Below are 226335 nucleotides of genomic sequence, written 5' to 3'. Positions count from 1 at the left end.
CATGAAGAGCAGCTTCTTGCCCGGATGGGTCCACATGAAGGCGAGATAGGCCCGCAGATTCGCCCGCTTCTGCCAAGCATCGCCCGGCATCTTGCCGAGCAGCGAGCCCTTCCCGTGCACCACCTCGTCATGGGAAAGCGGCAGCATGAAATGCTCGGAGAAGGCGTAGACAAGGCCGAAGGTCATCTGGCCGTGGTGCCAGCGCCGATTGATCGGATCCTCCTGCATGTAGTGCAGGGTGTCGTGCATCCAGCCCATGTTCCACTTGTAGTGGAAGCCCAGCCCGCCTTCGGAAACAGGCTTGGAGACGCCGGGCCAGGCGGTGCTTTCCTCCGCCACCATGATGGCGCCGGGGCAGCGCGCCCGCACCGCCTCGTTCAGCTCCTTCAGGAAGGTCACCGCCTCCAGGTTCTCGCGCCCGCCATGGATATTGGGCACCCATTCGCCGTGGTTGCGGGAGTAGTCGCGGTAGAGCATGGACGCCACCGCATCTACGCGCAGCCCGTCGACGTGATAATGCTCCAGCCAGTGCAGCGCGGAGGCGATCAGGAACCCGCGCACCTCGGTCCGGCCGAAGTTGTAGATCAGCGTGTTCCAATCCTTGTGGAATCCCTCCCGCGGATCGGCATGCTCGTAGAGCGCCGTGCCGTCGAACTGGGCAAGGCCATATGCGTCGGACGGGAAATGCGCCGGCACCCAATCCAGGATCACGCCGATCCCGGCCTCATGGCAGTGGTCCACGAAGCGGGAAAAACCTTCCGGCGTGCCGAAACGTGCGGTGGGGGCGAAAAGCCCGAGCGGCTGGTAGCCCCAGGAGCCGCCGAAGGGATGCTCCATGATCGGCAGGAGCTCGACATGGGTAAAGCCCATGCCGGTGACATAGGGGATCAGCCGCGCCGCAAGCCCGTCCCAATCAGGCGCCTGGCCATTCTCCGCCCGCCACCAGGAGCCCGGATGCACCTCGTAGATCGCGATCGGCGCGTTGGTGTCCTGCAGCGCAGCGCGGCGGTCCATCCAACCGGCGTCATTCCACGGATACGCCGTGGGCTGGGCCACGATGGAGGCGGTGCCGGGCGCCAGCTCCGAGGCCCAGGCGACCGGATCGGCCTTCAGCGGCAGCACCCCGCCATGCGCGCCCAGGATTTCGTATTTGTACCGCGTTCCCGGGCTGATGCGCGGGACGAATATCTCCCACACACCCGTGCTTCCGCGCAGCCGCATCGGGTGGCGACGCCCGTCCCAGGAGTTGAACTCGCCCACCACGGAAACGCGCCGCGCATTCGGCGCCCAGACGGCGAAGCGCACGCCGGCGACGCCATCCACCACCATGGCATGGGCACCGAAGACGCGGCCCATCTCCCGGTGTCGCCCTTCGCCGAAGAGGTAGAGGTCCAGTTCCCCCAGCAGCAGGCCGAAGGAATAGGGGTCCTCCGTCTCCTGCACGCCGCCGAGCCAGGTGATCCGCAGCGTATAGGGGCCGGGAGGCAACTCCCCCTCGAACAGGCCATTCTGGTGCACCTGCCGCAGCGGCACCGGCGTGCCGCCGCGCGGCACTGCCTCCACAGCCAGAGCGCCGGGCTGGAAGGTCCGGAGGATACCTTCATGCCGGCCAAGCACGGCGAAGGGATCGCCATGGCGGCCCTCGGCGATGGCGTCCAGGGCAGCGTCGAAGGGGGCGTCGCTCATGGATTCACCAGTCGATCGGCCAACGCGGCGAGGCCGCGCAGCGGGATGGAGAGCCAGGCGGGGCGGTTCGCCGCCTCGTAGCGTAGCTCATAGGCGGCCTTTTCCAGCAGGAAGAGGTCGAGCAACGCGTCGCGCGTCTCGGCCGGGGCCCAGGGCACGGGGGCCGCTGCCTCCACCTCCCGATAGGCCTCGCTGAAGGCCGCGCCCGCCTCCTCGCGGAAGCGCGCCAGCAGCGCATCGCGCCGTTCCGCCGGGGCGGTGCTGAGGGAGCTGGCCGCGGCGGCCGCGGCATAGTCGAGGCTGCGGAGCAGGCCGGCCACGTCGCGCAGCGGGCTGCCCTTGGCGCGGCGCTCCTCCAGCGTGCGTGCCGGCTCGCCCTCGAAGTCCACGATCACGGCATCGCCCTGCGCCACCAGCACCTGACCCAGATGGAAGTCGCCATGCACGCGCGTCATCAGCGCGCCATCGGCGGATTGCGCGAGCCGCCGTACGGCCTGCTTCAGCGCATAGCGATGGCCGAGAAGCACATCCGCCAGGGCGCGCTCCTCCTCGCCCAACTCCGCCTTCTCCAGCAGGTCCAGCGCAGGATCGAGCTGCGCGATCGCGCCATCGGCCCAGGCGGTGCGGGTGTCCTCCCCCGCCACCTCGGGCGCGAAGGCGGGATCCTCGCTCGGTGCCGCTAGCACGGCATGCAGCTCGGCCAGGCGCCGCCCGAGCGCCGCGATGAAGGCAAAGTAGCCGGAGAGCGCGTCGGCATGCTCGTCATCGGTCTGGTCGGCGGCGCGGGAGAGCCAGTCCAGCGTCCAGCCCCAGCCATCGCCCTGGTTGCGGACGAAGCCCTGCAGCAGCATCAGCGTGACGGGCACGCCGTCGGGGCCGGTGCGGACCACTTCGCCCAGCAGGGGCGCGATGTTCTGGAAGCCGGCCTCCGTCAGGTGGCGCGTCATCTCGGCCTCCGGATGGATACCGTTGACGAGCTTGCGCAGGATCTTCAGCACCGCCTGCTCGCCGACGATGATGGAGGAGTTGGACTGCTCGCCCGGCAGGCGGCGCACCTCCGGCTCCTCGCCCAGCTCCAGGGCGCCGAGGCGCTCGCTGCCGATGAAGCGGACGGGGCCGTCCTCCGTCTGCGCCACAGCCCCTGCGCGCAGGGCGGCGAGCACGCGGTGCACGAAGTGGTCGGAGGCGAAGGCATCGGTCAGGTAGCCGACGCGCCGCCCCTGGCGCACGCGCGAGAGGGCGAGCTGATAGGCCAGGGGCCCAACAGTCTCATCCTCCTCCATCGCCGCCAGCGGCACGGCGTAACGCTCCGTGCGGCCGGGCAGCGTCACCTCGATCTCCGCCAGCAGCTGATACCTGGCCTCCGGAACAGGAGCGACGGCGCGCAGATGCGCGGATTGCAGCGCCTCGTCCTTGGCCGCGAACCAACGGCGCTTGGGTAGCCAGGCCGGCAGCACCTCACGTTCGATCTCGGCGCGCTGCGCAGGTCCCATGGCACTGGCCGTGGTGGGGAAGACAATGGTGCGGAGGTCGGGCAAGGGTTCGGGTGCCTTCACATGCCAGGGCGGAAGCGCCTGTTCGGTTGCGAGGACGAACCAGTAGAAGCCATAGGGCGGCAGCGTCAGCAGATAGGTTAATTGCCCGATCGCCGGGAAGGCCGTGCCGCCCAGCATCTCGACCGGCACGCGGCCCTCATGTTGCGACAGGTCCAGCTCCACCGCCTGCGCCGAGCGGGAGAGATTGAAGACGCAGAGGATCGCCTCCCCGTCCATCTCACGCAGATAAGCCAGCACCTTGCGGTTACCGGGATAGAGCAGCCGCATGGAGCCGCGCCCGAAGGCCTGGCTGCGCTTGCGGGTGGCCAGCATGCGCCGCATCCAGTTGAGCAGCGAATGCGCGTCCCGCGCCTGCGCCTCCACATTCACGGCCTGGAAGCCGTAGAGCGGGTCCTGGATGGTCGGCAGCACCAGCCCCGCCGGATCAGCTCGGGAGAAGCCGCCGTTGCGGTCGGGCGACCACTGCATCGGCGTGCGAACCCCGTCGCGGTCGCCGAGATAGATGTTGTCGCCCATGCCGATCTCGTCGCCGTAATAGATCACGGGCGTGCCGGGCATGGACATCAGCAGCCCGTTCATCAGCTCGATGCGGCGCCGGTCGCGCTCCAGCAGCGGCGCGAGGCGGCGGCGGATGCCGAGATTGATGCGCGCGCGGCGGTCGGCGGCATAGGTGTTCCAGAGATAGTCCCGCTCCCGATCGGTGACCATCTCGAGCGTCAGCTCATCATGGTTGCGCAGGAAGATCGCCCATTGGCAGCCGTCGGGGATGTCGGGCGTCTGGCGCAGGATGTCGGTGATCGGGAAGCGGTCTTCCTGCGCGATCGCCATGTACATGCGCGGCATCAGCGGGAAGTGGAACGCCATGTGGCATTCATCGCCCTCCCCGAAATACTGCTGCGTATCCTCGGGCCACATATTGGCCTCGGCCAGCAGCATCTTGCCCGCGCCGGCATACCCCTTCTCCAGCTCCGCGCGGATCAGCTTCAGGACGTCATGCGTCTCGGACAGGTTCTCGTTGTTGGTGCCGTCGCGCTCGATCAGATAGGGCACGGCATCCAGCCGCAGCCCGTCCACCCCGGCATCCAGCCAGAAGCGCATCACACCCAGAATCCGATCCACCACCTCCGGATTGTCGAAGTTCAGGTCGGGCTGATGCGAGAAAAAGCGGTGCCAGAAATACTGGCCGGCCACCGGATCCCAGGTCCAGTTCGACTTCTCGGTGTCCAGGAAGATGATGCGCGTGCCCTGGTAGATCTGGTCGGTGTCGGACCAGACGTAGAAGTCGCGCTCCGGCGACCCCTTGGGCGCGTTGCGCGCAGCCTGGAACCAGGGGTGCTGGTCGCTTGTGTGGTTGATGACCAGCTCGGTGATCACCCGCAGGCCACGCCGATGCGCTTCCTCGATGAAGCGCTGCGCATCCTCCACCGTGCCGTAATCGGGATGCACGCCGGTATATTCGGAAATGTCGTATCCGTCGTCGCGCCGCGGACTCGGGTAGAAGGGCAGCAGCCATAGCGTGTCGACGCCCAACTCCGCGATGTAGTCCAACTTCGCCATCAGCCCGGGAAAGTCGCCAACCCCGTCGTCATTGGCGTCGAAGAAGGACTTCACATGCAGCTGGTAGATCACCGCATCCCGGTACCATTGCGGGTCGCGGGGATCAGGCTCGTGCATCGGCAGGGCAGCGTCGTCGGGCATGTCGATCTCTTACTGTGTCAGGCGCCGAAGGGGCGGACGCGCCAGATGGCGAAGGGAAGGTCGGCCGGGTCCAGGCGCATGTGCTGCCCCTTCCCGTGGAAGGCGAAGCGGTGGCCGCGCATCAGGTCCTCGGCATCCAGCCCGGCTTGGTCGGGCAGGCCCCAGCGCCAGAGCGGCAGCTCGAATCCCGCCTCCTGCACCCGGGACGGATCCATGCTCACCGCCACCAGCACGACATTGGAGCGGTCCTCCGTTGCCTTCTCGAAATACAGGATGTTGTCGTTCCAGGCGGTCAGGAAGGTGACACCGAGATGCGTCTGCAGCGCCGGGTTGGCGCGGCGGATCATGTTCAGCCGCGTCACCTCGTCTACGATGTCGCCGGGCCGGCGGGCCGGCCAGGCGCGGATCTGGTACTTCTCGCTGTCGAGATACTCCTCCTTGCCCGGCAGCGGCGTCGCCTCGCACAGCTCGAAGCCCTGGTAGACGCCCCAGAGGCCCGAAAGCGTCGCGGCCAGCGCAGCGCGCGCCAGATGCATCGGCCGCCCGCCGGTCTGCAGGTGGCGCGGGTTGATGTCCGGCGTGTTGACGAAGAAATGCGGGCGGAAGAACTCGCGTGGCGCAGTGGTCGACAGCTCCGTCAGGTATTCCTCCATCTCCGCCTTCGTCTCGCGCCAGGTGAAGTAGGTGTAGGACTGGCTGAAGCCGCACTTCGCCAGACGGTACATCACCTTCGGCCGCGTGAAGGCTTCCGAGAGGAACAGCACCTCCGGATTCTCGGCGCGGATCTCGCCGATCATCCATTCCCAGAAGGGAAGCGGCTTGGTGTGCGGGTTGTCCACCCGGAAGGTTTTCACCCCCTGCTCCACCCAGAACTTCACCGTCTGGTAGAGCGCCACCCAGAGCGAAGGCTTGGCGCCCGGCGCGTAGAAGTCGACGTTGACGATGTCCTCATATTTCTTCGGCGGGTTCTCGGCGTATTTGATCGTGCCGTCGGGCCGCCAGTCGAACCATTCGGGGTGCTTGCGCAGCCAGGGATGGTCGGGCGAGCACTGGATGGCGAAGTCCAGCGCCAGTTCCAGCCCATGCGCATGGGCTGCGTCCCGCAACCGGTGGAAATCGGCCATGGTGCCCAGCGCGGGGTGCAGCGCGTCATGCCCGCCCTCGTCCGAACCGATGGCATAGGGGCTGCCGGGATCATCCGGGCCGGGCGTCAGCGTGTTGTTCGGCCCCTTGCGGTTCTTCCGCCCGATCGGATGGATCGGGGGAAAATACAGCACGTCAAAGCCCATCGCCTTCACGCGCGGCAACTGGCCGATCACGTCCTCCAGCGTGCCGTGGCGCGCGGGATCGCCCGACTGGCTGCGCGGGAAGATCTCGTACCAAGAGGCGAAGCGGGCGGCGATGCGCTCGGCCTCGATGCCGCCGGGCGGGTTCTGACGCACGCGATGCGGGCGGTCATCGGCCAGGGCCATCAGCCGCGCCGTCTCGGGCGACATCAGCACCGCGAGCCGCTCCGATTCCGGCGCCCCCTCCAGCGACTTCGCCAACAGGGTCAGCGGGCGCTTCGTGGCGCCAATGCGCTTGGCGGCCTTCTCCACCAGCCGCCGCCCCTCCTCCAGCTCCAGCGTCACCGGCACGCCTGCGGCGTGCTTCTTCGACAGCTCGTCGCGATAGCCCTCGAAAACGTCGAGCCAGGCCTCCACCGCGAAGACATGGCGGCCCATCCGCTCCAGCGGGAAACTCGCGGTCCAGCGGTCATTGCCGAGCGGCTCCATCCGCACCTCGCGCCACGCCTTGTCATCGACAGGGCGCCAGAGCAGGGCCACGCCGAAGGTGGCATGGGTGTCGGCCACGATATCGGCCTCCACCGTCACCACCTCGCCCATGATGCGCTTCGCCGGGAAGCGGCCGCCCTCCACCAGGGGCGTCACCGCCTCGATGCCGATGCGCGGGATCACCACGCCCTGCTCCGGCGGCATGCGGGCGGCGGCGGGGCGGAGAATGGGGCTGGAGCGCCCGGCCTGCATCACCCGCACCTCTCCGGGCGAGAGCAGGACAGGCACGCCCGGCGTCAGCGTCTGGGTGCCATCGGCGTTGAGGAACGGGCCGGGGCCGCCGCCGATGGCCGGCAGGATCGCCTCGGGCGCCAGGCTGGCGGAGGCGTGGCGGTCCGGATTGGCGATGACGAGAGTGGCGGATTCCGCGAAGCGCGGATCCTCCGAGGCCCGCAGCATGGCCATCACCGTGCCCCCTGGTCCGGTCAGCGGCCGCATCGCCTGCCCCGACAGGGGCGCAAGCCGCTTGACCAGCGCGGTCGCGTCCCGGATCTCGCCGGAAAGGTCGTAGGGCGCATTCCCGTGCAGCCAGGCCCAGTCGCCCGGCCGGTCCTGCGCGGGGTCTGATGGGCGGCGGGCGCCGTATTCGAAGCCCTGTGGTACCAGCAGCGCATCGCAGAGCGTCGCGGCCAGATGCAGGGACAGGCCTGCGGCACGCGCCCGCGCGGCCTCGTCTCCCTCGTCCACCGCCGCGCGCTGGCCGAAGGGCACCTCGGGGAAGCCGATGAGCGGCGCGCCCAGCGCCTCGCGCTCCGCCGCGAACCAGGGATCGCGCCCGTTCCACCAGGCCAGGGAGGAGGCCAGCCAGCCGAAGCCCGCCTGGCGCAGCGCGGCTGCTTCGGCCCAGCCCATGCCCGTGGTCCAGCCAATGAAGCCCGCGCCGGATCCGGCGGCGCCGATCAGCCGCCTCCAGGCGGGAACCGGCACCTCGCCCGGGCGGAGGGCGCGGAAGCCGGACACCCCCGCCGCCATCCAGTCACGCAGCCGCGCCTCCCAGAAGGCCAGCGGCCCCTCGGCCGTCAGGTCCAGCCGTGCCAACCCGAGCGGGGCGGCGGTAGCGCGCGGGTCGGGCAGGCTGGCACCAGGCTGATGGAACCACTCCGGGTGGCTGGCGGGCAGCGCGCCCTCCGCCGCCATATGCTGCGGCAGCAGGTCCAGCCACAGCTCCAGCCCCGCGGCCTGGCAGACGCGTGCGAGGGTGGCGATCGCCCCGGTGCCATCCGTGCCCATCTCCAGCATCGGATGCGGGCGGTCATGATCCGCCACCTCCAGCAGGTTGCCGGAACGGCCGGGGGACAGGGGCGGCGGCATGCAGACGCCGCCGAAGCCGAGCGCCGCAATCCGCTCCAGTTCCGCCGCCCAGCGCGACAACGGACCGAGCAGCAGCGGATTCAGGTGGTACAGGGCGATGGGGCGCATCGGCGAGGAACGGTGGTCGGCGGTCATGGTTCCCGGCTCCGGCATCGTCGATTGGGATGGAAGGGGATCGCAGCCCTTCCGGATGCGGCCAAGCGTGCCGCGCCGCAACAAGGCGTGATGTCTGCGAAGGTTCCATGCCAACGGTGCATTGAACGCGCCGCCTGCCGCGTCAGCCGGCGCCGCGCCCCTGCTCCTGCCTCTCCCCTGGCGGCATTACGGAGGCGATCGCCTGGGCCAGGGCGTCCCGGCCGAAGGGCTTGTCCAGCCGAGGCACGCCCGGCGCCTCGCCCGCCGCCAGATCGGCATAGCCGGAGGCAAGAATTACCGGCAGTCCCGGATGCAGGGCCGCGATGCGCCCTGCGAGTTCCGCCCCGGTCATGCCGGGCATCGCATGATCGGTCACCACCAGGTCCGGCAATGGCCCGCTGCGCAGCATCTCCAGGGCAGTGGCGGCGGAGCCCGCCTCCCAGGCGGCATGGCCGAGATCCGCAAGCAGGGCGGCGGTGCTGGACAGCACCAATGGATCGTCATCGACCAGGAGGACGACCAGCCCGGTCCCGGTCCGCCTCGCGGCCGGCTGCGGGATGGGATCAGGGGCGGGGGCGCTCCCAGGCGCGGCGCGCGGCAGCCAGATCTCGGCCGTGGTTCCCCGGCCCGGAGTGCTGATCAGGCGCAGCGCACCGCCGGACTGGGCGCAGAGCCCATGCACCATCGACAGGCCGAGGCCGGTGCCGCGTCCCACCCCCTTGGTGGTGAAGAAGGGCTCCGTGGCGCGGGCCAGCGTCTCGGCATCCATCCCAGCCCCCTGGTCCGACACGGCGATGACGAGATAGTCGCCCGCCGGCATCTCCCTCGCGCTCGTGCCCTCATCCGCCACGGGTACCCGGCGCGCGGGCTCGTTGCGGGCGGAGATGTGGACGACGCCATGGGGGAATCGCTCCGGCGGCATGGCGTCGCGCGCATTCACGCAGAGGTTCAGCAAGGCCAGCTCAAGCTGGTTTGGGTCGGCCTGGACCCACCACAGCCCCTCCGGCGCATCGATCTCCAGCGTCGTGGCCGGCCCCAGGCTGCGGGCCAGGATCTCATGCAGCGAGGCGATGAGCGCCGCCGTGTCCACCGCGCCGATGCGCAGCTCCTGCCGCCGTGCGAAGGCGAGCATGCGGCGCGTCAGTGCAGCCCCCCGCTCGGCGGCCCCCGCCACGCCATCCAACAGGCGGCGCGCGCCCGGATCGGCCGACAGCGCCGGGCGCCGGCCGAGCAGTGCGGCGCCGGAGGCCACCACCTGCAGGAGGTTGTTGAAATCATGCGCCACCCCGCCGGTGAGTTGGCCCAGCGCCTCCAGCTTGCGGGCCTGGGCCAGCTGCGCCTGGGCGGCCTCGGCGGCGGCCACGGCCTCGCCCACCCGCGCCTCCAGCACCGCCTGCGCGGCGCGGCGCTCCGTCACATCGGCATAGACGCCGACGAAGCGGCCCATCGGTGAGGAGGGGGACGGCGCCAGGACCCGGCCGGTGGCGGCGATCCAGCGCTCGCCCTGGGGCGTGAGGAGGCGATGCTCCAGCAGAATGGTGCTGCCGTTCGCCACGGCCTCCGCCCAGGATTCGGGCGTGATCGGCCGGTCGTGGGGGTGCATCATGCGCTGCCAGGTGGCCAGGTCGCTTCGCAGGTCCGGCGGCGTGGGCAGGCCGAGCAGGGCGAAGTGGCGGGGGGAGAAGACGCCCTCCCGCGTCGCCACGTCGAGGTCGAAAGCGATCAGCCCGCCGGCCTCCAGCGCCAGGCGCAGGCGCTCCTCGGCGGCGGCCAGCGCGGCCTGGTTCTCGGCCAGCCGGGCCTCGGTGCGGCGGAGTGCGGAGACATCCACATGCACCCCGTGAATCCGGATTGCGCGGCCCTGCGCGTCGCGCTCGATCTCGGCCAGGGCGGAGATCCAGCGCGTCTCCCCGGAGGGTGTCAGCACCCGGTATTCCGCAACATAGTCGGAACCACCACCCTCCACCGCCGCGGCATAGTTGGCGGCGGTGCGGGCGCGGTCATCGGGGTGGATGCGGTCCTCCCAGGCACCATGCGGCTCCTCCGCCGCTTCCTGGCCGAGGCCGTGCAGCACCAAGTATTCCGGGGAGCGGTAGTTGTGGAAGCGCGGCTTTCCGCCGGGCGGGTGCTCGATGGTGATCTCGAAGCCGCCCACCCGCGCCAGGCGCTGGGTCTGGGCCAGTTGCGCCTCGCGCTCCCGCAGCGCCGCGTCGCGCGCCGCGATGATGGCCGCGGCCTGGGAGAGGGCGGCGCCGACCGCGTTCACCTCCTGCAGCGCGGTCTGGACCGGCGGCACGGGCTTCCCCTGCCCTAGGGCGGCGGCGGCCTCCGAGAGGCTGCGCGTCGCGCGCGAGATGCGGGTTCCGGCAACGAGCGCCAGCAGCATGCCGCAGGTCAGCAGCAGCACGCCCAGCGCCCCGAGGGCCCAGACGGCGCGACGGACCGGCGCGTCCACCACCTCGGCGGCGAGGCTGGCGCCGACGGTCCAGCCTATCTTGGTAGGGGCATGGGCCACCACCACCGGCCGGCCCTCATAATTCGTGCCGCGCCAGTAGCTGGCCGCCGGATGCCGGAATCGCGGGCCCGCATCGCGCCCCACCACCGCCTCGGCCGATGCGCTGCGGGCGACGATGCGGTTGGCCCGGTCCACCACGAAGGTGGTCCAATGGGGTTCCGGCACCTCGTGCCGCAGCCGCTCCGTCAGCCGCGCCGCCGGGAAGGCGGCCGAGAGCAGCATGCGGCGCCCGCCGGCATCCCGGACCACCAGGATCATGCCGTAGATCGGCACCCCGCTGACCATGCTGCGGACGAGATCCGTCACGCGTGGGCCATCCGGAAGCCCCTCCAACGGGATCGCCCATTCCGGACGCGCCGCGTGCTCCGGATGGGCCTGCCCGAAGGGGATCGCGCTGTGCAGGAGAAGATTCCCCTCCGCGTCGCGCAGGGAGAGTCTGGCTTTCAGTTCCCGCGACATGGCGATGAGGTGACGGTGCACGCCCTCCATGTCGCCCGCCTGGAAGGGACCGCTTGCGGCAATGGCCTGGAGGGTGGAGGTGAGCGCCTCGAACTCGGAGTCCACCATCCGCGCCAGTCCCTCGGCGCGCGCGAGCACGTTGCGCTCCACCATGGCGCTCCGCGCCTCGGCGAAACGCCAGAGGGCCAGCCCGGCGAAGATCAGGACGGGCAGCACGGTCGCCAGCACGAGCAGCAACAGCCGTGCCCGGATTCCCGCAATGGGCAGGGTGCCGCGCAAGGATCGTTGCGTCTGGATGACGTCCCCCAAGGTCTGGCGCCGGGAGCAACCTGCACCGGGCGGCAGCCGGGCGCCAGACTCGCCGCGGTCACAGCCCTTTAATCGGCGGCTTCCGCCCCCAGCCCGAAAGCCCGCGACACGCAACCAGCGCTGCGGCCGGCGCCCGCTACCCCGCCGCGGCCTGGGGCGTAAGTTCCACCGCGGCCTCCAGCCCCATGGCGGTGGCCAGGCTGTCCACGCGGCGCCGTACGCTTTCGCCCGCGAAGACGCCGCTGCCCTCCACCAGCCGCAGGACGAGCTGCCCGCCCCGCAGCCGGAGGGCCGTGCCGGCCAGCAGCGCCGGCGTGCCGCCCGATAGCGTATAGGCCAGGCGCAGCGCCGCCCCGATCCGCTCCGCCCGCTGCTGCGCGGCGGTACCCAGCAGGGCGCGCGCGGGGGCAAGCAGCGCCGGATCCTCCGCGTCGTAGCGGAGCGCGGTGGCGAGGGCGAGGAAGGCGCGCGCATGGTGGTCCAGCCCCACGCCGGGCTGGCGCAGCACGCGCAGGAAAGCCTGCTCGGCGCGATAATCCGGATGGTCGTGGCTGCCAGTGTCGGAAACCTGGCAGGCAGCGCGGCGCAGCGCGGCCTCGGCCGGGACCTCGCCGGGAAAGAGCGGCGCGGTCCAGTCCATCAGCGCCCGCGGCATGTCGGGATCGCGGCCGAAGCGGTCGGCCAGGTCGGTTCCCGCCGCCATCAGCGAATCCTGCGTCCGAACCACATCGGGAAGGTGCCGGGCGTACCACCCCTCGCGCAGGCCATTCGCCGAGAAGACGACCCGCCGCGCCCCGGTCAGGCGCAGCAGGCGGCGCAGCACTACGGCCGCATAGGGCAGGTCCGCGACGCGCTTGGCCGGCGTGCCGGGCAGGCGGTTCGGTCGGTCCCCGGCGGCGATGACAGCGGCGCAGAGGTCGCGCGCCTCCTCCTTCCGCAACACATAGTGGTGGACGATGGAGAGCGGATAGCCGGTCTGCGCAATGTGGATCTTCGCCAGGGCGCGCCAGGCGCCGCCGACGAGATAGAGGTCCCTCCCTAGCCCGCGCCGCAGCCAAGGCACGGCCGAAAGCGCATCTTCCGCAATGGCCCGCGCGCGCGCCGGATCGTTGCCCGAACGCTCCGCAAGGCGGATGACGCCGAGCGGCAGGCTGACGGATTCGGTCGGCCGCCCTGCCGAAAGATCGACCAGTTCCAGGCTGCCCCCGCCGATATCGCCGAGAATGCCGTCCGCGCCGGGCACGCCGAGCAGCACCCCCTCCGCCGACATCGCCGCCTCCTCCTCGCCGGTCAGGATGCGGAGCGGCACCCCGGGCATCCGGGCGCGCAGCGCCTCGGCGAAGGCGGGGCCGTTCGCGGCGTCCCGCATGGCGGCCGTGGCCAGCACCTCCACCGGATCGGCGCCCATGGCGCGCGCAATGGCGAGGTACCGCCCCATGATGGTGAGCGCGCCCTCCACCGCCGCGGCATTGAGCTTGCCGGTGGATTGCAGGCCCCGGCCGAGGCCGAGCACGGCCTTCTCGTTGAAGATTGCGACGGGGTTGCGGCAGCGGCCTTCGAAGACGACGAGGCGGACGGAATTGGAGCCGAGATCGACGACGCCCAGCCGCTGCGGATGGGCGCGCGGCGGGGCATATTCGGCTTCGTTGTGCAGATCCAAGCGTCTCAGTCCTGTGCCACGCGGTCCGGCCGGCGGCGCACCGGGCCGCGCGTGCGTGGCGCGCGATGCAATGCGCTGCCCCGGCCGGAAAGGGAGGGATTGGTCATGAAGTACTCATGCGCCGAGAGCGGATGCGCCCCCGGCTCGATGCGGCGGTAGCTGCCGTCCGGATACAGCTCCCAGGACTGGTCGCGGTCCTTCAGGTTCACCACCATGATCTGATCAAGGATCTGCGCATGCACGGTCGGGTTCTCCACCGGCACCAACGTCTCCACGCGCCAGTCCATGTTGCGCGCCATCCAGTCCGCACTGCTGATGAACACGCGGGCGCGGCGGCTGGGCAGGCGGTGGCCATTGGCGAAGACGCAGATGCGCGAATGCTCCAGGAAGCGCCCGACGATGGACTTCACCCGGATATTCTCGGACAGGCCCTCCACCCCGGGGCGCAGGCAGCAGATGCCGCGCACGATGCAGTCCACCTTCACCCCCGCCCGGCTCGCCCGATAGAGCGCGTCGATCAGTGTCTCGTCCACCAGCGAGTTCATCTTCAGCCAGATGCCGCTGGGCCGTCCCTCCCGCGCGTTGATGATCTCCTGCTCGATGAGCCCCATCAGCGCCGGGCGGATGGTGAGCGGCGAGAAGGCCAGGCTCTCCATCGTCTCCGGCCGCGCATAGCCGGTCATGTAGTTGAACAACCGCGCGGCATCGCGCGTCAGCCCGGGATCGGCGGTGAAGAAGGACAGGTCCGTGTAGATGCGCGCGGTGACGGGATGATAGTTGCCCGTGCCGAAATGCGCGTAGGAGCGCAGCACGCCGCCTTCGCGGCGCACGACCAGCGACACCTTCGCATGTGTCTTCAGGTCCACGAAGCCATAGACGACCTGCACGCCGGCGGCTTCCAGCTCGCGCGCGAGGGCGATGTTGCGCTCCTCGTCGAAGCGCGCCTTCAGCTCCACCATGGCGGCGACAGACTTGCCGGCATCGGCTGCCTCGATCAGCGCACGGGCGATCGGGCTGTCGCGGCTGGTGCGGTAGAGCGTCTGCTTGATCGCCACCACCGCCGGGTCGCGCGCCGCCTGGCGCAGGAACTGCACCACCACGTCGAAGGATTCATACGGGTGGTGGACGACGATGTCCTTCGCGCGGATTGCCGCGAAGCAGTCGCCGCCGAAATCGAGGATGCGTTCCGGAAAACGCGGCGTGTAGGGCTTGAAGAGCAGGTCAGGCCGGTCGTCGAGGATCAGCTGCTTCAGGTCCGAAAGGCCCAGCAGTCCTTCCAGCGAGAAGATCTCCCCGCGCGGCGCGTCCAGCTCCTCCGCCACCAGCTCCACCATGTCGGCCGGCGTGTCGTCGGTAACGGTCAGGCGGATGGCGCGGCCGCGGCGGCGGCGCTTCAGCGCGCTCTCATAGGAGCGCACCAGGTCCTCCGCCTCCTCCTCGAACTCGACATCGGTGTCGCGGATCAGGCGGAACAGCCCGCGCTCGGCCAGGATGAAGCCGGGAAACAGGCGCTTGAGGTTAAGGAGAAGCACCTCCTCCAGCAGCACGAAGCGCACGGGCTCCCGCGTGCCATCCGCGCGTGGGCCGCCCGGCGGCAGGCGGATGAAGCGCTCCAGCTGCGGCGGCAGCGGCAGGATGGCGCGCATGGTGCCGCCATCCTCCTCCCGCACCAGCTTCATGATCAGGCAGAGCGCGAGGTTGGCCAGGAAGGGGAAGGGATGCGCCGGGTCGATCGCCAGCGGCGTCAGCACCGGGAAGACCCGCTCCATGAACCAGTTGGACAGCCACTCCCGGTCGGACTCGGACAGTTCAGACGGATCGCTGACGCGGATGCCCGCCTCGGCCAGTTGCTCGCGCAGATCGAGCCAGCGCTGCTGCTGCTGCGCCAGGAGGCGCCCCGCGCGTTCATGGATGGCGGCGAGCTGCTGCGCCGGCGTCAGCCCGTCCGGCGAGACGGCGACAATGGCCGCGCGCTCTTGCCCCACCAGCCCGGCCACGCGGACCGAGTAGAACTCATCCAGATTCGCCGAGGAGATGGCAACGAAACGCAGCCGCTCGAGCAGCGGATGGGCGGGGTTCGAGGCTTCCTCCAGCACGCGTTCGTTGAAGGCCAGCCAGGAAAGCTCGCGGTTGATGAAGCGGCTCGAATCGCTCAGGGGCGAATCCGCCGTCTCCGCCGGCGCGGGCACGACGGGATCGGGCGCGGCCCCCCGCAGCGACGCATCGATCGGCTGCTTCGTCGCCACTTCTCGCCCAGGCACTTCGCGGCCAGGTGCTTCTCGGACCACCACGTCCTTGGGCGCCGCCACCTCCTTCGGGGGCGCCTCGCCGCCCGCGTCTGGCCGACTGGCGGACGGGCGCGCCTGCTCGCGGCGTGCCTGGGCACGGGGCGCGGCCGTGCGAGGGGTGTCGGTCTTGGCGGGGTCTGAGTTGGCGTCCATTGGCGGAGGTTACAGCAATCGGCCCATGGAGGCGGAGGCCGACGAAGCACTTGCCACGGAATCGTCACCGGCTCCGTCATCCCATCCGGCGCCCTCGGGCAGCCCATCCCCGCTGCCGTCGATCAACCCTGCCAGGGCGACCCGGGCGCGGGCGCGGGTGACGGCGCCGCCATCCGCCAGGGCGGCGCGGTCCAGCCGGGCGGCGACCTCCGCCAGCACCGCGGCCTCCCGCGGCAGGCGGGCCAGCAGCCAGTCCTGGATGGCGGGTTCAACGCGAAGCTGGCGCCGTTCGAAATGCCGGGCCAGCAGGGCGCGCAGCAACCCATCGGTCGGCTGGGCCAGGGGCGCGGCGGCGGTGGCCCGCAGCCGGCTGGCGAGGTCCGGCAGCGCCACCTTCCACCGGGCCGGCGGCTCGCGCCCCGCCATCAGCAACAGATGGCCACCGGCGGCGCAGGCATTGATGAGGTGGAACAGGGCGGCTTCCTCCGCCGCGCAATCGGCGTCGTCCAGCGCGGTGGGCGCCCCTTGCGGCACGCCGCGAAGCAGGGGGCCGGAAAGGCGGCGCAGGCCCAGCCGCCGCGCCGCCTGGCCGAGGAAGGCCGATTTCCCGCTTCCCTCCGGCCCATGCAGCGCCAGCCGACCCGCCGGCCAGCTGCCGGGATCGCCCAGCCAGGTGCGTGCCACGGCATTGGAGGAATCCGGGATCGGGTCGATCTCGATCTCCGCGCGCGGAAGCAGCGGCAGGGGAAGCTGTCTGGCGGCCATGGCGGATCAGCCCCCGGTCCGGGGAGGGTCGAGATAGAGGGGGCTTTCGAGATAGCGCCGCAGCCAGTACCGGGCCAGCACCCCGATCGCCGCGGCGATGGGCACCGCCAGCAGCACGCCCAGGAAGCCGAAGGCCACGCCGCCGGCGAAAAGGGCGAAAATCACCCAGACCGCGTGCAGCTCCACCCGGTCCCCGAGCAGGCGAGGGTAGATGATATACCCTTCGACGATTTGTCCGACGAGGAAGACGCCCACCACCACGGCCACGTCCCGCCAGCTGCCGAACTGGCCAGTGGCGAGCAGGATGGCGGTGCCCATGCCGGTCATGGAGCCGACATAGGGGATGAAGGTGAAGATGCCCGCCAGCAGCCCGACCAGCAGGCCAAGCTCCAGCCCAACAGCCGAAAGCGCCAGGGCGTAATAGACCGCCAGCAGTGCGCAGCAGAGGAGTTGTCCGCGCATCCAGGCGGAGAGCACCCGGTCCGTGTCATGGGCAAGCTGCCGCAGCACGGCGGCGTTGCGGCGCGGCAGCCAGGATTCGATGCGCGCCATCAGGCGCGGCCAGTCGCGCAGCAGGTAGAAGCCGACGATCGGCGTCACCACCGCGAATGTGAAGACGTTGAACAGCGCATAGCCGCCGCCGATCAGCCGCGTGGCCGAGGTGCCGAGCCAGACGAGGATGGAGCCCGCCTGTGAGACCGCGAGGTCCTTCAGCCGCGGATCGAGCACCCGGGGCGCCATCGCCTCCTCGATGGAGGCCAGGGCCTGCTGCAGCATGCTGCCGATGGTGGTGACATAGGCCGGCAGCCGCGCCAGCAGCACGCCGATCTGCGAGATCAGCAGCGGATAGAGCAGCAGCAGCGCGATCAGTGCTAGGGCCATCAGCCCCAGCACCAGCAGCCCAGCGCCCAGCCAGCGCGGCACGCCTATGCGCGACAGCCGCGTTGCCACCGGATCGAGGAAATAGGCGACGCAGATCGCCAGCACGAAGGGCGTCAGGATCGCCGAGAAGAACCACAGCGCGAAGATGATCGCCGCCAGCATGCCGAAGACCAGCCCCAGCCGCTGCGCCCGGGTCGCATTGCGACGGCCGGGGGATGGCGGCAGGGCGGCGCGGATCGGCGCGGGCTCGGGAGGGCGGGGCGGAAGCTCGCCCGAACGAAGGCTCATGCGGATAGTTTGCGCGAGGCATCGCGCACATAGGCCGCGCCGGACGCGATAGTGGTCAGTGTCACGCAGGTGATCAGCGCCGGCAGCAGCCAGCCGCCATCCAGCCCGAAGCCCGCCAGCAGCAGGGCAACGCCGGCCAGGGCGATCTGCATCAGCGTGTTCAGCTTGGAGACGAGGAGCGGCTGGATGGCCGGGGTGGAACCCATCAAGGACAGCATGATCAGCCCGCCGACGATCAGCAGGTCCCGGAAGACCACCAGGATCGCCAACCAGTCCGGCAGCACGTCGATATAGGCGAGGGTGACATAGACGGAGACGAGCAGCGCCTTGTCCGCCACCGGGTCCAGCATGGCGCCGATGACGGAGCGGGCGTTGCGCACCCGGGCCAGCCAGCCATCCAGCGCATCCGATATCCCGGCGCCAACGAAGACAAGGAAGGCGATGTCCAGCCGGTGCTGGATCACCAGCCACACCACGGCGGGCACGGCGCAGAGCCGGGCCAGGGTGATGACGTTCGGCAGGGTGAAAAGGACGCTCTGCACAGGCGGGACGTCAGGGCCTCCCGGCCCTCCAGCATCGGGGGCAGGCCCAGGGTCAAGCCCCTCCGGCAAGGCCGACTCGCCAGCCGGGGCCGGTGGTGGGGCTTGGCAGCCCGCTGGCGGAGGGGGGCTGGCTCGGGGCCAGCATGATCCCCCCCGCGGCCAATTCCTGCGCCGCCACATTGGGCACGCTGCGCAGGCCGATGCGGAGCCGCGCCCCCTCGGTCGAAATGGCCAGGATATCCACGCTGCCGACTGAGGGCTGCGAGAGCAGCCGCCGCCGCAGCGCCAGCCACTCGTCCATCGAGCGGAAATTCGTGCCGGCCTCCAGATAGGAGGTCAGCGGCATGACCGGCGGGGTGCCTGCCGGGAAGCTGGCTGGCGGCTGGGGCGCCGCCGGGCCACCGAGGGACGGCAGGGCCCCACCCGCCGTGGCCGTGTCCCCGCCACCGCCGCTCGGGGCACGGCCGCCGCGGAAGCGGATGGTGTACCGGCCGGAATAGCCGTTCAGGGTGGAGCGCTCCTGCTCCACCACCATGCTGGAGATCATCGATTCGATTTGGGACGGCGAGGCATTGGGATTTGCCCCCGTCGCGGCCGCATAGCGCTGGTAGGCGAGGCGCTGGGCATTCGCGATGGCCCGCTCCTTCGCCACCACGGCATTTGCCGCCGTGGCCTCGGCCGGTACGCCGCGCTGGACGTTGGGATCGTCCTGCGCCATGGCCTGCGGGGCCAGGGCGGGCACGGCCAGCAGTGCCGCAGCGAGGGTCGTGGCGCGAATCATCGCCCGCATCCCCGGATTGCGCGGCGGGCGGATTGCGCCGAAGCGCCGGACATGATGGGTAGCGCGACCGTCTGAACTGGGCATAAGCCGCTCCCCGTGGACCGCCCCTGGGATAGCCGATCAAGGACCGCCATGACCAGACTGACCTACCGCGATGCCGGGGTGGATATCGAAGCCGGCGATGCGCTGGTTGATCGGATCAAGCCCCTCGCCCGCTCCACGGACCGCACCGGGACCATGGGCGGGCTGGGCGGCTTCGGCGCCCTGTTCGACCTGAAGGCCGCGGGATTCCAGGATCCCGTGCTCGTCTCCTCGACCGACGGGGTCGGCACGAAGCTGCGGCTCGCGATCGACGCGAAGCACCACACGACCGTCGGTATCGACCTCGTTGCCATGTGCGTGAACGACCTGGTGGTGCAAGGCGCCGAGCCGCTCTTCTTCCTCGACTACTTCGCCACCGGCGCGCTGGACGTGACCCAGGCGACCGAGGTGGTTTCGGGAATTGCCGAAGGCTGCCGCCAGGCCGGCTGCGCCCTGGTGGGCGGCGAGACGGCCGAGATGCCGGGTATGTACCACAAGGGCGATTACGACCTGGCCGGCTTCTCCGTCGGCGCCGCCGAGCGCGGGGCGCTGCTGCCGGCCGGCGATGTCGGCCCGGGCGACCTGGTGCTGGGGCTGGGTGCCTCCGGTGTTCATTCCAACGGCTTCTCCCTCGTCCGCCGGATCGTGGAGGCGGGGAATGCCGGCCTTGGTGACCCCGCCCCCTTCGCCGCGGGCAAGTCGCTGGGAGAGGCGCTGCTGGAGCCCACCCGCATTTATGTGAAGCCGGTGCTCGCCCTGCATCGCGCCGGGCTGCTCAAGGCAGCCGCCCACATCACCGGCGGCGGGCTGCCGGGCAACCTGCCCCGCGTGCTGCCCGACGGCACCATGGCCGTGGTCGATGCCACCGCCTGGCCCGTGCCGCCCGTCTTCGGCTGGCTGGCCCGCACTGGCGGCGTCGAGCCCGAGGAGATGCTGCGCGTCTTCAACTGCGGCATCGGCATGGCCCTGGTGGTCGAGCCGGAGAAGGCCGAGGCCGCCATTGCGCTGCTGAAGGAGCATGGCGAGACCGCCTATCGCATCGGCCGCATCGAGGCGGGCGAAGGCGAGGTCGCAGGGGAAGCCGAGGTGCGGATGGAGGGGCTTTCCGCCGCATGGCCGAACTGAAGCGGCGGGCCGCTGTCCTCATCTCGGGCCGCGGCAGCAATCTGGGCGCGCTGATCGCGGCGGCGCGCCACCCTGCCTATCCGGCCGAGCTTGCCCTGGTGCTGTCGAACAAGGCCGACGCCGCCGGGCTGGACCGGGCGCGCGAGGCCGGGATCGCGACCGCCGTGGTGGAAAGCCGCCCCTTCGGCCGGGATCGCGCGGGTTTCGAGGCCGTGATGCAGGCCCGGCTGGACGAGGCCGGAATCGAGCTGATCGCTCTGGCCGGCTTCATGCGCGTGCTGACCGAGGATTTCGTGACGCGCTGGTCCGGCCGGATGCTGAACATCCATCCGAGCCTCCTCCCCGCCTTTCCCGGGCTGGACACCCATGCCCGCGCCTTGGCGGCGGGGGTGCGGCTGCATGGCTGCACGGTGCATTTCGTCACGCCCGGCGTGGACGAGGGCCCGGTCATCGCCCAGGCCGCCGTGCCCGTGCTGCCGGAGGATGACGAACCCGCCTTGGCCGCCCGCGTGCTGGCGCAGGAGCACCGGATCTATCCCGCCGCCCTCGCCTGGGCCGCCTCCGGCGCCGCGCGGCTGGAGGAGGGACGGGTGGTGCTGGACAGGCCGATGGCGGAAGGCGCCTTCGTGAACCCCTTGCCCGGCCCGCCCGGCCTGCCTACAGAAATGGCCTGACCGCCGCTCCGCCCCGATCTCCGGGAGCAGCGGCCCATCACGAGGCGAACCCATGGCCGAGGCCCATCAGCACATCGACTATGTTGAGGTAAAGGCGAAGGACATCCTCGCCGAACGCCAGACCAGCTGGTCCATGTTCACGCGCGCCACCACCTGGACGATCGGCGCCGTGGTCCTCCTGCTGATCTGCCTGAAGGTGTTCTTCGGCTGAGCAGGCCTCAGCGGCGCGGCAGCCCCAGCCCAAGGCTCCGCGCCATGTCGCCGAGATCCACGCGCCGGTAGGCCTCCGGCACGCGGAAGCGCGCGGGGTCCTGGCGCGCGTATTCCACGCGCACCGCCTCCACCCCCTCGCCCCGCTCGTTCACGCCGCGCAGCAGCACGCCGTCAGAGGTCAGGCAGGCGGTGCCGCGCTGCCCCTGCTGCTCCCAGCGGTAGTTGGTGCAGCGCTGCCCGGCCTGGAACGCGCTGCCCGCGCTCGTCAGCCGGGCGGTTTCGGCAAGCCGCAGGTAGCGGGTCGCCTCCTCCTGCCGCAGCGGGCTCGGGGTCACGACGCGCATCGAATCCATCACCACCTCTGTGTGTCCGGTGCGGCGGTCCATCAATCCCCAGCCCGGCACGGAGGGCGATTCGACCCGCAGCCGTCCCTCGGCAGCCAGGGCCGCCACGGTGAATTCGCGCGGCGACTGGGGGGAGGCGTTGCCGAGCACCCGGTAGGACACGGTCACGTCCCGCGTGGGGAAGGTGGCGGGGCGGCTCTGGGCCTGAGCGGTGGCCGAGAATGCGGCCAGCGCCAGGGCGGGGAGCAGGCATCGCATCGGGCGTTCGGCCTCCAGTTCTGACGTCGAAAGAAGGTCCTGCCGGACGGGCGGCGCAAGGGCGGGCGGGCTCAAGCCTTGGTGTGGCCCGCCACCCGGGATTGCCGCTAGAGCTGCGATTCGATCGGCAGCCAGCCGACGAGCCACGCCAGCAGGCGGCGCCGGAGTGAGGCGCCAGGCTCGGTGCGGCTTGTCACCGTCTCGCCCCGCTCCTCGGCGGTCCAGAGCAGGCATCCCGGCCCTTCCAGCGTCACCCGCCAGCTCCGCCCCGGCTCGGCCAGCCGCGCATGCTCCTCGCGCAGGTCCCGTGCCATGCCGGGGTGGCGGATGAAGGTGCCCATTTCCGTGTTCAGCGTGGCCGAGCGCGGATCGAGGTTGAAGGAGCCGACGAAGGCGCGCTCCCCGTCGATCACCAGGGCCTTGGTATGCAGGCTCGCGCCGCGGGAGCCGAAGACGCTCACCCCCTCCTCGCCCGATGGCTTGAGCTCATGCAGCGCGACCCCGGCCTCGATCAGCCGCTCGCGGTAGCGCGCATAGCCGCCATGGACGGCGACGACATCCGTCGCCGCCAGCGAATTGGTGACGACCGAGACGCGCACGCCGTTCCGCGCCAGCTTCTCCAGCAGATCCGCCCCTTCGCCGCCCGGCACGAAATAGGGCGAGATGAGCAGCGCCTCCGAGGTGGCGCTGCGCAGCATGCGGAGGATGGCCGGCGCCAGGCAGTCCGCCTCCGGGGCGAGGCCGGTCACCTTGTCCGGCGGATCCGCCATGACGCGGATGTCACGCGGCGCCACCGATGCCAGACGGGACAGCTCGCCCGCGAGCACCCGCGCCACCCCCGGATCGGCGCCCAGCCCGTTGAAGAAGCGCTGGGCCTCCGGCGCCCGGCGGGCCGCATCGAGCCGCATGGACAGGGCGCGGAATCCGCCGCGCCGGTTGGCCGCGGGGCTGATGGCCGCGATGGGCCGCGACAGGCGGTGGCGCCAGTAGCGCTCGAAGATGTCGCGCGCCTCACCGGCCGCGGCACCGGCGATCACCAGGTCAAGGTCGCGGAAATTGATCTCGCCGGCGGCGTCGAAATACTCGTCGCCGATGTTGCGCCCGCCGCAAATGACCACACGCCCATCGGCAATCCACGCCTTGTTGTGCATCCGGCGGTTCAGGTGCCAGCCGCCGAAGAGCATCTCCAGCAACAGGCCTAGCAGGCCGAAGCGGCGCCAGCGCGTGGCGTTGAACAGGCGCAGCTCGATCCGCGGATGCGCGTCCAGCGCGCCGAGCAGGCGTTCCCGCCCGATGGCGTACATGTCATCGAGCAGTACGCGCACCTGCACGCCGCGATCGGCCGCGTGCAGCACCTCGCGCGCCAGCAGGCGGCCGGTGAGATCGTCCCGCCAGTTGTAATATTGCAGGTCGAGGCTGGTGGTGGCGGCGCGCGCCGCCTCGACCCGCGCCGCGAAGGCTGTCAGCCCGCCCTGCATCAGCGCGACGTCGCTCCGCGCCTCGGCAGGCCGCTGCGGGGCGTTCAGCACATCCCCGCCTTCGCCGAGCGCGCTCATGGATTCAGGCCGCCGTCGCCATGGCCGTGGGTGCCGGTTCGGCATGCGCCGCCCTCAGATCCAGCATGGCCTTCAGGGGCAGGTGGTCCGAGGCGATGCGCGCGAGGGTGGTGTCATGCGCTTCGACCGCGCGGATCAGCCCACGCGGGCGGCCGAAGATGCGGTCTAGCGCCAGCAGGGGCAGGCGGCTCGGGAAGGTGGCGGGACCGGGATGGGCCGAGCCGAACCGGCTCTCCAGCGCCCGGAGGGAGGAACGTGGACCCGGGCGCCATTCGTTCAGGTCACCCAGCATCAGCGTGGGTATGTCCTCGGCCTCGGCCAACAGGGCGAGGATGGCTGCCACCTGCTGCGCCCGGTGCCGCCGCAGCAAGCCGAAATGCGCCGCCACCACGCGCAGCGGCCCCGCCGGCAGGAGGAGATCGGCAACGACCGCGCCGCGCGGCTCGCCCCCTGGCAGTGCCAGGCGGCGCAGATGCGTCACTTGGCCCGCGCGGAGCAGCAAGGCGTTGCCGTGCCAGCCATGCCCTTGCGGCGTGGTGGAAAGCGGCACGAGGCGGAGGCCGGTGCGGCGCTCGATCGTGGCCATGTTCAGCAGGCCAATGCGCCGGCCGAAGCGGCGGTCCACCTCCTGCAGGGCCAGGACATCGGCATTCAGCTCCGCGATCACCTCGGCCACGCGCGCCGGATCGAAATGCTTATCCGTGCCGATGCATTTGTGGATGTTGTAGGATGCGACCGTGAGCGCATCGGCAGGAATCGGGCCGTGGTGAAACAGCGGGGGGCTGCTGAAACGTCCACGGAATTCGACCAGCCGGCGAGGTAGCGTGGAGTCGCGGCCAAAGGACGGCCGCACGGGTGGTGAAATCATCCTCGCTTCGGACCTGGATGGCGGGCGACCATCCGCCCGGGCGCTATCATTTGGCAATTTCGGCGCCGCAATCCAAGCCAGTATCTCGGTCACCATCCGTTCATGATCGCGACACCCGAAGAAGCCGCGAGGGCCCAGACCACTATTTCCACCCGGGCAAAACCCCACCATCCACCGGGTTTGCGCCCGGCGTAGGCACCGCCGCAATATGGGCCTCCACCTCGGTCCGCTCGGCCGGATCGCCGCGCCGGATGTCGTAATCGCCGCCCCCTGGATAGGCGCCGACCAGTTCGAAATCCTCGCTCGCCCATTCGCGGCAATGGCCGACCCCGGCCGGAATCACCACCGCATCGCCGGCCTGCAGGGCAATGACCTCGCCGCCCGGCCCGCCGAAACGAACCCGTGCCTCGCCCCGGGACACGCCAAGCGCCTCATGCGCGATGCTGTGAAAATGGTGGTAGTCGAAGACGCCGTTCGTCCAGGCATTGGACCAGCCATGCTGCGCGAAACGGGCGGTGATGGCGGCGTCGGTCCTGGGCAGGGCATCGCGCCAGATCAGCAGCGGCAGCCCCGAATTGGGGATGCCGCCGGAGGGTGCGAAGCGGTGCGCCTCAGTCATCGACGCCGGCACGGGCCAGGACCTCGCGCTTGCCGACATGGTTGGCGGGGCCGACCACCCCCTCACGCTCCATCTGCTCGATCAGCTTGGCGGCGCGGTTGTAGCCGATGTTGAGGTGGCGCTGGACGAAGCTGGTGCTCGCCTTGCCCTCGCGCGTCACCAGGGAGACGGCCTGCTCGTAGAGGCCCTTCTCGCCGCCGCCGTCGAGCGAGGGCATGGAGCCGCCGCCCTCGTCCTCGTCATCGGTCTCGGTGACTTCCTCGATATAGGCGGGCTCGCCCTGCTCGCGCAGGAAGTCCACCACGCGCTCCACCTCCTCGTCCGAGACGAAGGGGCCGTGCACGCGGTTCACGCGGCCGCCGCCGGCCATGTGCAGCATGTCGCCCTGGCCGAGGAGCTGCTCGGCGCCCTGCTCGCCCAGGATGGTGCGGCTGTCGATCTTGCTGGTGACGGAGAAGGAGATGCGTGTCGGGAAGTTCGCCTTGATGGTGCCGGTGATGACATCCACCGAGGGGCGCTGCGTCGCCATGATGACATGGATGCCGGCGGCGCGGGCCATCTGCGCCAGGCGCTGGACCGCCGCCTCGATCTCCTTGCCCGCGACGATCATCAGGTCCGCCATCTCGTCGATGACGACGACGATCATGGGCAGGGCCGCCAAGTTGAGCGGCTGGTCCTCGAAGACGGGCTTGCCGGTCTCGGGGTCGAAGCCGGTCTGCACGCGGCGGGTCAGCTGGTCACCACGCTCGGCGGCGGCAGCCACCTTCTCGTTGTAGCCGCCGATGTTGCGGACGCCGAGCTGACTCATCGCCTTGTAGCGGCGCTCCATCTCGCGGACCGTCCACTTCAGCGCGCCGATCGCCTTGGGCGGCTCGGTCACCACCGGCGCCAGCAGATGCGGGATGCGGTCATAGACCGACAGCTCCAGCATCTTTGGGTCGATCATGATGAAGCGGCACTCATCCGGCCCGAAGCGATAGAGCAGAGACAGGATCATGGTGTTGATCCCGACCGACTTGCCCGAACCGGTGGTGCCTGCGATCAGCAGATGCGGCATGCGCGCAAGATCTGCCACGACGGGTGCACCGCCGATGTCCTTGCCCAGCGCCAGCGGCAGCTTGCCCGGATTCCGCGCCCAGTCCGCGGCCTCCATCATCTCGGAGAAATAGACCATCTCGCGCTTCGCATTCGGCAGCTCGATGCCGATCACGTTGCGGCCCGGCACGGTCGCGATGCGGACGGCGAGGACGGACATGCTGCGGGCGATGTCGTCGGCCAGGCCGATGACCCGGGCGGATTTCGTGCCGGGCGCGGGCTCCAGCTCATAGAGCGTGACCACCGGGCCGGGGCGGATATCGGCGATGCGGCCGCGCACGCCGTAATCTTCCAGCACGGATTCCAGCATCCGCGCATTCTCCTCCAGCGCCTCCTGGGACGGGCCGCTGTCGCGCTTGGCCGGCGCCGGGGCCAGGAGGGAGAGGGGCGGCAGGCGGAACTTCCCGTCATCGCCTTTCTTCACCGTCTCGGAGATCGGCAGGCGGCGCGGAGCCACCACCCGGTCGGCGATGCGCGGTCCGTCCGCCTTCGGCGCTTCAGCCGGTGCCTCGGGAAGGCGTGGGGTGCGGCGCGGCGCAGCGGGGCGGGGCGCGGGCGGCTCCATCTCCGCCGCGGCATCGGCGGCGCGCAGCAGGGCGGAAAGCTGCGGCGAGGGCTCGGCGCGGCGGCGCATCAGCCCGGCCAGGGCGCCGGGTGTCCCACGCAGCAGACGGGCCATCAGCCCGGGGCGAGGCTCTGCCGCATCGGCCTCGCGCAGGGCCAGACGGTCACGCGCCTGCCGGGCCTCGGCGGCGCGGGCGCGGGCTTCGTTGCGGCGGCGCAGGATGTTGCCGGCCATGCCCGAGCTCTGCCGCGCGGCCGCTGTCCCGGCGCGGCGCCAGGAGGAAAGGGGAATGGCCAGGGCCAGCACGGTGGCCACCGCCGCAAGGCCGGCGATGGCGGTGTTGCCGGCCACCGTGCCCAGGGGACCGAACAGGGCGCCGATCGTCTCGTCCACCGCCTCCCGCACCATGGGACCGACAGCGCCGCCGGCCGAGCCGCCCGGGAAGGGCGCCGGAAGCAGGCTGGTGGAGAGGGCGGCGGCCAGCAGCGGCAAGCCGGCGAGCAACGCCGCGACGCGCCCGGCAAAGGGCGACAGGCCGCGATGGGTGGAAAGCCGCAGCGCCCAGGTCAGCAGGCAGAGCGCCGGCAGCAGCCCCGCCCAGCCGAAGCCTTGCAGCAGCACGTCCGAAACCATGGCGCCGAAGGGCCCGGCCAGGTTGGTCGGCGCCCGGTTGGTCGCGGTGGAAAGAGAGGGATCGGCCGGATTGTGGCTCACCAGGGCCACCAGCACCGCCAGCCCCAGGAGGCCGGCGATCATGCCCAGAAGCTGCCCCCCGCGCCGCTTCAGCGCCGCCTTCACCGCCGGGGAGGCGAAGCGCCGGATGCCGCCGGAGGTCCCGAAGGGATTTATCCCGGCATCCGCGTCGATCGGAGGGTTGGTGGATCGGTTCGCGGATGCGCGCGGCATGGTCTTCCCGGATGCGGTTGATGCAGCGGGAAAAGACTACACGGCAATGCATTGGTTTGGGCGACACAGTCGCCACCTAATCGACAAAGAAGCTGGGGGCGGCGCCGGCTATGGACCGGCGCCGCCCCCAGGCAGGCGCTTCAACGCGGTGATCGCGGCCAGGAACTCCCCCGGCCGCGATCCTCCGGCTCAGTAGCGGTACATCTCGGCCTTGAACGGGCCAGCCGGCGGCACGCCGATGTAGTCGGCCTGCTGCTGGGTCAGCTTGGTCAGCTTCGCGCCCACCTTCTCGAGATGGAGGAAAGCCACCTTCTCATCGAGGTGCTTGGGCAGGGTGTAGACCTGCTTCCCGTAGGCCGCGCCATTCGTCCACAGCTCGATCTGCGCCAGCGTCTGGTTGGTGAAGCTGGCCGACATCACGAAGGAGGGATGGCCCGTGGCATTGCCCAGGTTCACCAGCCGCCCCTCAGAGAGCAACGTGATCTTCTTGCCGTCAGGGAAGCGGATCTCGTCCACCTGCGGCTTGATGTTCGTCCACTGCAGGTTGCGCAGGGCCGAGACCTGGATCTCGCTGTCGAAGTGGCCGATGTTGCAGACCACGGCGCGGTTCTTCATGGCGCGCATATGGTCGATGGTGATGATGTCGACATTGCCCGTGGCGGTGACGAAGATGTCGGCCTGCGGCGCCGCATCCTCCATCGTGACCACCTCATAGCCCTCCATCGCGGCCTGGAGCGCGCAGATCGGATCGACTTCCGTCACCATCACGCGGCAGCCGGCATTGCGCAGCGAGGCGGCGGAGCCCTTGCCGACATCGCCGAAGCCGGCGACGCAGGCGACCTTGCCGGCCATCATCAGGTCGGTGCCGCGGCGGATCGCGTCCACCAGGGACTCGCGGCAGCCATAGAGGTTGTCGAACTTCGACTTGGTGACGCTATCGTTCACGTTGATGGCCGGGAAGAGCAGCTTGCCCTCCTTCGCCATGCTGTAGAGGCGGTGCACGCCCGTCGTCGTCTCCTCGGAGACGCCCTTGAGCGAGGCGGCCAGCTTGGCGAACCAGCCCGGCTTCTCGGTCAGCAGCTTCTTGATCAGCGCGAAGAAGACGGTCTCTTCCTCATTGGTCGCGCCGTCGAGGAACTTCGTATCGCCCTGCTCGGCGCGCAGACCATAATGGACCAGCAGCGTCATGTCGCCGCCATCGTCCAGCAGCAGGTTCGGCTCGCCCCCATCGGCCCATTCCAGGGTCCGCTGCACGTAGCGCCAGTAATCCTCGAGGCTCTCGCCCTTCACGGCGAAGACCGGCGTGCCGGTGGCGGCGATGGCGGCCGCTGCGTGGTCCTGGGTGGAGAAGATGTTGCAGGAGGACCAGCGAACATCGGCGCCGAGGGCCTTCAGCGTCTCGATCAGCACGGCGGTCTGGATGGTCATGTGCAGGCAGCCGGCGATGCGGGCACCCTTCAGCACCTGGGCGGGGCCGTATTCGCGGCGGGTGGCCATCAGGCCAGGCATCTCGTCCTCGGCCATCTCGATCTCCTTGCGGCCCCACTGGGCGAGGGAGAGGTCGGCGATGACGTAGTCGGTCTTGGGGGGGAGGGTATCGGGCATGTCTGGCTAGCCTTCCGGGAGTGCGAAGGCGCCTATCACGCCGGAGGCTGGCAGGCCAAGGGGATAAACGATATCAGGATATCTTTATGTGCGCGCCAGAAGCAGAAGCGATGAGGTGGCGTAGGTGGTTGCCCCACCCGTCCCCAGCCACCTGAAGCACTGGTCCTGAAGCATGGGTAAATTCAGGGATGAGGCCCATCCGACGAGCACACGGATAGGTCAACAACCGGCCCAACGCAGGTTAGGGCGGTGTCTTGCTCGTGGACGGTAGGTCTCCCGCGGCCGTGGCCCCGAGCGCAGATGGGCCGCGGTCGTCCCCAAGATGAGGAAGACCGCCATGACCGAGAGCATCAAGGGCATGATGACCGAGAAGCTGAACCAAGCGCTCACCGCCGAAAGGCTTGCTCTCGTAAACCTGCCCAAGCTCATGCAGGCCGCAACTTCGCCGAAGCTCAAGCAAGCCTTCGAGCAGCACGTCGAGGAAACGAAGGGGCAGATTTCGCGGCTGGAGCAGGCTGGCAAGGCGATGCAGCAGGAGCTCAAGGGCGAGCCTTGCGAGGCGATGGACGGGTTGGCCGCCGAGGCCGAGCGCATTATCGCGGAGCACAAGCCCGGCCCCATGCTGGATGTGCTGTTGATCGCGGCCGCCCAGGGCATCGAGCATCACGAGATTGCCGCCTACGGCACCATGCGCTCCCTCGCCCGCTCCTCGGGGCTGGATGAGATCGCGACCCTTCTCGAGCAGACGCTGCAGGAGGAGAAGGCGACCGACGAGAAGCTAACCATCCTGGCCGAGAGCGAGATCAACCCCAAGGCCCTGCAACAGGCCGCCTGAGCGGTAAAAGTAGAAGTGGATGAAAGGCCGGGGAGAATTCCTTCTCCCTGGCCTTTTTACACCGCGCCCAGCGTCTCTCCCCCGCGGGAGCGCAACAGGCTCCGCAGGCTGCGGATGACCGGGAAGACCTCCTGGTTCCAGTCCGCGCCCTGCGCGTCATGCGCCGCCTGCTCCATCTCCACGATCTCGCGGTCTTCCTTGAAGATCCGTTCGGTGAAGAGCACCAGCAACGGCCAGCCGGCCTTCAGCAGCCCGGGGATCTTCGGGCGCTTGATCGACAGCAGGCCGAAGGTGCGGTTGCGCCGCTGCTGCGCGTCCACCGGCACATAGGCGATCCAGAGGTCCATCACCGGCGCGTCGTCACCCGTTTGGATTCGCAGCGTCTGGTACGGGTACTCCGTACGGATCGTCATCAGATCCTTCTCGGCGGCACTTTCGCCAGGCCCGCGGCGCTGGCCGAAGATCGCGGCCTCGCCGAGCGGTTGCTTGCCGGCAGCGCGGGAGAAGGTGTAGCGCGCCTCCACCCAATCCTCGCCCTGCCCACCGCCCATGTAGCGCGGGACCATCTTCCCCATCTGCTTCCGGTGCAGGAACTGATGGTTCATGTCCATCAGGTTCTCATGCATGAAGCTGTAATGGCAGGCGACCTCGCGGCCGAAGCGCCGCGTCTTGTAGCGGGGGTCCGCCACCGAGCCGAGGCGGGGCAACGGCACCTCCTCCGCCTTCGCCGAATCCCCCGGAAAGACCAGGATCAGCCCCTCCACCTCGCGGCAGGGATAGGCGCGCACGCCATTCGGCAGCCGGCCCTTGCCGAGATAGGGCACGTCCGTGCACCGGCCCGAGAGGTCATAGGCCCAGCCGTGATAGCCGCAGCGAATGGCGCAGCCTTCCACCACCCCGCGGCTGAGCGGCACTTGCCGATGGGCGCAGCGGTCCTCGAGGGCGAAGACGGGCCCCTGCTCCGGGCGGACCAGCACGATGGGATCACCCGCGAAGCGCACGGCAAGCATCCCGCCCGGCTTCAGCTCGCGCGACCAGGCGAGGGGATACCAATGGTCCGGATGCATGCCGACGCGGCGGAGGTCGCGTTCCGGATCGCCGGTGCGACCAGCCTTACTGGACAGGGGCTGGAGCTGATCCATTCACCCTCACCTGCACGGAAGCCGGCCGGTGCACCACGGAGGCATGGGGCCGCGATTCCTGGCCCTCAGCTTGGCACGGATTTGCGGAGGAGGTGAGCGAAGCGTTGCAGCGACGAAAGACCGGCGGAACGGCCGGTCTCAGGTCCTGGTCTCGGGGTTTGGTCTCAGGGCTTCTCGCCAGGCACGAAGTTCATCACCAGGTCCTGGATCCGCTTCGGGTCGCTCTGCTCCATCACCCGGCGGGCGAAGCGGGCGCAGTCGTCCACGTTCAGCGCGCGCACCATCTGCTTCACCCGCGGGATGGCGCTGGCATTCATCGAGAGGCTTCGCAGCCCCAGCCCCATCAGCAGCGGCACCAGCCGCGGGTTCCCCGCCATCTCGCCGCAGACGGAAACGGGCATCCGCAGCCGCAGCGCCGCCTCGGTGGCGAACTGGATCAGGCGCAGCACGGCGGGGTGCAGGGGATCGTAGAGGTGGGAGACCTCCACCTCCCCCCGGTCCACCGCCAGCGTGTACATGGCCAGGTCATTGGTGCCGATGGCGAAGAAATCCGCCTCCAGCGCGATGGCGTCCGCGGCCAGGGCGGCGCCCGGCGTCTCGATCATCACACCGAGGGAGGGCAGCTTCTCGGGCAGCGTCACGCCGCGCCGGCGCACGCGCTTGATCACGCGCTCATAGATCTCGCGCGCCTCGCGCACCTCCTCCGGGATGGTCACCATGGGCAGCAGGACGCGAACCGGGCCGAGGGAGGCCACGCGCAGGATGGCGGCGAACTGCACCTCCAGCAGCTCCGGGCGGCGCAGCAGCATGCGGATGCCGCGCAGGCCGAGCGCCGGGTTGGGGCCGGCATGAAAGGGCTCCACCCCCTCGGCGAGGGCCTCCATATCCTTCTCGCCGCCCCAGTCGAGCACGCGGATGGTCACGCCCGCCCCGTCCGTGGCCTCCACGATCTGGCGATAGGCTTCGTAATGCGCCTCCTCATCCGGAAGGCCCTGGCGGTTCATGAACAGGAATTCGGTGCGCAGCAGCCCGATGCCGGCGGCGCCGGCCTGGGCGATCAGCGGCAGCTCCGCCGGAATCTCCAGATTGGCCTGGAGCTCCATCTCCTCCCCGTCGGTGGTGACGGCGGGCAGGCGGCGCAGCTTGCCGAGCCGGGTGCGCTCCTTGGCATAGGCCATCGAGGCCCCGCGCCCCGCCTCCAGCGCCTCCGCGCCCGGGCGCAGCACGATGGTGCCGGCGCCGCCATCCAGCACCGCCTCGTCACCGCGGGAGATTGCATTGGTGAGGCCAGGCAGGCCCAGCACGCTGGGGATGCCGAGCGCGCGCAGCATGATGGCGGTGTGGCCATCCGCGCCGCCCTCCTCGGTCGCCACCCCAGCGATGCGGGAGGGGTCGAGCAGCGCGGCATCGGCCGGGGTCAGCTCCTCCGCCACCAGGATCGAGCCCTCGGGCACGTCCTTGAAGGAGCGGAAGCCGGATTGGGTGAGATTGCGGGTCAGGCGGCGGGCGATCTCATGCACCTCGCCGGCGCGGCGGCGCAGCCCTGCCTTGTCGTCATCCTTCGCTGCGAGGATGGCGTTGGCGATCACCTCCGCCTCGTCCTCCACCGCCGTCTCGGCGGAGAGCAGCTCGGCCTCGATGCGCTTGCGCGCGCCGCGGATCAGTCGGCTTTCGCCGAGCATCATCGCATAGGCGTCCAGCAGCGGCTCCAGCTCCTCCTGCGCCTCCTCGGGCAGGATGGCGAGGCGGGCCTTGAGCTTGCTCACCTGCTTGCGGGAGGTCGCGACGGCGGCGGTCAGCCGGGCACGCTCCGCCTCCACCTTCGAAGCCGTGATGGTGCGGCGCGGGGCGGCGGCAGGGGCCTCGGCCGTGTCGTAGACGGGGCCGATGGCGACGCCGGGGGAGATCGGGATCCCCTTGATCGACAGCTCGCGCGCGCGGCGCCCCTTGCGCGAATCGGCGCTCTTGCCGTCCGCGCCGCGGGGGGTAGCGTGCGCCTCCGTCTTCATCCTGTCCGCTCCTGCCGGCCGCGCGCCGGCGGCTCGAATCCTGCCGGCGGGGCCGGATTCACTCCTCGTGGAAGCCAGCCTCGATCAGCGCGGCGAGCTCGTCCAGCGCCTCGCGCGCATCCCAGCCCTCGGCTTCGAGGACCACGGTCGCGCCCTGGCCGGCGCCCAGCATCATCAGCCCCATGATGGAGCAGGCCGGCACCGTCTGCCCATCATGCGTGACGCTGAGGCAGGAACAATGCTTCTCCGCCAGGGTCACCAGCTTCGCGGCAGCCCTGGCGTGCAACCCACGCTGGTTGCGGATCACGATGCTCCGTCGCAGCGCCATGGGCGCGCCCTCCGGCTTCTGGGTGTCGGCCGTCTGGGTGATTTCCGCTTCCGCGGCGTTGCGGCTCATCGCTTCGCTCCCCCGTTGACGATTCCATCGCCGCGCAGCTCGCCGGCGGTGGCCATGTATTTGCGGCCGGCATTCACCGCATGGTCCACGGCCTGGGCCAGCGGCTCGGTGCCGCGCAGCTTGGCCAGCTTCACCAGCAGCGGCAGGCTGACGCCGGCGATCACTTCCACCTGCCGCCCGCAGCAATCCGGCGCCTGGCAGCGATCCTTGATGGAGGCCGCCAGGTTGGAGGGGGTGCCGCCGAACATATCGGTCAGCACCACCACGCCATCCCCCTGGTCCACCTGCTCCACCGCGGCACGGATGTCGCCGCGGCGTCCCTCAAGGTCGTCCTCCGGTCCGATGCAGATCGTCGAGACGTATTTCTGGGGGCCCATGACATGCTCCATGGCGAGGCGAAGTTCCTCGGCCAGGCGCCCATGGGTAACGAGGACGAATCCGATCATCGGGGGTCCGGCAAGGCCGCGTTGGCAGAATGCGGCTGGGAATGAGGGGGGGATTGGTCCGCGCAGGGCGCGGCCGGGGGGCGTTCGTTCATGCTCTTGGGATCGATATGGGGTGCGGGGGGGGCCGCTACGAGTCGGTTCGTTGGGGTTCCGGTTCCAGGAAGGCTCTCCCGGACCGCCAGCTCCCGGTGGGACAACTCCACCGGCCAGCCACCCCGCGCGAGATGGCCTGCGAGGCGCTCCGCCGCAAAAACCGAGCGGTGTTTGCCGCCCGTGCAGCCCAGCGCCACCGTCAGGTACTTCTTGCCCCCCGTTTCATAGGCCGGCAAGAGCGGGTCCAGCAGCGCCGTCATGCGTGCCCAGAATGGGCCCCATTCGGGATCCGCCTCGATGTAGCCGGCGACCGGCGCGTCACGGCCAGTCATCGGGCGCAGGGCGGGATCGTAATGCGGGTTTCGCAGGAAGCGCAGGTCCAGCACCAGGTCGGCCTCGCGCGGAAGGCCGCGCGGATAGGCGAAGGACTGCACCGTGACCGACATCCCGGCCGTGCCAGCCGCGCCGTAGCGTCGCTCGATCATCCGCCGCAGCTCGGGCAGGGGTAGGCCGGAGGTGTCGATCAGCCAATCCGCCGCCTCGCGCAGCGGGGCCAGGGCGGCGGCCTCCCGGGCGATGCCATCCGCCACCCCGGTGCCCGGCAGCCCGGCAGGGGCAAGCGGGTGGCGGCGCCGGGTTTCGGAATAGCGGCGCAGCAGGATTTCCTCGGCCGCATCCACGAAGACCAACTCGGGCGCCGCGGCGCCGCGGGCCCGCAGCGCGTCCAGCCCGGCCAGGAGGGCGGTGGCGTCGAAGCCGCGGGTGCGGGTGTCCACCCCCACCGCGAGCGGCGCCTCCCCTCCCCCATTGCCAGAACCGGTCATCAGCTCGCCCAGGACGGCGAGCGGCGGGTTGTCCACCGTTTCATGGCCAAGATCCTCCAGCACGCGCAGGACGGAGGACTTCCCGGCCCCTGAGAGGCCCGTGACCACCACCGCCCGGCGCGGGGCGGCCTGGACCTGCCCAGGACCATTCATCGGGGGGGCGCTCAGCTTGCGGCCTCGAAGGCGCCGGCGCGGCAGGCGATGCGGCCGGACAGGGCGTCCAACGCCAGGGCCAGCTTGCGCGGGGCGGAGGCCTCCGGCGCGTGAAGGGCGATTCGGGGCAGGCGATGGCCCAGCGCCTGGAAGCCGGCGGGGCTGGGCAGGCGTGGAACCTCCTCGCGGGGGACGCAATCCACCGCCAGGGCCAGCGTGGCGCCGGGGGCGGAATCGAGCCCGGACAGCAGCCCCAACCCGCGCACCTCGATCATGCCGCGGAGGGAAGCGGGCGCCGAGGCGTGGAGGGCATCGCCCTCGGCCCGCAGCACCACCTGGTCATCGGCCACGAGCCACCATCCCTCCCCTGTCAGGCGCAGGAGAAGGTCAGATTTGCCGGCGCCGGGTGGACCCAGGAGCAGAACCCCCAGGAGCCCACCGGCTCCGTCCCGCGCGGCACAACTGCCGTGTTGCAGCATGGTTGGCTGGTAACACCCCGGACACGGGGGCGGAACGTGGCAGGATTCGGGCAAGGACGGAAGCCGGGGCTTCGGCGGTGCCATCAAGGGACTGGTCCGACGGCCCATTTGACGACCCGTTTGACGAATGGTGGACAGCCGGCCGCCGCCGGGCCATGCCGCGCCCATGACCACCCGTCCCGCCATCGAAGCCGCTGCCGCCCGCATCGCCCCGCACATCCGCCGCACGCCGGTCCTGGTCTTGCCCGGAACCGCCCTCGGCGCGCCAGGGGAATTAGTGTTGAAACTGGAACAATTGCAGGTCAGCGGCTCCTTCAAGGCGCGCGGCGCCTTCAACGCGCTGCTGCAATCCGGTGCCGGCATGGCGGGGGTGATCGCAGCCTCAGGCGGTAACCACGGCGCGGCGGTGGCGCATGCGGCCGGGGCGCTGGGCATCCGGGCGGAGATCTACGTTCCCGCCATCTCCGCCCCATCCAAAGTGGTTCGAATTCGGGAGGCCGGGGCGGTGGTGGTGCAGGGTGGCGACACCTATGCCGAGGCCTTCGCCGCCAGCGAGTCGCGCCGCGCCGAAACCGGCGCCGTCTCCATCCATGCCTATGACCAGCCGGAGGTCCTGGCCGGCCAGGGCACGGTGGCGCGGGAATTCGAGGCCGATTCGCCTGGCCTGACCCATGTGCTGGTGGCGGTGGGCGGCGGCGGGCTGATTGGCGGCGTCGCCTCCTGGTTCGCCGGCAGCGGCACACAGGTGGTGGCGGTGGAGCCGGAGGGCTGCCCCACCCTTTTCTCCGCGCTCAAGGCCGGGGCACCCGTGGATGCGCCGGTGGGCGGGGTGGCCGCGGACAGCCTCGGCGCCCGGCGCGTCGGCTCGCTGATGTTCGAGGTGGCGCGGGAGGTGGTTCGCGACTCGGTTCTCGTGACGGATGACGCCATCCGCGAGGCGCAGCGCCGCCTCTGGTCCGCCTGCCGCGTGGTGGCGGAGCCGGGCGGGGCGACGGCGCTGGCCGCGCTCATCTCCGGCGCCTGGGTGCCGCCAGACGGGGCGCGGGTGGGCGTGCTGGTCTGCGGCGGGAATTGCGACCCGGGCTCCGTGACCGCATAGGCGTGCCGAGCCCAGGCGGAAGGCGCCGGCGCAGGCCCGATGCCGCGCCGGCGAGGCCGGGCACCGGCCCGACCTGCGGTTCCTACTGCCGGCGCGGATCCTCGGACGGGTTGACGTAGTTGATGCCCCAAGGACCGTTGGAGTTGATCTGCACGATCGTCACCTCGTCGATATAGACGAAATGCGGCGATCCCGGCTGGACGGCGAAGAAGCTGCCGGCGGGAAGCGCCTGGGTCTTTTCCTTGTCGGCCTCGCTCCCCGCGCCGAGCCGGAAGGTCCCGGAGAGGATGGTCACGATTTCCGGCACCGGGTGGGAATGCGCGGGGATGCGGTAGTCCGCCGGAAGGCGCAGCCGCATGGAGAAGGGCCCTTCCTTCGCCGGGTCGCCATACAGCACTGCCATTTCGGCGCCCCTGGGAACGCTGGCGGGTCCGGGCGACCATCGGATGTTCCTGGGGCGTGACGACCTGGTGGTGGCCGGCGGGATGCGCCGTCTGGGCGCTGGCCGTTCCTGCCAGGATGAAAACGCTGGTCGCCGCCAAGGCGGCAATGGTGGTCGGCTTCATGTCGATGACCTTCCTTCCCACGCTCGCGTAAGCCCGAAGACGCGCTCAGCATAAACAGGGCGAGGTAGTTTACTACGCGGAACGACGAGGCGACGCGTCAGGCGGACAGAAGAGGGGCTGATTTTCCGCAGTAGCCTCAGGCCGACGTCTTCAGCGAAGGGCCTGCATTCATGATTTCGACGCCGATCGGTATTGGAGCCAAATCACTCGCGAGGCATGGCCGGTGCAGCCGGGGCCGCTCCGGAGCCCGGACCTAGCCCAGCTCCGACGCCCCGGGCGGGCTCGGGGCGATCGCCTTCGCGGCCCGAACCGCCCGCAGCACCGCCGCCGCCATGACATGCGGCACGATCGCCCCCAGCGCCATCATGTTCCCCGGCAGTCCGCTCTTGCCCGTAGCCAGAGCGAAGATCGTGTCGCCGTCGGACATGGTGTGGATGGGATCGATGCTGCGGGCCAGCCCGTCATGCGCCGATCCGGCCAGGCGCTGGCATTGGGCCTTGGTCAGGGTGGCGTCGATGGCCACCACGCCGATGGTGGTCGCCATGCCCGCCTGCATCGCCGCCGGAAGCTCGCCACGCAGGATGCCGGACGTCGCGCCGAAAGGCCGGCGGCCTTCCGCATCCCGCGCCCCCGCGACCACCTGCCCCGTGGCGGGGTCGATCACGTCGCCCACCGCATTCACCGCCACGATGGCGCCGACGGTGATGGCGCCAACCTTCACCGACGCCGTGCCGATCCCGCCCTTCATGGCGCGGGCCATGCCGAAGAGCTTGCCCACGGTCGCCCCCGTGCCGGCGCCCACGCTGCCCTCGGCCGGCGGCTCGGTGCCCGCGGCCTGACAGGCGGCGTAGCCGGCGGCGGCGTCAGGGCGGATGCGGTGGTCGCCCTGCGTCAGGTCGAAAAGAACCGCGGCGGGCACGATTGGCACGCGGGCGGGGCCGGCGGGGAAGCCAATGCCCTTCTCCTCCAGCCAGCGCACCACCCCCGTCGCGGCTTCGAGCCCGAAGGCAGAGCCGCCGGACAGCAAAATGGCATGGACCTGCTGCACGAGATTGGCGGGGTTCAGCAGGTCCGTCTCACGCGTGCCGGGGGCGGCGCCACGCACATCCACCCCAGCGGTGGCGCCCTCCTCCGTCAGGATGACGGTGCAGCCGGTGGGGCGGCGCGTCTCCGTGAAATGGCCCACCTTGATGCCGGGCACGTTGGTGATCGCGCCGCCGGAAACTCCGGTCCAAGGCGGAGGCGGGACGGTCTGGGCCATGGCGGTTCCGGCGGCGGGAGTGGCGGCGCCTCATGCGGATGCTCCGAAGGCGACGGAGCCCGAGGCCCCGCCCCGCGCCCGGTCCGGATCGGTGGCGCGCAGGACGAATTCGTCGATCTTGGGCGCGTAGTCGCGCCACAGCGCGGCCAGTTCGTCGATCGGGTCGGCGGCGCGATCCACGCGCAGGTCGGCAAGGGCGAAGTCGTGCTCCCCATGCACTTCCAGCACGGCGGAGATGACCGGGCCGTGCTCGCCCCCCGCAGCCTCCCCGGCGGCGAGGGCAGCCAGCAGCCGGTCGCCCAGCGGGGCGTCGGGCTCGGCCTCGAAGGCGCGCACCATGGCGGCGGGCACGCCGTCATTCGAGAGGATGTTGCCAATGGCCACGCAATCCGTGCCATGGGCGTCGTTGCGCTCGGGCTTCACCCGCGCCCCGTGGTGATGGGCGGTGCGTCCCCGCGCATCCAGCGCGGCCAGCTGGCGCCAGGCATGGTGCGGGGTGGAGGCAGCCAGCGCCGCCACCGTCTCCCCTGCCGAGCATCCGCTCCGCAGCAGCGCGATGCCGCGCGGGCCCAGGCGCGGATCGGTGCGGTGCTGCGTCAGCACCGCACCCACCCCGGCCGCGATGTGCTGGATGCGCGCGCCGACGCCGATGTCGGAGGTGGCGCCGGCGGCGCCGATCTGGCCGGTGCGCCTGCAGCGCCCGAGGAGGGAGAAGGTCATGACCTCCCGATCCTTGGGCGGGATCGGGCCGCTGTCCATCCGCCGCATCTGGTTGAGTGTGAGGTCTTGCCTTCGCGCCACGCGCGTGCCCATCTGATCACGAAAACGAGAGCTTACCTGCCGAACCATGATGCGCGCCTTCAGGCTCGCCCTTCTGATGCTGCTTCCCGCCGTCGCGATCCCCATTCCGGCCATGGCCGAGGAGGTGCCGGCGACGGGCAGCGACTTCGGCGGCGCCGGGCTGATCGAGATGCGCAACGCCCGCTTCCGCGAAGATGGGGTGCTGGAGGCCGGCGGCTCCTACCGCCACCAGAGGCGCTTCTGGTTCCTCAACTTCCAGGCCCTGCCCTTCCTGGAGACCACCTTCCGGCTGAGCGAGCGGCTGAATGCCACCACTGGCCAGGGCAGCACCACCGACCGTTCCTTTGACGTGAAGCTGCGGCTTCTGGAGGAAGGGCCGTGGAACCCGGCGCTCGCCATCGGGCTGCAGGACCTGATCGGCACCGGGATCTATGGCGGGGAATATGTGGTGGCCTCCCGCCGCTGGGGGCCGCTGGACGTATCCCTCGGCCTCGGTTTCGGGCGGCTGGGCACGCGCGGTGACTTCGCCAATCCGCTGACCGACCTCTCCGATGGCTTCCGCACCCGCCCGCGAGACGTGGGCCGGGGCGGCACGCTGCGGCTGGACTTCTTCCGGGGAGAGAATGTCGCGGTCTTCGGTGGTGCCGAATACAGCCTGCCGCGGCTCGAGACACCCTGGGGCGAGGTGGAGGGGCTGCGCGCCAAGATCGAATGGTCGGGCGACGCCCTGCGTGACGAGCGCGGCGGCTATCCGGTGCGGCGCGGCCCGCTGCGGGGGGCGGCACGCAGCCCGGTGAACTTCGGGCTGCAATGGTCCGCCGAATTCGTCGACGCCGGCCTGCAATTCGTGCACGGCACGGACCTGCTGGCGCGGCTGTCGCTGCGGATGGACCCTGCGACGCCGCCATCTGCCCCGCCGCTGCGCCCGCTCCCGCCCATGCCCGCGCGGCGTGCCGCCGGGGAGGAGCCCCGGTCGGTGGCGGCCTTCGAGGCGCTGCGCGAAGCGGGGTTCCGGCCCATCGCCTATGAGGAGCGCGGGGTGGAGGCGCGGATTGCCGTCTCGGAAGGGCGTTTCCGCAGCCTGCCGCAGGTGGCGTCCCGCGTGCTGCGTGCGGTGAACGCTATCCTGCCGCCCGAGGTGGAAGTGATTCGCCTGTCCTGGTGGCAGGCCGGGGCCGAGATGGGAGCGATGATGGTGCCGCGCCGCGCCATCGAGGCCGCAGCCGGCGATCGCACGGCGCCGGGGGGCAGCGCAGAGGAGGCCTGGTCCGCCACCACGCTGTTTCCCGCCGAGGGCACCGCTTGGCCCGACGCCTTCGCCGAGCCGGGCCCGCATTGGGATTGGGTGGTGGAACCGCGCCTCAGCCTCCAGCTCGGCGATCCATCCCGCACGCTGCGCTACCAGGGCGCCGTGGCGGCGGGCGCGCGGGTGGAGTTCGGGGCGGGCTTCAGCGCGGCGGGGGCGGTGCAGCAGGCCGTCTTCGGCAATCTCGACCGCGGCCTGCCCTCGGACAGCCAGCTTCCGCGGGTGCGCAGCGACTACGCGCTCTATGCGCGGGACGGGAAGACCTCCATCCCCGGCCTCTATGCCGAGCGCGTGTGGAACCTGGCGCCCGATGTCTTCGCGCGCGCCACGGCGGGGCTGCTGGAGCCGATGTTCGGCGGCATCTCCTCGGAGGTGCTGTGGCGCCCGGTGGATCGCGGCTTCGCCCTGGGGCTAGACCTCAATGTCGTGCAGCAACGCGCGACGGACGGGCTCTTTGGCTTCCGCGACTATGGCGTGGCGACAGGGCATGTCTCGCTCTACGCGGATCTGCCGGTGTGGAACCTCTACGGCATCCTGCGCGCGGGCCGCTACCTGGCGGGCGATTGGGGCGGGACGATCGAGATGGGGCGCCGCTTCGACAGCGGCATCGAGGTGGGCGCCTTCGCCACCTTCACCGACGTGCCCTTCTCCCGCTTTGGCGAGGGGTCCTTCGACAAGGGCATCTATGTGCGCGTGCCGCTCTCCTTGTTCGGCCAGGATTCGCGCGGATACGGCACGGCGGTGATCCGCCCGGTGCAGCGCGATGGCGGGCAGCGCCTGGCGGTGGACAACGCGCTTTGGGAAGTGACGCGGGCCGGGCGGGAAGATGCCGCCCGGCGCGGGATCGGAGGCTATGCGCGCTAGGCCGCGGGAAGCCGGGCCGGAACCCGGCGAGCGACGCGCAGGATTCATGTTGGTTCCGGATTGACCGTGTGGAATGGTCGCGGCTTGGGCGGGACCGCTCGCGCTTGAACCCGCGGCATCGGATGCGCCGCCCCCGCCGACCAGCGCCGGGAGGAAAAGGCCGTGGCAAGAAAGCAGTCCCCCAAGCGCAAGTACGACGCCCTGCCCGACACCGTGGACTTCCGGGATGTCCTTTACCGACCCTCGTTGATCGCGGTGGCGCAGATATCCGACATGGAGGGCTATCGGGCCCACAGCCTCCCGGTGCTGGACCAGGGCAGCGAAGGGGCCTGCACCGGCTATGGCCTCGCGACCGTCGCCAACTACCTTTTGCGCGTGCGCGGCAAGGTGGGGAATGCCGATCCGGTCAGCCCCTGGATGCTCTACACCATGGCGAAGCGCTACGATGAATGGCCCGGGGAGGATTACGACGGATCCAGCGCGCGCGGCGCGATGAAGGGCTGGCACAAGCACGGGCTCTGCGCCCAGCGCCTGTGGAAGGACCACGCCCGCGACAGGACGCTGAACGAAAAGCGTGCCGCCGATGCGATGGAACGTCCACTGGGTGCGTATTTCCGCGTGAACCACAAGGATCTCGTCGCGATGCATGCGGCGATCAGCGAAGTCGGCATCCTTTACGCGACCTGCATCGTCCATGAGGGCTGGCAGGCGGTCGGCCGGGGCGACAGGGAGATCGAGTACCGAGAAGGCGGCATCGGCGGGCACGCCTTCGCCATCGTGGGCTATGACCAGGAGGGCTTCTGGATCCAGAACAGCTGGGGCGAGGACTGGGGCGAGATGGGCCTCGCGCGACTCAGTTACGAGGACTGGCTGGCGAACGGCACCGATGTGTGGGTCGCGGCCCTGGGCGCGCCCGTGCGGCTGGGCCATCAGCGAGGCCCGGCATCGATGATGGCGGGCGCATCACGCAGCTACGAAAGCACGATCTACTCCACGCTGCGCCCGCATATCGTCACTGCGCGGAATGATGGCCAGCTGGACGACAAGGGCACCTATGGCCTGTCGAAGGAGGGGCTGCGCGACATCATCCACGAGCAGTTCCCCGCCCGCACCGCCGCGTGGCGGCGCAAGCGCATCGTTCTCTATGCCCATGGCGGCCTCACCGAGGAGGCCTCGGCGGTCCAGTACGTGGCCAGCAACCGGGACCCCATGCTGAAGGCCGAGGCCTATCCGGTTTCCTTCATCTGGCGCTCCGATGCCTGGAGCACGCTCCGCAACATTCTCCAGGAAGCACTGTCCCGCCGCCGGGACGAGGGGCTGCTCGACGCCGCCAAGGACTTCATGCTCGACCGGCTGGACGACACGCTGGAGCCGCTGGCCCGCGTGCTGGGCGGCAAGGCCATGTGGGACGAGATGAAGGAGAACGCGCGGCTGGCGAGCGCGAATGCGCGCGGCGCCGCGCGGATGACGGCCGATCATCTCATCGCGCTGTCGCAGGCTGGCAAGCTCGACGAGATCCATCTCGTCGGCCACAGCGCTGGCTCAATCCTGCTGGCGCCCCTGGCGCAGCGCTTCGCGGAGCAGGGGCTGGCGATCGACAGCCTGACCCTCTGGGCCCCGGCCTGCACGATGGAACTGTTCGAGCGCGTGTACCGCCCGCTGATCGAGGCGGGCAGCATCAGGAGCTTCGATCTCTACACGCTGGACGATGCCACGGAGCGGGACGACACCTGCGCCGGCATCTATCACAAGTCGCTGCTCTATCTCGTCAGCGCGGCCTTCGAGGAGGTGCCGCGCATTCCCCTCATCCGGGATGGCGTGCCGCTGCTCGGCCTGGCCCGGGACGTGAGCGAGGCGCTGCCGGACTCCTTCTGGCGGGCCAAGGCGCGCAACTGGCACCTCGCCCCGGATCCGGGCGAGAGCGGCGCGCGCCACCATGGCGACTTCGACAATGATCCCGACACCCTGAGGATGACGCTGGAGCGGATCACCGGGCAGAAGCCCGGCACCCCTGGCGCACTTCGCCAGCCTCCTGCCGCCGCTGCAAGGCGCCGCCGGCGGCAGGGGATCGAAACCGCCCTCCGGCGGGCCTGACGGAACGCCCCTGCTCGGGCGCCTAGTTCACGGTGATCCGCGCATCCCGCACCACGGCGCCCCAGGTCTCGATCTCCTGCGCTATCTTGCGCTGCAGTTCCTCGGGCGAGGAGGAGACGGCATCGGCGCCGGCGGCGGTCAGCCGTTCCTGGATCTTCGGATCGGCCAGCGCCTCCTTCAGCACGGCGTTCAGCCGCGCGATCGCCGGTGCGGGCGTGCCATGCGGCGCCATCACCGCCCCCCAGGAGGTGGCCTCGGCCTTTGGCAGACCGATCTCCGCCATGGTCGGCACATTGGGCAGTTGGGAGGTGCGCTTCGGGCCGGTGGTGGCGAGCGCCCGCACCCGCTCGCCCTGGATTTGCCCGATGGCGGAGGGCAACTGGTCCAGCATGAACTGCACGTTGCCCGCCACGGTGTCGTTCAGCGCGGGCGCGCTGCCGCGATAGGGCACATGCGTAACCTCCACGCCCGCGGCGGCGCGGAACAGCTCGGCCACCATATGGGTGGAGGAGCCGGCGCCGGCGGAGCCGAAGCTGGCCTTGCCCGGATTGGCGCGCAGCCAGGCCAGGAATTGCTGCGCCGTGTGGGCCGGCACATTCGGGTTCACGATCAGCACATGGTCGGTCGCGAAGGCCATGGAGATGGGCGCGAGATCTTTCGCCGGATCGAAGCCCATGCTTGGATAGAGATGCTGGTTGATCGTCAGCGTGCCAGTGGTGCCCATCAGGATCACGCTGCCATCGGCCGGGGCGCGCACGACATTCTCCACGCCGATATTGCCACCCGATCCCGCACGGTTCTCCACCACGACCGGCTGTCCCAGGCGCTCGCCCATACGCTCCGCGAGCACACGCGCCACCACGTCGGTGGCACCCCCGGCGGCGAAGGGAACGACGAAGCGGATCGGGCGCGTCGGTGCCCAGCCCTGCGCCGATGCAGGCGTGAATGCGGGCGTGGCGGTGAGCGCGGCGGCGGCGCCGAGAAGGCGGCGTCGGGTGGTGTTCATCTCTTGTCTTTCCTCCGTAATTTTTTGTCTTCGATGCTAGCAGACTGTGGCGTGCCGCTCCTTGATCTCCCGGAGCACGTGATCGGGATCGGCGGCCCACCAGCGGCGGGACAGGATCTCCACCTCGGTGTGGCCGCGATAGCCACCGGCCTCGACCATCGCGCGGATGCCGGGAATGTCGATCACGCCCTCACCGGGCAGGCCGCGGTCAAGGACGGTGTCGGTGGTGGGCACCAGCCAGTCGCAGGCATGGAAGGCGGCGATGCGCGAGCCCGCGCGCCGCACCTGCTCGCGCAGCGCCGGGTCCCACCAGACATGATAGACATCGAGCGCGACGCCGCTGCCCTCGCCCAGCTCGTCGCAGAGATCCAGCGCCTGGCCGAGGGTGGAGAGCACGCTGCGATCCGCGCAGGTCATGGGATGTAACGGTTCCAGCGCGATGGTCACGCCTGCGGCACGCGCGTCATCCATAATGGCGTGCAGCCCATCCCGCACCATGGCGCGGGCGCCGTCGATATCCTTGGAGCCGGGCGGCAGCCCGCCGCAGACCATGACGAGGCAGGCGGCACCGAGCGCATGGGCCTCCTCGATGGCACGGCGGTTGTCATCCAGGGCGACGGTGCGGCCGGCGGCATCGGAGGCCGTGAACATCCCGCCGCGGCAGAGGCCGGAGACGGAAAGCCCCGCATCGCGGATGGCGCGTGCCGCCTGCTTCACCCCCATGGCATGCAGCACGTCCCGCCAGGGGGAGATGCCGGGGATGCCGTGGCGCGCGCAGCCCTCGATGCAGTCCTTCAGTCCCCAGCGCTCCTTTACCGTGACGGTGTTGAGGCTGAGGGGACCCGGCTTTGAATGAGAGGGGGCGCCCATCACGCCACCCCGTGCAGCGCGAGCAGCGACTTCATGCGCATCGCCGCGCGCGCCGGGTCGGACAGCAGGCCCGCTTTATCGGCGAGGCGGAACAACTCCGAAAAGTGCTGGATGGATCGGGTGGATTGCTGGCCGCCGACCATCACGAAATGGTCCTGGTGGCCGTTCAGCCAAGCCATGAAGACCACGCCCGTCTTGTAGAAGCGGGTGGGCGCCTTGAAAATGTGACGGGAGAGCGGGACGGTCGGCGCCAGGATTTCGTGGAAGGTCGAAAGGTCGTTACGCGACAGCGCGGCCAGCGCACCACCCACTGCGGGCGCGATGGGATCGAAGATGCCGAGCAGGGCATCGGAATGGCCCTCCGCATCGCCCGCGATCAGCTCGGCGTAGTTGAAGTCATCGCCGGTATACATGCGCACGCCCTTGGGCAGGCGGCGGCGCATGGAAACTTCCTTCTGGTCGTCCAGCAGCGAAACCTTCACGCCATCGACCTTGTCGGCATGGGCGGCGATGACGTCGAGCGCCACCTTCATCGCCTCCATGTGGTCGTGATGGCCCCAGTAGCCTTCCAGCGCCGGATCGAACATCTCGCCGAGCCAATGGATGATGACGGGTTGCTTCACCTGGGACAGCACGCGGTCATAGACGCGCACATAGTCCTGTGGGGACTTCGCGGCCTTTGCCAGGGCACGGGAGGCCATGAGGATGATGCGGCCGCCCATCGCCTCCACCGCACCGCACTGCTCCTCATAGGCGCGGATGACGTCGTCCACCGTCACGTCGGGGCCTGGCGCCAGATGGTCGGTTCCGGCGCCGGAGGCGATCACCGCATCGGGGAAGTCCTTCGCGGCATCGAGCGAACGCCGGATCAGCTCCTGCGCGCCCGCCCAGTCCAGCCCCATGCCGCGTTGCGCCGTGTCCATCGCCTCCGCCACGCCCAGGCCGAGCGACCAGAGATGGCGGCGGAAGGCGATGGTGCGGTCCCAGTCCACCTTCACGTCCAACCAGGGATCCTGCTCCGCCAGCGCATCCGCCACGACATGCGCGGCGGCATAGGCGATGCGCGGATAGGGCGGCTTCGCCACCGCGAAGTTGCCGGGCGCGCCGGTGGTGTAGGGCTCCAGCGTGCCGCCGGCGGTGGGCAGGGTCAGCGTGGCCATGTCAGGCCTCCAGCTTGGGCAGGTCGATCCAGCGGCGCTCGGCCCAGGACTTCAGCCCGGCTTCCGCCAGCTGCACGCCCTTGGCGCCGGCCAGCAGGTTCCAGGGATAGTCCGGGCGCTCGCCGGCCACGTGCTTCAGGAATTCCTCCCACTGCACGCGGAAGCCATTGGGATAAGGCTGGGTGTCGGGAACCTTCTGCCAGCCCTCGTAGAAATTGATCTTTTGCGGCTCGTCCGGGTTCCAGACGGGCTTGGGCGTGTTCACGCGGGATTGGGTCCAGCAATCCGTCAGGCCGCAGACGGCGGAGCCATGCGTGCCGTCCACATGGAAGGTCACGAGGTCGTCACGACGGACGCGGGTGGTCCAGGAGGAGTTGATCTGCGCGACGATGCCGCCTTCCAATTCGAAGGTGGCATAGGCCGCATCGTCCGTATCGGCGTTGTAGGGCTTGTTCTGCTCGTCGTAGCGCACGGGGATATGGGTGGCGCCGAGGCAGGAGACCGACCTGGTTTCACCGAAGGTGTTGTCCAGCACGTAGCGCCAGTGGCAGAGCATATCGAGGATGATGCCGCCGCCCTCGGCCTTCTTGTAGTTCCAGCTCGGGCGCTGCGTCGGCTGCAGGTCGCCCTCGAAGACCCAGTAGCCGAACTCGCCGCGCACCGAGAGGATGCGGCCGAGGAAGCCGCTGTCGATCACCATCTTCATCTTGCGGATACCGGGCAGGAACAGCTTGTCCTGTACCACGCCGTGCTTGATGCCGGCGGCCTGGGCCACGCGTACCAGCTCCAGCGCATCCTCCAGGTTATCGGCGGTCGGCTTCTCGCAATAGATGTGCTTGCCGGCGGCGATGGCCTTGCGGATCAGTTCGGCGCGCATCTGGGTGGTGGCGGCGTCGAAGAAGATCGTGTCGTCCGGATTGGCCAGGGCGGCATCCAGGTCCGTGCCGACGCGGTCAATGCCATGGGCCTCGGCCAGCGCCTCCAGCTTTTCCCGGTTGCGGCCGACGATGATCGGGTCGGGCATGATCCGATCGCCATTGGACAGTGGCACGCCGCCATCCTGCCGGATGGCCGCGATGGAGCGGATCAGGTGCTGGTTCATCCCCATGCGGCCGGTCACGCCATGCATGATCAGGCCGATACGCCGCTGCGCCATTCGCGCGTTCCTCCGGGAAGATGTTTAAGGTAACTGTGCGGTTACCTAAGCCCCCCGGGAGAGGGTTCGTCAAGGGCGAAGCCAGCCGAGCACCACCTCCACCGAATGGGCCTCCCGCGCCTCGATCGCGGCCTCGGCCTCCAGCCCGGTCCCGAAGATCGCGGACAGGGTGTGCATGTTCGATATGTAGAAATGGCCCAGTGCCACGATGGTGATATAGGCCTGCACCGGGTCCGCCTCCTGGCGGAACACCCCCTCGGCCGCGCCGCGGCGCAGCACGGTGCGCAGCGTATCCAGCAAGGGGGAATACAGGGCGGGCACCTGCTCGCTGCGCGCCAGATAGGCAGCGCGGTGCAGGTTCTCCTGGTTCAGCAGGGCAACGAATTCGGGATGCCGGGCGGTGTAGCGAAGGTTGAAGCGCACCAGTCGCGCCATCGCCTCCGCCGGCGGCAGGTCTCCGACTTCGAGGGCACGCTCCTCGTTCCGCTTATGGGCATAGGCGGCTTCCAGCACCGCCACCCACAGGTCCTCCTTGTTGCCGAAATAGGCGTAGAGCATCCGCTTGTTGGCGCCGGCCCTCGCCGCGATCTCGTCCACCCGCGCGCCGGCCAGGCCATGGGTGGCGAATTCGGCCAGGGCGGCATCGAGGATGCGCTGGCGGGTGGCCTCGGCGCGGGGGCTGCGCGGAATGGTTCGTGAAGGGGCGTCCATGCGCCCCATCCTGTCCGCGATGGGCGGCGGAGGCGAGAGGGCCTGACGGCGGAGCCGCCGCATCCCGGGGATGGGCGGCCCCGCCACGCACCGGCTGGTTCGCTACTAAGGCCGAGCGCTGCTAGCCCAGCACCCCGAAAAGCCAAAGCAGAAGGATGATGGGGATGGGAATGCCGATGAGCCAGAGCAGTATGCCGCGCATCGCGGGTGTCTCCATGTTGTTCTGCGCTTCTGCAACGTGAGGGGCTTGCGGGAGGTTGCGGCGCCGGCGCAGCCTCCGTTCCATGGAAACGCCGATCAGCAACGAGACCCCCTGGGTCCCTTCCGCCCGCTATCCCGATCCCCGGCTGCGGGATCTCGATCCATCCTTCGCGCGCTATCACCTGATGAATGCGACGGTGCACAAGCTGGCGGGCGGCACCCGCTGGGGCGAGGGCCCGGTCTGGTTCGGCGATCACCGCTGCCTCATCTGGTCCGACGTGCCGGCCAACCGCATGCTGCGCTGGGACGCGCAGACGGGCGCCACCACCATCTTCCGCGCCCCCTCCAACTACTCCAACGGCAATGCGCGGGACCGCGAGGGCCGGCTGATCACCTGCGAGCATCTGGGCCGCCGCGTCACTCGCACCGAGCATGACGGAAGCATCACCGTCATCGCCGACCGGCTGGACGGGAAGCGCCTGAACTCCCCGAACGACGTGGTGGTGAAGTCCGATGGCACGATCTGGTTCACCGATCCGCCCTTCGGCATCCTGGGCGACCATGAGGGCGGGCGCGCCGAAAGCGAGTTGCCACAAGCTGTCTATTGCGCCGATCCAGCACGCGGAACGCTGGAGGTGGTGGCGGACGGCATCGAAGGTCCCAATGGCCTTGCCTTCAGCCCGAACGAATCGCTGCTCTATGTCGTCGAGAGCCGCTACAGCCCTCGCAAGATCCTCTCCTATTCGGTCGGCGAGGGCGGGCGCCTCTCCAACCGGCGCGACTTCATCGTGGCCGAGCCCGGCGGTACGCCGGACGGCTTCCGGGTGGATGAGGACGGCAATCTCTGGTGCGGCTGGGGCATGGGCACGGCCGAACAGGACGGCGTGCGGGTGTTCAACAAGGATGGCGCGCCAATCGGGCATATCGACCTGCCGGAACGCTGCGCGAATGTCTGCTTCGGCGGGCCGCACCGGAACCAGCTTTTCATCACCGGCGGGCGGTCGCTGTATTCGGTCTTCGTGAACACGCGCGGGCTCTGAGGGGCGGAGGCCGCGGCCGGATCGTTGTGCTGGTCGGCACGGAGGGTTGCCAGGAAAGCCGCGGAACCAGCATGGTCCGGCCCGCCTGCGGGATGGCATTCGTTCGCGGGATCATGCCGGCAGCCGGGACCCGCCGGCGAGTGAGGGGGTCCAGATGGATTTCAGTGTCGGTAAGTCCCTGTCGCTCATGGCGCGAACGGCGCCCTATCTCGGGCTGCGCGCCGCCGTCTATTTCGGGATGGCAGCGACCTATATCCTCGCCACGGGCGGCGGTGCCGGGATCGGCTTCGGCATCGGCGGCTTGTTGGGCCCCGATGGCCGGCTCGGCGGGGCCTTCTGGGGCGGCGCGGCCGGCTGCGGGTTGACCGCGGGAGTCATCTATCTCCTGCGGGAATACATCCTCTACGTCGTGAAGGCCGGCCATGTCGCCGTGCTGGTCGAGATGCTGGATGGCCGGCCCCTGCCCGATAGCCAGGGGCAGCTTGCCCAAGGCGCCAGCGTGGTGAAGGCGCGCTTCGCCGAGGCGAGCGTGCTCTTCGCGATCGATCAGTTGGTGAAGGGCGTGATCCGCGCCATCACCGGCCTCATAAACGGCGTCGCCACCATCCTGCCCCTGCCGGGCATCGGCGCACTTGTCGGCATGTTCGGCGCCTTCCTCCGCATGTCGGTCGGCTTCGTGGACGAGGTGATCCTCGCCCATGCCGTCCGCACACGCGCGCAGAACCCCTGGGAATCGGCGCGCGAGGCGCTGGTGCTCTATGGGCAGAACTCCAGGGCCATGCTGAAGAACGCCGCCCTCCTGGCGCTCGTCGTCCATGGCCTAGCCTTCCTCATCTTCCTGCTGGTGCTCGCCCCGGCGGCGGCCCTCGCCTATGCCATGCCGGGCAGCTGGAGCGCAGCGGGAGTGGTCTTCGCGCTGATCCTCGCCTGGTCTGTCAAGGCAGCCGTCCTCGAGCCCTTCGCCATCGCCTGCATGATGCAGGCCTTTTTCACTGTGACGGCGGGGCAGTCCCCCGACCCGGCCTGGGATGCGAAGCTCGGCCGGATGTCGGGCAAGTTCGGCGCGCTGAAGGAAAAGGCGAAGGGCTTCCCCGGCACGCGCAGGGCCGGCCCCTGGGGCGCGCCGAGCACGAGCAGCCCGTAGCGCCGGTTAGCGGCTGAGCGTCCGCCCCACCGCCTCCTGCCAGGCGCCATGCCGGCGCGTGGCCTCCTCCGCCGGCATGTCCGGCTCGAAGCGCACGCGGCGGCGCCAATGGGTGGCGTTGTCGCCGGGCGGCGGGCAGAGCCCGGCCTGCACGCCGGCCAGATAGGCGGCGCCCAGCGCGGTGGTCTCCGCCACGGCCGGTACGTCCACCGGGCATTGCAGCGCATCCGCCAGGAACCGCATCGTCCAGTCGCTCGCGGTCATGCCGCCATCCACGCGCAGCACCGTGCTGCCCATTTCCGGCCAGTCGGCGCGCATCGCATCCAGCAGGTCCCGCGTCTGCCAGGCAACGCTTTCCAGCGCGGCACGCGCGATCTCGGGGGCGCCGGCGCCGCGTGTCAGGCCCAGGATGGCGCCGCGCGCCCGGGCATCCCAATGCGGTGCGCCCAGCCCGGTGAAGGCGGGCACCATCACCACGCCCGAATCGGGATCGGCACGGGCGGCCAGCTCCCCCGCCTCGGCGGCATGGCGGATGATGCCCAGCCCGTCGCGCAGCCATTGCACCGCGGCGCCGGCAACGAAGATTGCGCCTTCCAGCGCGTAGGTCCGGGCGCCGCCGATCTGCCAGGCGACCGTGGTCAGCAACCGGTGGGTGGAGCGAACGGGGGTCGCGCCGGTGTTCAGCAGCATGAAACAGCCGGTGCCATAGGTGGATTTCGCCATGCCCGGCGCGAAGCAGGCCTGGCCGAGCGTCGCCGCCTGCTGGTCGCCCGCCATGCCGCGGATTGGGATGGCGGCACCGAGCAGAGCGGGATCGGTGGTGCCGAACTCGCTGGCGCAGTCGCGCAGCTCGGGCAGCAGCGCGCGGGGAATGTCGAGGGCGCGCAGGATGTCGTCATCCCACTCCCCGCGCCGGATGTCATAGAGGGCGGTGCGCGCGGCATTGGTGGCATCCGTCGCATGCACGCGGCCGCCGGTCAGGCGCCACAGCAGGAAGCTGTCGACCGTGCCGAAGGCCAGTTCCCCCCGTGCCGCACGGTCCCGCAATCCGGGGATCTCCGCCAGCATCCACATCAGCTTGGTCGCGGAGAAATAGGGATCGGCGAGCAGGCCGGTGCGCTCCGTCAGCAGCTCCTCCAGCCCCTCGGCGCGCAGGCGCTCGCAGATGGCGGCGCTGCGGCGGTCCTGCCAGACGATGGCATTGTGCACCGCGCGCCCGGTTGCGCGGTCCCAGACCAGGGTGGTCTCGCGCTGGTTGGTGATGCCGATGCCGGCCAGGCCCGCCGCCGAAACGCCGCCGCGCTCCATCGCGCCGCGCAGGCAGGCGATGGAATGGGCGATCAGGTCCTCCGCCGCATGCTCCACCCAGCCGGGCATCGGGAAGTGCTGCGGCAGTTCCAGCTGATGCGTCGCGCGCGGATGCAGGGCGGCATCGAACAGGATTGCCCGCGTGGAGGTCGTGCCCTGATCGAGCGCCAGCAACGCATCCGAACCCATCCGCTTCCCCCCAGGTGATTCCTGGCGCAGCATAGCGGCATGGACGTGATCCTTCATGACCTCTGCGGTGCCGATCCGGCCAGGCGCTTCTCCCCCTATTGCTGGCGGGTGCGAATGGCGCTGGCCCATAAGGGTATCGCGCACGAGACACTTCCCTGGCGCTTCACCGAAAAATCGGCCATCGCCGATGCCGGTACGGACAAGGTGCCCGTGCTGCGCCATGCGGACCGCACCATCCATGAGAGCTGGCGCATCCTCGAATATCTCGAGGACAACTGGCCGGGCGCGCCGACACTCTTCGGCGGCGAGGGCGGACGGGCGCTCGCCCGCTTCGTCAACACCTGGTCGGACGCCGTGATGGTGCCCGGCATCGTCCGGCTCATCATCTCCGACATCCCCGCGCATCTCGCCCCGGAGGATGCCGAATACTTCACCCGCTCTCGGGAAAAGCGCTTCGGCAAGCCGCTCGCCGAGATTACCGCCGACCGCGAGCAGGCGGTGGAAGCCTTCCGCCGCGACCTGCATCCACTGCGTATGGTGCTGCGGGAGCGCCCCTGGCTGTCCGGCCCCACGGCGGGGGCGGCGGATTACATCGCCTTCGGGCCGCTGCAATGGGCGCGCTGCACCTCGGCCTTCCCACTGCTGGCGCCGGATGATCCAGTCCATGCCTGGCGCGGGCGGCTGCTGGACGCCTTCGGCGGCCTCGCCCGCGCGATGCCGGCGGAAGAGATCGGCTGACCCAGGGCGCGGCACTCGCGCACTCGCGGGCGCCCCCCTGATGATCCAGCAGGCAAACCGCTGCTTATCCCGGCATCCGGCCGTGCCGGCATGCGCCCGGGGCATGCTTCCGCGCCGGGCCTCCGATTGGCCCCGCCCCGCCCCTGCCCCATGATGAGGCCCCGCACCCGATGGGACATTTCTCGATGCTGACGCGACGCGGCCTCGCGCGCGGGGCCCTGGGCCTCGGCGCCGCCTCCCTCTCCCCTTCCCTGGCCGGTGCGCAGGCCACCTGGCCGGACCGCCCCCTGCGCCTGGTCATCGGCTATCCGCCGGGCGGCGCCTCCGACGTCTTCGGGCGGATGATCGCCGGGATGATGGGGCCGCGCCTCGGCCAGAACGTGGTGGTGGAGAACCGCCCCGGCGGCGGTGCCGTGGTGGCGAGCGAGAACGTGGTCCGCAGCCCCGCCGACGGCTACTCGCTGCTGCATGTCGACAACGGCATCCTCGTCTACAACCCGGCCCTCTATGCGCGGCTGCCTTACGACCCGGACAAGGACCTGGCCGGGGTGGGCTTCATCGGGCGCTTCCCGCTGTTCCTGGTGGTGCGGCCCGACAGCCCGGTTCAGGACCTGGCCGGCTATGTCGCGGCCTCCAAGGCCAGGGCGCCGACCTATGGCTCGCCCGCCGTCGCCTCCCCCCATCACCTGGCCATGGAGATGCTCAAGCGCCGCGCCGGCTTCGATGCCACCCATGTGCCCTATCGCGGCGGCCCGGCGGCCATGCAGGACCTGCTCTCCGGCACGGTGGACAGCGTGGTGATCGACTGCGCCTCGGGTACCGCCTTCATCAATGATGGCAAGGTGCGTGCCCTGGCCGTGCTCAGCGAGGCTCGCTCCCCCACCAGCCCGCAGGTGCCGACGACCCGGGAACTGAGGGTCGCCAATGCGGTAGCCTATGGCTGGCAGGGGATCAGCGTGCCCGCCGCCACCCCGGCCCCGATCGTCGCACGCCTTTCGGCCGAACTGACCCGCGCCATCGCCTCGGACGAGATCCAGGCCCGCTTCAGGACCCTCGGGATCGAGCGCGCGGATTATACCCCCGCCGAATTCGCGGCCTTCGTGCAGAAGGAGAACGCCGAATGGCGCCCACTGATCCGGGATCTGGGCATCCGGCTGGACAGTTGAGCGGGGCGTGATGCCCCCGGGATGGTCAGGGGCGGGGCGGACCGGTAGGTATCGGGCCCATCACCCGCTCGGCCACCCCGCATAGCCAGCTGCCTGGCCGCCAGATTGGGATACCAGACGCCCTTGCTCCGCCGCCTCCGCTCCATCGCCCGTGGCATCCGTCGCCTGGAACCGGGCCATTTTCTCGGCAAGCTCCAGTCCCTGGAGGTGACCTCCGGCACCGTTGCCCGCAATGCGGAGCTGGCAGCCTGGAACAGCAAGGTGCTGGGCTCGGCCATGGCCAGCCAGTTCTATGAGGCCGGCCTGGCCGGCGGGCTCGCCCCGCTGCCGCCGGATCCGGTGGAAATAGGCTTCGGCGGCCGGCTTTGCCGCCAGGAGGACATCGAGAGCCACTGGCTCCGCCACTGGTGCGGCCAGATCGGCTTCGTGCCCATGTACCACCGCAAGGTCTGGGAGGACTGCTACACCCTCCAGGCCCTGTACGAGCGCGGCATGCTGGCGCCCGGCAAGCGTGGCCTGGGCTTCGCGGTCGGCGCCGAATGGCTGCCGAGCTTCCTAGCCAAGCGCGGCGCGAAGGTGCTGGCCACCGATCTCGACCCGAACGACCTGCGCGCCCAGGCCTGGATCGCGGTGGACCAGCATGGCGGCCGGCTGGACACGATCTACAAGCCCAGCCTGATCGAGATCGACACCTTCAACGATCGCGTCTCGCTCCGCGCCGTGGACATGAACGCCATCCCGGCCGACCTGCACGGAGAATTCGACTTCCTCTGGTCGATCTGCTCGCTGGAGCATTGCGGATCGATCCACCAGGGGCTCGACTTCGTGGTGGAGGCCATGAAGTGCCTGCGCCCCGGCGGCGTCGCGGTGCACACCACCGAGTTCAACATGAACCCGGATGGCCCGACCATCGAATCCGGCGCCACCGTGCTGTTCCAGCGCCGCCACATCGAGGAGCTGGAGGCGCGGCTGTCCCTGGCCGGGCACCGCATGTTGCCGATGGATTTCGGCACCGGCAACGGCATCCTGGACCAGTTCGTGGACCTGCCGCCCTATCCCAATGCCAACTGGCCGCTACCGATTCCTGAGCCGCCACATCTCCGGCTCTCGATCCAGGGCATGGTCGCCACCTCGATCGGCCTCACTGTCGAAAGGGGCGAATAGCCTACAGGTCGCGGGGTCCGGGGGCCGCGCCCGGCCCCCGGTGGGATCCAGGGGCAAAGCCCCCGGCGAGGTTCACCGCGCGAGAGAGTCGTGCGCCGCCAGGCAAGCCATATCCAGGATCCCATTCACGCCTGAGGCGATGGACAGGATCTGCGCCGGCTTGGACAGCCCCATGAGCAGCGGCCCGATGACGGGGGCGTTGGTCAGGCGCGGGATGGCCTTGCTGAGGATGTGCGCGGCGTGCAGCCCCGGCATCACCAGCACATTCGCCGTCCCCGTCAGGCGGCAGAACGGGTAGAGCGCCTGCAGCTGCCGGTCGAGCGCCACGTCCGCGGCCATCTCGCCCTCATATTCGAAGCCGACATCGCCCCGCTCATCGAGCAGCGCGACCGCCTTGCGCACCGTCTCCGGGATCACGCTGCCGCGCGGGTCTCCGAAGGTGGAGAAGGAGAGGAAGGCCACCCGCGGCTCCAGCCCCAGGCGGCGGGCCTGTGCCGCGGATTGCACCGCGATCTCCGCCAGAGTCTCGGGATCCGGGCGCTCATGGATGGTCGTGTCGGCCAGCAGCACCGTACCGACGCGGCGCGTCAGCAGCAGCGTCAGGCCGAAGAGTACACCCGGGCCGCCATCCGAGGCCGGGGCCGGGTCGATCGCCAGGGTGATCTGCTTCAGCGCGGCGGAGTAGGAGCGCGTGGTGCCGGTGACCATCGCATCGGCATCGCCCATCGCCACCATGCAGGCGGCGAAGACGTTGCGGTCCAGGTTCACCGCGCGCTGCGAGTCACGGAAGAGGAAGCCCTTCCGTTGCATCCGCTGGTACAAATATTCGGCGTAGCGCCGGTTGCTGTCGGAGAGCGCGGCGTTGTGGATCTCGATGCCGTCCGGCAGCGGCACGCCGAGCGCCGCGACGGTCGCATGGATGCGCTCCTCGCGCCCCACCAGCACGGGCGTGCCGTAGCCGGCGTTGCGGAAGGCGATCGCGGCGCGGATCGTCTTCTCCTCCTCGCCCTCGGCGAAGACCACGCGGCGTGGGTTCTGCCGCACACGCTCGGTGATTGCCTCCAGCGCGCCGCCGGCAGCGTCCAGCTTCTGCGCCAGGTCACGCGCGTAGCGCTGCATGTCGATGATGGGCTTGCGGGCAACGCCGCTATCCATCGCCGCCTTCGCCACGGCCGGCGAGACGCGCGAGATCAGGCGCGGGTCGAAAGCGTGCGGGATGATGTAGTCCGGGCCGAAGCGCAGCCCGGCGCCACCACCGGCGCCCGCCACCTCCTCCGGAACGTCCTCGCGCGCCAGCATGGCCAGGGCCTCGGCGGCGGCGATCTTCATCGGCTCGTTGATCGTGCTCGCGCGCACGTCCAGCGCCCCGCGGAAGATGAAGGGGAAGCCGAGGACGTTGTTCACCTGGTTCGGATAATCCGAGCGCCCGGTGGCCACGATGCAGTCGGGGCGGACGGCCTTCGCCTCATCGGGCGTGATTTCCGGATCGGGATTGGCCATCGCGAAGATGATCGGCTTCTCGGCCATGGCGCGCACCATCTCCGGCGTCACCGCGCCCTTCTTCGACAGGCCGAAGAAGGCATCGGCGCCGGAAAGCGCCTCGGTCAGCGTCCGCGCCTCGGTGTCGGTGGCATGGGCCGACTTCCACTGGTTCATGCCCTCGACGCGGCCGCGGTAAAGCACGCCCTTGGTGTCGCACATGACGATGTTCTGCGGGCGCATGCCCATGGCGCGCAGCAGCTCGGCGCAGGCGATGGCGGCGGAGCCGGCGCCGTTGATCACCAGCTTCGTGCTCTTCAGGTCGCGCCCCGTCAGGTGGCAGGCATTGATCAGGCCCGCGGCGGCGACGATGGCGGTGCCGTGCTGGTCGTCATGGAAGACCGGGATGTCCATGATCTCGCGCAGGCGCTGCTCGATCACGAAGCATTCGGGGGCCTTGATGTCCTCGAGGTTGATGCCGCCGAAGGACGGGGCGAGGAAGCGGACGCAGTTGACGAACTCGTCCACGTCCGAGGTGTCCACGCAGAGGTCGATGGAATCCACCTCGGCGAAGCGCTTGAACAGCGCCGCCTTGCCTTCCATCACCGGCTTGCTCGCCACCGCGCCCAGGTCGCCCAGGCCCAGCACAGCGGTGCCGTTGGAGATGACGGCGACCATGTTGCCCTTGGCCGTGTAGTCATAGGCAAGCGACTTGTCCCGGTGGATCTCCAGGCAAGGCTCGGCGACGCCAGGGGAATAGGCGAGCGACAGGTCGCGCGCCGTGGCCAGCGGCTTGGTGAGGCGGATCTCCAGCTTGCCGGGCTTGCCCTCGGCATGCATGGCGAGCGCCTCTTCGCGGGTGATGCGTGCGGTGCGGGAATCCCCGTTTCCGCTGCGGCGCGCGTCGTCCATCCTCATTCCTCCGGTAGCGTAGGTCGGCCCTTATGGGCCAGGGATGGGGGCGCCGTGAAGCACTTCGCCGCGCTGTTTTGCACCTACGCCGTTTCGCGCGTCCGCGTGCCGGTCTAGGTTGCGGCGCAGCATGACTCCGATCCCCGATGCAGCCGGCGCAACACCGGCCATGGCGCAATGGTTCGCCGCGAAGCAGGCGCATCCGGATGCGCTTGTCTTCTTCCGCATGGGCGACTTCTTCGAGATGTTCTTCGCAGATGCGGTAACAGCCGGAGAGGCGCTGGGCCTCGCCGTGTCGCATCGCGGGGAACATGGCGGCCAGCCTGTGCCGATGGCCGGCGTGCCGGTGCATGCGATGGAAGCCTATCTCGCCCGGCTGATCCGGCGGGGCTTCCGGGTGGCGATCTGCGAGCAGATGGAGACGCCCGAGGCCGCCAAGGCCCGCAAGGCTTCCGCCGTGCGGCGTGAGGTGGTGCGGATCGTCACCCCTGCCACGGTGACGGAGGAGGCGCTGCTGGAAGGCGCCCGCCCCTCCTGGCTGCTGGCCCTGGCGCCCGAGGGTGCGGAGCGCGTGGGCGCGGCCTGGCTCGATGTCTCCACCGGCCATGTCTGTACCGAGAGCCTGGGCGCGGCCGAGCTGGGCGCCCTGCTGGCCCGGTTGGAGCCAGCCGAGGTGGTGGCGCCCGAATCCCTTGCGGCCGGCGATGCCCTCACCCCCCTCGGCGGGCTGGTGCGGGAGGCCGCGCCGCCGCGCGACGGCGCCCGGTTGGCGGCCGAGGCCTGGGGCGTGGCCAGCCTCGCCGCCTTCGGTAGCTTCACGGACGGCGAGACGGCGGCGCTGGCCATGGCGCTGGATTATGTGCGCACTGCCTCAGGCGGCACCCTCCCCCGCCTTGCCCCGCCGGAATCGCGCGGCGGCGAGGGGACCCTGCGGATGGACGCCGCCACCCGCCGGAGTCTGGAGATCCTCAAGGCCGAGCGCGGCGGGAAGGATTGCCTGCTGGGCGCCGTGGACCGGACCCTGACCGCCGCCGGGGCGCGGGAACTGGCCGCCCGCCTCGCCTCGCCGCTCGCCGAAGCTGCCCCCATCACCGTCCGGCATGACGCCGTGTCCTTCCTGTTGGCCGCCGATTCGGTCCGGACCGGGCTGCGGGACGCGCTGAAGGGCGCCCCCGACATGGCCCGCGCCCTGGGCAGGCTTTCCGTGGAGCGCTTCTTTCCCCGCGACTTCGCCGCCCTGCGCGATGGCCTGGTCCGGGCCGAGGCCATGCAGGCCGCCCTCGGCGACGCCACCGGCGTGCCCCCCATCCCGCCGCTGCTGCTTCAAGCCGCCGAGGCGTTGGTGCCGAAGGCCTCGCCCCGCGCCGAACTCGCCCGTGCCCTGGCTGCGGAACTGCCCGCCCGGCTGGAGGATGGCGGCGTCATCGGTGCGGACTATGACGGCGAGCTCGATGCCCTGCGCCGCCTGCGGGATGACGCGCGCGGGGCTATCCTGGCCTTGCAGATGGATCTGGCACAGGCCTGGGGCGTGGCGAGCCTGAAGATCCGCCACCACCAGCAGCTTGGCTTCCTGGCGGAGGTTCCCTCGGCGGCCGGCGAGACCCTGCTGCGCCAGAAGCCGGCCCCCGGTCCCATGGCCCCGATCCACCGCCAGAGCATGGCCAGCGCCCATCGCTTCACCTGCGGCGCCCTCTCGGAGCTGGACCGCAAGCTCTCCCAGGCGCGGGACGAGGCGGCACGGCGGGAAGCGCTGGTGGTGCGCCATCTTCGCAAGCTCTGCCTGGACGCCGCCACCGGTATCGCGGCAGCCGCCCGGGCCGTGGCGGAACTCGATGTCCACGCCGCCTCCGCCGAACTGGCCGCTGGCGGCGGCTGGTGCCGGCCGGACATGCCGGACCGTCCGGAATTCTGCGTCACCCAGGGCCGTCACCCGGTGGTGGAGGCGGCGCTGCGCCGGAATCGTGGCCCCGCCTTCGTCCCGAACGATGCCGACCTCTCCCCGGGCCGCCGCCTCTGCCTCCTCACGGGGCCGAACATGGCGGGCAAGTCCACCTATCTCCGCCAGAACGCCCTGATGGTGGTGCTGGCCCAAGCGGGGCTCTTCGTGCCGGCCGAATCGGCCCGGATCGGCTTGGTGGACCGGCTCTTCTCCCGCGTCGGCACCGCGGACGACATCGCCGGGGGTCGCTCCACCTTCATGGTGGAGATGAGCGAGACGGCGGCAGTGCTGAACCAGGCCGGCCCCCGCTCCTTCGTGGTGCTGGACGAGGTGGGGCGCGGCACCGCCACCTGGGACGGGCTCGCCATTGCCTGGGCGGTGCTGGAGACGCTGCACGACCGGCTTCGTTCCCGCACCCTTTTCGCCACGCATTTCCACGAGCTGACGGCCTTGGCCGGAAAGCTGCCGGAACTCACCCCCGCTGCCATGAAGGTGCGGGAGCATCGCGGGCAGGTGGTGTTCCAGCATTTGGTGGGGCCGGGTGCCTCCGAGCGCTCCTGGGGCCTGCATGTCGCACGGCTGGCTGGCGTCCCGCGCGACGTGGTGGCGCGGGCAGAGGTGGTGCTGACATCGCTCGAGGAGCGCGCGCGGGGGCTGGACCCGCTTTCGGGCGAACTGCCGCTCTTCGCCGCCGCGCCAGGACCCAAACCGGAACAAGAGGGGGCACCGGATGCGCTGCATGCCGCCCTGGAGGCCCTCGATCCTGATGCGATGGCGCCACGCGAGGCGCTGGAAGTCCTCTATCGGCTGAAATCCCTGCTCCCAGGCCACGGAATGGCTGTTGCGACGCAGCGCGACTCCCTATCTTCCGTCAAATGAACACCGCTGGCCTCGGCGCTGCCGAAGCATTTGTCGCGTCGCAGCCGGGGCTGGACGGGTTGGAATCCTGGCCTCCTCCCTCCCGGGACACGGCGCTGGTCCTGCTTCGCCGCCACCTCAGCCGCATCCAGGGCGGCATGCAGGAGCGATTCGAGCAGGAGAACCTGCCCGGACTGACCGCCGCTCGTGCCCTGGCCACCGAGATGGACGGGCTGATCGCCGCCATCCTGCGCTACAGCCTTGCCGCCACCGCGGGCTCCGGGCCGGACGCCGCACCGCGCTTCGCCCTGGCGGCCACTGGTGGTTATGGCCGCGGCACTCTGGCGCCCTACTCCGACATCGACCTGCTCTTCGTGTCGGACGAGCCGCTGGACGCCCCCGGCCGCCGCGCCGTGGAGTTCATGCTCTATCTGCTCTGGGACCTGGGGGTGAAGGTCGGGCACGCCACCCGCTCCATCGCCGAATGCCTGGTGGATGCGAAGGCTGACACCACGGTCCAGACCGCCCTGCTTGATGCGCGCTACCTGGAAGGCGACCGCGGCGTCCATGCCCGCTTCGATGACGCCTATGCCGCGGCCCGCGCCGAATGGGGCGTCGGCCAGTTCCTGCACGCCAAGCAGATCGAGCGCGGGCTGCGCCACGCCCGCTATGGTGACAGCCCTTATCTGGTCGAGCCACATATCAAGGAGGGGCGCGGCGGGCTGCGCGATCTCCAGACCATGTATTGGCTGGCCCGCTACGCCTTCGGGGTCGAGAAGATGTGGCAGCTGGTCGGGCCCGAGAGCCCGGGCGGCGGGCTGCTCACCGCCCAGGAGGCGCGGGCCTTCCGCCGGGCCTGGTCCTTTCTCTGGAGCGTGCGCTTCCACCTCCATTACGTCACCGGCCGCGCCGAGGAGCGCCTGACCTTCGATCTGCAGCCGGTCGTCGGCGCCCGCATGGGCTACACCCGCCATGGCAAGCAGGATGGGGTGGAGCGCTTCATGAAGCACCTCTTCCTCACCGCGCGGGAGGTGGTGCGCCTCAAGCGCCTGCTGGAGCCGGCGATCGAGCGCGCGGCCATGGGCATGCCCGCTCTCCAGCCTGCGCCGGATGAGGCGATGGCCCGGTCCGGGCTGACGCTCGCGGACGGCAAGCTGCTCTTCGACCCGCGGCACGATGTCGCGGCGGATCCGGCGGTGATGCTGCGGATCATGCGAATGGCGCGGGACCGGGGGCTGGAGATCCACCCGCTGGGCCTGCGTGCGCTGATCCGCAATGCCCGCTACGCCGCCCGCCTGCGCGGCCACCCCGGGGCGGCCACCCTCTTCCTCGATATCCTGACTGGCAAGAACAGCGCGCGATGGCTGCGCTCCCTGAACGAGGCCGGGGTGCTCTCCCGCCTCATCCCGGAATGGGCCCGGATCGTTGGGCTGATGCAGTTCGACACCTACCACGTCTTCACCGTGGAGGAGCACACCATCGAGGCCGTGGGCGTGATGAACGCCCTGGAGCGGGGGGAGCTGGACACCATCGCCCCCGTCGCCTCCGAGCTGGTGGGGCAACTGCAATCCCGCCGCGCCCTCTATGCCGCCATCCTGCTGCACGACATCGCCAAGGGCCGCGGCGGTGACCATTCCGAGCTGGGCGCCGGCATCGCGCAGGAGCTCTGCCCGCGCCTCGGCCTCTCCCCGGAGGAGACCGAGACCGTCTCCTGGCTGGTGCTGAACCACCTGCTGGTCAGCCAGACCGCCTTCAAGCGCGACATCGACGACCCCAAGACCATCCTCGACCTGGCCGAGGTGGTGCAGTCCCCCGAACGCCTCCGCCTGCTGCTGGTGCTGACCGTCTGCGACATGCGGGCGGTCGGGCCCAAGGTGTGGAACGGGTGGAAGGCCACGCTGCTGCGGGAACTCTACTGGCGCGTGGCCGAGGTCCTGGCCGGCGGCCTTTCCGTGCCTGAGCGGGACGTGCGCGTGGCCCGCGCGCGGGAGGCGGCGGCGGCGGCGCTGGAGGGCCGGCCGGCGGCGGAGGTGGAGCGCTTCCTCTCCCTCGGCTATCCCGGCTACTGGCTTTCCTTCGACCCCGACACCCATGCCCGCCACGCTGCCCTGATCCGGGAGGCCGAGGCGACCGGCGCGCCGCTGACCGTCCGCACCGAGGTGCTGGAGGACCGGGCCGTGACCGAGGTGACGGTCTATACCGCCGACCATCCCGGCCTGTTCAGCCAGATCGCTGGCGCCCTGGCCGTGGGTGGCGCCTCCATCGTCGACGCCCGCATCCACACCATGACAAACGGCATGGCGCTGGACACCTTCTGGGTGCAGGACGCCGCCGGCGGCGCGCTGGACGCCCCGCACCGCCTGGCCCGCCTCTCGGTGATGATCGAGCAGGCTCTGTCCGGCCGGATGCGGATCAACGAGGAGATCAGCAAGGTGAAGCGCGAGCCCGCGCGGCTCCGCGCCGTGACGGTCCCGCCCCGCGTGGTGATCGACAACCATGCGAGCAACACCCACACGGTGATCGAGGTGAATGCCCGCGACCGCCCCGGCCTGCTGCATGACGTGACGGCCGCGATCTCCGCCCAGGGGGTCCAGATCGCCTCCGCCCATGTCACCACCTATGGCGTGCGGGCGGTGGACGTCTTCTATGTGAAGGACCTGTTCGGCCTGAAGCTCGAGAACGAGCGCAAGCTGGACGGGCTGCGTGGCGCGGTCCTGGCCTCCCTGACACCGGAGCCGGCGCAGGCGGCCTGACGGCAGGGCACAACCCCGCTCCGCCTGAGGCGTTCCCTCCACGAGACACGGAGGACCCGACCATGGCTGAGAACCCCAAGAGCGAAGCCCCGGGCATCCTGGAGAGCTGGGGCACAGAGACGAAGAATGCCCGGCCGGCGAGCGTCGGCCAGCACGATCCGCTCCGGGACCCGAATGGGGATCCCTCCGGGCCCGGGGTGAAGCCGGCGGAGTACAAGACCGCCGAACATGCCGACGAGGCCTCCGCCGGCCCTGCGGGGCACCATGCCACCGTGCCCGTGAAGGAGGCGAAGGAGATCAAGCCAGGCGCGAAGCGGGACGCACCGCCGATGAGCGGGATAGCGCAGGAATAGCGGAGGCGCCGCTCCGGCCAACCTCGCCGAACGGGCCTTGCTGCCCTCCGAAGGCCGAGGCGGCGGTCAGTCGTAGACAGTCACGCCGCAATACTGCGCAAAGAGCCTCTTCGTGCGGCTCTTCATTTCTTTTGCGTCGTTCTTCTTCAGGTGCTGCGGCCCGTATCGCCCGGAATTGTAGTTAATATACCAGCAGTTTCCGTGGAAAAACTTCCAACCACAATGAAGCTCGCCGCCCAATATACCTGAATAATTATCAAGGTCTCCGACGAACTCCTTCCTCATATCCTCATCGAAATCGACGGCCACCTTCCCCGAGCGGATTTTGCAGGCCAAGGTGGGGTGGCCGAGCATGACAAGGTTCTGGATGTCTGCGGCGCCGAGCCCATGTCCGGGGCAGAACTTATCCATGAAGTTCTTCATGTTTTTGGCGTTATTGGCTTCAACGCCCAGGCTAAGGCTGTTTGAGGAATTGCGCCGCTTCTGATCGCGGAGCAGCCAGTTGAGGATGATCCCGGGTTGCTTGGCCCAGTTGGGATCGAGCCGCGGCCGCTCCACTGCTAGGTCCATGTAGAAGGGGTTGTAGGCAACCGCCTGCTCAGTCGCCTTAATCTTCGGGGGCGTGTGTCGAATGCCGCTCCCGCCATAGGTTTTGCTGAGGCTCAGATCGGACATTCGGCACCCACCCCCCGCACGCGGCTTCGGTTTCCGAAGGAAGGCTATGATGCAGAAAGTGCAAATAAAAGGTTATAAGGCGCCTTTCTGACCGTCGAGGTTCTATTTCGCATCCTCAAGGGTCGCCCGGCCGCTAACCGCCCGCGGGCATTCAGACAAGTGGACTGACGTCGGAAGAGGCGCCCGGCCGGAACGCTCCGCCTTCAGCCCAGCATCCGCCCAATCACCTGGGCTGTGTAATCCACCACCGGGATTACCCGGCCATAATTGATGCGCGTCGGCCCGATCACGCCGATCGCGCCGACGATCTTCTCCTGCCCATTGCGGAACGGCGCCACCACCATCGACAGGCCGGCGGTGTCGAACACCCCGCTCTCGGCGCCGATGAAGATTTGCACGCCCTGGCCGCGCTGGGCCAGCTCCAGCAGGCGCAGCATTGTCTCCTGTGCCTCCAGCCGATCGAAGAGGGACTGGATCTCGGCCACCCGCGCCGCCTGATCCAGGTTCTGCAGCAGGCGGGACTGGCCACGCAGGATCAGCGAGCCACCGCCACCGCCGGCCCAGGTGGCGAGGCCGGACTGCACCACCTGGTTCGTCAGCGCATCGAGCGCCGTACGGTTGGCCGAGATCTCGGCAGAGACGAGGTTGCGGGTATCCTCCAGCGTGCGGCCATTCAGCCGGGCGTTGAGGTAGTTCCCCGCCTGGGCGAGCGACCCGGCCGGCAGGCCCGGCGGCACCTCGATGATGCGGTTCTCCACCTGCCCGCGCTCTCCCACCAGCACCACCAGGGCGCGGCCGGGGCCGAGGGCGACGAATTCGATGTGCCGGATGTTCGATTCGGCATTGGGCGCGACGACGAGGCCGGCGGCGCCGGCGAGGCCGGAGAGCATCTGCCCCGCCTCGGCCAGCGTGTCCTGCATGGAACGGCCCGAGGCGGCGCAGCGGATGGCGATCGCCTCCCGCTCGTCATCCGTCAGGTCGCCGAACTCGAGCAGGCCGTCCACGAACAGGCGCAGCCCGCGTTCCGTCGGCAGGCGGCCGGCCGAGGTGTGGGGCGCATAGAGCAGCCCCGCCTCTTCCAGGTCGGCCATGGCGTTGCGGATCGTCGCGGGTGAGAGCGACAGGGGCAGGCGGCGGGAGAGGGTGCGGCTGCCGACGGGCTCCCCGGTCTCGACATAAAGCTCCACCACCTGGCGCAGGATGGAAGCGCTTCGGTTATCCAGGCCCGGCAGGATGGTTCCGGCAGAGGATGCCTTTGTCGGGACGAGGCCGGGTCGTTGGTTGGGCTGGGCGCCCATTCTGAGGCTGAACTCCTGAGTCTTGCTGGACCCTTAAAGCTAGGGAGCGGGGCCGGGAGCGTCAACGAGAAGGCTTCACGGAGATGCGGTCAGCGTCCTGTAATGCGCCGCTGCCACAATCCGTCACCGTCCGGACATCCTTCCGTCTCAGGCCGTAGCCCCAATAGGGGCCGGAAAGCGGAGGCCGAAATGGGCGATACGCGGTTGGGAACCAGGGGATCGAACGGCCGGGGGCTGCCCTCCGTGGGCGCCTGGGCCACCATGCTGACGCTGTGGCTACCCCCCGTCGACCTCGCCTCGGCAGAGGCGGCGTTGACAGCGGCAGGTTCGGGCGTGTTCCTCCCGCCTCCCTGCCAGGAGAGGCCCGCCGAATGTCCGTCACCGCCCCCGGGATTATCCGCCCCTCCGGCCGCGCCCCCGACCAGCTCCGGGTCCTGAAGCTTGAGCCGGGCTTCGCCCGGCACGCCGAGGGCTCCTGCCTCGTGCGCATGGGGATCACCGAGGTGCTCTGCACCGCAAGCGTTGAGGGGCGGGTGCCGCCCTTCCTGCGCGGCAAGGGGCTGGGCTGGGTCACCGCCGAATATGGCATGCTGCCCCGCGCCACCCACTCCCGCGGCGACCGCGAGGCGGCGCGCGGAAAGCAGTCCGGCCGCACCCAGGAGATCCAGCGCCTGATCGGCCGCAGCCTGCGCGCGGTGACCGACCGCGCGGCCATGGGCGAGATGAGCATCACCCTGGATTGCGACGTGCTGACCGCCGATGGCGGCACGCGCTGCGCCGCCATCACGGGCGCCTGGGTGGCGCTGCACCTGGCCTTCCAGCACTGCATCAAGGCCAACATCATGTCCCGCAACCCGCTGACCGATCAGGTCGCCGCCGTCTCCTGCGGCATCCATGAGGGCGTGCCGGTGCTGGACCTGGACTATGCCGAGGACAGTGCGGCCGAGACCGACGGCAATTTCGTCATGACCGGGACGGGCGGGATCGTGGAGATCCAGGCCACGGCCGAGGGCGCTCCCTTCTCCGAGCCCGAGCTGACCAGCCTGCTGAGCCTCGCCCGTAAGGGCATGGCCGAGCTTTTCGCGGCGCAGCGCCTGGCGGTGGGGCTGTGAGCCACCGCCTGCTGACCGAGAAGCGCCTCTGCCTCGCCACCCATAATGCCGGCAAGGCGCGGGAGGTGGCGGCCCTGCTGGCGGAGCACGGGATCCAGGTGGTGACGGCCGGGGAGCTCGGCCTGCCGGTGCCCGATGAGACGGAAACCACCTTCATCGGCAATGCCACGCTGAAGGCCCAGGCCGCCGCGCGCGCGAGCGGCATGGTCTCGATGGCCGATGATTCCGGCTTCTCCGTCGCGGCCCTGGATGGAGCGCCGGGCGTCTATACGGCCGATTGGGCTGAGCAACCGGACGGCACGCGCGACTATGCCGCCGCCATGGCGAAGGTGGAGCGGCTGGCCCGCCATGCCGCCGACCGCAAGGCCTGGTTCTCCTGCGCCCTGGTGCTGGCCTGGCCGGACGGGCATGTGGAGGCCTTCCTCGGGGAGGCGCCGGGCCAATGGGTCTGGCCGCCGCGCGGGGCAATGGGCTTCGGCTACGACCCGATGTTCGTGCCGGATGGCGAGGGCCTGACCTTCGCCGAGATGGACCCGGCCCGGAAGCACGCCATCAGCCACCGCGCGGCCGCCTTCCGCCTGCTCTCCGGGGCCTGCCTGCCGCCGCGCTGAAGGGCCGATCAACCGTGCCTTAACATCCTGGAGTCACCTTGCGCCCGGACATCGGGTGCGGGGCCGTGGCAAAAGGCAGGGGCGAAGGCGCCACCATCGTCATCAGGCGGGAGGAAGGCAGTCAGGCCGGTCATCATGGCGGCGCCTGGAAGGTCGCCTATGCCGATTTCGTCACGGCGATGATGGCCTTCTTCCTCCTGATGTGGCTGCTGAACGCCACGACGGAGGAGCAGCGCCGGGGCCTCGCAGATTACTTCAACCCCTCCAACGTGCTGGCCCGCAACACCAGCGGCTCGGGCCAGCCCTTCGGCGGGCGCACGCCGAACGAGGTGGGGGAGATGTCCTCCAACGCCTCCGCACTGCGGGTGGAAACCGGGCCGCGCCCCGTGATCTTCGACCTCGAAGAGGATGACAGCGACACCCCCGCCACGCCGTTGGAGCGGCGGGAAGGGCCCAAGGGCGACGATGAAACCGCGACCCCTGCCCGGCTGATGGCCTCCCGCGCCGAGGGGCAGGGCGGCGCGGCGGCTGGCCCCGGGACAAGTGACGCCGCCATCGCCCAGGCCTCGGCCGAGGCGCTGCGCGAGGAGCTGGAGCGGCGCGAGCGCGCGGCGCTGGATGGTTTGGCCGAGCAGATCCGCGCCGCCGTGCGCGAGGATCCCGGCCTCGCCGATCTGGCGAAGCAGCTGCAGGTGGAGCAGGTGCCGGAAGGCCTCCGGATCCAGCTGCTGGATGCGGAGCGGCAGCCGATGTTCGCTCTTGGCGGCAGCACGCCGGCCGATAAGGCGCGGGCGCTGCTGGCCAAGGTGGCGGCGGTGATCAACCGCGTGCCGAATGCTGTCGCGATCAGCGGCCATACGGATGCCACGCCCTTCCGCCCCGGCGCCCGTTCCAACTGGGACCTTTCGGCGGAGCGCGCCAATGCCACGCGCCGGCTGCTGACCGAGGGTGGCGTGGCGGAATCCCGCATCCGCAGCGTAGCGGGCCTGGCGGAGCGCGAGCCGCTCCTCGCGGAGGATCCGCAGAACGCGGCCAACCGCCGCGTCTCCATCCTGCTGCTGCGGGAGAGCGCGCCTGTCCAGCCGAGGAACGCCACCCCGTGACCATAATCATCGGCTTCGTGGTTATGATGGTCACCGTCTTCGGCGGCTACACCCTGGCGGGTGGCAAGTTCGACATCATCCTGCACGCCCTGCCGCTGGAAGGGATGATGATTGGTGGTGCCGCGCTCGGCGCCTTCGTCATGTCCAACTCGATGCATGACGTGAAGCACACGCTCGGCGGCTTCGGGAAGGCCTTCAAGGGCGCACGCTTCCACAAGGCGGACTATGTGGAGATGCTGTCGCTGCTCTACTGGTTTGTGCGCCTGGTGCAGACCAAGGGCGCCATGGCGCTGGAGGCACATATCGAGAAGCCGGAGGAAAGCCCGGCCTTCGCGAAATTCCCCAAGATCAAGGGCAACCCACCCGCCGTCGCGATCATCTGCGATTATCTCCGCATAGTCGGCATGAATGCCGATGATCCCCACCAGATCGAGGATGTGATGGCGCGCGAGTTGAAGAAGTTGCACGAGGAGGAGCTGCATCCGAGCCATGCGATGCAGAACATGGCGGATGCCCTGCCTGCCCTGGGCATCGTCGCGGCGGTGCTGGGCGTCATCAAGACCATGGCCTCGATCGACCAGCCGCCCGTGGTGCTGGGGGCGATGATCGGCGGCGCGCTGGTGGGCACCTTCCTGGGCGTGCTGCTGGCCTATGGGGTGGTCGGCCCCATGGCGGCGCGGATGAAGGGCGTGGTCGAGGAGGAGACAAAGTATTTCGAGGTGATCCGCGCCGTGCTCGTCGCCTATCTGCACGGCAATGCGCCGCAGGTCTCGGTGGAGACGGGACGGAAGATGGCGCCCTCCTCCCACATGCCATCCTTCCAGGAGCTGGAGAGCGCGCTGCAGGAGTTGCAGATCGCCTGATCTGCGGTTACGCGCGTGGCATGGATGACACCGCCCCTTTCCACGACCTCCTTGGCATCACGGTGGACGAATGGCGCGACGGCTTCGCGCGCCTTGCCCTCATCGTGGACCGCAAGCATTTCAACCGCAGCGGCGTGCTGCATGGGGGCGTGCTGCTCTCCTTGATCGACCAGGCCGGGGCCTATGCGGGGCTGTTCTGCACCGTGCCGGAGAATATCCGGCGCGCGGTGACGGTCGACCTGGATTGCCGCTTCACGGGGCAGGTCACCGAGGGGCGCATTACGGCGGAGGGGCGCGTTGTCACCTCGGGGCGCAACATCTTCTTCACCCGGACAGAGGTGCTGGGGCCGGACGGGAAGATCGTCGCCTATGGCGCGGGCACGCATCGCTGGCGCGGCGGCGGAAGCAACACGCTGGAGGGTGTGCCGGCGGATTCGCCGGTGCGCTGAGGCCGACCTATCCCTGGCTTTCCTGATGATCGAAATCTTCCCGTCGCGTTCAGCCATCGCTTAGCGGATCTGTTCCAGCCGCTCGATACCCTGCTGGCGGGCGGCCACCATGATGTCTTGCTCGTTCAGGCGCAGCCGGCGCATCCGGTTCCTATGCCAGCGCCCCCGCTGGCAGGCCAGGACGGGCTTACCATCGACGCCCTGGCCGAGCAGCGCATAGCGCGTCTTGGCCCAGAAAACGCCGAAATGCATCAGCCCGATTGTGAACACGGCTGAGGCGGCGATGGTATCGGGCAGGATCACGGGCCGAGAGGCGCTCGCCGAGGCGCTTGAGGCGTGACATGGCGGTCTCGCATGGGCATGCCAATGGCCAGGTCGGACCCGCGGCGCGGAGAAGGTTGCGCAACTCCTCCTCCAGCCGCTCCGGGCGCTGGGGCGTGTGTAGTGGATCATCGCGGCGCCGCAGCCGCCGAGCGCCTGGCGGCCGAGGGCGGCTGCCACCACCAGCCGGGGATCGCAGACCGGCGTGCCGGTTATGATCGCCAGCCAGAGCTCCAGCGGCAGGTCGACGCCGCCGAGGGCGGTAGGGCGGACGCCGCGGGCGTGGTCATGCGCGTTGGCGAAGGGCTGCGTGAGGGTGGTGCCCTACGCCCCGTCCCCCGCCGGCTCCACACTCTCGATGCCTCCCGCGCGCAGGGTGAGACGCAGGCGGCGCATGAGCCGGCGCCGAAACGCAGTGGACGGCCCTGGATCACCGTCCCGCTCAACGCAGGCCGCCATCGTCGAGGGCGAGCCGGTCGAAGGCCAATGGATGGGCGCGGGAACGCACCTCCAGGCGCGTCAGCGCGTCCATGAGAGGGGCACGCTGTTGCCGGAGCGCGGCCAACTCGCGCGCGATTCCATCCTGCGCCGCCTCCGCCTCGGCCGCGAGGGCGGCGGGATCGAAGCCGATCGGGCGGCCATTCCGCAGAGCCAACCTGCCTTCCACGAGCACATGGCGCAGGGAGCGGGCGGGCTCGGCATGAACGAGCTGGCGCACGGCGCTGTTCAGCGGCATCCAGGCCGGATCGGAGAGGTCGAACAGCGCCAGGTCGGCACGGTAGCCCGGGCGCAGGCCGCCGACCATGCCTTGGAGGCCCAAGGCCTTTGCCCCGCCCAGGGTCGCGGCGCGGAAGGCAGCGATGGCGGCCTCCTCCGGGCTCCCCGCCTGCATGGACCAGTAGAGCGCGGCATGGCGCATGGCGGAGAAAAGGCTCTGCGCGTCGCCGGCGCTGCTGTTGTCGCAGCCCAGGCAGATATTCACGCCGGATTGCGCGTAGCGGCGCACTGGTGCGGCGCCATTCAGCAGCTTGAGGTTAGCGGCCGGGTTGTGCGCGAGATGGCCACCGGCATCGCCGAGGCGCGCGATCTCCTCCGGAGCGATCCAGACTCCATGGGCGATGACAAGCCTCTCATTGAGAAGGCCGTGGCGATCGAGGCGGGTGAGCAGGGAAAAGCCATCCGCCTCATGGCCGTGCTGGCGCGCCAGCACGGCCTGGGCACGGGTCTCATAAAGATGCGTACAGACAGGAAGGTTCCGCGCACGCGACAGGGCAGCGGCCCATTCGAGCAGCGGCGATGAGCAGCGCTGCGGGGCCGAGGGGGCAATGACGCTGCGGAGGAGGGGGCCGTTCACGATGCCCAGCAGGTCCTCGACGAGGCGCATGCCTGGGATGGGATCGGCATCGCCGGGCAGGGCGGCCAGGATTCCCGCCGGCAGGGCGTCGCGCGCGAAGGGCAGAGTATCCGCCATGGCACGGTCGCCGAGCTGCCAGCCCAGCAGGGTCCGGAGCCCGATGCCGCGGTGCGCGTCGATCACAGCCTCCGCCTGGGCCCGGTCGGCGCCCTGCAGCGTCACCATGTCCTGCACGGTGGTGATGCCGTGCATCAGGCATTCGGCGGCGTGAAGGCGGGTGCGGAGATGCACCTCCGAATCCGGGCGGCGCGGCCAGGCGCTGGGGAAGGCCAGGGCGCCCCAGGCATCTAGCGGAAGGCCCTCGAAGCAGCCGCGCAGCATGGTGTCGTGGGAATGGGAATGCGCATTGACGAAGCCGGGAGTGACGAGGAGGCCGCGCGCGTCCAGGCGCTCGGCATCCCGGCCGCGCCGCGTGGCCTCGGCACCGGTCGCGGCGATCTGGCCCTCCTCGACGAGCAGGTCGGCAGGGGGCGGACGGTGGAGGTCATCGCCCTCCGGGTCCAGCAGCCGGCCGCCGGTGATAAGGAGGGCGCGGGTCATGCGCGAAGGCTCGCGGCGGCCGCCTGCACGGCGTCCACGATGGCGTGGTAGCCGGTGCAGCGGCAGTAGTTTCCGGAGAGGGCTTGGCGGATTTCCTCGCGGGTGGGATCGGAGTTCTTCGCCAGGAGTTCCGCGGCCTGGAGCAGCATGCCCGGCGTGCAGAAGCCGCATTGCAGGGCGGCACGGTTGAAAAAGGCATCCTGCAGCGCGCGGATGCGGCCACTGCTCGTGGCGCCCTCGATGGTCTCGACCGTCGCGCGGTCCGCCTGCACGGCGAGCATGAGGCAGCCGCGCACGACCACTCCATCCACCTGCACGTGGCAGGCGCCGCAGACGCCGTGCTCGCAGCCGACATGGCTGCCAGTGAGGCCGACGCCGTGGCGCAGCCAGTCCACCAGGTTCTGCCGTAGCGGGACGCGGGCGCGGATTGGTTCGCCGTTGAGGATGCAGGCAATGTCGGCGGTCGACTCGTCAGGAAGTTCCATGGTCAGTCCTGGGCTCCCACGGCGCGGCGCAGCAGCACGCGGGCGAGATGGATACGGTGGGCGGCAGTGATCTCGGCGCCACCCATGGCATCGAGGTGGGCGAAGCGGTCGCAGGCGGCGTCCACGCCCCGCGCGACCAGGGCGGCTTCCGCCTCCGTCTGGCGACGGGTGGCGCTCTCTACGCCGCAGAGGGCGATCGATGCCTCCGCAACGTGGGCGCCGTCGCGCCGGATGGCCAGGGCGAGGCCGGCCATCGCGTAGTCGCCGTGGCGGCGGGAGACCTCCAGGAAGGCATGGATCCAGCCGGGGCGAATGGCCGGGATCTCCACGCGCAAGATCATCTCGCCGTGTTCGAGGGCGGTGGCATAGACGCCCAGGAAGAAGCTCGCCGCCGGAACGCGCCTTTCGCCGCTGGCCGAGGCCAGGACGAGGGTGGCGCCGAGACAGGTCACGCAGGCCGGCATCTCGGCCGCGGGATCGGCGAGGGCGAGGCTGCCGCCGAGGGTGCCGCGGTTACGGATGGCGGGATGGGCGACGTGGTGCAGCGCCTGGATCAGCAACGGCGCGGCCTGCTGCACCAGTGGAGATGTCAGCACATCGGCGTGGCGGGCGCGGGCGCCGATGGTGAGCACGCCGTCCAACAGGGTGATCGCGTCCAGACCGGGGATTCGGTTGATGTCGACCAGCAAAGCCGGTCGCGCCATGCGGAGGTTGAGCATGGGCATCAGGCTCTGGCCGCCGGCCAGGATGGAGGCCTCTGGCCCCTGCTCGGCGAGGAGGGCGAGGGCGCCGCCCAGAGTGCCGGGGCAAGCGTAGTCGAAGCGGGCGGGCTTCATTCGGCAGCCTCCAGCGTGCCGAGGGCGCGCAAGATGACGGTGGGAGTGACGGGGAGCTCGGAGATGCGGGCGCCGCGCGAGCCAAGGGCGTCATTCACCGCGTTCAGCACGGCGGCGGGGGCGCCGCAGGTACCCGCCTCGCCCGCCCCCTTGGCACCGAGGGCGGAGCCGGAATAGGGCGTCTCGACATGCCCGACGGTCACGTCGGGCGCGTTGTCGGCCATGGGCAGGAGGTAGTCGGCCAGGGTGCCGGTGAGGAACTGGCCATTGCCGGGATCGTATCGGCAAGCCTCCAGCAGCGCCTCGCCGATACCCTGCACCACGCCGCCACGCACCTGCTCATCCACCAACAGCGGATTCAGCAGCCGGCCGCAATCGCCGACGACCCAGTGGCGCAGTGGGGTGACCAGGCCTGTGTCGGGATCGACCTCCACCAAGCTGGCCTGGAGGCCGTTGGTGGTGAGGAACAGGTCCTCTTCCCGCCGGAACTGGTGGGTGGCAGTGAATTGCGGCTGCACGCCGCCCGGCAACTCGTGGCCACGGAAGAAAACCGTGGAGGCGAGCTCGGCCAGTGACATGCGTGGGGTGCCTTTCGCGTCCACCACCTGGCCGTCGCGGACGTCCAGCGCATCGGGTGTGGATTGTAGCAGGGCGGCGGCGGTCTTCAGGATCTCGGCCTGCAGCTTACGCCCCGCACCCCAGGCGGCCTCACCGCCAATGGCGGCGCCGCGCGAGGCCCAGGCGCCGCCACCATGCGGGGCGTTGGCCGTGTCGCCGGTGTGGATTGTGACGCGGGAGGGGGGCACGCCCACCGCGTCCGCCACCACCTGCACGATGCCCTGCTGGATGCCCTGGCCGATCTCAGCCACTGAGGCGCGGGCGACCACGTCGCCGGTTGGCTCCAGCGTGACGACGACCGTGTCCATCGCGGCGACGGGCACGCCGGCGCGCCCATAGGCGGCGGGGCCGGAGGCCGTGTACTCGACGACCGCGGAGAAGCCGAGGCCGACGCAGCGGCCCTCCGCCCGCATCGCCGCGACCTCGGCGCGCAGCTTCGGCAGGTCCAGCAGACGCTCAAACTCCGCGAGGGTGGCGGTGTGGGACAACTCCGCCATGCGGCCGCCAGCAGGATTGGTCCAGGGCATCATCGCCTCGGGCAGGAAGTTGCGGCGGCGGAATTCCAGCGGATCCTCGCCGCGGGCCGCGGCGGCCAGGTCCACCAGGCGCTCCGTGGTAGCGCAGCCGATGGGGTGGCCGACGGAGCGGTACTGGCCGGTGGGAACCTTGTTCTGGAGCGCGCAGCGCAGCCGGGCCCGATAAGCGCTGAAATGGTAGGGCGCGCCGACGGTGCGCAGCACGCTCATCGCCTCCACGGTGGAGGAGCGGGGATAGATGGAATAGGCGCCGAGGCCCTGGATGTCGTCAACGTCGAAGGCGAGGATGCGGCCTTCCGCATCCACGGCCATGCGGGCCTGCACGACGTGCTCGCGCGCGTGGATGTCCGCCATCAGCGCCTCGATCCGGTCGCAAACGTAGCGCACGGGGCGGCCGGTGAGGCGGGAGGCGGCGCAGACTGCGACCTCGTCGGGATAGACGTGCATCTTGATGCCGAAGCCGCCACCCACATCGCCGGCGATGACGCGCACGCGGCCCATGGGCAGGTCCAGCAGCTCCGCCAGGTGCACCTGCATCTGGTGCGGGATCTGGTGTGACATGCGGACTTCCAGCGCCTCGGCGGCCGGGTCGTAGGTGGCCAGCACGCTGCGGGCTTCCAGCGGCACGCCGGTGTGGCGGGTGAAGGTGAAGCGCTCCTCCACCACCAGGGCCGCCTTCGCGAAGGCGGCCTCCACGTCGCCCTCGCCGAATTCGGTGCGCCAGGCGAGGTTGGAGGAAAGGCCCTGATGGACGGGCGGGGTGCCGGCGTCCAGCGCATGTGCCACGTCGGTCACGGCGGGCAACTCGTTCCACTCGACGCCGACCAGCTCCAACGCATCCTCCGCGACGGCGCGAGAGGCGGCGAGGACGAGGGCCACGGGTTCGCCCTGGTACACGGCGCGGTCGCGCGCCAGCGGGCCCTGCTCGGGCGAGACGAGGCCGGGGAAGGCAAGGGACTGGGTGCGCCAGCTCCGGCAAAAGGGGGCGAGGTCCTCGGCCGTGAGGACCGCACGCACGCCGGGCAGGGCGCGGGCGGCGTCGCAGCCGGTGATGCGGAAGGCGGCGTGCGGGAAGGGGCTGCGGAGGAAGGCGGCGTGCAGCTCGCCCTTGGCCGCGTTGTCATCCGTGTAGCGGCCACGCCCCTCGATGAGGCGACGTGTGGCGGCGCGGGGCATGGGGCGGCCGATCCAGCCATCGGGCGGCAGGGCGGTGTCGGGCATGGTGAACCTTGTGATGAAACGGGAGGGGATGCGCCCCTCCCGCCAGGAATTCAGGTGACTGTTACGCCGGCCTTGCGGATCATGGCGTGCCAGCGCGGCGTGACCTCGCGCACCAGGGCGCCCAACTCCTCCGGCGTGCCGGGGGCGGGGGTGTGGCCGATCTCCAACAGCTTTGCCTGGACGGTGGGCACGCGCAGCGCATCGTTCATGGCGGCGTTGATACGATCCACGACTGGCTTCGGGATACCGGCCGGGCCCCAGACCGCGTCGAAAGTGGCGAGGTCGAGCCCCGCGGCGCCCTGCTCGGTGAAGGTGGCCAACTCCGGCATGGAGCTGGAGCGGCCGGGGCCGGTCATGGCCAGCCCCTTCACCGTGCCGGCCTGGATGTGGCTGAGCACGCTGACCGGGGTGGCGAAGGAAACATCGATGCGGCCGCCGAGCATTTCGGTAATCGCCGCCGCCTCGCCGCGGAAGGGAATGTGCTCCATCGGCACCTTGTGGTCCTGGTGCAGCACCTCGCCGAACAGGTGGGCTGCGGAGCCATTGCCCCATGTGCCGTAGTTCACGGGGCGCCCGAGAGTCTTGGCCCAGGCGATGAAGCCCGGTGCGTCATTGAAAGGAGCAGCCTTCGGGGCGGTGAGCAGGATGCTGGCATGCACGGCCATGCCGATAGGGGTGAAGGCCGTCGTCGGATTGAAGGGCAGGCTGGGGTAAAGCGCCGCGCTGCTGGTGATCGTGCTGTTGATGGTCAGCATGAAGGTGTGGCCATCGGGCGGGGCCTTGGCCACGAGATCGGCGCCGATCGTGCCGACGGCGCCGGGCCGGTTCTCGATCACGAGGGGCTGGCCGAGGGAGGGCGACATCTGCTCGGCCAGCAGGCGCGCGATGACGTCAATGGCGCCGCCGGGCGGGAATGGCAGGACGAAGCGGATCGGGCGGCTGGGGAAGACCGCCTGGGCGCGCGCCACCATGGCCGGGGCCGCGAGCGGCGTGGCCAGGGCGAGGCGGAGAAGCGAGCGACGCGGAGTTGTCATCGGGAAGCCTGTCCTTCGGGAATGGCTTTGTGCGTCTCGGGCCAGCGGGCCTGGCGCCGCATGAGGTCAGGGGCGGCCATCATGTCAGGCTGTGAAGGCCAAGCGCCGCGGGCAGGGCATAGACCACGATCGGCACGAAGGCGATCAGCAGGGCCACGGCGAGCATCGTCGCCAGATAGGGCCAGAGATGCCGCGTCAGGTCCGGCAGCGTCGCTCCGCTGATGCCGAGGATGATGTAGAGCCCGACGCCGAGTGGGGGTGTGAAAAGGGCGATGCCCATCACCGCCGTCATGACCGTGCCGTAATGCAGCAGGTCGATTCCCAGCTCCCTGGCGATGGGAACGAAGACGGGGATGAGCATCAGCATGCCGGGAATGCCGTCCAGCAGCGCGAAGAGGACGAGGAAGACGAGGATGCTCAGGATCATGAACATGACCCGGCCGCCACCGACCGAGGCGATGAGGGAGGCGAGCGCCTGCGGCACCTGCTCCACCGTCATCAGCCAGGCCAGAACATTGGCGCCGGCGATCATCAGCATCACCGCGCCGGTCGCGACGCCGCTGCGGACGAGGGCCCGGGCGAAGAAGGTCGGGGTGATCTCCCGGTACAGCACCGTGCCGGCTATGGTGGCGTAGGCGACGGCAACGACGGCCGCTTCGGTGGGAGTGAAGAGACCGCCAAGGATGCCGCCGAAGATGATGACCGGCAGCAGCAGCGCCCAGCCGGCGGAGAGGAAGGTCCGGAAGCGCTCGCGCCACGGCATGCGCGGCTCAGGCTGCAGGCCGCTGCGGCGCTCATCGATCCGCAGGTGCAGCATCAGCGCGCCGGCCATGATGAACGCGGGCAAGAAGCCGGCGGCGAAGAGGGCGGCGACGGAGGTGTTGGTGATGCTGCCATAGACCACCATGGTCAGGCAGGGCGGGACGAGGATGCCCATGCCGGCGGCGGCGGCCACGATGGCGCCGGCCCGCGCGCCGCTATAGCCCCGCTCCCTCATCGAGGGAATCATCACGGCGCCGACCGCCGCCGCATCGGCATTGGTGGAGCCGGAGATGCCGGAGAAGAGCATCATCGCCATCACCACCACATTGCTCAGGCCGCCGCGCACATGGCCGACCATGGCGGTGGCAAAGGTGATCAGGCGGCGGGAGATGCCGCCCGTCTCCATCAGCTCCCCCGCCAGGATGAAGAAGGGGATGGCGAGGTAGGTGAAGCTGTCGATGGCACCGAAGGTACGGCTGGCCACGATGTCCAGCGGCACGCCCTCCATCAGCCAAAGGCCAATGGCGGCGGCGCCGCCCAGGGCGAAGGCGATCGGCGTGCCGATCACCACGAAGACGAGAAAGAAGGTGAGGACAGCAGTCATCCGACGGCCTCGGGCTTCGGCTCTTTGATCAGAAGCCCGGCGAGGAGGTGGAAGAGCATGAGCGCGGCGCCGACCGGGATGGCTGCGTAGGGCAGCGCCATGCCGATGGGCAGGGTTGCAGAATCCTGCAGCGAGGCCTGGGACGTCTCGTTGATGCCAGTCCGGGCCAGGATAGCCAGGAAGCCCGCGCTGACGACGATGGCCACTGCCCGCGCGGCCAGGCGGCCGGCGTGGGGGAAGCGCTCCACCAGCGCGTCCAGCACGTAATGCGCCCCTTCCCGCGTCGCGAGCGCGGCGCCGAGCAGGCTGACCCAGACGAAGAGGTAGCGCGCGGCTTCCTCCGACCAGATCAGGGGCTCGTTGAAGGCGTAGCGCGCGACCACCTGGGCCAGCGTCGCTCCCGTCATCGCCAGAACGAGCAGAGCAAGGACGAAGGCTTCCAGGCGCGCGAGCCAAGTGTCGGCGAGGCGGAGAAGGGACGCCATGTTCTCAGCTGGCGGTGGCGAGGATGCGGTCGACCAGCGACTTGCCCAGACGCTCCTCAAACTGCGCATAGGTCTTGCGGCCGATTTCGCGGAAGGGGGCGAGGTCGGGCTGGGTGATGGTCACCCCAGCGTCCTTGATCTGGTCCAGCGCGCCGGCGTCGCGCTTGTGGCGGTCCTCCATCACCGTCTTGCGGCCCTCGAGCGAGGCCTTGCGCATCACTGCGCGGAGATCCTCCGGCAGGCGGTTCCAGCCGCGCTCGCTCATGACGAAGGTGTTGACCAGCATCATGTGGTTGGTGATCGCGAGGTTCCTCGCGACCTCCAGGTGGCGGGAGGAGAGGAAGGTAACGTTGTCGTTCTCCGCGCCGTCCAGAACGCCCTGCTGGAGGGCAGTGTAGACCTCACCCAGCGCCATCGGCGTGGGGGCCGCGCCCAGGCCGCGGAAGAGGGCGATGAAGGAGGGATTGGGAATGACGCGGATCTTCATCCCCTGCAGGTCGGCCACCGCGTTGATCGCCCTGGACCGCGTGTAGATGTTGCGGAAGGTCACCTCCCAGAAGTTCACCACGCGGAAGCCGGAGGACGCGGCGCGGCGCACCAGCTCTTCCTCCACCACCGGCCCGTCCAGCAGTCGGAAGGCGGAAGCCTCGTCCGGCACCAGATAGGGCAGGTCCAGCACGCCAAACTGAGGAGCGAAGGTGACCATGCTGGCGCTGGCGTCGATGATGCCGTCCAGTACGCCAGCCTGTACGTTCTGCCACATCTCACGTTGTGAGCCGAGCTGGCTGGAGGGGAAGAGGTTAATCTTGAGCTTGCCGCCGCTCTCCTGCTCCGCGACCTCCGCCATGCGGCGGGCACCGACGAGAATGGGGTGCTGCGGATCCAGCGCGCTGCCAATCCGGATCGTGCGCACGCCCTGAGCTGCAGCGCTACGCAGGAAGGGGGCACCGAGCGCGCCGATGAGCAGACCGGTTGCGACGCGACGTAGCATGAATTCAGACTCCAGGTTCGACGGCTCAAAGCCGCAAGGCATGCACGCCCTGTGCAAAAGCTGCGTGCAAAAGCTGTGCCGAGATGATGGATGAAAGGGCAACATTTCGGTCCGGTAAGGCCGCTTCCGGATCTTTCGACGACCGACCCTTTTCTTGTATTTTGCAGGTCTGTAAGGCCTACGGCGCCATGGTTCTTACCTTTGACTGATGGCGCTGGCGTGGATGACCTGCAGAGATTTGCAACCCTGGCGTAATAAGATTGTGACGTGCAGCGTCTGCATAGAAGAGATTTCGGCGCAGGGTGCTGCCGATACGGCATCACACGGATTTCGGTGCCTGCAAACCGGGCGGGACCTCATCGGCCAACGAAGTTTACGTCCAAATGCTGAGCAGACGCCGCCGGAGAACTCACGGCCGACTTGGGTGGGCGGAATGGCGGCTTGCGGGCGGCGGACGGGCCAAAGCTGACATCGTCAGTACCCATGACGTTGGTGCAGAGAGAGGCCGCGAGAAGGGACGGGTGGGCAACGTATTTCCTCGTTCTGGCTGCCTGCTCCGGCTATGATGTCCGCGCGCCGCGCGACCCGGCGCCAAAATAAGTCGGGAGGGATTGCCATGCACCGCCACGACCGTATTGCCGCCGTCGCCTCACTTGCCCTCGCTCTCGCCCCGTTGCCGACCGCAGCGCAGAGCGGGCACGACCACGCCGCGCAGGCCCACGCCACCCGCGTTCTCGGCAGCGTGAGCTTCCCTGTGCAGTGCAGCGCCGCCGCGCAGGGGGCCTTCAACCGCGGTATGCTGCTGCAGCACTCCTTCTGGTACGAGGCCGCCAGCGCGGCGTTCCGCGAGGCGCGCCAAGCCGACCCCGGCTGCAGCATGACCCATTGGGGCGAGGCGCTGAGCCTGCTGACCAATCCCTACAGCCCGCCCACACCGGCCAATCTGCGCCAGGGCCGCGCACTGCTCGAGGAGGCGAGGCGGCTCCCCGCGCGGAACGAGCGCGAGACGGCTTACATCGAGGCGCTGTCGTTGGTCTTCGCCGGCGACGACCTGACCGGGCACCGGGCGCGAATTGGCGCCTACCGCGATGCCATGGCCCGGTTCCACCAGCGCTTCCCCGACGACACCGAGGGGGCGATCCAGTACGCGCTGGTGCTCGGCGTCGCCGCCTCGCCAGCCGACAAGACCTACGCGGACCAGCTCCGCGGGGCCGAGATCCTGGAGCGCGAATGGCAGCGCCAGCCCGACCACCCGGGCATCGTCCACTACCTGATCCATCTCTACGACTACCCGCCGCTGGCCGAACGCGGCATCCGCGCCGCCGAGCGCTACGCCGACCTGGCAGCGGACGCGGCGCACGCGCAGCACATGCCCTCGCACATCTTCACCCGCGTCGGGCGCTGGGAATCGTCGATCGAGACCAACCGGCGCGCGACCGATCGGGCGGTGGCGGCGAACGACACGGAACAGGAATTCCACGCCCAAGACTACATGGTTTATGCCTACCTCCAGACCGGGCAGGATCAAGCGGCGCGGCGCGCGATCAACGACGTAGGGAAGACGAATGCGGATCGGCGCCAGGCGCACGCCTTCGCGTCTGCGGCGATGCCGGCGCGCTACGTCCTGGAGCGCGGCGCCTGGACCGAGGCGGGGGCGCTGACGCCGCGGCAGACCAACTTCCTCTTTGCCGACGCGCTGATCCACTTCGCGCGCGCCTATGGCCTCGCGCGGGCCGGGCGCCCGGCGGAGGGGGTGGCCGACATCGCGGCGCTGACGCGCATCGCCGAGACGTTGCGGACGCGCGACACCTACTGGGCGGAGCAGGTCGACATTCAGCGCCAGGCGGCGGAGGGTTGGGCAGCCTTCGCCTCGGGCGAGCGAGAGGCGGGGCTGGCCACGCTGCGCGAGGCGGCCGAGCGCGAGGGACGGACGGAGAAGCACGTCGTCACCCCCGGCCCCCTGGCGCCCGCGCGCGAGCTGCTGGCCGAGGCGCTGCTCGAAGCCGGGCAGCACGCGGCGGCGCAGCGCGAATTCGAGGCAGTACAGCGCACCGAGCCGCGCCGCTTCCGCGCGGTCTACGGGGCCGGGCGTGCGGCGGAGCGCGCAGGCGACCGCGAGGCGGCGCGGCGGGCCTACACGCAGCTTCTGGAGATCGCGGCGCGAGCCGACACGCCTCGGCCGGAGTTGGCGATGGCGCGGGCCTATCTCGGACGGAACTAGGGTCTGTGGCTGGACTGGCGGAGGCATCGGTCCGGCGCTGATGCGGTCTTTGGGCGCGCCACTTTGGAAGTTCTCGGGACTTTCAGGGTGGCACGGTCATGACCAGGACAAGCCTGGACAATGCCCAATGGGTGTCGCTGATGCTGGTGGTGCAGCAAATCCCGCTCGCGTGGAAGCGCGACCGTGTCCAACGCAGCCGCATATGTGCCAAGCACCAAGCGGTTAACGCTACGGTTTCCCTGAGGTCTTCCCTTGGGTAGAAGGCGGGCATGGACAACAGTATGGCAGCCAAGCCCTACAGCAAGCTCAAGGGTGACCCCTACCGGGCGTATGAGGAACTGCCGGCTGAGGTGCGCCGAGCCTTGCAGGAAGCCTTGGTCGACTGGTGTCCCCTGCGCGCCCGCGAATGGCATCTTCACCTGCTGCGCCGGCAGCGGTTGCGGCCGGCGCAGGCGGCGTCCTTCCTCGTCCAGACCATCCGCGGACACGATCACGCCGAGGTGGCCGCCTTCGCAAGGGCATGGCCGAAAGGCGCGCAAGCCTATCCGCACCTTGCCGCCGACGCGACGCTCCAGCGTTATGCTGGGACGGACGGCATCCCCGCAGCCAAGCCCGTTCTCATCGCCCCGGCGGAAACGCAGTCCAAGGCACGGGTTAAGCGCCCATCAGGCCGCCGCTTCCGGCGCTGAGGGCGGGGCCGGCAGCGGCCCGGTCCTCACGCGCCTTCACCGTGGTGCATCAATGCGTGGTGATGCCCCACCGCTTCTGGTGGCGGAAGCAGGTTGGAACTGGATTTGACCCGCTTCCGTGCACGAATTGCGGGTAGGGATTAGTTGTTCCCGGCCATGGCTCCGGCTTCGTATTCGAGGGGGCGAGATGTAGCCCAGGGCCGACTGGCGCCTGGTCGGGGTGTAGAAGCCCTCGACGAAGTGGAACACCGCCTCCCTGCCTTCGGCCCGGGAGCGGAAGCTTCGCCGGTCGAGGAGCTCGCACTCGGGGGGTGGCAAAGAACGCCTCGGCCATAGCGTTGTCGTTCATACCCCGAGGCCACCCCCGTGACGAAGGCCACCTTCCCTGAAGACTCATCCCGCCGCGCCCCTGTTCCACGCGAAGGAATGAAAGCGACGGGGACGGCGGGAGGTCGCGGCTCAGCCCTTGCGGCGCAGCGTCCGCAGATTGGCCGAGACTCGGCGCTGCACGGGGCGGGCGGCGGCGGCCATCACCGCGGACGGATGGTCACCCCGCATCACGGCCCGGCCGGCGGCGAACCAGCCATCCGAGAAGGCGCGCTGCTTCTCCAGCGCCATGCGTGTCAACTCGGCGCTGGCCCCGTCGGGGCGCGCCATAAGGTCCATGCTGCGCAGGGTGAAGACCCACCCCGCCTGCCAGGCGAGGAGGCCCCACTGCGCGGGGTTGGTCACAGCTTCGCCAGTACGGTTTCGGCGCTGCTCACCTCAAAGGCGCCCGGCTGCTCGACGCCGACATAGGTCACCTTGCCGTCCTTCGCGATGAGGGCGAAGCGCTGGGACCGTACGCCCATGCCGCGGGTCGTCAGGTCCATATCCAGCCCCAGCGCCTTGATGAAGTTGGCCGAGCCGTCAGCCAGCATCGTCACCTCGCCGTTCACGCCCTGCTCCCGGCCCCAGGCGGCCATCACGAAGGCGTCGTTCACAGCCACGCAGGCCACGGTATCCACGCCCTTGGCCTTCAGCGCCGCGGCCTGCTGCACGAAGCCGGGCAGGTGCTTGGCCGAGCAGGTGGGGGTGAAGGCGCCCGGAACGCCGAACAGGACGGCGGTACCGGAACCGAGGATGGCGGCAGTGTCCACCTCCTTCGGCCCTTCGTCGGTGGCCTGCATCAGCTTGACGGAGGGGATGGCGTCGCCGGTCTGGATGGGCATGGGCTTCTCTGGCAGGAAATGGGGCGCAGTTTCGGCGCTCGTTCTGCCCGGCTGTCAACAGGGCTTTCCACCGGACCGCCCATGGGCCCGCCCTCGGCCCGTGGCGACGGGCCCCGGCGGGGCCTCGGGCGCATAACGCCTCGCGGTTGCGGGTTGCAGCCCCCCTCCCCTGCATCCATCTTCCGCCTATGACCCGGCGCCCGAAGGACAAGGCCCCCCCTCCGCTTCCCATCGAGGATGAGGATGAGATGGAGGAGATGGAGGGCCAGTCCCCCATACAACTGAACCGCATGGCCAAACCCGGCCCGGCGGAGGAAGGATGGCTGGGTGGGCAGATCCTCATCGCCATGCCGAGCATGGAGGATCCGCGATTCGCCCGCAGCGTGATCTGCCTCTGCGCCCATTCGCCCGAGGGCGCGATGGGCATCGTGCTGAATCGCGCCATCGAGAACCTCACCTTCGATGAGCTGCTGAAGCAGCTGGACGTCACCCCCATCCCGCCCCAGCGCCGTATCCGGCTGCATGCCGGCGGCCCGGTGGAGGGGGGACGTGGCTTCGTGCTGCACACCCAGGACTGGTCGAGCGAGGGGAGCCTGCCGATCGAGGGCGGTTTCGCCCTGACGGCCAGCGTGGACATCCTCAAGGCCATCGCGGGCGGCGAGGGCCCGCGCCAGGGGCTGCTCGCCCTCGGCTATGCCGGCTGGGGACCCGGGCAGCTGGAGAGCGAGATCCAGCACAATGCCTGGCTCAGCGTCTCCCCGGACGAGGCGATCCTCTTCGCGGAGGAGGACCAGGACGCCAAGTGGCGCCGGGCCCTGGCCAAGCTGAAGGTGGACCCGCTGCTGCTGGTGGATACCGCCGGCCGCGCCTGAGGGCGTCCAAAGGGCGTTCGGGGTTGACAGTGAGGGGCCGCCTGCCCCTCTTGCCGCCCCGACCGATATCAGACCCAGGGTTCCCTGCCCCATGCACGCCTACCGCACCCACACCTGCGGCGCGCTCCGCGCCGCCGATGCCGGCAGCACCGTCCGGCTCTCCGGCTGGGTGCACCGCAAGCGCGACCATGGCGGTCTGCTCTTCATCGACCTGCGCGACCATTACGGGCTGACCCAGTGCGTGGTGCCCTCGGGCTCCCCGGTCTTCGGGGCGGCGGATGCCGTGCGCCCGGAAAGCGTCATCACCGTGACCGGCCAGGTGGTCGCGCGCGACGGCGCCACCATCAACCCCAGGCTGCCGACCGGCGAGGTCGAGCTGCGGGTGGCCGAGCTGTCCGTGCAATCCGCCGCCGATGTCCTGCCGATCCAGGTGGCCGGCGACCAGGAATTTCCCGAGGAGTTGCGGCTGCGTTACCGCTTCCTCGACCTGCGGCGGGAGAAGCAGCACCGGAACCTGATGCTGCGCTCGGGCGTGATCGCCTCCATCCGCCGCCGGATGATCGACCAGGGCTTCACCGAGTTCCAGACCCCGCTGCTGACCGCTTCCAGCCCGGAAGGCGCACGGGACTTCCTCGTTCCCTCCCGCCTGCATCCCGGCAAGTTCTACGCGCTGCCGCAGGCGCCGCAGATGTTCAAGCAGCTGGCCATGGTGGCGGGCTTCGATCGCTACTTCCAGATCGCCCCCTGCTTCCGCGACGAGGCGGCCCGAGCCGACCGCTCCCCGGGCGAGTTCTACCAGCTCGACTTCGAGATGAGCTTCGTCACGCAGGAAGACGTCTTCGCCGCGATCGAGCCGGTGATCGCCGGCGTCTTCCGCGAGTTCGCGGATTTCACGGGCACGCGAAAGACGGTGGACGAGGGACATTTCCCACGCATCGCCTATGACACGGCCATGCTGGAATACGGCTCGGACAAGCCGGACCTGCGGAACCCGATCAAGATCACCGACGTCACCCAGCATTTCGCCGAGTCCGGCTTCGGCCTCTTCGCCAAGATCGCGGCGAGCGGCGGCATCATCCGCGCCATCCCGGCGCCGGGCGCCGCCGACAAGCCGCGCGGCTTTTTCGACAAGCTGAACGAATGGGCCCGCGCCGAGGGCGCCGGGGGCCTCGGCTACATCCAGTTCGCGCAGGACGGCGCCAAGGGCCCGATCGCCAAGAACCTGGAGGCCGATCGCGTGGAGGCCATCCGCGCCGCCTGCGGGCTGAACCCAGGCGACGCCGTCTTCTTCGCCGCCGGCAAGAAGGAGGACGCCCAGAAGTTCGCGGGCGCCGTCCGCACGCGTCTCGCCAATGAACTCGACCTGATCGAGAAGGACGCCTTCCGCTTCTGCTGGATCGTCGATTTCCCGATGTATGAGGAGAACGAGGACAAGCCGGGCGGCATCGACTTCAGCCACAATCCCTTTTCGATGCCGCAGGGTGGGCTGGAGGCGCTGAACTCCATGAATCCGCTCGACATCAAGGCGTTCCAGTACGACATCGTCTGCAACGGCATTGAGCTGTCCTCGGGCGCCATCCGCAACCATCGTCCGGACATCATGATCCGCGCCTTCGAGATCGCCGGCTACACGGCCGATGAGGTCGAGGAGCGCTTCGGCGGCATGCTGAACGCCTTCCGCTACGGCGCCCCGCCGCATGGTGGCTCGGCTCCGGGCATTGACCGGATTGTGATGCTGCTGGCCGACGAGCCGAATATCCGCGAAGTCACGCTTTTTCCGCTGAATCAGCAGGCGGAGGACCTGATGATGGGCGCCCCGGCGCCGATCGAGCCCTCCCGCTGGAAGGAGCTGTTCCTCAAGCCCGACCTGCCGCCCGCAAAGGATGCGGCGAAGGGTGCAACCGCGCCGAAGAAGGCCTAAGTCAGAAGGCGAACCGGAAAGGCTCCTCGATGCGCCTGCGCTCCCTCCTCGCTGCCACCGCCACGATGGGCGCGGCCCTGGCCCTCTCCGGCCCGGCGCCCGCCCAGCCTTCCGCCCAGTCTTCCGCCCCGGCGGCCGTCCAGTCCCCGGCGGCCCTGCCGGGCGCCGAGGCCATGGTGGCCCATCGGGCCGCATACCGCCTGACCTTTGACAAGGCGCGCGACAATTCGGACGTGTCCCGGGCCGAGGGGGTGATGCTCTTTGAGGTGCTGGACGCCTGCGACGGCTGGGCCAGCCGCCAGCGCCTGACCATGCGCCTGCAGGACCGCGACGGGCGGGCGATCGAGACAGCCTCGGACTACTCCACCTTCGAGAGCAAGGATGGCCGCCGCCTGCGCTTCTCCCTGACGCAGATGACGCAGGGCGCGGTCAGCAACCGCATATCCGGCGAGGCCACGCTGCAGCCCGATGGCAGCGGCGTCGCCACCTATGAGCAGCCCAGCACGCGCACGGAGGCGCTGCCTGCCGGTACGCTGCTGCCCATGGCGCATACCATCCGCGCCATTGCTGCCGGCCGGGCCGCGGAGCGCATCCTCAACGTACCCCTGATGGACGGCACGAGCGAGGACGGCGCACAGGACAGCACCACCATTCTGTCCCAGTGGAACAAGGAAGCCGAGACCAAGCCCCGCTTCCCGCTGCTGGCCCAGCAGGAGAGCGGCCGGATGCGGATCGCCTTCTTCGGCAAGGACAATAATGGCGGCGGTGCCTCCTCGCCGGATTACGAGGTGGGCCTGCGTTATTTCGCCAATGGCGTGGCTGATGAGTTGAACATGGATTTCGGCGAATTTGCCGTGAACGGCCGCCTGGAAACCCTGGAGTCCGTTCCTGGCGGCTGCTGAAGCCAGGGACCGCAGCAAGTAAAAAGTAGGAGGAAGGCCGGGGGGATACTCCCCCGGCCTTCCTTGTTCACCGCATGGGCATGCTGCCCAGCTTATCGAGCAGCACCACCGCCGCATCCACGCAGGCGCGCGTCGCTTCGCCTTCCGCGCAGCGGATATTAATCTCGGCGTTGCCGCGCTCGAAATGGAAGCTTGCGGCGCGGGAGGGCGGCGGGCCGCGGTGCCAGCCGCGCATCATCGCGCCATGGCCTTCCATCATTCCTGGCCGGCCGTACCCCGGGCCGCCATGGCCGGGAGGCCCAGGAGGGGCCGGTGTCTGGGCCTGCGGGCCAGGCGGCGGTGGTGCGCCGGGGTCGGGAGCGGGCTGGGCCAGGGCCAGCCCCGAAACGCTCGTCAGCGCCAGGGCCGCCACCAACAGGGTTGGCTTGTGCATCGCATTCACCTCCATCGCCGGTTCGTCCGGCAGGAAGCATCCTGCCCAGGCCGGGGTTTCCCGTCCGGCGCGTCCGGCAACAGACGGTAACGTCCCAGCCCTTCCCCCGGTGGCGTTCCTCAGTCCGCGAGCACAGCGCAGGTGATGCGGGAGATGCAGGCCAGACGGCCATCGGCGCGGCGGATCTCGGTCTGCCAGACCTGGGTGGAACGGCCGGTGTGCAGCGGGCGGCACTCGGCCGTCACCTCCTGGCCCTCGGGCACCGAGGCGAGGTGGTTGGCATTGATCTCGATGCCGACGACGTGGAAGCCCTCCGGCACCGCCATATAGGCCCCGACGCTCCCGAGCGTCTCCGACACCGCGACCGAGACGCCGCCATGCAGCACCCGCCAGGGCTGCACATGGCGGTGGTCCACCGGCATGGAGGCGCGGAGATAGTCCGGCCCGATTTCGGTGATGCGGATTCCGAGGAGGGAAATGGCGGTATTGGCCGCCCGGGCCATGAGGCTCTCTGGCGTGGCGTTCTTCTTCCAGATGGGTGCGGTGCTCATGCGGCGATGGGCGCAAGCCGCCGCCCCGTCGTCAACCCGCCCCGGCGGGAGAGGCGCGCCCAGCGCCAGGTCATCGCCCCCGCCACGCCGAGCAGCCCGATCACCAGCCCCACCCAGATGCCGCTCGGCCCAAGGCCGAGCGGGAAGGCCAGCACCAGGGCAGCGGTGAAGCCCAGGGCCCAGTAGCCGATTGCCGCGATCCACATGGGCATGCGCGTGTCGTGCAGCCCGCGCAGCGCGCCGGCGCCGGTCACCTGCACCCCGTCGCTGAGTTGGAACAGCCCGGCGAAGAAAAGGAGCGTCGCGGCCAGAGTTGCCGTCTCGGCCGCGCCCGGGGTGGCTTCGTCGAGGAACAGGCCGGCGAGGGTGCCGGGGGCCAGCAGCATCAGCGCCGCCATCGGGGCCATGAAGGCCATGGAGAGCAGGATCGCTACCCACCCCGCCCGCCATGCGGCCCGGGCGCGCCCGGCACCGATGGCGAGCCCCACCCGCGCCGTGGCCGCTTGGCCCAGCCCGAGCGGGACGGCGAAGGTGATGCTGGCGATCTGCAGGGCAATGGCATGGGCCGCCACCGCCTGGGCGCCGAAAGCCCCCATGGCGAGGCCAACCGCGCTGAACAGCCCGATCTCGAGCAGCATCTGCGCCGCAATCGGCAGCCCGAGCCCGATCGCCTTCCGGAGGCGCGCCATGTCGATCCGCCAGATCCGGCCGAACAGGTGGTAGCGCCGCAACCGCCGGTCCCGCATGACGAACAGGGCCAGGGCGACGAACATGAAGCTGTCCGCCACCGCACCCGCGATGCCCGCGCCGCGCACGCCCATGGCCGGGGCGCCGAAATGGCCGAAGATCAGCACCCAGCCAATCAGGGCATTGAGCGGCACGGCCAGCAGCCCGATCACCAGCGGCGGCCAAGGGCGTTCCATGGCCGCCATGAAGCCGCGTAGCGTCAGGAACAGGCCGAAGGCGGGAATGCCCCAGAGCATGCAGCGCAGGAAGTCCTGCGCCGCAGCCGCCAGGCCGGCATCCTGCCCGAGGGCCCGCAGCACCGCGCCGCCATTCCACAGGAGCACCATGCCCGGCAGAGCCGCCAGAAGCGCGCCCCAGGCCCCGGCCCGGAAGGTTCGCCGCATGGCCCGGACATGCCCGACCCGTCGTCCCCGCTCCTGCGCCAGCATGGCGGCAGCGGCGAAGGACAGACCGAAGCCCGGGGCTAGCATGGTCCAGAACAGGGTGCCGGAGAGGGTGACGGCCGCCAGCGCCTCGGTGGAGAGATGGCCAAGATAGGCGGAGTCGGTCGCCAGCAGGGCCATTTGCGACAGGTTCGTCAGCGCCATGGGCCAGGCGAGAAGGAGCGTCGCGCGCGCCTCGGCCCACCAGACGCCACGCCGCTGCGTATCCACTCCCATGGGCAGGGTGTAGCCCGACAAGGGAGCCGTTGGCAGCCGGCGGCGCGGATGGCACGGTTCCGGCCAATGCAAGGCTCCCGGCTCACGGGAGGCCGCCGAATGCCGAGGAGCCCACCATGCAGCGCCGCACCGTCCTGGCCGCTCCGCTCATCGGGGGCGCCGCCCTCGCCCTCCCCGCCGCAACCCAGCCAGCCGGGGCACAGCCCGCAGGGGTCATCATGGACGAGGTCCTGATCCCAGGCGCCACATCGGGTAGCCAGCTCTACCTGCGGAACAAACGGCCGGAGGGCGCCACGCCGGCGCGGCCGGATCGCACCATCCTCTGCGTCCATGGTGCTACCTACCCCGCCAGCACCGGCTTCGACCTGCCGCTCTCGGGCGTGTCCTGGATGGATTACATGGCTGGGCGTGGTTTCGACGTCTGGAGCCTGGACCTGACGGGCTATGGCCGCTCCACCCGCCCGCCCGCCGACCAGTCCCCGCCACCGACCCGGGGGGAAGAGGCGGTGGCCGATATCGCCCTTGCGCTGCGCCACATCCGGGACACGCGCCGGGTGGCCAAGACCGGCCTGATCGGCTGGTCCTGGGGGACGACGCTGGTTTCACGCTTCGCGGCCGATAATCCGGCGCTGGTGGACCGGCTGGTGCTCTACGCGCCGCTCTGGCTGCGCGATGCCTCGAACCGCGGGGCGGTGCCGGTGCCGGAAGGGCCGCTGCCCGCCTATCGCAGCGTCACCCGTGCCCAGGCGCGGGAACGCTGGATGGCGGGGGTGCCGGAGAACAAGCGCGGCGGTCTGATTCCGCCCGGCTGGTTCGAGCATTGGGCTGATTCCACCTTTGCGACCGATCCGGAGGGGTCGCGCCAGGTACCCTCCGTGTTGCGGGCGCCCAATGGCGTGCTGCAGGACCTGCGGGAATACTGGGATGCCGGGCGGCCCTTCTACGACCCCGCCAAGGTGACGGCGCCGGCCCTGCTGGTGCTGGGCGAATGGGACCGGGACACGCCGCCCTCCATGGCCACCACCCTGTTCCCGCTGCTGGTGAATTCCCCGGGCAAGCGGCTGGTGATGCTGGCGGAAGGCACGCATTCCATCATGCTGGAGCGCAACCGCGGCGCCCTGTTCCAGGCCGTGCAGGTCTTCCTGGAAGAGAGCCTCGCCTGAGTTAAGGGCTGCCCCTCACGCGTGCTAGAGGGCGGCGCACGCCCCATTGGCAGACAGGACACACGGATATGAAGCTGCTGCGATACGGTGCCCCCGGCGCGGAAAAGCCGGGCCTGCTCGATGCGCAGGGGGTAATCCGGGACCTCTCCGCCATCATCCCCGACTTGGCGGGCGAGGCGCTGTCGCGGGAGGGGATCGCGCGGCTGGCAGCCCTCGATCCGGAATCCTTGCCTTCCGTTCCCGCCACCACGCGGCTGGGACCGCCGGTGGGGAGCACGCGGAACTTCGTCGCCATCGGGCTGAACTATGCGGATCATGCGGCGGAGAGCGGCGCCGCCGTGCCGAAAGAGCCAATCGTCTTCCTCAAGTCGCTCAACGCCCTGGCCGGCCCGGATGACGACGTCGCCATTCCCCCCGGCAGCCGCAAGACGGATTGGGAGGTGGAACTGGCCATCGTGATCGGCACCCTGGCGAAGCGCGTCTCCGCCGAGGAGGCGCTGGACCATGTGGCGGGCTACACGATCTGCAACGACGTGTCCGAGCGCGAATGGCAGATCGAGCGCGGCGGCTTGTGGGACAAGGGCAAGAGCGCGGATGGCTTCGGCCCCGTGGGCCCCTGGCTGGTCACCACCGACGAGGTACCGGACCCGCAGGACCTGGCCATGTGGTGCGAGGTGGATGGGCAGCGCATGCAGGACGGATCGACGCGCACGATGATCTTCGACGTGCGGACCATCGTCTCCTACGTCTCGCAGTTCATCACCCTGCATCCCGGCGATATCGTCACCACCGGCACGCCCCCCGGCGTGGGCATGGGCATGAAGCCGCCCACTTATCTCCGGCCCGGCCAGGTCATGCGCCTCGGCATCGCCGGCCTCGGCGAGCAGAAGCAGAACACCGTCGCCGGCTGACGCAACGGCAAACCGCCAAAGTTGGAAGGGACCGGGGGTACCTCCCCCGGCCTCGCCTCTACTCTTTCGTCACGACGCTCACATGCGCCGAGACCACCCGCCACCCCTCCGGGAAGCGCAGCCAGGTCTGGCTCTGCCGCCCCACCTTCCCGGGCATGGTCTCGCGGTGGAACATCGTGTTCGCGACGGCGCAATCCCGCCCATAAGTGGTGATGACCGTGCGCGACAGTGTCCGCATCAGGCCGACCGATGGCCGGGAGCGGCGGAAGGCGCGGATCTCGTCCATGCCGTAGAGGTTCTCGGCGGCGCCGTAGCGGATGGTCTGCGGGGCATCCCGGAACAGCTCCTCCAGCACCGGCACGTCATTCGTGACCAGCGCCTTCTCGTAGCGGGCGAAGGCGGCCTCAACCTCGGCGCGAACCTCGGGGATGTCGATCTCCAAGCGGCAAGTCCTCTCAGCGTCTGCGGGCGAGCCAAAAGCCGATGATCCCCGCCGCGGCCATCCAGGCCTTTGGTGGAACGCGGATGGCCGCCTCCTTCCGGAAGCCGCCATAGACGTCATGATCCGCGGGGGCCGTGAAGAGGTTGCCGTCGGAAACCGCTGCCTTCGGGGCGCTGGAGAGGCCCTTCCGCATCATTTTTCCGGCGGCCCAGCGCAGCGGGGCCGGGGCGAGGGTAGCGGCCAGGCGCATGGCCTGGGCGGCGACGCCCACCACCGCCGCGTTGCGCGGCTCCCGGATGAGGGAGGCGATGGCCTCCGCCACCTCGAAGGGGGAGGTGATGGGGCCGTCCACCTCGATCTTGTGCCCGCTGTGGTTGGCACCGTGGCGCAGGCCGGGCGTGTCCACGACGCTGGGGAAGACATCGCAGACATGGATGCCGGGCCAGTCCTGCAACTCGGCGCGGAGGGATTCCGTGAAACCGCGCAGTCCGGCCTTGGAGGCCGCGTAGGACGCGGCAAAGGGGGTGGGCACCCAGGAGCCGATGGATAGAGTGTTGATCAGCACGCCCTGGCGCTGGGTCTTGAAGATGGGGAGCACCGCATGGGCGCCATTTACCTGGCCCAGCAGGTTGATGCGGATGGTCTGGGCATGGGATTCAGCCGGCACCGCCTCGAAGGGGCCAATCACGCCGACCCCGGCATTGTTGATCCAGACATCAATGCGGCCGAAGCGGGCGCGGGCGGCCTCCGCCAGGCGCTTCACGGCCTCGGCGTCGGTCACGTCGGTGGGAACGGCGATGGCCTCGGCTCCCAGCCGCTCGCATTCGGCGCGCACCGCCTCGAGCGTGTCCGCCCGGCGCGAGGCGAGAACGAGCTGGGCGTCGTTGCGGGCCAGGAGCTGGGCGGTGGCGCGGCCGATCCCGCTGGACGCGCCGGCAATCACGACAACGGCGCCTTGGATCCGGGGCATGGCCTCTCCCTCTCGATGTTGACGATCGGGGCGTTAACCGCATCTGCGGCCGCGGGTTCCCCTGAGTGTGAGTCGGGGCTGTGACTTGATGACTTGCTGTGCGTTCTAAGGAGTACCCAAGCACCATGGATTGGCCCGTGGTGCATGCACCGGAACAACAGGCGTGATCCACCAGAGGTTCGGCCAGACGACAACCGATGAGAGCGGCCGCTTCACGCGGGTGGACCGGTTTACCTGCGAACTGCTGGGTTATGACGCATGCGAGCTGCTGGGGCGGAGCATCCAGGACATCACGCATCCGGAGGACTGGCCCAGCAACCTCGCCTTGCTGGAGCGGCTGCGGACGCATGAGGAGCCCTTCACCATTACCAAGCGCTACCTGCGGCGGGATGGCAGCGTGGTCTGGGTGCAGGCCTATGTCACCAAGCTGCGGGATGCGGAGGGGCGAAGCTCCATCTGCGCGATGATCCGGCCGGTGCTGCCGCAGATGTGGGAGCCGGAACGCGAGGAGAAGACGGCGGCGGAACGCGCCGGGCCGTCGCGCCTGGCGGGACCGCGGCCCAATGGCTGGATGGGGCGGGTCCTGCACTGAGGCCTGCGCTGCAGATCCGCCGCTCCGGGCCGCGGCGTTCGGGGGCAGGATCCTCTTCACCATCGGCATGTTACGATCGCCGAGTCCCAGGAAAGGCTCGTCGATGTATCGCGTCCGTGTTCTCCCGCTGCTGGTCCTGCTGGTGGTCCCGCTGCTGTCCGGCTGCGCCCAATGGGAGCGTCCCGGTGCCACTCCGCCGATGCGCGACGCCGCCCTGGCCCGCTGCGAGGCTTCGGCCTTCAACGCCGCGCGCCCCGACAATGTCCGGGTGATGACCGATCGCGGCGGCTGGGTGCCTGGCACGCGGGAATGCAAGGGCGAGGGCAGCAACCGCCGCTGCCGCGAGACGCAGGGCTATTGGCGCCCGGCGAGCTACGGGCTGCGGGACCAGAACGAACCCGTCCGAGAAGCCATGGTGGAGGATTGCATGCGCCGGGATGGCTGGGTGCTGAAGTAGCCCCCTTGCGCCGCCTCCCCGCGCCAGCCCATACGGTCCGCGGACATCGGGGGGAGCCCATTCCGGGCTGAGAGGCGGGGACACCCGCGACCCCTGGAACCTGACCCGGTTCGGACCGGCGTAGGGATCGGTGCACCATGACGCCCAGGCACCCGGAATGCGCGAAGCCGCTTCCCCACCTCGCCCCCCAGGCGGCGGTGGAGCGGGCGCGGGTGCGTCGTCCGGCCCCGTTTCCTCCCCCCGTCCGCGGAATGGAGGAAACAGGATGTATCGCCGTTCCCTGCTGAAGGGCGCCGGCCTTTCGGCGTTGCCGCTTCCCGCCTTAACTCAACCTGCCTTGGCCCAGCCCGCGATCGGCCAGGCCACCAGGGCCAGGACCCTCCGCTTCGTGCCGCAGGCGGCGCTGACGGCGCTGGATCCGGTCGTCCAGAACGCCACGATCAGTTCCACCCACGGCTTCTGCGTCTTCGACACGCTCTTCGCGACCGACGGCAAGCTCACCCCGCGCCCACAGATGGCCTCCGGGTATGAGATGAGCGCGGACGGACAGCTCTGGACCATCCGCCTGCGGGACGGGCTGCGCTTCCATGATGGCGAGCCGGTACGGTCGCGGGACTGTGTCGCCAGCCTCAAACGCTGGTGCGTGCGGGACTTGTTCGGCCAAATCCTGGCCCGCGCGGTGGCCGAATGGGGCACGCCGGACGAGCGTAGCTTCACCATCCGCCTGCACCGTCCCTTTCCCGCGCTGCTCTACGCCCTGGCCAAGCCTGCCAGTGTGCCGCCCTTCATCATGCCCGAGCGCCTGGCCGCCACGGCGCCAGACAAGCCCGTGCCGGAGATGATCGGCAGCGGCCCGTGGAAGTTCCTCGCCGGCGAGTTCAACCCCGGCAGCTTCGTCGCCTATGCGCGCAACGAGGCCTATGTCCCGCGAGACGAGCCGGCAGAGGGCGCCTCAGGCGGAAAGCGGGTCCATTTCGACCGGCTGGAGTGGCACATCATCCCGGACGGGGCGACCGCCGGCGCCGCGTTGCAGCGGGGCGAGGTGGATTGGGTGGAATATCCACTGCCGGACCTGCTGCCCCTGTTCGCACGGGACCGGAACATCAAGACCCAGATCTACGACCCGATCGGCTTCCTGGGCGTGATCCGCTTCAATCACCTGCACGCACCCTTCGACAAGGTGGAGGTGCGCCGCGCCGTGCGGGACTGCATCAGCCAGTCCGATCACATGGCTTCGGTCGCGGCGCCCGGCGACTGGCGCGAATGCCATGCGCTCTTCCCCTGCACCCTCCCGGATGTGGTGGAGTTCCCTTCCCCCCCGCGCGACTTCGGCAAGGCGCGCGCCGCTATCCGCGCGGCCGGGGCGGAGGGGGCGAAGGTGGTGGTGATCAACCCGACGGATTTCGCCGCCGTCGCGCCGCAGGGAAGGCTGGCCGCCGATGTCTGCCGCCAGCTCGGCTTCCAGGTGGATCTGCAGGAGATGGATTGGGCCGCGATGCTCACCCGCCGCAATTCGCGCGAGGATGCCGACCATGGCGGCTGGAGCATCTATCCCACCAACTTCCCCGCCGCCTCCATCGCCAACCCGGCGGTCAATTCCGGTATCCGCGGCGATGGCCCCACCGCCTGGTTCGGCTGGCCGACCGATCCGGCGACCGAGGCGAATATCGAGCGATGGCTCTACGCCCCGGATCCCGCCGCGCAATCCGCCGCCTTCGCGGATGTGCAGCGCACGGCCTGGGACCATGTGGGCTTCGCGCCCAGCGGGCTGTTCGTGCTCAAGACCGGTTTTCGGTCACACCTGTCCGGCGTGCTGCAGGGGCCAAACCCTTATATGTGGAACCTCCGGCGGGGATGATCGCGCGGAGCGGAGGCGGCGCCGCGCGACGGCGCCGCCCGCTTTCCGAAGCGGGTCAGTTTGGCCCGTGACGATCCGGAACGGAGTAGTCTCCCATCGCCCGCGCTGCTCAAAACGATCTAAGCCTGCACCCGTAAGCGTGGGTGCGTGCATGCGGGCAGTTCCGCCCATTGCGTGATCCGCAATAGACAGGCGCCTGGATCCCCTGGGTTCAACTCATCTGCGCGCGGCTCGTTTGGCACCTTGCGGATAAGGCGGAAGCGGGCGTGGCCCGTGCTTGCGCGGATCCGCCCAGCAGGAGTGTAAATGCCGCGGGAAACGCCCAAGGGGCTGCAGGCTAGGTCGACGGGTCACGACCGTCCGTGGCGGCTGCATGCGATCGATGCCCTGCTGTTCGCCTCCGTGCTGCTCCCCGCCCTGATCTTCGGGGCCGCCGCCCTGTACGACCGGAACCAGACAATGGCGGCGACGGAGCGTAAACTCCTGTCCACCCTCGACATGCTGCACGGGCATGCCGAGAAGGTCTTCCAGTTTCAGGCGCTGGCCCTGGGCACGATCCAGGAACGGCTGCGCAGCCAACGGGACGAGGAGGTGCTCGCCGCTGCCGCGAGCCATCATGACTTCCTGCGTGCGGTGCGCCGGCATGCGGACGAGACCCTGGGCATCGTGATCATCGGGGCGGATGGCCGCCCGCTGGTGGACTCCGACCAGCCGCAGGCCCCCCGCCACATCGATGCCAGCGACCGCGAGTATTTCCGTTGGCACCGCGACCACCCCGGGCCGGAGCCCCGTGTGGCTGGCCTGATCCGCAGCCGTGCGGACGATGAGCCGGTGTTCTTCATGACGGCCCGGCGATCGGCAGAGGATGGCTCCTTCCTGGGGGTGATCACGGTCGGCGTCCAGCAAAGCACCTTCATCGGCTACTGGAACCGCACCGCGCCCCTGCCGGATGCCTTGGTGAACCTTACCCGCGCGGACGGTGCGATCCTCGCGCGCCGCCCGCCCGTGGAGCCCGGGACCGGGATCGGGACTTTCCCGATCGCGCCGTTGACCCAGGCCATCCAGACGGCCGCCGAGCGCGTCGTGATAGAGGGCACCTCCCCGCTCGACGGCGTGGAGCGCATGGTGGCCTACCGCCGGCTCGACCGCTTTCCGGTCACCGTTGCCTATGGGGTGCCGCGCGCGACGATGCTGTCCCGCTGGCGCCGGCGACTTCTGATCTATGGCGGCTTCGCCCTCGTGACCGGACTCGCCCTCTCATCCCTGGCGCTGATGGCCCGGCGCCGTGCGCGGGAGCTGAACCTGCTCAATGCCACCCTGGAACGGCGCGTCGAGGCGCGGACAGCCGATATCCAGGCCAGCGAGGCCCGTGTCCGCCTGCTCGCGCGGGAGGTGGACCATCGCGCCAAGAACACCCTGGCCGTGGTGCAGGCCACGCTGCGGCTGACGCCGAAGCACGACGCCGTGGCCTATGCGAAGGCGGTGGAGGGACGGATCGCGGCCCTGGCACGAGCCCAGACCCTGCTGTCGGAGGACCGCTGGCGGGGCGCGAGCCTGCAGGCACTGCTGAAGGCCGAGCTGGTGCCCTTCGCCTGGGAAGACGGTGGTGAGCTGGGGCCGCGGGCGGAGGTGGACGGGCCGCCGGTGCTGCTTCCACCGTCGGCCGCGCAGCCCCTCGCGATGGCCGCGCATGAGCTGGCGACGAATGCGATCAAGCATGGGGCGCTGTCGGTTCCCGGCGGGCGGGTCCGGGTGACGTGGCGGCTCACCAGGGCGGATGATGCGGCAAGCGACGCCCTCGCGCTGCGCTGGGAGGAGACGGGCGGCCCGCCGGTGCCTGGCCCTCCGACGCGGCGCGGCTTCGGCTCCCGCGTGCTGGAGTCGATCGTGCGTGGGCAGCTGGGCGGGAGCTTCCTGCTGACCTGGGCCCCCACGGGCGTTGTCTGCGACATCAAGATTCCGCTCGCCCGGCTGGCGAGCGGGGTGCCACAGGACAATCTCAGCACTGCCGCCTGATCCGGCCCGGCGCCCGCGCCAAGGCGCCGCCGGAATCACCGCAGGCGCGCGGCCACCGCCTGCCCGGTCGCGGCGGTACCGAGGCGCCCGCCTACATCTGGCGTCGCCTCCCCTGCCATGACCGCTTCCGCCACCGCCGCCTCGATCGCGCGCGCGGCGCCCGCATAGGCCGGCTGGCCGCGCCGGTCGCCATGCCAGTCCAGCAGCTGGGCGAGGGAGAGGATCAGGGAGAAGGGATTGGCCCGGTCCTGCCCCGCGATATCCGGGGCGGAGCCATGGGCGGCCTGGGCCATGGCATGGGCGAAGCCTGCATTCACCGAGCCGCCGAGGCCGATGCTGCCGGAAAGCTCGGCCGTCATGTCGGAGAGGATGTCGCCGAACATGTTGGTGGTGACAATCACGTCGAAGCGGGACGGGTCACGGATCAGCAGGGCGGCCATGGCGTCCACGATCACTTCCTCCAGCACCACGCCAGGGAAATCGGCGGCGGCCCTGCGGCATTCCTCGAGGAACATGCCATCGCCCATGGTGAGGACGTTCGCCTTGTGCACCGCCGTCACGCGGCCCCGCCGGCCGGCAGCCAGCCGGAAGGCCGCCTGGGCAATGCGGGCGCAGCACGGGCGGGTGATGCGGCGGAGGGAGACGCAGACATCGGGCGTCACCAGCATCTCGGCGCCGCCCTTCTCCATGTTGCGGTCGGCGTAGAAGCCTTCGGTGTTTTCGCGCACCACGACCAGGTCGAACTCGTGGCGCGTGGGGTGGGGCACGCCTGGGAAGGTGCGGGCCGGGCGGATATTCGCGAAAAGGTCCAGCCGCTTGCGGAAGAAGCCCGAGGGATTGATGCCGCCCTTGCTTTCATCCGGGTAGTCATAGGTGGACATGGGCCCCATCAGCAGCCCGTCCGCGGCCTGCACCGTCTCAAGCAGGCCGGGGCGGAGGGTGGTGCCATGGCGGCGCAGGCTCTCATGGCCCGCCACCTCATGCGTCAGGTTCAGGTTGAGGCCGAAGCGGTTGGCGGCGGCATCCAGCACCGCCAGCGTGGCCTGGGTGATTTCCGGGCCGATTCCGTCTCCGGGCAGGACGACGATATGCATGGCGTTTCCCCTTCTTGCGCCCTCCCTCTATCCGCCGGGCAGTGTCGATCGTCCATCGGGCCCCGCATCGCCTTTCCCGTCCCGGCGGGGTAGAGCGGGCCATGGCCGAAGCCCCTGCCCTGCTGGATGCCGCCCACGCCTATTTCGCCTCCGGCGCCACGCATCCGCTGGAGGCACGGCGGGCGGCGCTGATCGCCCTGCGGGATGGGCTGCAGGCGATGGAGGGGGAGCTGCTCGCCGCCCTCCATTCCGATCTGGGGAAGTCCGAATTCGAGGCCTGGACCTCGGAGATCATGCTGGTCCGGCAGGAAATCGCGCTCACCCTGCGCCGGATGCGCCGCTGGGCCGCGCCGCGCCGCGTGGGGGGCCGCTGGTTCCACTTCCCCGGCCGCGCCGCATTGCGCATGGAGCCGCGCGGGGCGGTGCTGATCCTGGGGCCGTGGAACTACCCCGTGCAGCTCTGCCTGGTACCGCTGGTCAGCGCCCTCGCGGCGGGGAATGCGGTGGTGCTGAAGCCATCCGAAATCGCGCCCGCCACCGCCGCGGCTCTTGAGCGGCTGGCGGCGCGCTGCTTCGCGCCCGGCCTGGTGCAGGTGGCGCAGGGCGGGCCGGATCTGGCGGCGGCTCTGACGGCCCTGCCCTTCGCCCACATCTTCTTCACCGGCAGCACGGAGACGGGCCGCAAGGTGGCGGAGGCTGCCGCGCGCAACCTCGCGACCACCACGCTGGAACTGGGCGGCGCCAATCCCTGCATCGTGGACGAGACCGCCGATCCGGCGGTGACGGCACGGCGCATCGCCTGGGCGAAGTTCCTGAACGCCGGCCAGACCTGCCTCGCGCCGAACCATGTGCTGGTGCATGAGAGCCGCGCGGAGGCGCTGCTGGCCGTGTTGCGCGAGACCATCACGCGCTTCTACGGCCCCGATGGGCGCGGCATGCAGCGCGTGGTGGATGCGCGGCACCTGGCGCGGCTGAAAACCATGCTGGCGCGTGGCCGGGTGGCCATGGGCGGTGCGGTGGACGAGAACGCGCTGCACATCCAGCCGACCATCCTGCTCGACCCCGATCCTGCTCTGCTGCGGGAAGAGATCTTCGGGCCGATCCTTCCCGTCGTGACTTGGCGGGACCGCGCGGAACTTCTGGCGGGGCTCTCGGGCATGCCGCAGCCGCTGGCCCTCTATGTCCATACCAGGGATCGCGGCTTCGCCGATGCCGTGGCAGAAGCCTTGCCCTCGGGCGGCTTCTGCGTGAACGAGCACCTCGTGCATTGCACCGTGCCGGACCTGCCCTTCGGCGGCGTCGGGCCGAGCGGCCAGGGGCGCTATCACGGACAGGCGGGGTTCGAGGCCTTCTCCAATGCCCGCGCCATCTTCCACCAGCCGGCGGGGATCGATCCTTCCCTGCGGTATCCGCCCTACAAGGCACCACTTTCGATCATCAAGCGGCTGATGGGATGAACAACGCTTTCGATGCCATCGTGCTGGGCGCCGGCGCGGCGGGGATGATGTGCGCCATGGCGGCGGGGCGGCGCGGTAAGCGCGTGCTGCTGCTGGAGCATGCCGACCAGCCCGGGGCAAAGATCCTCATCTCCGGCGGCGGGCGCTGCAATTTCACCAACACGGGCACGGAACCCGGGCGGTTCTTCTCGTCCAACCCGCATTTCGCGCGCTCGGCCCTGTCGCGCTACACGCAGCAGGACTTCATCGCGCTCGTCGAGAAGCACCGCATCCCCTATCACGAGAAGACGCTCGGCCAGCTCTTCTGCGACGGCTCGGCGCGCGCCATTGTCGGGTTGCTGCTGGACGAATGCGAGGCGGCGGGGGTCGAGCTGCGCCTGCGGCACCGCGTCATCGATGTCTCCCGCGCGGATGGGTTCCGGGTGGAGACGGATCGCGGCAGCTTCACCGCGCCCGCGCTGGTGCTGGCCACCGGCGGCCTCTCCATCCCGAAGATGGGCGCGACAGGGCTTTCCCTCGACCTTGCGCGGCGCTTCGGCCTGCCTGTGGTGGAGACGCGCCCCGCCCTGGTGCCGCTGATTTTCGGGGAGGCGGACCTCGCCCTGATGCGCCCGATTTCCGGCGTCTCCCTGCCGGTGGAGGCGCGGGCGGGGAAAGCGCGGTTCCGCGAGGCGATGCTGTTCACCCATCGCGGTCTTTCCGGGCCTTCCATCCTGCAGATCTCGACCGCCTGGCGTGCGGGGGAGCCGATCACGCTCGACCTGCTGCCGGATGTGGATGCGAATGCCTGGCTGCTCGCCCGCAAGGACGAGCGACCGCGGGCGGCGCTGCACACGGTGCTTGCGGAGAAGCTGCCCCAGCGTCTCGCCGCCGCCCTTGGCACCACGCGGCTGGCGCAGCACAGCCGGCCAATCGGCGAGTTGGGGAACAAGGCGCTGAACGGCGTGGCGGCCATGCTGAAGGGCATGGCGCTGACGCCCTCGGGCACCGAGGGCTATGCCAAGGCCGAGGTGATGGCCGGCGGGGTGGATACTGCCGCCCTGTCCTCCCAGACCATGGCGGCCAAGGAGGTTCCGGGCCTGCACGTCATCGGCGAGGCGGTGGATGTGACGGGCTGGCTCGGCGGCTACAACTTCCAGTGGGCCTGGTCGTCAGGCTGGTGCGCAGGACAATCCGTGTGATTTGCGGCGGGAAGCCCTATATCCCCGCGCACCATGCTGCGACTGACCGAAATCAAGCTTCCTCTCGACCATGCGGATGACGCGCTGCGCGATGCCGTGCTCGCCCGCCTCGGCGTGCCTGCCGAGGAGGTGCTGGACATCACCGTATTCCGCCGCGGCCATGATGCCCGGCGGCGCGGTGCCATCGCGCTGATCTACACGCTGGACGTGGCGCTGCGCGACGAGGCCGCCGTGCTGGCCCGCTTCGCCGGCGACCGCCATGTCGCTCCCACGCCCGAAACAAACTACCGCCTGCCCAGCGCCCTGCCCGTGCCGCCGCGCCTGCGGCCGGTGGTGGTGGGCGCCGGCCCCTGCGGCCTTTTCGCCATGCTCATCCTGGCCCAAATGGGGCTGCGCCCGATCCTTCTGGAGCGCGGAAAGGTGGTGCGGGAGCGCACGCAGGACACCTGGAGCCTGTGGCGCCGTTCCGTGCTGACGCCGGAATCCAACGTGCAGTTCGGCGAAGGCGGCGCCGGCACCTTCTCGGATGGCAAGCTGTGGAGCGGCATCGGCGACAATGCCAACCGCATCCGCAAGGTGCTGGAGGAGTTCGTGAAGGCTGGGGCGCCGGAGGAGATCCTCTATGTCTCCAAGCCGCATATCGGCACCTTCCGGCTCGTCTCCATGGTCGAGCACATGCGCGCCCATATCGAATCCCTGGGCGGCGAATACCGGTTCGGGACGCGGGTGGAGGATGTGGCGCTCGGCCCCGATCGTGCGGTGCGCGGGCTGCATCTTTCCGACGGCTCCTTCCTGGAAGCGGACCATGTCGTGCTCGCGGTCGGCCATTCGGCGCGTGACACCTTCACCATGCTGCATGAGCGCGGCGTGTTCATGGAGGCGAAGCCCTTCTCCATCGGCGTGCGGATCGAGCATCCGCAGGGCTTGATCGACCGCTGCCGCTTCGGTCCGCAGGCCGGGCACCCCATCCTGGGCGCCGCCGACTACAAACTGGTGCACCACTGCAAGGGGCCGGAGGCCGAGGGCCGCGCCGTCTATTCCTTCTGCATGTGCCCGGGCGGCACGGTGGTGGCCGCGGCTTCCGAGCCCGGTCGCCTCGTGACCAACGGGATGAGCCAGTATTCCCGCAACGAGCGCAACGCGAATGCCGGCATCGTGGTGAGCATCACGCCGGAGCGCGACTATCCCGGCTCACCTATCGCCGGCATCGCCTTCCAGCGGCACTGGGAGGAGCGCGCCTTCATCGCGGGCGGCGGCGACTACCGGGCGCCTGCGCAGCGGGTGGAGGATTTCCTGGCCGGGCGGCCCAGCACGAAGCTGGGCGAGGTCATCCCCTCCTACCGGCCCGGCGTGACGCCGACCGATCTCGCGCAGTGCCTGCCGGATTTCGCCGTGGCCGCGATCCGCGAGGCACTGCCGGCCTTCGACCGGCAGATCAAGGGCTTCGCCATGGGGGATGCGGTGATGACGGGGGTGGAGACTCGCACCTCCTCGCCGCTCCGCATCCGGCGTGACGAGACGGGGCAGAACCTGAACACCCCCGGCCTTTTCCCGGCCGGCGAGGGCGCGGGCTATGCAGGCGGCATCCTCTCCGCCGGCGTGGACGGAATTCGCGCGGCGGAAGCTGTGGCGGCCAGCCTCTCGGCCGTTGTGGCGGCCTGAGAAGGGAACAGCATGGCGCATCCGATCGAACTCGGCCTCGACACATTCGGGGACGTGACCATTGGCCCTGACGGCAAGCTGCTGCCCCAGGCGCAGGTGATCCGCAACCTCATCGAGCAGGCGGTGCTGGCCGATGGGCAGGGCATCGACTTCATCGGCGTGGGTGAGCATCACCGCGCCGATTTCGCCGTCTCCGCCCCCGAGGTGGTGCTGGCGGCGATCGCGGCGCGCACCAGCCGCATCCGGCTGGGCTCGGCCGTCACGGTGCTCAGCTCGGATGATCCGATCCGGGTGTTCCAGCGCTTCTCCACCGTCGACGCCATTTCGAACGGGCGCGCAGAGGTCATCCTTGGCCGCGGCTCCTTCACTGAGTCCTTCCCGCTCTTTGGCTTCGACCTCTCCCAATACGAGACGCTGTTCGAGGAGAAGCTGAACCTCTTCGCGGCGCTACTTCCGCAGGAGCCGGTGAATTGGGAGGGCAGCACGCGCCCTGCCCTGTCCAATCAGCGCGTCTTCCCGCCGCTGGAGAACCCGCCGCTGAAGACCTGGGTGGGTGTGGGCGGCAGCCCGAAATCCGTCATTCGGGCGGCGCATTACGGCCTGCCGCTGATGCTCGCCATCATCGGCGGGGAGCCGCACCGCTTCAGGCCCTTCGTGGACCTCTACCACCAGGCGCTGCAGAAGCTCGGCCAGCCCGAGCGGCCGATCGGCGCCCATTCGCCCGGGCATGTGGCCGATACGGATGAGCAGGCACGCGAGGATCTCTGGCCCCATTACAAGCGGATGCATGACCAGATCGGCGCGGAGCGTGGATGGCCGCCGATGCAGCGGGCGGGATTCGACCGCGAGGCCGATCAGGGCTCGCTCTATGTCGGCTCGCCGGAAACGGTGGCACGCAAGATCGTGGGGACGGCCAGGACCCTCGGCCTTTCGCGCTTCGACCTGAAATACAGCTCGGGCCCGCTACCGCATGAGAAGCTCATGCGCAGCGTGGAACTGTATGGCAGCAAGGTCATCCCCATAGTCCGCGAGATGCTGGGCTGAAATCCACCCGCGGAACCGGCGTGGCGGGACCGGCGTTCCGTTCCCGCCATGGCCGACGATCCCCTCTCCTCCTACCGCGCCAAGCGCGATTTCCGCAGCACCGCGGAGCCTGAAGGCGCCGCCCCGAAGCGGCGGAAGGGCAAGGCGCTGTCCTTCGTCGTGCAGAAGCACGATGCCACGCGCCTGCATTACGATTTTCGCCTGGAGTTGGACGGCGTCCTGAAATCCTGGGCCGTCACCCGCGGCCCCAGCCTGGACCCCGCCGACAAGCGCCTGGCCGTGGAGGTCGAGGACCACCCGATCGAATATGGCGCCTTCGAGGGCACCATCGCCTCGGGCTACGGTGCCGGCACCGTCATGTTGTGGGACCGCGGCAGCTGGGAGCCCGAATCCGACGACCCCGCCGCCGATCTGGAGAAAGGCCGCCTGCGCTTCACCCTGCATGGGGAGCGCCTGCACGGCTCCTGGCACCTGGTGCGGATGCGCCCGCGCGGGCGCGAGACCAAGCACAACTGGCTTCTCATCAAGGGCGAGGACGAGGAGGCGCGGCCGGGCGAAGGCGATGCGCTGCTGGAGGAGTTCGACCGCTCCGTCACCACCGGGCGCGACCTGGAGGGCATCGCCGGCAAGGCGGCGGCAAAGGCCGTGCCCCCCGCGAAGCGCAGCGCCCGCAAACCGGCTCCCCGGAAGGCGCCTGCGGCGAAGAAGGCAGCGGAGCCAGGCTTCATCCCGCCCATGCTCTGCGTGCTGGAAAGCGAGGCGCCCTCCGGCTCCGGCTGGGTGCATGAGCTCAAGCTTGATGGCTATCGCATGCTGGCCGTGATCCAGGGCGGCAAGGCCAGGCTGCTGACCCGCACGGCCCAGGACTGGTCCCACCGCTTCCCCGAGGTGGCGCAGGCCCTGGGGGCCCTGCCCGATGCCGTGCTGGATGGCGAGCTGGTGGCCCCGGACAAGGACGGCAACCCGGATTTCGCTGCCCTGCAGGCCGCGATGGAGAAGGGTACCACCGCAGCCTTGCGCTTCTTCGCCTTCGACCTGCCGGTGCAGGGCGGGAAGGATCTGCGCGCCCAGCCCCTGCTGAAGCGCAAGGCGGCGCTCCAGGCCATGCTGAAGGACGCGCCGCCGGAGGTGGCCGTCGTGGAGCACTTCACCGAGCGGGGCGACACGCTGCTGCGCTCCAGCTGCCGGATCGGGCTGGAGGGCATCGTCTCCAAGCGCGCCGATTCCCCGTATCGCGAGGGTCGCAGCGGCGATTGGGTGAAGACCAAGTGCCGGGGCAACGACGAATTCGTCATCGGCGGACATGGGGAAGGCGCGAAGGGGCGGATGACATTGCTGCTTGGCGCCTGGCGGGAGGGAAAGCTGGTCTATCTCGGCCGCGTTGGCTCCGGCATCTCCGGGGAGAAGGCAAAGGACCTGGCGAAGCGGCTGCGCGGGTTGAAGCGCAAGGACAGTCCCTTCGCCAACGCCCTCACCGACCGACGCACCACGAGCTGGGTGGAACCGCGCCTGGTGGCGGAGGTGGATTATGCTGGCTGGACCGCCGACGGGCTGCTGCGCCAGGCCTCCTTCAAGGGCGTGCGCGAGGACAAGCCCGCGGTGGAGGTGGGCATCCCAAAGCCCGGCGAGCCGCAGCCAAAGGCAGCGCCCACCCGTGCCGCATCATCGGGCCGCAGCGTGGTCGCGGGGGTCGCCCTGTCGCATCCTGAGAAGCTTTATTGGCCGGAGGAGGGCATCACCAAGCGCGACTTGGCCGAATACATGGAGGCGGTGGCGCCGCGCCTGCTGCCCTGGGTCGCAGGCCGGCCCCTCTCGCTGCTGCGCGCACCGGATGGAATCACCGGCGACCGGTTCTTCCAGCGCCATGCCGGGCGCGGCACCTCCGCGCTCATCACCCAGGTGAAGCCGCGCGGGGAGAAGTCGCCGCTGCTGCAGGTGGACCGGATGGAGGCGCTGGTGGCGCTGGCGCAATCCGGCACGCTGGAGATCCACCCCTGGCCGGCCCGCAGCGAGACCATCGCGCAGCCCGACCGGCTGATCCTCGACCTGGACCCGGCGGAGGACCTGCCCTTTGCCCGCGTGGTGGAGGCGGCGCTGGCCCTGCGCGAGCGCGTCTCGGCCATGGGGCTGGCACCCTTCTGCAAGACCACGGGCGGCAAGGGGCTGCACATCGTGGTGCCCATCGCGCCCGGCGCGACTTGGAAGGGGCTCCACGACACAGCGGCGCAGATCTGCAAGGCGCTGGAGGATGAGGCGCCGGACCGCTTCACCACGAATAATGCGAAGGCGAAGCGGGGCGGCCGCATCTTTCTGGACTACCAGCGCAATGCGCGGGGCGCCTCGGCGGTCGCGGCCTGGTCGCCGCGCGCCCGGCCCGGCGCCACGGTGTCCATGCCGCTGGACTGGTTGGAGGTGACGAAGACGCTTGATCCGAAGGCCTTCACTTTGCGCAGCGCGCCCGCACGGCTGAAGCAGGCCGATCCCTGGGCTGGGTTCGAAGCGGCGGCGAAGCCGCTGCCGGGCAAGGCGAAGCGCTGAAGCGGGAGGGTGCGAGCCCTCCCGCTCGCCCATCCTATTGGCTCTTCTGTTCCGGCTCGGCCATGCCGCGATGCATCTGGGCCGTCACGCTGGCCGGAAGCACATTGGCCACGGCGGATTGCAGCTTGTTCTTCCAGCCGCTGACCACATCGCCATCGCCGCGCATCATCGCGTCGAAGCCGGTCTTGGCGACCATGGCGGGATCGTCCTTCTTACCCTCGCCGACCGGCGTATCCATCATGTCGGCCCGCTCGAAGAACTCGGTGTCGGTCGGACCGGGCATGAGGCAGGTGACGGTGATGTTCGTCTCCTTCAGCTCGTTCCGGATCGCCCAGGAGAAGGAGTTCAGGAAGGATTTGGTGCCGTTGTAGACCGCCTGGAATGACCCGGGCATGAAGCCGGCAATGGAGCCGACGATCATGATCTTGCCCGCATTCCGCGCGCGCATCTCCTGCCCGACTTTGTGGACGAGATAGATCGTACCGGTGATGTTGGTGTCCACCACCTTGCGGGCAGCGTTGAAATCCTCATCGAGGAAGCCTTTGCCGAGGCCGCGGCCGGCATTGGCCACCAGTACCTCCACGCTGCGCCCCTTCACAGCGGCGAGGAGCTTGTCCACGCCCTCCGTCGTGGAGAGATCGGCCTGCACCGCATCGACATTCACGCCCAATCCGCGCAGTTCGGAAGCGGCGGTTTCAATCTCGGGCTCGTCGGCCGCGATCAGCAGGTCGTAGCCGTGCTGCGCCGCCTGCTTCGCCAATTCCAGGCCGATGCCGGTGGAAGCCCCTGTGACGATGCTGAGGGGACGGATGGCCTGGGTCATGATTCTTCTCCGTGGGCTGGCTGTCCGGACGCGCGGCGCTCAATCAGGGCTTCAGCACGACCTTGATGCAGCCGTCCTTCTTGTCGCGGAAGGTCTTGTAGAGCTCGGGGCCTTCCTCGAGCGTGGCTGTGTGGGTGATGACGAAGGAGGGATCGATCTCCCCCTTCTCGATCCGCTCCAGCAGCATCGGCATGTAGTGCTGCACCGGCGTCTGGGCCATGCGGAAGGTCAGGCCCCGGTTGATGGCGGACCCCATCGGGATCTTGTCGAGGAAGCCGCCATAGACACCGATAATCGAGACGGTGCCGAAGTTGCGGCAGCAATGGATTGCCTGGCGGAGCACATAGGGCCGGTCCGTGCCCATGAAGGTCGCGACCTTCAGGCGGTCCACCATGGCATAGAAGCCGGACATGGAATCCGCCTCGGTGCCCACCGCGTCGATGCAGGCATCGGCGCCGCGGCCCTTGGTGCGCTCCTGGATCGCCTCATAGACATCGACATCGCGGAAATCGAGCGTCTCGGCCCCGGCCGCGCGGGCCATGGCCAGGCGCTCCGGCACGGTGTCGATGGCGATGACGCGCTCGGCGCCCAGCAGGAAGGCGCTGCGGATGGCCATCTGTCCCACGGGGCCGCAGCCCCAGATGGCGATGGTTTCGCCGCCTTTGATGTTGCAGAACTCGGCGCCCATGTAGCCGGTGGGGAAGATGTCGGAAAGGAACAGCGCCTGCTCGTCCGTCATCCCCGCAGGGATCTTGATGGGGCCGACATCGGCATAAGGCACGCGTACATATTCCGCCTGCCCGCCGGCATAGCCGCCGAGCAGGTGGGAATAGCCGAACAGGCCGGCGGGGGAATGGCCCCACATCTTCTCGGCCATCTTCGCATTGGGGTTGGAGCGCTCGCAGCCGGAGAAGAAGCCGCGCTGGCAGAAGAAGCACTCCCCACAGGAGATGGTGAAGGGCACCACCACGCGGTCGCCGACCTTGAGCTTCTTGTTGTCCTTCCCGACCTCGACGACCTCGCCCATGCATTCATGGCCGACGATATCGCCCCGCTCCATCGTCGGGATCATGCCGTCCATCAGATGCAGGTCGGAACCGCAGATGGCGCAGGAGCTGACCTTGATGATGGCATCACGGCCATCCTGGATCTTCGGGTCAGGCACGGTCTCGCAGCGCATGTCGCCCTTGCCGTGCCAGGTGATCGCCTTCATGCGCCTGATCTCCGTATTGATGCGTCGGACCGTTCTTCGACGGGCTCAACGCCACGGAGCATGATCCGATGCATGGAACGTCGTTCATCTGCCCCGTGGCGAAGCGCCGCCGTCTTCAGCCGTTCACCACGTCTCCCCCATTGGGATGCAGCACCTGCCCGTTGATGTAGGAACTGTCCGCATTCGAGGCGAGGAAGATGTAGGAAGGCGCCACCTCGTCCGGCTGCCCGGCGCGGCCCATCTTGGCGGAGCTGCCATGCTGCGCCGTGCGCTCCTCGTCGAAGCTCGCGGGGATCAGCGGCGTCCAGATCGGGCCCGGCGCCACGGCATTCACACGGATCTTGCGGCTCTCGAAGAGCTGCTGCGACAGGCTGCGCGTGAAGGCGACGATGGCGCCCTTGGTGCTGGCGTAATCCACCAGCTGCGGGCTGCCGCGATAAGCGGTGACGGAGGTGGTGTTGATGATCGCGCCCCCTTCCGGCATGTGCGGCAAAGCGTTCTTCGTCACCCACATGTAGCCGAAGATGTTGGTGCGGAAGGTGCGCTCGATCTGCGCTTCCTCGATCGTGGCGAAATCCTTGTTCTCGTGCTGCTCGGCCGCGTTGTTCACCAGCACGTCGATGCGCCCGCCGAGGAAGCTGGCGGCCTTCTGCACCGCCTCCTTCACGAAGGCGGAGTCGCCAACATCGCCGGCGATGGTTTCGCAGCGGCGACCCGCCGCCTCCACCAGCCGCTTCGTCTCGGCCGCGTCCTCATGCTCGTCCTTGTAGAGGATGACGACATCGGCGCCTTCCTTGGCGAAGCCGATCGCAACCGCGCGGCCGATGCCCGAATCGCCACCCGTCACCAGCGCCTTCTTTCCTTCCAGCTTGCCCGCGGATTTCCACCCCTCCATCGAGGAGCGGGGACGCGGCGTCATCTCGGCCTCGCTGCCAGGCTGGTGCTCCTGGTGCTGCGGGGGCTGGGGGGTCGGCTTGTTGTCGGACATCCGGCAGTTCCTCTGGCGCGAGCCTGGGAAACGGCCCGCGGAAGGGCTCGGTTTCCCGCCCGCCGCACCGGCGCGGTCGAATTAACCCGCTGATTAACCTATGCAAGGCACTCCCCGGCCCCATGAGCACGCAGCGAGTGCAGGCCATGACGCAGCCGCCTGGCCGGACCGGCAAGGCCGTCGCCAAGACGGCGGATTTCAAGGGCGCACTGGCGCGGGCCCAGGCTCCCTTCGTGGTGCAGCCCCGCCCTCCCGTCACGCCGGCGAACCGCCCGGGGAACGGCGCGCCGGCCACCCTGGCGCGGGGCGTGAACCTGCACGCGGGCGAGGACACCTTCCGCAGCCGAATCGCGGCGCTGGAAAGCGCCGGTTCCGGCCGGTCGGCGCGCAATGCGGGTTCCGGTGCGCTCGGCCGCTACCAGTTCCTCCCCGTGGCGCTGCGCGACATCGGCTGACAGGATTCCAGCGGCGCCTGGACGGAGCGCGCCGCCGCCATGGGGGTCCGGACCGAGGCCGATTTCCTCGCCAGCCCGGCGGCGCAGGAGGCTGCCATGGGCCAGTACCTGCAACGCACCGAACGGCAGCTCGCCGCCAACGGCGCCCTCGGCGCGGCCGGGCGCATGCTCACAGGGACGGATGGCCAGCCCCTGGCCATCACAGCAGCAGGGCTGGTCGCCGCTGCCCACCGGCGCGGCGCCGGGGCGGTCGCCCGCTGGCTGGAACACCGCACCCGCACCCCGGACGCCCCAGTGCCGGAAGCCAACCGCGCCGCCTTCGCCAATGTGGAGCAGCGGCTGCGGGCGTTTTCCGACGTCGCCTATGCGTCGCGCGGGCGGGGCGGCGTCAGCCCTTCCGCATGAACAGCACCGGCATTGAGACGCCCTCCGCCAGCGGTCGCTCCCCCGGCCGGTCCGCGGCATAGCCCAGGCTTTCGTAGAAGGGCACGGCGTTGAGATAAGCGCGGAGCATGAAGCGCGCATGGCCGGCGGCCCGCGCCCGCTCCTCCGCCGCCTGGACCAGGCGCGTGGCCAAGCCCTGACGGGCCGCAGCCGGATGCACGAAGACCTTGCGGATTCGCGCCAGGCCATCCGCCTGCCCGAGCCATCCGGCGGTGCCGAGCAGGAGGCCGTCGCGCTCCGCTACCCAGAGGTCGCTCACCCGCATCTCCCCGGCATAGGCGGGCGTCGCGACCAGCGCAGCATAAAGGGGCGCGAATTCGGGCGGTTAAGCATTGGCCAATGCGGCGAAGGAGGCGGCGTGCAGCGCCGCCACCGCCGGGGTCTCGGCCTCCCGCATCGGGCGGAGGAGGTGGTGGCTCATGATCGGTTCCTGGCTCCGGCATCCCGAACTCGACCGGACGCCCTGGGCAGGCGCAGGATCATCTCAAGTCCGATGCCCGCCAAGGGCCGGACAGGATGGAGGAACGTTCTTGCCCCCGATCACCCGCGTCCTCGATGCGCCGATCCGCCGCCGCGGCCTCGCCGCCCTGGCCGGCGCCCTGCTGCCCGCCCCGGCCGTGCTGGCCCAGGGGAGCGGCACCTTCCCCAACCGCCCCATCCGCGTGGTGATCGCCTTCGCCGCCGGCGGCAATTCCGACACCATGGTCCGCATGATCCAGCCACGGCTCTCGGAATTCCTGGGGCAAAACGTGGTGGTGGAGAACCGCACCGGTGCGGGCGGCGCCCTGGCCGCGGGTCAGATCGCCGCCGCGCCGGCAGATGGGCACACGCTTCTCTTTGATGCGGCGTCCTTCGTCATCGCCCAGTTCATCCAGCGCAACCTGCCCTTCGACTACGAGCGCGACTTCATGCCGGTCGGGATGGTGGCGGAGGTGCCCTATATCCTCGCCGTCACCAACGCCACCGGCATCACCGACCTGAAGGGCTACCTGGATTTCGCGAAGGCGTCGCGGGACCCCATTCCCTATGGCTCGCCCGGGGTGGGCAATATCGGGCACCTGGCGGGCGCCCTGCTGGCGCATCGCTCCGGCACGAAGATGGAGCACATTCCCTATCGCGGCGGCGCCGAGGTGGCGCGCGACCTGGCGGCGGGGACGCTTCCCTCCGGCTATCTTTCGGCCAATTCGCTGCATCCGGTGCTGGAGGCCGGGAAGGCCCGGCCCATCGCCCTCACCAGCGGCGAGCGGCGCGGCGGCATCGAGGGCGTGCCGACCATCGCAGAATCCGGCTTCCCCGGCTTCGACCTGACCAGCTGGAACGCGATGTTCTGCCGCGCCGGCACGCCCGAGCCGATCTGGCGGCGGCTGGAGGAGGCGGTGAATTTCGCCACCAAGGACGAGGATATCCGCCGGCGCCTGGGCGCCATGGGCGCCGTGGCGGTGTCCGCTGAGGCCGACCGGCTGGGCGAGCGCCTGACCCGCGAGCGGCTGATGCTGCGCGGGCTGATGCAGGACACGGGAATCAGCTTCGGCTGATCCCCGGCCGCGTGGCGGGGGCCGGGGCCCCCGCCGGGTTCGTCAGCCGACGATCTCGTTTCCGGCGAAGAAATAGGCGATCTCCGTCGCGGCATTCTCGGCGCTGTCGGAGCCATGGACCGAATTCGCCTCGATGCTCTCGGCGAACAGCTTGCGGATGGTGCCCTCGGCGGCATTGGCCGGGTTGGTGGCGCCCATGATCTCGCGGTTCTTGGCCACCGCATCCTCGCCCTCGAGCACCTGCACGACCACGGGGCCGGAGGTCATGAAGGAGACGAGGTCCTTGAAGAAGGGACGCTCCTTGTGGACGCCGTAGAAGGTCTCGGCCATCGCCTGCGTCATCTGGATGCGCTTCTGGGCGACGATCCGCAGGCCCTTCTCCTCGAAGACAGCGTTGATCTTGCCGGTCAGGTTCCGGCGGGTCGCGTCGGGCTTGAGGATGCTGAAGGTGCGCTCGGTGGCCATGGTGGCAGGTTCCCTGTGTGAGTCGGGGGGCGGGTAGCGGGCGGGGGGCTTCTTCGCAAGGGGTGAAGCGCAAGGCCGGGGAGGCATCTCTCCCGCCCCCCTCGGCCCTGGCTGTCGAAGCGCCCTTAGCGGGAGGGGGTGCCGGGGAAGTCGGTCCGGGCCACACGCAACAGGGCATAGCCGAGCAGGCCAGCGAGCAACGAGCCGCCCAGGATGCCGATCTTCGCCTCGGCCTGGAGCAGCGCGTCTCCAGGGAAGGCCAGCAAGGTAATGAAGAGGCTCATGGTGAAGCCGATGCCGCAGAGCAGGGCCGTGCCCAGGAGCTGGGTGCGGCTGGCATAGGCGGGAAAGTCAGCCAGGCCCAGACGGACCGCCAGGACGGAGGCCCCGTAGACCCCCACCACCTTTCCGACCAGCAATCCCATCCCAACGCCCAGGGTGACCGGCGCCGCGAGGGCGGAGGCTGGCAGGCCAAGGAAAGGCACGCCGGCATTCGCCAGGCCGAAGATCGGCACGACGATGAAGCCCACCGGGATGTGCAGCGCGTGTTCCAGGCGGTGCAAGGGGCTGGCGGCCTCGTCGTCCGGCGCGGCCACGCGGGCGCGCAGGGGGATGGTCAGCGCCAGGAACACCCCCGCCAGAGTGGCATGCACGCCGGAGCGCAGCACCAGCACCCACAGCACCACGCCGAGGATCAGATAGGGCCAGAGCCGCAGTACCCCGGCCCGGTTCATCCCGAACAGCACGGCCAGCACCACCGCCGCCCCGGCCAGGTCGGGCAGGGAGAGGCCGGAGGTGTAGAACAGCGCGATGATGATCACCGCCCCCAGGTCGTCGATGATCGCCAGCGCGGCGAGGAACACCCGCAGAGAGGCCGGCACGCGCTTCCCGAGCAGGGAAATGACGCCGAGCGCGAAGGCGATGTCGGTAGCCGCCGGGATGGCCCAGCCATGTGACGTTTCCGACGGGTTGAAGGCCAGGTAGACCAGCGCAGGCACCGCCATGCCCCCTGCCGCGGCGATTCCGGGCAGCGCCCGGCGCGGCCAGGTGGAAAGCTGCCCGTCCAGCACCTCCCGCTTGATCTCCAGCCCCACCAGCAGGAAGAACACGGCCATCAGCCCGTCATTGATCCAGTGCTCGACCGAAAGCGGGCCGAGATAGGTATGCAGCACCGCCTCATAGGCGCCGAGCAGGGGCGTGTTGGCGATGACCAGCGCCAGCGCGGCCGCCCCCATCAAAACCAGGCCGGCGGAGGATTGTCCTTCTAGGAAGCGGCGCAGGGCGCTGGGCCGGGCGTGGTGGGGCTGGGCCATGCATCGTCCTTTTTCCTTGGCGCACATGCCGTAGCATGGGTCCGGCCGTTTGCCAGCGCCGCGGCTCCCGCTCCGGTCGGTGCCGCAATGCACAACGCGACGTTTCGCATCAGGCGCAGGCGGTCTAGAAGCCCTGCATGACGGTTCTAGCCCTCCGCGACCTGACCATCCGCCTGGCCGGCCGCACCCTGCTGGATGGTGCCAATCTGCAGCTCGACCCTGGCCGCAAGCTGGGGCTCGTGGGGCGGAACGGCGCCGGCAAGTCCACCCTGTTCCGTGCCCTGACCGGCACCCTGCAGCCCGATGGCGGCGAGATCCGCATCGCCACCCGCGCCCGCATGGCCCATGTGGCGCAGGAGCAGCCGGGCACCGACGTGTCGCTGATCGAGACGGTGCTGGCTGCCGACACCGAGCGCGCCGCGCTGCTCGCCGAGATGGAGCATGGCGACCCCGCCCGCGCCGCCGAGGTGCAGGAGCGGCTGATCGCCATCGGTGCCGATGCCGCGCCTGCCCGCGCCGGTTCGGTCCTGGCGGGCCTTGGCTTCGACGGTGCCGCGCAGCTTCGCCCGGTGAAGGAGTATTCGGGCGGCTGGCGGATGCGCGTGGCCCTCGCCTGCGCCCTGTCGCTGGAACCCGACCTGCTGCTGCTGGACGAGCCCACGAACCACCTGGACCTGGAGGCGACCCTCTGGCTTGAGGGCTGGCTCAAGCGCTTCCCCGGTGCCGCCATCATCATCTCCCATGACCGGGAGGTGCTGGATGAGTGCGTAGACAGCATCGCGCATCTCGACCGCGGCAAAATCTCCACCTATCCCGGCGGCTATTCGGAATTCGTGCGGATCCGGACGGAGCGGATGGCCCAGCAGACGGCCGCCAACGCCAAGATCACCGCTGAGCGCGCCCATATGCAGGCCTTCGTGGACCGCTTCCGCGCCAAGGCTAGCAAGGCGCGCCAGGCGCAGTCCCGCATCAAGGCGCTGGAGAAGCTGCCCCCGGTTTCCGCCGTGGTGGAGGACGGGCCGACCCGCTTCGAATTCCCCGACCCGCCCTCCGTGCCGCCGCCCGTGCTGACGATGTACGGCGCCTCCGTCGGCTACGGAAACCGCACCATCCTCAAGGGGCTGGAGCTGCGGCTGGACCAGGAGGACCGGATCGCGCTGCTGGGCGCCAATGGCAACGGCAAGTCCACCCTCGCCAAGCTGATCGCCGGCAAGCTGGAGCCGATGTCGGGCGAGGTGCGCCGCGCGCCCCGGTTGAAGATCGGCTATTTCGACCAGCATCAGGCCGAGGCGCTGGACCCCAACGGCACGCCGCTGACCCATATGCAGGCCGCCATGCCGCAGGCGACCGTCACCCAGGCGCGCGCCCAGCTCGCCCGGTTTGGCCTCGACGTGGACCGCGCGACGACGAAGATCAGCGACTGCTCCGGCGGCGAGAAGGCGCGCCTGCTGCTGGCGCTGACCACGCGCGATGCCCCGCAGCTGCTGATCCTGGACGAGCCAACCAACCACTTGGACATTGACGCGCGCGAGGCGATGGTCCGGGCGCTGGCCGACTATAAGGGCGCCGTCGTCCTCATCACCCACGACCCGCATATGGTGGAATTGGCCGCCGACCAGCTCTGGCTGGTGGCCGATGGCGCGGTGAAGCCCTTCGACGGCGATCTGGCCGATTACCGCGCCTGGCTCGCGGGCCGCGCGCGGGATGCCCGCAGCGAGGCCCGAGCCGCCGCACGGGGTGATTCCGACGCTCCCGCCCGTCCCACCGCCGCCAGCCGCGCCGCCGCCCGCGCTGCCCTCGCCCCGGTCCGGGAGCGGGTGAAGGAAATCGAGGCGCGGATGGAAAAGCTGAAGCTGGAAGACCGGCTGCTGGAGAAGAAGCTCTCCAACACCGAGACCTATGCCCGCTTCAAGCCCGCGGACATTGCCTGGGCCAATACCCGCCGCGCCGCCATCGCCTCCACGGTGGCGAAGCTGGAGGAGGAATGGCTGGAGCTGTCGGAGAAGCTGGAGGCGGCCTGAGCGCCAGCCCATTTGCGATGTTGAAACCGTGCCCCCGCCAGGCCCAATCTTCCGGCAGGGCGGGGAGCGGAACCATGAGCGACAGCGATCTCACCGCGCGCAATGTGGCGCGAATCCAGGATGTCTATGGCCGCTATGCGCAAGGCGACCGCGGGGCGCTCTTCGAGGCCCTGGCGCCCGAGGTGACCTGGACCTCGATCGGCGACGGCTTGGTGCCCTGGGCGGGCATTCGTCAGGGCCGCGCCGGGGTGGAGCGGTATTTCGCCGATCTGGACGCCGAGGTCGATGTCACCGGCTATGAGGTGGAGCAGATCATCGCCCAGGGCGACTGGATCGCCATCCTGGCCGCGGCGACCGTGCGCTACCGCAGGAGCGGCCAGGAACACCGCTACGCCAAAGCCGATTTCGTCCGCGTGGTGGACGGGCAGGTCGTCGACTTCCGCGAGTTCTACGACACGGCCCAGGCCTGCCGCGACCGCGCCTGAAAGGTCAGGGAAGAAGATATTCTTCCCTGACCTTCTTCATGCCCTCTGGCGCAGCTCGGCCATCGCCGCCCGCTCTGCCCGCACCCGGTTCACCACCATGCGGTCATGGAGTTGCGTGATGGTGGCCGAGCCGGTGCGGGTGAAGAGGAAGGGCAGCACCGCGTGCACGAAGCAGGCGAGCGAGCCGAGCAGCATCCGCCAGCCGAACCAGGCGGCGGTGTGCATGTGCTCTCCATAGGTCTCGCCGACCGAAGCGGGGTGTTCCGTGAAGGAGGGGCGCGCCATGTCCGTGGTCCCTGTGATGCCGGCACAGGGTAGCGGCGTCCGCCGGGCAACGGATTGCGCTTTATGCCCCATTTTTCTAGAATTACGCAAATCCATGCCCGGAATCTTGGGAACACGTGAAAGACATTCCTGGTGGACCTGTTCGACCGCAAAATCCTCGAATGCCTGCAGGAGGATGCGACCCTCTCCGTCGCCGAAGTGGCGGAGCGCGCCGGCCTCTCCCCCTCGCCCTGCTGGCGCCGGATCAGACGGATGGAGGAGGAGGGCGTCATCCGCCGCCGCGTCGTGCTGCTGGATGCAGCCAAGCTCAATGTCGGGGTGACGGTCTTCGTCACCATCCGCACCAACCGGCACAGCATGGAATGGGCGCAGGGCTTCTGCCGGGCGGTGGCCGAGATCCCCGAGGTGCTGGAGTTCCACCGCATGAGCGGCAGCGTGGACTACCTGCTGCGCGTGGTGGTGCCCGACATCGCGGCCTATGACGCCGTGTACAAGCGCCTGATCGAGATCACGGACCTGTACGACGTCAGCTCCAGCTTCTCGATGGAGCAAATCAAATACACCACCGCCCTGCCCACGGGTTACGCGCCGTGACCGGAGACCTGTTCGGGGAACTGCCACGCACCGGCGGGCCCGCGCCCGGCTCGATGCTGGCGCGGCTGATCGATGGGCCGATGGCGCCCGGGCGAATTGCCTGGATGGGCCTGCGCCCCGCGCGGCGTGCCCCAATGCGGGTGGTGGAGCAAGCCGTTCTGGAGGAGGGCCAGGGGTTGGTGGGGGATCGCTTCGCCAGCAGCCGCAATGGCGCGCGGCAGGTGACGCTGGTGGCGCAGGAGCATCTGCGTGCCATTGGCGGCTTCCTGGGCGAGGCCAAAGTCTCACCGGAAAGGCTGCGGCGGAACATCGTGGTGGCCGGGATCAACCTCCAGGCCTTGCGCAACCGGCGCTTCCGGCTGGGCGGCGCGGTGTTGGAATGGTCAGGCGATTGCCATCCCTGCTCCCGCATGGAGGAGGAGTTGGGACCCGGCGGCTACAACGCCGTGCGCGGCCATGGCGGCATCACCGCGCGCGTGCTGGAGGGCGGGACCATCCGGCTGGGCGACGCCTTGGAACGGCTGTTGGGCGGGGCCTGCTGACGCCCCGGCGCAACTGCCCTAGCCTTCCGGTAACGGTACGGGAAGGGTGGCCACGGAACGGCCGCCGCTTCCACCCCCACCCAAGAGGAACATCCTGCATGAACGCGCTCAACCGCATCGCCATCCTGGACGATTACCAGGGCGTCGCCCTCTCCCTGGCCGATTGGGGCTCGCTGGGCGTGAAGGTGGACGTGTTCCGTGACACGCTGAAGGATCTGGACGCCTTGTCCGCCCGCCTCGCGCCCTATGACTGCATCGTCCTGATGCGCGAGCGCACCCCCTTCCCGCGCGCGCTGATCGAGCGCCTGCCGAACCTCCGGCTGCTCATCACCACGGCGGGGCGGAACCTGTCGGTTGATTCGGACGCCCTGCGCGAGCGGGGAATCACCTTCTGCGGCACGGGCGGCGCCGTCGCGCAGACGGCGGAGCTGACCTGGGGGCTGATCCTGGCCGTGATGCGCGACATTCCCGCCCAGGACCGCAGCCTGCGCGAGGGCCGCTGGCAGACGACCGTAGGAGAGGGGCTGGAAGGCCGCACCCTGGGCATCATCGGCCTCGGCAAGCAGGGGCAGCGCGTGGCGAAGGTCGCACTGGCCTTCGGAATGCGGGTGGTCGCCTGGAGCCAGAACCTGACGGATGAGACGGCAAAGGCTGCCGGCGCGGAGCGCCTTTCGAAGGAGGAGCTGCTGCGGCAATCGGATGTGGTGACGCTGCACCTCGTCCTGTCCGAACGCTCGCGCCACACCATCGGGGCGGCGGAGCTGGCGCTGATGAAGCCGGGCGCCTTCCTGGTGAACACCTCGCGCGGGCCGCTGGTGGATGCCGCCGCGTTGGAGACGGCGCTGCGGGAGAAGCGCATCGCGGGCGCCGGGCTGGACGTGTTCGACGACGAGCCGCTGCCGGCCGGCGCCTCCATCGCCGCGTTGCCGAACACAGTGCTGACGCCCCATCTCGGCTATGTCACGCGCGGCAACCTGACGACCTTCTATCAGGGCGCCGTGGAAGACATCGCCGCCTACATGGCCGGCGCGCCCATCCGGGTGATCTGAACTCCGCAAAGCGGCCGGGGGATGCCCCCCGGCCATCAGCTATTTCTGTGAGGCCAGCCAACCCCGCCAGCCGCCATGCGCCGTGATGTCCGGCGCCCCTTCCACCCCTGCGGCTTCCGCCAGGAAACCCAGGCAAGGCCCTGATTCAAGCCTCACCGTCCCGAAGCCCAGCGGCGCCGGAACCTGCGCCAGAAGCGGCCCGATTCCGGCCGCCGGGATGGCCCAGACCTCGCCTTCGATGGAGGCGCCGCCGGGAGCGCGCACCAGCCCTGGGCGGTTGCCCAGCGCGTGCAACCGGTATCCGGCCTCGGTCCGGTCCGCGCGGAGGAAGCGCCCGCCCAGGGAGGTCACTTGGCTGTTGAGCGGCAGGCCGGACATGTGGGCGCCGATGCAGAACAGGGCGATTTCGCCCTCGGCCGCGCCGGCGGAGGCTGGCGACGGCGGGGTCGGCTCGTCCGAGGTGCCCAGGTGCAGCCCGGCGGCGTGGTGCAGGGTGCCGCCCACCGCGCAAAGCCGCGCCTCCGCGAAGGCAGGCCCAATCAGCGTGATCCCCACTGGCCGGCTATCCCCCCGGAAGCCTGAGGGCACGGCCAGGGCGGAGAGGTCCAGCAGGTTCACGAAGTTGGTGTAGGTGCCGCAGCGGCTATTCGCCGCGATGGGCTCGGCGGCCAATTCCTCCAGCGTGGGAATGCCGGGGGCGGTCGGGACCGCCAGCAGGTCGAAGCGGGTGAACATCGCGCGGGAGAGGAGGCGCGTCTGCGCCACGGCGTGGAAGTCGTCGAAGGCGTCCACGGTGCGGCGGGAAAGACCGCCCTCCAGGATGATGCGGGTGGTGGGATGCAGGGAGTCCGGCTTTTGCTCCACCATCTCCCGCAGGGCCGAGGTCCGCTCGGCCACCCAGGCGCCGTCGTAGAGGCGCTTCGCCAGGGCCAGGAAGGGCGCGATGGAGACGCGTTCCAGCAGCGCGCCCATCGCCTCCAGCCGTGCCAGGGCGGCGGTGAAGAGGGCGGCATCGTCCGGCGTGTCGAAGAGGAGATCGGCCTCCTCGGGCGCCGCGACGCGCAGCGCCGGCGTCAGGGCGCCGCCCGTGGCGCGCCAGCCGGCGGGAGCGGCGCGGGAATATGGATCGGCGGCATCCGGCCCCGCCATCGCCTCCAGCACCGTGGCGGCCTGGTCGGCGGTCAGGGCGAAGACCGAGACCACGTCGATGGAGCGGCAGGCGGGCACCACGCCCCGCGTCGGCACCAGACCGAGGCTCGGCTTCAGCCCGACGATGTTCTGGAAGCCGGCCGGCACCCGGCCGGAGCCCGCCGTATCGGTGCCCAAGGAAAATCCGGCGATCCCGGCCGAGACGGCGCTGGCCGAGCCGGAGGAGGAGCCGCCGGGTACGCAGGCAGCGTCGATCGCGTTGCGCGGCGTGCCATAGGGGCTGCGGACGCCCACGAGGCCGGTCGCGAACTGGTCCAGGTTCACCTTGCCCAGCAGGATGGCGCCAGCCGCGCGCAGCCGGGCGATGCAGGGGGCATCGGCCTCCGCGACATAGGCGAAATCCGGGCAGGCGGCGGTGGTGGGCAGGCCGGCGGCGTCGATATTGTCCTTCACGACGAAGGGGATGCCGTAGAGAGGGCGGCCCATGGGTCCCTCGGCGGCGAGGCGCCGCGCCTCGGCCAGGACCTTCTCCGCAGGCACCCGGTGCAGAAAGAGAGCGGGGTCGGCCCAGGCCTCAATCCGGTCCAGCGCGGCCCGTGCCGCCGCCTCCGGGCCTTCGACCCGCGCCAGTTCCCAAAGCATCGCGTTCCCCCAAACAGAATTGCCGCCAACCCAAGGCGTGGCGCAGACCCCGGGATTAGCAAGAGACAGGCCGCATCGCGCTGCAGGAGCGAACGAAGCCGCGGCTCGGGCGTTAGCGGAGCAATGCTGACCGAAGCGCCACCCCGCCCGCGGACCAGGGCCGCCCCCCCGCGCCCGGGTGCCCCGCCCAGCACCTTGCTGAAGCCCGGGCGGAATGCCTGGCGGGTCACGACCGCCCCGCGCGTGGCGGTGCTGTCGGACGGCGCCGCCTATTTCGGCGCGCTGCGCGAAGCGATGCTGCATGCCCGGCACAGCATCCATGTCGTCGGCTGGGACATCGACAGCCGCGCCCGGCTGGTGGGCGAAACCCCGCCCGCCGACGGGCTGCCCGAGGAGCTGGGGGCCTTCCTCTCGGCACTGGTGGAACGCCGCCCCGGGCTCTCGGTGAAGCTCCTGCTCTGGGACTACTCGATGCTCTACGCGCTGGAGCGGGAGTTGCTGCCCGCGCTCCACCTGCGCTGGAACGTGCCCGAGGCGGTGGAGCTCTGCCTCGACAACAAGACGCCCTTCGGCGCCTCCCACCACCAGAAGATCGTGGTGGTGGACGGGTTGGTCGCCTTCTCCGGCGGGTTGGACCTGACGATCCGGCGCTGGGACCGCAGCGCCCATGACCCGTCCGACCCGGATCGGGTGGACCCGGCCGGAAAGCCCTACCCCCCCTTCCACGATGTGCAGATGGCGGTGGATGGCGAGGCGGCGGCAGCCCTGGCCGAACTTGTGCAGGCCCGCTGGAATCGCGCTTGCGACGAATGCCTCGACCTGGCCGGGCGGGCGGCACCGGGCCACGACCCCTGGCCCAGGAGCCTGGAGCCGGAGTTTCGCGATGCCACCATCGCCATCGCCCGCACCGAGCCAGCGCGTGACGGCGACCCCGAAGTGCGCGAGGTGGAGGCGCTGTTCCTCGACATGATCTGCTCGGCCGAGCGCATGATCTATGTCGAGAATCAGTTCCTCACCTGCGGCCGAATCGCCCGGGCCCTGATCCGCCGGATGAAGGAGCGCCCGGCGCTGGAGGCGCTGCTGGTCGCGCCGAAGACGCATCACACCTGGCTCGAGCACCGCACCATGCTTGCCGGGCGCATCCGCTTCATGCGCGCCCTTCGCCGCGCCGGGCTGGGAAAGCGCGCGCGCCTCGTCTTCCCGCATGTGGAGAATGGCGACGCCGAATCCGAGGTGATGGTGCATTCCAAGGTGATGGTGGTGGATGACCGGCTGCTTCGGATCGGCTCCTCCAACCTGTGCAACCGTTCCATGGGCACGGATACCGAATGCGACCTGATGGTCGAGGCGCGGGATGCCGGCCAGCGCGAGGCGGTGGCCCGCATCAGGGACCGGCTGATCGCGGAGCATACCGGCGTGCCGCGTGAGGCCGTCGCCGCCCGCATCCAGGCCACCGGCTCCATCCTGCAGGCGGTGGCGAGCCTGTCTGGCGGGGGCAAGAGCCTGCGCGACGTGCAGGACGGGGATGCCCCCGCACGCAGCATCCTGCCCATGATCGAGAAGGCGGCCGATCCGCGGCGGCCGATTGAATCCGGGGAATTCCTGGCGGACTACCTCGGCCATCCGGATGTCGTCCCGCCTTCCGGCCGCCCTTGGCCGCTGCTGGCGCGGACCGCGATCATGCTGCTGCCTGTCGTGCTGTTGATCTTGCTGTGGAAGATGACGCCGGTCGCCAGCTACATGACCCCGGAGGCGATGCGGAACGCGCTGACGGCGGGCGGTGCCTGGGGACCGGCGGTTTCGGTTGGGCTGTTCCTGCTCCTCGGCTTCGTGGCCTTCCCGGTGAACGTGCTCATCCTCGGCACCGCGGCGGCCTTCGGTACCTGGCCGGGACTGGCCTATGCGGCGATCGGGGCGATGGCCTCGGCTGCGGCCACCTACTGGGCGGGGCGGAAGCTCGGGCCGAACGTGCTGCGGCGGGTGCTGGGACCGCGGATCAACCGGGTGAGCCAGTCCGTGAACCGGAACGGCATCCTGGCCGTCACCACCATCCGGCTGCTGCCCATCGCGCCCTTCACGCTGGTGAACCTCGTGGCGGGGGCCATGCGCATCCGCTTCCTGGACTACATGGTGGGCACGGCGCTCGGGCTGATGCCGGGCATCGCCCTGCTCTCCCTGGTGGGCGAGGGGCTGTCGCGCATCCTGGAGAACCCGACGCCACGCAACATCGGGATGCTGTGCCTTGTGCTGGGCGCCTGGGCAGGAATTACCTGGGGGCTCCAGAAGCTGTTCAGGCGCATGCGGCACGAATGAAACACGGCTTCTCGTTCCGGGTGATGACCTGGAACATCCATGGCGCCGTCTCCCCCACCGGGAGCCACGACCTGCAGCGGGCCATCGACCTCATCCACCACCACGCACCGGACATCGTGGCGATCCAGGAAGTGGAGGGGCGGAACCGGCCGGACAGCGTGCCCTTCACCACCCTGCGGGAGGCGCTGGGTGGACATGCGGTGGAGGCGCCGACGCTGCGCGCCACTGATGGCTGCTACGGCCATATGGTGGTCAGCCGCTGGGCGCTGAAGGAAAGTACGCTGCACGATATATCGGTGCCGGGGCGGGAGCCGCGCACGGCCATCACCGCGCGGGTGGAGACGCCGGCCGGGGTGCTCCGGGTCCTGGCGGCACATCTCGGGCTTGGCTGGGGCGAGCGGCGTGCGCAGGCAGCGAAGCTCGCCGCCCTGGCTCGCGCCACGGCCGATCCGCTGGTGGCCATGGGCGACTTCAATGATTGGGAACCGCATGGGCCGGTGGACCGGGCCTTCCTCGGCATCCTTCCCTCCCGCACCCGGGCACGCACCTTTCCGGTGCGCCGGCCCCTCTTCGCGCTCGACCGAATCTATGCCCGCCCGCGCGCCATGCTGATGCGGAGTTGGACGGACAAGGCGGCCCGGCGGGCTTCGGACCACCTGCCGATGATCGCGGAGATCGAGATGCTACCCGAGGGCGAGGTGCGGACGACGCGGATGGTGGTGGACTGAGAGAGGACCGGCGCCAGTCACCAAGCCCCTCGGAACCCTCGCGCGGTTCCGCCGTTGAGGACCAGCAATGCCGAGGACCGCACCCATGCCCGCTCCCCGCCTGAAGCCCGTCGCGGAACAGGTCATCGTCATCACCGGCGCCACCTCCGGCATCGGCCTGGCCACCGCGCGCATGGCCGCCGAGAGGGGCGCTTCCCTCGTCATCGTCGCCCGCAACGAAGAGGCGCTGAACGCCCTGGCCCAGGAGATCCGGGACAAGGGCGGCCGCGCCGAGCCGGTGGTCGCCGATGTCGCCGACATGGCGCAGGTCGAGAAGATCAGCGAGGCGGCGATCAGCGCCTATGGCGGCTTCGACTCCTGGTGCAACAATGCCGCCGTCGCCCTGTATGGCGAGATGGAGGATGTGCCGCTGGAGGACCAGCGCCGCCTCTTCGACGTCAACTACTGGGGTGTCGTGCATGGCACCCTGGTCGCCGCCCGGCACCTGAAGGGAAAGGGCGGCGCCATCGTCAACACGGGCAGCGTGCTGTCCGACCGCGCGATTGCGCTGCAGGGCGCCTACTCGGCCGCGAAATTCGCGGTGAAGGCGGCGACCGACAGCTTCCGCATGGAGTTTGAGGCCGAGGGCTATCCGATCAGCCTCACGCTGATCCGGCCCGGTTCGATCGACACACCCTATCCCGAGCATGCGCGCAACCTGCTCGGCGCCCCGGGCCTCCGGACCCCGCCGCCGAACTACCATCCCCGCGTGGTCGCCCGCGCCATACTGTATGCCTGCGAGACGCGGGTGCGGGACCTGGTGGTGGGCGGCGGCGGCTGGATGGTCTCGGCCATGGGTCGCTACGCTCCACGACTGACGGACCTCATAATGGAAAAGATCGCCCGCCCCGCTCAAACCACCGACGACACCGGCCGCGCCGAGCGTCGGGACAATCTGTATGAGCCGAAGGAGGATCTGTCCGAGACCTCCTCCCTCTCTGGCCCGCCGCCGCGCAAGACCTCCTTCCTGCTGGAGGCGCAGATGAACCCGCTTGGGCCGGCCGGGCTCATGATCGGGCTCGGGGCGCTCCTCGCGGGTGCGGCCTTCGGCATGTACACGCTGCGCCGGCCCAAGCCTGTGCCGCAGCGCCTGTCGGACCGCGCCTGGCGCATCGGGCAATCCGTGGCGCGCGAGGCCGGGCATGGCATCGGCTCGCTCGGCCATGAGGCGAGCCGCATCGCGCATCGTGCGCTGGACTATGCCGACCGTGCCGAGCGCGAGGCGCGTCCCGGTTTACGCCGCGCCCGCAAGCAGGCCGAGCATTTCGCCGACCGGGCGCGCCGCTATGCCGCCGCGACTTACGGGGATGCGCGGGAGCGCGGATCGGACCTGTACGAGGGAGCGCGCGACCGCGGCCGTTCCTTCTACAAGGACGCGCGCAGCCGGGGCGAGGATGCGTATGACGATGCCCGCGGCCATGGCTGGAGCCTGTTCAAGCGTGCCCGCTCCGATGGCCGCGATGCCTATGAGGATACGCGCGACCGGGGATGGCACCTGTTCGGCCGCGCCCGCGACCGGAGCGAGGAGTTCTACGACACCACCCGCAAGCGCGGCGCCGACGCCTATGACGAAGCGCATGATCGCGGCTGGAGCCTGTTCGGCCGGGCGCGCCACGAGGCGGAGAAGCGCGGCCGGCAGGCGGCGCATCAGGGCGAGGGCTTGCTCGACCGCATCAACGCCGCCCTGAAGGCGCGCCTGTAGAAGCACACGCTGAACTCGAAGAATGATGGGGGTCCGGGGGAATTCCTTCCCCCGGCCTTTTCTTAGTCTACTTCTGCTCAGTCTCGAGATGCGCCTTGTAGAAGGGCGCCGGCGTCAGGATGCGGTTCTGCATCTCTTGCAGCACGCCGAGCTCCGCCGCCTTGGCGAGATAGGCCTGGAAGCCCGGATCGGCGGCCATGGCCGAGCGGCGCTGCTCGCGATCCGCCTGGCTGTCATAGGCCCAGAGGTGGACGACGCGGTTCAGCGGCCCTTCCACCGTGGTGTACCAGCCGAGGCAGCGGCCGAGATACTTCTTCTGCAGCGGCCAGGCCATGGTCTCGTACAGCTTCACGAACTCCGCCATGCGGTTGGGCTGGCAGGTGTAGATCCGCAGGTCCACGATCATCGGCGTCTCCTTGGTCCGTCGTCGGAACCCCGGTGCTGGCGACGCCCGGGGAGGGCGATCCCATCCGCCTCGGGGCGACGGAACTGCTCTTATCCGTCGCAGAGGCTGCCCGTGAAGGGGGCAGCGGGAAAGGGGCGGAACCAGGACGCGGGCGAAGCGATGCTGCTGCCGGGCCGCATGCGGGACTTTCCGCTGACGCGAAGCCGCCGCCCGGAGGTGCAGCCGCGATGGATGGTTGCCCCTCCAGCGCCGCGGCCCGCCGCTTTCGGAGCCTCACCTGGCCGGCGGCGGGGCCACCGGCAGGGCCGATGAGACAGGCTCAATGCGGAGGCTTTCGTTCCGCAGCAGGGCGATCCGGCGCGTGGTGACGTAGCGCGTCGTCCCGTCTCGCCCGCGGCCGACCACATATTGCCACGCGGTGAACTGCCCATCGGCCACGAGCTTGCGCGCGATACGCTCGACCTCCGGGCCGTCGCCCAGGGCAGTGAGCTGCGCAGAGGTGAGGCCGATCGTCACCGCGTCGTGCAGGCTGACCACCTTGAACAGGCGCATCGCGGCATCCTGGGCGAGGGCCGGCGTGGCAGCGAGCACAACCGCCCAGGCCCCGATCACGAGCCGGAGTGCCTTGGCCTGGAGCATGTGCAATCTCTCCACTGGCTCATCCTGGAGCCGTCGATCCGCGTGAGCGGCGCCGTCGCAGGGGGCGGCGCGCTCCGTCATCGGGCCGGACTGTGCCGCGCCTGCTTGTCGGGCCGCAATGTTCCGGCTGCGGATTTCCCGCCCTGCGGTGCGCCTGACAGAAGGGAACGGGGATGACCGGTGGCGTTGCTCAGGACGCCGGCGCTGTGGACGCCGTCAGGGCCTCTCGCCCATGGGGCGCGGCCAGGTCCTGGATCGGCCCCAACGGCACGATGCCGGTCGGGTTGATGCCTGTGTGGCTCTCGTAATAGTGCCGCTTCATATGCGCAAAGTCGCAGGTCTCGGCGAAGCCGGGTGACTGGAACAGGTCCCGCAGGTAAGGGAAGAGCGCGGGGTAGTCGGCGATCCGGCGCAGGTTGCATTTGAAGTGGCCATGATAGACGGCGTCAAAGCGGACCAGCGTGGTGAAGAGGCGGATGTCGGGCTCGGTCAGCCAGTCTCCGAGCAGGTAGCGTTGCGAGGACAGGCGGCGGTCCAGCGCGTCCAACGTCTCGAAGAGGGGGCGCACCGCATCCTCATAGGCGCGCTGGGTGGTGGCGAAACCGGCCTTGTACACGCCGTTGTTCACGGCGTCGTAGATGGTGGCGTTGACGGCGTCGATCTCCGCCCGCAGCGCCTGCGGGTAGTGGTCGCCGGGGCGGGCGCCCAGCCCGTCAAAGGCATGGTCCAGCATGCGGATGATTTCGGCGGATTCGTTGTTCACGATGGTGCCGCGCTGCTTGTCCCATAGCACCGGCACGGTCACGCGGCCGGTGTAGTGCGGGTCGGCGGCGGTATAGACCTGGTGCAAGACGCGGGCGTTGTTCACCGGATCGGGGATGACGCCGGGGCCGGCTTCGAAGGTCCAGCCCTCGTCGCCCATGTGCCAATGCACGACGGACAGGCCGATCGCCTCCTCCAGCCCCTTGCGGGCGCGCATGATGAGCGAGCGATGCGCCCAGGGGCAGGCCAGTGAGACATAGAGGTGATAGCGCCCGGTCTCGGCCGGGAAGCCGCCCTCGCCGCTGGGGCCGGGGGCACCGTCCGGCGTGACCCAGTGGCGGAAGGCGCTGTCCTTGCGGATGAAGCGGCCGTCGGTGGCCTTGGTGTCGAACCACTGGTCCTGCCACTGGCCGTCCACGAGCAGTCCCATCGCACCTCTCCCCTGATCCCGCAGTGAACGTCGGGGCGGGGCGGCTGTTCCCCTCAGCCCGCGCGATAGGCGGCCAGGATGGCCCCGCCTGACGCACCGGCGCGGCTGGTCCAATCGGCCAGCACGGGCGCGGCGGCGGCGGTGAGGGCTTCGCGCAGGGCCGCGCCGCTGGCAAGGGCAAGAAGGATGCGGCGCGGCAGTATCGGCGGGAACTCCGGGCGAAGTTTCGCCGGAGCATCCAACCGCGCGTGGCTGCGCCGCAACCGGGGCGTCAGGCCGCCTTGGCGGCGGAGAGCACGCCGCGGCGCAGCTGATCTTCCTCGATGCTTTCAAAGAGGGCGCGGAAATTGCCCTCGCCAAATCCGTCATCGCCCTTGCGCTCGATGAACTCGAAGAAGACGGGGCCGATGACGTTTGCGGAAAAAATCTGCAGCAGCAGCCGCGCCTTGCGGTCCTCCACCACGCCTTCGCCATCCACGAGAATGCCGTTCCGCTTCAGCCGGGCGAGGTCCTCGCCATGGCCGGGCAGGCGGGCATCGACCTTTTCGTAATAGGTGTCGGGCGGGGCGGGCATGAAGTTCAGCCCGGCGGCGCGCAGGCCTTCGATGGTGCCGTAGATGTCGTCGCAGCCGCAGGCGATGTGCTGGATGCCCTCGCCCTTGTAGGCGCGGAGATATTCCTCGATCTGGCTCTCCTCATCCGCGGATTCATTCAGCGGGATGCGGATGCGGCCATCAGGGCTGGTGAGGGCGCGGGAGAAGAGGCCGGTATATTCGCCCTTGATGTCGAAATAGCGGATCTGCCGGAAGTTGAAGATGCGGCTGTAGAAATCGTACCAGACGTCCATGCGGCCGCGGAAGACGTTATGGGTCAGGTGGTCGATGTAGTAGAGGCCGGCGCCAGTCGGACGGGGCTCGCGCTCGCCCAGCCATTCGAACTCCGCGTCATAGGCGGAGCGGTCTTCGCCATACTGGTCGATGAAGTAGAGCAGGCTGCCGCCGATCCCCTTGATCGCCGGGGCGTTGAGGGTCTTGCCCTCCCGTGCTGGCTCAGCGCCCAGTTCCACGGCACGGCGGAAGGCGTGCTGCGCATCCACCACGCGAAAGGCCATGGAGGGAACGCAGGGGCCGTGCGCGGCCGCGAAGTCCATGGCGTGGGAGCCGGGCTCCTCCGTCAGCAGGTAATTGATGTCGCCCTGGCGATAGAGGGTGCTCTGCTTCTTGCGGTGGCGCGCGACGGCGGCGAAGCCCATCTGGCGGAACAGGGCGTGGAGCTTCTCGGGCTCGGGGCTCGCATATTCGACGAAGCCGAAGCCATCCGTGCCAGCCGGGTTGTGCTCGCTGATGACGGCGCGAGGGGCATCATGCGGGAATGGGCCCATGGGAAGTCTCCTCGATGCGCTTCGTTCAGAAGGCAGGTTAGGCCGCTCCGGGCGCAAGGAGTGTGCAAAGGATTCCACATCACGCCCTTTTCCGCACCATTTGCGCGTGCAATCCTCGATTCATGCACGAAGCAGTCACCTTGGACGCGATCGACCTCCGCCTCCTCGCGGCGCTACAGGAGGATGGGCGGCTGACCAATCAGCAGGCAGGGGAGCGGGTGGGGCTTTCGCCATCCCAGTGTTCCCGCCGGCGGCTGGCGCTGGAGGCGGCGGGACTGATCCGGGGCTATCATGCGGAACTGGCGGCCGAACCATTGGGGCTGCGGCTGCTGGTTTTCGTGCAGGTGACCCTGGCCACCCACAGCCGTGACAACGCCCAGCGTTTCCGCGAGCTGGTGGCACGGCTGGACGAGGTGCAGGAGGCCTATGCCATGACGGGCGACGCCGACTACCTGCTCAAGGCGGTGGTGCCGGAGCTGAAGGATCTCTCGACGTTAGTGAACGACGTGCTGCTGCCGCATGAAAGCGTGGCGCGGGTGCGGTCCTCCATCGTGCTGGACCGGCTGAAGGAGTCGAACCTCCTGCCGCTCAGGGCGCTACGCCGGGGGAGCTGACCCAGGAGCTGACCGAGCGGGCGGTTGTCATCGATCCTTCACCCGCGCGTCACGCGACGGTCAGCGGGTTCGCCTAAGCCCCGCCCCCATGTTGATCATCGAAGGACTGACCCGCCGCTACGGGGACCGTGTCGCGGTGGACGATGTCTGCCTCGAAGTGCCACGCGGCAGCTTCGTGGGCGTCATCGGCCGCTCCGGCGCCGGCAAGTCCACCCTGCTGCGAATGGTGAACCGCCTGGCGGACCCCACCGCGGGCCGCATCCTGTGGGAAGGGAAGAACGTCACGGCCCTGCGCGGCCGTGAACTGCGGGACTGGCGCGCGCGCTGCGCCATGGTGTTCCAGCAGTTCAACCTCTCCGGCCGGCTGGATGTGCTGACCAATGTGCTGGTCGGGCGGCTGAACAAGGTTCCCGCCCACCGTTCCCTGCTGCACCTGTGGTCCAATGAGGACCGGGCCATCGGCCTTTCGGCGCTGGAGCGCTTCGACATCGCCGAGCTCGCGGGGCGGCGGGCCGAGCATCTCTCGGGCGGGCAGCAGCAGCGCGTCGCGATCGCGCGCGCCCTGGTGCAGGAGCCGGACATCATCCTCGCCGATGAGCCGATCGCCTCCCTCGATCCGCGCAACACGCGGATCGTCATGGACGCGCTTGCGCGCATCAACCGGGACTTCGGCATCACCGTGCTGTGCAACCTGCACTCGCTCGACATCGCGCGCGCCTATTGTGACCGGCTGGTCGGCCTTTCCGACGGGCGCCTGGTCTTCGACGGGCCACCGGATGCGCTGGACGAGGCCGCGGCCCGCGAACTTTACGGGCTCGAGGCGGATGAGGTGGCGGATGCCGCCCCCGCCCCGCCGGTCACGCTGCCCTTCGCCCTACCAGTCTGACGGGCGGCGTCGCGCCGTACCGCTTGACCGTGCCAAAGGAGTTTTCATGATCCTGCAACGCCGCGCCCTGCTGGGCGCCGCCTCCGTCCTGGCCCTTCCCGCCCTGGCGCGGGCCCAAGGGACTACCGCTTCCAATTTCTCCAGCCAGTTTCCCGAATTGGTCTTCGCCGTCATCCCCGCCGAAAACGCCTCGGGCGTGACCGAGCGTTGGGGGCCCTTCACCAACTACCTCTCCAAGCGCCTGGGCACGAAGGTGACGCTGCGCATCGCCAGCGACTACGCGGCGGTGATCGAGGGGCAGCGCGCGGGCAACATCCACATCGCTTCCTATGGTCCCTCGTCCTTCGCGCGCGCGCTGATGACGGGCGCCCGCATCACCGCCTTCGTCATCGAGGTGAACCTGGACGGCACGAAGGGCTACCACTCTGTCTTCTACGTGAAGAAGGACAGCCCCTATCAGAAGGTCGAGGATCTGAAGGGCAAGAATCTCGGCCTGGTGGACCCGAACTCCACCTCGGGCAACAACGTGCCGCGCTTCGCGCTGAACAAGATGGGCATCACGCCGGAGAGCTTCTTCGGGCGCGTCGTCTATACGGGCAGCCATGAGAATGCGGTGATCGCGCTCAACCAGGGCACGGTGGACATGGCCGCCAACTGGTGGAACGACGAGACAGAGAGCAACCTGCTGCGCATGTCGCGCAAGGGCATGGTGAAGGCGGAGGATTTCCGCATCATCTTCAAGTCCGAGCAGATCGTGAACTCGCCCATGGCCTATCTGGACAGCCTGCCGCAGGAGCTGCGCACCGCCATCCAGACGGCGGTGCTGGAGCTGCCGAAGGCCGAGCCCGAGACCTTCCGCCGCATCACGGACGGCAAGCAGGCGCCGTGGCAGCCTGCCACCAACGCCGAATACAACCCGATCATCGAGCTGAACCGCTTCGTGGATGGGCTGCGCCGCCGCTCATAGGCACAGCCGCCACGCTGGAACGCCGCTCCGGCCCCCTCGCCGGAGCGGCGTCTCTGTTTTCAGGAGCCCGAACTTGGCCACTGCCCTCACCCGCCTGCCGGACGACCGGCTTTCCGAACTGCTGGACGGCTATCGCGCCGCCGCACGCGGGCCCCGCCGCCGCGCCCTGGCCGTGGCGCTCTGCATCGCCGCCTTCACCCTGCTGGCGGGACATGTGGCGGAGGTGGACCTGCCGCGGCTGTGGGAGCATGCCGGCGCCTTCTTCGGCTATTTCGACCGCATCACCGCGTTGGAATCCGGCGGCGGGCGCGTCTGGACCGATCCGGCGGAATGGTTCTGGGGCTGGCAGAAATGGGGGCTTCTGCTCGCCGACACGCTGCTCATCGCTTATGTCGGCACGGCGCTGGGCGCTCTGGGCGGGTTTCTGCTTTCCTTCTGCGCCGCCGCCAACCTGGTGCCGAACCGCTGGCTGCGCGGCACCGCGCGCCGCTTCCTCGAATTCTGCCGGACGGTGCCGGACATCGTCTTCGCGCTGATCTTCGTGATCGCCTTCGGCCTCGGCCCGGTCCCGGGCGTGCTGGCCATCGCGATCCACAGCATGGGCGCGTTGGGCAAGCTGTTCTCCGAGGTGGTGGAGAACATCGACATGAAGCCGGTGGAGGGCGCCTCGGCTGCCGGCGCCTCCTGGCCTGCCATGGTGCGCTTCGCGGCGCTGCCGCAAGTGCTGCCCAACTTCACCAGCTATGCGCTGCTGCGCTTCGAGGTGAATGTGCGCCAGGCATCGGTGCTGGGCTTCGTCGGCGCGGGTGGGATCGGGCAGGACCTGATCGAGGCGATCCGCAAGTTCTACTACAACGACGTGGCGGCCATCCTGCTGCTGATCATCCTCACCGTCATGCTGATCGACCTGGGCACGGAACGCCTGCGGCACCGGCTGATCGGCGCGCTGGAGTCCCGCGCATGAGCCAGCCCATTTCCCTGCGTGACGCCGCACTGGCCGACCTGGCCGGCATCGCCGCGCGCCATCCGGACACCTTCCGTGTCCTCCACCCCTCGCGCCTGCGTGCGGCGGCACTTGGCGTGGGCGCAATCGTGCTTCTGATCTTCGGGCTGTGGCGGCTGGAATTCTCGCCCGCGCGGCTGATTGATGGCTTCGGGCAGCTCATCCACTTTCTCGGGCTGATGCTGCCGCCGGACCCGGGGACCTGGTCACGCACCCTTTTGATCTTCCGGGGCCTGGCGGAGACGCTCGCCATTGCCTTCCTCGGGACGCTGGGCGCGGCCATCCTCGCCTTCCCGCTCGGCTTCCTGGCGGCGCGCAACACCTCGGTGGGCCGCGTCGTGCACTTCCTCTCCCGCCGCATGCTGGACAGCGTGCGCGGGATCGACGCGCTGATCTGGGCGCTGATCTGGGTGAGCGTGGTCGGGCTCGGCCCCTTCGCCGGCGTGCTGGCGATCCTGACCAGCGACATCGGCACCTTCGGCAAGCTTTTCTCCGAGGCGATCGAGGCCGCGGACCGCAAGCCGGTGGAGGGCGTCACCGCCTCGGGTGGCGGGAAGCTGCACGGCATCCGCTTCGGCGTGCTGCCGGCGGTGCTGCCGGTGATGGCGGGGCATGTGCTGTATATGTTCGAGTCCAATACGCGTTCCTCCACCATCATCGGAATCGTGGGCGCGGGCGGGATCGGGCTGATGCTGTCGGAGATGATCCGCACCCTGGAATGGGGGGTCGTCTCCTTCATCGTGTTGCTGATCCTGTTGGCTGTGGCGGCGATCGACGCGGTTTCCGGGCGGCTGCGGGCCGCGCTGGCGGGGCGGCGCTAGGCGGCGGCGCCGTCTGGCCTCACGCCGGAGCACGCGGTTCGGGGCAGAATCCCGTGCTGGACAACTCAACCTTCCGGGCGAAGTCTGGTTCATCGCATCGGGAGGATCGTCACGATGGCGGAGCCAGAACCCCGGGCGGCGGCAGGCCAGCCGGAGTTGCACCGGAGCATCGGCCCGTTCCAGCTCTTCGCCTATACGCTGGGCGGGATGCTCGGCGCGGGCATCTACGGGCTTGTCGGGCGCGCTGCCGGTGAGCTGGGCAATGCGGTCTGGCTAGGCTTCGGCGTGGCCATGGTGGCGGCGCTGCTGACCGGGCTGAGCTATGCCTCGCTCGGCTCGCGCTATCCGCGCGCGGGCGGGGCGGCCTATATCACCCAGCGCGCCTTCGGCATGCGGCTGCTGAGTTGGGTCGTCGGGCTGGCGGTCATGGCCTCGGGACTGACCTCGGTGGCGACGCAGTCGCGGGTGGTGGCGCTGAACCTGCTGGCGCTGTTCCCGGTGGAAGCGCCGCCGGTGCTGGTGGCGCTGGGATTCCTCCTGGTGGTGGCGGGGGTGGTGCTCCGCGGCATCCGCGAGAGCATGGTCTTCAACATCGTCTGCACGGCTGTGGAGTTCTGCGGCCTGGCCTTCGTGATCCTGGTCGGCATCCCCTATTGGGGCGCCGTGGACCTGCTGGTCACGCCTTCTCCGGAGGGCATCACGGCCTCGCTGCTGCTGTCCGGCGCCATCCTGACCTTCTTCTCCTTCCTCGGCTTCGAGGACAGCCTGAACGTGGCCGAGGAATGCAAGGAGGCCCGCCGCACCGTGCCGATCGGCATCGTCGGCGCCATGCTGGCCGCGACCCTGCTCTACATGGCGGTCGCGATCACGGCGGTGTCGGTGGTGCCTTTTGCGGAGCTGGCCCAGGCTCCCTCCCCGCTCGCGGCGGTGACGGCGGCCGCGGCGCCCTGGTTCCCGTCCTGGGGCTATGTCGCCATCACCCTCTTCGCGGTCGCCAACACGGCGCTGCTGAACTACGTGACCGCCTCGCGGCTCGCCTACGGCATGGCGCGGGACGGGCTGCTGCCCGAGGTGCTGGCACGGGTGCATCCGGGGAGGCGCACGCCGCATGTCTCGATCGCCGTGCTGTTCGTTATCCTGGTCGCACTGGTCCTGGCCGGAGATATCGGCCAACTCGCCTCGGCCACGGTGCTGCTGCTGTTGACGGTCTTCACGGTGGTGAACGCCGCGCTTCTGGTGCTGCAACGCCGGCCAGGCGAGCCGCATGGCGGCTTCGAGGTACCGTCCTTCGTGCCCGCCACCGGGGCGGTGGTGTGCCTGGTGCTGCTGGGGAACCGGGTTGCCACAGGCGACTGGCGCGCGCCGATGCTGGCTGGGGTGATCCTGGTGGCGATCCTGCTGCTCTATGCCGTGTTGCGGCCGCGCCGCCGGGCCCAGCAAGCCTGACGGAGCGGTAGAAAGGGCGGCCTCAGGCCGCCCGCAGCCCGGCCAGCACCTGCGCCACGCCTTCGGCAAGGCTGGCATCGTTCACCACCCGTCTCACATCGAGGCCGGGGGGCAGCGGCGCCTGCCGGGCCAGCCGGCGCATCACGTCCTCCACCGTCTCCCGCCCGCGTGCGGCCAGCCGGACGGCCCGCAATTCCTCAGGCGCCGTAATCTCCAGCACCCGCAGCGGAAAGAGCGAGGCGGCTTCGGACAAGGCGCTCCGCGAGAGGTTGGCGACGGTCACCTGCCCGGCGGCGAGGGCGGCTTCGAGAGGCGTGCGCGGCAGGCCGTAGAGCAGGTCATGCGCGCCCCACCACAGGGCAAGCTCGCCCGCATCGCGCATCGCGGCGAAGGCCTGTTCCGTCACGGCGATGTGGTCCTCGCCGCCCGCATCGGCGGGGCGGGTGATGACGCGGCGAAGAAAGACGAAGCGGGGATCATTCCCCAGCTCCTTCCGCGCCGCGTCCATCAGCGTGTCCTTCCCGGCGCCCGAAGGGCCGACGACCGCGACGAGGCGGCCGGTCACGCGGCCTCGCGCAGCGGCGCGACCTCGATGGTGCGGTCGGCCACGCGGTCTCGCACCTCCTGGTCATGGAAGATGCCGATGAGGGCGGCGCCGCGCGCCTTCGCCTCGCCGATGAGGGCGATGACGACCTCGCGGTTCGCGGCGTCCAGGCTCGCGGTGGGCTCGTCCAGCAGCATCAGCGGGAAGTCGGCGATGAAGCCGCGCGCCAGGTTCACGCGCTGCTGCTCGCCGCCCGAAAAGGTGGAGGGCGGCAGCGCGTGCAGGCGGTCCGGCAGGTTCAGGCGGCGCAGCAGGGCCTGGGCGCGATTCAGAGCGACCTCCCTTGTCACGCCGCGGGCGAGCAGCGGCGCCGCCACCACTTCCAGTGCGGGGACGCGGGGGATGACGCGCAGGAATTGGCTGACATGGCCGATCGTGTCCCGCCGCAGCGCGTTGACCTCGCGCGGGGAGGCGGTGGCGAGGTCCGCCACGACGCCATCCGTGCGGCGGATCAGGATGGTGCCTGCATCGGCGCCGTAATTGCCCTGGAGAAGGCGCATCAGCGTGGACTTGCCGGCGCCCGAGGGGCCGGAGAGCGCGACGCACTCACCCGGCGCCACCACCAGCCCGGCGTTGCGCAGCACGGGGATCCGGACGCCACCTTGCAGATGCAGGGTGAAGCCCTTGGAGAGGCCTTCGGCCTTGAGGACCCAGTTGCTCATGCCGCCAGCACCGAGGAGACGAGGAGTTGCGTGTAGGGATGGCGCGGATCGTCCAGCACGCGGTCGGTCAGGCCTTCCTCCACCACGCGGCCGTCGCGCATGACCACGAGGCGGTGCGCGAGGAGGCGCGCGGCGGCGATGTCGTGCGTGACGAGCACCACGGCGATGCCGAGGTCGCTCACCAGCCCGCGGATCAGGTCCAGCAGGCGAGCCTGCACCGAAACATCCAGCCCGCCGGTCGGCTCGTCCATGAAGACAAGGCGGGGGCGGGTCACGAGGGTGCGCGCGATCTGCAGGCGCTGGCGCATGCCGCCGGAGAAGAGGCCGGGCCGGTCGTCGATGCGGGTGGGGCTGATTTCCACGCGCTCCAGCCAGCGCGAGGCTTCGGCGCGGATGTCGCCATAGTGGCGGGCGCCGACGGCCATCAGCCGCTCGCCGACATTGCCGCCGGCGGAAACGCCCATGCGCAGGCCGTCTCGCGCATCCTGGCGCACGAAGCCCCATTCGGTGCGGGCCAGCCGGCGCAGGGCGGGCTCACCCATGTTGTGCACGTCCAGCACGGTGCCGGTGGTATCGCGATAGGTCACGGCGCCGGCATCGGGGCGCGCCTCGCCTGCCAGCACGCGCAGCAGGGTGGATTTGCCGGAGCCAGATTCACCGACGATCGCCAGCACCTCCCCCGGCCAAAGATCGATCGCGACCTCGTCCAGCGCCCGCACATCCCCGAAGGACAGCGACAGGTTGCGTGCCGAGAGGATGGGTTCGTCGAGAATGGATTCGTCACCGGGGCTCATGCCGCCGCCTCCGCCTGCTTTGTGCCGCAGTGATCAGTGTCGGAGCAGACGAAGAGGCGGCCGCCCCGGTCATCCGTCACCATTTCGTCGAGATAGGTGTCGCGCGCGCCGCAGAGGGCGCAGGTGCCGTTCGCGCGCAGTGGCACGAAGGGATGGTCCTCGAAATCCAGGCTGCGCACATCGGTATAGGGCGGCACTGCGTAGAGGCGGCGTTCGCGGCCGGCGCCGAAGAGCTGCAGGGCGGGGGACATGTGCATCTTCGGATTGTCGAAGGACGGAATGGGTGACGGCGCCATCAGGTAGCGGCCGCCGACCATCACCGGGTGGTCGTAGGAGGAGCCGACGCGGCCATGGCGCGCGATGTCCTCGTAGAGCTTCACCTGCATCAGCCCGTAATCGGCCAGCGCGTGCAGGCGCTTCGTCTCCGCCCGGCGAGGCTCGAGCTTATAGAGCGGCTCGGGCTGCGGCACCTGGTAGACCATCACCTGACCCTCGCGCAGCGGCGTCTCGGGGATGCGGTGGCGGGTCTGGATGATGCTGGCTTCCACCGTGCGCTCGGTGGTGCGGAGGCCCGGCGCGACGCGGGCGAAGAAGCGGCGGATGGAGACGGCGTTGGTGGTGTCGTCCGCGCCCTGGTCGATCACCTTCAGCACGTCCTCCGGCCCGACGATGCTGGCCGTGACCTGGATGCCGCCCGTACCCCAGCCATAGGGCAGCGGCATCTCGCGGGAGCCGAAGGGGATCTGGCAGCCGGGGACGGCCACGGCCTTCAGCAGGGCGCGGCGTATCATCCGCTTCGTGCCTTCGTCGAGATAGGCGAAGTTGTAGCCTTCGTTCTGCATCGCGGCGCTCATTCCGCAGCCTCCCGCATGGCCTGGGGTGTTGCGGCGGCACGCATGGCGCGCACGATTTCCAGCTCGCTCTGGAAGTCCACGTAATGTGGCAGCTTGAGATGTTCGAGGAAGCCGGTCGCCTCGACATTGTCGGAATGGGAGAGGACGAATTCCTCGTTCTGTGCAGGAGCCACCACCTCCTCGCCCAGTTCCTCCGCACGTAGCGCCCGGTCCACCAGCGCCATGGACATGGCGCGCCGCTCGGTGCGGCCGAGGACAAGGCCATAGCCACGGGTGAATTGCGGCGGCTCGGTGCGGGAGCCGTTGAACTGGTTCACCATCTGGCATTCCGTCACGTTGATGTCGCCGATCTCGATGGCGAAGCCGAGTTCCGGGGGAACGATCTCGACCGTCACCTCGCCCTGACGGATTTCGCCGACGAAGGGGTGGTTGGCGCCGTAGCCGCGCTGGGTGGAATAGGCCATGGAGAGCAGGAAGCCCTCGTCGCCCCGCGCGAGGTTCTGCAGGCGCAGCGCGCGGCCCGCCGGGTAGGTGAGCGGGGTACGCGTTACGTCTCCGGGTTCCGCGTCCGAGGGTTGCTCGGGTGCCATCAGCCCTTCGTCTGCCAGCATCGCGGTGACGCGGGGGCAGGCGGCGTCCTCGCCCGGATCGGCCTCGGGCGCGGGGGACGGGGCATGGCCTTCCGCCGCCAGGGCGAAATCCAGCAGGCGATGCGTGTAGTCGAAGGTCGGGCCCAGCACCTGGCCGCCCGGCAGGTCCTTATAGGTGGCGGAGATGCGGCGGCGCACCAGCATCGCCCCGGTCTCCAGCGGCTCGCTGGCGCCGAAGCGCGGCAGGGTGGTGCGGTAGGCGCGCAGGAGGAAGATCGCCTCGATCAGGTCGCCGCGCGACTGCTTGATGGCAAGCGCCGCAAGGCCGGGATCGTAGCAGGAGCCTTCCGCCATCACGCGGTCCACAGCCAGGGTGAGCTGCTCGCCGATCTGATCGGTGCCGATCTCCGGCACGGCCGGATCGCCGCGACGTTCCTCGGCCAGCCAGGCATGGGCGTTGGCAATGGCGGCCTCGCCGCCTTTCACCGCGACATACATCGGCTCAGCCCTCCCTGATCGAGACGCTGCGCGGCAGGGCTGCGATTGTGTCGCCCGCGCATAGGATCACATCCACGCCGCGCGGGAAGCGCACGGCATTGGCCGCCCATTCGGCCACGAAGCCCTGGGGCGCGCCGGCGACGCGCAGGCGGTGCGCATGCTCGATGCCGGGACCGGTCAGATGCCAGCCCGCGCCTTCCTCCAGCGATTCCACCTGGAGGATCAGCGTGGCGGAGGTCTGCGGGTCCTCATCCGTGCCGGCGCGGAGCGCGGCCAGCTTCGGCGGCAAGGCGCTGGCGAGGACGAACTCCGCCTCGGCGGGCTCCGCGACCAGCGGGCAACCGGCGTGGAAGCGCACCCATTCCTCCGCATCAGGACCGGTGTCGAGGAAGAGCGGCGTGCCGGAATCCGCCAGCGTCAGCAGCACGGCACCGGAGGCGGGGCTCAGGGGGGCCGGCGGCGCGGGCGGGCGTTGCAGTCGCTGGATGCGGCCGGGGCGGCTCATCGCCTCCAGCACGGCGCGGAAGGCCGATTGCGCGTCCAGCACAGGGTCTGTGAAGCCGGGAAGGAGGCCGCTCATCGCATGTTCGCCATCGTCAGGAATCGCACACGGGTGGCGGCGGCCTTTCGGGCCGTCTCGGACCGGGCTTCGGCCTGGGTAGCTGCGAGCGGCGCCACCACCGTCTCCAGCAATGCGGGGCGCCGAGTTGGATCCTGCAAGGCGGCATCCAGCACCGCCGCCAGTTCCGCGCCGCGCAGGTCGCGGCCGGCGAGATAGGCATGGCCGACCGTGCCATCCTCCAGCCGGACAGCGCAGCGGGTGACGGTCATCTCACCCAGGTTGAAGGGTGCGCCGTCGCCGCCGGCGCGGCCGCGCAGCATGGTCAGGCCGATCTCCGGCCCGCGGAGGCGGGTATGGGGCGGCAGGGGCGGCGCAGCATCGAGCCGCGCCGTGATTCCGGCGGCGCCGGCGCGGGCCAGCACGCCCATCCAGTTCCGGCGTTCGTCATTCGTCATCTGGGTCATGCGGCCTCCGCCACCGTGCCGGCGGCCTGGCCGGACCAACCATCGGAATAAATCACGCGCCCGGCGCGCCAGACCGCGCGGATGCGGGGCGCAGCGCCGCTGTCGTCCAGCAGCACCAGATCGGCCCTGGCGCCTGGCGCGATGGCGCCGCGATCCACCAGCCCGATGGCGCGCGCGGGATTGCAGGTGACGAGCGCCACCGCCTCATGCAGCGGCAGCAGCCCCGCCCGCGCCCAGCCGAGGACGGCGGGCAGCATGGCGCCCTGGTGGTAATCGGCCGCCAGCGCATCCAGCAGCCCGGCATCCATGATGGAGCGTGCGGTTGCGTTGCCGGTCATGGAGGCGCCGCGCAGCGCGTTGGGTGCGCCCATCAGCGTGGCCATGCCGAGGCGCCGGGCTTCCGCCGCCGCTGCCAGCGTGACGGGGAACTCGCTGATCGTGGCGCCCAGCTCATGCATCAGCCGGACCTTCTCCGGCGTGTCGTCATCATGCGAGGCGATGGGAACGCCCTGCGCGCGGGCCAGGGCGGTGACGCCATGCGCGACCTCCCAGGCAGGCGGGGCGCCCATGCGGGCGCGGGCGCGGGCTTCGGCCTTCGCGGCGTCCTCTCCCATCGCGCGGGTCTGGTAGCGGACATACTGCTCGATGTCGCGGTACTGGCCCTGGCCCGGCGTGTGGTCCGTCAGGGACACGAGCGCGACCAGGCCGCGCGCCAGCAGGTCGCGCAGCACGGGCTCGGCGCGCGGATTGGTCACCTCGAAGCGGGCATGCACGCGCAGGTCCACGCGCGACCTTTCGCGCAGCCGCGCCACCGCCTCGATAACGCCGCGGGCGCGGTCCTCGGAGCGGAGATGCCCACGGCCCTTCGCCTCGGCGAAGGAAATGCCGGCATAGGCGGTGGTGACGCCGGAGGCGGCGAGGCGGGAATCCAGCTCGGTGATCGCGACATCGAGCGGGAAGGCGGCGTCGGGACGCGGCTCCACCTCCTTCTCGATCATGTCCCCATGAAGGTCCACGAGACCCGGGAGGAGGGTGAGGCCACCGCCATCCAGGGCCGGGCCGCGCGGCGCCTCGGCCAGTTCGGCGATGCGCCCGCCTTCGATCCGTAGGGCGCCGCGCGGCACCACGCGGTCTGGCAGGACCAGCCGGAGGTCAGCGATCCACATGCAGGGTCTCCTCGCGCCCCTCGCGGGTCGCAGCGTGATCGACCGAGAGCTGCACGCGCTCACCGGCCCAGATGGTTTCGGAACAGGCGATGGGGATGCCGGAGAGATCCGCATCCACCTTGCGGACCACCAGCACCGGCTGGGCGGCGGGCTGGTCGAGCAGCCGCGCCTCCTCGGGGCTGGGCAGGCGGGCCAGGACAGTGCTGGCGACGCGGCGGTAATCCGCCACGCCATAGGTGGAGAGGATGGCGCTGGCCCCCTCCCCCGTCTCCCAGGCCGCGAGCATCCCGGGGAAGCGGCGGGCGGGGTAATGCGCGTCCGAGAGGTGCACCGGGACGCCATCGGCCAGCCCGACGCGGCGGACGCGGAAGACCGGCTCCCCGGGCGGCAGGCGCAGGGCGTCGGCCACGGCGTCGGGCGCAGGCAGTTCCGCCGCGTCGAGAGCGAGGCCGGAGGGCTCCCGCCCCTGTTCCAGCAGGTTCTGCGAGAAGCGCGTGCGCTCGGAAAGGCGATAATCGAGCACTGGAGCCTCGCGCACATAGGTGCCGCTGCCCTGGCGGGTGCGGACCAGCCCGGCGGCCTCCAGCGCCGCCATGGCGCGGCGGATGCTATGCCGGCCGGCGCCGAAGCGGGCCATCAGCGAAGGCTCGGTGGGCAGGCGCGCGCCGGGGGCGATCCGGCCGTCGCGGATCTCGGCGGTCAGGGCCTGCTGCACGTCTTGCCAGCTGCAGGGGGCGGGGGGTGTCAGCGTCGTCACGGGCGGCACACTAGGGCGCCATGAGATTCATTCGGATGACTTCGTGTTGACAATTTGGTGACAGCCGCCTCCGCCCTCAGCGGCCAAGGCCACGGGCGCCCACTGGACAAGCCGGGCGACGCGGCTCCATCCAACCTCATCCCGGAAGAGTGCCGAGCATGAAGATTCCCGACTTCCCCTTCACCGTCACCGACTGGTCGGCCGTGCCCGCCACGGAGCATCCCGGGGAGACGGGCCATGCGCTCTGGCGCACGCTGAACATCGGCGAACTGCGCGTGCGCGTGGTGGAGTACTCGCCCGGCTATCTGGCCGATCACTGGTGCGACCGGGGCCATGTCCTCTATGTGCTGGAGGGGGAGCTGGAGACGGAGCTGCGGGATGGCCGCCGCTTCCGGCTGACGCCCGGCCAGAGCTACCAGGTTTCCAATTTCGGCGATGCCGCGCATCGCTCCTCGACGCGGACAGGTGCGCGGCTGTTCATTGTGGACTGAGGGCTTCGGACCCGGGCGCCTGAAAGTTCCTGCGCGCGGAGGCTGGCCGCGACGCCGCGCGGGATGTCATCCTGTCGCCCGCCGCACCCACCGCGCGTTCCGCCCGGGCCGGGAGAGCACGGGCGCACCGTGCCGGGGGTGGGGTGCGATACAGGAGGCGTGGAATTGCCATGAGCATCGTCGGGCTGCGGGAATTCGTCACGGCGATGACCAAAGCGGCCGATACGGTCGCGCCGGGCATGCTGCTGATGGAGGCGGCACGGCCGCTGATGGCGAAGCTGATCGCGCGGGACGACTGGTTGCCGGAGGCCTGCGCCGTGCCGCATCCGCAATACTATCGCCAATACCTGCTGCATTGCGATCCGGCGGAGCGCTTCTCCCTCGTCAGCTTCGTCTGGGGACCGGGGCAGAAGACGCCAATCCATGACCATATGGTCTGGGGGCTGATCGGCATGCTGCGCGGGGCGGAGATCTCCACCGGCTTCTCGCGGGCGCCGGATGGCCGGCTGGTGGCGGGGGAGGATCCCGTCCGGCTGGAGCCGGGCGACATCGACGCCGTGGCACCGGCGATCGGCGACATCCATCAGGTGGTGAACGCCTTCGAGGATGCGGTCTCGATCAGCATCCACCTCTACGGCGGCAACATTGGCGCGATCCACCGCCATGTGTTCGACCTGGAAGGGAACGAGCGGGAGTTCATCTCCGGCTATTCGAACGAGAGCGTTCCGAATCTTTGGGACCGTTCGCGCGAAGCGGGCTGAGTCCGCCTTCCGTCCCTCCGCGGCTTGTGCCGTCCGGCTGGCGGGGCGATGTTGGATCATGGCTAGAGACGCTGCGGGCAGCGCGGCGCCAGCGGAAGGAAACGAGATATGCCCGACGCGATGCGGAACCCTCTTCTTCTCCTGGCCGAGCACGCTGCCAACTGGCGCAGCCGCCCGCTGTCGCCTGAGGTGGAGCATCATGCACGCCGGGCGCTGCTGGACTGGTTCGCGGCGCTGCTGCCCGGCTGTTCCCGCCCGCCCGCCACGCTGATCTCCGCCGCCCTTGCCGCCGAGCGCGGGGTGGGTCGCGCCATCTCCTATGTCGATGGCTCGCGCGGGCCGCTGCGCCATGCGGCGCTGATCAACGGCACGGCCAGCCATGTGGTGGAGTTCGACGACATCTACCGCGACGCTGGCTATCACCCGGCCTGCCCGACCATCAGCGCGGCACTTGCGGCGGCGCAGTCGCAGGGGGTCTCGATGCAGGACCTGCTGCGCGCCATCGCGGCCGGCTATGAGGTGGGCGGCCGCATCGGCATAGCGGTGCAGCCGAGCCATTACCGCTACTGGCACACCACCGGCACGGTAGGCACCTTCGGTGCGGCCGCCGCCGTCTCGGTGCTGCTGGGGCTGGATGCGGCGCGCACCGCCCATGCGCTGGCCACCGCCGCCACCATGGCGGGCGGGTTGCAGGGCGCGATCCAGGGCGAGGGGATGAGCAAGCCGCTGCATCCCGGCCATGCTGCCGAGGCCGGGGCGCTGGCGGCTCTCGCCGCCGGCCAGGGCATGACGGGCACGCTGGACGTGCTGCATTCCTCCAATGGCTTTGCCGCCGCCACGAGCGAGGGTACGGGCAAGTGGGACCACGCGCTGGCGGGGCTCGGCGGGCCGCCGGTGATCACGACCATCACCTTCAAGAACCATGGCTGCTGCGGCCATATCTTCGCGGCGCTGGACGGCATCGGCACACTGCGCGACGAGCATGGGTTTGCGGCGAGTGACGTCGCCCGCATCCATGTCGGCGGCTATGCCCAGACCAAGATGCTGTGCGACCGGCCTGAGCCGCGGACCGAGGCGGATGCCCGCTTCTCCGTGCAGTATTGCGTCTCCGCCCTGCTCCATCTCGGGGGCGTGCGGCTGGCGGCCTTCGAGCCGGAGCGGCTGGCCGACCCCGCGATCCGCGCCGACATGGCGAAGGTGAGCGTCTCGATCGACCCGGAGCTGGCCGATGCCTATCCGGGCCGTCGCGCCGCGCGCCTGCGGGTCACGCTGCGCGACGGAACGGTGCTGGAGCGCTACCAGCCGACGCGCAAGGGTGATCCGGACGCGCCGCTGAGCGACGCCGATCTTTCGGCCAAGTTCCGCGAGCTGACCATCCCGGCCATCGGAGCGGAAGCCTCGGCGCGGCTGGAGCAGGCGCTGCTGCAGGGCCAGGCGCTTCCCGGCGCGGTGCCGCTGCTGGGCACCGCGCAGGCCGCCTGAACGGCGGTCAGTCGCAGCGGACGGACATGCCGCCGTCCACGACGATCTCGGTGCCGGTGATGAAGCGCGCTTCGTCGGAGGCGAGGAAGAGCGCGGCATTTGCCGTGTCGCGCCCGTCGCCGGCGAAGCCCATGGGGATGCGCTTCACGCGCTGTGCCAGTAGGGCGGCGGCATCGCCGCCGGCGCGCTGGCCGGCGAGCCGCACCTCCACCATCGGCGTGTGCATCTGCCCCGGCACCACGGTGTTCACGCGGATGTTGCGGCCGGCATATTGAACCGCCGTCACACGCGAGAACTGGATGATTCCAGCCTTGGAGGCCGCATAGGCAACCTGCGCCGCGCCGGTCCAGCGCAGCCCGGAAGTGGAGGCGGTGTTGACGATGGCGCCGCCGCCCTGGGCCTCCATCACCGGCAGGACATGCTTGCAGGTGAGGAAGACGCTCTTGAGATTGTAGTCGATCTGGGTGTCCCAGACCTCCTCCGACATCTCCACCGGCCCGCCGGCGGCCGAGCCGCCGACATTGTTCACCAGGATATCGATGCGGCCGTACTCCGCCTTCGCAGCCTCCACCATGCGCGCGACGGAGGCGCTGCTCATCACGTCGCATTCGCCGCTGGCGAAGCGGCCGCCATCCTCCGCGATGCGGGCGGCCGTCTCCTCCATCGCGGCCAAGTTCTTGTCCGCGCCAAAGACCAGCGCGCCTTCCCGCGCGAAGAGCACAGCGGCGGCGCGGCCATTGCCCCAGCCGGGGCCGACGGAGCCCGCGCCGACGATCAACGCCACCTTGCCTGCCAGACGTCCTGCCATGGTGCTGTCCTGTCCTGTCATGGAACCGGGTCGCCGGGTTCCGCGCCCAGTTCGGGTGCGAAGGCGTCCGGGAGGCCGATCTCGAAGACGTTCAGCGTCATCGCGACCAGCGCGTAGTAACCGAGGAGACCTACCAGCTCGACCATGCCGCGATCGCCCAGCGCCGCGACGCCGCGGTGGTAAAGAGCATCGGGCACGCGGCGCGTGGCTAGGAGGGTTGTGGAGACGTCGTAGATGGCGCGCTCCGCCTCATCGCGCAGTACGGGCGCGCGGCGTTCGGCGATAGCGGCAATGACTTCCGGGTCCATGCCCGCCTTCAGGCCTTCACGCTTGTGCACGGTCCATTCGTAATGCGCGGTCCAGTGGCGCGCGGTGATGAGGATGGCCAGTTCGCTTAACCGCGGCTCCAGCGTGGTCTGGTATCGCAGCAGCTCACCCAGCTTCTGGCCGCGGCGCGCCAGCTCGGGATTCTTCAGCCAGGCGATCATGGGCGCGGGCACGCGGCCACGGATGCCGGAGACGGCCTCCTGGCACACTGCCTGTTCCTCGGGCGTGCGCTCCGCCTCTGGCGGCAATTCGATCCGAGCCATCTTTCCTTATCCCTCCCCTCGCCGCGTCAGCGCGCGGCGCGTTCCAGCCTGGACGGATCGCCGCCCAGGTCGCGTGTCATGGCAATTGCCTCGCGCATCACCAGCGGCGCGCAGAGTGCCTCGGTCTCGTCGATGAAGCGGTAGAGCGGCACGGAAATGCCGATGGAACCGGCCACCCGGCCCTCAGAATCCAGCACTGGGCAGGCGATGGCGGCGATCTGCGGAAGGCGCTCCCCGCGGCTTACCACGGGCAGGCTCTCGCCGTTCTCCAGTGCGATCAGGGAACGGCCATGCGCGCCGCGGCCCAACGGCTGCGCCTCCCCGACATGCGCGACATCCCGCACCAGTTGCGGGGAATCCAGGCGGAAGACGCAGCGGCGCTGGTCGCCTTCGCGCACGAAGAAGGCGGCGCTTTCGCGGCTCTCGGCACGCAGGCGCTCCAGCGCGGGCATGACATGGTGCTCCAGGCGGAGGGACCGGCGGAACAGGTCACCCAACAGCAGCAGCGTAGGGCCGAGGAGGTAGCCGCCTGCGGGCAGGCGCTTGACGAAGCCGTGCCCTTCCAACGTGCCGAGCAGCCGCAGCGCCGTGGTCATGTTCAGCCCGGCGCGGCGGGAGATCTCGGTCAGGCCGAGCGGGCCGTCCTCCTCACGGAAGGCGCGCAGGATTACCAGGGCACGGTCCACGGCGCGGACGTTGTCGCCGCCAAGCGGTCCCATAGACCCGGCGGCCGCCACCGCGCGCAGCTTGCCGTCGGACGCTGGCGCGCCCTCTTCCGTTTCCGGACGCGGCCTGGCGGTTCGTGGCTGGCGCTTCTCCATGGCACCAAGACCTAGCAGACACTTCCGTCAGATGGAAGCAACTTGCGTGGAGCGGAAGACATTCGCTAGGATGCCGGCAAGGACGCCGGGCGGCGTGGAGGAAATGCGATGGGTATCAGCCGGCGCAATGCGATCGGGCTCCTGGCGGCAGGGACGGGCTTGGGGATGATACGCCCGCTTGCGGCGCAACCTGGCTGGCCCTCGCGGCCCGTGACCTTCCTGGTGCCCTTCGCGGCCGGCGGCGCCTCCGACGTGGTGGCGCGCGCCATCGGCAACCGCATGTCCCAAACGATCGGCCAGCCCGTGGTAGTGGAGAACAAGCCGACTGCAAACGGGCAGATCGCCGCGCGCCAGCTCGCCCGCAGCGCGCCGGATGGCTACACCGTGCTGGTCGGCTCCATCGGCGTCTTTGCGCTCAATGCTGTGCTGTACCGCGACCCCGGCTACGACCCGGTGCGCGACTTCACGCCGGTGACGCTGGCGGTCACCACGCCCAATGTCCTCGTCACCAATCCGGAGAAAGTGCCGGCCACGGATCTTCCTGGCGTGGTCGCCTGGATGAAGGCGAACGCGGGCAATGTCTTCCACGCCACCAGCGGCATCGGCTCCTCCCCGCATCTGACGATGGAGCTGTTCAACCAGAAGACGGGAACGGAGGCGACGCATGTCCCTTCCCGCGGTGGGGCCGCGGCGGTGACGGACCAGCTGGCTGGCCGCACCCAGATTTCCTTCCAGGGCCTTGGCACCATCATCGAGCCGGTGAAGGACGGCAGGCTGCGCGCCATCCTCGTCACCTCGGCCGAGCGGAACCCGCTGTTGCCAGACGTACCCACCGCGAAGGAATGCGGGCTTTCAGACTTCGAGGTCAGCTCCTGGCAGGCCGTGATGGCGCCGGCCGGGCTGCCGCGCCCGCTCCTGGCCCGGCTGCATGAGGAGGTGGTGCGTGCGCTGCGCGATCCCACCGTCGCGCCACGGCTGGAGGAGGCGGGCTACACCGTCGTCGGCAACTCGCCGGAGGAATACGGCGCCTTCCAGCGCGCCGAGATCGAGCGCTGGCGCGGCGTGGCGAAGGCCGCGCAGATCTTCCTCGACTGACGCCTCAAGGACCCCGCTGCCATGCAACGCCGCAGTCTGCTGCCGATCCTCGCAGCCCCCTTGATCGCGGGGCTTCCCCGCGCCGCCCTCGCGCAGCCGGCCTGGCCTGCCCGCCCGGTGCGCGTCGTCGTGCCCTTCCCGCCCGGCGGTAGCAACGACGCGGTGGCGCGGCCGCTTGCCGAGGAGTTGCAGCGTGCCCTGGGCCAGCCCTTCATCGTGGACAACAAGGGCGGCGCCGGCAGCACCATCGGCTCCGCCGAGGTCGCGCGTGCGCCGGCCGATGGCTACACGCTGATGGTCACATCCTCCACCTTCGCCACCAGCGCGGCGGTGCAAACCACGCCCTATGATGCAGGGCGCGACTTCACGATGCTGGCGCTGCTGGCCACGGCGCCCCTCGTCATGCTGGCCGCGCCGAGTTTCCCGCCCGACACGATGGCGGAGGCGGTGGCGTATATCCGCGCCCGTCCGGGGACGGTGGATTACGGATCCGCGGGGATCGGCAGCATCGGGCATATGGGCGGAGCGCTTTTCGCGCTTAAGGCCGGGCAGCTCGACATGCAGCATGTGCCCTATCGCGGCACCGGGCCGGTGCTGAACGATCTGGTCGCCGGCACCATCCAGCTGACCTTCACCACGGCCACAGCGGCCGCGGGGCTGATCACAGGGAAGAAGGTGAAGGTGCTCGGCTGGACCTCGGAGGAACGGCCGGCCAGCGGGCCCCCAGCGCCCACCCCCCGCGAGAGCGGCCTGCCGGATTACGAGGCGGGCATCTGGTGGGGACTGCTCGGGCGGCGCGACCTGCCTGGTCCCATTCGCAGCCGGATCAACGCGGCCGCCAATGCCGCCTTGGCCGAAGGGCGGCTGGCCACGAACCTGACGAATGAGGGCGCGACGCCTCGCCCGGTTTCGCTCGAGGCGGGCAACCGCTTCCTGCAGGAGGACATGCTGCGCTGGCGGGAAGTGGCCTCGGCGGCCAATATCCGGGTGGAGTGAGGGGCGTCGTCCGGGGCGCCTTTCCGCTCCGGCAGAAATCCATCAGACGACTGACGATCTTGACGATGAGACAGGGCTGTGAAAGCTTCGCGGGCATCGCGGGCCGACCGGCGCGAGCGGCTCAGGCAGCCGGGCCGGTGCAGGTGCCCAAGGCGCCGCCAGCGCGCCACTTCGCCCGAACGCAGGACCGGACACGCCCAGCATGAACGCCGCCGATCAGGACAGCACACAGGTCGTCATCGTGGGGGGCGGGCCGGTCGGCACCGGGCTTGCCATCGCGCTCGGGCAGCGGGGCGTGCGCTGCATCCTGGTGGAGCGTCATCTCCAGCCGCAGCCGATCCCCAAGGGCCAGAACCTGACGCAGCGGACGCTGGAGCACTTCCATTTCTGGGGCTGCGAGAAGGCGCTGCGCGCCGCCCGCACCATCCCGAAGGAATACGGCATCGGCGGCATGACCGCCTATGGCACACTGCTGAGTGACTACCACTACGACTGGCTGCAGCGCGAGTTGGTGCGGCCCTTCTACTACACGGATAACGAGCGCCTTCCGCAATATGCGACCGAGGCCGTGCTGCGCGCGCGCGCAGCGGAGCTGCCCACGGTGCAGACGTTCTATGGCTGGTCCGCGGAAGCGGTGGAGCAGGACGAGGCGAGCATGCGCGTGACGGTAGCCGAGCGCGGCGGTACGGGGCGGCGGGTCCTGCGGGCCGAATATGTCGTCGGCTGCGACGGCAGCCGCTCCACCATCCGCGAGGCGACGGGCATCACCCAGACGCGTTCGGACCATGACCGGCTGATGGTGCTGCTCGTCTTCCGCTCGGAGCGGCTGCACGAGTTGCTGAAGCGCTATCCTGGCAAGTCCTTCTACAATGTGCTGCATCCTGATCTGAAAGGTTACTGGCAGTTCTTCGGCCGCGTGGACCTGGGCACGACCTGGTTCTTCCACGCGCCGGTGCCGGCCGGCACCACGAAGGACAGCATGGATTTCCGCGCCTATCTGCATCGCGCCGTGGGCGCTGAGTTCGACGTGGAATTCGAGCATATCGGCTTCTGGGACCTGCGCTTCGCCATCGCCGACAGCTACCGCAAGGGCCGCGCCTTCATCGCGGGGGATGCGGCGCATAGCCACCCGCCCTATGGCGGCTATGGCATCAACACGGGGTTGGAGGATGCGGCCAACCTCGCCTGGAAGCTGGAGGCGGTGCTGTCCGGCTGGGCAGGGCCGGGGCTGCTCGATTCCTATGACGCGGAGCGCCGGCCAGTCTTCGCCTCCACTGCGGGTGACTTCATCGAGAAGGCGATCCATTCCGACCGCGACTTCCTGGCAGCCTTCGATCCCGCACGCGACCGGGCGGCCTTCGAGGCGGAGTGGACGGCGCGGCAATCCGGTGCCCGCTCGGAGGTCGCCTCCTTCGAGCCGAATTACGAAGGCTCGGCCATTGTGTCCGGGCCGGCGGACGGGCGTTGCAGCGCCATGGGGTCGCACAGCCTTGCGGCGCGCGCGGGGCATCATCTTGCGCCGCAGCCCCTGGCCTCCGGCGTGAACGTGTTCGAGGCACTGGGGCCGGGCTTCACCCTGCTCGACCTCGAGGGTGGCGGCGCCGCGCCTTTCGTGGAGGCGGCCGCGCGGTTGGGCGTGCCGCTCACGGTGGTGGAGGGCGGTTTGGAGGCACGCGCGAATTACGGTGCGCCGCAGGTGCTCGTGCGGCCCGACCAATTCGTGGCCTGGGCCGGGGATGGCCGCGCAGAAGATGCGGCGGCCATCCTGGGCCGGGCCATCGGCCGGAGCTAGCGCGAAGGGCCCTCGCTTAACCTTCGAGGAAGGCGAAGCCCATGGTGCGCGCGTGGTAGTGCAGGCCGCCGTCCTGCACGATCAGGAAGCGTGCCTGCTCGCCGCCGCCATTGTGGTGCGAATGCGCCTCACCCGGCGGGGGGACGAGGGTGGAGCCAATTCGCCAGGGACAGCGCGCGGCACCCACCATCGAATGGCACTCTTCGCCCTGCAGGATGAGGGTGATGGCGGCAGAGTTGTGCCGGTGCGGCGGCTGCGCCTCCCCCGAGGGAAGGGTGTTGAGCGACAGGGTGAGGCTGGGCGTGATGTTGCGTCCGGCCTCCAGCTTGTCCGAGGCGAAGATCAGGGCGAGGCCCGACGTGCCCGGGTTGGTCGTGGTGGTGGCGAGCAGCGCGAGCTGCCGCTCGATCTCCGCGGCCGGGTAATGCACCGGCTGCACAGTACCCGGGCCGGGGCGGGCGCCGTCCAGCGCCAGCATGGGCTCGTTCGTGACGATCCAGATGAGGGAATCCGCCGTTGCGCGCAGCGTCCTCGGCTGGTCGCCGGGCAGCAGGAGGATGTCGCCCGTGGACCAGGCGAAGCCCTCTTCCCCGGAAACCTCGCCGGTGCCGCGCAGCACATGGGCAATCAGGCCGGTGGCGTGCAGGGCGAGCTCCAGCGCCTCGCCCGCGCGGATGCGGGCATAGCGGGCCAGCATCAGCGGGGTGGTGGCCGGGAAGCCGCAGCCATGGCATCCGACTGGTCGCAGGCATGCAGGCCGGTGGGCGCATCCGGCGCATCGGCTTCTGCCAGCACGGTCGCGAAATCGGCGGCGGGCACGGGCGGCAGCTCGATGTTGAAGGCATTGCCAGAATTGAAGAAGCGCGCCCGCGCCGCCGCCGCGCTTTGGGGGGCGGACGGCAGCTGAACCGGCAGGTCGGCCATGTCGGTCATCGCGCGATCTCCCTGGCGCCGGCCTGGAACCGAGCGTTCGCCTCGATGAGGGGCATGAGGTGCCTCCTTAGAACTGTGGCGGCAGGTCGTTGAGGGTACGCGCTTCCGCGGTGATGTCGGGGAGTGCGTTGCGGAGGCGGATGGCCCATTCGGTCGGGACGGAGGTGCTGACCTTGATGAAGCGGTCCCCGAAGCGGGCGGTGTGATAGGTGCCCTGGCGGATCATGATGCCGCGCCGACGGGCGGCCTCCACCAGGGCTTCGGGGCGCAGGCCGGCGGCGCCGGTTTCCAGCACCAGGAAGTTGCCGTGGCTGGGCCAGACGGGAATGGTCAGGCCGATCGCCTCGGCAGCCTCGCGGATCATGGCCTTGTTCGCGGTATCGATCCGGCGGACCTCCGCCATCCATTCCGCCTTCACGGCCAGCCCGGCCTGGGCGGCGCGCTGGGCGATGACGCTGGCGCCGAGGACGCTGGTGGCCTGGGCCGCGAACTCCTCGAGCAGGGCGCGCGGGGTGACCAGCGCCCCGATGCGCATGCCGGCCAGCCCGAGCCACTTCGAGAAGCTGACCGAGACCACCGAGTGTTCGGGCGCGACGCGGAGCGCCGGGTGATGGCCATCGGCGAAGTCGCGATAGGTGCAGTCATGCACCAGCAGGGCGCCGCAATCCTTGGCGATGGTGGCGAAGGCCGCGATCTCCTCGGCGGTGTATCGGATGCCGAGCGGGTTGTTCGGGTCCACAAGGTAGATGACGGCGGTGCGGGCATCCACCGCCGCCGCCAGTGCCTCGGGAGTGAGCTTGTAGTCGCAGGCCGGGTCGTAGATCGGGATCTCGATCACCTCGGCGCCGGCCTGGCGGGCAAAGAGGAGCGGCCATTTCCAGCTGGGGTCGGTGGTGACGAAGGTGGTGCCCGGCTTGCAGCGGGCACGGCAAACGAGGGCGAGGGCGTTGACGCCGCCCTCTGTCACCAGCGCCTCGGCCTCCGGCAGGCCAAGATCGGCCGTGATGGCCGCCCGTAGTGCCTCGAAGCCCAGCGGGGGGGCGTAGGCGTTGAATTCGCCCGCCTCGATCGCCTGGATCATGGCGGCGCGAACGGCCGGATGGGCGGGGATGTGGTTGGTGTTCTGCCCCATCCAGGCCAGGTCGGGGGTGGCGGTGAGTTCGTCGAAGTAGCGGTTGCGGACCAGCGCGTCGGACATGTCCGTGCTCCTGCTCAGATGACCGAGCCACGGGCGGCGATGCCGCCGTCGATGGTAACCACTGTGCCGGTGATGTAGCCGGCGCGCGGCGAGGCCATGAAGGCCACCAGATCGGCGCATTCGCGGGCGGTGGCAGGGCGCTTGCCGGGATACTTGTCGAACAGCTCCTCCCAGCGGGTTTCGTCGCCCAGCATGTCGATCGCCTTGCGGCGCATGATCTTGAGCATGCGGTCTGTGGCGACGGGACCGGGATTGATACCGACGACGCGGATGCCGTCATCGAGGCTGCGGCCGCCGATGGCCTTGCTGAAGGACATCAGCGCGGCATTGCCGGTGGAGCCGGCGAAGTAGCTGGCATCCCAGTTCTCTCCAGAATTGCCGATGACGTTGATGATGACGCCATCCTTGCCCTTCATGCGCGGGTAGTAGAGGCGCGTGAGGGTGATGTAGCCGAAGACCTTCAGGTCGAAACCCGTGCGGATCGCCTCGTCCGTGACGACGGAGAGCGACCCGGCGGGGATATCGCCGGCGTTGTTGACCAGAATGTCGACATCGCCCACCGCCTGGACCAGCGCCTCCATGGCGGCGGTGCTGCCAAGATCGGCGGCATGGACCGTGACCTTGATCCCATGCTCGGCGCGCAGCCGGGCGGCGGCCTCCTCCATGGCGGTGCCGTTGCGGGCGGCCAGGTGCAGGTGGCAGCCCTCGGCGGCCAGGACCTCGGCGCAAGCGAGGCCGATGCCCTTGGAGGCGCCGGTGATGAGGGCGGTCTTGTTGGTCAGGTCGAGCTGCAAGGGAGGGCTCCGGGTTTGGTATGCAAGGTTCAGCAAGTTGCATACCAATCAGCTGTCGAGAGGCGGCAAGGAAGCTCGGCAGGCTTTCACCTCATGAGGTGGCAAGCGACGGCATGGTTGCGACCATGCTTTGAAGCAGCCACTTCGCGCCTTCGGCTCGGTCGGCAGAGCGCTACGGCAGCCGAACAATAGACCATATGCCCGATTCCTGCGCCCGACCCGCCTCAACTGCCAAAGATTCGAGCAGTTGTGCACATATGGGCATATCCCCGTATGCAATTCGGCGGCGCCGCACCACCCGCCGCACCCTTTCCGTCAACGCTGGACAGCCCACGGGTGCATTCTGGCACAGCGGTTGCTGAGCAAGCGGCAGAGCGGGCCCAACTTCCGGAGGCCTGTTGCTGATCGGTGGATGGATCGAACCGCGTGGCCCCTGCCCTGCCCGAAGCCGCCCCCCTGTTGGAACTCAACGGGATCAGCAAGACCTTCGGGTCTGTCCAGGCGGTGCGCGACCTCTCGCTCAGCGTCGAGCCGGGAGAGTTCGTCACCGTCGTCGGGCCCAGCGGCTGCGGGAAGAGCACGCTGTTCAACATGGTCGCGGGACTGGACGAACCCGATCCCGGCGGCATCCTCCGCTTCAAGGGCCGCGGCTGCCATGCCTCGGAGCTGCTTGGCCGGGTCTCCTTCATGCCGCAGCGCGACCTGCTGCTGCCCTGGCGCAACGTGGTCGACAACGCGATCCTCGCCAAGGAGATCGAGGGCGCGAACCGCGCCGAGGCGCGGGCGAAGGCCTTGCGCATGTTGCCCGAATTTGGCCTGACCGGCTTCGAGAAGCAGTATCCCCACCAGCTCTCCGGCGGCATGCGCCAGCGCGTGGCGCTGATGCGCACCTTCATGTTCGAGCGCGAGCTGATGCTGCTGGACGAGCCCTTCGGCGCGCTGGACGCGCTGACGCGGACTCTGATGCAGCGCTGGCTGCTGGATGTTTGGCAGCGGCACCGTCGCACCATCCTGTTCATCACGCATGACGTCGACGAGGCCATCTTCCTCGGCGACCGCGTGCTGGTGATGAGCGCCCGCCCCGGCCATGTGAAGCATGCCCGCCGCGTGGACCTGCCCCGCCCACGCGCGGCGGAGCTGGTGACCTCCCCCGAATTTATCGCGCTGAAGCGCGAAATTCTGGAGGCGATCGAGGAGGAAAGCATGAAATCCTTCGTCACCATCAACGCGGCGCTGGCATGAAGGCCGCCCCCGCCACCGAGCAAGAGGCGCGGGTCGCGCTGGCCGCGATCTACCGGCTGATCGCGCGGCTCGGGCTCGATGACCTGATCTACAACCACATCTCCATGCGCGTGCCGGGGGCGGAGGATCAGTTCCTCATCAACCCCTATGGGCTGCTGTTCGAGGAGATGACGGCTTCCTCCCTCGTGCGCATCGACACCGAGGGCCGCAAGCTCGACAACTCCCCGCATGAGGTGAACCTCGCCGCATTTGTCATCCATGCGGCTATCCATAAGGGCCGGCATGACGCGGTCTGCGTGCTGCACACCCATTCGGATGCCAGCCTCGCCGTGTCGGGGCAGGAGGGGGGGCTGCTGCCGCTCAGCCAGTTCGCCATGCGCTTCTACAACCGCCAGGCCTTCCACGACTACGAAGGCGTGGCCATCGACATGGACGAGCAGGAGCGACTTGTGCGCGACCTGGGGCAGCATCGGGTCATGCTGATGCGGAACCATGGCCTGCTGACGACCGGGCGCACGCCGGCCGAGGCCTTCATGCTGCTCTACTACTTCGAGCGTGCAGCGAAAGTGCAGCTTTCCATGCAGGCGGCTGCCGCGTCCGGCGCGCGCCTCGTCCTCCCGCCGCATGAGGTCTGCGAGAGGGCGGCACGCCAGTTCTGGGAGAATCAGGGCGACATCCTGGTGGCCGGAGAGCGCGAATGGCCTGCCTTCCTGCGGCAGCTCGACCGCACGGATCCTTCCTACAGGGACTGACCGCGCAACCCCACGACCAGAGCGCGACGTGCTTACGCGTCAACCCGAAACGGAGACCAGACCATGCAGAGGCGACACCTTCTCACAGCGGCCGGCGCGGCCGCCATGTTTCCCGCGATCCTGCCCCGCCGTGGCGCCCGCGCTCAGGGTACAACCAAGGCCTCGCTGCGCCTGAAGTGGCTGCCGCAAACGCAGTTTGCCGGCTTCTACCTAGCGAAGGCGCGCGGCTATTACGAGGCCGAAGGGATCGACCTGACGATCAATCCGGGCGGGCCGAACCTGCTGACGGAGAACCTGGTCGCCACCGGTGCCGACACCTTCGGGCTTTCGGGCGGCACGGACAGCGTTTTTGCGGCACGCGAGAAGAACCTGCCCATCGTCTGCATCGGCGTCTCGCACCAGCAGACGCCCTTCGTCTTCGTCTCCCGCGCCGATGGCCCGATCCGCACGATCCAGGACTTCAAGGGCAAGACGATCACCACCTGGTACACCGGCGCGAACTCCGTTTTGCTGGGCATGCTCGCCAAGGCCGGGCTCAAGCCGGGCGATTTCACCATGCAGCCGCAGCAGGTTTCGGTCACGCCCTTCGTCGATGGGCAGATCGATGTCGTTACCGCCACGCGCTACAACGAGTTCTACACGCTGATGACGCGCATGGGCCGCGACAAGCTGCGGACCTTCGCGCCCGAGGAGCAGGGCATCGTCTTTCCGCGCGACACGCTGATCGTCAGCGAGACGACCGCGCGGCAGAAGCCGGAGCTGGTAAAGGGCTTCCTGCGGGCCTCCATGAAGGGCTGGCGCGAGGCGCTGAAGGACCAGAAGGCCGGGGTGGATGTGGTGATGGCCGCCGCGCCGACGCTGAACCGTGACCACCAGGAGTTCATGCTGGTCGAGGCCGGCAAGCTGATGACGGCGGGTGCCGCGGCGCGGGACGGGCTGTTCTGGATCGACCAGGCCACGGTGAAGTCCGCCCATGACTTCTTCCTGGAGCATGGCGTCATCAAGGCGCCGCTGGACCTCGCGGCGGCCTACGACCGCAGCTTCCTGGAGGCCATCGCCGTCGCGGATCGCCGCGCCTGATGCCTGTGTGCGCCCATCCCGTGCCGCCCTGGCTGCTGATGGGCGCGCGCTTCATCCTCGGCCTGGTCGCCGCCGCCCTTCTCTGGGAGGGGGCGGTGATCGCCTTCGGCATCCGCCCCCATATCCTGCCGCGCCTCAGCACCATCCTCTCCGCCATCGCCGCGACGCCGGGGGCCTATTGGTCGGGCTTCCTGCGGACGCTGTTGGAAACGCTGATCGGCTTCGCGGCGGGTGCCATCGTCGGCGTGCTGAACGGCGTGATGTTCTTCCGCGCGCCAGTTCTACGCGACCTGCTCTTCCCGATTTTCGTGGTTTCCCAGACCATTCCCGTCATCGCTTTCGGCGCACTGGTGGTGCTGTGGTTCGGCAACACCTTGCTGGCCAAGGCGGTGATCGCCTTCTACCTCACCTTCTTTCCGGTCACCGTGAACACGCTGCTGGGCCTGCAATCGGTCGATCCGCGGCAGACGGCGCTGCTGCGCAGCTTCGGTGCCTCCGGCCGGCAGCAGATGCTGCGGCTGCAGCTTCCCATGGCGCTGCCGCAGATCTTCGTGGCGCTGCGGCTGGCGGCCTCGCTCAGCCTGGTGGGTGCCATCGTGGGCGAATGGTTCGGGGACACGACCGGCCTCGGCGTGCTGCTGCTCCAGGCCATGTACAATGAGAACGTGGTCGGCCTCTGGGCCGCCATCCTCTGTGCCGCCGTGCTCGGCACGGGCTTCTACGCGCTGGTGGCCTATGCGGAGCGGCGGATCGTCTTCTGGGGGGCGGAGCAGTGAGCCGGCGTGCCCTGCGGGGCGTACTCGGCATCGCGCTGCTGCTGATCCTGTGGGAAGGGGTGGCACGGGGCTTCGCCCTGCCCTCCTACACGCTGCCCTCGGTCAGCGAGATCCTGCTTTCCGTATGGCGGCAACGGCAGCTGCTGGCCTCGGCCGCCTGGTTCACCATGGCGGAGGCGCTGGCGGGCTATGCCATCGGCTGCGTCGCCGGCATCGGCATCGCCGTGCTGCTCTCCCTGCTGCCGCCGGTGCGGCGCGGGATGATGCCGGCGATGATGGCTATCAACTCCGTGCCGGTCGCCGCCTGGTCGCCCCTGCTGCTGCTGTGGCTCGGCGTCGGCATAGCCTCCAAGATCGCGGCCGTGGCCCTGGCAGTGGGCTTCACTGTCTTTCTCAGCGCGCTTGCCGGGCTGGACCGGGTGGACCGGCGCACCATCGGGCTGATGCGCAGCTTCGGCGCGGGTCCGCTTTCCATTCTCTGGCGCCTGCGGCTGCCGACAGCCCTGCCGCTGATCGCCTCCGGCATGCGCGTCTCCACCGTGCGCAGCCTGATCGTGGCCATCGTGACGGAGATGCTGGGGGCTTATGGCGGGCTTGGCTGGATCATCTACCAGGCGGTCGTTCAGATCGATTTCGTGAGCGTCTGGTCCGCCATCCTCGTGGCCTCGGCCCTCAGCCTGGCCTTCTTTGGCCTGATCGGGGCGATCGAGCGCCGCGTCGTCTTTTGGAGATAGAGATGGACCGCCAGATGCATCTCGGCCTGTTCCTGCTGGGAACGGGCAGCCATGTCGCGGGCTGGCGCGCACCGGGAGCGATCGACAGCTTCCAAGACATCGACGCGATGGTGGAGGTGGCGCAGATCGCCGAGCGCGGGCTGTTCGACTTCATCTTCATGGGCGACAACCTCTATGCCGACTCGGCCGCGCATCCCTCCTACACGGTGCGGTTCGAGCCGCTGACGCTGCTCTCGGCCATTGCCGCGCGCACCAGCCATATCGGCCTCGGCGCCACCGTCTCCACCACCTACAGCGATCCCTTCACCACGGCGCGCGCCTTCGCCTCGCTGGACCATATCAGCAAGGGGCGCGCGGCCTGGAACGCCGTGACCGGCGCCTCTCCCGCCGCCGCGCCGAATTTCGGCCGGCTGCATCCGAACCACGCCGAGCGCTACGCCATCGCCGGCGAGTTCGTGGATGTGGTGAAGGGGTTGTGGGATTGCTGGGCGGAGGACGCCATCCTCGCCGACCGGGCGACGGGCTGCTACATCGACCCTGCCAAGCTCCGCAGCCTGGACCATGACGGGCCGCATTTCACCGTGAAGGGACCGCTGAACATCGGGCGTGCACCGCAGGGCCATCCGGTGATCCTGCAGGCGGGCGGGTCCGAGCCTGGGCAGGTTCTGGCGGCGCGCACGGCCGATGTTGTCTTCTCCGTGGTGCAGGACCTCGGCGAGGCGAAGGCGCAATATGCCGCGCTGAAGGAGCGCCTTCCGGCCTTCGGGCGACGCCCGGAGGATGTGACGGTGCTGCCGGGCGTGATGCCCGTGGTCGGGCGCAGGAGCGAAGAGGCCTTCGCGAAGCTGGCCATGCTGCAGGGCTTCGTCGACGCGACCAACGCGCTCGCGCTGCTGTCGGACCGCTTCGGCACCGACATGTCGCGGTATGACCTCGACGGTCCCGTGCCCGACCTGCCCCTGCCCGACACCTATCACAGCTTCGCCCGCGTGCTTCTGAACAAGGCGCGGCGCGAGGGGATGCGGCTGCGGGATGTCTACAACCTGCTGGCCGCCGCGCGTGGGCACTGGGTGCTCTGCGGCTCCGCCGAGGAGGTGGCGGATACGCTCGAGGAATGGTTCCGCGGCGGTGCGGCGGATGGGTTCAACATCATGCCCTCCCATCTGGCGGGCGGGCTGGAGGACTTCGTGGATCTCGTAGTGCCGATCCTGCAGGCGCGGGGGCTGTTCCGCACCGCCTATGCCGGCACGACGCTGCGATCCCATCTGGGGCTGCCGCGGCCGGAGCGGCGCGTATCCTAACGGGCGCGCCGGGCGGCGCTGGCGGCCGCCCTCCCGCCTGGGCACGGGGAACTGGTTCCGTCGAAAAGGGTTTCAACCGTCGCCATTCACCAGGCAAATGACTGCCATCCGTCCGCTCAAGTGGATTCCAGCCGGAAGCAGGCACATATGGCCATTCAAGACGACGACACAGTGCCGCCGCCATCCACATAGGATATGAGCGATGTCTTCCTTCAATTTTTCCAAGACCCTACGGACTCTCGGCCTTGCTGCTGCCCTGATCGGCGGTGCCGTCAACCCTTCCCTCGCTGATGGCGAATACGTTCCGGGCGCCACCGCTGTTGGTTCCTGGGCCCAGACCGACAGCCGCACGGCGCTTGCCGGCGGCCATGTAACCCAGGGCCAGAATCAGACGCAGCTTGAGCAGAGCGGCGCCACGGGTGGTGGTGGTCAGCACAGCTGACCCTGCATCCGCCCTGGGGCCGTGACGGCCCCGGCAGATGAGAACAAAGAGGGCTGCCGGCCATGCCGGCGGCCCTTTTTTGCATGCCCTTTTTGCGTTGAGGAACGGGGCTCCGCGGGATCGCATGCTGCCGGCAGGAGGACGAGCCGTGGCGTCTCGAGACCGACGTTCACCGATGCGTGAAACCGCTCCGGTATTTACTCCTCCGGGCGCATCGCCCTAGGTGCGACGACGGCGACCACGGCGGCGCACCGCATGGGGAGCCACGAGGGGATCAGTTTCTCGCGCGGACTCATCCCTCCCCGAGACCTCAACCCATGCGTGGAGGCGGCCTCATGAATCGTCGGAGCTTTCTGGCCACGGCCGCGTCGCTGCTGGCCGCGCCCCGCATCGGGCTCGGCGCGGAGGGCAGCAAGGTTCTGCGTTTCGTGCCGCAAGCCGTTCCTGCCTTGCTCGATCCTGGCTTCACTACCGCCTGTGCCACGCGCAGCCATGCCTTCATGGTCTATGACACGCTCTTCGGCATGGATGACGGCTTCAACGTCTCGCCTCAGATGGTGGAGGGCTGCACCACCGCGGAGGACGGCCGGCTCTGGCGCCTGACGCTGCGCGATGGGCTGCGCTTCCACGATGGCGAGCCGGTACTGGCGCGCGACGTGGTGGCCAGCATCAGGCGCTGGTGGCGGCATGACGCGCTGGGGCAGGAGCTGGCGGCGGCGACCGACGCGCTGTCCACCCCCTCCGACAAGGTGGTGGAATTCCGCCTGAACCGTTCCTTCCCGCTGCTTCCGTTGGCGCTCGGCAGGCCGTTCGGCCATGTGCTGGCCATCATGCCGGAGCGCCTGGCAAGCGCTGCGCCGGACGGGCAGGTGGCGGAGATCATCGGCAGCGGTCCCTTCCGCTTCAGCCAGGCGGAGCATGTGCCGGGAAGCCGCCACGTCTATGAACGGTTCGATGGCTATGTGCCGCGGCCGGGCGGCACGCCCAGCCGCACGGCGGGACCGAAGATCGTGCATCTGGACCGGGTGGAATGGCTCATGGTGCCGGACGGGGCCGCCTTCGCGGCGCTGGTCGCGGGCGAGGTCGATTGGATCGGGAAGCCGCCGGCGGAGATGCTGCCGGGGCTGGCGCGCCATGGCGATATCACAGTGCAGCGAATCGACACGGATGGCGCGCTGCCGCTGATGCGCTTCAACCAGCTGCATGCGCCCTTCGATCATCCCGCAATCCGCCGCGCGGTGCTGCACGCCGTCAGCCAAGCGGAGCTCCTCACTGCTGCTGCCGGGGCGGGCCGCAGCCGCTGGCAGGATAAGGTCGGCGTCTTCGCCCATGGCACCCCGCTGGCGAACGATGCGGGGATGGAGGCGCTGAATGCACCCCTCGATCTCGAACGCGCCCGCAGGGAGCTGACGGCCGCGGGCTACAAGGGAGAGCGCGTCGTGGCACTTGCTCCGGGCGAGGACCCGGCACTGACGGCGCTGGCGCGGGCAGGTGCGGATCTGCTGACGCGCATTGGCTTCGAGCTCGACCTGCAGATGGTCGATCGGGAGGTCATGCAGCAGCGGCTGGCCATGCGCGACAGCATCGACCGGGGCGGGTGGACCCTTCACTTCACCACCATCACGGGCGCGGAGGCCTGCGATCCCGCCTGCCATGAGAACTTGCGCGGCCTCGGCCTACGCAGCATTCCCGGTTGGCCGACGAGTGCGCGGCTGGAGGCGTTGCGCACCGCCTGGTTCGCCGCCGGCACTGCGGAGGAGCAGAAGGCCGTGGCGCGGCAGATCCAGCAGCAGGTTTTGACGGACCTGCCCTATGTGCCGCTGGGCCAGTTCTTCGATGCCACGGCCCATCGCAGGACAGTCAGCGGTCTGCTCAACGGCTTCCCGCTCTTCCACAATCTGCGCAAGGCCTGATCCGCGCGGTCGTCAGGGGCTGCCTTCGTCCGGCTCCGCTTCCCACTTGGCCTCCTGACGCAGCCATTCGATGAAGGCCGCAATCCCCGGGCGCGGCGGCCCCGACGGCGGGATCAGCCAGTAGTGGTCCCCTGCCGGGATGGTCTCGGGCGAGATGCGCAGCAGACGGCCATCCCGCATCTCCCGCTCCACGAAGGCGGGGGAGCAGACGACGGCGCCCATTCCTTCCAGCGCTGCCTGGATTGCGAGCGTCGTGCTTTCGAAGATCAGCGGCGCGGCCATGAGCTCGATTCCACGCGCCGCATGCCAGCGTGCCCAGTCGCCGGGGCGTACGCGGCTGGCCAGCAGGCGCATCGCCTGCAGAGGCTTCGCGTGCCCGGCCTCGATCGCCAATGCGGGGGCGGCGAAGGGGGTCAGCATCACCGGGTGCAGCCGCACGGCATGGGGGGCGGGCGGGTGGTCCGCCGGGGCGGTGCGCACTGCCACATCCGCGGAGCGGCCGAGAAAAGCGCTGGCCTCGGTGGAGGTCGAGACCTCCACTTCCAGCCCCGGATGCAGCGCGCGGAAGCGGGGCATGCGGGGGATCAGCCAACGCAGCGCCCAGGTGGTGTAGGCCAGCACGCGAATGGGCCGCGCCCTGCCGGGCAGTGCCGCCGTGGCCTCGCGGATTCGCCCGAAGGCTTCTGACAGCGCCGCGGCATAGACGGTACCCGTCTCGGTCAGCCGTGCCGCGTTCGGGCCGCGTTGCAGCAGCGGCACGCCGAGCTGCGCCTCCAGGTCCCGCAGCCGCTTGCTGACGGCGGGCTGGGTCACGTTTAACCGCGCGGCGGCGGCGCTGAGGCTTCCGGTCTCCGCCACCAGCACGAAAGCCTGCAGCGAGCCGAGCGGGGGCAGGTCGGGGTCCACGCCCCAGTCTAACCTGGAGTTGGGGTAGGGCAAGAATTCCTGCCTCGCCTCCCGCTCCCGACGGGAGCAGCTTTCCGCGGCTCCGATGGGGCCGCCGGCGCCGTCGCCGGCGCAGGTGAGCACCGGGCCGTCACAAGGCCCGGGCGAGGAAGGAATGACGCCATGCACCGCCGCACCGCACTGGGCCTGCCTGCCCTGATCCTGCCCGCGCTGCTCGGCCGGGCGGAGGCGCAGGAGCGTTTCCCGGACCGGCCCATCCGCCTGATCATTCCCTTCGCCACCGGCGGCAGCAACGACGTGGTCGGACGCCTGATCGCCGAGGGCATGGGGGCACGGCTCGGCCAGACGCTGGTGGTGGAGAACCGCGGCGGCGCCGGCGGCATCCTGGGCAACGATCTCGTCGCGAAGGCAAAGCCGGATGGCTACACGCTGCTTCTTGCGGGAAGCGGCAGCTTCCTCATCAGCAGCCTCGTCCAGCCACGGGTGCCCTATGACGTCGCGACCGACTTCACCCCGATCGGCTTCGTCGGTAGCGCGCCCAACGTCATCACCGTCAATCCTTCCATTCCTGCCCGGACACTGGGCGAGCTGCGCGATGTGGCGCGCAAGGCCAATCCGCCGCTGACCTATGGCTCCCCGGGCGTCGGCACCACCGGCCATGCGTTGCCCGCCATGATCGCCCTGACCCTCGGGGTGGAACTGGAGCACGTGCCTTATCGCGGCACCGGACCCGCGCTGACCGATGTGCTGGCGGGCCGGCTGAGCATGATCACCAACGCCCTGGCGCCGCTGAAGCCGCATATCGAATCGGGCGGGCTGCGCGCCATTGCCATCGCGGCGCCGACGCGCTCCGCCACCATGCCGGATATTCCCACCACGGCCGAGCAGGGCTTTCCGCAGATCGTCTCCTCCACCTGGTACGGGCTGGTGGGGCCGAAAGACATGCCGGCCGACCGGGTGACGGCGCTCCATGCCGCGCTAAATGCCACGCTGGCCGATGCCGAGGTTCGCCGGCGCCTGCTCGATGAGGGCGTCGAGGTGGAGCCGAGCGAGACGCCGGCCGCCTATGGCCGCTACCTGACCGAGGATCGCGAGCGCTGGGCGGATGTGGTCCGCCGCGCCAAGATGCGCGCGGAGTAAGCCGGCCGCCATGCCTGCCCACGCGCCCCTCGCCCGGATCGCCGTGCTGGATGATTTCGGCGGCGACGCTGCCGCGGCCGCCGACTGGTCAGGCCTGCCGGTAACCTTCTTCCGGGACCATGTGGAGGACGAGGCGGAGCTGGCGGAACGCCTCTCTGGCTTCGATGCGGTCGTGCTGATCCGCGAGCGGACGCCCTTTCCGCGTTCGCTGATCGCCCGCCTCCCCACGCTGCGGCTGGTGGTCACCACCGCGATGCGTAACCGGACGCTGGACCTGGAAGCTTGCGCGGACCGAGGCATTGCCGTCTGTGGCACGCGCTCGCTCGGCGCGCCCACGGTCGAGATGACATGGGCGCTGATCCTCGGCCTCGCGCGCCGGGTACCCTGGGAGGACCGGGCGTTGCGCGAAGGCCGGTGGCAGACCAGCGCGGGCCGCAGCCTGGAAGGATCGGTGCTCGGCGTCCTGGGGCTCGGCAAGCTCGGGCGGCAGGTGGCAGTGCTAGGCCGCGCCTTTGGCATGGAGGTGATCGCCTGGAGCGCCAATCTCACTGAAGAGGCTGCCGCGGAGGCCGGTGCCCGGCGGGTGGAAAAAGCGGCGCTGTTCCGCGATGCAGACATCGTGACGCTGCACCTCGTTCTCAGCGAGCGCTCGCGCGGCGTGGTGGGTGCGGCGGAACTCGCTGCGATGAAGCCGGGCGCCCTGCTGGTGAACACCGCCCGTGCCGGACTTGTCGACCAGGACGCGCTGATCGCGTCGCTTCGGTCCGGCCATCTGGGCGGCGCCGCGATCGACGTGCATGACCGCGAGCCAATGCCACCCGGCCATCCAATGCTGGAAGCGCCGCGCACCATTCTCACACCCCATCTCGGCTATGTCACCGCCGAGAACTACCGCCTCTATTTCGAGGGCGCGGTCGAATGCCTTCGCGCCTGGAACGCCGGGCAGCCTCTGCCCCGCCTCCTGTCCCAACCGCTCGCCGCATGACGAAGGAACGAACCGTGGAAGCCGATTCCGCTTACGCCGCCATCAGCCTCACGGTCGAAGGCGCCGTCGCCACCCTCACGCTCAACCGGCCCGAGGTGCGCAATGCCATCGACGACGCGATGCGCTACGAAATGCTTTCCGCCCTGGACCGCGTGGCGCGCGACGAAGCGATCCGCGCGCTGGTGATCACCGGCGCCGGCAAGGGCTTTTGCTCGGGTGGCGACGTGAAGGGCATGCAGCAGCGCCTGAGCGTCCCACCGGGCGAGGTGGCGATCAACGGCTGGCGGCGGCAGCACCGCACGCATCACATGATCTCGGCGCTGCACACCCTGCCCAAGCCCACCATCGCCGCGGTGAACGGTGCGGCGGCGGGGCTGGGCTGCGACCTGGCACTGTGCTGCGACTTCGTCGTCGCCGCCGAGAGCGCGACGCTGGCGATGACCTATGTGCTGCGCGGGCTGATCCCGGATGGTGGCGGCATGTATTTCCTGCCGCGCCGCGTGGGTCTCAGCCGCGCGAAGGAGCTGATCTTCTCCGGCCGGACGGTGCAGACCGAAGAAGCGCTGCGCCTTGGCATGATCGACCGTGTGTCGCCGGCGGAGAGCCTTCTCGCCGACGCCCAGGGCTGGGCCGCGGAACTGTCCCGCGCTGCGCCGGGCGCCATCGCGCTGAGCAAGACGATCCTGGATCAAAGCTTCGAGCTGACTGCGGAGCAGGTGTTCAGCCTGGGCAGCCAGGCTCAGGCCATCTGCTACTCCTCCAAGGACCATCTGGATTCCGTCGCGGCCTTCTTGGCGCGCAGCGCCAAGCGCAAGGAAGCCACCTCGTGAACGCCATCGCCCGCCTGATGCACCCGCGCAGCGTCGCTGTCGTCGGCGCCTCGGCCGATCCTTCGAAGATGACCGGGCGGCCGGTCAGCTATCTGCGCAAGCACGGGTTCACGGGGGAGATCTATCCCGTGAACCCGCGTGCCGCCGAGATCGACGGGCTGCGCTGCTATCCCGACATCGCCTCGCTGCCCGAGGCCCCGGATGCCGCCATCGTGCTGCTGGGCGCCGGGCGTGCGGAAGCCGCGGTGCGGGACCTCGCGGCGCGCGGCACCGCCGCCGCCATCGTGCTCGCCAGCGGCTATGGCGAGACGAGCGAGGAAGGCGCGCGCCGGCAGCAGGCGCTGAAGGAGGCGGCGGGCACCATGCGCCTGCTTGGCCCCAACACGATCGGGCTGGTGAACCTGACCGACCGCATCACCCTTTCCGCCTCCGGTGCGCTGGAGATCGGCGACTTGCCGGCGGGCCGCATCTCCGTGGTGTCGCAGAGCGGAGGCATCCTCGGATCGCTGCTTTCGCGCGCGGCGGATCGCGGCATCGGCTTCGCCAAGCTCGCCTCCACCGGCAATGAGGCGGATATCGACTCCACTGACCTGATCGAGCACCTGATCGAGGACGAGGCGACCAGCGTCATCGCCGCCTATATGGAGGGGTTGCGCCGGCCGGAGCATTTCCGCGAGGTCGCGCGGCGCGCGGCGGCGGCGGGCAAGCCGATCGTGGTGTTCAAGGTTGGGCGTTCGGAGTCGGGGGCGCGCTCGGCCAGTTCGCATACCGGCGCGCTCGCGGGTGCCGATCGTGTCTATGACGCGCTGTTCCGGCAATGCGGCGTGATCCGCGCCGAGACCTTCGCCGATCTGCTCGACATCCCCGCCGCCCTTGCCAACAGGCGGCGTGCGGCGGGGAAGCGGGTGGCCATCCTTACTTCTACCGGTGGCGCGGGCACGCTGGTGGCGGACAGCCTCGGGCTGGCGGGCTTTGACGTGCCGGTGCCGGATACGGCAACCGCCGCGCGCATCGCGGCCCTGCAGGAGGGCGACGATGCGGCGGCGGGCCGCAACCCCGTGGACGTGACCCTCGCCGGGCTGCGGCCGGACTTGTTCCGCGGCGCCATCGACGCACTGCAGGAAAGCCCGACCTATGACGCGACGGTGGTGATCGTCGGCTCCTCGGCCCTCGCGCAGCCGAGCCTCGTCGCGGATGCGGTGGTGGAATGCCAGGCGCGGAGCGCAAAGCCCATCCTGGCCTATGTCAGCCCGCATGCGCCGGAGGTGCTGCGCCTGCTGAACCGCCAGGGCATCCCAGCCTTCGCCGCACCGGAAAGCTGCGCCTCCGTCCTCTCCGCGCTGCAGGAGCGGCCCGCGCCGGCCGCGGCGGCGCCCGTGTCCCCCGGCGCCGATGCGGGTATTGCAAGCTTCGCGGCGGGCGCGCTGAACGAGGCGGAGAGCAAGACCCTTTTCGCCCGCTTCGGCGTGCCGGTCACGCGCGAGGCGGTGGCACCGGACGCGGCAGGCACCATGGCTGCCGCCGAGGGGCTGGGCGACAAGGTCGTGCTGAAGGTTCTCTCGCGCCAGATCCTGCACAAGAGCGACCTGGGCGGCGTGAAGGTCGGGCTGTCGCCTGCCGAACTGCCCGCAGCGGCCGAGATGATGCTGGAGGGGCTGAGGCGGGCCGGGGCACCGGAGCCGGAGGGTTTCCTGGTGCAGGAAATGGTGGAGGGCGGGGTGGAGATGATCCTCGGCTTCCATCGGGATCCGCAGATCGGCCCGGTCATCCTGCTGGGAATGGGCGGCGTGGCGGCGGAGTTGCTGCAGGACACGGCCCTGCGCCTGCCGCCGCTCAGCCGCAGCGATGCGGAAGGCATGATCGAGGAGTTGCGCACCGCGCCGCTGCTGAAGGGTTATCGCGGCGCAGCACCCGCCGATGTGCCGGCGCTGGTGGATGCGATCCTCGCCTTCTCCCGCATGGCGGAAGCGGCCGGGGAACGGCTGCTGGAGGCGGAGGTGAATCCGCTCTTCGTGCTGCGCGAGGGGGACGGCGTGCGGGCCGTGGATGGGCTGGCGGTGCTGGCCTGAAGGACGGCGCCTGACGAATGCGGGATCGCTCATCGCCTGAGCGATCCCGCATCGGGCTAGCCGGGCCGGATGTCGGAACGCCGGACGATTTCAAGGAAGCGCGCCGCATCCTCCCGCACGCGCTTCGTCAGCGCGGCGCCAGCCATGGGCACGGGGATGGCGCCGATGGTCGCCAGCTTCGCCTCGAATTCCGGCTCCCGCACGACCTCCAGCGCCTCCCGCTCCAGCCAGGCTGCGGCCGCGTCGTTCGCTGCGGCGGGAACGAACAGGCCCACCCAGATCGAGGCATCGAAATCAGGGATGCCGCTTTCCATCACCGTCGGCACATCGGGCAGCAGGGCGGAGCGCCGGGCGCTGGTGGCGGCCAGGGCGCGCATGCGGCCGCCCTGTACATGCGCCAGCCCGGAGGAAACGGCCACGACGCCGAAGGGCACCTCCCCGCTCGCGATTGCCATCGCGGCCGGGGCGCCGCCGCGATAGGGGATTTGCTGCAACCGGATGCCCGCGGCCATGGCGAACCATTCGCCGGTCAGGTGATTCATCGTGCCGTTGCCGGGGCTGGCATAGTTCACTTCGCCTGGCCTTGCACGGGCGGCGGCCAGCAGTTCCTCCAGCTTGGGATGGCCTGAGGCGGCGGAGGCCACCCACATCAACGGTGTCTCGGTCAGCATCGCCAGCGGCTTCAGGTCGCGCTGCGCGTCATAGGGAAGGGACGGATAGACGGCCGGGTTGATCGCCACCTCGCCATTGGTCGCGACGAGCACGGTGTAGCCATCCGGCGCGGCCTTGGCAGCGGCGTCGGTGCCGATGATGCCACCGGCGCCGGGGCGGTTCTCGACCAGAACCGAGGCGCCGGTGCGGCGGTTCAACCCCTCGGCCAGGAGGCGCGCCGCGATGTCGCTGACCCCGCCCGGCGCAAAGGGCACGAGCACGCGGATCGGGCGCGCGGGGTAGGCCTGTGCCCCGGCAGGCCGGGCCCCGGCAGACAGAGCCGCGAAGGCCGGGCCAGCAACCAGAAGAGAGCGGCGTGTCGCCGTCATGCGTTCCATTCCTTCCAGAGGGAGCGTGCAACGGCGATCAGCGCCTCGTCCTCGCCGGCCTGACCGATGAGCTGAAGGCCGAGGGGCATGCCGTCATCCTGCAGCAGCGGCAGGGAGATAGCGGGCACACCGAGCAGCGACGCCGGCACATTGGCGGCCGGGTCGCCCGTCCAGCTCAAGCCACGCGGCGCGGCGCCGGTGGCGCCGAGGGTGACGACGGCATCGAATTCCCCCCGCAACGCGGCGTAGCGTGCGCGGATGGCACGGCGCCCGGCGAGCGCCGCGTGGTAATCCGCCAGGGTCATCGTGCGTGCGGACTCCAGGCGCTGCCGCATGATGGGGCTGATGCTGCCGGGGCTGTTACGCTCATAGGCGCCAAGCGGCCAGATCAACTCCCATTCGAAGATCCGGAAGGTGAGCGCCACGGCATCCCGCAATGCATCCTCCGCATCGTGCAGACCGGCATGGCCGGCTTCCTCCACCGCGACGCCCATGGCGCGGAGACGGTCGAGCGCGTCCTCGAAGGCCGCGCGCGCACCGGGTGTTGCCTTCTGCCATCCCTCCATGCGGAGCACGCCGAGGCGAGTGGGGCGGCGGGGTTCGGGTGGCTCCTCGGGGCCGGTCAGCCCCTCGAAGCCGGGATCGCCGCCGACGCGGCGGGCGATGGCGCTGGCCAGGCACCAGGCGTCCTCCGGCGTCGCGGCCAGGAGGCCGAGGCAGCTCTGGCTCAGATGGTCGAAGGAGCCGCTGCGGTTCAGCGCGCCGAAGGTGGGCTTGTAGCCCACGCAGCCGCAGAAGCTGGCGGGGCGGAGCGTGGACCCGACCACCTGCGTGCCCAGCGCCGCTGGCAGGATGCCGGCGCCGACGGCGGCGGCCGAGCCGCTGCTGGAGCCGCCAGGGGTGCGCTCCGGGTCATGCGGGTTGCGCGTCTCGTGGTAGGGATGCATCGCTGCGAATTCGGTGGTGGTGGTCTTGCCCAGGATCACCGCCCCAGCCTCGCGCAGCGCATGTACCGAGGCGGAATCGCGCCCGGTACGGTTGCCCTCCCAGGCCGGGCTGCCCTGGCCAGTCGGCATATCGGCGGTCTCGATGATGTCCTTCACGCCCAACGTCATGCCGTCCACCGGCGACAGCGGCCGGCCGGCCTGCCAGCGCGCGGTTGATTCGGCCGCCTGCGCCCGCGCTGCGTCACGGTTCAGGTGGACGAAGGCGCGGAGGCCGGGCTCCAATGCGTCCAGCCGTTCCAACACGCGGTCCAGCTGCGCCAAGGGCGTCGTCTCGCCGCGCCGGAAGGCGTCCGCCAGTTCCACATAGGGCACCAGGGTCATCGCCGGGGTCTCACCGATACAGGGCCAGGGGCGCCAGCGTGATGGCCGGCACATAGGTGATGAGCACGAGGATTGCGAGGTACAGTGCCAGCAGGGGAAGCACCCCGCGATAGAGCTGCGGCAGCGGCGTGCCGAACAGGGCGTGAGAGGCGAAGAGGTTCAGCCCGAAGGGCGGCAGGAACATGCCGATTGCCAGATTCATTGTGACCACAAGCCCGAAATGGATCGGGTCCAGCCCCGCCTGCTGCGCGATGGGCGCCAGCAGCGGCGTCAGCAGCAGGATGGCCGCCGGCGGCTCCAGCACGCTGCCGATCAACAGCAGGACGATGTTGATGACCAGCAGGAGGAGCCAAACCGGCATGGCCTGGGCGTCAATCGCCGCGATCAGCCGCGTGGGCACGCCGCTGGTGGTGACCAGCCAGGAATAGGCGCCGGCCGCCGCCACCACGATCATGATCTGCGCAACGAGCACCGAGCAGTCGAGCGTGATGCGCCATAGCTGGACCCAGCTCAACGCGCGGTACACCAGCACCGAGACGAGGGCGGCATAGATGCAGGCGATGCCGGCGGCCTCGGTGGGGGTGAAGATGCCGCCATAGATGCCGCCCAGGATCACCACCGGCGCAGCGACGGCCCATCCCGCCCCGCGCGAAGCCTCCCGCACCGCTGCCCAGCGCGGCCGTGTACCGGAGGGGATGCCCCGGCGCTTCGCGCGGATCATCACATAGCCGGCCAGGGAGGCGGCCATGAGCAGGCCGGGCACGATGCCGGCGAAGAACAGCTCCGTCACCGATTGCTGGGCGGCGATGGCATAGATGATCATCGGGATGGAGGGCGGGATGATCACATCGATCACGCCGGTGGCCGTGATGAGACTGACCGAGAAGACGCGCCCGTAGCCGCTGCGCTCCAGCGAGGGCAGGGTGAGCTTGCCGATGGCTGCCACGCAGGCGACCGAGGAGCCCGACATGGCCCCGAAGATCGAGGCCGAGCCGATGGTTGCGACGCCGAGCGAGCCGGGGATCCCACCCACCAGCGACATCACGAGGTTGATCAGCCGCTGCGCGATTCCGCCGCGCGCCATGATGTCGCCAGCCAGGATGAAGAGCGGCACGGCCAGCAGGGCGAAGCTGTCCAGGCTGCCGAACATCGCCGTGTGAACGGCGCGGACAGGAGCCTCGCCCAGATAGGCGATGCCGATCGTCGTCGCGCAGAGGAGCACGGCGAAGATCGGAAGGCCGAGGGTGAGAAGTGCAAGGGGCAAGGCCCCGAAGACGATGAGGGCCATGTCAGGTCAGATCTGTTCGCTATGACCGGCTTCGGGCAGATCCAGGCCGGTGGCGAGAAGCCGCAGAACGGTCAGCACGGCGACAAGGCCGAGCCCGAGAAGCACGAAGGCCTGGGGAATCCAGACAGGAAATTCCAGCGCGTCGCTGCGCTGGTCGAAGAGGCGCAGCATGGAGACGATCTCAAGGCTGGCCGAGCCGATCACGGCGCAGGTTCCAACGGTGATGGCCGCGCCCAGCAGCGTCGCCGCGCGGCGCCAGGCCAGCGGCAGATGCACGAGCAGAAGGTCCACACGGATGTGCTGGTTGCGCCAGGTGACGGCCGCGGCCCCGGCGAAGACGATCAGCACGAGGAGGAAGAGCATCAGCTCCTCCGCCCATTCGATCGGCGCGCTGAGGAAGTAGCGGCCGATCACATTGGCCCCGTTGATCAGCACGATCGCCACCAGCGCCAGGGCGGCGATGCCGAGGCACCCGGTTGCGAAGGCGTCGCCCAGCCGGAGGAGAGCGGCATGCGCGCCCCCACCCCCCGAAACCTGCCGCGTCACGCGCGGGTGGCGGCAGCGGCGCGCTGCATCGCCTCGTAGAGCGTGGCCTGTTCACGCCGGCGGGTCGTCACCTCCTGGCCGATCGGGCGCATCAATTCCACCAAACGCGCCTGGTCCTCCGGCGGAAGGCTGGTGATGGTGCCCCCTGCATCGGTCCAGACCTTGCGCTGGGCGGCGATGAAGTCGATGGCCCAGGGAAAGACGTCCTCGCTGGCCTTGCGGCCGGCCTCGTCCACCACCTGCCGCAGGGCGGGGGTGAGGCCATCATACCAGATCTTGCTGACGACGGTGATGACGGTGACCGCCGAGTGGTTCGTCTCCACCAGAAAGCGTGCGGCATCGTAGAATCGGAGCGCGGTGAGCACGGGCATGGCGCTCATCACGCCATCGATGGTGCCCTGCTGCAGCGCGGGCAGCACCTCGCCCAGCGACATGGGCACGGCGGTGGCCTTCAGACGGCGCAGCTGCTCCGTCTGCACCGAAGAGGCGAGGACCCGGATCTTCTTGCCCTCGAAGTCGGATAGGCGGTCGATACGCGTGCGCGTGTTGAAGGAGCTGGCCGAGTTGATGAACAGGCCGACACCCTTCAGCCCCTTGCTCAGGCCGATATCCAGGAAAGCCCGGTTGAAGGCGGGTTCCTGCATCGCACGATGGGCATGCGCGATATCCTGGAAGACCCCGGGGGCGCCGAGCAGTTCATAGCGGGCGTCCACGCCGCTGAGGAATTCGGGCGGGCCGACGAAGGCCTGGATGGAATTGAACTGCGTGCCTTCGATCATGCGCGGGATCGAGCCGAGCTGGCTGGTGGGGTAGATCTCCACCTTGATCGCGCCCTGGCTCTTTTCCTGCACCGTCTCCGCGAAGAGGCGCATCCACTGGTGCTGCGAGTCGTTGATCGTGGCCGTGCCCATCTTCATCACGATGGGCGCCTGCTGCGCGCGGGCGGTATGCGGGATGGCGGGGGCTAAGGCGGCCAGTGCGGCTCCACCGAGAAGCCCGCGTCGGGTTGGTCTGCTGTCCATGGCTGCACGCTCCTGATCGGGATGTCTACACGTCATGGGCCATGCGCGCCGGTCCTGCGGACCTGCGCGGTGTGGCGCATCAACTCTGCCGCGCCCTTCTGGGCACTGGCGCTTCCTCGATAGGCGAGCTGCGGCGCACCCGCGGGCGCGCCGCGATGGTCAGTGTGCGCTGCCGCTGAAGTCCATGGGCAGGGAGCAATGGGCGGTGCGGACGTTGCGCATGCCGGCCGGCGTGTTGCGGCTGCGGCCGACGAAGCGCGGCACGCCATCGGTGAAGACGGCCGAGACGGCCGGCACGTCGCCATTGGCGATGGCCGAAAGGGCGTCGCTCTTCGAGCCGCCGGCACAGGCGTCGATCAGGACGACATCGGCATCCCGGCCCACCGCCAGCACGCCCGAGTTCAGCCCGTAGACGCGGGCGTTGTTGCCGGTTGCCGCCGCGATCGCCTGTTCGGGCGGCATGCCGCCGAGGCTCGCGAGATGGGTGATGGTGTAGAACATGCCAAGCGGCATGATGCCGCTACCGGTCGGCGTGTCGGTTGCGATCAGCAGGCGCTCGGGCTGCCCCGCCTCGTCCAGCAGCCGTGCCGTCTTCAGCGCGGTGCGAAGGTTGCCCGCGGTGCAGATCTGCATCGCGACGGTGCTTTCCTTCACCAGCCGCTCGAAGCCTTCCTCAGGCATCGCGACGGGGCCGCCATTCACGTGGAAGGAGACGGTCGGGTCGGAGGCCAGCACATGCTCTGCCCAGATGCCGGAGGAACCGGGAATGGAGGAGCCGCCGGTATGCATGGTGGTGACCATGCCCAGGGCACGCGCGGCCTTCATCAGCGGCGCATAGTCCATCGGTGTCGGGAAAGCGCCGAAGCCAGCCTTGGCGAGCCAGATGCCTGCGGCCTTCAGCTCCGCCAGGTCGGTCTCTGTCAGACCGGGCTCGAGGATGATGGAGCCCGCGTGCACGCGCATCCCGCCGGGGCGGTAGTCGCGGAAGCAGGCGGCGGCGGCAAGCGCCAGCGCCTTTACCCCGGCCGGATCCTTCGGCCGCCCGGGCACATGCACTTCCGAGGCGGTGATGGCGGTGGTGGTGCCGCCATGCACATAGCTTTCGAGATAGCCCACCACCTTCTGCCGCGGCGTGTAGTCCCCGAAGGTGATGTGGACATGGCTGTCGATCAGCCCCGGGGTGGCGACAGTGCCGGCCGCGTCCACCACCACCTGGGCGCCCGCCACCTGCTCGGGCGACAGCGTGCCGATGGCGGCGATGCGCCCGTTCTCCAACAGGATCCCGTCGCCCCCTGAGAAGGGTGCGGCGAGGTCGCCGGTGACGATGCGGCCGAGATTGACGATCGCCACCCGCATCTCAGCGAAGCCCGTCCCTGGCGGCGATCTCATGGGCCTTGAGCCCGCCGACGCGGGCGTTCAGGCGGCCGCGATTGGCGAGCACGACGATCAGCGCCACCTCGTCCGGCGCCGGCGAATCGGGCGGCAGCGCGACCGTCATGCCGTCATAGTGGGAGCGGACATAGAGCGCGTCCTTATGCGCCAGCGGCACGTCGATGATGCCGCCGGGCGCCGCCACCTTGGTGAAGGAAGGAATCCAGGCCAGGGCACCGCCGACCGCCAGGCGCAGCGGCTCGGCGAAGGTGGTGGTGAGCATGGCATTGGCATGCTCCTGCTCGCCATGGAGGCCAACGACGCCGCCCTTGCCGTAGCTTTCCACGGCCATTCCGCCCATCGCCTCGATTGCGACTCGCGACAGAAGCGCCCCCACGGCCTCACTATCTGCGATGGCGGTGGAAAGGTCCGCCTCATAGCGGCCGGCATAGGGGTTGGTGACGATCGCCACCGCCGCGACCTTGCGCAGCGGGACCTCGCTCCGGCGGCCATTCTCGACCGCCTTCTCCTCGACCACGCTGAACCAGCGGCGAACCTCAAGTGGCATACGGCATGTGTCCTACAACAGCTTCATGCGGGCACCGGGCGAGCCGGCGCCTTCGCGGTTGCGCCACCTTCAGGCCGCGTCATAGGATTGTCAAACAATCTGAACGTAACTGGAGAGAGCCGGTGCAGGGCACGACCATCCTGTTTTCCGAGATGACGCCCCCGCCCGGACGGGATGCGGCCTTCCATGGCTGGTATGACGAGGAGCACATCCCGCTCCGCATGGCGGTGCCGGGCTTCGTCTCCGCCCGCCGCTACCGCGACACCGGCGAGGGCGCGCAGGGCTTCCTGGCCGTGTACGAGATGGACGCGCCCGGCGTGCTGAAATCCCCCGCCTATGGCGTGGTGAAGAACCAGCCCAGCGAGCTGACGCACGACATGCTGGCCAAGGTCTCCGGCTTCACCCGCTACATCGGGCAGGAAATGGCGGTGCGTCGGCGCGCGGATGGCGATGCACCCGCCGCGCTGGATGCGCCGCTCCTCTATGCCGTCTGGTTCAGCGTGCCCGAAGAGCGCTGCGCCGATTTCGACGACTGGTACGAGCAGGACCATGTCCCACTGCTGATGGAATGCCCGGAATGGTTGATGGTGCGCCGCTTCAGGATCACGGATGGCGAGCCGCAGCCCTACAATCGGCTGGCCCTACACTACTTGGCGGACCGCTCGGCCCTCGAATCGCCGGCGCGAGAGAAGGCACGTGCCACGCCCTGGCGCGCGAAGCTGGCCGCTGAGCCGTGGTTCAAGGGAACCTACAGCGTCTTCGAGGCGATCCGACCCCGCCAGCGGCCCGGCAACACCGCGTGACGATGGACCTCCGCATCGCCCCGCTTGGTGTCCAGACCCAGGCGGTCGACAAGCTGCGGGAGGCGATCGTCTCGGGCCACTTCCTGCCGGGACAAAGGCTGGTGGAGGCGGAACTGTGCCGCGCCCTCGGCATCAGCCGCGGCTCGGTGCGGGAGGCGCTGCGGCGTCTGGAAGGCGAGCGGCTGGTCGTCATCACCCCTCATCGCGGCCCCTCCGTCACCGAGCTGAGCTGGGAGGAAGCCTCCCAGATCTACGATGTGCGCGCGCTACTGGAGGGTGAGGCTGCCGCCCTCGCCGCGCGCCGGGCCACGGCGGCCCAGCGCGAGGCGATGGACGTGGCGCTGACGGAGTTTGATGCGGCCGTCGAGGCAGAGGATGCGCTGGGCCGCATCCAATCCACCGCCCGCTTCTACGATGCGGTGCTGGCGGCCTGCGGCAATGCCGTGATCGAGGAGGTGCTGCGGGGCTTGCTGGCGCGGATCGCCCTGCTGCGTGGCCGGTCCATGTCGCGCCAGGGGCGGTCCGTGCATAGCGCGCGGGAGATGCGGGCCATCCTTGATGCCATTCGCGCCCGCACGCCCGCTGTCGCGCGCAAGGCGGCGGCACAGCATGTCCATGCCGCGCGCGACGCCGCGAAGGAGGCCATGAGCGAACGCCGCGTGGCGTGAGGGCTATTCCGTCTCCGGCGCGGGCTTGCGGGCCCGGCGGCGTGCCGGAGCAGGGCTGCCCGTCTCGGTCGCGCGGATTGCCGCCAGGGCCCGCTCCCCATTGTCGCGGAAGCGCGCCAGGAACTTGTCCAGCGCCTGCATCTCGGCGCGTGAGAAGCCTGCGAACAGGTGATCGTTGATCTCGCGCATGAAGGGCGCGACCTCCGTCACCGCACGCTGCCCGCGCGCCGAGAGGGAGACGAGCACGCCGCGCCGGTCCAGCGGATTGGTCCGTTTGAGTAGGAGGCGGCGGCGCAACAGGCGCCCCACCTCCGTGGTGACATGGGTTGCGGCCATCTGCACGTGATCGGCCAGGGCCCGGATGGAGACGCCCTGCTCCCCCTGGCAATGACCCACCCCAACCAGCACCGCGAACTGGCTGCCCGTCAGCCCCATGGCGCGCCCGAAGGCATCCCGGCAAGACTGCAGCCGCCCGAGGGCCAGCACCATGCTGAACACGGTTTCGCGGAAGGCCAGGTCCGAGCCGTCCTGCAGCAGCTCGGGCAGGGAGATCGTCAGGGCGACCTCATGCGCGGGTGTCGGGGAAGCAGGCTGCTCCGGCGGCGCCTTCGGGCCCCTCTTGGGATCGGATCTGCTCATGGCACGAAATGTAGCCCGTTTTCGGAGCGGCTTCACCCCTGCCCAGCGCCGGCCCCCCACTTCCGCGCAAGAATTCGCTTGATCGATCCAGCAGGAATATACAGCATGTAGGCAATTGGGCCCTGCCCCGGCTGTTGGTGAGGAGCTGCGTCATGGACATCGCGATGGAACAGCGGCCCACCGCCACCCGCACCGCGCCGCTGCGCACGGGGGAAGCCTATCTCCGCGCCATCGCCGATGATGGCCGCCGCGTCTTCATAGATGGCGAGTTGGTGAAGGATGTCACGCGCCATCCGGCTTTCCGCGAAGGCGCACGCTCCATCGCGCGGCTCTACGACATGGCGGCCGATCCCGCGAACCGCGAGCGGCTGACTTTTCCCTCGCCTGCTGATGGTGCTCCCGTCCTGCGCGCCTACCAGATTCCGCGCAACCATGCGGATCTCCGCGCCAAGCGCCTGGCCGCCGAGTCATGGGCCGAGGCCACCTTCGGGTTGATGGGCCGCACCCCGGACCATGTGGCCGGCTTCTTCTGCGGCTATGCTGCCAAGCCCTCGGTCTTCGCGGCCGGTGGGCAGGGCTATGCCGACAATGTCGTGCGCTTCTACGAGCATCTGCGCGACAGCCATCTCTATGCCAGCTATGCGATCGTGCCGCCGCAGATCGACCGCTCCAAACCGGCCCACCAGCAGAGCGATCCAAGCCTCTATGCCGGGGTGGTGCGGGAGAAGGACGGAGGCATCGTGCTGGCGGGCGCCCAGCAGCTCGCCACCGGAGGTGTCCTCTCCGACTATCTCTACCTCAGTTGCATCCACCCGCTGCAGCCGGGGGACGAGAACCAGGCGATCGGCGTGGCCATCCCGATGAACGCACCGGGGCTGAAGCTCTATTCGCGCCGGGGCTTCGCGGCGAAGGCCGAGAACAGCTTCGACTATCCGCTGACCAGCCGCTTCGACGAGACGGACAGCCTCGTGGTGCTGAACGATGTCTTCGTGCCCTGGGAGAATGTCTTCATCTATCGCGACACCCGGATCTGCTTCGACCAGTGGTGGAAGACGCCGTCCCATCTCTACGGCAACCTGCAGGCCCAGGCGCGCTATGCCACCAAGCTGCGCTTCCTGCTGGGGCTGGCCAAGCGCATGAACGAGATGACGGGGCATGACCGGAACCCGCCCGTGATGGTGCAGATGGGTGAGCTGGCCTCGCTCGCCACCATCGTGGACAGCATGGTCCATGCCCAGGAGGTGATGGCGCAGGTGGAGGAGGATGGGGTGCTCTGGCCGTCCCGCGCCACCCTCTACTCGGTCATGGCTTTGCAGTCCGAGATCAATCCACGCATGATCGACATCGTTCGCGAGATCACCGGTGCCGGCATGATCACGCTGCCCTCCTCTGAGCGCGATTTCAGCAATCCGGAGATCGCCGCTGACATGGAACGCTTCTTCAGCACCCCAGGCCATGCGGCCCGTGGCAAGGTGGCGCTGATGAAACTCGCCTGGGACTTCATCGGCACCGAGTTCGGCAACCGCCACCAGCAATACGAGAAGTTCTATGGGGGCGCCTCCTTTCTGGTGAAGATGAACGTCTTCCGCAACTATGACTTCAATCGCGCCACACAGCTGGTTGACCAGGCGCTGGACTTGCCGCCGGTTGCAGCGGGCTGAGGGACACCGAAGCGTGCCTCCCGGCGCTGAGCAGGCGCCGGGCAAGATGGTCGGGAACAGGCCGAACTGAGGAAGGGCCGGAGCAGAGGAGGACAACGATGCTTCGACGTCATTTCTGCATGGGTAGTCTCGCAGGTCTTAGCTGCGCGGGAAGTGCCCGGGCGCAGGCCTATCCGTCGCGTCCCGTGACGATCGTGGTGCCCTATGCGCCCGGCGGGTCATCGGACATCATGGCGCGGATCTTGTCGAACGGGCTGAACGCCATCTGGGGCCAGCCGGTCGTGGTGGAGAACCGCGGCGGCGGCACGACCACCGTCGGTGCCGAGCATGTCGCCCGCCAGCCGGCGGATGGCTACACGATGCTGCTTGCGCCGCCGCCCTTCGTCATCTCGCCCTTCGTCCAGAAGAACCTGGCCTATGACGCGGTGCGTGACTTCACGGGCGTCTCGCTGGTGGCCTTCTATCCACTGGTGCTCGTCGTGCCCGCTGCCTCGCCCTACAACTCGATGCGGGAACTGGTTACGGCGGCGCGCGCCAAGCCGGGCTTCGCCTATCCCTCGCCGGGCGCAGGCAGTACGCCGCATCTCTTCGGCGAGTTGCTGTCCCGCCAGGAGAAGCTGGACGTGACGCATGTGCCCTATCGCAGCGGCGGCCAGGGTGTGGCGGACCTTATCGGAGGGCGACTGCAGTTCTATGCCGGCCCGACGACGGAGGTCGTTCCCCATATCGAGGGCGGCCGGCTGAAGGCGCTCGCCGTCCTGGCCAATGAGCGCTCCGCCGTCCTACCCGATGTACCGACGGCGGCGGAGAGCGGCTTCACCGGGCTGGATGCCTCCTCCTGGACGACGGTTGCGATGGCCTCCGCCACGCCGCCGGCCATCCTGTCGAAGATCAGCACGGATATCGCGGCCGTCATCAGGCAACCGGAAGTCCGGGAGCGCATGGAGAAGCAGGGGGCCGTCTTCGTCGGCTCCTCCCCCGCGGAGGCGACTGCTTTCTGGGATTCGGAGCGGCGCCGCTGGGGTCCGCTGGTCGCCGATCTGAACATCTCGCCCAACGGATGAGCGGCGCTTGCGCGAGGACGACCGAGGAGCTGGTGCGGCAGGCGGCGGAACGCCTGCCGAGCGGCATCTGGAACTATCTCTCGGGCGGTGCGGAATCCGAGGCGACGCTTGCGCATAACCGCGGCGCGATCGAGCGGCTCGGCTTCGTGCCGCGTGTGCTGCGTGACGTGATGCGGGTGGAGACGGGGACGACCCTGCTGGGCCGTTCCCTGTCCCTGCCAGTCTTTCTGGCGCCGATCGGCTCGCTCGCCCTGCTCAATCCGGGCGGCGCCCCGGCCGCCGCCCGCGCAGCGGTGGCGGAGGGCACCACCGCCTTTGTCAGCATCATGGCCGAGCCAGGGCTCGAAGCCATCGCGGAGGCGGCGCCGGGCCTTGTCTTCCAGATCTACATGCGTGGTGACCGCGACTGGTTACGCGACCTCGTCGCGCGGATCGAAGCGGCTGGCTATGCAGCCATCTGCCTAACCGTCGATTCGGCGGTCTACGGGCGACGTGAGCGTGACCTGATCGCCCGCTTCTCCTCCGCCGGGGCGGCGGACCGCGCGCATCTCGGTGATGGCAGCAGCGTACAGATCACCCCGCACCAGTCGGGCCTCACCTGGGACATGGTGTCGGCACTGCGAGGCATGACCCGGCTGCCTATTCTGCTGAAGGGCATCGCAGCCCCGGAAGATGCCGCCCGGGCGGTGGAGGCGGGGGTGGATGCCGTCTATGTCTCCAACCATGGCGGCCGGCAGCTCGATCACGCCGTTGGCACGCTCGATCTCCTGCCGCCGATCGTCGAGGCCGTTGCGGGCCGGGCGGATGTGGTGGTGGATGGCGGCTTCCTGCGCAGCACCGACATCGTGAAAGCCGTTGCGCTCGGTGCCCGCGCCGTCGGGATCGGCAAGCTCCAGGGCTGGGCGCTGGCGGCCGGGGGCGAGGCCGGGCTGCGGCGCTGCCTTGCCATCCTGACCGAGGAGATCCGCGCCGCGATGGCGCTGCTTGGCTGTGCGCAGCTTACGGAGCTAGGGCCAGCCCTGCTGCGCTCCGTTCCTCCCCCATTCGCACCGGGACCGCTCTCCGCGTTTCGCGGCCTGCGCGAATCGTCCCATTCGATCTGAGAAGGTGATGCCCATGCAGGATCTGGAACGCCCGGCCCCTGGCGATACGCCGCGCCTGGAATGGGGCAGCGACGTCCCGGCCGCCATGCTGCGTGCGCTGGACATCCCCTATATCGCGCTGAACCCCGGCGCGAGCTATCGCGGCTTCCATGACAGCCTGGTGAACTACCTCGGCAACAGGACGCCGCAGATGCTACTCTGCCTGAACGAGGACCATGTCGTCTCCATCGCGCATGGCTATGCGAAGGTGACGGACAAGGCGATGGCGGCGGTGCTGCACAGCAATGTCGGGCTGCTGCATGGCACGATGGGCATCTTCAACGCCTGGTGCGACCGCGTGCCGATGATGATCCTGGGCGCCACCGGCCCCGTCGACGCCACCAAGCGGCGCCCCTGGATCGACTGGATCCACACCGCCAAGGACCAGGGTGCGGTGATCCGCGGCTACACCAAGTGGGATGACGAGCCGCGCTCGGCCGAGGCCATTCCCGAGAGCATCCTGCGCGCCCATCAGCTCACCTCTGCCCTGCCCCGCGCGCCCGTCTATGTCTGCCTCGATGCCGGGCTGCAGGAACAGAAGCTGGAGCGGGAGATGGAAGTGCCGGATGTGGCGCGCTATCGCCCCGCCACGCCGCCGCCCGCGCCCGCGGTGCTGGTGGAGCAGATTGCGGATCTGCTGGCGGCGTCGAAGCATCCGCTGCTGCTCTTCGGCCGCGGTTCGCGCGCACAGAAGGCCTGGGATCGCCGCGTGCGGCTGGCGGAGTTGGCCGGCGCCTCGGTGATGACCTCGATCCGGGAGCGTGCGGTCTTCCCGACCGATCACCCGCTGCACCTCGTGCCGCCTTTCTACTGGCTGAATCCGGCGGCCAAGGCGGCGGTGAAGGAAGCGGACTTGATCCTCAGCCTGGACTGGGTGGATCTGAACGGCTTCCTGCTGCAGGTGACGCGCCACACGGACAAGGTGGCGGCGAAGATCGCGCATGTCTCGCTCGACAGCGCGCTGCACAATGGCTGGAGCATGGATCATTTCGGCCTACCCCCCGTAGACGTGCCAGTATCGGCCGATGCGGATTCCTTCGTGGAGCAGCTTTTGCCGGTGCTGGAGGCACGCCTCGCGGGGAAGCGCCGCTGGGATGGCAGCAGCCGCAACACGGCCCCTGCGGCCGAGTACAGCGACAATGCCGGGAAGGAGATCGCCCCGCGCGACGTGGAGGTGGCGCTGGTGAAGCTGCGCGGAGAGCGCAAGCTGACACTTGCCCATGTCACCATCGGCTGGGCCGGCAATGCCTATCACTTCCGGGACCCGCTGGACTTCCTGGGCCATGACGGCGGCGCGGGCCTGGCGGCGGGGCCGGGGCTGACGGTGGGGGCGGCGCTGGCGCTTCGCGATTCCGGTCGACCGGTCGTATCCGTGCTGGGCGATGGCGACACGCTGCAAGGCATAACCGCGCTCTGGACGGCGGCGCATTACCGCATCCCGGCGCTGTTCATCGTCTCCAACAACCGCTCAAACTTCAACGACGAGATCCATCAGGAGGCGGTGGCGAAGACGCGCGGCCGGCCTGTGGAGAACCGCTGGATCGGACAACGCATCGCTGATCCGGAGGTGGACCTGTCTGCCATGGCGCGCGCCCAGGGCGTGGAGGCGGAAGGACCTGTCCGCACCGTGCCGGAGTTGGAGGCGGCGCTGCGTCGCGGCCTCGCGGCGGTGGAGGCCGGGCGCCCCTACTTCATTGATGCCCATGTGGTGCCGGGCTATGCGAGCCCCCCTCTTTCGCGTGGGGAGTGACGGGGTGGCTGGGCATCGGCAAGTGCGGATCGAGGATGAGCGGCTGTTGCGTGGTGGTGGCCGCTACACCGCCGACCTGATCCCCCTGGGGGTGGCGGGCGCGGCCTTCCTGCGTTCGCCCGTGCCGCATGCCCGGCTGACACGCGTGGATGCCACCGCTGCGCGCTCCATGCCGGGGGTGCTGGCGGTGCTGACCGGGGCGGATCTGCCGGGCTTCGGCCGGATGGCCGGCGTGCCGCCCCAGACCCATGCCGACGGGACGCCGATGTTCGTGCCGGACTGTCCGCCGCTGGCGACCGATCGTCTGCGCTTCGTCGGCCACCCGATCGCCCTCGTCGTCGCGGAAACTGCCCATGCCGCGCAGGACGCGGCCGAGGCAGTCGAGGTGGAGTTCGACGAACTCCCTGCCGTGGTGGAGACCGTCTACAATCCCTCCCCCGCTGCGCCGATCTGGGAGCATGCGCCCGACAATACCGCGCTGAACTATGCTGCGGGGGATGCGGCGGCTGCGGAAGCCGCATTTGCAGGCGCCGCGCATGTGGCGCGCGCCCGTATCGTGAGCCAGCGCCTCGTCGTCTGCCCGATGGAGCCCCGCGCCGTGGTGGCGCGCTACGACGCGGCGGCGGATCGCTACGAGATGGAGGGCGGCTCCCAGGGCACGGCTGGGCTGCGGGACCAGATCGCGGCGCTGATGGGCGTGGCGCCCGCGCGGGTGCGCGTCGTCTCTCGCGATGTCGGCGGTGGCTTTGGCGCCAAGACGCATATCTATCCGGAATATGCTGTGCTGCTGGAAGCGGCGCGTCGCACCGGCCGCACCCTGCGCTGGGTCGCCACGCGATCCGAGAGCTTCCTGTCTGACACGCAGGGCCGCGACAGCGTGCTGGAGGGCGAATTGGCACTCGACGCTGTAGGGCGCTTCCTGGCGGTGCGGGTGCATTCACTGGTGAACACTGGCGCCTACCAGACGAGCCATGCCACCTTCACGGCCACCTCCAACGTCTTCCGCTGCCTGGCCAGCGTGTACCGCACGCCGGTGATCGACCTGCGGATGCGCTGCCTCTACACCAACACGGTGCCCACCGCGCCCTATCGCGGCGCCGGCCGGCCCGAGGCGAATGCCATCATGGAACGGCTGGTGGAGGAGGCGGCGCGCATCACCGGCATCGATCCCATCGCGCTGCGTCGCGCCAACATGATCACGCCCGCCGAGCTGCCTCACTGCGTGCCGAACGGCCTCACCTATGACAGCGGCGACTTCCCCGCGCTGCTCGACCGCGCGTTGGTGCTGGCGGACCATGCCGGTTTCCCGGCGCGCCGCGAGTTATCCCGCCGCGCCGGGCGGCTGCGCGGGATCGGGGTTGCCAGTTATCTGGAGATCTCGGGCGGCACCCCTTTCGAGGATGTGCGGCTCACATTGCGGAACGACGCCACCATCGAGATCGCGGGCGGCATGCAGTCCAATGGGCAGGGGCATGCAAGCGTCTTCCCGCGGCTGGTCGCCGGCACGCTCGGGCTGCCGGTGGAGTCCGTGCATCTGGCAGAAGGCGATTCGGACCTGGTGCCGGAGGGCACGGGTAGCGTCGGCTCCCGCTCCACCACCGTGGGCGGCGCGGCCTGTCTCGCAGCCTCCGCGCGGCTGGTGGAGGTGCTGAAGGAACGCGCGGCGCCGTTGCTGGAGGCCGATTCCGCTGACCTCTCCTGGGAGCAGGGACGCGTGGTCGTGGCGGGGACCGATCGTGGCCTGGGGCTGGCCGAACTCGCGGCGCAGATCGGCCCGGTGCAGGTGCTGGAGCGCGGCCGGACGGAGACCACCTTCCCCAATGGCTGCCATGTCGCCGAGATCGAGATCGATCCCGGCACAGGCGAGGCGCGGGTGGTGAACTTCGTCGCCGTGGACGATGTCGGGCGCGTGGTGGACCACACCCTTGCCCATGGCCAGGTGCAGGGCGGCATCGCGCAGGGGCTGGGACAGGTGCTGGCGGAGCGCGCGGTCTATGACCCCGGCAGCGGACAGCCCCTGGCCGCCTCCTTCATGGATTATGGCCTGCCGCGCGCGGATGACCTGCCGGCCTATCGCAGCGAGCTGGTTGAAATCCCCTGCCGGACCAATCCGCTGGGCACGAAGGGCGCGGGCGAGGCCGGCACCACCGGTGCCCTGGCCGCCGGCTACAACGCGCTGCTGGACGCGCTGGCGTCGGCAGGCATCACGGAATTCGCCCTGCCCGCCACGCCGCCGCGGATCTGGGAGGCGCTGCAGGTCAACATGGATTGAAGCCTACCCGCGCCGGACGTTCCAGAAGGTGGGGAAGCCGTCCACCACGCCCCGGATATTGGACCGGAAGGCCGTTGGCTGCATGTACTGACCAAGCGGGTAGAAGGGCACCTCCCGCATCGCCTCAAGCTGGATGTCGCGGCAGATCGCCTGCTGCGCCGCCTTGTCTGGCGCCTGGAACCAGGCCTCCCGCAACTCCTCGATGCGTGGAATGGTTGCCCAGCCGGCATAGCCTGCATCCCCGTTGCCACGGAGCGCGATATGCCCAGCCGGGTTCAGCCAGTCGGCGCCGGCCCAGTTGGTGACGAAGGCGCTCCAGCCGCCCTCCGAGACCGGCCCCTTGCGGTTCCTCCGCTGCAGCATGGCGTTGAATTCGACGGCATAGACCTCCACCGTCATGCCGGCCTTCTTCAGCATGTCCTCCACCACCGCGCCCTGCGACATGAGCACGGAGGAGTTGGACGGCACCATCAGCAACACCGTCTCGCCGCGATAGCCGGCGGCGCGCAGGGCTTCACGCGCCCGGGCGGGGTCGCGCGGGCTCGTCAGCACATCCAGCCCTGCGTCGGACGCCATGGGCGTGCCCGGGCAGAAGAAGCCGAGGGGGACGTGGTAGAGGCTGGTCTCTGCTGGTCCAACGATCGCCTGCATGCAGGCGGTCTGGTCCAGGGCGCTCCAGAGCGCCCGGCGGATGGCTGGATTGTTGAAGGGCGGCTGCAGGTGGTTCATCCGCAGCATCGCCACGAAGCCGGTGGGGTCCAGCACGCGCACCTGGACGTTGCGCGCGCGCCGCAGCAGGGAGAGCTGGTCGTGATAGGCGTATTCCATCCAGTCCTGCTCGCCCGCGATCAGGGAGGTCGTGGCAGTGGACGGATCCGGCATCGATATCCACTCGACACGGTCGAAATGCACCACCTTCGGCCCGGAGGTCCAGGCGAGCGCGCCGTCCTTGCGCGGCACATAGCCTTCGAACTTCGTGTAGACGTTCATCGAGCCCGGAACGCGCTCATCCGCCTTGAAGCGGAAGGGGCCGCTGCCGATCATCTCTGTCACTTGGCGGAAGGGGTCGGTATTCGCCAGCCGCTCCGGCATCATGGCGCAGACCGGCACGGACGCCTTGCCGAGCGCGATCGGCAGCAACGGGAAAGGCCGCTTCAGGCGGAAGCGGATGGTGCGGTCATCGGGCGCGGACAGCTCGTCGGTGGCGGCCATGAGGCTGGCGCCGAAGGGATCCCGCTTCGACCAACGCTGGATGCTCGCCACGCAATCGCGTGCCAGCACGCGCTCGCCGTCATGCCAGCGCAATCCTTCGCGCAGCGTGAGATCCCAGCGCTTGCCGTCATCCTCGGTGCGGTGGCCGTCCACCATCTGCGGCGTCGCCTGGAAGGCGCCATCCATGCCGTAGAGCGTGTCGAAGACCATGTAGCCGTGATTGCGGCTGATATAGGCGGTGGTGGTGACCGGATCGAGCGTCACCAGGTCCTGCTGCGGGATAAAGCGAAGCGTCGAGGCCGCCGCTGCCCGCAGGAGGGAGGGGCTTGCCGGCGCGGCCAGCAGGCCAGCACCCGTGGCCTTCATCAGCATCCGCCGTTGCATCGCAGGGAACCTCCTTCCGTGGGACACCGGCAGGGCCTTGTCCGTGGAAGGGCAAGCCGCGCCAGCACTGCGCAACCTGCGGGGCGGGAGGCTCGGTTGGCAAGGCAATAGGGCTGCAGCGCAAGAAGGCGCCGCGTTGCATTTCCGGCGACGGGCGCGAACCCGCCTCAGTCCTCAGCCGGCGGACGGTGGCGAGAGCGCTGCGCCGATCAATAGCTGCCCGGAGCGCTCGAGCGAATTGGCGGCTTCGTCATTGCCAAGATAAGGGGCGGCCGCATAGGCACCCTCGACCAGCATCATCAACGTATCGCTCAACGTCGCAGGATCGGGCGCTCCCGCATCCGCGCAGACCTGCCGCAGGCGATCCCGCATCTTCCGCTTGTGCTCATCGGCGACCTTGCGGACCGGATGCTCTGGATCGGGAAATTCCGCGATGGCCAGCCCCAAGGGGCAGCCGCGGAAACCAGGAACGCGCAACTCCCCGGCGGCCGCAGCCAGATAGGCTCCTGGCCTTTCACGCGGCGGCACCTCATCACTCAAGGCCCGCTCGTACCAGCAATCCTCCTGCTCGCAGTCGTCGCGCAGGATGGTGGCGATCAGCTCATCCTTGGAGGGGAAGGCCCGGTACAGGCTGATCTTGGTGGTGCCGGCCACCCGGCACAGCTCCTCGACGCCCGTCGCGCGGATGCCCTGTCGGTAGAACAGGTCCTTGGCCACCTCGCGCAGGCGCTGTGCCGCAGAGCGGCGCGGCTGGGTCATAGGGGCTTCGGTCACGGGCACTCTCCGGTTCCTCCAGAACTACCCCTCGCAGAGAGGGCTTGCAATGTGACCGACCGGTTCGTATCAATAGCACGAACGAACCGGTCGGTATCATCCGACCTCCGGAGAATGGCGATGCCGATCCGCTTCCGCAAGTCCCTCGCCCCTCTGGCGCTGGCGCTTGCCCTCCCCGTCATGCCGCTCGCGGCCCAACCCGCCCCGCCCGCCGTCTCCGTCTCCGAGCCGCTGCGCCGGACGGTGACGGAGTGGGAGGAGCACATCGCCAGGCTGGAGCCCTCCGCCCGGGTGGAACTCCGCGCCCGGGTCTCGGGCCAGGTGGAGCAGGTGCATTTCCGCGACGGGCAGATCGTCCGGTCCGGCGACCTGCTCTTCACCATCGACCGCCGCCCCTTCGAAATTGCCGTGGAAAGCGCGCAGGCGGAGGTCACCCGGGCGCAGGCGAGGCTGGATCTGTCGCGGCAGGAGATCGACCGGACCAACTCCCTGGTCCGCGAGCGCTTCGCCCCACAGGCCCAGCTCGACACCCGCCGCGCTGCCCAGCGCGAAGCCGAGGCCCAGTTGGCCGACGCCCGCGCGAAGCTGCGCCAGGCCGAGCTGGAATTGGCCTGGACCGAAGTTCGCGCCCCGCAATCCGGCCGTGTCTCCGACCGGCGCGTGGATGCCGGCAACCTCGTCCAGGCCAGCAACACGCTCCTGACCACCATCCTGGCGCTGGACCCGATCTATGCCAGCTTCGACATGAGCGAGGCCGATTACCTCCGCTTCGCCCGCCGGGGCGGTGGCCGGCCGGGCGCCGAGGCCACGGCCGATGGCAATGCCGTGCGGCTGCGCCTGGCGGATGAGACAGGCTGGGACCGCCAGGGCCGGCTGGACTTCCTCGATACCGCACTGGATGTGCGTTCCGGCACCATCCGCGCCCGCGCCACCCTCTCCAACCCGGACATGTTCCTCACTCCCGGTGCCTTCGCCCGGCTGCGGCTGCGTGCCGGGGAAGGCGAGGTGCTGATGGTTCCGGATGCCGCCATCGCCGCCGACCAGGCCGCGCGGGTGGTGATGACGGTGGCAGCGGATGGCACGGTGGTGGCCAAGCCCGTGGCGCTCGGCCCCGTGGTGGATGGCCTGCGCGTGGTGCGCGGCGGGCTCTCGGCCGAAGACCAGGTGATCGTCGCCGGGCTGCATCTCGCCCGCCCCGGCGCGCGGGTGACGGCGGAGATGAAGCCCATCGCCCCTGCCCGCCTAGCGAACGCGCGCTGAGGAGACCCTGCCATGCGCTTCGCCCAGTTCTTCATATCAAGACCGGTCTTCGCATCGGTCATCTCCATCGCCATCGTGCTGATCGGCGCCATCGCCGGGATGCGCCTGCCGATCAGCGAATATCCGGAGATTGCGCCGCCCACCGTCACCATCAGCGCCACCTATCCCGGCGCCTCCGCCGCCGTGATCGCCGAGACCGTCGCCTCGCCGATCGAGCAGGAGATCAACGGCGTCGAGGGCATGCTCTACATCGCCTCCCAAGCTACGGGTGACGGGCGGCTGAGCGTCAATGTTGTGTTCCGACAGGGCGTGGACGTGGATCAGGCCCAGGTGCTGGTCCAGAACCGCATGGCCGTGGCCGAACCGCGCCTGCCGGAGGAGGTGCGGCGTCTCGGCATCACCGTCCGCAAGGCTTCGCCCGACATCATGATGGTGATTCACTTCACCTCGCCGGACGGCTCGCGGGACGAGCAGTACATCTCCAACTACGCCATGCTGAATGTGAAGGACCGCATCGCGCGGCTGGATGGCGTGGGCGATGTGCAGGTCTTCGGCGCGCGAGACTACGCCATGCGCATCTGGCTCGACCCCGCCCGCATTGCCGCGCGAGGGCTGACGCCGGGACAGGTGGTGGAGGCGCTGCGCCGCGCGAATGTGCAAGTTGCAGCGGGCGGGTTGAACCAGCCGCCCACCGGCGCCTCCAATGGAGCCTTCCAGCTGAACATCCAGGCCCTCGGCCGGCTGCGCAGCGTGGAGGAGTTCTCCGATATCGTCGTGGCCACCAACGAGGCCGGCGCGCCGCTGCGCCTGCGCGACGTGGCGCGGGTGGAGCTGGGCAGCCAGGACTACACGCTGAACGCCTATCTGGATGCCGACAAGGCTGTCGCCATGCCGGTCTTTCAGCGCCCGGGCTCCAACGCGCTCGCCACCGCCGCCGCCTTGCGCGCCACGCTGGAGGAGCTGAAGCGCGACTTCCCGCCGGGCCTCGCCTACCACACCGTCTACGACACCACCCAGTTCATCGAGCAGTCGATGGAGGCGGTGGTGCATACCTTCGTGGAGGCCATCATCCTCGTCGTGCTGGTGGTGATCCTCTTCCTGCAGTCCTGGCGGGCCTCCATCATCCCGCTGGTGGCTATCCCCGTCTCCATCATCGGCACGCTCGCCTTCATGGCGGCGCTCGGCATCTCGCTGAACAACCTTTCCATGTTCGGCCTGATCCTGGCGATCGGCATCGTGGTGGATGACGCCATCGTGGTGGTGGAGAATGTGGAGCGCCACATGGCGGAGGGGATGGATCCCGTCGCGGCCACGCGGCGCACCATGGACGAGGTGGGCTTCGCCCTTCTCGCCATCGCGCTGGTGCTCTGCGCGGTGTTCGTGCCCACGGCCTTCATCGAGGGCCTGTCCGGCGCCTTCTACCAGCAGTTCGCCGTCACCATCGCGGTGGCGACCCTGCTCTCGGCCCTCGTCTCCCTCACCCTCTCCCCAGCCCTGGCGGCGCTGCTTCTGCGGCCGCATGGCCATGTGAAGGCGCAGGGCTTGCGGGCCTGGATCGGGGCACCCTTCGGGCTGTTCTTCCGCGGCTTCAACCGCCTCTTCGACATGCTCTCCGTCGGCTATGGAGCGCTGACGCGGCGGCTGGTGCGGCTCTCGGCCGTGCTGCTCATCCTCTATGCCGGGCTGCTCGCCTTTACCGGCCATACCGTGCTGACCACGCCCACGGGGCTCATCCCGCCGCTGGACCGCGGCTATCTCGTCGCCGCCTTCCAGCTTCCGCCGGGCGCGGCCCTGGCGCGCACCGACGAGGTGGTGCGCCAGGCGACGCGGGACGTGCTGGAAGTACCGGGCGTGGCGCATTCCGTGGCCTTCACGGGCTTCGACGGCGCCACCTTCACCAATGCGCCGAATGCCGGCGTGATCTTCGTCACGCTCAAGTCCTTCGAGGAGCGCGAGGCGGAGCACCTCACCTTCCCCGACATCACCGCGGCGGTGCAGGCGAAGCTCATGCAGCAGCGAGATGCGCTGGCCCTCGTCATCCCGCCGCCTTCCGTGCCTGGCATCGGCACGGGCGGCGGATTCAAGCTTTATGTCCAGGACCGCGGCGACCGTGGATCCCGGGCGCTGGAGGAGGTGACGAACCGGATCGTCGCGGCGGCCAACCAGCGGCCCGAGATTGCCATGGCGTTCACCCTGTTCAACACCAAGACGCCGACCCTGCGGGCCGAGGTGGACCGCACCAAGGCCGAGATGCTGGGCGTGCCGCTCTCCCGCGTCTCGGAGGCGCTCTCGACCTATCTGGGCTCCACCTTCGTGAACGACTTCAACATTCTTGGGCGCACCTACCGGGTGACGGCCCAGGCGGAGGAGACGCAGCGCCTGACGCCGCGCGACGTGGCCCTGCTGCGGACGCGGAACGATGACGGGGCGATGGTGCCGATCGGCGCTCTGGCGACGCTGGAGGAGGATAGCGGCGCCTATCGCGTCCCCCGCTACAACCTCTATCCCGCTGCGGAGGTGCAGGGTGCGGCGAAGCCGGGCATCTCTACCGGCCAAGCCATCGCGGCCATGGAGCAGCTGCTGCGGGAGGAGCTGCCCCCAGGCTTCGGCTTCGAATGGACGGAGATCGCCCTGCAGGAGACGACGCAGGGCAACACCGCCCCCATCGCCTTTGGCTTGGCCGTGGTCTTCGTCATCCTGCTGCTGGCTGCGCTGTATGAAAGCTGGTTGTTGCCGCTGGCGGTGGTGCTGATCGCACCGATGTCGGTGCTGGCCGCGATGGCGGGGGTGGTCGGGCGCGGGTTGGACAACAACGTGCTGGTGCAGGTGGGGCTGGTGGTGCTGATCGGACTGGCGGCGAAGAACGCCATCCTGATCGTGGAGTTCGCCCGCGCCGCCGAAGCCGAGGGCATGAGCCGTTGGGAGGCGGCCGAGGCTGCGGCCCGGACCCGGCTGCGGCCGATCCTGATGACCTCGCTGGCCTTCATCCTGGGCGTGCTGCCGCTGGCGGTGGCGACCGGGGCCGGCGCGGAGATGCGCCAGAGCCTGGGCACCGCCGTCTTCGCTGGCATGCTGGGGGTGACGGCCTTCGGGCTCATCTTCACGCCCGTCTTCTACGTGGTGGCGCGGGCCATGGCGCAGCACGGGAAGCGGAGGGAGAGCCAGCCGGCGCTCAGCCACGGCTGAGCTCACCACAGCTGTGTCAGCTGGTACTCCTCGATGGCACGCAGCAACTCCTCCGCATCGAAGCGCGGAACCACCACGATTACCTCGGACAGGGAGGGCGCCGCCCGCGCGCTGGAGGCAGGCCCGGCATGGTAGGGCGGCCCCATGATGGCCGTGCGCATCCCCTGCCGCGCGCCGCCGGCATAGCTGCGGATGCGGCGGGCGGAGTCATTCTGTTCCGGCGTGCCGGGCAGCCGCCGCACGCCCTTGGCACGGCCTATGGTGCCGGAGGCGTAGAGCATCATGCCGAGGGAGGGCGGGACAGGGGCTGTCTAGGGCTGTCGCGCGTCACGCCGGCCCGGCCAGTCCAGTGTTCCGGCGGGGCGCTCGGGCAGCTGGGCGATGCGGTAGGCGGCGGTGATCTCCGGCGGCCTCGGCACCACGAGCATCCTCTCATCGGCCGGCAAGCCGTATCCAGAAATCATGGTCCGCCTGCTGGATGACGGGGACCGGCAAGTGCCGCAGGGCGAGGTGGGCGAGATCTGCGTGCGGGGTCCGCTGGTCATGGCCGGCTATCTGAAGCAGCCGGCGTTGACTGCCGAAGTGTTGCGCAACGGCTGTCTGCACACCGGCGACATGGCCTATCGCGACGAGCGCGGCTTCTTCTTCATCGTGGACCGCAAGAAGGACATGGTGATCTCCGGTGGCTTCAACGTTTATCCGAAGGAGGTGGAGGATGTGCTGCCCGCACACCCCGCCGTTTCCGCCGCTGCGGTGATCGGCGTGCCCGATTCCAGATGGGGCGAGGCCGTGAAGGCCATCGTGGTGCGTCGCCCCGGCATAGATGTCTCGGCGGCCGAACTGTCGAGCTATGTGAAGGCCCACAAGGGCGCGGTGGCCGCGCCGAGGACGGTTGACTTCGTGGAGCAACTGCCGCTGCCGGTGCTCGGCAAGCCCGACAAGAAGGCATTGCGTGCGCCCTACTGGGAGGGTCAGACCCGCGCGGTCGGCTGAACCGCGCGGCTGCCTCACGGCAGCAGCAGGATCTTCCCGAAATGGCGATTGGCCCGCATATGGGCCAACGCCTCTGCGGCCTGTTCCAGCGGGAACTCGGCCGCAATGGGTATGCCGAGCCGCCCGGCTTCCAGTCCGCCCCACAGGTCGGCGCGCATCCGGAGGTTGATCTCCCGCACCTCCTCCACGCTGCGCGTGCGGAAGGTGACGCCGATATAGTCGATGCGGCGCAGCGCATGCAGGTCGAAGTCGAAGGGCGCCTCGCGCCCGCCCAGCCGGCCGACATTGACGATGCGCCCGAGGATGGCGGTGGCGCGAAGATTCGCGTTCATCATGGGGCCGGACACCTGATCGATGATCAGTTCCACGCCCGTGCCCCCGGTCGCCGCCAGCACGACTTCCGGCCAGGCGGGATCGCTGCTGTCCACCGCCAGATGTGCACCGAACTCCGTCAGCCGCGCCCGCCGTCCTGCGTCGCTGGAGGTGCCGATGACCAGACGCGCGCCCATCTCCCGCGCGATCTGCATGCCCATCAGCCCGACGCCGGTGCTGGCGCCCTGGATCAGCACCGCCTCCCCCCGCTCCAGCCGCCCATTCGTCACGATGGCGTCATGCATCGTCTGCAAGGCCACCGGCAGCGTCGCGGCCTGGGCGAAGCCCATGTTGTTGTCGGGAAGCCTGGAGACACGGCCGTAGTCGGCCACCGCGTATTCCGCATAGCCCCCGCTGCCGGAGCACATCACGCGGTCGCCCGGCTTAACCTCGGTCACTTCGGAGCCGACGGCCTCCACCTCCCCGGCCCATTCCATGCCGAGGATCGTGCCCGCTCCTCCCTGGCTGCCATGGGCATGGCCCGCGGCCACAGCGAGATCCGCGCGGTTCAGGCTGGCCGCGCGTACCCGCACGAGTACGCCCGATGGTCCGGGCACCGGCTTCGGCACCTCCCGCAGCGCAGGCCCCTGATCCGTGACGACGATGGCTTTCATGCGCATTCCTACCCCGTTCTCTTGCCCGCAAGCAGATGGCTGTGGCACTCGTTTCCGGCGGCGCGCAGGAGGCGCGGCGATCCAGATGCAGGGGCGCAGCTTGCTCCGGCCCGGTCTGCCGCGCCAGCATGCGGAGCAGCCGTCCCTGGAATAGGTTCGCGATGTCCGACACCATGCAGCCCGGCCCGCAGCTGGACCGCGGGTAGGATTGCTTTTCCCTTGCGTCGAGGTCAGGCCGCTGGCGCGATGCCGCCCAGGAAGGCCTCGGCGAGAGCGGGACTTGCGGCGAGTTCATCCGGCGTTCCGGAGGCGCGCATCCGGCCGGTCTCCAGCAGGAAGGCGTGGTCTGCGACGCGCAACGTCTGGCGCGCCTTCTGCTCCACCAGCAGGATCGAGAGGCCACCCGCCCGCAGCTCGGAGATCAGTGCGAAGACCTGTTCCACCATCAACGGCGCAAGGCCCAGCGAGGGTTCGTCGAGCACGAGGAGGCGCGGGCGCGACAGCAGGGCGCGCGCAATGGCCAGCATCTGCTGCTCGCCACCGCTGAGCAGCCCGGCCAGGCCGCCACGCCGCTTTCGCAGGATGGGGAAGCGGTCCATCTGCGCCTCGATGTCCGCCGTCAGCGCGCCACGGTCCTGCCGCGCATAGGCGCCGAGCCGAAGGTTCTCCTCCACCGTCATGCGTTGGAGGATGCCGCGCCCCTCCGGCACCAGAGCGATCCCGGCCCGCAGCACTGCCTCGGGCGCATGTGGCAAGGGGCGACCGTTCCAGCTGGCGCGGCCGGCATAGGGCAGCAATCCTGCCAGCGCCTTGACCGTGCTGCTCTTTCCCGCGCCGTTGGCGCCGATCAGTGCGACGATCTCGCCTGTTCCGACACGCAGGTCGATTCCCTTCACGGCGCGGATGGGCCCGTAGGAAACCTCGAGACCTTCGATCTCCAACATCAGGCGGGGGCTCCGAGATAGGCATCGAGCACCACCGGGTTGGCGCGCACCGCCTCGGGCGCACCCTCGGCGATGGGAACGCCGAAGTCGAGCACATGCAGATGGTCGCAGAGGCCCATGACGAAGGGCATGTCATGCTCGATCAGCAGGATCGACAGGCCCTCCCCCCGCAGGGCACGCAGCAGCACGGCGAGGTCCTGCGCCTCATCATGGTTCATGCCGGCTACCGGCTCGTCGAGCAGCAGCAGCTTCGGTGCGGCGGTCCAGGCACGGGCCATTTCCACTTTGCGCTGCAACCCGTAAGGGAGCGTCGCGGCGAGGCGGTCCCGATGCGCCTCGAGGCCAAAGCGCCGCATCGCAAGCTCCGCCCGCCCCACCCGCGCGGCGCCGCCCGAGGGCAGCAGATCGGCAAGGCGCAGCCCACCGCCACGCTGCCCCACCAGCAGATGCTCCCGTACCGTCATGGAGGGAAACAGCCGGATGTTCTGGAAGGTGCGCGCCAGGCCGAGCCGGGCGATGCGGTGCGGCCGCAGGCCGGCGACAGACCGCCCCTCGAACAGGATCTCGCCGGAGGTCAGGTCGTAGGCGCCAGTGATCAGGTTGAACAGCGTGGTCTTGCCCGCACCATTCGGGCCGATCACGCCGACGATGCCCCCGCGCGGAACGGTGAGGGAAACCTCGTTCAGCGCGGTGATGCCGCCGAAGCGCTTGGTCGCGCCGCGCAGTTCCAGCAGTGGCCCGCTCATGACACCTCCGCGGCTTCCGGCCGCGCCTCCGCACCGCGCCGGCGGAAGGTGAGGGCGCGCAGCAGGTTCCGGTCGAGCAGGCCCTGCCGGCGAACCAGCAGCACCAGGATCAACAGGGCGCCGAAGGCTGCCAGACGCCAATCGGCCACGAAACGCAGTGTTTCCGGCAGCAGCACCAGCAGCCCTGCCCCAAGCACCGGCCCGGCCGCGACAGTGGAGCCGCCGAGGATGACAGCCATCACCAACTCGGTGGAGCGTTCGAAGCCGAAGTTCCCGGGCTCTATGAACAGGTGCCAATGCGCGAAGAGGGCACCCGAAATGCCCGAGATTGCCGCTCCCATCCCAAAGGCGCCGACCTTCAACGCGGTGGCGTGCAGCCCGATCAGGTTCGCGGCCACCTCGTCGTCATTCACCGCCCGCAGGGTAAGCCACAGCCGTGAGCGAGCAAGCAGCACAAGCACGCCGAGCACAATGCCAAGCCAGATCCAGATCGTGGAGACCTGCAGCTGCCGCATGCCGCTGAAGCCGGCGGCGCCACCCAAGGGCTCGAAAAACAGGAAGAAGCTGCGCGTCATCTCACCGAAGCCGAGCGTCGCCATGGCAAGATAAATGCCGCGCAACCGTAGTGCCGGGAAGCCCACCAGCACCCCCACGATTCCGCTGAGCAGCGCCCCGGCCAGCACGGCGGCGGTCAGGCCGACATCATGCGTCACCGTCAGCCAGCCTGCCGCATAGGCGCCGATCGCCATGAAGGCGGCGTTGCCGAGCGAGAGCTGCCCCGTCGCCAGGATGACATAGACCCCGAGGGCCGCGATGCCGCCGATGCCGATCTCGGCGAGAAGCCCGGCCGTATACGCCGACATCAAACTCTCTGCGCCCCCGCCGCGCGGCCGCCGAGCAGGCCCTGCGGGCGCAGCAGCAGCACCAGGATCATCAGCCCGTACACCGCGAAGTCGCGGAAGGCAGCGCCGCCATGCACCACGCTGAACACCTCCACCAACCCCACCAGCGGCCCGGCCAGCAGCACGCCCCAGATGCTGGTGGTGCCGCCGATCACCATGACGGCGATGGCCTTAAGCCCCGTCTCCACCCCGACATAAGGCGTGATGGCGGCGTAGTGCAGCCCGATCAGCACCCCCGCAATCCCGGCAAGGGCGCCAGAGATCGCGAATGCCGCGCTGGTCAGCCGCCCGGCATTGACGCCTAGCAGGCGCGCCACGTCGCGGTTCTCGGCGATGGCGCGCAGGGCCTGGCCCACGCTGCTGCGCTGGACCAGCAGCGCGAGGATGGCGACGAGCAGCACCGCGACGGCGATGATGACGACCTGCGCCAGGCCGATCGAGGCCTGCCCCAGGTCGAAGCGCATATCCAACAGGTCGGGCGGCAGCTGCAGCGGATCCGAGCCCCAGATGTTCACCGCCACCGTCTGCAGGATCACGGAGCAGCCGAGGGTGGAGAGCAGCGGCGCGATGGGCGGGGCGCGGCGCAGCGGCTGGTAGGCCACCTTCTCCACCACCACGCCCAGAACCGCGGCCACACCGGCCGCCGCCAGCACTGCCACCGGCAGCGGGTAGTCCGCCAGTACGAGGGTGAGGCCCACATAGCCGCCGATCATGAACAGCTCGGCGATGGCGAGGTTGAGCACGCCGAGGATGCCCATGACGAGCGAGAAGCCGAGCGCGACCAGCGTATAGACCGCGCCCAGCGTCAGCCCATTGACGACCTGCTGCAGAAGCACGGGCGGCTCAGCAGGTCAGGTTGCCGGCGGTGGAGCAGCCGCGCAGCTTCTCCGTCCAGCGGCCGTTTTGCCCCACGACGACGAAATAGGTCTTCACTGCATCGCCATCCGGGTTGAAGTGGATGGGACCGGAAAGGCCGTTATAGCTCGTCAGATGCTCCAGATGGCCGCGGATCCTCCCGCGATCCGCCTCGAGATCGGCATCGGCCAGGGTGATCCCGGCCTTCCGCACGGCATCGAGATAGATGCCGACGATCTCGTACATATGGGCGTCGTACATGCTGGGTTCGATGGTGTTCGGCAGGCCGGCGGTACGGCGCAGGACAGGCGTCACCGCATCGGTGAAGCGCTTCGCCGCCTCGCCCTCCTGTCCCGCGTAGTAAGTGGCGGTGGAGATGATCGGCATGTCCGGCGCGGCACGCAGGATGGCGGAGGAGATCAGCGGCGTGCCGCCGATCACCGGCTTGACGAAGCCCTGGCGCCGCATCTCGCGGATGACGGTGACGGCCTGGCTGTAATCCGCCGCGCAGACGACCGCATCCGGATTCAACCCCTTCAGCGCCGTCACCTGTGCGCTGACATCGATGTCGCCCGTGTTGAAGCTGGCGAGGTTGCCTGCATTCGCGAGGGCGATGCCGTGTTCCGCAAGCATCTCCGGCATGATGCGGGTGCCGAGCGACACGGAATTCGCGTCCTTGGCGTCATAGATGACCGCCGCCTTCGCGACCTTGTAGGTGGTCTTCAGGAATGGCAGGGCGGAGCGCATCAGCACCGCCTCGTCGATTGTGTTGCGGAAGGCCCAGGGGCGGTTCGCGGCGGCCGTGCCGGGCTTCGAGGAGGCCTGGGAGATGGCGGGCAACTTGGCTTGGTTGGCGACGGGGAAGGCCACCTCGCAGGCGCTACTGGTCAGCGGCCCGGCGATGGCGAGCACCTTGTCGTCATCCGCGAGCTTGCGCACGAGGTTGGCGGCCTGCGCGGGGCGCGCCGCGTCGTCATAGATAAAGAGCTTGAGCTTGGCTCCCTCGACGCCACCGGCGCCATTCACCTGCTCCTCCACCATGCGCAGCGTGGCGGCGTTCGCCCGGCCCCATTCGGCGAAGGGACCGCTGCTCGGCACGATGGCGCCGATCCGGATCTCGCGTCCCGCCAGACGCCCGGCCTGCGCCTGGGCTCGAGCCACGGGCAAGACACCGGCCGCAGCAAGGAGGGTCAGGGAGCGACGGGAGAGCAGCATCGTTCTACCTTTTCGAGCGAAGGAACCAGGCGGGGCGAACCGGATATGCCCCTGGCGCCGGCGCAGAACCTGCGGTTGCAAGCGCCGGGCCAGCGGAGGCACCATTCGAAAGCCCGATCATCCGAGCGGATGATTGCAGAGTCGGCCACGTATTGAATACCCGAAAAAGCTTCATTTGGAAGATTTGTGGCAAACCCAGCTTCGCCAAACTGCGCATTGCCGCGGAAGGCCTACCCAACGGGCCACATGCCCAGGCTGTGGGCACCGGCCCCCCACTGGCTCAGTTCACGGCAAGCGGTGCATAGGCGCCGCGCAGATAGACCAGCGCCTCCTCCTCGCGCACCGGCGTCACGGCACGCACCCGGCCGATGACGATCCCATGCGAGTGCCGCTCGATCAGTTCCTCCACCGCGCAATCAACGGCGACCAGCGCATCCGCCAGGATGGGCGCGCCGGTGGCGGCACTGCCCCATTCGCCGCTGTCGTAGCGTTCCACGCCACGCGCGCCATCCTGGCCGGAGAACCGGCGCGCAAGGGGTAGGTGCCGGTGCGCGAGCAGGTTTACGCCGAAGCTGCCGAAGCGGCGTATCAGGGGCCAGCTTGCACCGCTGCGGTTGACGCAGACCAGGAGGGTCGGCGGATCGACGGAGAGGGAGGTCACCGAGGTAGCGACCAGCCCGCCCCGGTCTGCCCCCTCGCCAACGGTAATGGCGCAGACCCCGCCCGCAAGCTGACGCATGGCCTGTCGGAAGGCGGTTCCGATCTCGTCCGAAGACTGGCAAGTCGGCATCGACACTTGGCGTTCTCCTGCTTCTACGGTGAGCGCCACCCGCTGCGGGAGGCGCCCAGCCTTCCCTCTGCGTGGAGCAGGCGCCGCTGGCGGCCTCGCTCGCCGGGGTTCAGACGCAACCCTCCGAACACGGTAGCTTTCCCAAATAGCTATTTCAACCTGTCTTCACGGTGAGACACGCTGCGGTCGCGATCGGTTGACGCGTGCATGGCGAAGCGCCAGATGGGTCCGCAGAAGATCTTGTTCCGCCGCAGCCGGCGAGCGGATCGGCGGAAGGTCATGTGAGCAAGCCCAGAACATCAGCGTCTCCCAGCCGGGTGGCAGCCAAGCGCAGGACAGGCTCGGCTAAAGCGCCAATCCCGGTCGGAACCACCATCACCCGGCCCGAGTTGCTCGTGGATGGCTCCGACCTGGCGTTCCGCAAGCTGGTGCACGGGTTATTCGCCCTCTTTGCCCGGCATGAGACCATCCGGCAGGGTCATGGCGCCGTCATCGGCCTGGCCGGCGTGGAATACACGGTACTGATTTCGATCCGCCACTTGTCGCGTCAGGGTCCGGTGAGTGTTCGCACCATTGCTGACCACCTGCATTTGAGCGGGGCCTTTGTGACGACGCTGACGAACAAGCTGCTGGCGCGCGGCCTGATCGACAAGGAGGAGGACCCGCAGGACCGGCGCCGGGTTTGCCTGAGTGTCACACAGAAGGGACGGGAGTTGCTGGAGCGCCTTGCCCCGATCCAGCGCCAGGTGAACGACGTGCAGTTCGGCTGCCTTAGCGGGGAGGAGTTCCAGCTCCTGCTGGACCTGGTCGAACGGCTGGTGGATTCGAGCGACCGGGCGGTCGCGCTGCAACGCTATCTCGCGGACAGCGCCGCCCGCGCCGAGCCCTAGAGGCCCCGCCGGGGCGCCTCAGGCGGCCTGCTCCGCGGGGGCGATGCTGTCGGCAAGCTTGTACTGGCCCATGATGTTGCCCGCGATACCGCTGGAGCGGGTCCAGTCATAGGTGCGGAAGGAGTGCCCGCGGGTGACGTATTGGGCGCCTGCATAGAACATCTCGTACTGAAGGTGCCGCGAGGCGAATTCGGAGCCGACGGCATCCCAGGTGAGCTTCAGGAGCTTGACGCGGTCCTGCCCGGACATGGCGGGCGAGATCTGGGTACGGGAAATGATGCGGTCGAGCTCGGGGTTGCCGAAGTCGCGGGCCGAGGACGGCAGCATCAGCAGGGCACCGCCGGCGAGCTCGCGGATGGTGGCGATGATTTGGGGATACATCTCCTGGGACTGGACCTGGGCGGCATAGAGAAGGTGCTTGTTGGGCAGGTAGTAAGGTCCCCGCATCTCGCCGCCCGCCTCCATGCCCAGGACCATGCCCTCGATGATGGCGGCCTGGGAGGCGAGCTTGCCGAGGGTGTCGCGCACGGGGGGGAAGTTGATGGTGCCGATGGTCTCGGCGATGCCGCGCGCCAGGCCGACCAGGAAGCGGAGCTTCACCGAGAGGCGGATCTGCGCCTGGTAGTTCTGGTAGACATGGGCGGGGGTGTCATGCAGCTGGGCGCGGCACATATCGGTGCTGCGGTGGACGAAGACGCGTTCCCAGGGAACCTTCACATCGTCGAAGAAGACGAGCGCGTCGTTCTCGTCGAAGCGGAAGGACAGCGGGTTGTCATACTCGCTGACGGCATGCGCCTCGAAGGACTTGCGCGAGAGGAGCTTGAGGCCCCGGGTGTTCATCGGCAGCGCGCAGGCGAAGGCGAGATCCTCCTCACCCGCCTTGAGAGGCTGGCCGGAGCCGACGAAGATCTCGTTGGCCATGATCGCGGAGGTGGCGAAGAGCTTGGCGCCGCGGATGGTAATGCCGGAGGCGTCCTCGTCGACGATGCGGGCGACCATGTCCTCGGCGCCCTCGCCCTGATCCCCGAAGGCCTTGGAGCGGTCGCCCTGCACGTTGTTGATGACATAGGTGAGGAAGAGATCGCTGCGGCGGGCATGGTCGTACCAGTCGCGGAAGGCGGCGGCGCGGCGCGGATCGTGGTTCTCGAAGACCTCGATGCCCATGAACTGACCGGAGACCGAGGAGGCGACATGATCCGGGGAGCGGCCGAGGAAGCCGCCGGTCAGCTCGGCCCACTCCACCAGCGCCTTACGCCGCTCGACGAGCTCGGCATGGGAGGTGGGCAGCTGCCAGGCGCGGTTCACGCGATGGCCGCCGCCAAGATCGAAGGTCATGCGCTCCAGATTGGCGGGACGCGCCTGGTGGTCGTAGAGCATGGCCGCGGAGGCGACCGCATTGCGATAGGCGGGGTGGGCGGAGACGTCATGGATCACCTCCCCATCCAGATAGACCGATCGGCCATCCTGCACGGCTTGCAGGTGCTGCGCGCCATCCTTGACGAAGACCGCACCATGCGGGTCCTGGATGCTCATGGCTGGGCTGTCCCTGTGCAAGAAGACATGTGGACCTTCGGAACCGCTGCGGCCGCCGGCCGGACATGAGGGGCACCCGGCCGGAACTTATTAGCTAGCGTTAGAAGCTAATACAACAGCATTTCGGTCCGCTCGGCGGGAACCCACATGTCGTGTGAGGGATCTCGTCCTTCATATGGCCGAGCCGATCGCATCGGGCTTCGTCAGATCGAGCGGCGGTGCCGGACCTCACCCGATGGCCATGAGGCTCGCATTGCCGCCGGCGGCGGCCGTGTTGGTGCTGATGGCCTGCTCGAGCAGCAGCATTTCCAGCGGATAGGCCAGCGCCTCCCCGTCCGCCGCATCGGCGGCACGGCCGAGAACCGGCACGATCGGCCCCTCCTGTGCGGCGAGTTCCTGCCCGATTTCCAACAGCGCGTCGCGGGTCCCCTCGAACAGCACGGCATCGCAGCCCGCCATATCGCGTTTCACCGTGATTGCGATATAGGGCCGCAGCGCCTCCGGCAGCCCGGCGATTACAGGCCGCAGTTCCGGAGGCGCATGCATGCGTACATGATTCCCTGTCGCCAGCGCGGCACCAATCTGCAGCACCATTCCGCGCTCGGTCGCCGGAAGGCAGAGCACGGTGCCCCTTGGGTGGAGGCCATAGCGATTCTCCTCGCCCACCGAGCCAGGAAGGAGGAGTTCCGCCCCTGCGGGTGACATGTCGGTAATAGGCTCGCAGCCCCATCCTGCCCCTGCTCCGCGCCCGGCCAGCCATTCGCGCCATATGCGGGAAGGCGCCGGCTCCACCCCGCGCGGCAGCCCCGTCTCGGCCGGACAGGCAGCCAGGAGGCGGCGCAGATAGAGCGGCCCGCCGGCCTTGGGGCCTGTGCCCGAAAGGCCATGGCCGCCGAAAGGCTGCACCCCTACCACCGCGCCGATCAGGTTGCGGTTTACATAAATATTGCCGGCCGCCACGCGCGCCGCCACACGCTCGATCGTCTCGTCGATGCGCGAATGGATGCCGAAAGTCAGCCCGTAACCCGTGGCATTGATATCATCGACCAGCGCATCCATCGCATCGCGGCGGAAGCGCAGCACATGCAGCACGGGGCCGAACACCTCGCGCTGCAACTCGGAGAGGGCGCCGATCTCGATGAGTGTCGGCGCCACGAAGCTGCCATGCGCGCATTCCGGCGGCAGCGGCAAGACATGCACCGCATGCCCCTTCGCGCGCATCGCATCGATATGGCCCTGAATGTTCCGCCGCGCCTCTTCGGTAATGACGGGACCAACATCGGTGGAGAGGCGATCGGGATTGCCGATGGAAAGCTCTGCCACCGCCCCCTTCAGCAGGGTGAACACACGATCCGCCACATCCTCCTGCAGGCAGAGCACCCGCAGGGCGGAGCAGCGCTGTCCCGCACTGTCGAAGGCGGAAGCGATGACATCGGCCACCACCTGTTCGGCCAGCGCCGAGCTGTCGACGATCAGCGCATTCTGCCCACCCGTCTCCGCCACCAGCGGCACGGGACGGCCATCCGGCCCCAGCCGTTCCGCGAGCTGCCGCTGGATGAGGCGCGCGACCTCGGTGGAGCCTGTGAACATCACCCCGCAGACGCGCGGATCACCCACCAGCGCCGCCCCGACCATGCCGTCGCCGGGCAGCAGTTGCAGCACCCCTTTAGGCACGCCGGCCTCGTGCAGCAGGCTGACCGCCATGGCTGCGATCAGCGGCACCTCCTCCGCCGGCTTGGCGAGCACGGGATTCCCCGCCGCCAGCGCCGCCGCCACCTGGCCGGTGAAGATGGCTAGCGGGAAGTTCCAAGGTGAGATGCAGGCGATCGGGCCGAGCGGGCGATGCGTGCCGGCACCGAAGCCACGCGCCTGGGCGCCGTAGTAGCGGAGGAAGTCCATCGCTTCCCGCACCTCCGCAACCGAATTGGGTAGCGACTTGCCGGCCTCGCGCACGATCGGTCCCAGCAGGTCCGGCATGCGCGCCTCCATCGACGCGGCGGCGCGGAACAGGCACTCGGCCCTCTCTGCCGGCGGCGTGGATTGCCACGAGGGTGCGGCCACCACGGCGCGCGCCAGGGCCGCCTCAACCGCCTCCGGCGTCGCCTCGACGACGTGTCCCACCACGTCCCGCCGGTCCGCAGGATTGCGGATTTCGGTGCCTGGGCCCTGCGCTGCCCCGGAATGGCACTTCAGGCCCACCCCAGCGCGCAACCTGGCCGAGAGCGACGCCAACATCTGCTCGTTGCTCAGATCCAGCCCGGCGGAGTTGGGCCGTTCCTCGCCGAACAGGTTGCGCGGCAGCGCGATCCGCGGATGCATCGCGCCCAGCGGACGGATGGTCCGCGCGGCCTCCACCGGGTCGGCGATCAGCTCCTCCACCGGGACCGCCGGATCGCCGATGCGGTGGACGAAGGAGGAGTTGGCGCCGTTCTCCAGCAAGCGGCGAACGAGATAGGCCAGCAACGTCTCATGTGTGCCGACAGGCGCGTAGATGCGGCACGGGCGGCCGAGCCGCCGCAGCACCTCCTCGTAAAGTGGCTCGCCCATGCCATGCAGGCACTGAAATTCGTACTGCCCGGGATGGAAGTCGGGGCCGGCCATGGCATGGATGGCACCCACCGTCTGCGCATTATGCGTGGCGAATTGCGGGAAGACCGCATCTGGCGCAGCCAGCAGCTTCCGCGCGCAGGCGAGATAGGAAACGTCCGTGTGCAGCTTGCGGGTGAAGACCGGAAAGCCCTCCAACCCATCGACCTGTGCCCGCTTGATCTCGCTGTCCCAATAGGCGCCTTTCACAAGGCGCAGCATGATCCGGTGCCCGCTGCGCCGCGCCAGGTCGATGATCCAGTCCAGCACGAAGGGCGCGCGCTTCTGATAGGCCTGCACCACGAAGCCGATGCCATTCCACCCCGACAGCGAGGGCGCGAGGCACAGCGCCTCCAGCAGGTCGAGCGAAAGGTCGAGCCGGTCGGCCTCCTCGGCATCAATGTTCAGACCGATATCGTAGCGCCGTGCGAGTTCCACGAGCGCCTGCAGGCGCGGCAGTAATTCCGCCATCACACGCTCCCGCTGCGCGCGGGTGTAACGCGGATGCAGCGCGGACAGCTTGACGGAGATACCGGGTCCCCCAATGAGGCCGCGCCCGGCGGATGCGCGGCCAATGGCGTGGATCGCCCGCTCGTAATCGGCGAAGTAGCGCGCGGCATCCTGCGCCGTGGCCGCCGCCTCGCCCAGCATGTCGTAGGAGTAGCGGAAGCCCGCCGCCTCCAGCGCCTGCCCACGCTCCAGCGCTTCCCCGATCGTCTGGCCGGTGACGAACTGCTCTCCCATCATTCGCATCGCCATGTCGACGCCCTTGCGGATCACCGGCTCGCCGCAGCGCGCGATCATTCGGGTCAGGGCCGATCCAAGGCCTGTCTCGCTCGCCGTCGTGGTCAGCCTGCCGGTCACCACCAATCCCCAAGTGGCTGCATTGACGAAGAGCGAAGGCGAGTGGCCGAGATGCGAGCGCCAATCGCCGCCGCCGATCTTGTCGCGGATCAGCGCGTCCCGCGTCGCGCTGTCCGGGATGCGCAGCAGCGCCTCCGCGAGACACATCAGCGCTACCCCCTCCTGGCTTGAGAGGGAGAACTCCCGCACCATTTCCCCGACGCCACCCCGGGCCGGCTTGCCGCGCAGCGCCTCCACCAGCGCGCCTGCGGTGCGGCGCGCAGTGCCCGCCATGTCCGGCGGAAGTCCCGCCTCCGCAATGAGTTCCGGCAGGCACTCCTCCTCGGGGCGCCGATAGGCTGCCGTGATCGCCGCCCGCAGGGTCGTCTGCGGCTGCACAGCGCGCGCAAAATTCGCGAATGGCTCGGCCGGCTCAGCTTCGGTGCCGCTGCGGTACTCAATGGCGCTCACGGCGATCCTCCAAAGGATGGTGGGCTCAACGGCTCATCGGCCGGGGCGACCACAAGGAGGGCTAGCCCGAGCACCATGCTATGGCCCTGGACCCCGTATCAAAATATGTATTCTCGGCAATTTCTCCGCACAATCCACGGCCAATTCCTGCACAAGGCGTGAAAGATGCAACCACCTGACCAGATAGACCGCAGGATTCTGGACATCCTGCAGCGGGATGGCCGCATCACGAATCTCGACCTTTCGGACCGGATCGGCCTTTCCCCCACCGCCACGAGCGATCGTCTCCGGCGCCTTCTCAAGGAGGGCTTCGTGTCCGGCTTCGCCGCACGCCTTGACCCCCAAAAGCTGGGCCTTGGCCTTCTGGTCTTCGTAGAGGTGCTGCTCGACAAGACGACGCCGGACGTCTTCACCAAATTCGCCGAGGCCGTGAACCGCGCCCCCGAGGTCCTGGAATGCCACATGGTGGCCGGGGGCTTCGATTACCTGGTGAAGACGCGGGTGAAGGACATGCCGGCCTATCGCAGCTTCCTGGGCGAGGTGCTGCTCAGCCTGCCGGGCGTCCGTGAAACGCGAACCTATGCCGTCATGGAGGAGGTGAAGAACGACGGCCCCTTGCCCTTGCGGTAGTCTCGCCGTGTCTTGAAGGATAAATGCACCGCCACGTCCGGCAATCTAGGGGCCGCTAAGGTGGGCCTGCCGGAGTTGCACGCTCAGGAACCGCTGGTTGCACTCCATGGCAGCAAGGAGGCGCCTTGCCTCCGGCAGAAGATGCGCCTGCTGCCTCTGCTCCATCCTGCCGATGCACCGGCGCTGTTCCAGGATCCGGGCTTCGTTCTCACGGACCCGTCCAAGCGCTTGCTCGAAGTCGGATCCGCCGAGCCTCATGGCGTCCTGGCTCCAACGCCCTCACGGCGGCCGGATCGTCCTTCCGCGGCCGGTCGTGAAATGTCCGAACGGCCACGGGCATGTCCCCCGCGGAACCGCTTGGCAGCGGCACGGCCCCGAAATGGCCGTGCCGCTGCATCGCCATCTATGCCCGCGACGACAACGTCTCCAGCAGCGTCAGATGCTCTCGGATCCGGTCGGCAGCCAGGAGCGCGATGGCCCGGTCCGGGGCCGGGGCGGCACCGCTCTGCTGGATTGCCGTGTAGACCGTAAGGGCTTCCCGGTGCCCCTGGATTTGCGCCGTGACGAACAGCCGGTCAAATTCTGACCCACTGGCAGTCTGCAACTGCTGCAGCATCGCAGCCTTCTCCGAAGTCAGCGCTGGAGGCGTGGTCGCCGACCCAACGAGCCCCATGGCCTGCACCAGGCCCTGCTGCTCACTGACTTCGAAGGGCGCGAAGCGGCGAAGCTCCGGACGCTGCGCCTTGCTGGCGCCCAGCTGCGCCGTCTGCATCAGGAAGGCACCACCGCTAAGCGCCGCCAAGCGGAGCGCCGACGGGCTACTGCCGGACATGGCCTGAGGGCCGGCGGTCGTCTGTGCCTCCGTTGCGCAGCCCGCCAGGGCCGCACCCGCGAGAACCACACCGAGGCAACGCCGATCGATCAACATCGCAAGCTCCTTGATTGGCCCGAAAAAGGGTCTTGTCAGATTCCTGCCTTAGCTCCCTGCTGCGCACGCTCGGCGAACTTGCGGACCACATGCTCGAGGTTATCGGCGCACCACTGTGCCATCCGCTCCTCCTCCTGCAGCGACTGGCGCAGGGCGGTCGGAGCCTGGTTGTCACCGGCGATATCCGCGAGCACCAGCAGCGACTTGTATGAGGCGATTTCGAAATGCTCGAAGGCGTAGTTTGCCAGCGTGTTCTTCATGATCTCGTCCTGCATTGGCGCATGCGCCAACGCGGCCATGTTGCCCATCAACCCCGTGACGAAGTCCTTAACGGAGGAATTCGAGGTGCCGAGGGAGGCCAGAATGCCGTCCAGCCGCTCGCGCTGCTGCTCGCTTTCCGTGATGTGGCGGCGCAGGACCTGCTCCACTTCCGGATAGCTCTCCAGACGCTCCACCTGGCGGGACAGCAGCTCAATGGCCTGCGTCTCCAGGGCGCGAGCATTGACCAACCCGGTCACATAGAGATCTTGCGCGCTCTCCTGCATAGCTTCATCCTTCGTTCCAGGGGGATAATGGGTCGTCGGTGGCGGAGAATCCGCATCCAATCTGCGAAGTTGACCCTTAGTCGCTCAGCGCCGCTGCTGGGACTGCATGGGGGCCGCTTCCTTCAGCTGTCCATGAAGGCTCGATGTGGTTGCCATCCAGAACCACACAACGCCGCGAAACGCGTTTCGTTTATGGCTCCAGAGTCATTTCATACCGGTATCTGCATGCCCGGCGCTCATAAGTTGGCAAAAATCCAACATAGGTTAGATTTTTACGGCTTTCTCTTCGGTGTAGTCACCGGCAGTCCATCCTGCGGCATACGCGCATAGAAGAGCCTGCGGCATACGCGCATAGAAGAGTCGGCAGCGGTCCCGGAAACCAACAACGTGCAGAAAGCGATTGGTATAGTTCTGCATAAATCATGGGGCGCGACGCCCACCGGCCTCGCGCATCGGACGGATGCACATCGCGTTCATCTTCCTGTGACATGTGCTGACACACACGCAACATCCCTCATAGATTAAGGACGATGGGGGACTGCCTGACGTTCATGGCGGCGCAATGGATAAGGGGCGCCCCAGGCTCATGCGTGATACCGAAGCCGCACCACACCAATCCCTGATTCTACCAGTCCGGCAAATGGCGGCGCGTTGAGCGGCCTCCGCAATGCTCCGCAGGGCTCGATGTCAGGCGATCACGTGGTGCCCGCGGCCCTGGTCAATCCAATCCGCTCTCATAACACGCATCGCGAGGAATTCGCCACACTAGGCACAGAACACCGGGCGCCCACCGAGCGCCGGGGCTCATCCAGGCGATTAGCCGCTCAAGGCGGGCGCCAGCAGATCCCTTACTTCCGGCTCCGCCCGAATCCCGTAACGATTGTCCACCCCAGCCGAAAGGCCGAACGGAATCGTGTCGTAATCGGTTCCGCCCTGAACTTTCTCGCGGCGTTGCGCGTTCACGTTGCACCACCCCCAGCCGGGGGTGGTGCCGCACCTCCTCTTCGTCCCCGCATTTCCAAGGAGACGCGACATGTTCTTCTCGACCCCCAAGCTCCAGTTTCCCGTACGCGTTGATAAGGCCAACCCGATCTTCGCCCGAGCGCTGCAACAGGCGATCGGCGGTGTCGAAGGCGAAATCCGCGTGATGATGCAGTACCTGTTTCAGTCCTGGGGCTCGCGTGGGCCGATGAAGTACCGGGACATGCTCCTCAACACGGGGACAGAGGAGATCGGCCATGTCGAGATGCTGGCGACGGCCGTCGCGCTGAACCTGGAAGGTGCCCCGCTTTCCCTGCAGGAGGAGATGTCGCGCGATCCAATGGCGGGCGCCGTGCTGAACGGCATGAATCTCCGCCACATCCTCTCCACCGGCCTCGCTGCGACGCCGGAGAACTGCAACGGCGTGCCCTTCAACGCCAGCCATGTCTATGCCAGCGGGAATATCGCCGCCGACATGTATGCCAATGTCGCCGCTGAGGCGACCGGCCGCGCGCTGGCGGTGCGCCTCTACAACATGACCGATGATGCCGGCATGAAGGACATGCTCTCGTTCCTGATCGCGCGCGACACCATGCACCAGCAGCAGTGGCTTGCCGTGATCGAGGAGCTGGGGGGCAAGGAAGCGGCGCTGCCGATCCCGAACAGCTTCCCGCAATCCCAGGAGAAGAATGAGTTCGCCTACGCCTTCTTCGTTCACAGCACTGACGGGATCGTGCCCGAAGGACGCTGGACCACCGGTTCCTCGCTCGATGGCAAGGGTCAGTTCGAGGCGATGATCTCCAAGCCTCTCGGCCAGGTCCCGCAGCTCGCCCCAGCCCGCCCGGATAGCGGCGCGCAGGCGGAGCAGACATCAACGCAGCCGCCCATGGGCGGAACGGTTCCGTCGCTGACCGGGCTCTGAACCCGGGGGCGGCAACGGGGGCGCGGCCAGTCCGGTCCGCGCCCCCGGGCAGCGCAACCCTACAGCAGGAGTGGCTCCTATTCTCCCTTCGCCTCCCGGCCACGCAGCGCTGAAGCCGCTGCTGGTTTGCTTCTCCCACCTCCGCTGGGACTTCGTGTTCCAGCGGCCCCAGCATCTTCTGTCGCGCGCCGCGGCGTCCTATCGCGTGCTCTTTATCGAAGAGCCGATGCATCTGGCGCCCGAACCCGGCCTGCCGCGCATGGAGGTCCGACAAACGGCCCAGGGCGTGCTCGTCGTGACGCCCCAGCTCCCCAGCGGGCTTGACGAGACTCATCGCGACTCCGCGCTGCGCATCCTGCTGGACGAGTTCCTGCAGGGGCCGGATGGCGGCCCGGTTACGGTGGCCTGGTATTACACCCCGATGGCCCTGGCTTTCTCCGGCCATGTGCAGGCTGCCGTCACCGTCTATGACTGCATGGACGAGCTGTCCGCCTTCCGCGGCGCCTCGCCAGGGCTGCGGCTTCTCGAGCGCCGGCTCGTGCAGCGCGCCGATGTGGTCTTCACCGGCGGGCGGAGTCTCTATGAGGCCAAGCGGTCCCTCCACCCGCAAACGCATCTCTTTGCCAGCGGCGTGGATGCCGCGCATTTCGCCCAGGCCCGGAACGGCGCCAGCCGTGACCAGGATCCCGCGGATCAGCGCGACCTGCCGCATCCGCGGCTGGGCTGGTTCGGCGTGATCGACGAGCGGATGGATCTTAACCTGGTCCGCGACGTCGCAGCGCGCCGCCCCGACTGGTCCCTTGTCATGCTGGGGCCCGTGGTGAAGATCGATCCCGCGAGCCTTCCGCGCCTGCCGAACATCCACTGGTTGGGCATGAAGCAGCATGCCGAGCTTCCACGCTACCTCGCCAGTTGGGATGTCGGGCTGATGCCCTTCGCGCTGAACGAGTCGACCCGCTACATCAGCCCGACCAAAACGCCGGAATACCTGGCGGCTGGCGTTCCGGTGGTCTCGACACCGGTGGCCGACGTCGTGCGGGATTGGGGCAGCGACGGGCTAGTGGCCATTGCCCCGGATGCGGACAAGATGGTCGCGGACGCGGAGGCCGCGATGAAGCGCTCGCGCAAGGCTTGGCTCCCGCAGGTCGACCTCCGGCTGGCCCGGATTTCCTGGGACGGGGTTTGGAGCGCAATGGAGAAGATCCTCCGCGAGACCGAAGCCGAAGGGCGGGTGGCGCAGACCGGCGGGCGGTCGAGCACCCCGGCGAGCATCCCCCATGTTTGATTGGCTGGTGGTAGGCGCTGGCTTCGCGGGCTCTGTGCTCGCGGAGCGGCTGGCGTCGGAACGTGGTGAGCGGGTCTGCGTCGTGGACCGGCGCGACCATATCGGTGGCAATGCCTTCGACGAGCTGGATGCGGCGGGGATCCTGATCCACCGCTACGGCCCGCATATCTTCCACACCAACAGCGAAGCGGTCTTTGCTCATCTCTCGCGCTTCACCAAATGGCGGGCCTATCAGCATCGCGTGCTGGCGCGCCTGGCGGATGGGATGCTCGTGCCGATGCCGATCAACCGCACCACGGTGAACCGGCTATACCAGCTGAGCCTGACGACCGAGGCCGAAGTGGAGGAATTCTTTGCCTCGCGTGCCGAGCCGGTCCCGGTGATCCACACCTCGGAGGACGTGGTGGTGTCGCGCGTCGGGCGGCAGCTCTATGAGACGTTCTTCCGTGGCTACACGCGCAAGCAATGGGGGCTCGACCCGTCGGAGTTGGATCGGACCGTCACCGCCCGCGTACCGACGCGCGCCGATGAGGACGACCGCTATTTCACCGACACGCACCAGTTCATGCCGGCAGATGGCTACACGGCCATGTTCCGGCGGATGCTGGACCATCCGAATATCACGGTCAGGACCGGCACGGATTATCAGTCGGTCCGTGACAGCATTCCCCATCGCCGCCTGATCTGGACCGGCCCGGTGGACGAGTTCTTCGGGCACCGTTTCGGCGTGCTGCCTTACCGCTCCCTCACCTTCAAGCATGAGACGCATGACCGCGAATGGTTCCAGCCGGTCGGCACCGTGAACTATCCCGGCGAGGAGGTGCCCTTCACGCGGGTAAGCGAGTACAAGCACCTTACCGGCCAGTCGCATCCGCAAACCAGCATCACCTACGAATACCCCTCTGCGGAAGGCGACCCCTACTATCCGGTGCCGCGGCCGGAAAATGCAGCGCTCTACAAGCAATATGAGGCGCTGGCGGATGCGACGCCGGATGTGTGGTTCGTCGGCCGGCTCGCCACCTACCGCTACTACAACATGGACCAGGTGGTGGCCCAGGCACTGGCGACCTTCCGTCGGATCGAGGCCGCGGTCCCGCGGTCTTCCGGGGAGCCGCATGTCGCCATGGCCGGCGAATAGCCGAGACCGCACCGAATAGCATCGAGCGAGGCTCTGCGGCCCGCCTGGCAAGGGCGGGCCGCAGGGCTTTTCACCGGCTTTCATCCCCCGGGGATGTCGCCCAGAGCCACCTGAGCAACGGCTGCGTGGCTTTTCCGGGCAGGTTTGGCACGGCCCCGCAGCGCCTATCCTGTGTAAATGCACCTCGCTGTCACGGTGCCGATGGTTCCTCTCCGCTCGTGCGCAGGACGTCTCGCGGGATCGCGGATGAAGCGTGTCTGGCCACGCCAAATATCGGGAGGAGCGCCATCATGTCGGACAGCAACCGTATTCAGCAACGGGCCTATGAGATCTGGGAACGCGAGGGGCGCCCCGAGAGCCGGCATGCCGAGCATTGGGCCCAGGCCTGCCACGAGTGTGAAGCGGAGGATGGAGCCGTGGCCATGCCGGCGGGCAGCGGGGACACGGCACCCTCAGCGGCCAGCATGGCGGCGGATGCGACGATCCAATCGGCGGGCAGCGGGCGCATGGCGGGAGCAAGGCCGGCCTGACCCTCAGCTTATCCTTCCAAAGTTAGGCTGCGCCGGGCCGTCCCCGGCCGGCGCAGCCGGACAGCCGGTCAGGCCATGGCCCGCGCAGGCGACGAAACTGAACAGGAGGCGAGAGCACCCCACCCACATCGATTGATGCGAAGACGTTCCCGGGACAGTCTCCGTCCAGCGGCTGGCTGGAGCGGATAGGTATGGTCATCAGGACGGTGGGCGTAGTCGGCCTCGGCAATATGGGCCTCGGCATGGCCGCAAGCCTGGCGCGCGCCGGGTTCGCGGTGCTCGGTCAGGACATCAACACGGCGCGACGCGAGGCGGCCGAGGCGGCGGGTGTCCGATTCCATGCGCGGCTGCAGGATGTGCTGGAGGGTGCCGACGCCCTGGTCTTCTCCCTGCCCTTCGCACGCGATGTAGAAGCCGTGGTGACGGCAGCGGGGGGCCTGCTGGAGCGCTCCGATCGCAAGGTCGTGGTGATCGACACCTCCACCTCCGATCCTGGAACCTCCCGTCGCCTGGCGGAGCGGCTGGCGGCGGCGGGCCATGGCCTGCTCGACGCCCCGGTAAGCGGTGGCCCCTCCGGCGCGGCCGAGGGAAGCCTGACGATGATGATCGGCGGCAACGAGGCGGATCTCGCGCTTGCCACGCCGGTAATCGAGGCGCTCTCGGCCAGGGCGATCCATGTCGGGCCCTCCGGGGCAGGCAACATCGCCAAGCTGGTGAACAACATGCTGGTTGCCGCCCATCTCATCACCACGGGCGAGGCCGTCCGCCTCTCGGAGGCGGCGGGGCTTCCGGCCGAGGCAGTGGTGAAGGTGGTGAACGCCGCCACCGGCCGCAGCGCGGTCAGCGAGACGATGATGCCTCGCTGGATTCTTCCTGGAAGCTTCGACAGCGGCTTCTCGGCCGGCCTCATGCGCAAGGATGTCGGCCTCGCCGCCGAGCTTGCCGCCGCCACGGGAATGGATCTGCCGCTGAGTGCCCATGTCGCCCGCATCTGGGCCGGGACGCGGGACAGCATCCCTGATGGCGAGGACTTCACCCGTATGGCCGATTACCGCGCGAAGCAAGGATGACCCCGATGCCCGATGGCACCTCCCGCATCGAGACCCCGGCCCGCGTCGCCGAGTTGCTGGCGCGCCTGCTGCCCGGCGGCAGGGTGGGAAGCTTCATCGCCGGCGATATCCTGCCGGGCGAGGGTGCTTCCCTGGACCTGACCAATCCCGCGGACGGGCGGGTGTTCCTCTCCTATGCCGATGCGGGGCCCGCCGCGGTCGATGCTGCGATGGAAGCCGCACGTCCCGCCCAGAGCGCCTGGTGGGCCATGAGCGCGGCCGCCCGCGGACGCGCGATGTGGGAGGTGGCGCGGCTGGTGCGCGAGAACATCGAGGCCCTGGCGGAGCTGGAGACCCTTTCCGCCGGCAAGCCCATCCGCGACACGCGCGGCGAGGCGGCGAAGGTCGCCGAGATGTTCGAATACTATGCCGGCTGGGCCGACAAGCTGCATGGCGAGGTCATTCCGGTACCGACCAGCCATCTGAACTACACCCGCCCGGAGCCCTATGGCACCGTGGTGCAGATCACGCCCTGGAACGCACCGGTCTTCACCGCCGGCTGGCAAATCGCGCCCGCCATCTGCGCCGGCAATGCCGTGGTGCTGAAGCCTTCCGAGCTGACGCCGCTCACCTCCCTTGCCCTGGGCGCCCTGTGCGACCGGGCAGAGGGCGTTCCGCGCGGCCTCGTCTCCGTGCTCGCGGGCGCCGGGCCGACCACCGGCGCCGCCGCGGTCGGGCACCGCGACACGCGACTGGTGGTCTTCGTCGGCTCCGCCGAAGCAGGGGCGCAGATTGCTGCCGCTGCCGCGCGCAACATCGTACCCAGCATCCTCGAGCTGGGCGGCAAGTCCGGCAACATCGTCTTCGCCGATGCCGATCTTCCGCGCGCGCTGGTCGGGACGCAGGCGGCAATCTTCGGTGGCGCCGGCCAGAGCTGCGTCGCGGGATCGCGCCTGCTCGTCCAGCGCGGGATTCACGAGGAGTTCGTCGAGCGGCTGTCCCAGGCTGCCGCACGGATTCCCTTCGGCCAGCCCAGCGACCCCCAGACGCAAATCGGCCCCATCAACAACCGGCGGCAGTTCGAGAAGATCGGCGGCATGGTGGAATCCGCCGCGGCGGCCGGCGCCCGCGTTGCGACCGGCGGCGGCTGCCCGGATTCGCTGCGCGGCACTGGCGGCTTCTTCTTCGCCCCCACTGTCCTCGACGACGTCTCGCCCGAAGCCACCATCGCGCGGGAAGAGGTTTTCGGTCCGGTGCTGGTGGTGCTGCCCTTCGACACGGAGGAGGACGCCGTCGCCCTTTCCAACGCCACGCCGTACGGGCTGGCCGGCGCGGTCTGGACGCAGGATGTCGGCCGTGCGCACCGCGTGGCCGCCGCCGTGCGCACCGGAACCTTCTGGATCAACAGCTACAAGACCATCAACGTCGCCTCGCCCTTCGGCGGCTTCGGGCGCAGCGGCTTCGGCCGTTCCTCGGGCAGGGAAGCGCTGCTGGCCTATACCCAGACGAAGAGCGTGTGGGTGGAGACCGCCGCGCAGCCGGGCGTCGCCTTCGGCTATGTCGGGTGAACGGCGCGGCCGGCGGCATGCTCATCCGCGCGCATGTTCTGCCGGGCGGGACAGGGCGCGTGCGGCACCTTCCCCCGGCCCGCGCATCCGTGCGAGAGCGCACCACCCGTCCCAAGGCATCGGCGCCAGGCACGGAACGGAGGAACCGCCACGTTTCAGCTGGACAACCCCTTCTGGCGCTTCTCCCTGCGGGTTTATGCCGCGCCAGGGGTGCAGCAGGCCTGCCTCCGCCTTCAGGATGATTTCGGCGCGGATGTGAACCTGCTGCTGCTCGCCGCATGGCTGGGGGCCGTCCGCCGCCAAAGCCTCGGCATGGCGGATCTGGCCGAGGTGCCTGGGACGCGCTGGAACGCGCAAGCCATCAAGCCCCTGCGCGCGGCACGCAGGGAGGCGAAGGCCGTTGCGGTTGACGATGCCGCCCTTGCCGACTTCTATCGCCAGATCCAGGCCTGTGAGCTGCGGGCGGAGCAGATCCGCCAGGCCTGGCTGTTCCAATGGGCGGATGGCCGATTTCCCTGGCGCGACGCCCCCTGCCAGACGCGGGAGAATCTCCGCATCATCCTGGGCAAGGTAGCGGCGGAAGAAGCCAGTACCGTCTCCCGCTTGACAGAGGCCGCCGAGGCGCTGGCCGCCGACGCCTGATCTCCGCGCCCGCCCCAAACCGAGAAAGGGAAGGCGCGCATCAGCAAGGGATTGTCTTTTCGGGAAAGCTTACCTACAAAGGCACCCGCAGCTGAGGACGCCCCGCCTTGTCTCGTCTGACTGTCAGCAGGAAGGTTCTTCTCGACCCGGGCGGGTCGGATCAGGAGTTCCGACAACTCGTCCATGATCTCCTCGCCTTCGCAGGGCGAATCCAGGAGGTGCGGAACGGCCTGGCACGCCAGATCGGCCTGGGCGGCGCGGCCTATTCCATTCTCATCTCGATCGCGCATCTCCAGCAGCGCGAGACTTCAGTGGGCGTCGCCTGCATCGCCGAGCACCTGCATCTCAGCGGCGCCTTCGTCACCATCGAGGTGGGCAAGCTGGTCACCCAAGGGCTGGTGACCAAGCAGACGCATCTGCTGGACCGGCGCCGCGTGGTGCTGGCGGTGACGCCGGCCGGCCATGCCCTCCTCGATGAGCTGACGCCCATCCAGACCGAGGTGAACGACACTCTCTTCGATGGGCTTGACGGGAAGGCCTATGCGATGCTCCGCGAGGTCGTCCCGCAACTCGTGAATGGTGGCGAGCGGGCCCTCGCCCTGCTGCAGTTCATGAGCAGCGCCGAGCCGGCGCGCACCGCCCGTCGTTCGGGCACCTAGCGCCATGATGAGCATGCCTCATGCGAGCCCCGATGCAGCGCGGCATGCCGCGGCCGGACAAGCCTGCGACCAAAGCTTTCCACCCATGATGCCGGAGGCGGTCAGGGGCGCCGCCCAGGACAGGACGGCGCGATCCGGGACAAGGATGAATCCATGACAACCGTGAAGACCGGCCCGCAACACATCGCCAGCCTGCGTGACAACCGCGAGGTCTTCTATCGCGGCAAGCGCGTGGCCGATGTGACCACCCATGCGGCCTTCCGCAACAGCGTGGCCTCCTCCGGCCATCTCTATGACTTCCAGGCTCGGCCCGAGAAGCTGGAGCTGATGACCTTCGAGAGCCCGGACAAGCCCGGGACGCGCGTGAACCGCTGCTGGCAGCTGCCGACCTCCTATGCGGAGCTGGTCGAGCGCCGCCGTGCCCTCGAAGCCTGGTCGGAGACGCATTGCGGCATGATCGGCCGCAGCCCTGACCACGTTGCCTCCTGCATCTCCGGCATGGTCATGGGGATCGACGCGCTCGAGGGAAGCGGCGTCCATACCGGCGTGCTGCGGGACTATTACCGCTACGCGCGCGACAACGACCTGTTCCTGACCTATGTCATCATCAACCCGCAGGCAGACCGCTCCAAGGGCGCGGCGGGCCAGGCCGACCCCTTCCTGACCGCCGGCGTGGTGGACGAGGATGCGGGCGGGCTGACGATCCGCGGCGCCAAGATGCTCGGGACCAGCGCCATCATGGCGAACGAGGTTCTGGTCACCAGCCTGCAGCCGCTGAAGAAGGGCGAGGACGACAAATACGCCGTCTCCTTCATGCTGCCGATGAACGCGCCCGGGCTGAAGATCATGTCGCGGAAGTCCTATGAGGAAGCCGCGCCGGACGTCTTCGACAATCCCCTCGCCAGCCGCTTCGACGAGAACGACGCCGTTCTCTACTTCGATGACGTGAAGGTTCCATGGGACCGGATCTTCGTGAACCAGGACACCGAGGCCTGCGCCCGCCAGTTCCATGGCACGCCCGCCCATATCTACCAGAACTACCAGGCGCAGATCCGGCTCGCGGTGAAGCTCCGCTTCATGACCGCCGTGGCGCGGCGGATCGCCGAGACGAACGGCATCCTGGCCTTCCCCCCGGTGCGCGACACGCTAGGCCAACTTGCCGCCGAGGCCGCGATGGTGGACGGGCTGCTGCACGGCATGGAGGCAAAGGGCACCCAGCGCGGCCCGTACTTCGTGCCCGACGCGCATATCCTGTATTCCGCCCAGGTCCTGACGCAGCAACTCTACGCCAAGGTGCTCAACACACTGCGGGAGCTGGCGGGCGGCGGGATGATCATGCTGCCCTCCGGCGTCGAGGACTTTTCAGATCCGGCGTTGCGTGCCCTGATCGACAAGACACAGCGCTCACCCGCGACCGATCCCGAGGGGCGGGTGAAGTTCTTCAAGCTGGCCTGGGACGCCGTGGGCAGCGAGTTCGCCTCGCGTCATGCGCAATACGAGATGTTCTATGCCGGCGCCTCCTTCGTGACCCGCGGCCATTCCTTCCGCACCTATGACTGGGATCGCGGCGCGCGGATGCTCGACGGCGTGCTGGACTCCTACGATCTGGAGGGTGCCAGGCCGGCGCCCGGCCTGGCCGCGGAATAGGCGCGTGCAGGCCCACTCCCCCGAACCGGCGCCAGCGCGCCCGCCCCGGCTGATCATCGGCATCAGCGGGGCGTCGGGGGCGATCTATGGCATCCGCTTGCTGCAGCTGCTGCAGGGCACGCCTGTGCAGACGCATCTCATCATCTCGCCCGCCGCGCGCGTGACCATCGCGCACGAAACCTCGATGCGCCTACCGGAAATCGAATCGCTGGCCAGCGTGGTGCACGGCCATGGCGATATCGGCGCGGCCTGCTCCAGCGGCTCCTTCCACACGCTTGGCATGGTGATCGCGCCCTGCTCGGTGAAGACACTGGCGGAGATCGCCTCGGGCGTGACCGCCAACCTGATCTCCCGCTCGGCCGATGTCGTGCTGAAGGAGCGGCGCCGCCTGGTGCTGATGCTGCGTGAGACGCCACTGCATCTCGGCCATATCCGCAACATGGCGGCCGTCACCGAGGCGGGCGCGATCGTCTACCCGCCTGTGCCCGCCTTCTACGCCCGCCCTGCTTCCATCGAGGAGATGGTGGACCACTCCATCGGCCGCGTGCTCGACCTGTTCGGCATCGACACGGGAACGGTCCGCCGATGGGAAGGCACGCCCAAGGCATCCCGCCCGACGACGGAAAGGGCCTGATCCGTGCGCATTGCGACCCGAGAGCTGAGAGGCGCCTGACCCAAATGCCTGTATCCACCCTGTCGAACGCCGAGATCATCGACACGCGCTTCCGGGCCGCCCTGCGCCGCATGTCCGAGGCCGGGCGCCTCGAGACCTATGCCACCCCTGCCGATCCGCATCTCGAGATCGCCGCGATCATGAAGCGCCGCGATGGCGGTCCGGCCATCCTCTTTTCCCGGCCCACGGGCCATGACGTACCGGTGATCGGCAACCTCCTGTCCTGCCGCGAAAATGTCGAAGCGGCCTTCGGCACCGATTTCCGCACGATCCGGCAGTTCGTCGGCCGCGCCATCGGCAACCCGCTGCCGCCGCAGATGACGGCGCATGTGCCGGTGCAGGAGGTGGTGCACCGGTCGGGCATCGATCTCGGCGCCATGTTCCCTGTGCTGCAGCATGCGCCCGGCGATGGGGGGCGCTTCTTCACCGCCGGCATCGTCATCGTGCAGGACCCGCGTACGGGCGTGTACAACGCCTCCTATCACCGCCTCCAGATCGTCGGCCCCGACCGCGTGGCGATCAAGCTCGACTTCGGCCGCCACCTGCGCTTCGCCTTCGAGCGGGCAAAGGAGATCGGCCAGGATCTGCCGGTCGTGGTCTGCCTCGGCGCCGATATCGCGCTGCACTACACCGCCGCCACCATGGGCTCCCAGATGCCCGAGAATGCGGATGAGCTTGCTGTGGCCGGGGGTCTGGCGGGCCGCGCCCTGCCGGTCGCCCGTGCCATCACGCAGGACCTGCTGGTCCCGACCGAGACCGAGATCGCGTTGGAAGGCCGCATCCTGGGCCAGGAGACGGTGCGCGAAGGCCCCTTCGGCGAGTTCGTCGGCTTCCCCTCGCCCGAGGACGACGCGCCGGTTCTGGTGGTCGATTGCGTCACCCATCGCCGCAAGCCGATCTATCACGCTATCAATGGCTATGGCCGCGAGACCGTGATGCTGCGGAAATACGTGTTGGAGGCAAGCCTGCTGAAGGCGGTGCAGCCTGCCGTGCCCATGGTGGTGGATGCCGAGATGACCGCCGGCGGCATGCACCGCTTCCACGCCGTGGTGCAGGTGAAGAAAACCTCTCGCCAGCAGGAAGGCTTTCAACGCAATGCCATCCTCGCCGCCTTCGGTGCTTTGAAGGACCTCGACCAGGTGATCGTGGTGGATGATGACATCGACATCCGCGATCCCATGGATGTTGAATATGCCCTGGCCACCCGCTTCGAGGCATCGCGCGACCTGATCGTCATCCCCGGTGCGCGTGGCCATGAATATGTCCGCGCAAGCCAGGACGGCATCCGGGCGAAGCTCGGCATCGATGCGACCGTTCCCTTCGAGGAGCGGGACCGCTTCCGCCGCATCTCCTTCGCGCCGGTCGAGATCGACGAGCGGCAATTCATCAAGGATCCGGAGCAGGCCGAACGCTGGCTCCAGGACTGACCACTGCACCCGCAACGACGGGCCCGTCACACGGCAGGAATCAGCATGGAGACAGAGTGATGTTGAGGCGACAGATCCTGGCGGCGGGCCTTAGTGCCCTTGCGCTGCCGCATGTGGCCCGGGCGCAGGGAAACTGGCCCGAGCGGGCCATTCGATTCGTGGTTCCCTTTCCGCCCGGCGGCAATACCGATGCCGTGGGCCGCATCGCCGCGCAGTACATCCAGGAGAAGCTGGGCCGCTCGGTCGTGATCGAGAATCGCGGCGGCGCCGGCGGCATTGTCGGCAGCGACGTGGTCGCGAAGTCGGCGCCGGACGGCTACACCTTCCTTGTTGGCAGCATCGGCTCGATCACCATTTCTCCGGCGATTGAGAAAATGCCTTATGATCCGCTGAAGGACCTGGCACCGGTCAGCATCCTGAACACCAACCCGCTCATCCTGATCGGCCGCAAGGATCTCGGGATGAGCACGGTGCAGCAACTGGTCGCCCATGCCAAGGCGAAGCCGGAATCCCTTACCTACGGCTCCAGCGGCATCGGTGGGCTGATGCATGTCTCCGCCCTGCTCTTCGAAAGCCGGAGTGGTGCGCGTCTCACCCATGTCCCCTATCGCGGCGGTGCGCCTGCGGTCACGGCCCTGCTGGCCGGGGAGGTGGATCTGGTCTTTGCGAATATGTCGGACGCGCTGCCGCATCTGGCGGCCGGCAACCTCATCCCCTTTGGCGTCACCACGGCGACGCGCAGCGCAGAACTGCCGAACGTGCCGACGATCACCGAGGGAGGCATTCCGAACTATGCCACCGAGTCCTGGAACGGATTGCTGGCCCCGGCCGGTACGCCGGCGCCGATCGTCAACCGCATGTCCTCGATCTGCGCCGAGATGGCGCGCGATCCGCAGGTCCGGAGCCGCATGGCCAACTTCGGATCGGTCGCAGTCTCCTCCACGCCGGAGGAATACGCGCGCATGCTTCGCGACGAGACGGAGCAATGGGCGGCCACGCTGAAGGCGGCCGGCCTGTCGCAGGGCAAGTAGGTCCCTGGGCAAGTAATCGTACCGGACTCCGCGGTGAATGATTGCGGGTCCGGTAGGATTGGCATAAAGCTTTCAGTGAAAGCAAAATGGTCCGGCCGCGCAACCGACTGGCGGCCCGGCCCAGTGGGAGTGGCGCAGTATCCGGCATGTCGGCCGCGGCAAGTCGCGGTCCATGGGGTGAGGTGTGCGATGACGTTCCAGGTTACCCGACGCGGTGTGGCCGGTGCCGCCATGGCGGCCTTGGCGGGCGGCGCAGCCCAAGCCCAAACTCCGGCGCAGAGCCAGCCGCAGAACCAGGCTGATGCAGCCTGGCCCGCCCGGCCCGTTCGGATGATCGTGCCCATGGCGCCCGGCGGCAGCACGGATGTCATGGGCCGGCTGATCGCCCGGGCCCTGCAGGACGTCCTCAAGCAGAGCTTCGTCATCGAGAACCGCTCCGGCGCAGGCAGCCTGATCGGGACCGAAGCCGCGATGAACGCGCCGGCCGATGGCTACACCCTGCTCGTCAACGGAATGCCTCACACCATCGTGCCGGCCGTTGCGCCGCGCGCCCCCTATGATCCGGTGCGGAACTTCACCCCGATCTCGACTCTGGGCGTGGCCGCCATGGTGATGTTCGTCAACAAGGACATGCCGGCCCATTCTGCGCGGGAATTCGTGGAGCTGTCGCGGGAGAAACCCGACCGCTTCTCCTTCGCCACCAGCGGCAGCGGCAGCCTGACGCAGCTGATGGTCGACATGCTGCAGGTCCGTGCCGGCATCAAGCTTGTCTCCGTGCCCTACCGCGGCGCTGGCCCCGGGATGGCCGACCTGGCCTCGGGCGTGGTGCAGGCCTCCTTCAACACCTTGCCGACCGCGGCCCCGTTGGTGGCGGCGGGACAAGTCCGCGCCCTCGCCGTCGCCAGCGAGGAGCGGCTGCCGAACATGCCGGACGTGCCCACCTTCAAGGAGCAGGGCATCGACCTGGTCGTCGAGCATTGGTGGGGCGTGCTGGGGCCGGCCAACATGCCCGCCTCCGTCGTTGCGCGGCTCAACGCGGCCATCAAGCAGGCCGTGAACTCCCCCGAAATGGCGGTGCGCTTCGAGGAGATTGCAGTGATCCCCCGCGCCTCCACGCCCGCCGGCTTCACCGAGGTGCTGGAGGAGGACGTCGCGCGCTGGACCGGGGTCCTCCGGCCCGCGGACGCTCCCAAGCCCTGACAGTCAGGCCGCCATGCCGGGGAATTTCGATCACAGGCCAGCTGCCCGGCCGGGCGCCCCCACGAAGGGCGCGGCGGCCGATCAGCTTGCGAGGGAGTGACAGGAACTGATGGACGAGCGTCTCGTTCGGCTCTGCGCCGCGTCAGAAGTCACGGAGGACACGCCGGCGCGCGTCGAGGTGGAAGGCGTGGCCTATGCGGTGTTCCTCCTGAAGGACACCTACCACGTGCTCGAGGATGCCTGCTCCCACGGCCCGGGCTCGCTGTCCGAAGGCTATGTGGAGGGCGAGGAGGTCGAATGCCCCTTCCACCAGGGCCGTTTCCACATCCCCACCGGCCAGCCGACCCTCGCCCCCTGCACGATTCCTATGCGCGCCTTCAAGCCGCAGCTGATCGGCGAGGATCTCTACTTCGACAGGACGGCCTAGCGTTCCGGCCCACGCGGCCGCGGCCGCAGGATGTTCGGCCCTGACACGAGACGAGGATCGGGAGAGCCAAGATGGCACTAAGCCAACGAGACAACGAGCTGCTGACGCGGGTGGGCCCGGGCACGCCGGCCGGCGCCCTGTTCCGCCGCTACTGGATCCCCGCGCTGCACATCTCCGACCTGTCCGAACCCGATGGCCCGCCGGTTCGCGTGAAGCTGCTCGGCGAGCGGCTGCTTGCCTTCCGCGACAGCCAGGGCCGCGTCGGCCTCGTCGAGGAATTCTGTGCCCATCGCCGCGTCTCGCTCTGGTTCGGCCGCAATGAGGAGAACGGGCTGCGCTGCCCCTATCACGGCTGGAAATACGACGTGGACGGCAACTGCACCGAGATCCCGTCCGAGCCGCCGGACTCCGGCATGTGCTCCCGCGTCCGGCTCACCGCCTATCCCTGTATCGAGCAAGGCGGGCTGATCTGGACCTATATGGGCCCGCCGGAGCTGAAGCCGGAGCCGCCGGAGATCGAATGGTCGCTGGTTCCGGACGAGCAGCGCTACATCTCCAAGCGCCTGCAGGAGAGCAACTACCTGCAAGCCATGGAGGGTGGGATCGATTCCAGCCACGTCGCTTTCCTGCATTCCGATGCGCTGCGCAACGACCCGCTCATCAAGGGCAGCAAGAGCGGCGAGTACTACCGCGACAAGATGCCGCATTTCGAGGTGGTGGACTTCGATGGCGGCGTACTGATAGGCGTGCGCCGCAAGGCAGATGAGGGCCGCTTCTACTGGCGCATCACCCCCTGGCTGGCGCCGATGTTCAACCTGGTGCCGCCGCGCGGCAACCACCCAATCCACGGCCATGCCTGGGTGCCGATCGACGACGAGACCTGCTGGGTCTGGAACATCAGCTTCCATCCGCGCCGCCCGCTCACCACGGCCGAGCGTGCCGCCATGCGTGCGGGCAGCAGCATCCACACGCGGGTTATTCCGGGGACCTACATCCCGGAGGCGAACAGCCGCAACGACTACCAGATGGACCGCAATGCGCAGGTCGCGGGCATGACCTATAGCGGCGTGTATGGCGTGGGCATGCAGGACGCCTCGCTGCAGGAAAGCATGGGTCCCATCGTGGACCGCAGCCGGGAGAACCTGGTCGGCACCGACAACGGCATCATCATGGTCCGGCGCGCCCTGCTGCGTGCGATCCGCGCCAATCAGGAGGGCAAGCCGATCCCCGGCCTTGGCGCGTCGCAGCGCGTCGCCTCCTGCGGTATCGAGCTGCCAGCGGATGCAAAGTTCCCGCAGGATGCGATGCACGCGCTCCGGCGCGAACGCTTCGCCGATCCGGTCTCGGTGTGATCCGAGAGGAGCCCGCAACCCACGTGGGACCGCTCCGGCGGCCCCAGGCGGGCAGCCTCCCCGGCAAGCCTGACATGAGGAGCGCATGAGCGGCACGGAGCGGATCGTCATCGTCGGTGCAGGGCAGGCGGGCGGGCGCGCGGCGGAGACGCTGCGCGCCGCCGGCTTCCAGGGATCGGTGGTGCTCGTTGGGGAGGAACCCCTGCCGCCTTATGAGCGTCCGCCGCTCTCCAAGGACGTCCTCGGCGGCAAGGCCGCGCCGGAGACGACCTTCCTCCGCCCGGCCGAGGGCTATGCGGAACTCGGCATCGAGCTGCGCCTCGGGATGCGCGTCAACGCGATCAACCCGTGCGCGCGCCAGCTTCGGCTCGCGGATGGAAGCGCCCTTCCTTATGACCGCCTCCTGCTCGCGACCGGCGCCCATGCGCGCCGCCTCGCCATCGCAGGGGCGGACAGCCCCGAGGTCCATTATGTGCGTGACATGGCGGACAGCCTGCGGCTACGGACCGCGCTGCGCCCGGATGCGCGCGTGCTCATCATCGGCGCCGGCTTCATCGGGCTGGAGGTGGCAGCGACGGCCCGCGCGGCCGGCTGCGCCGTAACCATCATCGAATCCGCCCCCCACCCGCTCGCCCGCGTTGCAACGCCGGAAATCGGCGCCTTCTTCGCCGATTTGCACCGCGCCCAGGGCGTGGACCTGCGGATGGGCAGCAGCGTGACCGCGATCGAGCCCGGCACGCCCAGTCTCGCCTATACCAATACCGGCGAGACCATCGAGGCGGACGTCGTCGTGATCGGCGTCGGCGCCGTGCCCAACACGGAGCTGGCGGAAGAGGCGGGGCTCGAGGTCGCGGATGGCATCGTCACGGACTCCTTCGGCCGCACCAGCGATCCCGCCATCTTCGCGGCCGGCGACGCCACCCGCCACCTGAACCCCCTGCTCGGCCGCCATATCCGCCTGGAGGCCTGGCAGAACGCACAGAACCAGGCGATCGCCGCCGCACGCACCATGGCCGGCCAGCCCACCGAGCATGCCGAGATCCCGTGGTTCTGGACGGACCAGTACGAAGTGAACATGCAGTTCGCCGGGGCGCCCCTGTCCTGGGACCAGATCGTCTGGCGCGGCCCGCCCACCGCGAAGCGCTCCAGCGCCTTCCTCCTGCGGGAGGGCATCGTGGTCGGCGGGATCTGCATCAACAACGGCCGCGAGATGCGACCGATCCGCCAGCTTATCGCCACTTCCCGCGCAGCCGACCCGGCAGCGCTTGCAGACCCGGCGGTGAAGCTGGTTGAACTCGCCGCCGCGATGGCGCGCGCGGCCTGACCGGCCCTGGTGCCGATACAACTGTCATACAGGATGACTCATGGCTGCATTGACCTTCGACTTCTGCCGCGGCGGTGAGGTCCTCCGCCGGACCGTAGCGATCCGGGACGTGGTGATCGCCGGCTGGACCGGCCGCGACCCGCACAAGGTGCAGGAGCATATCGAGGAGCTGGCGGCGCTCGGCGTCGCGCCACCGCCCAGCACGCCCTGCTTCTACCGCGCCGGCGTGGAGACGCTGACGACCGAGGCGCAGGTTGATTGCCTCGGCGCCGAGTCCAGCGGCGAGGCCGAGTTCGTGATCCTCGTGGACGAGGACGGCAAGTGGTGGGTCGGCCTCGGCTCCGACCACACGGACCGCAAGGTGGAGAGCTATTCCATCACCGTGTCCAAGCAGATGTGCCCCAAGCCGGTGGCACCGCTGCTCTGGGCTTTCGAAGAGGTGGCGGACCATTGGGACACCCTGCAGATCCGCTCCTGGGTCGATGACGGCGCCGGCAAGGTTGCCTACCAGGAGGGTAGCGTCGCCGCCATGCGCGATCCGCGCGACACGGTCGCCGCCTATGAGGCGCAGGGCCACGGAAAGCTCGGCGCCGGCACCCTCATGTTCGGCGGCACGTTGCCGGCAATCGGCGGCATCCGCCCCCGCCGCGACTTCTTCATGGCTCTGCACGACCCCGCGCGCGGCCGCAGCATCGAACACCATTACGCCGCCCGCTGGCTGCCCGGCTGAGGAGCCCCGACATGCCGATCACCAAGGAACATCTCGAGTTCCACGTGCCCGATTTT

Annotated in this window: 204 protein-coding genes, 1 pseudogene and 1 riboswitch (1 of these 206 only partly in view); of the genes and pseudogenes, 101 read left to right on the top strand and 104 right to left on the bottom strand. The window is 69.3% G+C overall.

Annotated features, from left to right (window positions below):
- The 10 genes from glgB to GSE44_RS25485 form a co-directional block, all read right to left on the bottom strand.
- On the bottom strand, positions 1 to 1686 hold the 5' portion of the coding sequence (glgB, locus tag GSE44_RS01010) for a 1,4-alpha-glucan branching protein GlgB (RefSeq protein WP_159346376.1). It extends 471 nt beyond the left edge of the window; 1686 of the gene's 2157 nt are visible here — the first part of the coding sequence; its start codon is at positions 1684 to 1686; the stop codon falls past the left edge of the window.
- Complete coding sequence (treS, locus tag GSE44_RS01005; RefSeq protein ID WP_159346374.1) at positions 1683 to 4940, bottom strand: maltose alpha-D-glucosyltransferase; 3258 nt, start codon at positions 4938 to 4940, stop codon at positions 1683 to 1685. The genes glgB and treS overlap by 4 nt, the downstream gene beginning before the upstream one ends.
- 17 nt (positions 4941 to 4957) lie before the next feature.
- Positions 4958 to 8221, bottom strand: a complete 3264-nt coding sequence (locus GSE44_RS01000; protein WP_235924481.1) for a maltotransferase domain-containing protein — start codon at positions 8219 to 8221, stop codon at positions 4958 to 4960.
- Between the two features lie 142 nt (positions 8222 to 8363).
- Entirely contained in the window at positions 8364 to 11474 is a 3111-nt protein-coding gene (locus GSE44_RS00995; protein ID WP_159346370.1) for a PAS domain-containing protein, read from the bottom strand.
- Between the two features lie 166 nt (positions 11475 to 11640).
- A complete protein-coding gene (locus GSE44_RS00990; protein ID WP_235924480.1) occupies positions 11641 to 13164 on the bottom strand; it encodes a Ppx/GppA family phosphatase in 1524 nt (507 codons plus the stop codon).
- 5 nt (positions 13165 to 13169) lie between these two features.
- Positions 13170 to 15605 (bottom strand): RNA degradosome polyphosphate kinase, encoded by a 2436-nt coding sequence (locus GSE44_RS00985; protein WP_235924479.1) that lies wholly within the window; start codon positions 15603 to 15605, stop codon positions 13170 to 13172.
- Positions 15606 to 15614: 9 nt separating this feature from the next.
- The gene (locus GSE44_RS00980; RefSeq protein ID WP_159346367.1) at positions 15615 to 16370 is read right to left on the bottom strand and encodes a P-loop NTPase family protein; all 756 of its coding nucleotides are present in this window, start codon (positions 16368 to 16370) and stop codon (positions 15615 to 15617) included.
- Positions 16371 to 16376: 6 nt separating this feature from the next.
- A complete protein-coding gene (locus GSE44_RS00975) occupies positions 16377 to 17540 on the bottom strand; it encodes an AI-2E family transporter (RefSeq protein ID WP_235924478.1) in 1164 nt (387 codons plus the stop codon).
- Positions 17537 to 18082 (bottom strand): CDP-alcohol phosphatidyltransferase family protein, encoded by a 546-nt coding sequence (locus tag GSE44_RS00970; protein ID WP_235924477.1) that lies wholly within the window; start codon positions 18080 to 18082, stop codon positions 17537 to 17539. The genes GSE44_RS00975 and GSE44_RS00970 overlap by 4 nt, the downstream gene beginning before the upstream one ends.
- 52 nt (positions 18083 to 18134) lie before the next feature.
- Positions 18135 to 18947: a hypothetical protein gene (locus tag GSE44_RS25485; RefSeq protein ID WP_235924476.1), complete on the bottom strand. Its 813-nt coding sequence runs from the start codon at positions 18945 to 18947 to the stop codon at positions 18135 to 18137.
- Between the two features lie 48 nt (positions 18948 to 18995).
- On the opposite strand from GSE44_RS25485, the gene purM reads away from it, so the two are divergent.
- From purM to GSE44_RS00955, 3 genes are read left to right on the top strand one after another with little or no spacing between them, the layout of a single operon-like run.
- Positions 18996 to 20069 (top strand): phosphoribosylformylglycinamidine cyclo-ligase, encoded by a 1074-nt coding sequence (purM, locus tag GSE44_RS00965; protein ID WP_159346363.1) that lies wholly within the window; start codon positions 18996 to 18998, stop codon positions 20067 to 20069.
- The gene (gene purN / locus GSE44_RS00960) at positions 20057 to 20743 is read left to right on the top strand and encodes a phosphoribosylglycinamide formyltransferase (RefSeq protein WP_159346361.1); all 687 of its coding nucleotides are present in this window, start codon (positions 20057 to 20059) and stop codon (positions 20741 to 20743) included. Before purM ends, purN begins: the two co-directional genes overlap by 13 nt.
- 52 nt (positions 20744 to 20795) lie before the next feature.
- The gene (locus tag GSE44_RS00955; RefSeq protein WP_159346359.1) at positions 20796 to 20954 is read left to right on the top strand and encodes a preprotein translocase subunit SecE; all 159 of its coding nucleotides are present in this window, start codon (positions 20796 to 20798) and stop codon (positions 20952 to 20954) included.
- A gap of 7 nt (positions 20955 to 20961) precedes the next feature.
- Here the strand turns inward: GSE44_RS00955 and GSE44_RS00950 are convergent, their stop codons facing one another.
- From GSE44_RS00950 to ahcY, 6 genes are all read right to left on the bottom strand, one after another.
- Positions 20962 to 21558 carry a hypothetical protein gene (locus GSE44_RS00950; protein ID WP_159346357.1) on the bottom strand — a complete coding sequence of 199 codons (597 nt, stop codon included), beginning with the start codon at positions 21556 to 21558 and terminating at the stop codon, positions 20962 to 20964.
- A 107-nt stretch (positions 21559 to 21665) separates the two neighbouring features.
- A complete protein-coding gene (locus tag GSE44_RS00945) occupies positions 21666 to 23114 on the bottom strand; it encodes a phospholipase D family protein (protein WP_159346354.1) in 1449 nt (482 codons plus the stop codon).
- Positions 23115 to 23118: 4 nt separating this feature from the next.
- Positions 23119 to 23982: an endonuclease/exonuclease/phosphatase family protein gene (locus GSE44_RS00940; protein ID WP_159346352.1), complete on the bottom strand. Its 864-nt coding sequence runs from the start codon at positions 23980 to 23982 to the stop codon at positions 23119 to 23121.
- A 142-nt stretch (positions 23983 to 24124) separates the two neighbouring features.
- Positions 24125 to 24601 (bottom strand): cupin domain-containing protein, encoded by a 477-nt coding sequence (locus tag GSE44_RS00935; protein ID WP_159346350.1) that lies wholly within the window; start codon positions 24599 to 24601, stop codon positions 24125 to 24127.
- Positions 24594 to 27167 (bottom strand): FtsK/SpoIIIE family DNA translocase, encoded by a 2574-nt coding sequence (locus GSE44_RS00930; RefSeq protein ID WP_159346348.1) that lies wholly within the window; start codon positions 27165 to 27167, stop codon positions 24594 to 24596. Before GSE44_RS00930 ends, GSE44_RS00935 begins: the two co-directional genes overlap by 8 nt.
- Before the next feature lie 189 nt (positions 27168 to 27356).
- Positions 27357 to 28772, bottom strand: coding sequence for an adenosylhomocysteinase (gene ahcY, locus GSE44_RS00925; RefSeq protein ID WP_159346346.1), 1416 nt, complete (start codon positions 28770 to 28772; stop codon positions 27357 to 27359).
- Positions 28773 to 29109: 337 nt separating this feature from the next.
- Between ahcY and GSE44_RS00920 the strand changes: the two genes are divergently transcribed.
- Positions 29110 to 29607 (top strand): YciE/YciF ferroxidase family protein, encoded by a 498-nt coding sequence (locus GSE44_RS00920; protein ID WP_159346343.1) that lies wholly within the window; start codon positions 29110 to 29112, stop codon positions 29605 to 29607.
- Positions 29608 to 29663: 56 nt separating this feature from the next.
- Here the strand turns inward: GSE44_RS00920 and GSE44_RS00915 are convergent, their stop codons facing one another.
- From GSE44_RS00915 to GSE44_RS00890, 6 genes are all read right to left on the bottom strand, one after another.
- Positions 29664 to 30749 carry an aromatic ring-hydroxylating oxygenase subunit alpha gene (locus GSE44_RS00915; RefSeq protein ID WP_159346341.1) on the bottom strand — a complete coding sequence of 362 codons (1086 nt, stop codon included), beginning with the start codon at positions 30747 to 30749 and terminating at the stop codon, positions 29664 to 29666.
- Positions 30750 to 30913: 164 nt separating this feature from the next.
- Positions 30914 to 32758, bottom strand: coding sequence for a phosphoenolpyruvate--protein phosphotransferase (gene ptsP / locus GSE44_RS00910; RefSeq protein ID WP_159346339.1), 1845 nt, complete (start codon positions 32756 to 32758; stop codon positions 30914 to 30916).
- A 58-nt stretch (positions 32759 to 32816) separates the two neighbouring features.
- Positions 32817 to 33086, bottom strand: a complete 270-nt coding sequence (locus tag GSE44_RS00905) for an HPr family phosphocarrier protein (protein ID WP_235924504.1) — start codon at positions 33084 to 33086, stop codon at positions 32817 to 32819.
- A gap of 65 nt (positions 33087 to 33151) precedes the next feature.
- Positions 33152 to 33601 (bottom strand): PTS sugar transporter subunit IIA, encoded by a 450-nt coding sequence (locus tag GSE44_RS00900; RefSeq protein ID WP_159346335.1) that lies wholly within the window; start codon positions 33599 to 33601, stop codon positions 33152 to 33154.
- Positions 33598 to 34671: an RNase adapter RapZ gene (gene rapZ, locus GSE44_RS00895; RefSeq protein WP_159346333.1), complete on the bottom strand. Its 1074-nt coding sequence runs from the start codon at positions 34669 to 34671 to the stop codon at positions 33598 to 33600. The genes GSE44_RS00900 and rapZ overlap by 4 nt, the downstream gene beginning before the upstream one ends.
- 11 nt (positions 34672 to 34682) lie before the next feature.
- Positions 34683 to 35150: an HPr kinase/phosphorylase gene (locus GSE44_RS00890; protein ID WP_159346331.1), complete on the bottom strand. Its 468-nt coding sequence runs from the start codon at positions 35148 to 35150 to the stop codon at positions 34683 to 34685.
- 166 nt (positions 35151 to 35316) lie between these two features.
- Between GSE44_RS00890 and GSE44_RS00885 the strand changes: the two genes are divergently transcribed.
- Positions 35317 to 36249, top strand: coding sequence for a threonine/serine dehydratase (locus tag GSE44_RS00885; protein WP_159346329.1), 933 nt, complete (start codon positions 35317 to 35319; stop codon positions 36247 to 36249).
- A gap of 82 nt (positions 36250 to 36331) precedes the next feature.
- On the opposite strand, the gene GSE44_RS00880 is transcribed toward GSE44_RS00885, so the two are convergent.
- A complete protein-coding gene (locus GSE44_RS00880) occupies positions 36332 to 36697 on the bottom strand; it encodes a cupin domain-containing protein (RefSeq protein ID WP_268893614.1) in 366 nt (121 codons plus the stop codon).
- Positions 36698 to 36708: 11 nt separating this feature from the next.
- Here GSE44_RS00880 and GSE44_RS25480 point away from each other — a divergent pair, with 11 nt between their 5' ends.
- Complete coding sequence (locus tag GSE44_RS25480; protein ID WP_235924474.1) at positions 36709 to 36846, top strand: hypothetical protein; 138 nt, start codon at positions 36709 to 36711, stop codon at positions 36844 to 36846.
- Positions 36847 to 37068: 222 nt separating this feature from the next.
- Here GSE44_RS25480 and GSE44_RS00875 read toward each other — a convergent pair whose 3' ends face one another.
- Positions 37069 to 38076: a P1 family peptidase gene (locus GSE44_RS00875; RefSeq protein ID WP_159346325.1), complete on the bottom strand. Its 1008-nt coding sequence runs from the start codon at positions 38074 to 38076 to the stop codon at positions 37069 to 37071.
- 30 nt (positions 38077 to 38106) lie between these two features.
- Complete coding sequence (locus GSE44_RS00870; RefSeq protein ID WP_159346323.1) at positions 38107 to 38796, bottom strand: DUF1028 domain-containing protein; 690 nt, start codon at positions 38794 to 38796, stop codon at positions 38107 to 38109.
- A gap of 157 nt (positions 38797 to 38953) precedes the next feature.
- On the opposite strand from GSE44_RS00870, the gene GSE44_RS00865 reads away from it, so the two are divergent.
- A complete protein-coding gene (locus GSE44_RS00865; protein ID WP_235924473.1) occupies positions 38954 to 41047 on the top strand; it encodes a YjbH domain-containing protein in 2094 nt (697 codons plus the stop codon).
- Between the two features lie 162 nt (positions 41048 to 41209).
- The gene (locus GSE44_RS00860; protein WP_201305866.1) at positions 41210 to 43141 is read left to right on the top strand and encodes a C1 family peptidase; all 1932 of its coding nucleotides are present in this window, start codon (positions 41210 to 41212) and stop codon (positions 43139 to 43141) included.
- Between the two features lie 22 nt (positions 43142 to 43163).
- On the opposite strand, the gene GSE44_RS00855 is transcribed toward GSE44_RS00860, so the two are convergent.
- The 5 genes from GSE44_RS00855 to GSE44_RS00835 all read right to left on the bottom strand — a co-directional run bounded on the left by GSE44_RS00855 (position 43164) and on the right by GSE44_RS00835 (position 48044).
- Positions 43164 to 44147, bottom strand: a complete 984-nt coding sequence (locus GSE44_RS00855; protein ID WP_159346319.1) for a Bug family tripartite tricarboxylate transporter substrate binding protein — start codon at positions 44145 to 44147, stop codon at positions 43164 to 43166.
- Positions 44148 to 44183: 36 nt separating this feature from the next.
- Positions 44184 to 45017: a sugar phosphate isomerase/epimerase family protein gene (locus GSE44_RS00850; RefSeq protein WP_159346317.1), complete on the bottom strand. Its 834-nt coding sequence runs from the start codon at positions 45015 to 45017 to the stop codon at positions 44184 to 44186.
- Entirely contained in the window at positions 45017 to 46177 is a 1161-nt protein-coding gene (locus tag GSE44_RS00845) for a dihydrodipicolinate synthase family protein (RefSeq protein WP_159346315.1), read from the bottom strand. The genes GSE44_RS00850 and GSE44_RS00845 overlap by 1 nt, the downstream gene beginning before the upstream one ends.
- A gap of 1 nt (position 46178) precedes the next feature.
- Positions 46179 to 47333 (bottom strand): Gfo/Idh/MocA family protein, encoded by a 1155-nt coding sequence (locus tag GSE44_RS00840; protein ID WP_159346313.1) that lies wholly within the window; start codon positions 47331 to 47333, stop codon positions 46179 to 46181.
- A gap of 69 nt (positions 47334 to 47402) precedes the next feature.
- Complete coding sequence (locus GSE44_RS00835; protein WP_159346311.1) at positions 47403 to 48044, bottom strand: TetR family transcriptional regulator; 642 nt, start codon at positions 48042 to 48044, stop codon at positions 47403 to 47405.
- Positions 48045 to 48328: 284 nt separating this feature from the next.
- Between GSE44_RS00835 and GSE44_RS00830 the strand changes: the two genes are divergently transcribed.
- Both GSE44_RS00830 and GSE44_RS00825 read left to right on the top strand, forming a co-directional pair.
- Positions 48329 to 49285, top strand: a complete 957-nt coding sequence (locus tag GSE44_RS00830) for an SMP-30/gluconolactonase/LRE family protein (protein ID WP_159346309.1) — start codon at positions 48329 to 48331, stop codon at positions 49283 to 49285.
- A gap of 154 nt (positions 49286 to 49439) precedes the next feature.
- On the top strand, positions 49440 to 50429 hold the full coding sequence (locus GSE44_RS00825) for a hypothetical protein (protein WP_159346307.1): 990 nt from the start codon (positions 49440 to 49442) through the stop codon (positions 50427 to 50429).
- Between the two features lie 6 nt (positions 50430 to 50435).
- On the opposite strand, the gene glpK is transcribed toward GSE44_RS00825, so the two are convergent.
- A complete protein-coding gene (gene glpK / locus GSE44_RS00820; RefSeq protein ID WP_159346812.1) occupies positions 50436 to 51926 on the bottom strand; it encodes a glycerol kinase GlpK in 1491 nt (496 codons plus the stop codon).
- 39 nt (positions 51927 to 51965) lie between these two features.
- Here glpK and GSE44_RS00815 point away from each other — a divergent pair, with 39 nt between their 5' ends.
- From GSE44_RS00815 to GSE44_RS00805, 3 genes are all read left to right on the top strand, one after another.
- On the top strand, positions 51966 to 52664 hold the full coding sequence (locus tag GSE44_RS00815; protein WP_159346306.1) for a glutathione S-transferase family protein: 699 nt from the start codon (positions 51966 to 51968) through the stop codon (positions 52662 to 52664).
- 185 nt (positions 52665 to 52849) lie between these two features.
- A complete protein-coding gene (locus GSE44_RS00810; RefSeq protein ID WP_159346304.1) occupies positions 52850 to 53830 on the top strand; it encodes a Bug family tripartite tricarboxylate transporter substrate binding protein in 981 nt (326 codons plus the stop codon).
- A gap of 123 nt (positions 53831 to 53953) precedes the next feature.
- Positions 53954 to 54994 carry an SAM-dependent methyltransferase gene (locus GSE44_RS00805; protein WP_235924472.1) on the top strand — a complete coding sequence of 347 codons (1041 nt, stop codon included), beginning with the start codon at positions 53954 to 53956 and terminating at the stop codon, positions 54992 to 54994.
- Between the two features lie 72 nt (positions 54995 to 55066).
- Here the strand turns inward: GSE44_RS00805 and GSE44_RS00800 are convergent, their stop codons facing one another.
- Positions 55067 to 57385: an NADP-dependent malic enzyme gene (locus tag GSE44_RS00800; protein WP_159346302.1), complete on the bottom strand. Its 2319-nt coding sequence runs from the start codon at positions 57383 to 57385 to the stop codon at positions 55067 to 55069.
- 130 nt (positions 57386 to 57515) lie between these two features.
- Here GSE44_RS00800 and mutS point away from each other — a divergent pair, with 130 nt between their 5' ends.
- The 3 genes from mutS (at position 57516) to GSE44_RS00785 (ending at position 63288) form a co-directional block, all read left to right on the top strand.
- Positions 57516 to 60203, top strand: coding sequence for a DNA mismatch repair protein MutS (gene mutS, locus GSE44_RS00795; protein WP_159346300.1), 2688 nt, complete (start codon positions 57516 to 57518; stop codon positions 60201 to 60203).
- Positions 60200 to 62935, top strand: a complete 2736-nt coding sequence (locus GSE44_RS00790) for a [protein-PII] uridylyltransferase (protein WP_159346298.1) — start codon at positions 60200 to 60202, stop codon at positions 62933 to 62935. The genes mutS and GSE44_RS00790 overlap by 4 nt, the downstream gene beginning before the upstream one ends.
- A gap of 62 nt (positions 62936 to 62997) precedes the next feature.
- Entirely contained in the window at positions 62998 to 63288 is a 291-nt protein-coding gene (locus GSE44_RS00785; RefSeq protein WP_159346296.1) for a YlmC/YmxH family sporulation protein, read from the top strand.
- A gap of 66 nt (positions 63289 to 63354) precedes the next feature.
- On the opposite strand, the gene GSE44_RS00780 is transcribed toward GSE44_RS00785, so the two are convergent.
- Both GSE44_RS00780 and hrcA read right to left on the bottom strand, forming a co-directional pair.
- A complete protein-coding gene (locus tag GSE44_RS00780; protein ID WP_159346294.1) occupies positions 63355 to 63963 on the bottom strand; it encodes a hypothetical protein in 609 nt (202 codons plus the stop codon).
- A gap of 203 nt (positions 63964 to 64166) precedes the next feature.
- Entirely contained in the window at positions 64167 to 65261 is a 1095-nt protein-coding gene (gene hrcA / locus GSE44_RS00775; RefSeq protein WP_159346292.1) for a heat-inducible transcriptional repressor HrcA, read from the bottom strand.
- Between the two features lie 395 nt (positions 65262 to 65656).
- Between hrcA and rph the strand changes: the two genes are divergently transcribed.
- The 5 genes from rph (at position 65657) to GSE44_RS00750 (ending at position 69399) form a co-directional block, all read left to right on the top strand.
- On the top strand, positions 65657 to 66373 hold the full coding sequence (gene rph / locus GSE44_RS00770) for a ribonuclease PH (protein ID WP_201305891.1): 717 nt from the start codon (positions 65657 to 65659) through the stop codon (positions 66371 to 66373).
- The gene (rdgB, locus tag GSE44_RS00765; RefSeq protein ID WP_159346288.1) at positions 66370 to 66984 is read left to right on the top strand and encodes an RdgB/HAM1 family non-canonical purine NTP pyrophosphatase; all 615 of its coding nucleotides are present in this window, start codon (positions 66370 to 66372) and stop codon (positions 66982 to 66984) included. The genes rph and rdgB overlap by 4 nt, the downstream gene beginning before the upstream one ends.
- 65 nt (positions 66985 to 67049) lie before the next feature.
- The gene (locus tag GSE44_RS00760) at positions 67050 to 68087 is read left to right on the top strand and encodes a flagellar motor protein MotB (RefSeq protein WP_159346286.1); all 1038 of its coding nucleotides are present in this window, start codon (positions 67050 to 67052) and stop codon (positions 68085 to 68087) included.
- Entirely contained in the window at positions 68084 to 68950 is an 867-nt protein-coding gene (gene motA, locus GSE44_RS00755; RefSeq protein ID WP_159346284.1) for a flagellar motor stator protein MotA, read from the top strand. Before GSE44_RS00760 ends, motA begins: the two co-directional genes overlap by 4 nt.
- 20 nt (positions 68951 to 68970) lie before the next feature.
- Positions 68971 to 69399: a PaaI family thioesterase gene (locus tag GSE44_RS00750; protein ID WP_159346281.1), complete on the top strand. Its 429-nt coding sequence runs from the start codon at positions 68971 to 68973 to the stop codon at positions 69397 to 69399.
- A gap of 60 nt (positions 69400 to 69459) precedes the next feature.
- On the opposite strand, the gene GSE44_RS00745 is transcribed toward GSE44_RS00750, so the two are convergent.
- The 9 genes from GSE44_RS00745 to GSE44_RS00705 all read right to left on the bottom strand — a co-directional run bounded on the left by GSE44_RS00745 (position 69460) and on the right by GSE44_RS00705 (position 79246).
- Complete coding sequence (locus GSE44_RS00745) at positions 69460 to 69702, bottom strand: DUF421 domain-containing protein (protein ID WP_159346279.1); 243 nt, start codon at positions 69700 to 69702, stop codon at positions 69460 to 69462.
- Positions 69703 to 70162: 460 nt separating this feature from the next.
- A complete protein-coding gene (locus GSE44_RS00740) occupies positions 70163 to 71674 on the bottom strand; it encodes an amidohydrolase family protein (RefSeq protein WP_159346277.1) in 1512 nt (503 codons plus the stop codon).
- Positions 71671 to 72159 (bottom strand): (2Fe-2S)-binding protein, encoded by a 489-nt coding sequence (locus GSE44_RS00735; RefSeq protein WP_159346276.1) that lies wholly within the window; start codon positions 72157 to 72159, stop codon positions 71671 to 71673. Before GSE44_RS00735 ends, GSE44_RS00740 begins: the two co-directional genes overlap by 4 nt.
- Before the next feature lie 2 nt (positions 72160 to 72161).
- Complete coding sequence (locus tag GSE44_RS00730) at positions 72162 to 72995, bottom strand: FAD binding domain-containing protein (protein WP_159346274.1); 834 nt, start codon at positions 72993 to 72995, stop codon at positions 72162 to 72164.
- Positions 72992 to 75370 carry a xanthine dehydrogenase family protein molybdopterin-binding subunit gene (locus tag GSE44_RS00725; protein ID WP_159346272.1) on the bottom strand — a complete coding sequence of 793 codons (2379 nt, stop codon included), beginning with the start codon at positions 75368 to 75370 and terminating at the stop codon, positions 72992 to 72994. Before GSE44_RS00725 ends, GSE44_RS00730 begins: the two co-directional genes overlap by 4 nt.
- Positions 75371 to 75420: 50 nt before the next feature.
- The gene (locus GSE44_RS00720) at positions 75421 to 76404 is read right to left on the bottom strand and encodes a Bug family tripartite tricarboxylate transporter substrate binding protein (protein WP_159346270.1); all 984 of its coding nucleotides are present in this window, start codon (positions 76402 to 76404) and stop codon (positions 75421 to 75423) included.
- Between the two features lie 79 nt (positions 76405 to 76483).
- Positions 76484 to 77770: a TRAP transporter large permease gene (locus tag GSE44_RS00715; RefSeq protein ID WP_159346268.1), complete on the bottom strand. Its 1287-nt coding sequence runs from the start codon at positions 77768 to 77770 to the stop codon at positions 76484 to 76486.
- The gene (locus tag GSE44_RS00710) at positions 77767 to 78255 is read right to left on the bottom strand and encodes a TRAP transporter small permease (protein WP_159346266.1); all 489 of its coding nucleotides are present in this window, start codon (positions 78253 to 78255) and stop codon (positions 77767 to 77769) included. Before GSE44_RS00710 ends, GSE44_RS00715 begins: the two co-directional genes overlap by 4 nt.
- A 4-nt stretch (positions 78256 to 78259) precedes the next feature.
- Positions 78260 to 79246, bottom strand: coding sequence for a TRAP transporter substrate-binding protein (locus GSE44_RS00705; protein ID WP_159346265.1), 987 nt, complete (start codon positions 79244 to 79246; stop codon positions 78260 to 78262).
- Positions 79247 to 79862: 616 nt separating this feature from the next.
- Here GSE44_RS00705 and GSE44_RS00700 point away from each other — a divergent pair.
- Together GSE44_RS00700 and GSE44_RS00695 are read left to right on the top strand one after the other, a co-directional pair.
- Positions 79863 to 81467 carry a hypothetical protein gene (locus GSE44_RS00700; RefSeq protein WP_159346263.1) on the top strand — a complete coding sequence of 535 codons (1605 nt, stop codon included), beginning with the start codon at positions 79863 to 79865 and terminating at the stop codon, positions 81465 to 81467.
- A 281-nt stretch (positions 81468 to 81748) separates the two neighbouring features.
- Positions 81749 to 82156, top strand: a complete 408-nt coding sequence (locus GSE44_RS00695) for a DUF6525 family protein (RefSeq protein ID WP_159346261.1) — start codon at positions 81749 to 81751, stop codon at positions 82154 to 82156.
- Between the two features lie 162 nt (positions 82157 to 82318).
- Here the strand turns inward: GSE44_RS00695 and GSE44_RS25475 are convergent.
- The 3 genes and pseudogenes from GSE44_RS25475 to GSE44_RS00685 all read right to left on the bottom strand — a co-directional run.
- Positions 82319 to 82499 (bottom strand): annotated as a pseudogene (locus tag GSE44_RS25475) (IS3-like element ISAav4 family transposase); the annotation flags it as partial.
- Positions 82500 to 82615: 116 nt separating this feature from the next.
- Positions 82616 to 82888 carry a hypothetical protein gene (locus tag GSE44_RS00690; protein WP_159346249.1) on the bottom strand — a complete coding sequence of 91 codons (273 nt, stop codon included), beginning with the start codon at positions 82886 to 82888 and terminating at the stop codon, positions 82616 to 82618.
- On the bottom strand, positions 82885 to 83367 hold the full coding sequence (locus GSE44_RS00685; RefSeq protein WP_159346247.1) for a peroxiredoxin: 483 nt from the start codon (positions 83365 to 83367) through the stop codon (positions 82885 to 82887). The genes GSE44_RS00690 and GSE44_RS00685 overlap by 4 nt, the downstream gene beginning before the upstream one ends.
- 248 nt (positions 83368 to 83615) lie before the next feature.
- On the opposite strand from GSE44_RS00685, the gene GSE44_RS00680 reads away from it, so the two are divergent.
- The 3 genes from GSE44_RS00680 (at position 83616) to GSE44_RS00670 (ending at position 87062) form a co-directional block, all read left to right on the top strand.
- A complete protein-coding gene (locus GSE44_RS00680; RefSeq protein ID WP_159346245.1) occupies positions 83616 to 84239 on the top strand; it encodes a YqgE/AlgH family protein in 624 nt (207 codons plus the stop codon).
- 91 nt (positions 84240 to 84330) lie between these two features.
- Positions 84331 to 86160 carry an aspartate--tRNA ligase gene (gene aspS, locus GSE44_RS00675; RefSeq protein WP_159346243.1) on the top strand — a complete coding sequence of 610 codons (1830 nt, stop codon included), beginning with the start codon at positions 84331 to 84333 and terminating at the stop codon, positions 86158 to 86160.
- A gap of 29 nt (positions 86161 to 86189) precedes the next feature.
- On the top strand, positions 86190 to 87062 hold the full coding sequence (locus GSE44_RS00670; protein ID WP_159346241.1) for an EipB family protein: 873 nt from the start codon (positions 86190 to 86192) through the stop codon (positions 87060 to 87062).
- Between the two features lie 67 nt (positions 87063 to 87129).
- Here the strand turns inward: GSE44_RS00670 and GSE44_RS00665 are convergent, their stop codons facing one another.
- The 3 genes from GSE44_RS00665 to GSE44_RS00655 form a co-directional block, all read right to left on the bottom strand.
- Positions 87130 to 87495, bottom strand: a complete 366-nt coding sequence (locus GSE44_RS00665) for a hypothetical protein (protein WP_159346240.1) — start codon at positions 87493 to 87495, stop codon at positions 87130 to 87132.
- 119 nt (positions 87496 to 87614) lie between these two features.
- Positions 87615 to 88046 carry a PaaI family thioesterase gene (locus GSE44_RS00660; RefSeq protein ID WP_159346238.1) on the bottom strand — a complete coding sequence of 144 codons (432 nt, stop codon included), beginning with the start codon at positions 88044 to 88046 and terminating at the stop codon, positions 87615 to 87617.
- Positions 88043 to 89473 carry an MATE family efflux transporter gene (locus GSE44_RS00655; protein WP_235924471.1) on the bottom strand — a complete coding sequence of 477 codons (1431 nt, stop codon included), beginning with the start codon at positions 89471 to 89473 and terminating at the stop codon, positions 88043 to 88045. The genes GSE44_RS00660 and GSE44_RS00655 overlap by 4 nt, the downstream gene beginning before the upstream one ends.
- A gap of 95 nt (positions 89474 to 89568) precedes the next feature.
- On the opposite strand from GSE44_RS00655, the gene GSE44_RS00650 reads away from it, so the two are divergent.
- The gene (locus GSE44_RS00650; RefSeq protein WP_159346236.1) at positions 89569 to 90615 is read left to right on the top strand and encodes an alpha/beta hydrolase; all 1047 of its coding nucleotides are present in this window, start codon (positions 89569 to 89571) and stop codon (positions 90613 to 90615) included.
- Between the two features lie 68 nt (positions 90616 to 90683).
- Complete coding sequence (locus tag GSE44_RS00645) at positions 90684 to 91526, top strand: fumarylacetoacetate hydrolase family protein (RefSeq protein ID WP_159346234.1); 843 nt, start codon at positions 90684 to 90686, stop codon at positions 91524 to 91526.
- Between the two features lie 58 nt (positions 91527 to 91584).
- Here the strand turns inward: GSE44_RS00645 and hpxZ are convergent, their stop codons facing one another.
- Positions 91585 to 91968 (bottom strand): oxalurate catabolism protein HpxZ, encoded by a 384-nt coding sequence (gene hpxZ, locus GSE44_RS00640; RefSeq protein WP_159346232.1) that lies wholly within the window; start codon positions 91966 to 91968, stop codon positions 91585 to 91587.
- Between the two features lie 13 nt (positions 91969 to 91981).
- Positions 91982 to 92938 carry an SDR family oxidoreductase gene (locus GSE44_RS00635; RefSeq protein WP_159346230.1) on the bottom strand — a complete coding sequence of 319 codons (957 nt, stop codon included), beginning with the start codon at positions 92936 to 92938 and terminating at the stop codon, positions 91982 to 91984.
- 163 nt (positions 92939 to 93101) lie between these two features.
- Between GSE44_RS00635 and GSE44_RS00630 the strand changes: the two genes are divergently transcribed.
- The 4 genes from GSE44_RS00630 to GSE44_RS00615 all read left to right on the top strand — a co-directional run bounded on the left by GSE44_RS00630 (position 93102) and on the right by GSE44_RS00615 (position 97861).
- Positions 93102 to 93530 carry a PAS domain S-box protein gene (locus GSE44_RS00630; RefSeq protein WP_159346228.1) on the top strand — a complete coding sequence of 143 codons (429 nt, stop codon included), beginning with the start codon at positions 93102 to 93104 and terminating at the stop codon, positions 93528 to 93530.
- A 103-nt stretch (positions 93531 to 93633) separates the two neighbouring features.
- Positions 93634 to 93987 carry a hypothetical protein gene (locus GSE44_RS00625; RefSeq protein ID WP_159346226.1) on the top strand — a complete coding sequence of 118 codons (354 nt, stop codon included), beginning with the start codon at positions 93634 to 93636 and terminating at the stop codon, positions 93985 to 93987.
- A 39-nt stretch (positions 93988 to 94026) separates the two neighbouring features.
- Positions 94027 to 94132, top strand: a riboswitch (TPP riboswitch).
- A 120-nt stretch (positions 94133 to 94252) separates the two neighbouring features.
- Positions 94253 to 95845 carry an ABC transporter substrate-binding protein gene (locus tag GSE44_RS00620; protein ID WP_159346224.1) on the top strand — a complete coding sequence of 531 codons (1593 nt, stop codon included), beginning with the start codon at positions 94253 to 94255 and terminating at the stop codon, positions 95843 to 95845.
- A gap of 306 nt (positions 95846 to 96151) precedes the next feature.
- On the top strand, positions 96152 to 97861 hold the full coding sequence (locus GSE44_RS00615) for a sensor histidine kinase (protein WP_159346222.1): 1710 nt from the start codon (positions 96152 to 96154) through the stop codon (positions 97859 to 97861).
- A gap of 35 nt (positions 97862 to 97896) precedes the next feature.
- On the opposite strand, the gene GSE44_RS00610 is transcribed toward GSE44_RS00615, so the two are convergent.
- Positions 97897 to 98955: an isocitrate/isopropylmalate dehydrogenase family protein gene (locus GSE44_RS00610; RefSeq protein WP_159346220.1), complete on the bottom strand. Its 1059-nt coding sequence runs from the start codon at positions 98953 to 98955 to the stop codon at positions 97897 to 97899.
- A gap of 101 nt (positions 98956 to 99056) precedes the next feature.
- On the opposite strand from GSE44_RS00610, the gene GSE44_RS00605 reads away from it, so the two are divergent.
- The 5 genes from GSE44_RS00605 to ligD are packed head-to-tail and all read left to right on the top strand — an operon-like array spanning position 99057 to position 106837.
- The gene (locus GSE44_RS00605) at positions 99057 to 100412 is read left to right on the top strand and encodes an aldehyde dehydrogenase family protein (RefSeq protein WP_159346218.1); all 1356 of its coding nucleotides are present in this window, start codon (positions 99057 to 99059) and stop codon (positions 100410 to 100412) included.
- Entirely contained in the window at positions 100409 to 101593 is a 1185-nt protein-coding gene (locus tag GSE44_RS00600) for a BaiN/RdsA family NAD(P)/FAD-dependent oxidoreductase (RefSeq protein ID WP_159346216.1), read from the top strand. Before GSE44_RS00605 ends, GSE44_RS00600 begins: the two co-directional genes overlap by 4 nt.
- A 33-nt stretch (positions 101594 to 101626) precedes the next feature.
- Positions 101627 to 103255, top strand: coding sequence for an NAD(P)/FAD-dependent oxidoreductase (locus GSE44_RS00595; RefSeq protein ID WP_159346214.1), 1629 nt, complete (start codon positions 101627 to 101629; stop codon positions 103253 to 103255).
- 12 nt (positions 103256 to 103267) lie between these two features.
- Positions 103268 to 104299, top strand: a complete 1032-nt coding sequence (locus tag GSE44_RS00590; protein WP_159346212.1) for an LLM class flavin-dependent oxidoreductase — start codon at positions 103268 to 103270, stop codon at positions 104297 to 104299.
- Positions 104300 to 104347: 48 nt separating this feature from the next.
- Positions 104348 to 106837, top strand: coding sequence for a DNA ligase D (ligD, locus tag GSE44_RS00585; RefSeq protein ID WP_159346210.1), 2490 nt, complete (start codon positions 104348 to 104350; stop codon positions 106835 to 106837).
- A gap of 34 nt (positions 106838 to 106871) precedes the next feature.
- Here the strand turns inward: ligD and GSE44_RS00580 are convergent, their stop codons facing one another.
- The 3 genes from GSE44_RS00580 to GSE44_RS00570 all read right to left on the bottom strand — a co-directional run bounded on the left by GSE44_RS00580 (position 106872) and on the right by GSE44_RS00570 (position 109861).
- Positions 106872 to 107660, bottom strand: coding sequence for an SDR family NAD(P)-dependent oxidoreductase (locus GSE44_RS00580; RefSeq protein WP_159346208.1), 789 nt, complete (start codon positions 107658 to 107660; stop codon positions 106872 to 106874).
- A 43-nt stretch (positions 107661 to 107703) separates the two neighbouring features.
- Positions 107704 to 108873, bottom strand: a complete 1170-nt coding sequence (locus GSE44_RS00575; RefSeq protein ID WP_159346206.1) for a zinc-dependent alcohol dehydrogenase — start codon at positions 108871 to 108873, stop codon at positions 107704 to 107706.
- Positions 108874 to 108988: 115 nt separating this feature from the next.
- Positions 108989 to 109861, bottom strand: coding sequence for an SDR family oxidoreductase (locus GSE44_RS00570; protein WP_159346204.1), 873 nt, complete (start codon positions 109859 to 109861; stop codon positions 108989 to 108991).
- 122 nt (positions 109862 to 109983) lie between these two features.
- Here GSE44_RS00570 and GSE44_RS00565 point away from each other — a divergent pair, with 122 nt between their 5' ends.
- Both GSE44_RS00565 and GSE44_RS00560 read left to right on the top strand, forming a co-directional pair.
- Positions 109984 to 110316, top strand: coding sequence for a hypothetical protein (locus GSE44_RS00565; protein WP_159346202.1), 333 nt, complete (start codon positions 109984 to 109986; stop codon positions 110314 to 110316).
- 39 nt (positions 110317 to 110355) lie between these two features.
- On the top strand, positions 110356 to 110721 hold the full coding sequence (locus GSE44_RS00560) for a hypothetical protein (RefSeq protein ID WP_159346200.1): 366 nt from the start codon (positions 110356 to 110358) through the stop codon (positions 110719 to 110721).
- Here the strand turns inward: GSE44_RS00560 and GSE44_RS00555 are convergent.
- Positions 110705 to 111019, bottom strand: a complete 315-nt coding sequence (locus GSE44_RS00555; protein ID WP_159346197.1) for a GNAT family N-acetyltransferase — start codon at positions 111017 to 111019, stop codon at positions 110705 to 110707. The two genes, GSE44_RS00560 and GSE44_RS00555, sit on opposite strands and share 17 nt — an antisense overlap.
- A 271-nt stretch (positions 111020 to 111290) precedes the next feature.
- Between GSE44_RS00555 and GSE44_RS00550 the strand changes: the two genes are divergently transcribed.
- Positions 111291 to 112295: a Bug family tripartite tricarboxylate transporter substrate binding protein gene (locus tag GSE44_RS00550; RefSeq protein WP_159346195.1), complete on the top strand. Its 1005-nt coding sequence runs from the start codon at positions 111291 to 111293 to the stop codon at positions 112293 to 112295.
- A 42-nt stretch (positions 112296 to 112337) separates the two neighbouring features.
- On the opposite strand, the gene ndk is transcribed toward GSE44_RS00550, so the two are convergent.
- Positions 112338 to 112760: a nucleoside-diphosphate kinase gene (ndk, locus tag GSE44_RS00545; RefSeq protein WP_159346193.1), complete on the bottom strand. Its 423-nt coding sequence runs from the start codon at positions 112758 to 112760 to the stop codon at positions 112338 to 112340.
- A 125-nt stretch (positions 112761 to 112885) separates the two neighbouring features.
- Positions 112886 to 114073, bottom strand: a complete 1188-nt coding sequence (gene nhaA, locus GSE44_RS00540; protein WP_159346191.1) for a Na+/H+ antiporter NhaA — start codon at positions 114071 to 114073, stop codon at positions 112886 to 112888.
- 137 nt (positions 114074 to 114210) lie between these two features.
- Between nhaA and GSE44_RS00535 the strand changes: the two genes are divergently transcribed.
- Together GSE44_RS00535 and GSE44_RS00530 are read left to right on the top strand one after the other, a co-directional pair.
- Positions 114211 to 116094 (top strand): ABC-F family ATP-binding cassette domain-containing protein, encoded by a 1884-nt coding sequence (locus GSE44_RS00535; RefSeq protein ID WP_159346189.1) that lies wholly within the window; start codon positions 114211 to 114213, stop codon positions 116092 to 116094.
- 74 nt (positions 116095 to 116168) lie between these two features.
- On the top strand, positions 116169 to 116579 hold the full coding sequence (locus tag GSE44_RS00530; RefSeq protein ID WP_159346187.1) for a nuclear transport factor 2 family protein: 411 nt from the start codon (positions 116169 to 116171) through the stop codon (positions 116577 to 116579).
- Positions 116580 to 116615: 36 nt separating this feature from the next.
- On the opposite strand, the gene GSE44_RS00525 is transcribed toward GSE44_RS00530, so the two are convergent.
- Complete coding sequence (locus GSE44_RS00525; protein WP_159346185.1) at positions 116616 to 116864, bottom strand: DUF6356 family protein; 249 nt, start codon at positions 116862 to 116864, stop codon at positions 116616 to 116618.
- A 132-nt stretch (positions 116865 to 116996) separates the two neighbouring features.
- Here GSE44_RS00525 and GSE44_RS00520 point away from each other — a divergent pair, with 132 nt between their 5' ends.
- The 3 genes from GSE44_RS00520 (at position 116997) to GSE44_RS00510 (ending at position 119049) form a co-directional block, all read left to right on the top strand.
- Positions 116997 to 117458, top strand: coding sequence for an Lrp/AsnC family transcriptional regulator (locus GSE44_RS00520; protein WP_159346183.1), 462 nt, complete (start codon positions 116997 to 116999; stop codon positions 117456 to 117458).
- Positions 117455 to 118000, top strand: coding sequence for an MOSC domain-containing protein (locus GSE44_RS00515; protein ID WP_235924470.1), 546 nt, complete (start codon positions 117455 to 117457; stop codon positions 117998 to 118000). Before GSE44_RS00520 ends, GSE44_RS00515 begins: the two co-directional genes overlap by 4 nt.
- Before the next feature lie 98 nt (positions 118001 to 118098).
- Positions 118099 to 119049 (top strand): D-2-hydroxyacid dehydrogenase family protein, encoded by a 951-nt coding sequence (locus GSE44_RS00510; protein ID WP_159346181.1) that lies wholly within the window; start codon positions 118099 to 118101, stop codon positions 119047 to 119049.
- Positions 119050 to 119088: 39 nt separating this feature from the next.
- Here GSE44_RS00510 and atzF read toward each other — a convergent pair whose 3' ends face one another.
- On the bottom strand, positions 119089 to 120840 hold the full coding sequence (gene atzF, locus GSE44_RS00505) for an allophanate hydrolase (RefSeq protein WP_159346179.1): 1752 nt from the start codon (positions 120838 to 120840) through the stop codon (positions 119089 to 119091).
- A gap of 195 nt (positions 120841 to 121035) precedes the next feature.
- Here atzF and GSE44_RS00500 point away from each other — a divergent pair, with 195 nt between their 5' ends.
- The 3 genes from GSE44_RS00500 (at position 121036) to GSE44_RS00490 (ending at position 125622) form a co-directional block, all read left to right on the top strand.
- Entirely contained in the window at positions 121036 to 123153 is a 2118-nt protein-coding gene (locus GSE44_RS00500; RefSeq protein WP_235924469.1) for a VTT domain-containing protein, read from the top strand.
- Complete coding sequence (locus GSE44_RS00495) at positions 123150 to 123881, top strand: endonuclease/exonuclease/phosphatase family protein (RefSeq protein ID WP_235924468.1); 732 nt, start codon at positions 123150 to 123152, stop codon at positions 123879 to 123881. Before GSE44_RS00500 ends, GSE44_RS00495 begins: the two co-directional genes overlap by 4 nt.
- A gap of 85 nt (positions 123882 to 123966) precedes the next feature.
- Complete coding sequence (locus GSE44_RS00490; protein WP_159346175.1) at positions 123967 to 125622, top strand: SDR family oxidoreductase; 1656 nt, start codon at positions 123967 to 123969, stop codon at positions 125620 to 125622.
- A gap of 67 nt (positions 125623 to 125689) precedes the next feature.
- Here GSE44_RS00490 and GSE44_RS00485 read toward each other — a convergent pair whose 3' ends face one another.
- The 5 genes from GSE44_RS00485 to hppD form a co-directional block, all read right to left on the bottom strand.
- A complete protein-coding gene (locus GSE44_RS00485) occupies positions 125690 to 126028 on the bottom strand; it encodes an NIPSNAP family protein (RefSeq protein ID WP_159346173.1) in 339 nt (112 codons plus the stop codon).
- 273 nt (positions 126029 to 126301) lie between these two features.
- A complete protein-coding gene (locus GSE44_RS00480) occupies positions 126302 to 126667 on the bottom strand; it encodes a hypothetical protein (protein ID WP_159346171.1) in 366 nt (121 codons plus the stop codon).
- Positions 126668 to 126857: 190 nt separating this feature from the next.
- The gene (locus GSE44_RS00475; RefSeq protein ID WP_159346169.1) at positions 126858 to 127859 is read right to left on the bottom strand and encodes a glutathione S-transferase family protein; all 1002 of its coding nucleotides are present in this window, start codon (positions 127857 to 127859) and stop codon (positions 126858 to 126860) included.
- A gap of 53 nt (positions 127860 to 127912) precedes the next feature.
- Positions 127913 to 128122 carry a hypothetical protein gene (locus GSE44_RS00470; RefSeq protein ID WP_159346167.1) on the bottom strand — a complete coding sequence of 70 codons (210 nt, stop codon included), beginning with the start codon at positions 128120 to 128122 and terminating at the stop codon, positions 127913 to 127915.
- 8 nt (positions 128123 to 128130) lie between these two features.
- Complete coding sequence (hppD, locus tag GSE44_RS00465; protein ID WP_159346165.1) at positions 128131 to 129240, bottom strand: 4-hydroxyphenylpyruvate dioxygenase; 1110 nt, start codon at positions 129238 to 129240, stop codon at positions 128131 to 128133.
- 140 nt (positions 129241 to 129380) lie between these two features.
- On the opposite strand from hppD, the gene GSE44_RS00460 reads away from it, so the two are divergent.
- The 6 genes from GSE44_RS00460 (at position 129381) to GSE44_RS00435 (ending at position 134977) form a co-directional block, all read left to right on the top strand.
- Positions 129381 to 129854 (top strand): Lrp/AsnC family transcriptional regulator, encoded by a 474-nt coding sequence (locus GSE44_RS00460; RefSeq protein WP_235924467.1) that lies wholly within the window; start codon positions 129381 to 129383, stop codon positions 129852 to 129854.
- Between the two features lie 88 nt (positions 129855 to 129942).
- The gene (gene phnC / locus GSE44_RS00455) at positions 129943 to 130740 is read left to right on the top strand and encodes a phosphonate ABC transporter ATP-binding protein (protein ID WP_159346161.1); all 798 of its coding nucleotides are present in this window, start codon (positions 129943 to 129945) and stop codon (positions 130738 to 130740) included.
- A gap of 46 nt (positions 130741 to 130786) precedes the next feature.
- Positions 130787 to 131707, top strand: a complete 921-nt coding sequence (gene phnD / locus GSE44_RS00450; protein WP_159346159.1) for a phosphonate ABC transporter substrate-binding protein — start codon at positions 130787 to 130789, stop codon at positions 131705 to 131707.
- A 73-nt stretch (positions 131708 to 131780) separates the two neighbouring features.
- Positions 131781 to 132671 (top strand): phosphonate ABC transporter, permease protein PhnE, encoded by an 891-nt coding sequence (gene phnE, locus GSE44_RS00445; protein WP_159346157.1) that lies wholly within the window; start codon positions 131781 to 131783, stop codon positions 132669 to 132671.
- The gene (phnE, locus tag GSE44_RS00440; RefSeq protein ID WP_159346155.1) at positions 132668 to 133531 is read left to right on the top strand and encodes a phosphonate ABC transporter, permease protein PhnE; all 864 of its coding nucleotides are present in this window, start codon (positions 132668 to 132670) and stop codon (positions 133529 to 133531) included. The genes phnE (GSE44_RS00445) and phnE (GSE44_RS00440) overlap by 4 nt, the downstream gene beginning before the upstream one ends.
- 114 nt (positions 133532 to 133645) lie before the next feature.
- A complete protein-coding gene (locus GSE44_RS00435; RefSeq protein ID WP_159346153.1) occupies positions 133646 to 134977 on the top strand; it encodes an APC family permease in 1332 nt (443 codons plus the stop codon).
- A 22-nt stretch (positions 134978 to 134999) separates the two neighbouring features.
- Here GSE44_RS00435 and phnN read toward each other — a convergent pair whose 3' ends face one another.
- From phnN to phnF, 9 genes are read right to left on the bottom strand one after another with little or no spacing between them, the layout of a single operon-like run.
- Positions 135000 to 135542 carry a phosphonate metabolism protein/1,5-bisphosphokinase (PRPP-forming) PhnN gene (phnN, locus tag GSE44_RS00430; RefSeq protein ID WP_159346151.1) on the bottom strand — a complete coding sequence of 181 codons (543 nt, stop codon included), beginning with the start codon at positions 135540 to 135542 and terminating at the stop codon, positions 135000 to 135002.
- Complete coding sequence (gene phnL, locus GSE44_RS00425) at positions 135539 to 136243, bottom strand: phosphonate C-P lyase system protein PhnL (RefSeq protein ID WP_159346149.1); 705 nt, start codon at positions 136241 to 136243, stop codon at positions 135539 to 135541. The genes phnN and phnL overlap by 4 nt, the downstream gene beginning before the upstream one ends.
- The gene (gene phnK, locus GSE44_RS00420) at positions 136240 to 137037 is read right to left on the bottom strand and encodes a phosphonate C-P lyase system protein PhnK (protein WP_159346147.1); all 798 of its coding nucleotides are present in this window, start codon (positions 137035 to 137037) and stop codon (positions 136240 to 136242) included. The genes phnL and phnK overlap by 4 nt, the downstream gene beginning before the upstream one ends.
- Positions 137034 to 137891 (bottom strand): alpha-D-ribose 1-methylphosphonate 5-phosphate C-P-lyase PhnJ, encoded by an 858-nt coding sequence (locus tag GSE44_RS00415; protein WP_328799048.1) that lies wholly within the window; start codon positions 137889 to 137891, stop codon positions 137034 to 137036. The genes phnK and GSE44_RS00415 overlap by 4 nt, the downstream gene beginning before the upstream one ends.
- Positions 137888 to 138979: a carbon-phosphorus lyase complex subunit PhnI gene (locus tag GSE44_RS00410; RefSeq protein WP_159346145.1), complete on the bottom strand. Its 1092-nt coding sequence runs from the start codon at positions 138977 to 138979 to the stop codon at positions 137888 to 137890. Before GSE44_RS00410 ends, GSE44_RS00415 begins: the two co-directional genes overlap by 4 nt.
- A 4-nt stretch (positions 138980 to 138983) precedes the next feature.
- Positions 138984 to 139559: a phosphonate C-P lyase system protein PhnH gene (phnH, locus tag GSE44_RS00405; protein WP_159346143.1), complete on the bottom strand. Its 576-nt coding sequence runs from the start codon at positions 139557 to 139559 to the stop codon at positions 138984 to 138986.
- Positions 139556 to 140005: a phosphonate C-P lyase system protein PhnG gene (gene phnG, locus GSE44_RS00400; protein WP_159346141.1), complete on the bottom strand. Its 450-nt coding sequence runs from the start codon at positions 140003 to 140005 to the stop codon at positions 139556 to 139558. Before phnG ends, phnH begins: the two co-directional genes overlap by 4 nt.
- Positions 140002 to 141171, bottom strand: coding sequence for an alpha-D-ribose 1-methylphosphonate 5-triphosphate diphosphatase (locus GSE44_RS00395; RefSeq protein ID WP_159346139.1), 1170 nt, complete (start codon positions 141169 to 141171; stop codon positions 140002 to 140004). The genes phnG and GSE44_RS00395 overlap by 4 nt, the downstream gene beginning before the upstream one ends.
- Positions 141158 to 141928, bottom strand: coding sequence for a phosphonate metabolism transcriptional regulator PhnF (gene phnF, locus GSE44_RS00390; protein ID WP_268893611.1), 771 nt, complete (start codon positions 141926 to 141928; stop codon positions 141158 to 141160). The genes GSE44_RS00395 and phnF overlap by 14 nt, the downstream gene beginning before the upstream one ends.
- A gap of 158 nt (positions 141929 to 142086) precedes the next feature.
- Between phnF and GSE44_RS00385 the strand changes: the two genes are divergently transcribed.
- The 3 genes from GSE44_RS00385 (at position 142087) to GSE44_RS00375 (ending at position 144662) form a co-directional block, all read left to right on the top strand.
- Positions 142087 to 142419, top strand: coding sequence for a DHCW motif cupin fold protein (locus tag GSE44_RS00385; protein WP_159346137.1), 333 nt, complete (start codon positions 142087 to 142089; stop codon positions 142417 to 142419).
- Positions 142420 to 142589: 170 nt separating this feature from the next.
- Entirely contained in the window at positions 142590 to 143180 is a 591-nt protein-coding gene (locus GSE44_RS00380) for a cysteine dioxygenase family protein (protein ID WP_159346135.1), read from the top strand.
- A gap of 108 nt (positions 143181 to 143288) precedes the next feature.
- Positions 143289 to 144662, top strand: a complete 1374-nt coding sequence (locus GSE44_RS00375; RefSeq protein ID WP_235924466.1) for an MmgE/PrpD family protein — start codon at positions 143289 to 143291, stop codon at positions 144660 to 144662.
- A 7-nt stretch (positions 144663 to 144669) separates the two neighbouring features.
- Here GSE44_RS00375 and GSE44_RS00370 read toward each other — a convergent pair whose 3' ends face one another.
- The 3 genes from GSE44_RS00370 to GSE44_RS00360 are packed head-to-tail and all read right to left on the bottom strand — an operon-like array spanning position 144670 to position 146779.
- Positions 144670 to 145470, bottom strand: coding sequence for an SDR family NAD(P)-dependent oxidoreductase (locus GSE44_RS00370; protein ID WP_159346133.1), 801 nt, complete (start codon positions 145468 to 145470; stop codon positions 144670 to 144672).
- A gap of 17 nt (positions 145471 to 145487) precedes the next feature.
- Positions 145488 to 146060, bottom strand: coding sequence for a carboxymuconolactone decarboxylase family protein (locus tag GSE44_RS00365; protein ID WP_159346131.1), 573 nt, complete (start codon positions 146058 to 146060; stop codon positions 145488 to 145490).
- Positions 146061 to 146086: 26 nt separating this feature from the next.
- The gene (locus GSE44_RS00360; protein WP_159346129.1) at positions 146087 to 146779 is read right to left on the bottom strand and encodes an IclR family transcriptional regulator; all 693 of its coding nucleotides are present in this window, start codon (positions 146777 to 146779) and stop codon (positions 146087 to 146089) included.
- 210 nt (positions 146780 to 146989) lie between these two features.
- Here GSE44_RS00360 and GSE44_RS00355 point away from each other — a divergent pair, with 210 nt between their 5' ends.
- The 3 genes from GSE44_RS00355 (at position 146990) to GSE44_RS00345 (ending at position 150764) form a co-directional block, all read left to right on the top strand.
- Positions 146990 to 147976 (top strand): Bug family tripartite tricarboxylate transporter substrate binding protein, encoded by a 987-nt coding sequence (locus GSE44_RS00355; RefSeq protein WP_159346127.1) that lies wholly within the window; start codon positions 146990 to 146992, stop codon positions 147974 to 147976.
- A gap of 21 nt (positions 147977 to 147997) precedes the next feature.
- The gene (locus GSE44_RS00350; RefSeq protein WP_159346125.1) at positions 147998 to 148972 is read left to right on the top strand and encodes a Bug family tripartite tricarboxylate transporter substrate binding protein; all 975 of its coding nucleotides are present in this window, start codon (positions 147998 to 148000) and stop codon (positions 148970 to 148972) included.
- A 202-nt stretch (positions 148973 to 149174) separates the two neighbouring features.
- Positions 149175 to 150764 (top strand): FAD-dependent monooxygenase, encoded by a 1590-nt coding sequence (locus GSE44_RS00345; protein ID WP_159346124.1) that lies wholly within the window; start codon positions 149175 to 149177, stop codon positions 150762 to 150764.
- A gap of 16 nt (positions 150765 to 150780) precedes the next feature.
- On the opposite strand, the gene GSE44_RS00340 is transcribed toward GSE44_RS00345, so the two are convergent.
- The 4 genes from GSE44_RS00340 to GSE44_RS00325 all read right to left on the bottom strand — a co-directional run bounded on the left by GSE44_RS00340 (position 150781) and on the right by GSE44_RS00325 (position 153689).
- The gene (locus GSE44_RS00340; RefSeq protein WP_159346122.1) at positions 150781 to 151461 is read right to left on the bottom strand and encodes a cupin domain-containing protein; all 681 of its coding nucleotides are present in this window, start codon (positions 151459 to 151461) and stop codon (positions 150781 to 150783) included.
- The gene (locus GSE44_RS00335; RefSeq protein WP_159346120.1) at positions 151461 to 151697 is read right to left on the bottom strand and encodes a hypothetical protein; all 237 of its coding nucleotides are present in this window, start codon (positions 151695 to 151697) and stop codon (positions 151461 to 151463) included. Before GSE44_RS00335 ends, GSE44_RS00340 begins: the two co-directional genes overlap by 1 nt.
- Positions 151698 to 151764: 67 nt before the next feature.
- A complete protein-coding gene (locus GSE44_RS00330; RefSeq protein WP_159346118.1) occupies positions 151765 to 152895 on the bottom strand; it encodes a pyridoxal phosphate-dependent aminotransferase in 1131 nt (376 codons plus the stop codon).
- A 14-nt stretch (positions 152896 to 152909) separates the two neighbouring features.
- Positions 152910 to 153689, bottom strand: a complete 780-nt coding sequence (locus tag GSE44_RS00325) for an SDR family oxidoreductase (RefSeq protein ID WP_159346116.1) — start codon at positions 153687 to 153689, stop codon at positions 152910 to 152912.
- 426 nt (positions 153690 to 154115) lie between these two features.
- Between GSE44_RS00325 and GSE44_RS00320 the strand changes: the two genes are divergently transcribed.
- The 8 genes from GSE44_RS00320 (at position 154116) to GSE44_RS00285 (ending at position 161929) form a co-directional block, all read left to right on the top strand.
- Positions 154116 to 154931: an ABC transporter ATP-binding protein gene (locus tag GSE44_RS00320; RefSeq protein WP_235924465.1), complete on the top strand. Its 816-nt coding sequence runs from the start codon at positions 154116 to 154118 to the stop codon at positions 154929 to 154931.
- The gene (locus GSE44_RS00315) at positions 154928 to 155683 is read left to right on the top strand and encodes a class II aldolase/adducin family protein (protein WP_159346112.1); all 756 of its coding nucleotides are present in this window, start codon (positions 154928 to 154930) and stop codon (positions 155681 to 155683) included. The genes GSE44_RS00320 and GSE44_RS00315 overlap by 4 nt, the downstream gene beginning before the upstream one ends.
- Positions 155684 to 155746: 63 nt before the next feature.
- A complete protein-coding gene (locus GSE44_RS00310) occupies positions 155747 to 156763 on the top strand; it encodes an ABC transporter substrate-binding protein (RefSeq protein WP_159346111.1) in 1017 nt (338 codons plus the stop codon).
- On the top strand, positions 156763 to 157539 hold the full coding sequence (locus GSE44_RS00305; RefSeq protein WP_159346109.1) for an ABC transporter permease: 777 nt from the start codon (positions 156763 to 156765) through the stop codon (positions 157537 to 157539). The genes GSE44_RS00310 and GSE44_RS00305 overlap by 1 nt, the downstream gene beginning before the upstream one ends.
- A complete protein-coding gene (locus tag GSE44_RS00300) occupies positions 157536 to 158273 on the top strand; it encodes an ABC transporter permease (RefSeq protein WP_201305862.1) in 738 nt (245 codons plus the stop codon). The genes GSE44_RS00305 and GSE44_RS00300 overlap by 4 nt, the downstream gene beginning before the upstream one ends.
- 2 nt (positions 158274 to 158275) lie before the next feature.
- On the top strand, positions 158276 to 159574 hold the full coding sequence (locus tag GSE44_RS00295; protein WP_159346107.1) for an LLM class flavin-dependent oxidoreductase: 1299 nt from the start codon (positions 158276 to 158278) through the stop codon (positions 159572 to 159574).
- A 202-nt stretch (positions 159575 to 159776) separates the two neighbouring features.
- Positions 159777 to 160016, top strand: a complete 240-nt coding sequence (locus GSE44_RS00290) for a hypothetical protein (RefSeq protein WP_159346105.1) — start codon at positions 159777 to 159779, stop codon at positions 160014 to 160016.
- A 335-nt stretch (positions 160017 to 160351) separates the two neighbouring features.
- Positions 160352 to 161929 carry an ABC transporter substrate-binding protein gene (locus GSE44_RS00285; RefSeq protein WP_159346103.1) on the top strand — a complete coding sequence of 526 codons (1578 nt, stop codon included), beginning with the start codon at positions 160352 to 160354 and terminating at the stop codon, positions 161927 to 161929.
- Between the two features lie 12 nt (positions 161930 to 161941).
- Here GSE44_RS00285 and GSE44_RS00280 read toward each other — a convergent pair whose 3' ends face one another.
- Entirely contained in the window at positions 161942 to 162868 is a 927-nt protein-coding gene (locus GSE44_RS00280) for a LysR substrate-binding domain-containing protein (RefSeq protein ID WP_235924464.1), read from the bottom strand.
- 129 nt (positions 162869 to 162997) lie between these two features.
- On the opposite strand from GSE44_RS00280, the gene GSE44_RS00275 reads away from it, so the two are divergent.
- From GSE44_RS00275 to GSE44_RS00260, 4 genes are read left to right on the top strand one after another with little or no spacing between them, the layout of a single operon-like run.
- A complete protein-coding gene (locus GSE44_RS00275; protein WP_159346101.1) occupies positions 162998 to 163975 on the top strand; it encodes a Bug family tripartite tricarboxylate transporter substrate binding protein in 978 nt (325 codons plus the stop codon).
- Between the two features lie 10 nt (positions 163976 to 163985).
- Positions 163986 to 164960, top strand: a complete 975-nt coding sequence (locus GSE44_RS00270; protein WP_159346100.1) for a D-2-hydroxyacid dehydrogenase family protein — start codon at positions 163986 to 163988, stop codon at positions 164958 to 164960.
- Between the two features lie 14 nt (positions 164961 to 164974).
- Entirely contained in the window at positions 164975 to 165790 is an 816-nt protein-coding gene (locus tag GSE44_RS00265) for an enoyl-CoA hydratase/isomerase family protein (protein WP_235924463.1), read from the top strand.
- Positions 165787 to 167859, top strand: coding sequence for an acetate--CoA ligase family protein (locus GSE44_RS00260; RefSeq protein WP_201305861.1), 2073 nt, complete (start codon positions 165787 to 165789; stop codon positions 167857 to 167859). Before GSE44_RS00265 ends, GSE44_RS00260 begins: the two co-directional genes overlap by 4 nt.
- Before the next feature lie 56 nt (positions 167860 to 167915).
- On the opposite strand, the gene GSE44_RS00255 is transcribed toward GSE44_RS00260, so the two are convergent.
- The 7 genes from GSE44_RS00255 to GSE44_RS00225 all read right to left on the bottom strand — a co-directional run bounded on the left by GSE44_RS00255 (position 167916) and on the right by GSE44_RS00225 (position 175022).
- Complete coding sequence (locus tag GSE44_RS00255; protein ID WP_159346096.1) at positions 167916 to 168899, bottom strand: Bug family tripartite tricarboxylate transporter substrate binding protein; 984 nt, start codon at positions 168897 to 168899, stop codon at positions 167916 to 167918.
- A complete protein-coding gene (locus GSE44_RS00250; protein ID WP_159346094.1) occupies positions 168896 to 170227 on the bottom strand; it encodes an amidase in 1332 nt (443 codons plus the stop codon). Before GSE44_RS00250 ends, GSE44_RS00255 begins: the two co-directional genes overlap by 4 nt.
- A gap of 10 nt (positions 170228 to 170237) precedes the next feature.
- Entirely contained in the window at positions 170238 to 171515 is a 1278-nt protein-coding gene (locus tag GSE44_RS00245) for a TRAP transporter large permease (RefSeq protein WP_159346092.1), read from the bottom strand.
- A gap of 6 nt (positions 171516 to 171521) precedes the next feature.
- Entirely contained in the window at positions 171522 to 172061 is a 540-nt protein-coding gene (locus tag GSE44_RS00240; RefSeq protein WP_159346090.1) for a TRAP transporter small permease, read from the bottom strand.
- A complete protein-coding gene (locus tag GSE44_RS00235) occupies positions 172058 to 173083 on the bottom strand; it encodes a TRAP transporter substrate-binding protein (protein ID WP_159346088.1) in 1026 nt (341 codons plus the stop codon). The genes GSE44_RS00240 and GSE44_RS00235 overlap by 4 nt, the downstream gene beginning before the upstream one ends.
- A 159-nt stretch (positions 173084 to 173242) precedes the next feature.
- Positions 173243 to 174472, bottom strand: a complete 1230-nt coding sequence (locus tag GSE44_RS00230; protein WP_201305860.1) for an amidohydrolase family protein — start codon at positions 174470 to 174472, stop codon at positions 173243 to 173245.
- Positions 174441 to 175022, bottom strand: a complete 582-nt coding sequence (locus GSE44_RS00225; RefSeq protein ID WP_159346086.1) for an amino acid synthesis family protein — start codon at positions 175020 to 175022, stop codon at positions 174441 to 174443. Before GSE44_RS00225 ends, GSE44_RS00230 begins: the two co-directional genes overlap by 32 nt.
- Positions 175023 to 175144: 122 nt before the next feature.
- On the opposite strand from GSE44_RS00225, the gene GSE44_RS00220 reads away from it, so the two are divergent.
- Together GSE44_RS00220 and GSE44_RS00215 are read left to right on the top strand one after the other, a co-directional pair.
- Positions 175145 to 175825 (top strand): DUF4286 family protein, encoded by a 681-nt coding sequence (locus tag GSE44_RS00220; protein WP_159346084.1) that lies wholly within the window; start codon positions 175145 to 175147, stop codon positions 175823 to 175825.
- 2 nt (positions 175826 to 175827) lie between these two features.
- A complete protein-coding gene (locus tag GSE44_RS00215) occupies positions 175828 to 176493 on the top strand; it encodes a GntR family transcriptional regulator (protein ID WP_159346788.1) in 666 nt (221 codons plus the stop codon).
- Positions 176494 to 176496: 3 nt separating this feature from the next.
- Here the strand turns inward: GSE44_RS00215 and GSE44_RS00210 are convergent, their stop codons facing one another.
- Positions 176497 to 177132, bottom strand: a complete 636-nt coding sequence (locus GSE44_RS00210; RefSeq protein ID WP_159346082.1) for a MarR family winged helix-turn-helix transcriptional regulator — start codon at positions 177130 to 177132, stop codon at positions 176497 to 176499.
- Between the two features lie 152 nt (positions 177133 to 177284).
- Between GSE44_RS00210 and GSE44_RS00205 the strand changes: the two genes are divergently transcribed.
- The 5 genes from GSE44_RS00205 to GSE44_RS00185 all read left to right on the top strand — a co-directional run bounded on the left by GSE44_RS00205 (position 177285) and on the right by GSE44_RS00185 (position 185021).
- Positions 177285 to 178793, top strand: coding sequence for a 4-hydroxyphenylacetate 3-hydroxylase family protein (locus GSE44_RS00205; protein ID WP_159346081.1), 1509 nt, complete (start codon positions 177285 to 177287; stop codon positions 178791 to 178793).
- A gap of 98 nt (positions 178794 to 178891) precedes the next feature.
- The gene (locus GSE44_RS00200; protein ID WP_159346079.1) at positions 178892 to 179857 is read left to right on the top strand and encodes a Bug family tripartite tricarboxylate transporter substrate binding protein; all 966 of its coding nucleotides are present in this window, start codon (positions 178892 to 178894) and stop codon (positions 179855 to 179857) included.
- Positions 179854 to 180960, top strand: a complete 1107-nt coding sequence (locus GSE44_RS00195) for an alpha-hydroxy acid oxidase (protein WP_159346077.1) — start codon at positions 179854 to 179856, stop codon at positions 180958 to 180960. Before GSE44_RS00200 ends, GSE44_RS00195 begins: the two co-directional genes overlap by 4 nt.
- Positions 180961 to 180973: 13 nt before the next feature.
- Positions 180974 to 182749 (top strand): thiamine pyrophosphate-binding protein, encoded by a 1776-nt coding sequence (locus GSE44_RS00190; RefSeq protein ID WP_159346075.1) that lies wholly within the window; start codon positions 180974 to 180976, stop codon positions 182747 to 182749.
- A 4-nt stretch (positions 182750 to 182753) separates the two neighbouring features.
- A complete protein-coding gene (locus tag GSE44_RS00185; RefSeq protein WP_201305858.1) occupies positions 182754 to 185021 on the top strand; it encodes a xanthine dehydrogenase family protein molybdopterin-binding subunit in 2268 nt (755 codons plus the stop codon).
- A gap of 3 nt (positions 185022 to 185024) precedes the next feature.
- Here the strand turns inward: GSE44_RS00185 and GSE44_RS00180 are convergent, their stop codons facing one another.
- Complete coding sequence (locus GSE44_RS00180; RefSeq protein WP_159346071.1) at positions 185025 to 186617, bottom strand: ABC transporter substrate-binding protein; 1593 nt, start codon at positions 186615 to 186617, stop codon at positions 185025 to 185027.
- Between the two features lie 174 nt (positions 186618 to 186791).
- Positions 186792 to 187391 carry a TetR/AcrR family transcriptional regulator gene (locus tag GSE44_RS00175; RefSeq protein WP_235924462.1) on the bottom strand — a complete coding sequence of 200 codons (600 nt, stop codon included), beginning with the start codon at positions 187389 to 187391 and terminating at the stop codon, positions 186792 to 186794.
- 120 nt (positions 187392 to 187511) lie between these two features.
- On the opposite strand from GSE44_RS00175, the gene GSE44_RS00170 reads away from it, so the two are divergent.
- Together GSE44_RS00170 and GSE44_RS00165 are read left to right on the top strand one after the other, a co-directional pair.
- The gene (locus GSE44_RS00170) at positions 187512 to 188651 is read left to right on the top strand and encodes an efflux RND transporter periplasmic adaptor subunit (RefSeq protein ID WP_235924461.1); all 1140 of its coding nucleotides are present in this window, start codon (positions 187512 to 187514) and stop codon (positions 188649 to 188651) included.
- 12 nt (positions 188652 to 188663) lie between these two features.
- Positions 188664 to 191837, top strand: coding sequence for an efflux RND transporter permease subunit (locus tag GSE44_RS00165; RefSeq protein ID WP_159346067.1), 3174 nt, complete (start codon positions 188664 to 188666; stop codon positions 191835 to 191837).
- Positions 191838 to 191839: 2 nt separating this feature from the next.
- On the opposite strand, the gene GSE44_RS00160 is transcribed toward GSE44_RS00165, so the two are convergent.
- The gene (locus tag GSE44_RS00160) at positions 191840 to 192121 is read right to left on the bottom strand and encodes a hypothetical protein (protein ID WP_159346065.1); all 282 of its coding nucleotides are present in this window, start codon (positions 192119 to 192121) and stop codon (positions 191840 to 191842) included.
- A gap of 112 nt (positions 192122 to 192233) precedes the next feature.
- On the opposite strand from GSE44_RS00160, the gene GSE44_RS00155 reads away from it, so the two are divergent.
- Positions 192234 to 192830, top strand: a complete 597-nt coding sequence (locus tag GSE44_RS00155) for an AMP-binding enzyme (RefSeq protein WP_201305857.1) — start codon at positions 192234 to 192236, stop codon at positions 192828 to 192830.
- A 14-nt stretch (positions 192831 to 192844) separates the two neighbouring features.
- Here GSE44_RS00155 and GSE44_RS00150 read toward each other — a convergent pair whose 3' ends face one another.
- From GSE44_RS00150 to GSE44_RS00120, 7 genes are all read right to left on the bottom strand, one after another.
- Entirely contained in the window at positions 192845 to 193816 is a 972-nt protein-coding gene (locus GSE44_RS00150) for a quinone oxidoreductase family protein (RefSeq protein WP_159346064.1), read from the bottom strand.
- A gap of 230 nt (positions 193817 to 194046) precedes the next feature.
- Positions 194047 to 194760 carry an ABC transporter ATP-binding protein gene (locus tag GSE44_RS00145; RefSeq protein ID WP_159346062.1) on the bottom strand — a complete coding sequence of 238 codons (714 nt, stop codon included), beginning with the start codon at positions 194758 to 194760 and terminating at the stop codon, positions 194047 to 194049.
- On the bottom strand, positions 194760 to 195506 hold the full coding sequence (locus GSE44_RS00140) for an ABC transporter ATP-binding protein (protein ID WP_159346060.1): 747 nt from the start codon (positions 195504 to 195506) through the stop codon (positions 194760 to 194762). The genes GSE44_RS00145 and GSE44_RS00140 overlap by 1 nt, the downstream gene beginning before the upstream one ends.
- Positions 195503 to 196369: a branched-chain amino acid ABC transporter permease gene (locus tag GSE44_RS00135; protein WP_159346058.1), complete on the bottom strand. Its 867-nt coding sequence runs from the start codon at positions 196367 to 196369 to the stop codon at positions 195503 to 195505. The genes GSE44_RS00140 and GSE44_RS00135 overlap by 4 nt, the downstream gene beginning before the upstream one ends.
- Positions 196369 to 197244 (bottom strand): branched-chain amino acid ABC transporter permease, encoded by an 876-nt coding sequence (locus GSE44_RS00130; protein ID WP_159346055.1) that lies wholly within the window; start codon positions 197242 to 197244, stop codon positions 196369 to 196371. The genes GSE44_RS00135 and GSE44_RS00130 overlap by 1 nt, the downstream gene beginning before the upstream one ends.
- 7 nt (positions 197245 to 197251) lie before the next feature.
- On the bottom strand, positions 197252 to 198478 hold the full coding sequence (locus GSE44_RS00125; protein ID WP_159346054.1) for an ABC transporter substrate-binding protein: 1227 nt from the start codon (positions 198476 to 198478) through the stop codon (positions 197252 to 197254).
- Between the two features lie 280 nt (positions 198479 to 198758).
- The gene (locus GSE44_RS00120; RefSeq protein ID WP_159346782.1) at positions 198759 to 199268 is read right to left on the bottom strand and encodes a flavin reductase family protein; all 510 of its coding nucleotides are present in this window, start codon (positions 199266 to 199268) and stop codon (positions 198759 to 198761) included.
- Positions 199269 to 199585: 317 nt separating this feature from the next.
- Between GSE44_RS00120 and GSE44_RS00115 the strand changes: the two genes are divergently transcribed.
- Complete coding sequence (locus GSE44_RS00115; protein WP_201305855.1) at positions 199586 to 200158, top strand: MarR family winged helix-turn-helix transcriptional regulator; 573 nt, start codon at positions 199586 to 199588, stop codon at positions 200156 to 200158.
- Between the two features lie 18 nt (positions 200159 to 200176).
- On the opposite strand, the gene GSE44_RS00110 is transcribed toward GSE44_RS00115, so the two are convergent.
- The gene (locus GSE44_RS00110; protein ID WP_159346052.1) at positions 200177 to 201691 is read right to left on the bottom strand and encodes a 4-hydroxyphenylacetate 3-hydroxylase family protein; all 1515 of its coding nucleotides are present in this window, start codon (positions 201689 to 201691) and stop codon (positions 200177 to 200179) included.
- Between the two features lie 228 nt (positions 201692 to 201919).
- The gene (gene putA, locus GSE44_RS00105; RefSeq protein WP_235924460.1) at positions 201920 to 205591 is read right to left on the bottom strand and encodes a trifunctional transcriptional regulator/proline dehydrogenase/L-glutamate gamma-semialdehyde dehydrogenase; all 3672 of its coding nucleotides are present in this window, start codon (positions 205589 to 205591) and stop codon (positions 201920 to 201922) included.
- Between the two features lie 165 nt (positions 205592 to 205756).
- Here putA and GSE44_RS00100 point away from each other — a divergent pair, with 165 nt between their 5' ends.
- Positions 205757 to 206221 carry an Lrp/AsnC ligand binding domain-containing protein gene (locus tag GSE44_RS00100; RefSeq protein WP_159346050.1) on the top strand — a complete coding sequence of 155 codons (465 nt, stop codon included), beginning with the start codon at positions 205757 to 205759 and terminating at the stop codon, positions 206219 to 206221.
- 403 nt (positions 206222 to 206624) lie between these two features.
- Here GSE44_RS00100 and GSE44_RS00095 read toward each other — a convergent pair whose 3' ends face one another.
- Both GSE44_RS00095 and GSE44_RS00090 read right to left on the bottom strand, forming a co-directional pair.
- Positions 206625 to 207149: a DUF4142 domain-containing protein gene (locus GSE44_RS00095; protein WP_159346049.1), complete on the bottom strand. Its 525-nt coding sequence runs from the start codon at positions 207147 to 207149 to the stop codon at positions 206625 to 206627.
- A 35-nt stretch (positions 207150 to 207184) separates the two neighbouring features.
- Positions 207185 to 207694: a ferritin-like domain-containing protein gene (locus tag GSE44_RS00090; RefSeq protein ID WP_159346046.1), complete on the bottom strand. Its 510-nt coding sequence runs from the start codon at positions 207692 to 207694 to the stop codon at positions 207185 to 207187.
- Between the two features lie 1033 nt (positions 207695 to 208727).
- Here GSE44_RS00090 and GSE44_RS00085 point away from each other — a divergent pair.
- From GSE44_RS00085 to GSE44_RS00005, 17 genes are all read left to right on the top strand, one after another.
- A complete protein-coding gene (locus tag GSE44_RS00085; RefSeq protein WP_159346044.1) occupies positions 208728 to 209597 on the top strand; it encodes a manganese catalase family protein in 870 nt (289 codons plus the stop codon).
- A 154-nt stretch (positions 209598 to 209751) separates the two neighbouring features.
- Entirely contained in the window at positions 209752 to 210882 is a 1131-nt protein-coding gene (locus tag GSE44_RS00080) for a glycosyltransferase (protein WP_201305854.1), read from the top strand.
- On the top strand, positions 210875 to 212020 hold the full coding sequence (gene glf, locus GSE44_RS00075) for a UDP-galactopyranose mutase (RefSeq protein ID WP_159346042.1): 1146 nt from the start codon (positions 210875 to 210877) through the stop codon (positions 212018 to 212020). The genes GSE44_RS00080 and glf overlap by 8 nt, the downstream gene beginning before the upstream one ends.
- Before the next feature lie 290 nt (positions 212021 to 212310).
- Positions 212311 to 212550: a DUF2934 domain-containing protein gene (locus GSE44_RS00070; RefSeq protein ID WP_159346040.1), complete on the top strand. Its 240-nt coding sequence runs from the start codon at positions 212311 to 212313 to the stop codon at positions 212548 to 212550.
- A 191-nt stretch (positions 212551 to 212741) separates the two neighbouring features.
- Positions 212742 to 213620: an NAD(P)-dependent oxidoreductase gene (locus GSE44_RS00065; RefSeq protein WP_159346038.1), complete on the top strand. Its 879-nt coding sequence runs from the start codon at positions 212742 to 212744 to the stop codon at positions 213618 to 213620.
- A 5-nt stretch (positions 213621 to 213625) separates the two neighbouring features.
- A complete protein-coding gene (locus GSE44_RS00060) occupies positions 213626 to 215167 on the top strand; it encodes an aldehyde dehydrogenase family protein (RefSeq protein WP_159346035.1) in 1542 nt (513 codons plus the stop codon).
- Positions 215168 to 215200: 33 nt separating this feature from the next.
- Positions 215201 to 215809, top strand: a complete 609-nt coding sequence (locus GSE44_RS00055) for a TIGR02444 family protein (protein WP_201305853.1) — start codon at positions 215201 to 215203, stop codon at positions 215807 to 215809.
- Positions 215810 to 215916: 107 nt separating this feature from the next.
- On the top strand, positions 215917 to 216468 hold the full coding sequence (locus tag GSE44_RS00050) for a MarR family winged helix-turn-helix transcriptional regulator (protein WP_159346031.1): 552 nt from the start codon (positions 215917 to 215919) through the stop codon (positions 216466 to 216468).
- Between the two features lie 153 nt (positions 216469 to 216621).
- Positions 216622 to 218115 carry a 4-hydroxyphenylacetate 3-hydroxylase family protein gene (locus GSE44_RS00045; protein WP_159346029.1) on the top strand — a complete coding sequence of 498 codons (1494 nt, stop codon included), beginning with the start codon at positions 216622 to 216624 and terminating at the stop codon, positions 218113 to 218115.
- 4 nt (positions 218116 to 218119) lie between these two features.
- The gene (locus GSE44_RS00040) at positions 218120 to 218749 is read left to right on the top strand and encodes a UbiX family flavin prenyltransferase (RefSeq protein WP_235924459.1); all 630 of its coding nucleotides are present in this window, start codon (positions 218120 to 218122) and stop codon (positions 218747 to 218749) included.
- A gap of 44 nt (positions 218750 to 218793) precedes the next feature.
- Positions 218794 to 220215, top strand: coding sequence for a UbiD family decarboxylase (locus tag GSE44_RS00035; RefSeq protein ID WP_159346026.1), 1422 nt, complete (start codon positions 218794 to 218796; stop codon positions 220213 to 220215).
- Positions 220216 to 220274: 59 nt separating this feature from the next.
- Complete coding sequence (locus tag GSE44_RS00030; protein ID WP_159346024.1) at positions 220275 to 221246, top strand: Bug family tripartite tricarboxylate transporter substrate binding protein; 972 nt, start codon at positions 220275 to 220277, stop codon at positions 221244 to 221246.
- Between the two features lie 189 nt (positions 221247 to 221435).
- The gene (locus tag GSE44_RS00025; RefSeq protein ID WP_159346022.1) at positions 221436 to 222446 is read left to right on the top strand and encodes a Bug family tripartite tricarboxylate transporter substrate binding protein; all 1011 of its coding nucleotides are present in this window, start codon (positions 221436 to 221438) and stop codon (positions 222444 to 222446) included.
- Positions 222447 to 222555: 109 nt separating this feature from the next.
- On the top strand, positions 222556 to 222873 hold the full coding sequence (locus GSE44_RS00020; RefSeq protein ID WP_159346020.1) for a Rieske 2Fe-2S domain-containing protein: 318 nt from the start codon (positions 222556 to 222558) through the stop codon (positions 222871 to 222873).
- Between the two features lie 71 nt (positions 222874 to 222944).
- Positions 222945 to 224225 carry an aromatic ring-hydroxylating dioxygenase subunit alpha gene (locus GSE44_RS00015; RefSeq protein WP_159346018.1) on the top strand — a complete coding sequence of 427 codons (1281 nt, stop codon included), beginning with the start codon at positions 222945 to 222947 and terminating at the stop codon, positions 224223 to 224225.
- An 85-nt stretch (positions 224226 to 224310) separates the two neighbouring features.
- On the top strand, positions 224311 to 225549 hold the full coding sequence (locus tag GSE44_RS00010; RefSeq protein WP_159346016.1) for an NAD(P)/FAD-dependent oxidoreductase: 1239 nt from the start codon (positions 224311 to 224313) through the stop codon (positions 225547 to 225549).
- Between the two features lie 40 nt (positions 225550 to 225589).
- Complete coding sequence (locus GSE44_RS00005; RefSeq protein WP_159346014.1) at positions 225590 to 226279, top strand: DUF2848 domain-containing protein; 690 nt, start codon at positions 225590 to 225592, stop codon at positions 226277 to 226279.
- Positions 226280 to 226335 lie beyond the last annotated feature (56 nt).

The sequence above is a fragment of the Muricoccus harenae genome (assembly GCF_009848505.1).
Classification (GTDB): Bacteria; Pseudomonadota; Alphaproteobacteria; order Acetobacterales; family Acetobacteraceae; genus Roseomonas; species Roseomonas harenae.
This window is presented reverse-complemented; position numbering and strand designations above follow the sequence as displayed.

Bases quoted from the DNA above. Each gene is read 5' to 3' on its own strand.
- treS (WP_159346374.1), bottom strand. From the start codon at position 4,940: ATGCCCGACGACGCTGCCCTGCCGATGCACGAGCCTGATCCCCGCGAC.
- GSE44_RS01000 (WP_235924481.1), bottom strand. From the start codon at position 8,221: ATGACCGCCGACCACCGTTCCTCGCCGATGCGCCCCATCGCCCTGTAC.
- GSE44_RS00985 (WP_235924479.1), bottom strand. From the start codon at position 15,605: ATGGACGCCAACTCAGACCCCGCCAAGACCGACACCCCTCGCACGGCC.
- GSE44_RS00980 (WP_159346367.1), bottom strand. From the start codon at position 16,370: ATGGCCGCCAGACAGCTTCCCCTGCCGCTGCTTCCGCGCGCGGAGATC.
- GSE44_RS00975 (WP_235924478.1), bottom strand. From the start codon at position 17,540: ATGAGCCTTCGTTCGGGCGAGCTTCCGCCCCGCCCTCCCGAGCCCGCG.
- GSE44_RS25485 (WP_235924476.1), bottom strand. From the start codon at position 18,947: ATGCCCAGTTCAGACGGTCGCGCTACCCATCATGTCCGGCGCTTCGGC.
- purM (WP_159346363.1), top strand. From the start codon at position 18,996: ATGACCAGACTGACCTACCGCGATGCCGGGGTGGATATCGAAGCCGGC.
- purN (WP_159346361.1), top strand. From the start codon at position 20,057: ATGGCCGAACTGAAGCGGCGGGCCGCTGTCCTCATCTCGGGCCGCGGC.
- GSE44_RS00955 (WP_159346359.1), top strand. From the start codon at position 20,796: ATGGCCGAGGCCCATCAGCACATCGACTATGTTGAGGTAAAGGCGAAG.
- GSE44_RS00950 (WP_159346357.1), bottom strand. From the start codon at position 21,558: ATGCGATGCCTGCTCCCCGCCCTGGCGCTGGCCGCATTCTCGGCCACC.
- GSE44_RS00945 (WP_159346354.1), bottom strand. From the start codon at position 23,114: ATGAGCGCGCTCGGCGAAGGCGGGGATGTGCTGAACGCCCCGCAGCGG.
- GSE44_RS00940 (WP_159346352.1), bottom strand. From the start codon at position 23,982: ATGATTTCACCACCCGTGCGGCCGTCCTTTGGCCGCGACTCCACGCTA.
- GSE44_RS00935 (WP_159346350.1), bottom strand. From the start codon at position 24,601: ATGACTGAGGCGCACCGCTTCGCACCCTCCGGCGGCATCCCCAATTCG.
- GSE44_RS00930 (WP_159346348.1), bottom strand. From the start codon at position 27,167: ATGCCGCGCGCATCCGCGAACCGATCCACCAACCCTCCGATCGACGCG.
- ahcY (WP_159346346.1), bottom strand. From the start codon at position 28,772: ATGCCCGATACCCTCCCCCCCAAGACCGACTACGTCATCGCCGACCTC.
- GSE44_RS00920 (WP_159346343.1), top strand. From the start codon at position 29,110: ATGACCGAGAGCATCAAGGGCATGATGACCGAGAAGCTGAACCAAGCG.
- GSE44_RS00915 (WP_159346341.1), bottom strand. From the start codon at position 30,749: ATGGATCAGCTCCAGCCCCTGTCCAGTAAGGCTGGTCGCACCGGCGAT.
- ptsP (WP_159346339.1), bottom strand. From the start codon at position 32,758: ATGAAGACGGAGGCGCACGCTACCCCCCGCGGCGCGGACGGCAAGAGC.
- GSE44_RS00905 (WP_235924504.1), bottom strand. From the start codon at position 33,086: ATGGCGCTGCGACGGAGCATCGTGATCCGCAACCAGCGTGGGTTGCAC.
- GSE44_RS00900 (WP_159346335.1), bottom strand. From the start codon at position 33,601: ATGATCGGATTCGTCCTCGTTACCCATGGGCGCCTGGCCGAGGAACTT.
- rapZ (WP_159346333.1), bottom strand. From the start codon at position 34,671: ATGAATGGTCCTGGGCAGGTCCAGGCCGCCCCGCGCCGGGCGGTGGTG.
- GSE44_RS00890 (WP_159346331.1), bottom strand. From the start codon at position 35,150: ATGCTGCAACACGGCAGTTGTGCCGCGCGGGACGGAGCCGGTGGGCTC.
- GSE44_RS00885 (WP_159346329.1), top strand. From the start codon at position 35,317: ATGACCACCCGTCCCGCCATCGAAGCCGCTGCCGCCCGCATCGCCCCG.
- GSE44_RS00875 (WP_159346325.1), bottom strand. From the start codon at position 38,076: ATGGCCCAGACCGTCCCGCCTCCGCCTTGGACCGGAGTTTCCGGCGGC.
- GSE44_RS00870 (WP_159346323.1), bottom strand. From the start codon at position 38,796: ATGACCTTCTCCCTCCTCGGGCGCTGCAGGCGCACCGGCCAGATCGGC.
- GSE44_RS00865 (WP_235924473.1), top strand. From the start codon at position 38,954: ATGCTGCTTCCCGCCGTCGCGATCCCCATTCCGGCCATGGCCGAGGAG.
- GSE44_RS00855 (WP_159346319.1), bottom strand. From the start codon at position 44,147: ATGAACACCACCCGACGCCGCCTTCTCGGCGCCGCCGCCGCGCTCACC.
- GSE44_RS00850 (WP_159346317.1), bottom strand. From the start codon at position 45,017: ATGGGCGCCCCCTCTCATTCAAAGCCGGGTCCCCTCAGCCTCAACACC.
- GSE44_RS00845 (WP_159346315.1), bottom strand. From the start codon at position 46,177: ATGGCCACGCTGACCCTGCCCACCGCCGGCGGCACGCTGGAGCCCTAC.
- GSE44_RS00840 (WP_159346313.1), bottom strand. From the start codon at position 47,333: ATGGCGCAGCGGCGTATCGGCCTGATCATGCATGGCGTGACCGGCCGC.
- GSE44_RS00835 (WP_159346311.1), bottom strand. From the start codon at position 48,044: ATGGACGCCCCTTCACGAACCATTCCGCGCAGCCCCCGCGCCGAGGCC.
- GSE44_RS00830 (WP_159346309.1), top strand. From the start codon at position 48,329: ATGGAAACGCCGATCAGCAACGAGACCCCCTGGGTCCCTTCCGCCCGC.
- GSE44_RS00825 (WP_159346307.1), top strand. From the start codon at position 49,440: ATGGATTTCAGTGTCGGTAAGTCCCTGTCGCTCATGGCGCGAACGGCG.
- glpK (WP_159346812.1), bottom strand. From the start codon at position 51,926: ATGGGTTCGGATGCGTTGCTGGCGCTCGATCAGGGCACGACCTCCACG.
- GSE44_RS00815 (WP_159346306.1), top strand. From the start codon at position 51,966: ATGGACGTGATCCTTCATGACCTCTGCGGTGCCGATCCGGCCAGGCGC.
- GSE44_RS00810 (WP_159346304.1), top strand. From the start codon at position 52,850: ATGCTGACGCGACGCGGCCTCGCGCGCGGGGCCCTGGGCCTCGGCGCC.
- GSE44_RS00800 (WP_159346302.1), bottom strand. From the start codon at position 57,385: ATGGACGACGCGCGCCGCAGCGGAAACGGGGATTCCCGCACCGCACGC.
- mutS (WP_159346300.1), top strand. From the start codon at position 57,516: ATGACTCCGATCCCCGATGCAGCCGGCGCAACACCGGCCATGGCGCAA.
- GSE44_RS00790 (WP_159346298.1), top strand. From the start codon at position 60,200: ATGAACACCGCTGGCCTCGGCGCTGCCGAAGCATTTGTCGCGTCGCAG.
- GSE44_RS00785 (WP_159346296.1), top strand. From the start codon at position 62,998: ATGGCTGAGAACCCCAAGAGCGAAGCCCCGGGCATCCTGGAGAGCTGG.
- GSE44_RS00780 (WP_159346294.1), bottom strand. From the start codon at position 63,963: ATGTCCGATCTGAGCCTCAGCAAAACCTATGGCGGGAGCGGCATTCGA.
- hrcA (WP_159346292.1), bottom strand. From the start codon at position 65,261: ATGGGCGCCCAGCCCAACCAACGACCCGGCCTCGTCCCGACAAAGGCA.
- GSE44_RS00750 (WP_159346281.1), top strand. From the start codon at position 68,971: ATGGATGACACCGCCCCTTTCCACGACCTCCTTGGCATCACGGTGGAC.
- GSE44_RS00740 (WP_159346277.1), bottom strand. From the start codon at position 71,674: ATGACCCGCGCCCTCCTTATCACCGGCGGCCGGCTGCTGGACCCGGAG.
- GSE44_RS00735 (WP_159346276.1), bottom strand. From the start codon at position 72,159: ATGGAACTTCCTGACGAGTCGACCGCCGACATTGCCTGCATCCTCAAC.
- GSE44_RS00730 (WP_159346274.1), bottom strand. From the start codon at position 72,995: ATGAAGCCCGCCCGCTTCGACTACGCTTGCCCCGGCACTCTGGGCGGC.
- GSE44_RS00725 (WP_159346272.1), bottom strand. From the start codon at position 75,370: ATGCCCGACACCGCCCTGCCGCCCGATGGCTGGATCGGCCGCCCCATG.
- GSE44_RS00720 (WP_159346270.1), bottom strand. From the start codon at position 76,404: ATGACAACTCCGCGTCGCTCGCTTCTCCGCCTCGCCCTGGCCACGCCG.
- GSE44_RS00715 (WP_159346268.1), bottom strand. From the start codon at position 77,770: ATGACTGCTGTCCTCACCTTCTTTCTCGTCTTCGTGGTGATCGGCACG.
- GSE44_RS00710 (WP_159346266.1), bottom strand. From the start codon at position 78,255: ATGGCGTCCCTTCTCCGCCTCGCCGACACTTGGCTCGCGCGCCTGGAA.
- GSE44_RS00705 (WP_159346265.1), bottom strand. From the start codon at position 79,246: ATGCTACGTCGCGTCGCAACCGGTCTGCTCATCGGCGCGCTCGGTGCC.
- GSE44_RS00700 (WP_159346263.1), top strand. From the start codon at position 79,863: ATGCACCGCCACGACCGTATTGCCGCCGTCGCCTCACTTGCCCTCGCT.
- GSE44_RS00695 (WP_159346261.1), top strand. From the start codon at position 81,749: ATGGCAGCCAAGCCCTACAGCAAGCTCAAGGGTGACCCCTACCGGGCG.
- GSE44_RS00685 (WP_159346247.1), bottom strand. From the start codon at position 83,367: ATGCCCATCCAGACCGGCGACGCCATCCCCTCCGTCAAGCTGATGCAG.
- GSE44_RS00680 (WP_159346245.1), top strand. From the start codon at position 83,616: ATGGAGGAGATGGAGGGCCAGTCCCCCATACAACTGAACCGCATGGCC.
- aspS (WP_159346243.1), top strand. From the start codon at position 84,331: ATGCACGCCTACCGCACCCACACCTGCGGCGCGCTCCGCGCCGCCGAT.
- GSE44_RS00670 (WP_159346241.1), top strand. From the start codon at position 86,190: ATGCGCCTGCGCTCCCTCCTCGCTGCCACCGCCACGATGGGCGCGGCC.
- GSE44_RS00665 (WP_159346240.1), bottom strand. From the start codon at position 87,495: ATGCACAAGCCAACCCTGTTGGTGGCGGCCCTGGCGCTGACGAGCGTT.
- GSE44_RS00660 (WP_159346238.1), bottom strand. From the start codon at position 88,046: ATGAGCACCGCACCCATCTGGAAGAAGAACGCCACGCCAGAGAGCCTC.
- GSE44_RS00650 (WP_159346236.1), top strand. From the start codon at position 89,569: ATGCAGCGCCGCACCGTCCTGGCCGCTCCGCTCATCGGGGGCGCCGCC.
- GSE44_RS00645 (WP_159346234.1), top strand. From the start codon at position 90,684: ATGAAGCTGCTGCGATACGGTGCCCCCGGCGCGGAAAAGCCGGGCCTG.
- GSE44_RS00635 (WP_159346230.1), bottom strand. From the start codon at position 92,938: ATGCCCCGGATCCAAGGCGCCGTTGTCGTGATTGCCGGCGCGTCCAGC.
- GSE44_RS00625 (WP_159346226.1), top strand. From the start codon at position 93,634: ATGTATCGCGTCCGTGTTCTCCCGCTGCTGGTCCTGCTGGTGGTCCCG.
- GSE44_RS00620 (WP_159346224.1), top strand. From the start codon at position 94,253: ATGTATCGCCGTTCCCTGCTGAAGGGCGCCGGCCTTTCGGCGTTGCCG.
- GSE44_RS00615 (WP_159346222.1), top strand. From the start codon at position 96,152: ATGCCGCGGGAAACGCCCAAGGGGCTGCAGGCTAGGTCGACGGGTCAC.
- GSE44_RS00610 (WP_159346220.1), bottom strand. From the start codon at position 98,955: ATGCATATCGTCGTCCTGCCCGGAGACGGAATCGGCCCGGAAATCACC.
- GSE44_RS00605 (WP_159346218.1), top strand. From the start codon at position 99,057: ATGGCCGAAGCCCCTGCCCTGCTGGATGCCGCCCACGCCTATTTCGCC.
- GSE44_RS00600 (WP_159346216.1), top strand. From the start codon at position 100,409: ATGAACAACGCTTTCGATGCCATCGTGCTGGGCGCCGGCGCGGCGGGG.
- GSE44_RS00595 (WP_159346214.1), top strand. From the start codon at position 101,627: ATGCTGCGACTGACCGAAATCAAGCTTCCTCTCGACCATGCGGATGAC.
- GSE44_RS00590 (WP_159346212.1), top strand. From the start codon at position 103,268: ATGGCGCATCCGATCGAACTCGGCCTCGACACATTCGGGGACGTGACC.
- ligD (WP_159346210.1), top strand. From the start codon at position 104,348: ATGGCCGACGATCCCCTCTCCTCCTACCGCGCCAAGCGCGATTTCCGC.
- GSE44_RS00580 (WP_159346208.1), bottom strand. From the start codon at position 107,660: ATGACCCAGGCCATCCGTCCCCTCAGCATCGTCACAGGGGCTTCCACC.
- GSE44_RS00575 (WP_159346206.1), bottom strand. From the start codon at position 108,873: ATGAAGGCGATCACCTGGCACGGCAAGGGCGACATGCGCTGCGAGACC.
- GSE44_RS00570 (WP_159346204.1), bottom strand. From the start codon at position 109,861: ATGTCCGACAACAAGCCGACCCCCCAGCCCCCGCAGCACCAGGAGCAC.
- GSE44_RS00565 (WP_159346202.1), top strand. From the start codon at position 109,984: ATGAGCACGCAGCGAGTGCAGGCCATGACGCAGCCGCCTGGCCGGACC.
- GSE44_RS00560 (WP_159346200.1), top strand. From the start codon at position 110,356: ATGGGGGTCCGGACCGAGGCCGATTTCCTCGCCAGCCCGGCGGCGCAG.
- ndk (WP_159346193.1), bottom strand. From the start codon at position 112,760: ATGGCCACCGAGCGCACCTTCAGCATCCTCAAGCCCGACGCGACCCGC.
- nhaA (WP_159346191.1), bottom strand. From the start codon at position 114,073: ATGGCCCAGCCCCACCACGCCCGGCCCAGCGCCCTGCGCCGCTTCCTA.
- GSE44_RS00535 (WP_159346189.1), top strand. From the start codon at position 114,211: ATGACGGTTCTAGCCCTCCGCGACCTGACCATCCGCCTGGCCGGCCGC.
- GSE44_RS00530 (WP_159346187.1), top strand. From the start codon at position 116,169: ATGAGCGACAGCGATCTCACCGCGCGCAATGTGGCGCGAATCCAGGAT.
- GSE44_RS00525 (WP_159346185.1), bottom strand. From the start codon at position 116,864: ATGGCGCGCCCCTCCTTCACGGAACACCCCGCTTCGGTCGGCGAGACC.
- GSE44_RS00510 (WP_159346181.1), top strand. From the start codon at position 118,099: ATGAACGCGCTCAACCGCATCGCCATCCTGGACGATTACCAGGGCGTC.
- atzF (WP_159346179.1), bottom strand. From the start codon at position 120,840: ATGCTTTGGGAACTGGCGCGGGTCGAAGGCCCGGAGGCGGCGGCACGG.
- GSE44_RS00495 (WP_235924468.1), top strand. From the start codon at position 123,150: ATGAAACACGGCTTCTCGTTCCGGGTGATGACCTGGAACATCCATGGC.
- GSE44_RS00490 (WP_159346175.1), top strand. From the start codon at position 123,967: ATGCCCGCTCCCCGCCTGAAGCCCGTCGCGGAACAGGTCATCGTCATC.
- GSE44_RS00485 (WP_159346173.1), bottom strand. From the start codon at position 126,028: ATGATCGTGGACCTGCGGATCTACACCTGCCAGCCCAACCGCATGGCG.
- GSE44_RS00480 (WP_159346171.1), bottom strand. From the start codon at position 126,667: ATGCTCCAGGCCAAGGCACTCCGGCTCGTGATCGGGGCCTGGGCGGTT.
- GSE44_RS00475 (WP_159346169.1), bottom strand. From the start codon at position 127,859: ATGGGACTGCTCGTGGACGGCCAGTGGCAGGACCAGTGGTTCGACACC.
- hppD (WP_159346165.1), bottom strand. From the start codon at position 129,240: ATGGGCCCATTCCCGCATGATGCCCCTCGCGCCGTCATCAGCGAGCAC.
- phnC (WP_159346161.1), top strand. From the start codon at position 129,943: ATGTTGATCATCGAAGGACTGACCCGCCGCTACGGGGACCGTGTCGCG.
- phnD (WP_159346159.1), top strand. From the start codon at position 130,787: ATGATCCTGCAACGCCGCGCCCTGCTGGGCGCCGCCTCCGTCCTGGCC.
- phnE (WP_159346155.1), top strand. From the start codon at position 132,668: ATGAGCCAGCCCATTTCCCTGCGTGACGCCGCACTGGCCGACCTGGCC.
- GSE44_RS00435 (WP_159346153.1), top strand. From the start codon at position 133,646: ATGGCGGAGCCAGAACCCCGGGCGGCGGCAGGCCAGCCGGAGTTGCAC.
- phnL (WP_159346149.1), bottom strand. From the start codon at position 136,243: ATGAGCAACTGGGTCCTCAAGGCCGAAGGCCTCTCCAAGGGCTTCACC.
- phnK (WP_159346147.1), bottom strand. From the start codon at position 137,037: ATGAGCCCCGGTGACGAATCCATTCTCGACGAACCCATCCTCTCGGCA.
- GSE44_RS00415 (WP_328799048.1), bottom strand. From the start codon at position 137,891: ATGAGCGCCGCGATGCAGAACGAAGGCTACAACTTCGCCTATCTCGAC.
- GSE44_RS00410 (WP_159346145.1), bottom strand. From the start codon at position 138,979: ATGTATGTCGCGGTGAAAGGCGGCGAGGCCGCCATTGCCAACGCCCAT.
- phnH (WP_159346143.1), bottom strand. From the start codon at position 139,559: ATGAGCGGCCTCCTTCCCGGCTTCACAGACCCTGTGCTGGACGCGCAA.
- phnG (WP_159346141.1), bottom strand. From the start codon at position 140,005: ATGACCCAGATGACGAATGACGAACGCCGGAACTGGATGGGCGTGCTG.
- GSE44_RS00395 (WP_159346139.1), bottom strand. From the start codon at position 141,171: ATGTGGATCGCTGACCTCCGGCTGGTCCTGCCAGACCGCGTGGTGCCG.
- GSE44_RS00385 (WP_159346137.1), top strand. From the start codon at position 142,087: ATGAAGATTCCCGACTTCCCCTTCACCGTCACCGACTGGTCGGCCGTG.
- GSE44_RS00380 (WP_159346135.1), top strand. From the start codon at position 142,590: ATGAGCATCGTCGGGCTGCGGGAATTCGTCACGGCGATGACCAAAGCG.
- GSE44_RS00375 (WP_235924466.1), top strand. From the start codon at position 143,289: ATGCCCGACGCGATGCGGAACCCTCTTCTTCTCCTGGCCGAGCACGCT.
- GSE44_RS00370 (WP_159346133.1), bottom strand. From the start codon at position 145,470: ATGGCAGGACGTCTGGCAGGCAAGGTGGCGTTGATCGTCGGCGCGGGC.
- GSE44_RS00365 (WP_159346131.1), bottom strand. From the start codon at position 146,060: ATGGCTCGGATCGAATTGCCGCCAGAGGCGGAGCGCACGCCCGAGGAA.
- GSE44_RS00360 (WP_159346129.1), bottom strand. From the start codon at position 146,779: ATGGGACCGCTTGGCGGCGACAACGTCCGCGCCGTGGACCGTGCCCTG.
- GSE44_RS00355 (WP_159346127.1), top strand. From the start codon at position 146,990: ATGGGTATCAGCCGGCGCAATGCGATCGGGCTCCTGGCGGCAGGGACG.
- GSE44_RS00350 (WP_159346125.1), top strand. From the start codon at position 147,998: ATGCAACGCCGCAGTCTGCTGCCGATCCTCGCAGCCCCCTTGATCGCG.
- GSE44_RS00345 (WP_159346124.1), top strand. From the start codon at position 149,175: ATGAACGCCGCCGATCAGGACAGCACACAGGTCGTCATCGTGGGGGGC.
- GSE44_RS00340 (WP_159346122.1), bottom strand. From the start codon at position 151,461: ATGCTGGCCCGCTATGCCCGCATCCGCGCGGGCGAGGCGCTGGAGCTC.
- GSE44_RS00335 (WP_159346120.1), bottom strand. From the start codon at position 151,697: ATGACCGACATGGCCGACCTGCCGGTTCAGCTGCCGTCCGCCCCCCAA.
- GSE44_RS00330 (WP_159346118.1), bottom strand. From the start codon at position 152,895: ATGTCCGACGCGCTGGTCCGCAACCGCTACTTCGACGAACTCACCGCC.
- GSE44_RS00315 (WP_159346112.1), top strand. From the start codon at position 154,928: ATGAAGGCCGCCCCCGCCACCGAGCAAGAGGCGCGGGTCGCGCTGGCC.
- GSE44_RS00310 (WP_159346111.1), top strand. From the start codon at position 155,747: ATGCAGAGGCGACACCTTCTCACAGCGGCCGGCGCGGCCGCCATGTTT.
- GSE44_RS00305 (WP_159346109.1), top strand. From the start codon at position 156,763: ATGCCTGTGTGCGCCCATCCCGTGCCGCCCTGGCTGCTGATGGGCGCG.
- GSE44_RS00295 (WP_159346107.1), top strand. From the start codon at position 158,276: ATGGACCGCCAGATGCATCTCGGCCTGTTCCTGCTGGGAACGGGCAGC.
- GSE44_RS00290 (WP_159346105.1), top strand. From the start codon at position 159,777: ATGTCTTCCTTCAATTTTTCCAAGACCCTACGGACTCTCGGCCTTGCT.
- GSE44_RS00285 (WP_159346103.1), top strand. From the start codon at position 160,352: ATGAATCGTCGGAGCTTTCTGGCCACGGCCGCGTCGCTGCTGGCCGCG.
- GSE44_RS00275 (WP_159346101.1), top strand. From the start codon at position 162,998: ATGCACCGCCGCACCGCACTGGGCCTGCCTGCCCTGATCCTGCCCGCG.
- GSE44_RS00270 (WP_159346100.1), top strand. From the start codon at position 163,986: ATGCCTGCCCACGCGCCCCTCGCCCGGATCGCCGTGCTGGATGATTTC.
- GSE44_RS00255 (WP_159346096.1), bottom strand. From the start codon at position 168,899: ATGACGGCGACACGCCGCTCTCTTCTGGTTGCTGGCCCGGCCTTCGCG.
- GSE44_RS00250 (WP_159346094.1), bottom strand. From the start codon at position 170,227: ATGACCCTGGTGCCCTATGTGGAACTGGCGGACGCCTTCCGGCGCGGC.
- GSE44_RS00245 (WP_159346092.1), bottom strand. From the start codon at position 171,515: ATGGCCCTCATCGTCTTCGGGGCCTTGCCCCTTGCACTTCTCACCCTC.
- GSE44_RS00235 (WP_159346088.1), bottom strand. From the start codon at position 173,083: ATGGACAGCAGACCAACCCGACGCGGGCTTCTCGGTGGAGCCGCACTG.
- GSE44_RS00230 (WP_201305860.1), bottom strand. From the start codon at position 174,472: ATGAGATCGCCGCCAGGGACGGGCTTCGCTGAGATGCGGGTGGCGATC.
- GSE44_RS00225 (WP_159346086.1), bottom strand. From the start codon at position 175,022: ATGCCACTTGAGGTTCGCCGCTGGTTCAGCGTGGTCGAGGAGAAGGCG.
- GSE44_RS00215 (WP_159346788.1), top strand. From the start codon at position 175,828: ATGGACCTCCGCATCGCCCCGCTTGGTGTCCAGACCCAGGCGGTCGAC.
- GSE44_RS00210 (WP_159346082.1), bottom strand. From the start codon at position 177,132: ATGAGCAGATCCGATCCCAAGAGGGGCCCGAAGGCGCCGCCGGAGCAG.
- GSE44_RS00205 (WP_159346081.1), top strand. From the start codon at position 177,285: ATGGACATCGCGATGGAACAGCGGCCCACCGCCACCCGCACCGCGCCG.
- GSE44_RS00200 (WP_159346079.1), top strand. From the start codon at position 178,892: ATGCTTCGACGTCATTTCTGCATGGGTAGTCTCGCAGGTCTTAGCTGC.
- GSE44_RS00195 (WP_159346077.1), top strand. From the start codon at position 179,854: ATGAGCGGCGCTTGCGCGAGGACGACCGAGGAGCTGGTGCGGCAGGCG.
- GSE44_RS00190 (WP_159346075.1), top strand. From the start codon at position 180,974: ATGCAGGATCTGGAACGCCCGGCCCCTGGCGATACGCCGCGCCTGGAA.
- GSE44_RS00180 (WP_159346071.1), bottom strand. From the start codon at position 186,617: ATGCAACGGCGGATGCTGATGAAGGCCACGGGTGCTGGCCTGCTGGCC.
- GSE44_RS00170 (WP_235924461.1), top strand. From the start codon at position 187,512: ATGCCGATCCGCTTCCGCAAGTCCCTCGCCCCTCTGGCGCTGGCGCTT.
- GSE44_RS00165 (WP_159346067.1), top strand. From the start codon at position 188,664: ATGCGCTTCGCCCAGTTCTTCATATCAAGACCGGTCTTCGCATCGGTC.
- GSE44_RS00160 (WP_159346065.1), bottom strand. From the start codon at position 192,121: ATGATGCTCTACGCCTCCGGCACCATAGGCCGTGCCAAGGGCGTGCGG.
- GSE44_RS00150 (WP_159346064.1), bottom strand. From the start codon at position 193,816: ATGAAAGCCATCGTCGTCACGGATCAGGGGCCTGCGCTGCGGGAGGTG.
- GSE44_RS00145 (WP_159346062.1), bottom strand. From the start codon at position 194,760: ATGTTGGAGATCGAAGGTCTCGAGGTTTCCTACGGGCCCATCCGCGCC.
- GSE44_RS00140 (WP_159346060.1), bottom strand. From the start codon at position 195,506: ATGAGCGGGCCACTGCTGGAACTGCGCGGCGCGACCAAGCGCTTCGGC.
- GSE44_RS00135 (WP_159346058.1), bottom strand. From the start codon at position 196,369: ATGTCGGCGTATACGGCCGGGCTTCTCGCCGAGATCGGCATCGGCGGC.
- GSE44_RS00125 (WP_159346054.1), bottom strand. From the start codon at position 198,478: ATGCTGCTCTCCCGTCGCTCCCTGACCCTCCTTGCTGCGGCCGGTGTC.
- GSE44_RS00120 (WP_159346782.1), bottom strand. From the start codon at position 199,268: ATGCCGACTTGCCAGTCTTCGGACGAGATCGGAACCGCCTTCCGACAG.
- GSE44_RS00110 (WP_159346052.1), bottom strand. From the start codon at position 201,691: ATGAGCATCCAGGACCCGCATGGTGCGGTCTTCGTCAAGGATGGCGCG.
- GSE44_RS00100 (WP_159346050.1), top strand. From the start codon at position 205,757: ATGCAACCACCTGACCAGATAGACCGCAGGATTCTGGACATCCTGCAG.
- GSE44_RS00095 (WP_159346049.1), bottom strand. From the start codon at position 207,149: ATGTTGATCGATCGGCGTTGCCTCGGTGTGGTTCTCGCGGGTGCGGCC.
- GSE44_RS00090 (WP_159346046.1), bottom strand. From the start codon at position 207,694: ATGCAGGAGAGCGCGCAAGATCTCTATGTGACCGGGTTGGTCAATGCT.
- GSE44_RS00085 (WP_159346044.1), top strand. From the start codon at position 208,728: ATGTTCTTCTCGACCCCCAAGCTCCAGTTTCCCGTACGCGTTGATAAG.
- glf (WP_159346042.1), top strand. From the start codon at position 210,875: ATGTTTGATTGGCTGGTGGTAGGCGCTGGCTTCGCGGGCTCTGTGCTC.
- GSE44_RS00070 (WP_159346040.1), top strand. From the start codon at position 212,311: ATGTCGGACAGCAACCGTATTCAGCAACGGGCCTATGAGATCTGGGAA.
- GSE44_RS00065 (WP_159346038.1), top strand. From the start codon at position 212,742: ATGGTCATCAGGACGGTGGGCGTAGTCGGCCTCGGCAATATGGGCCTC.
- GSE44_RS00060 (WP_159346035.1), top strand. From the start codon at position 213,626: ATGCCCGATGGCACCTCCCGCATCGAGACCCCGGCCCGCGTCGCCGAG.
- GSE44_RS00055 (WP_201305853.1), top strand. From the start codon at position 215,201: ATGTTCTGCCGGGCGGGACAGGGCGCGTGCGGCACCTTCCCCCGGCCC.
- GSE44_RS00045 (WP_159346029.1), top strand. From the start codon at position 216,622: ATGACAACCGTGAAGACCGGCCCGCAACACATCGCCAGCCTGCGTGAC.
- GSE44_RS00035 (WP_159346026.1), top strand. From the start codon at position 218,794: ATGCCTGTATCCACCCTGTCGAACGCCGAGATCATCGACACGCGCTTC.
- GSE44_RS00030 (WP_159346024.1), top strand. From the start codon at position 220,275: ATGTTGAGGCGACAGATCCTGGCGGCGGGCCTTAGTGCCCTTGCGCTG.
- GSE44_RS00025 (WP_159346022.1), top strand. From the start codon at position 221,436: ATGACGTTCCAGGTTACCCGACGCGGTGTGGCCGGTGCCGCCATGGCG.
- GSE44_RS00020 (WP_159346020.1), top strand. From the start codon at position 222,556: ATGGACGAGCGTCTCGTTCGGCTCTGCGCCGCGTCAGAAGTCACGGAG.
- GSE44_RS00015 (WP_159346018.1), top strand. From the start codon at position 222,945: ATGGCACTAAGCCAACGAGACAACGAGCTGCTGACGCGGGTGGGCCCG.
- GSE44_RS00010 (WP_159346016.1), top strand. From the start codon at position 224,311: ATGAGCGGCACGGAGCGGATCGTCATCGTCGGTGCAGGGCAGGCGGGC.
- GSE44_RS00005 (WP_159346014.1), top strand. From the start codon at position 225,590: ATGGCTGCATTGACCTTCGACTTCTGCCGCGGCGGTGAGGTCCTCCGC.